Annotated in this window: 226 protein-coding genes, 3 tRNA genes and 1 riboswitch (2 of these 230 only partly in view); of the genes, 92 read left to right on the top strand and 137 right to left on the bottom strand. The window is 65.5% G+C overall.

What is annotated here, in order from left to right:
* On the bottom strand, positions 1–154 hold the 5' portion of the coding sequence (locus O6W96_RS11605) for an esterase-like activity of phytase family protein (RefSeq protein WP_353469692.1). It extends 872 nt beyond the left edge of the window; the window shows 154 of its 1,026 coding nt (coding positions 1–154); it begins with the start codon at positions 152–154; its stop codon lies off the left edge, out of view.
* 155 nt (positions 155–309) lie between these two features.
* On the opposite strand from O6W96_RS11605, the gene O6W96_RS11600 reads away from it, so the two are divergent.
* Positions 310–720, top strand: a complete 411-nt coding sequence (locus tag O6W96_RS11600; protein ID WP_353469691.1) for a glycine zipper 2TM domain-containing protein — start codon at positions 310–312, stop codon at positions 718–720.
* A gap of 290 nt (positions 721–1,010) precedes the next feature.
* Here the strand turns inward: O6W96_RS11600 and O6W96_RS11595 are convergent, their stop codons facing one another.
* The 6 genes from O6W96_RS11595 to lgt all read right to left on the bottom strand — a co-directional run bounded on the left by O6W96_RS11595 (position 1,011) and on the right by lgt (position 6,692).
* On the bottom strand, positions 1,011–1,529 hold the full coding sequence (locus O6W96_RS11595; protein WP_353469690.1) for a phosphoribosyltransferase: 519 nt from the start codon (positions 1,527–1,529) through the stop codon (positions 1,011–1,013).
* A gap of 177 nt (positions 1,530–1,706) precedes the next feature.
* Positions 1,707–3,053 (bottom strand): cystathionine gamma-synthase family protein, encoded by a 1,347-nt coding sequence (locus O6W96_RS11590; protein WP_353469689.1) that lies wholly within the window; start codon positions 3,051–3,053, stop codon positions 1,707–1,709.
* 77 nt (positions 3,054–3,130) lie between these two features.
* Positions 3,131–3,904 (bottom strand): peptidoglycan editing factor PgeF, encoded by a 774-nt coding sequence (pgeF, locus tag O6W96_RS11585; RefSeq protein WP_353469688.1) that lies wholly within the window; start codon positions 3,902–3,904, stop codon positions 3,131–3,133.
* A gap of 151 nt (positions 3,905–4,055) precedes the next feature.
* Positions 4,056–4,568, bottom strand: a complete 513-nt coding sequence (locus O6W96_RS11580; protein ID WP_353469687.1) for a GNAT family N-acetyltransferase — start codon at positions 4,566–4,568, stop codon at positions 4,056–4,058.
* Positions 4,565–5,638 (bottom strand): class I SAM-dependent methyltransferase, encoded by a 1,074-nt coding sequence (locus O6W96_RS11575; RefSeq protein ID WP_353469686.1) that lies wholly within the window; start codon positions 5,636–5,638, stop codon positions 4,565–4,567. Before O6W96_RS11575 ends, O6W96_RS11580 begins: the two co-directional genes overlap by 4 nt.
* 139 nt (positions 5,639–5,777) lie before the next feature.
* Positions 5,778–6,692 (bottom strand): prolipoprotein diacylglyceryl transferase, encoded by a 915-nt coding sequence (lgt, locus tag O6W96_RS11570; RefSeq protein ID WP_353469973.1) that lies wholly within the window; start codon positions 6,690–6,692, stop codon positions 5,778–5,780.
* Positions 6,693–6,729: 37 nt separating this feature from the next.
* On the opposite strand from lgt, the gene O6W96_RS11565 reads away from it, so the two are divergent.
* The 4 genes from O6W96_RS11565 to phbB all read left to right on the top strand — a co-directional run bounded on the left by O6W96_RS11565 (position 6,730) and on the right by phbB (position 12,522).
* The gene (locus tag O6W96_RS11565) at positions 6,730–8,418 is read left to right on the top strand and encodes a class I adenylate-forming enzyme family protein (RefSeq protein WP_353469685.1); all 1,689 of its coding nucleotides are present in this window, start codon (positions 6,730–6,732) and stop codon (positions 8,416–8,418) included.
* 157 nt (positions 8,419–8,575) lie between these two features.
* Positions 8,576–10,765: a xanthine dehydrogenase family protein molybdopterin-binding subunit gene (locus O6W96_RS11560; protein ID WP_353469684.1), complete on the top strand. Its 2,190-nt coding sequence runs from the start codon at positions 8,576–8,578 to the stop codon at positions 10,763–10,765.
* A complete protein-coding gene (hemH, locus tag O6W96_RS11555; protein ID WP_353469683.1) occupies positions 10,762–11,769 on the top strand; it encodes a ferrochelatase in 1,008 nt (335 codons plus the stop codon). Before O6W96_RS11560 ends, hemH begins: the two co-directional genes overlap by 4 nt.
* A 30-nt stretch (positions 11,770–11,799) precedes the next feature.
* The gene (gene phbB, locus O6W96_RS11550) at positions 11,800–12,522 is read left to right on the top strand and encodes an acetoacetyl-CoA reductase (RefSeq protein ID WP_353469682.1); all 723 of its coding nucleotides are present in this window, start codon (positions 11,800–11,802) and stop codon (positions 12,520–12,522) included.
* Positions 12,523–12,924: 402 nt separating this feature from the next.
* On the opposite strand, the gene murA is transcribed toward phbB, so the two are convergent.
* Entirely contained in the window at positions 12,925–14,208 is a 1,284-nt protein-coding gene (gene murA / locus O6W96_RS11545) for a UDP-N-acetylglucosamine 1-carboxyvinyltransferase (RefSeq protein WP_353469681.1), read from the bottom strand.
* Between the two features lie 251 nt (positions 14,209–14,459).
* On the opposite strand from murA, the gene O6W96_RS11540 reads away from it, so the two are divergent.
* Entirely contained in the window at positions 14,460–15,143 is a 684-nt protein-coding gene (locus O6W96_RS11540) for a Crp/Fnr family transcriptional regulator (protein ID WP_243643303.1), read from the top strand.
* A 165-nt stretch (positions 15,144–15,308) separates the two neighbouring features.
* On the opposite strand, the gene clpS is transcribed toward O6W96_RS11540, so the two are convergent.
* From clpS to O6W96_RS11525, 3 genes are all read right to left on the bottom strand, one after another.
* On the bottom strand, positions 15,309–15,647 hold the full coding sequence (gene clpS / locus O6W96_RS11535) for an ATP-dependent Clp protease adapter ClpS (RefSeq protein ID WP_056053421.1): 339 nt from the start codon (positions 15,645–15,647) through the stop codon (positions 15,309–15,311).
* Between the two features lie 192 nt (positions 15,648–15,839).
* Positions 15,840–16,553, bottom strand: coding sequence for a phasin family protein (locus tag O6W96_RS11530; protein WP_353469680.1), 714 nt, complete (start codon positions 16,551–16,553; stop codon positions 15,840–15,842).
* A 105-nt stretch (positions 16,554–16,658) separates the two neighbouring features.
* Positions 16,659–18,377, bottom strand: a complete 1,719-nt coding sequence (locus tag O6W96_RS11525; protein WP_353469679.1) for a PHA/PHB synthase family protein — start codon at positions 18,375–18,377, stop codon at positions 16,659–16,661.
* 334 nt (positions 18,378–18,711) lie between these two features.
* Here O6W96_RS11525 and O6W96_RS11520 point away from each other — a divergent pair, with 334 nt between their 5' ends.
* The 3 genes from O6W96_RS11520 to O6W96_RS11510 are packed head-to-tail and all read left to right on the top strand — an operon-like array spanning position 18,712 to position 21,135.
* Complete coding sequence (locus O6W96_RS11520; protein ID WP_093398371.1) at positions 18,712–19,920, top strand: LL-diaminopimelate aminotransferase; 1,209 nt, start codon at positions 18,712–18,714, stop codon at positions 19,918–19,920.
* Positions 19,921–19,931: 11 nt separating this feature from the next.
* A complete protein-coding gene (locus tag O6W96_RS11515; RefSeq protein WP_353469678.1) occupies positions 19,932–20,708 on the top strand; it encodes a sulfite exporter TauE/SafE family protein in 777 nt (258 codons plus the stop codon).
* A 1-nt stretch (position 20,709) separates the two neighbouring features.
* Positions 20,710–21,135, top strand: coding sequence for an acyl-CoA thioesterase (locus O6W96_RS11510; protein WP_353469677.1), 426 nt, complete (start codon positions 20,710–20,712; stop codon positions 21,133–21,135).
* 87 nt (positions 21,136–21,222) lie between these two features.
* On the opposite strand, the gene O6W96_RS11505 is transcribed toward O6W96_RS11510, so the two are convergent.
* Positions 21,223–21,645, bottom strand: a complete 423-nt coding sequence (locus O6W96_RS11505; protein ID WP_353469972.1) for a winged helix-turn-helix transcriptional regulator — start codon at positions 21,643–21,645, stop codon at positions 21,223–21,225.
* 184 nt (positions 21,646–21,829) lie between these two features.
* On the opposite strand from O6W96_RS11505, the gene O6W96_RS11500 reads away from it, so the two are divergent.
* Genes O6W96_RS11500 through O6W96_RS11490 form a run of 3 tightly spaced genes read left to right on the top strand, consistent with a single transcriptional unit; the run spans position 21,830 to position 25,389 of the window.
* On the top strand, positions 21,830–22,159 hold the full coding sequence (locus tag O6W96_RS11500; RefSeq protein ID WP_353469676.1) for a CC_3452 family protein: 330 nt from the start codon (positions 21,830–21,832) through the stop codon (positions 22,157–22,159).
* Between the two features lie 47 nt (positions 22,160–22,206).
* Positions 22,207–24,312, top strand: a complete 2,106-nt coding sequence (locus O6W96_RS11495) for a RelA/SpoT family protein (protein WP_353469675.1) — start codon at positions 22,207–22,209, stop codon at positions 24,310–24,312.
* A gap of 48 nt (positions 24,313–24,360) precedes the next feature.
* Positions 24,361–25,389: a glycosyltransferase family 2 protein gene (locus O6W96_RS11490; protein WP_353469674.1), complete on the top strand. Its 1,029-nt coding sequence runs from the start codon at positions 24,361–24,363 to the stop codon at positions 25,387–25,389.
* A 315-nt stretch (positions 25,390–25,704) separates the two neighbouring features.
* Here O6W96_RS11490 and O6W96_RS11485 read toward each other — a convergent pair whose 3' ends face one another.
* Positions 25,705–26,433, bottom strand: a complete 729-nt coding sequence (locus O6W96_RS11485) for a class I SAM-dependent methyltransferase (protein WP_353469673.1) — start codon at positions 26,431–26,433, stop codon at positions 25,705–25,707.
* A 30-nt stretch (positions 26,434–26,463) separates the two neighbouring features.
* Complete coding sequence (locus O6W96_RS11480; protein ID WP_353469672.1) at positions 26,464–26,889, bottom strand: GtrA family protein; 426 nt, start codon at positions 26,887–26,889, stop codon at positions 26,464–26,466.
* A gap of 90 nt (positions 26,890–26,979) precedes the next feature.
* Between O6W96_RS11480 and O6W96_RS11475 the strand changes: the two genes are divergently transcribed.
* Positions 26,980–28,779: an AcrB/AcrD/AcrF family protein gene (locus O6W96_RS11475; protein ID WP_353469671.1), complete on the top strand. Its 1,800-nt coding sequence runs from the start codon at positions 26,980–26,982 to the stop codon at positions 28,777–28,779.
* Between the two features lie 121 nt (positions 28,780–28,900).
* On the opposite strand, the gene O6W96_RS11470 is transcribed toward O6W96_RS11475, so the two are convergent.
* The 6 genes from O6W96_RS11470 to O6W96_RS11445 all read right to left on the bottom strand — a co-directional run bounded on the left by O6W96_RS11470 (position 28,901) and on the right by O6W96_RS11445 (position 33,007).
* On the bottom strand, positions 28,901–29,521 hold the full coding sequence (locus O6W96_RS11470) for a MarC family protein (protein WP_353469670.1): 621 nt from the start codon (positions 29,519–29,521) through the stop codon (positions 28,901–28,903).
* Positions 29,518–30,393, bottom strand: a complete 876-nt coding sequence (gene folD / locus O6W96_RS11465; RefSeq protein WP_353469669.1) for a bifunctional methylenetetrahydrofolate dehydrogenase/methenyltetrahydrofolate cyclohydrolase FolD — start codon at positions 30,391–30,393, stop codon at positions 29,518–29,520. Before folD ends, O6W96_RS11470 begins: the two co-directional genes overlap by 4 nt.
* Positions 30,390–30,701, bottom strand: coding sequence for a DUF167 domain-containing protein (locus O6W96_RS11460; RefSeq protein WP_353469668.1), 312 nt, complete (start codon positions 30,699–30,701; stop codon positions 30,390–30,392). Before O6W96_RS11460 ends, folD begins: the two co-directional genes overlap by 4 nt.
* Positions 30,698–31,000 carry a YggT family protein gene (locus O6W96_RS11455; RefSeq protein ID WP_056053469.1) on the bottom strand — a complete coding sequence of 101 codons (303 nt, stop codon included), beginning with the start codon at positions 30,998–31,000 and terminating at the stop codon, positions 30,698–30,700. Before O6W96_RS11455 ends, O6W96_RS11460 begins: the two co-directional genes overlap by 4 nt.
* 223 nt (positions 31,001–31,223) lie before the next feature.
* A complete protein-coding gene (argB, locus tag O6W96_RS11450; protein WP_060526005.1) occupies positions 31,224–32,141 on the bottom strand; it encodes an acetylglutamate kinase in 918 nt (305 codons plus the stop codon).
* A 218-nt stretch (positions 32,142–32,359) separates the two neighbouring features.
* A complete protein-coding gene (locus O6W96_RS11445; RefSeq protein ID WP_353469667.1) occupies positions 32,360–33,007 on the bottom strand; it encodes a queuosine precursor transporter in 648 nt (215 codons plus the stop codon).
* 141 nt (positions 33,008–33,148) lie between these two features.
* Between O6W96_RS11445 and O6W96_RS11440 the strand changes: the two genes are divergently transcribed.
* On the top strand, positions 33,149–34,414 hold the full coding sequence (locus O6W96_RS11440) for a NupC/NupG family nucleoside CNT transporter (protein WP_353469666.1): 1,266 nt from the start codon (positions 33,149–33,151) through the stop codon (positions 34,412–34,414).
* A gap of 220 nt (positions 34,415–34,634) precedes the next feature.
* On the opposite strand, the gene O6W96_RS11435 is transcribed toward O6W96_RS11440, so the two are convergent.
* The 3 genes from O6W96_RS11435 to O6W96_RS11425 form a co-directional block, all read right to left on the bottom strand.
* On the bottom strand, positions 34,635–35,189 hold the full coding sequence (locus tag O6W96_RS11435; protein ID WP_133029880.1) for a fasciclin domain-containing protein: 555 nt from the start codon (positions 35,187–35,189) through the stop codon (positions 34,635–34,637).
* Between the two features lie 83 nt (positions 35,190–35,272).
* Positions 35,273–36,211, bottom strand: coding sequence for a diaminopimelate epimerase (gene dapF / locus O6W96_RS11430; RefSeq protein ID WP_353469665.1), 939 nt, complete (start codon positions 36,209–36,211; stop codon positions 35,273–35,275).
* Positions 36,212–36,273: 62 nt separating this feature from the next.
* On the bottom strand, positions 36,274–36,777 hold the full coding sequence (locus tag O6W96_RS11425) for a DUF6456 domain-containing protein (protein ID WP_353469664.1): 504 nt from the start codon (positions 36,775–36,777) through the stop codon (positions 36,274–36,276).
* A gap of 85 nt (positions 36,778–36,862) precedes the next feature.
* Between O6W96_RS11425 and O6W96_RS11420 the strand changes: the two genes are divergently transcribed.
* Positions 36,863–37,423: a helix-turn-helix domain-containing protein gene (locus O6W96_RS11420; protein ID WP_353469663.1), complete on the top strand. Its 561-nt coding sequence runs from the start codon at positions 36,863–36,865 to the stop codon at positions 37,421–37,423.
* A gap of 182 nt (positions 37,424–37,605) precedes the next feature.
* Here O6W96_RS11420 and O6W96_RS11415 read toward each other — a convergent pair whose 3' ends face one another.
* Both O6W96_RS11415 and O6W96_RS11410 read right to left on the bottom strand, forming a co-directional pair.
* Positions 37,606–37,857 carry a hypothetical protein gene (locus tag O6W96_RS11415; protein WP_353469662.1) on the bottom strand — a complete coding sequence of 84 codons (252 nt, stop codon included), beginning with the start codon at positions 37,855–37,857 and terminating at the stop codon, positions 37,606–37,608.
* Between the two features lie 36 nt (positions 37,858–37,893).
* Entirely contained in the window at positions 37,894–38,055 is a 162-nt protein-coding gene (locus O6W96_RS11410; RefSeq protein ID WP_353469661.1) for a hypothetical protein, read from the bottom strand.
* Positions 38,056–38,212: 157 nt separating this feature from the next.
* Between O6W96_RS11410 and O6W96_RS19690 the strand changes: the two genes are divergently transcribed.
* Together O6W96_RS19690 and O6W96_RS11405 are read left to right on the top strand one after the other, a co-directional pair.
* Positions 38,213–38,509 (top strand): DUF6894 family protein, encoded by a 297-nt coding sequence (locus O6W96_RS19690; protein ID WP_435372218.1) that lies wholly within the window; start codon positions 38,213–38,215, stop codon positions 38,507–38,509.
* An 831-nt stretch (positions 38,510–39,340) separates the two neighbouring features.
* Positions 39,341–39,916, top strand: coding sequence for a hypothetical protein (locus tag O6W96_RS11405; protein WP_353469660.1), 576 nt, complete (start codon positions 39,341–39,343; stop codon positions 39,914–39,916).
* A 368-nt stretch (positions 39,917–40,284) separates the two neighbouring features.
* Here the strand turns inward: O6W96_RS11405 and O6W96_RS11400 are convergent, their stop codons facing one another.
* From O6W96_RS11400 to O6W96_RS11270, 27 genes are all read right to left on the bottom strand, one after another.
* Positions 40,285–40,620 carry a hypothetical protein gene (locus O6W96_RS11400; protein WP_353469659.1) on the bottom strand — a complete coding sequence of 112 codons (336 nt, stop codon included), beginning with the start codon at positions 40,618–40,620 and terminating at the stop codon, positions 40,285–40,287.
* A gap of 22 nt (positions 40,621–40,642) precedes the next feature.
* On the bottom strand, positions 40,643–41,278 hold the full coding sequence (locus O6W96_RS11395) for a hypothetical protein (protein WP_353469658.1): 636 nt from the start codon (positions 41,276–41,278) through the stop codon (positions 40,643–40,645).
* A gap of 414 nt (positions 41,279–41,692) precedes the next feature.
* Positions 41,693–42,016, bottom strand: a complete 324-nt coding sequence (locus O6W96_RS11390; RefSeq protein WP_353469657.1) for a hypothetical protein — start codon at positions 42,014–42,016, stop codon at positions 41,693–41,695.
* An 86-nt stretch (positions 42,017–42,102) separates the two neighbouring features.
* A complete protein-coding gene (locus O6W96_RS11385; protein WP_353469656.1) occupies positions 42,103–42,642 on the bottom strand; it encodes a hypothetical protein in 540 nt (179 codons plus the stop codon).
* 46 nt (positions 42,643–42,688) lie between these two features.
* Entirely contained in the window at positions 42,689–45,010 is a 2,322-nt protein-coding gene (locus tag O6W96_RS11380) for an SGNH/GDSL hydrolase family protein (protein ID WP_353469655.1), read from the bottom strand.
* A gap of 21 nt (positions 45,011–45,031) precedes the next feature.
* Positions 45,032–45,532, bottom strand: a complete 501-nt coding sequence (locus O6W96_RS11375) for a hypothetical protein (RefSeq protein WP_353469654.1) — start codon at positions 45,530–45,532, stop codon at positions 45,032–45,034.
* Positions 45,529–47,289 carry a hypothetical protein gene (locus O6W96_RS11370; protein WP_353469653.1) on the bottom strand — a complete coding sequence of 587 codons (1,761 nt, stop codon included), beginning with the start codon at positions 47,287–47,289 and terminating at the stop codon, positions 45,529–45,531. The genes O6W96_RS11375 and O6W96_RS11370 overlap by 4 nt, the downstream gene beginning before the upstream one ends.
* Positions 47,282–47,617, bottom strand: a complete 336-nt coding sequence (locus tag O6W96_RS11365) for a DUF6950 family protein (RefSeq protein WP_353469652.1) — start codon at positions 47,615–47,617, stop codon at positions 47,282–47,284. The genes O6W96_RS11370 and O6W96_RS11365 overlap by 8 nt, the downstream gene beginning before the upstream one ends.
* Positions 47,614–48,207, bottom strand: coding sequence for a hypothetical protein (locus O6W96_RS11360; protein ID WP_353469651.1), 594 nt, complete (start codon positions 48,205–48,207; stop codon positions 47,614–47,616). The genes O6W96_RS11365 and O6W96_RS11360 overlap by 4 nt, the downstream gene beginning before the upstream one ends.
* Positions 48,207–48,812: a hypothetical protein gene (locus O6W96_RS11355; protein WP_353469650.1), complete on the bottom strand. Its 606-nt coding sequence runs from the start codon at positions 48,810–48,812 to the stop codon at positions 48,207–48,209. The genes O6W96_RS11360 and O6W96_RS11355 overlap by 1 nt, the downstream gene beginning before the upstream one ends.
* Before the next feature lie 114 nt (positions 48,813–48,926).
* Positions 48,927–52,433 carry a phage tail tape measure protein gene (locus tag O6W96_RS11350; protein WP_353469649.1) on the bottom strand — a complete coding sequence of 1,169 codons (3,507 nt, stop codon included), beginning with the start codon at positions 52,431–52,433 and terminating at the stop codon, positions 48,927–48,929.
* Positions 52,430–52,615, bottom strand: a complete 186-nt coding sequence (locus tag O6W96_RS11345; RefSeq protein WP_353469648.1) for a hypothetical protein — start codon at positions 52,613–52,615, stop codon at positions 52,430–52,432. Before O6W96_RS11345 ends, O6W96_RS11350 begins: the two co-directional genes overlap by 4 nt.
* 68 nt (positions 52,616–52,683) lie before the next feature.
* Complete coding sequence (locus tag O6W96_RS11340) at positions 52,684–53,118, bottom strand: hypothetical protein (protein WP_353469647.1); 435 nt, start codon at positions 53,116–53,118, stop codon at positions 52,684–52,686.
* Between the two features lie 2 nt (positions 53,119–53,120).
* Positions 53,121–53,549, bottom strand: coding sequence for a phage tail tube protein (locus tag O6W96_RS11335; RefSeq protein WP_353469646.1), 429 nt, complete (start codon positions 53,547–53,549; stop codon positions 53,121–53,123).
* Positions 53,550–53,583: 34 nt separating this feature from the next.
* The gene (locus O6W96_RS11330) at positions 53,584–53,886 is read right to left on the bottom strand and encodes a hypothetical protein (protein ID WP_353469645.1); all 303 of its coding nucleotides are present in this window, start codon (positions 53,884–53,886) and stop codon (positions 53,584–53,586) included.
* Between the two features lie 5 nt (positions 53,887–53,891).
* Positions 53,892–54,308, bottom strand: a complete 417-nt coding sequence (gp17, locus tag O6W96_RS11325) for a tail completion protein gp17 (protein WP_353469644.1) — start codon at positions 54,306–54,308, stop codon at positions 53,892–53,894.
* A 4-nt stretch (positions 54,309–54,312) separates the two neighbouring features.
* A complete protein-coding gene (locus tag O6W96_RS11320; protein ID WP_353469643.1) occupies positions 54,313–54,720 on the bottom strand; it encodes an HK97 gp10 family phage protein in 408 nt (135 codons plus the stop codon).
* A 2-nt stretch (positions 54,721–54,722) separates the two neighbouring features.
* The gene (locus O6W96_RS11315) at positions 54,723–55,064 is read right to left on the bottom strand and encodes a phage head closure protein (RefSeq protein WP_353469642.1); all 342 of its coding nucleotides are present in this window, start codon (positions 55,062–55,064) and stop codon (positions 54,723–54,725) included.
* On the bottom strand, positions 55,061–55,585 hold the full coding sequence (locus tag O6W96_RS11310) for a head-tail connector protein (RefSeq protein ID WP_353469641.1): 525 nt from the start codon (positions 55,583–55,585) through the stop codon (positions 55,061–55,063). Before O6W96_RS11310 ends, O6W96_RS11315 begins: the two co-directional genes overlap by 4 nt.
* 53 nt (positions 55,586–55,638) lie before the next feature.
* Entirely contained in the window at positions 55,639–55,878 is a 240-nt protein-coding gene (locus O6W96_RS11305; RefSeq protein ID WP_353469640.1) for a hypothetical protein, read from the bottom strand.
* Positions 55,879–55,958: 80 nt separating this feature from the next.
* Positions 55,959–57,236 (bottom strand): phage major capsid protein, encoded by a 1,278-nt coding sequence (locus O6W96_RS11300; protein WP_353469639.1) that lies wholly within the window; start codon positions 57,234–57,236, stop codon positions 55,959–55,961.
* Positions 57,237–57,255: 19 nt separating this feature from the next.
* Entirely contained in the window at positions 57,256–58,119 is an 864-nt protein-coding gene (locus O6W96_RS11295) for a head maturation protease, ClpP-related (RefSeq protein ID WP_353469638.1), read from the bottom strand.
* Positions 58,109–59,410 (bottom strand): phage portal protein, encoded by a 1,302-nt coding sequence (locus O6W96_RS11290; RefSeq protein ID WP_353469637.1) that lies wholly within the window; start codon positions 59,408–59,410, stop codon positions 58,109–58,111. The genes O6W96_RS11295 and O6W96_RS11290 overlap by 11 nt, the downstream gene beginning before the upstream one ends.
* An 11-nt stretch (positions 59,411–59,421) precedes the next feature.
* Complete coding sequence (locus O6W96_RS11285) at positions 59,422–61,236, bottom strand: terminase large subunit (RefSeq protein ID WP_353469636.1); 1,815 nt, start codon at positions 61,234–61,236, stop codon at positions 59,422–59,424.
* Positions 61,229–61,660, bottom strand: a complete 432-nt coding sequence (locus tag O6W96_RS11280; protein ID WP_353469635.1) for a P27 family phage terminase small subunit — start codon at positions 61,658–61,660, stop codon at positions 61,229–61,231. The genes O6W96_RS11285 and O6W96_RS11280 overlap by 8 nt, the downstream gene beginning before the upstream one ends.
* A gap of 118 nt (positions 61,661–61,778) precedes the next feature.
* Complete coding sequence (locus O6W96_RS11275; protein WP_353469634.1) at positions 61,779–62,114, bottom strand: HNH endonuclease signature motif containing protein; 336 nt, start codon at positions 62,112–62,114, stop codon at positions 61,779–61,781.
* Positions 62,115–62,645: 531 nt separating this feature from the next.
* The gene (locus O6W96_RS11270; RefSeq protein ID WP_353469633.1) at positions 62,646–62,831 is read right to left on the bottom strand and encodes a hypothetical protein; all 186 of its coding nucleotides are present in this window, start codon (positions 62,829–62,831) and stop codon (positions 62,646–62,648) included.
* A gap of 199 nt (positions 62,832–63,030) precedes the next feature.
* Here O6W96_RS11270 and O6W96_RS11265 point away from each other — a divergent pair, with 199 nt between their 5' ends.
* Positions 63,031–63,630: a hypothetical protein gene (locus O6W96_RS11265; RefSeq protein ID WP_353469632.1), complete on the top strand. Its 600-nt coding sequence runs from the start codon at positions 63,031–63,033 to the stop codon at positions 63,628–63,630.
* A 52-nt stretch (positions 63,631–63,682) separates the two neighbouring features.
* On the opposite strand, the gene O6W96_RS11260 is transcribed toward O6W96_RS11265, so the two are convergent.
* The gene (locus tag O6W96_RS11260; RefSeq protein ID WP_353469630.1) at positions 63,683–64,189 is read right to left on the bottom strand and encodes a hypothetical protein; all 507 of its coding nucleotides are present in this window, start codon (positions 64,187–64,189) and stop codon (positions 63,683–63,685) included.
* Between the two features lie 498 nt (positions 64,190–64,687).
* On the opposite strand from O6W96_RS11260, the gene O6W96_RS11255 reads away from it, so the two are divergent.
* The gene (locus O6W96_RS11255; RefSeq protein ID WP_353469629.1) at positions 64,688–65,068 is read left to right on the top strand and encodes an STAS/SEC14 domain-containing protein; all 381 of its coding nucleotides are present in this window, start codon (positions 64,688–64,690) and stop codon (positions 65,066–65,068) included.
* Between the two features lie 60 nt (positions 65,069–65,128).
* Positions 65,129–65,470 carry a hypothetical protein gene (locus O6W96_RS11250; protein WP_353469628.1) on the top strand — a complete coding sequence of 114 codons (342 nt, stop codon included), beginning with the start codon at positions 65,129–65,131 and terminating at the stop codon, positions 65,468–65,470.
* 23 nt (positions 65,471–65,493) lie between these two features.
* On the opposite strand, the gene O6W96_RS11245 is transcribed toward O6W96_RS11250, so the two are convergent.
* Genes O6W96_RS11245 through O6W96_RS11230 form a run of 4 tightly spaced genes read right to left on the bottom strand, consistent with a single transcriptional unit; the run spans position 65,494 to position 69,258 of the window.
* Positions 65,494–66,375 (bottom strand): hypothetical protein, encoded by an 882-nt coding sequence (locus O6W96_RS11245; RefSeq protein WP_353469627.1) that lies wholly within the window; start codon positions 66,373–66,375, stop codon positions 65,494–65,496.
* The gene (locus O6W96_RS11240) at positions 66,375–67,799 is read right to left on the bottom strand and encodes a replicative DNA helicase (RefSeq protein ID WP_353469626.1); all 1,425 of its coding nucleotides are present in this window, start codon (positions 67,797–67,799) and stop codon (positions 66,375–66,377) included. The genes O6W96_RS11245 and O6W96_RS11240 overlap by 1 nt, the downstream gene beginning before the upstream one ends.
* Positions 67,796–68,791, bottom strand: coding sequence for a DUF7146 domain-containing protein (locus O6W96_RS11235; RefSeq protein WP_353469625.1), 996 nt, complete (start codon positions 68,789–68,791; stop codon positions 67,796–67,798). Before O6W96_RS11235 ends, O6W96_RS11240 begins: the two co-directional genes overlap by 4 nt.
* Positions 68,788–69,258, bottom strand: a complete 471-nt coding sequence (locus tag O6W96_RS11230; protein WP_353469624.1) for a hypothetical protein — start codon at positions 69,256–69,258, stop codon at positions 68,788–68,790. Before O6W96_RS11230 ends, O6W96_RS11235 begins: the two co-directional genes overlap by 4 nt.
* 17 nt (positions 69,259–69,275) lie before the next feature.
* Here O6W96_RS11230 and O6W96_RS11225 point away from each other — a divergent pair, with 17 nt between their 5' ends.
* Both O6W96_RS11225 and O6W96_RS11220 read left to right on the top strand, forming a co-directional pair.
* Entirely contained in the window at positions 69,276–69,509 is a 234-nt protein-coding gene (locus O6W96_RS11225) for a hypothetical protein (protein WP_353469623.1), read from the top strand.
* Between the two features lie 45 nt (positions 69,510–69,554).
* Positions 69,555–69,851, top strand: a complete 297-nt coding sequence (locus O6W96_RS11220; RefSeq protein ID WP_353469622.1) for a hypothetical protein — start codon at positions 69,555–69,557, stop codon at positions 69,849–69,851.
* A gap of 62 nt (positions 69,852–69,913) precedes the next feature.
* Here the strand turns inward: O6W96_RS11220 and O6W96_RS11215 are convergent, their stop codons facing one another.
* Entirely contained in the window at positions 69,914–70,117 is a 204-nt protein-coding gene (locus tag O6W96_RS11215) for a carph-isopro domain-containing protein (RefSeq protein ID WP_353469621.1), read from the bottom strand.
* A gap of 71 nt (positions 70,118–70,188) precedes the next feature.
* Here O6W96_RS11215 and O6W96_RS11210 point away from each other — a divergent pair, with 71 nt between their 5' ends.
* The 7 genes from O6W96_RS11210 (at position 70,189) to O6W96_RS11180 (ending at position 73,845) form a co-directional block, all read left to right on the top strand.
* Positions 70,189–70,962, top strand: coding sequence for a S24 family peptidase (locus O6W96_RS11210; protein ID WP_353469620.1), 774 nt, complete (start codon positions 70,189–70,191; stop codon positions 70,960–70,962).
* Positions 70,963–71,105: 143 nt separating this feature from the next.
* On the top strand, positions 71,106–72,176 hold the full coding sequence (locus O6W96_RS11205) for a hypothetical protein (protein ID WP_353469619.1): 1,071 nt from the start codon (positions 71,106–71,108) through the stop codon (positions 72,174–72,176).
* Positions 72,173–72,712: a hypothetical protein gene (locus tag O6W96_RS11200; protein ID WP_353469618.1), complete on the top strand. Its 540-nt coding sequence runs from the start codon at positions 72,173–72,175 to the stop codon at positions 72,710–72,712. Before O6W96_RS11205 ends, O6W96_RS11200 begins: the two co-directional genes overlap by 4 nt.
* 38 nt (positions 72,713–72,750) lie before the next feature.
* Entirely contained in the window at positions 72,751–73,077 is a 327-nt protein-coding gene (locus tag O6W96_RS11195) for a hypothetical protein (RefSeq protein WP_353469617.1), read from the top strand.
* Positions 73,074–73,322: a hypothetical protein gene (locus O6W96_RS11190; RefSeq protein ID WP_353469616.1), complete on the top strand. Its 249-nt coding sequence runs from the start codon at positions 73,074–73,076 to the stop codon at positions 73,320–73,322. Before O6W96_RS11195 ends, O6W96_RS11190 begins: the two co-directional genes overlap by 4 nt.
* Positions 73,316–73,627, top strand: a complete 312-nt coding sequence (locus tag O6W96_RS11185; protein WP_353469615.1) for a hypothetical protein — start codon at positions 73,316–73,318, stop codon at positions 73,625–73,627. The genes O6W96_RS11190 and O6W96_RS11185 overlap by 7 nt, the downstream gene beginning before the upstream one ends.
* Complete coding sequence (locus tag O6W96_RS11180) at positions 73,627–73,845, top strand: hypothetical protein (RefSeq protein WP_353469614.1); 219 nt, start codon at positions 73,627–73,629, stop codon at positions 73,843–73,845. The genes O6W96_RS11185 and O6W96_RS11180 overlap by 1 nt, the downstream gene beginning before the upstream one ends.
* A gap of 454 nt (positions 73,846–74,299) precedes the next feature.
* Here O6W96_RS11180 and O6W96_RS11175 read toward each other — a convergent pair whose 3' ends face one another.
* Entirely contained in the window at positions 74,300–74,512 is a 213-nt protein-coding gene (locus O6W96_RS11175; protein ID WP_353469613.1) for a hypothetical protein, read from the bottom strand.
* 177 nt (positions 74,513–74,689) lie between these two features.
* Here O6W96_RS11175 and O6W96_RS11170 point away from each other — a divergent pair, with 177 nt between their 5' ends.
* Both O6W96_RS11170 and O6W96_RS11165 read left to right on the top strand, forming a co-directional pair.
* On the top strand, positions 74,690–74,890 hold the full coding sequence (locus O6W96_RS11170; RefSeq protein ID WP_353469612.1) for a helix-turn-helix transcriptional regulator: 201 nt from the start codon (positions 74,690–74,692) through the stop codon (positions 74,888–74,890).
* 7 nt (positions 74,891–74,897) lie between these two features.
* Positions 74,898–76,190 (top strand): tyrosine-type recombinase/integrase, encoded by a 1,293-nt coding sequence (locus O6W96_RS11165; RefSeq protein WP_353469971.1) that lies wholly within the window; start codon positions 74,898–74,900, stop codon positions 76,188–76,190.
* A 147-nt stretch (positions 76,191–76,337) separates the two neighbouring features.
* On the opposite strand, the gene O6W96_RS11160 is transcribed toward O6W96_RS11165, so the two are convergent.
* From O6W96_RS11160 to O6W96_RS11150, 3 genes are all read right to left on the bottom strand, one after another.
* Positions 76,338–77,405 carry a hypothetical protein gene (locus tag O6W96_RS11160; RefSeq protein ID WP_353469611.1) on the bottom strand — a complete coding sequence of 356 codons (1,068 nt, stop codon included), beginning with the start codon at positions 77,403–77,405 and terminating at the stop codon, positions 76,338–76,340.
* Positions 77,398–77,604 (bottom strand): hypothetical protein, encoded by a 207-nt coding sequence (locus tag O6W96_RS11155; protein WP_353469610.1) that lies wholly within the window; start codon positions 77,602–77,604, stop codon positions 77,398–77,400. Before O6W96_RS11155 ends, O6W96_RS11160 begins: the two co-directional genes overlap by 8 nt.
* A gap of 640 nt (positions 77,605–78,244) precedes the next feature.
* Positions 78,245–78,484 carry a hypothetical protein gene (locus O6W96_RS11150; protein WP_353469609.1) on the bottom strand — a complete coding sequence of 80 codons (240 nt, stop codon included), beginning with the start codon at positions 78,482–78,484 and terminating at the stop codon, positions 78,245–78,247.
* A 402-nt stretch (positions 78,485–78,886) separates the two neighbouring features.
* On the opposite strand from O6W96_RS11150, the gene O6W96_RS11145 reads away from it, so the two are divergent.
* The 3 genes from O6W96_RS11145 (at position 78,887) to O6W96_RS11135 (ending at position 80,208) form a co-directional block, all read left to right on the top strand.
* Positions 78,887–79,204, top strand: coding sequence for a PilZ domain-containing protein (locus O6W96_RS11145; protein ID WP_353469608.1), 318 nt, complete (start codon positions 78,887–78,889; stop codon positions 79,202–79,204).
* 150 nt (positions 79,205–79,354) lie between these two features.
* Entirely contained in the window at positions 79,355–79,546 is a 192-nt protein-coding gene (locus O6W96_RS11140) for a hypothetical protein (RefSeq protein ID WP_353469607.1), read from the top strand.
* A gap of 488 nt (positions 79,547–80,034) precedes the next feature.
* Positions 80,035–80,208 (top strand): hypothetical protein, encoded by a 174-nt coding sequence (locus O6W96_RS11135; RefSeq protein ID WP_353469606.1) that lies wholly within the window; start codon positions 80,035–80,037, stop codon positions 80,206–80,208.
* Between the two features lie 412 nt (positions 80,209–80,620).
* Here the strand turns inward: O6W96_RS11135 and O6W96_RS11130 are convergent.
* The 9 genes from O6W96_RS11130 to O6W96_RS11090 form a co-directional block, all read right to left on the bottom strand.
* Positions 80,621–80,696: transfer RNA gene (locus O6W96_RS11130), tRNA-Val, on the bottom strand.
* A gap of 339 nt (positions 80,697–81,035) precedes the next feature.
* The gene (locus tag O6W96_RS11125) at positions 81,036–81,896 is read right to left on the bottom strand and encodes a hypothetical protein (RefSeq protein ID WP_353469605.1); all 861 of its coding nucleotides are present in this window, start codon (positions 81,894–81,896) and stop codon (positions 81,036–81,038) included.
* 271 nt (positions 81,897–82,167) lie between these two features.
* Positions 82,168–82,470 carry a hypothetical protein gene (locus O6W96_RS11120; protein ID WP_353469604.1) on the bottom strand — a complete coding sequence of 101 codons (303 nt, stop codon included), beginning with the start codon at positions 82,468–82,470 and terminating at the stop codon, positions 82,168–82,170.
* Positions 82,467–83,408: a MarR family winged helix-turn-helix transcriptional regulator gene (locus tag O6W96_RS11115; protein WP_353469603.1), complete on the bottom strand. Its 942-nt coding sequence runs from the start codon at positions 83,406–83,408 to the stop codon at positions 82,467–82,469. The genes O6W96_RS11120 and O6W96_RS11115 overlap by 4 nt, the downstream gene beginning before the upstream one ends.
* Positions 83,409–83,509: 101 nt before the next feature.
* A complete protein-coding gene (locus O6W96_RS11110; protein ID WP_353469602.1) occupies positions 83,510–85,021 on the bottom strand; it encodes an NAD(P)(+) transhydrogenase (Re/Si-specific) subunit beta in 1,512 nt (503 codons plus the stop codon).
* Positions 85,022–85,048: 27 nt separating this feature from the next.
* Positions 85,049–85,366 (bottom strand): NAD(P) transhydrogenase subunit alpha, encoded by a 318-nt coding sequence (locus O6W96_RS11105; RefSeq protein ID WP_056064542.1) that lies wholly within the window; start codon positions 85,364–85,366, stop codon positions 85,049–85,051.
* Positions 85,367–85,711: an endonuclease domain-containing protein gene (locus tag O6W96_RS11100; protein WP_353469970.1), complete on the bottom strand. Its 345-nt coding sequence runs from the start codon at positions 85,709–85,711 to the stop codon at positions 85,367–85,369.
* 104 nt (positions 85,712–85,815) lie between these two features.
* Entirely contained in the window at positions 85,816–86,937 is a 1,122-nt protein-coding gene (locus O6W96_RS11095; RefSeq protein WP_353469601.1) for an NAD(P) transhydrogenase subunit alpha, read from the bottom strand.
* Between the two features lie 4 nt (positions 86,938–86,941).
* Complete coding sequence (locus O6W96_RS11090; protein WP_082466420.1) at positions 86,942–87,064, bottom strand: aa3-type cytochrome c oxidase subunit IV; 123 nt, start codon at positions 87,062–87,064, stop codon at positions 86,942–86,944.
* Between the two features lie 140 nt (positions 87,065–87,204).
* Here O6W96_RS11090 and O6W96_RS11085 point away from each other — a divergent pair, with 140 nt between their 5' ends.
* The 3 genes from O6W96_RS11085 to O6W96_RS11075 all read left to right on the top strand — a co-directional run bounded on the left by O6W96_RS11085 (position 87,205) and on the right by O6W96_RS11075 (position 89,855).
* The gene (locus tag O6W96_RS11085; RefSeq protein ID WP_353469600.1) at positions 87,205–88,620 is read left to right on the top strand and encodes a sigma-54-dependent transcriptional regulator; all 1,416 of its coding nucleotides are present in this window, start codon (positions 87,205–87,207) and stop codon (positions 88,618–88,620) included.
* A 168-nt stretch (positions 88,621–88,788) separates the two neighbouring features.
* On the top strand, positions 88,789–89,253 hold the full coding sequence (locus O6W96_RS11080) for a nuclear transport factor 2 family protein (RefSeq protein ID WP_353469599.1): 465 nt from the start codon (positions 88,789–88,791) through the stop codon (positions 89,251–89,253).
* A complete protein-coding gene (locus O6W96_RS11075; RefSeq protein WP_353469598.1) occupies positions 89,196–89,855 on the top strand; it encodes a TetR/AcrR family transcriptional regulator in 660 nt (219 codons plus the stop codon). The genes O6W96_RS11080 and O6W96_RS11075 overlap by 58 nt, the downstream gene beginning before the upstream one ends.
* A gap of 55 nt (positions 89,856–89,910) precedes the next feature.
* Here the strand turns inward: O6W96_RS11075 and O6W96_RS11070 are convergent, their stop codons facing one another.
* The 7 genes from O6W96_RS11070 to glmM form a co-directional block, all read right to left on the bottom strand.
* The gene (locus O6W96_RS11070) at positions 89,911–90,795 is read right to left on the bottom strand and encodes a bestrophin family protein (protein ID WP_353469597.1); all 885 of its coding nucleotides are present in this window, start codon (positions 90,793–90,795) and stop codon (positions 89,911–89,913) included.
* Between the two features lie 80 nt (positions 90,796–90,875).
* Positions 90,876–91,931, bottom strand: a complete 1,056-nt coding sequence (folP, locus tag O6W96_RS11065; protein ID WP_353469596.1) for a dihydropteroate synthase — start codon at positions 91,929–91,931, stop codon at positions 90,876–90,878.
* Between the two features lie 158 nt (positions 91,932–92,089).
* A complete protein-coding gene (locus O6W96_RS11060; protein ID WP_353469595.1) occupies positions 92,090–93,229 on the bottom strand; it encodes a site-specific DNA-methyltransferase in 1,140 nt (379 codons plus the stop codon).
* Between the two features lie 176 nt (positions 93,230–93,405).
* On the bottom strand, positions 93,406–94,044 hold the full coding sequence (locus O6W96_RS11055) for a ribonuclease HII (RefSeq protein ID WP_353469594.1): 639 nt from the start codon (positions 94,042–94,044) through the stop codon (positions 93,406–93,408).
* Positions 94,044–94,871: a bifunctional hydroxymethylpyrimidine kinase/phosphomethylpyrimidine kinase gene (gene thiD, locus O6W96_RS11050; RefSeq protein ID WP_353469593.1), complete on the bottom strand. Its 828-nt coding sequence runs from the start codon at positions 94,869–94,871 to the stop codon at positions 94,044–94,046. Before thiD ends, O6W96_RS11055 begins: the two co-directional genes overlap by 1 nt.
* 225 nt (positions 94,872–95,096) lie before the next feature.
* Positions 95,097–95,312 (bottom strand): DUF1272 domain-containing protein, encoded by a 216-nt coding sequence (locus O6W96_RS11045; RefSeq protein ID WP_353469592.1) that lies wholly within the window; start codon positions 95,310–95,312, stop codon positions 95,097–95,099.
* Positions 95,312–96,652 carry a phosphoglucosamine mutase gene (glmM, locus tag O6W96_RS11040; RefSeq protein ID WP_353469591.1) on the bottom strand — a complete coding sequence of 447 codons (1,341 nt, stop codon included), beginning with the start codon at positions 96,650–96,652 and terminating at the stop codon, positions 95,312–95,314. The genes O6W96_RS11045 and glmM overlap by 1 nt, the downstream gene beginning before the upstream one ends.
* A 69-nt stretch (positions 96,653–96,721) precedes the next feature.
* On the opposite strand from glmM, the gene O6W96_RS11035 reads away from it, so the two are divergent.
* Together O6W96_RS11035 and O6W96_RS11030 are read left to right on the top strand one after the other, a co-directional pair.
* Positions 96,722–97,984, top strand: coding sequence for a dicarboxylate/amino acid:cation symporter (locus O6W96_RS11035; protein WP_353469590.1), 1,263 nt, complete (start codon positions 96,722–96,724; stop codon positions 97,982–97,984).
* The gene (locus tag O6W96_RS11030) at positions 97,959–98,951 is read left to right on the top strand and encodes an aldo/keto reductase (RefSeq protein WP_353469589.1); all 993 of its coding nucleotides are present in this window, start codon (positions 97,959–97,961) and stop codon (positions 98,949–98,951) included. Before O6W96_RS11035 ends, O6W96_RS11030 begins: the two co-directional genes overlap by 26 nt.
* A gap of 57 nt (positions 98,952–99,008) precedes the next feature.
* Here O6W96_RS11030 and O6W96_RS11025 read toward each other — a convergent pair whose 3' ends face one another.
* Positions 99,009–99,584: a DUF4337 domain-containing protein gene (locus O6W96_RS11025; RefSeq protein WP_353469588.1), complete on the bottom strand. Its 576-nt coding sequence runs from the start codon at positions 99,582–99,584 to the stop codon at positions 99,009–99,011.
* Between the two features lie 68 nt (positions 99,585–99,652).
* On the opposite strand from O6W96_RS11025, the gene O6W96_RS11020 reads away from it, so the two are divergent.
* Complete coding sequence (locus O6W96_RS11020) at positions 99,653–100,690, top strand: MBL fold metallo-hydrolase (protein WP_353469587.1); 1,038 nt, start codon at positions 99,653–99,655, stop codon at positions 100,688–100,690.
* Between the two features lie 251 nt (positions 100,691–100,941).
* Here O6W96_RS11020 and O6W96_RS11015 read toward each other — a convergent pair whose 3' ends face one another.
* Positions 100,942–101,676: a uracil-DNA glycosylase gene (locus O6W96_RS11015; RefSeq protein WP_353469586.1), complete on the bottom strand. Its 735-nt coding sequence runs from the start codon at positions 101,674–101,676 to the stop codon at positions 100,942–100,944.
* Between the two features lie 22 nt (positions 101,677–101,698).
* On the opposite strand from O6W96_RS11015, the gene folK reads away from it, so the two are divergent.
* The 3 genes from folK to O6W96_RS11000 all read left to right on the top strand — a co-directional run bounded on the left by folK (position 101,699) and on the right by O6W96_RS11000 (position 102,979).
* The gene (folK, locus tag O6W96_RS11010) at positions 101,699–102,208 is read left to right on the top strand and encodes a 2-amino-4-hydroxy-6-hydroxymethyldihydropteridine diphosphokinase (protein WP_353469585.1); all 510 of its coding nucleotides are present in this window, start codon (positions 101,699–101,701) and stop codon (positions 102,206–102,208) included.
* Between the two features lie 21 nt (positions 102,209–102,229).
* Positions 102,230–102,305: transfer RNA gene (locus tag O6W96_RS11005), tRNA-Lys, on the top strand.
* A 35-nt stretch (positions 102,306–102,340) separates the two neighbouring features.
* Positions 102,341–102,979 (top strand): phosphatase PAP2 family protein, encoded by a 639-nt coding sequence (locus O6W96_RS11000; RefSeq protein ID WP_353469584.1) that lies wholly within the window; start codon positions 102,341–102,343, stop codon positions 102,977–102,979.
* Here the strand turns inward: O6W96_RS11000 and O6W96_RS10995 are convergent.
* Positions 102,959–103,792, bottom strand: a complete 834-nt coding sequence (locus O6W96_RS10995) for an HpcH/HpaI aldolase/citrate lyase family protein (protein WP_353469583.1) — start codon at positions 103,790–103,792, stop codon at positions 102,959–102,961. The genes O6W96_RS11000 and O6W96_RS10995 overlap by 21 nt on opposite strands.
* Positions 103,789–104,787 carry a UDP-glucose 4-epimerase GalE gene (gene galE, locus O6W96_RS10990; protein WP_353469582.1) on the bottom strand — a complete coding sequence of 333 codons (999 nt, stop codon included), beginning with the start codon at positions 104,785–104,787 and terminating at the stop codon, positions 103,789–103,791. The genes O6W96_RS10995 and galE overlap by 4 nt, the downstream gene beginning before the upstream one ends.
* Before the next feature lie 59 nt (positions 104,788–104,846).
* On the opposite strand from galE, the gene msrA reads away from it, so the two are divergent.
* Positions 104,847–105,386: a peptide-methionine (S)-S-oxide reductase MsrA gene (gene msrA / locus O6W96_RS10985; protein ID WP_353469581.1), complete on the top strand. Its 540-nt coding sequence runs from the start codon at positions 104,847–104,849 to the stop codon at positions 105,384–105,386.
* A 107-nt stretch (positions 105,387–105,493) separates the two neighbouring features.
* On the opposite strand, the gene O6W96_RS10980 is transcribed toward msrA, so the two are convergent.
* Positions 105,494–106,507, bottom strand: a complete 1,014-nt coding sequence (locus O6W96_RS10980; protein ID WP_353469580.1) for an L-threonylcarbamoyladenylate synthase — start codon at positions 106,505–106,507, stop codon at positions 105,494–105,496.
* A 46-nt stretch (positions 106,508–106,553) separates the two neighbouring features.
* Between O6W96_RS10980 and O6W96_RS10975 the strand changes: the two genes are divergently transcribed.
* Positions 106,554–108,266 (top strand): acyl-CoA dehydrogenase, encoded by a 1,713-nt coding sequence (locus tag O6W96_RS10975; protein ID WP_353469579.1) that lies wholly within the window; start codon positions 106,554–106,556, stop codon positions 108,264–108,266.
* A gap of 518 nt (positions 108,267–108,784) precedes the next feature.
* A complete protein-coding gene (locus O6W96_RS10970) occupies positions 108,785–109,600 on the top strand; it encodes an arylamine N-acetyltransferase family protein (protein ID WP_353469578.1) in 816 nt (271 codons plus the stop codon).
* Between the two features lie 288 nt (positions 109,601–109,888).
* Here O6W96_RS10970 and O6W96_RS10965 read toward each other — a convergent pair whose 3' ends face one another.
* Both O6W96_RS10965 and O6W96_RS10960 read right to left on the bottom strand, forming a co-directional pair.
* Entirely contained in the window at positions 109,889–110,245 is a 357-nt protein-coding gene (locus tag O6W96_RS10965; protein WP_056053547.1) for a GntR family transcriptional regulator, read from the bottom strand.
* A 38-nt stretch (positions 110,246–110,283) separates the two neighbouring features.
* Positions 110,284–110,859 carry a nitroreductase family protein gene (locus O6W96_RS10960; RefSeq protein WP_353469577.1) on the bottom strand — a complete coding sequence of 192 codons (576 nt, stop codon included), beginning with the start codon at positions 110,857–110,859 and terminating at the stop codon, positions 110,284–110,286.
* 116 nt (positions 110,860–110,975) lie between these two features.
* Between O6W96_RS10960 and O6W96_RS10955 the strand changes: the two genes are divergently transcribed.
* Positions 110,976–112,769 carry a peptide MFS transporter gene (locus O6W96_RS10955; RefSeq protein WP_353469576.1) on the top strand — a complete coding sequence of 598 codons (1,794 nt, stop codon included), beginning with the start codon at positions 110,976–110,978 and terminating at the stop codon, positions 112,767–112,769.
* Between the two features lie 74 nt (positions 112,770–112,843).
* Here the strand turns inward: O6W96_RS10955 and aguB are convergent, their stop codons facing one another.
* Positions 112,844–113,704, bottom strand: coding sequence for an N-carbamoylputrescine amidase (gene aguB / locus O6W96_RS10950; protein WP_353469575.1), 861 nt, complete (start codon positions 113,702–113,704; stop codon positions 112,844–112,846).
* Between the two features lie 191 nt (positions 113,705–113,895).
* On the opposite strand from aguB, the gene ung reads away from it, so the two are divergent.
* The gene (gene ung / locus O6W96_RS10945; RefSeq protein ID WP_353469574.1) at positions 113,896–114,591 is read left to right on the top strand and encodes a uracil-DNA glycosylase; all 696 of its coding nucleotides are present in this window, start codon (positions 113,896–113,898) and stop codon (positions 114,589–114,591) included.
* Complete coding sequence (locus tag O6W96_RS10940; RefSeq protein WP_353469573.1) at positions 114,588–114,890, top strand: alkylphosphonate utilization protein; 303 nt, start codon at positions 114,588–114,590, stop codon at positions 114,888–114,890. The genes ung and O6W96_RS10940 overlap by 4 nt, the downstream gene beginning before the upstream one ends.
* A gap of 36 nt (positions 114,891–114,926) precedes the next feature.
* Here the strand turns inward: O6W96_RS10940 and O6W96_RS10935 are convergent, their stop codons facing one another.
* Positions 114,927–115,784, bottom strand: a complete 858-nt coding sequence (locus O6W96_RS10935) for a hypothetical protein (RefSeq protein WP_353469572.1) — start codon at positions 115,782–115,784, stop codon at positions 114,927–114,929.
* 144 nt (positions 115,785–115,928) lie between these two features.
* On the opposite strand from O6W96_RS10935, the gene O6W96_RS10930 reads away from it, so the two are divergent.
* The 5 genes from O6W96_RS10930 (at position 115,929) to O6W96_RS10910 (ending at position 117,912) form a co-directional block, all read left to right on the top strand.
* On the top strand, positions 115,929–116,183 hold the full coding sequence (locus O6W96_RS10930) for a type II toxin-antitoxin system prevent-host-death family antitoxin (RefSeq protein ID WP_353469571.1): 255 nt from the start codon (positions 115,929–115,931) through the stop codon (positions 116,181–116,183).
* 83 nt (positions 116,184–116,266) lie between these two features.
* A complete protein-coding gene (locus O6W96_RS10925; RefSeq protein ID WP_353469570.1) occupies positions 116,267–116,446 on the top strand; it encodes a Txe/YoeB family addiction module toxin in 180 nt (59 codons plus the stop codon).
* A 40-nt stretch (positions 116,447–116,486) separates the two neighbouring features.
* Positions 116,487–116,852 (top strand): ribbon-helix-helix domain-containing protein, encoded by a 366-nt coding sequence (locus O6W96_RS10920; RefSeq protein ID WP_353469569.1) that lies wholly within the window; start codon positions 116,487–116,489, stop codon positions 116,850–116,852.
* Positions 116,849–117,124 (top strand): type II toxin-antitoxin system RelE/ParE family toxin, encoded by a 276-nt coding sequence (locus O6W96_RS10915; RefSeq protein ID WP_353469568.1) that lies wholly within the window; start codon positions 116,849–116,851, stop codon positions 117,122–117,124. The genes O6W96_RS10920 and O6W96_RS10915 overlap by 4 nt, the downstream gene beginning before the upstream one ends.
* A 173-nt stretch (positions 117,125–117,297) precedes the next feature.
* The gene (locus tag O6W96_RS10910; protein ID WP_353469567.1) at positions 117,298–117,912 is read left to right on the top strand and encodes a hypothetical protein; all 615 of its coding nucleotides are present in this window, start codon (positions 117,298–117,300) and stop codon (positions 117,910–117,912) included.
* 236 nt (positions 117,913–118,148) lie between these two features.
* Here O6W96_RS10910 and thiC read toward each other — a convergent pair whose 3' ends face one another.
* The 7 genes from thiC to O6W96_RS10875 all read right to left on the bottom strand — a co-directional run bounded on the left by thiC (position 118,149) and on the right by O6W96_RS10875 (position 126,243).
* Positions 118,149–120,059: a phosphomethylpyrimidine synthase ThiC gene (gene thiC / locus O6W96_RS10905; protein ID WP_353469566.1), complete on the bottom strand. Its 1,911-nt coding sequence runs from the start codon at positions 120,057–120,059 to the stop codon at positions 118,149–118,151.
* A 39-nt stretch (positions 120,060–120,098) separates the two neighbouring features.
* Positions 120,099–120,208: riboswitch (TPP riboswitch) on the bottom strand.
* A gap of 406 nt (positions 120,209–120,614) precedes the next feature.
* Complete coding sequence (locus O6W96_RS10900; RefSeq protein WP_353469565.1) at positions 120,615–121,496, bottom strand: outer membrane protein; 882 nt, start codon at positions 121,494–121,496, stop codon at positions 120,615–120,617.
* A 78-nt stretch (positions 121,497–121,574) separates the two neighbouring features.
* Positions 121,575–122,609: a ferritin-like domain-containing protein gene (locus tag O6W96_RS10895; RefSeq protein WP_353469564.1), complete on the bottom strand. Its 1,035-nt coding sequence runs from the start codon at positions 122,607–122,609 to the stop codon at positions 121,575–121,577.
* Positions 122,610–122,658: 49 nt separating this feature from the next.
* Positions 122,659–123,651 (bottom strand): ferritin-like domain-containing protein, encoded by a 993-nt coding sequence (locus O6W96_RS10890; RefSeq protein WP_353469563.1) that lies wholly within the window; start codon positions 123,649–123,651, stop codon positions 122,659–122,661.
* Positions 123,652–124,136: 485 nt separating this feature from the next.
* A complete protein-coding gene (locus O6W96_RS10885) occupies positions 124,137–125,000 on the bottom strand; it encodes a MipA/OmpV family protein (protein WP_353469562.1) in 864 nt (287 codons plus the stop codon).
* A 69-nt stretch (positions 125,001–125,069) separates the two neighbouring features.
* Positions 125,070–125,522, bottom strand: a complete 453-nt coding sequence (locus tag O6W96_RS10880; RefSeq protein ID WP_353469561.1) for a DUF2141 domain-containing protein — start codon at positions 125,520–125,522, stop codon at positions 125,070–125,072.
* Positions 125,425–126,243: a sterol desaturase family protein gene (locus O6W96_RS10875; protein WP_353469560.1), complete on the bottom strand. Its 819-nt coding sequence runs from the start codon at positions 126,241–126,243 to the stop codon at positions 125,425–125,427. Before O6W96_RS10875 ends, O6W96_RS10880 begins: the two co-directional genes overlap by 98 nt.
* Before the next feature lie 74 nt (positions 126,244–126,317).
* Here O6W96_RS10875 and O6W96_RS10870 point away from each other — a divergent pair, with 74 nt between their 5' ends.
* Together O6W96_RS10870 and O6W96_RS10865 are read left to right on the top strand one after the other, a co-directional pair.
* Complete coding sequence (locus O6W96_RS10870; protein WP_353469559.1) at positions 126,318–126,908, top strand: hypothetical protein; 591 nt, start codon at positions 126,318–126,320, stop codon at positions 126,906–126,908.
* 137 nt (positions 126,909–127,045) lie between these two features.
* A complete protein-coding gene (locus O6W96_RS10865; RefSeq protein WP_353469558.1) occupies positions 127,046–127,222 on the top strand; it encodes a hypothetical protein in 177 nt (58 codons plus the stop codon).
* Here the strand turns inward: O6W96_RS10865 and O6W96_RS10860 are convergent.
* Positions 127,206–127,751 carry a GNAT family N-acetyltransferase gene (locus O6W96_RS10860; protein ID WP_353469557.1) on the bottom strand — a complete coding sequence of 182 codons (546 nt, stop codon included), beginning with the start codon at positions 127,749–127,751 and terminating at the stop codon, positions 127,206–127,208. The two genes, O6W96_RS10865 and O6W96_RS10860, sit on opposite strands and share 17 nt — an antisense overlap.
* 352 nt (positions 127,752–128,103) lie before the next feature.
* On the opposite strand from O6W96_RS10860, the gene crtY reads away from it, so the two are divergent.
* The 5 genes from crtY (at position 128,104) to O6W96_RS10835 (ending at position 133,186) form a co-directional block, all read left to right on the top strand.
* Positions 128,104–129,270 (top strand): lycopene beta-cyclase CrtY, encoded by a 1,167-nt coding sequence (gene crtY, locus O6W96_RS10855; RefSeq protein WP_353469556.1) that lies wholly within the window; start codon positions 128,104–128,106, stop codon positions 129,268–129,270.
* Positions 129,267–130,745 (top strand): phytoene desaturase, encoded by a 1,479-nt coding sequence (locus tag O6W96_RS10850; protein WP_353469555.1) that lies wholly within the window; start codon positions 129,267–129,269, stop codon positions 130,743–130,745. Before crtY ends, O6W96_RS10850 begins: the two co-directional genes overlap by 4 nt.
* 348 nt (positions 130,746–131,093) lie before the next feature.
* Positions 131,094–131,369 carry a hypothetical protein gene (locus O6W96_RS10845; RefSeq protein WP_353469554.1) on the top strand — a complete coding sequence of 92 codons (276 nt, stop codon included), beginning with the start codon at positions 131,094–131,096 and terminating at the stop codon, positions 131,367–131,369.
* 103 nt (positions 131,370–131,472) lie between these two features.
* Positions 131,473–132,054: a TIGR00730 family Rossman fold protein gene (locus tag O6W96_RS10840; protein WP_353469553.1), complete on the top strand. Its 582-nt coding sequence runs from the start codon at positions 131,473–131,475 to the stop codon at positions 132,052–132,054.
* A 184-nt stretch (positions 132,055–132,238) separates the two neighbouring features.
* The gene (locus O6W96_RS10835; protein WP_353469552.1) at positions 132,239–133,186 is read left to right on the top strand and encodes a phytoene/squalene synthase family protein; all 948 of its coding nucleotides are present in this window, start codon (positions 132,239–132,241) and stop codon (positions 133,184–133,186) included.
* 72 nt (positions 133,187–133,258) lie between these two features.
* Here the strand turns inward: O6W96_RS10835 and O6W96_RS10830 are convergent, their stop codons facing one another.
* Positions 133,259–133,489, bottom strand: coding sequence for a hypothetical protein (locus O6W96_RS10830; protein ID WP_056053629.1), 231 nt, complete (start codon positions 133,487–133,489; stop codon positions 133,259–133,261).
* A 121-nt stretch (positions 133,490–133,610) separates the two neighbouring features.
* Between O6W96_RS10830 and O6W96_RS10825 the strand changes: the two genes are divergently transcribed.
* The gene (locus O6W96_RS10825; RefSeq protein WP_353469551.1) at positions 133,611–135,440 is read left to right on the top strand and encodes an ABCB family ABC transporter ATP-binding protein/permease; all 1,830 of its coding nucleotides are present in this window, start codon (positions 133,611–133,613) and stop codon (positions 135,438–135,440) included.
* A 525-nt stretch (positions 135,441–135,965) separates the two neighbouring features.
* On the opposite strand, the gene O6W96_RS10820 is transcribed toward O6W96_RS10825, so the two are convergent.
* Entirely contained in the window at positions 135,966–136,874 is a 909-nt protein-coding gene (locus O6W96_RS10820) for a hypothetical protein (RefSeq protein WP_353469550.1), read from the bottom strand.
* An 88-nt stretch (positions 136,875–136,962) separates the two neighbouring features.
* On the opposite strand from O6W96_RS10820, the gene recQ reads away from it, so the two are divergent.
* The 3 genes from recQ to O6W96_RS10805 are packed head-to-tail and all read left to right on the top strand — an operon-like array spanning position 136,963 to position 139,552.
* Complete coding sequence (gene recQ, locus O6W96_RS10815) at positions 136,963–138,732, top strand: DNA helicase RecQ (protein ID WP_353469549.1); 1,770 nt, start codon at positions 136,963–136,965, stop codon at positions 138,730–138,732.
* Positions 138,729–139,157, top strand: coding sequence for a TIGR01244 family sulfur transferase (locus O6W96_RS10810; RefSeq protein WP_353469548.1), 429 nt, complete (start codon positions 138,729–138,731; stop codon positions 139,155–139,157). Before recQ ends, O6W96_RS10810 begins: the two co-directional genes overlap by 4 nt.
* Positions 139,154–139,552: a hypothetical protein gene (locus tag O6W96_RS10805; protein ID WP_353469547.1), complete on the top strand. Its 399-nt coding sequence runs from the start codon at positions 139,154–139,156 to the stop codon at positions 139,550–139,552. Before O6W96_RS10810 ends, O6W96_RS10805 begins: the two co-directional genes overlap by 4 nt.
* Positions 139,553–140,157: 605 nt before the next feature.
* Here O6W96_RS10805 and O6W96_RS10800 read toward each other — a convergent pair.
* The 6 genes from O6W96_RS10800 to O6W96_RS10775 form a co-directional block, all read right to left on the bottom strand.
* Complete coding sequence (locus tag O6W96_RS10800; RefSeq protein WP_353469546.1) at positions 140,158–141,522, bottom strand: ammonium transporter; 1,365 nt, start codon at positions 141,520–141,522, stop codon at positions 140,158–140,160.
* Positions 141,523–141,533: 11 nt separating this feature from the next.
* Positions 141,534–141,872, bottom strand: coding sequence for a P-II family nitrogen regulator (locus O6W96_RS10795; protein ID WP_056053652.1), 339 nt, complete (start codon positions 141,870–141,872; stop codon positions 141,534–141,536).
* A gap of 274 nt (positions 141,873–142,146) precedes the next feature.
* Positions 142,147–143,709, bottom strand: a complete 1,563-nt coding sequence (gene purH / locus O6W96_RS10790; RefSeq protein WP_353469545.1) for a bifunctional phosphoribosylaminoimidazolecarboxamide formyltransferase/IMP cyclohydrolase — start codon at positions 143,707–143,709, stop codon at positions 142,147–142,149.
* A 233-nt stretch (positions 143,710–143,942) separates the two neighbouring features.
* Entirely contained in the window at positions 143,943–145,679 is a 1,737-nt protein-coding gene (locus O6W96_RS10785) for a heparinase II/III family protein (protein WP_353469544.1), read from the bottom strand.
* Positions 145,676–146,332 carry a ribulose-phosphate 3-epimerase gene (rpe, locus tag O6W96_RS10780; protein WP_353469543.1) on the bottom strand — a complete coding sequence of 219 codons (657 nt, stop codon included), beginning with the start codon at positions 146,330–146,332 and terminating at the stop codon, positions 145,676–145,678. The genes O6W96_RS10785 and rpe overlap by 4 nt, the downstream gene beginning before the upstream one ends.
* A gap of 172 nt (positions 146,333–146,504) precedes the next feature.
* Positions 146,505–147,782, bottom strand: a complete 1,278-nt coding sequence (locus tag O6W96_RS10775; protein WP_353469542.1) for an RsmB/NOP family class I SAM-dependent RNA methyltransferase — start codon at positions 147,780–147,782, stop codon at positions 146,505–146,507.
* A gap of 104 nt (positions 147,783–147,886) precedes the next feature.
* Between O6W96_RS10775 and O6W96_RS10770 the strand changes: the two genes are divergently transcribed.
* Positions 147,887–148,045, top strand: coding sequence for a DUF1674 domain-containing protein (locus O6W96_RS10770; protein ID WP_082441494.1), 159 nt, complete (start codon positions 147,887–147,889; stop codon positions 148,043–148,045).
* Between the two features lie 143 nt (positions 148,046–148,188).
* Positions 148,189–150,111 carry an AsmA family protein gene (locus tag O6W96_RS10765; protein WP_353469541.1) on the top strand — a complete coding sequence of 641 codons (1,923 nt, stop codon included), beginning with the start codon at positions 148,189–148,191 and terminating at the stop codon, positions 150,109–150,111.
* Positions 150,112–150,325: 214 nt separating this feature from the next.
* Here O6W96_RS10765 and O6W96_RS10760 read toward each other — a convergent pair whose 3' ends face one another.
* On the bottom strand, positions 150,326–151,303 hold the full coding sequence (locus O6W96_RS10760) for an NAD(P)H-dependent glycerol-3-phosphate dehydrogenase (RefSeq protein ID WP_353469969.1): 978 nt from the start codon (positions 151,301–151,303) through the stop codon (positions 150,326–150,328).
* A gap of 11 nt (positions 151,304–151,314) precedes the next feature.
* Positions 151,315–152,433, bottom strand: a complete 1,119-nt coding sequence (gene tsaD / locus O6W96_RS10755; RefSeq protein WP_353469540.1) for a tRNA (adenosine(37)-N6)-threonylcarbamoyltransferase complex transferase subunit TsaD — start codon at positions 152,431–152,433, stop codon at positions 151,315–151,317.
* 64 nt (positions 152,434–152,497) lie between these two features.
* Between tsaD and hemC the strand changes: the two genes are divergently transcribed.
* Together hemC and O6W96_RS10745 are read left to right on the top strand one after the other, a co-directional pair.
* The gene (gene hemC / locus O6W96_RS10750) at positions 152,498–153,403 is read left to right on the top strand and encodes a hydroxymethylbilane synthase (protein ID WP_353469539.1); all 906 of its coding nucleotides are present in this window, start codon (positions 152,498–152,500) and stop codon (positions 153,401–153,403) included.
* Positions 153,400–155,040, top strand: a complete 1,641-nt coding sequence (locus tag O6W96_RS10745; protein ID WP_353469538.1) for a uroporphyrinogen-III synthase — start codon at positions 153,400–153,402, stop codon at positions 155,038–155,040. The genes hemC and O6W96_RS10745 overlap by 4 nt, the downstream gene beginning before the upstream one ends.
* 12 nt (positions 155,041–155,052) lie before the next feature.
* Here O6W96_RS10745 and O6W96_RS10740 read toward each other — a convergent pair whose 3' ends face one another.
* The 7 genes from O6W96_RS10740 to O6W96_RS10710 form a co-directional block, all read right to left on the bottom strand.
* On the bottom strand, positions 155,053–155,886 hold the full coding sequence (locus O6W96_RS10740) for a hypothetical protein (RefSeq protein ID WP_353469537.1): 834 nt from the start codon (positions 155,884–155,886) through the stop codon (positions 155,053–155,055).
* Positions 155,887–155,889: 3 nt separating this feature from the next.
* A complete protein-coding gene (locus O6W96_RS10735; RefSeq protein ID WP_353469536.1) occupies positions 155,890–156,687 on the bottom strand; it encodes a DUF72 domain-containing protein in 798 nt (265 codons plus the stop codon).
* 62 nt (positions 156,688–156,749) lie between these two features.
* On the bottom strand, positions 156,750–158,207 hold the full coding sequence (locus tag O6W96_RS10730; RefSeq protein ID WP_353469535.1) for a mannitol dehydrogenase family protein: 1,458 nt from the start codon (positions 158,205–158,207) through the stop codon (positions 156,750–156,752).
* On the bottom strand, positions 158,204–159,616 hold the full coding sequence (gene uxaC / locus O6W96_RS10725; RefSeq protein ID WP_353469534.1) for a glucuronate isomerase: 1,413 nt from the start codon (positions 159,614–159,616) through the stop codon (positions 158,204–158,206). Before uxaC ends, O6W96_RS10730 begins: the two co-directional genes overlap by 4 nt.
* On the bottom strand, positions 159,613–160,854 hold the full coding sequence (locus tag O6W96_RS10720) for an MFS transporter (protein WP_353469533.1): 1,242 nt from the start codon (positions 160,852–160,854) through the stop codon (positions 159,613–159,615). The genes uxaC and O6W96_RS10720 overlap by 4 nt, the downstream gene beginning before the upstream one ends.
* A 38-nt stretch (positions 160,855–160,892) precedes the next feature.
* Positions 160,893–162,104 (bottom strand): D-mannonate dehydratase ManD, encoded by a 1,212-nt coding sequence (manD, locus tag O6W96_RS10715; RefSeq protein WP_353469532.1) that lies wholly within the window; start codon positions 162,102–162,104, stop codon positions 160,893–160,895.
* A gap of 10 nt (positions 162,105–162,114) precedes the next feature.
* Positions 162,115–164,484: a glycoside hydrolase family 3 N-terminal domain-containing protein gene (locus tag O6W96_RS10710; protein WP_353469968.1), complete on the bottom strand. Its 2,370-nt coding sequence runs from the start codon at positions 164,482–164,484 to the stop codon at positions 162,115–162,117.
* Between the two features lie 166 nt (positions 164,485–164,650).
* On the opposite strand from O6W96_RS10710, the gene O6W96_RS10705 reads away from it, so the two are divergent.
* Both O6W96_RS10705 and O6W96_RS10700 read left to right on the top strand, forming a co-directional pair.
* Positions 164,651–166,771, top strand: coding sequence for an alpha-glucuronidase family glycosyl hydrolase (locus tag O6W96_RS10705; RefSeq protein ID WP_353469531.1), 2,121 nt, complete (start codon positions 164,651–164,653; stop codon positions 166,769–166,771).
* Between the two features lie 39 nt (positions 166,772–166,810).
* Positions 166,811–168,058, top strand: coding sequence for an SGNH/GDSL hydrolase family protein (locus O6W96_RS10700; protein ID WP_353469530.1), 1,248 nt, complete (start codon positions 166,811–166,813; stop codon positions 168,056–168,058).
* Positions 168,059–168,065: 7 nt separating this feature from the next.
* Here the strand turns inward: O6W96_RS10700 and O6W96_RS10695 are convergent, their stop codons facing one another.
* Both O6W96_RS10695 and O6W96_RS10690 read right to left on the bottom strand, forming a co-directional pair.
* Positions 168,066–171,080, bottom strand: coding sequence for a glycosyl hydrolase family 28-related protein (locus O6W96_RS10695; protein ID WP_353469529.1), 3,015 nt, complete (start codon positions 171,078–171,080; stop codon positions 168,066–168,068).
* Between the two features lie 226 nt (positions 171,081–171,306).
* The gene (locus O6W96_RS10690; protein ID WP_353469528.1) at positions 171,307–171,555 is read right to left on the bottom strand and encodes a helix-turn-helix domain-containing protein; all 249 of its coding nucleotides are present in this window, start codon (positions 171,553–171,555) and stop codon (positions 171,307–171,309) included.
* A gap of 302 nt (positions 171,556–171,857) precedes the next feature.
* On the opposite strand from O6W96_RS10690, the gene O6W96_RS10685 reads away from it, so the two are divergent.
* From O6W96_RS10685 to O6W96_RS10670, 4 genes are all read left to right on the top strand, one after another.
* A complete protein-coding gene (locus O6W96_RS10685) occupies positions 171,858–173,204 on the top strand; it encodes a gluconate:H+ symporter (RefSeq protein WP_353469526.1) in 1,347 nt (448 codons plus the stop codon).
* Entirely contained in the window at positions 173,194–173,916 is a 723-nt protein-coding gene (locus tag O6W96_RS10680) for a FadR/GntR family transcriptional regulator (protein WP_353469525.1), read from the top strand. Before O6W96_RS10685 ends, O6W96_RS10680 begins: the two co-directional genes overlap by 11 nt.
* Positions 173,917–174,106: 190 nt before the next feature.
* Positions 174,107–177,124, top strand: a complete 3,018-nt coding sequence (locus tag O6W96_RS10675; protein WP_353469524.1) for a TonB-dependent receptor plug domain-containing protein — start codon at positions 174,107–174,109, stop codon at positions 177,122–177,124.
* Positions 177,125–177,329: 205 nt separating this feature from the next.
* Complete coding sequence (locus O6W96_RS10670; RefSeq protein WP_353469523.1) at positions 177,330–178,739, top strand: DUF389 domain-containing protein; 1,410 nt, start codon at positions 177,330–177,332, stop codon at positions 178,737–178,739.
* A gap of 171 nt (positions 178,740–178,910) precedes the next feature.
* On the opposite strand, the gene O6W96_RS10665 is transcribed toward O6W96_RS10670, so the two are convergent.
* Positions 178,911–178,985: transfer RNA gene (locus tag O6W96_RS10665), tRNA-Gly, on the bottom strand.
* A gap of 191 nt (positions 178,986–179,176) precedes the next feature.
* Positions 179,177–182,161: a TonB-dependent receptor domain-containing protein gene (locus tag O6W96_RS10660; protein ID WP_353469522.1), complete on the bottom strand. Its 2,985-nt coding sequence runs from the start codon at positions 182,159–182,161 to the stop codon at positions 179,177–179,179.
* Between the two features lie 360 nt (positions 182,162–182,521).
* Here O6W96_RS10660 and O6W96_RS10655 point away from each other — a divergent pair, with 360 nt between their 5' ends.
* The 7 genes from O6W96_RS10655 (at position 182,522) to O6W96_RS10625 (ending at position 191,028) form a co-directional block, all read left to right on the top strand.
* Positions 182,522–183,325 (top strand): ImuA family protein, encoded by an 804-nt coding sequence (locus O6W96_RS10655; RefSeq protein ID WP_353469521.1) that lies wholly within the window; start codon positions 182,522–182,524, stop codon positions 183,323–183,325.
* Positions 183,294–184,763 (top strand): Y-family DNA polymerase, encoded by a 1,470-nt coding sequence (locus O6W96_RS10650; protein WP_353469967.1) that lies wholly within the window; start codon positions 183,294–183,296, stop codon positions 184,761–184,763. The genes O6W96_RS10655 and O6W96_RS10650 overlap by 32 nt, the downstream gene beginning before the upstream one ends.
* A 13-nt stretch (positions 184,764–184,776) precedes the next feature.
* Positions 184,777–188,289 (top strand): error-prone DNA polymerase, encoded by a 3,513-nt coding sequence (locus O6W96_RS10645; protein WP_353469520.1) that lies wholly within the window; start codon positions 184,777–184,779, stop codon positions 188,287–188,289.
* 405 nt (positions 188,290–188,694) lie between these two features.
* Positions 188,695–189,591, top strand: coding sequence for a tetratricopeptide repeat protein (locus tag O6W96_RS10640; protein WP_353469966.1), 897 nt, complete (start codon positions 188,695–188,697; stop codon positions 189,589–189,591).
* Positions 189,588–190,229: an LON peptidase substrate-binding domain-containing protein gene (locus O6W96_RS10635; protein ID WP_353469519.1), complete on the top strand. Its 642-nt coding sequence runs from the start codon at positions 189,588–189,590 to the stop codon at positions 190,227–190,229. Before O6W96_RS10640 ends, O6W96_RS10635 begins: the two co-directional genes overlap by 4 nt.
* Positions 190,226–190,414, top strand: coding sequence for a Trm112 family protein (locus O6W96_RS10630; protein ID WP_353469518.1), 189 nt, complete (start codon positions 190,226–190,228; stop codon positions 190,412–190,414). Before O6W96_RS10635 ends, O6W96_RS10630 begins: the two co-directional genes overlap by 4 nt.
* Positions 190,414–191,028 (top strand): DUF2238 domain-containing protein, encoded by a 615-nt coding sequence (locus O6W96_RS10625; RefSeq protein ID WP_353469517.1) that lies wholly within the window; start codon positions 190,414–190,416, stop codon positions 191,026–191,028. The genes O6W96_RS10630 and O6W96_RS10625 overlap by 1 nt, the downstream gene beginning before the upstream one ends.
* On the opposite strand, the gene O6W96_RS10620 is transcribed toward O6W96_RS10625, so the two are convergent.
* Positions 191,018–192,232 (bottom strand): UbiH/UbiF/VisC/COQ6 family ubiquinone biosynthesis hydroxylase, encoded by a 1,215-nt coding sequence (locus O6W96_RS10620; protein ID WP_353469516.1) that lies wholly within the window; start codon positions 192,230–192,232, stop codon positions 191,018–191,020. The two genes, O6W96_RS10625 and O6W96_RS10620, sit on opposite strands and share 11 nt — an antisense overlap.
* Positions 192,233–192,375: 143 nt before the next feature.
* On the opposite strand from O6W96_RS10620, the gene O6W96_RS10615 reads away from it, so the two are divergent.
* The 3 genes from O6W96_RS10615 (at position 192,376) to O6W96_RS10605 (ending at position 197,153) form a co-directional block, all read left to right on the top strand.
* The gene (locus O6W96_RS10615) at positions 192,376–194,688 is read left to right on the top strand and encodes a DNA translocase FtsK (RefSeq protein WP_353469515.1); all 2,313 of its coding nucleotides are present in this window, start codon (positions 192,376–192,378) and stop codon (positions 194,686–194,688) included.
* A 227-nt stretch (positions 194,689–194,915) separates the two neighbouring features.
* Positions 194,916–196,310, top strand: coding sequence for a carbohydrate porin (locus O6W96_RS10610; protein WP_353469514.1), 1,395 nt, complete (start codon positions 194,916–194,918; stop codon positions 196,308–196,310).
* Between the two features lie 213 nt (positions 196,311–196,523).
* A complete protein-coding gene (locus O6W96_RS10605; protein ID WP_353469513.1) occupies positions 196,524–197,153 on the top strand; it encodes a LolA family protein in 630 nt (209 codons plus the stop codon).
* A 264-nt stretch (positions 197,154–197,417) separates the two neighbouring features.
* On the opposite strand, the gene O6W96_RS10600 is transcribed toward O6W96_RS10605, so the two are convergent.
* From O6W96_RS10600 to O6W96_RS10575, 6 genes are all read right to left on the bottom strand, one after another.
* Positions 197,418–197,672, bottom strand: a complete 255-nt coding sequence (locus O6W96_RS10600; RefSeq protein ID WP_353469512.1) for a hypothetical protein — start codon at positions 197,670–197,672, stop codon at positions 197,418–197,420.
* 17 nt (positions 197,673–197,689) lie between these two features.
* A complete protein-coding gene (locus O6W96_RS10595; RefSeq protein ID WP_353469511.1) occupies positions 197,690–202,720 on the bottom strand; it encodes a hypothetical protein in 5,031 nt (1,676 codons plus the stop codon).
* 84 nt (positions 202,721–202,804) lie between these two features.
* Complete coding sequence (locus O6W96_RS10590) at positions 202,805–203,875, bottom strand: hypothetical protein (protein WP_353469510.1); 1,071 nt, start codon at positions 203,873–203,875, stop codon at positions 202,805–202,807.
* 110 nt (positions 203,876–203,985) lie between these two features.
* Positions 203,986–204,459 carry a hypothetical protein gene (locus tag O6W96_RS10585; RefSeq protein ID WP_353469509.1) on the bottom strand — a complete coding sequence of 158 codons (474 nt, stop codon included), beginning with the start codon at positions 204,457–204,459 and terminating at the stop codon, positions 203,986–203,988.
* 11 nt (positions 204,460–204,470) lie between these two features.
* Positions 204,471–205,463 (bottom strand): hypothetical protein, encoded by a 993-nt coding sequence (locus tag O6W96_RS10580; protein WP_353469508.1) that lies wholly within the window; start codon positions 205,461–205,463, stop codon positions 204,471–204,473.
* A gap of 347 nt (positions 205,464–205,810) precedes the next feature.
* The gene (locus tag O6W96_RS10575; protein WP_353469507.1) at positions 205,811–206,272 is read right to left on the bottom strand and encodes a hypothetical protein; all 462 of its coding nucleotides are present in this window, start codon (positions 206,270–206,272) and stop codon (positions 205,811–205,813) included.
* A 475-nt stretch (positions 206,273–206,747) separates the two neighbouring features.
* On the opposite strand from O6W96_RS10575, the gene O6W96_RS10570 reads away from it, so the two are divergent.
* The 5 genes from O6W96_RS10570 (at position 206,748) to O6W96_RS10550 (ending at position 212,232) form a co-directional block, all read left to right on the top strand.
* Positions 206,748–207,812 carry a type III polyketide synthase gene (locus O6W96_RS10570; protein ID WP_353469506.1) on the top strand — a complete coding sequence of 355 codons (1,065 nt, stop codon included), beginning with the start codon at positions 206,748–206,750 and terminating at the stop codon, positions 207,810–207,812.
* Positions 207,809–208,489 (top strand): methyltransferase domain-containing protein, encoded by a 681-nt coding sequence (locus O6W96_RS10565; protein WP_353469505.1) that lies wholly within the window; start codon positions 207,809–207,811, stop codon positions 208,487–208,489. The genes O6W96_RS10570 and O6W96_RS10565 overlap by 4 nt, the downstream gene beginning before the upstream one ends.
* Entirely contained in the window at positions 208,468–209,556 is a 1,089-nt protein-coding gene (locus O6W96_RS10560) for an NAD(P)/FAD-dependent oxidoreductase (RefSeq protein ID WP_353469504.1), read from the top strand. Before O6W96_RS10565 ends, O6W96_RS10560 begins: the two co-directional genes overlap by 22 nt.
* 31 nt (positions 209,557–209,587) lie before the next feature.
* The gene (gene msrB, locus O6W96_RS10555; RefSeq protein WP_353469503.1) at positions 209,588–209,998 is read left to right on the top strand and encodes a peptide-methionine (R)-S-oxide reductase MsrB; all 411 of its coding nucleotides are present in this window, start codon (positions 209,588–209,590) and stop codon (positions 209,996–209,998) included.
* Positions 209,999–210,135: 137 nt separating this feature from the next.
* On the top strand, positions 210,136–212,232 hold the full coding sequence (locus O6W96_RS10550) for a PBP1A family penicillin-binding protein (protein ID WP_435372214.1): 2,097 nt from the start codon (positions 210,136–210,138) through the stop codon (positions 212,230–212,232).
* Here O6W96_RS10550 and O6W96_RS10545 read toward each other — a convergent pair.
* The 3 genes from O6W96_RS10545 to O6W96_RS10535 are packed head-to-tail and all read right to left on the bottom strand — an operon-like array spanning position 212,208 to position 213,922.
* Positions 212,208–212,882 carry a M48 family metallopeptidase gene (locus O6W96_RS10545; protein ID WP_353469501.1) on the bottom strand — a complete coding sequence of 225 codons (675 nt, stop codon included), beginning with the start codon at positions 212,880–212,882 and terminating at the stop codon, positions 212,208–212,210. The genes O6W96_RS10550 and O6W96_RS10545 overlap by 25 nt on opposite strands.
* A 15-nt stretch (positions 212,883–212,897) precedes the next feature.
* The gene (locus O6W96_RS10540) at positions 212,898–213,332 is read right to left on the bottom strand and encodes a YcgN family cysteine cluster protein (RefSeq protein ID WP_133020171.1); all 435 of its coding nucleotides are present in this window, start codon (positions 213,330–213,332) and stop codon (positions 212,898–212,900) included.
* Positions 213,329–213,922 (bottom strand): SCO family protein, encoded by a 594-nt coding sequence (locus O6W96_RS10535; protein WP_353469500.1) that lies wholly within the window; start codon positions 213,920–213,922, stop codon positions 213,329–213,331. Before O6W96_RS10535 ends, O6W96_RS10540 begins: the two co-directional genes overlap by 4 nt.
* A gap of 79 nt (positions 213,923–214,001) precedes the next feature.
* On the opposite strand from O6W96_RS10535, the gene O6W96_RS10530 reads away from it, so the two are divergent.
* Positions 214,002–214,610 (top strand): ankyrin repeat domain-containing protein, encoded by a 609-nt coding sequence (locus tag O6W96_RS10530; protein ID WP_353469499.1) that lies wholly within the window; start codon positions 214,002–214,004, stop codon positions 214,608–214,610.
* A 137-nt stretch (positions 214,611–214,747) separates the two neighbouring features.
* Here the strand turns inward: O6W96_RS10530 and O6W96_RS10525 are convergent, their stop codons facing one another.
* The 11 genes from O6W96_RS10525 to O6W96_RS10475 all read right to left on the bottom strand — a co-directional run bounded on the left by O6W96_RS10525 (position 214,748) and on the right by O6W96_RS10475 (position 222,203).
* The gene (locus O6W96_RS10525; protein ID WP_353469498.1) at positions 214,748–215,245 is read right to left on the bottom strand and encodes an MmcB family DNA repair protein; all 498 of its coding nucleotides are present in this window, start codon (positions 215,243–215,245) and stop codon (positions 214,748–214,750) included.
* A 222-nt stretch (positions 215,246–215,467) separates the two neighbouring features.
* Positions 215,468–216,127, bottom strand: a complete 660-nt coding sequence (locus tag O6W96_RS10520; protein WP_353469497.1) for a cell wall hydrolase — start codon at positions 216,125–216,127, stop codon at positions 215,468–215,470.
* A 153-nt stretch (positions 216,128–216,280) separates the two neighbouring features.
* On the bottom strand, positions 216,281–216,607 hold the full coding sequence (locus O6W96_RS10515) for a DUF1491 family protein (RefSeq protein WP_353469496.1): 327 nt from the start codon (positions 216,605–216,607) through the stop codon (positions 216,281–216,283).
* Positions 216,604–217,071: a PaaI family thioesterase gene (locus tag O6W96_RS10510; RefSeq protein WP_353469495.1), complete on the bottom strand. Its 468-nt coding sequence runs from the start codon at positions 217,069–217,071 to the stop codon at positions 216,604–216,606. The genes O6W96_RS10515 and O6W96_RS10510 overlap by 4 nt, the downstream gene beginning before the upstream one ends.
* Before the next feature lie 128 nt (positions 217,072–217,199).
* The gene (locus tag O6W96_RS10505; protein ID WP_056064361.1) at positions 217,200–217,667 is read right to left on the bottom strand and encodes a PTS sugar transporter subunit IIA; all 468 of its coding nucleotides are present in this window, start codon (positions 217,665–217,667) and stop codon (positions 217,200–217,202) included.
* A gap of 100 nt (positions 217,668–217,767) precedes the next feature.
* Positions 217,768–218,367: a ribosome hibernation-promoting factor, HPF/YfiA family gene (gene hpf, locus O6W96_RS10500; RefSeq protein WP_353469494.1), complete on the bottom strand. Its 600-nt coding sequence runs from the start codon at positions 218,365–218,367 to the stop codon at positions 217,768–217,770.
* A gap of 61 nt (positions 218,368–218,428) precedes the next feature.
* A complete protein-coding gene (dnaQ, locus tag O6W96_RS10495) occupies positions 218,429–219,121 on the bottom strand; it encodes a DNA polymerase III subunit epsilon (RefSeq protein WP_353469493.1) in 693 nt (230 codons plus the stop codon).
* A 15-nt stretch (positions 219,122–219,136) separates the two neighbouring features.
* Positions 219,137–219,712, bottom strand: a complete 576-nt coding sequence (coaE, locus tag O6W96_RS10490; protein WP_353469492.1) for a dephospho-CoA kinase — start codon at positions 219,710–219,712, stop codon at positions 219,137–219,139.
* The gene (locus O6W96_RS10485) at positions 219,709–220,521 is read right to left on the bottom strand and encodes a shikimate dehydrogenase family protein (RefSeq protein WP_353469491.1); all 813 of its coding nucleotides are present in this window, start codon (positions 220,519–220,521) and stop codon (positions 219,709–219,711) included. The genes coaE and O6W96_RS10485 overlap by 4 nt, the downstream gene beginning before the upstream one ends.
* A 261-nt stretch (positions 220,522–220,782) precedes the next feature.
* Positions 220,783–221,373 (bottom strand): Maf family protein, encoded by a 591-nt coding sequence (locus tag O6W96_RS10480; RefSeq protein ID WP_353469490.1) that lies wholly within the window; start codon positions 221,371–221,373, stop codon positions 220,783–220,785.
* Entirely contained in the window at positions 221,370–222,203 is an 834-nt protein-coding gene (locus O6W96_RS10475; RefSeq protein WP_353469489.1) for a pyruvate, water dikinase regulatory protein, read from the bottom strand. The genes O6W96_RS10480 and O6W96_RS10475 overlap by 4 nt, the downstream gene beginning before the upstream one ends.
* A 328-nt stretch (positions 222,204–222,531) precedes the next feature.
* Here O6W96_RS10475 and hemE point away from each other — a divergent pair, with 328 nt between their 5' ends.
* Positions 222,532–223,050, top strand: partial view of a uroporphyrinogen decarboxylase gene (gene hemE, locus O6W96_RS10470; RefSeq protein WP_353469965.1) — the beginning only. The gene runs 531 nt beyond the window's last position; 519 of the gene's 1,050 nt are visible here — the first part of the coding sequence; its start codon is at positions 222,532–222,534; the stop codon falls past the right edge of the window.

Here is a 223,050-nt window from a genome sequence, read left to right as displayed (position 1 = left end):
GGACGTGCCGCGGGTTGGTGCGATCGAGCATCACGCGCGTCGCGGTCAATTGCGCGCGCTTGCCGAGCAGGTCGAGCCGCGCTTCGCCCGACCAAGTCGGCACGACAGTGCAGACGCTCACGGCGACGAACAGAACAGTGATCAAGCGCCGCATCGCGCCCTCATACGGGCTCGCGCCGCGCACGGAAGCATGAACCGCGGATAACGGAGGCATTCAGGCTCGGCTCAATGCGAATCACCCATAAGCGTCTCATCAAGGATGGAAGCACGGCCCCCGCCGCCGCCGAAATCCCCAACGGGAGACGCACGATGTTCAAGACTTTTACACTCGCCGCCAGTGCCCTCGCATTGGGTGGGACCGCCCTCGTTCCCGCCGCCGCCGATGCGCAGCGCTGGGGCTCGCGCTACGAGCGTGGCTACGATGGCTATCAGGGTGGCGGCTATCGCGACGGTGGCTACGATCGTGGCTATCGCGGCGACGACCGGGGCTATCGCGAGTATCGCGGCAACGACCGCCGCTACAATTACAACGCGCGCAGCCGTCGCGGGTGCGACAACAGCGGCGGCACGATCATCGGCGCGCTCGCCGGCGGCCTGCTCGGTCACACCGTCGCCGGTCGTGGTGATCGGACGCTCGGCGCGGTTCTTGGTGCAGCCGGTGGTGGCCTGGCGGGCAACGCGATCGATAAGTCGGATAACCCGCGGTACTGCCGTCGGTAAGCTCGGCAACGCCCGGGCCGGTGCTCGCGAAAGCGAGCAACCGCCGGCACGGACGGCGGGCAGGCCTAGCCTGACCCGACCGACGATGGCTTTGCCGACGTCGCGCCTTGCCTAGGCCTCCCAACCAGTTTCCCAGTTCCCTCGCGTAGCGTATCGAGGGCGAGGGCCGGCTTCCCGTACGGGAGCCGGCCCTTTGTTCGTCTATCGTTTTCCTGCGAACGCAGGGATCCAGGGTTACTCAGCCGAGTCCCCGAGACCCTGGGCTCCTGCGTTCGCAGGAGAACAAGACATTACGCGATCCGTTCAGGCACTTCGACCGCATCCTCGGCGATCGCCGCATCGGGCGCGACGGCCTCCCAGGGAAACACGAACCAGTCCTTGGTCACCGCCCGGTCGATTGTCCGCGCGCAATACTCGATCCGCTCCGCCGAACTGACGTTGTCGATCAGCATCGCGAACCGCACCGCCCCCTCGACAGCGCCAGCCGCCGCCAGTGCGCGCCGCAGATGCTTGATGGTCCGCCCCGAATCGTTGATGTCGTCGACGAATAGCAACCGCTCACCCTCCCGCGTCCGGGCGGCGAGCTTCACCAGCGGTTCGTCGGCAAAGTCCTTCACCTGGCTCGAATAATCGACCGACAGCGTCGGCAGCCCGATCGCATGGCTGAGGAACACCGCGGGTACGAGCCCGCCACGGCCGATGCCGATGATGTAATCAGGTTTCCAGTCAACGTCCTCGACCAGCTTGGCGGCGAGGATGTGCACGGCAGCGACGAACTCATGCTGCGGGATCGGGGTCAAAATTGGCATCGGCGAATGCTAGCGGGTCAGGGCGAAGACTTCACCCAAAACCGCTGCATCGCTATCTTGTTCCCCGCGAACGCGGGGACCCGGTCTGGGCTCCTGCCGTCAAGGCCCCTTCAAAGTATTACTTTGAAGGGAGACCCTTCGCGGCAGAACAAGAAGGGGCATATGCCCTTCCGGAAATCAGATCGTGTCCAGCGCCTGCTCGAAATCAGCGATCAGATCGTCCGGATCCTCCACCCCGATCGAGATTCGCACGAGATTGTCCGTGATCCCCAGCGCCTGCTTCCGCGCATCGGGCACCGATAGATGCGTCATGCCCGCAGGATGGCTAGCCAACGTCTCGGTCCCCCCCAGCGACACCGCCAGCTTGGCGATCTTCAGCGCATCGAGGAACGCGAAGCTCTCACGCTCGCCGCCCTTGAGGTACAGCGAGAAGGTCGAGCCCCCGCCGGTGCAATGGCGACGATAGATATCCGCCTGCCGCTCCATACCCGGCTCGTCCTCGAGAAAGCCGAGATACGCGACCCGCTCCACCTTCGGATGATGCCGCAGGAAACCGCAGACCTTCGCGGCATTCTCGCCCGCACGGCTCATCCGCAGTTCGAGAGTCTCCAGCGACCGCAACAGCATCCACGCCGTATTCGGATCGGTGATCGTCCCGATCGTGTTCCGCATCGTCCGGATCGTGTTGATGTGCTCCTTCGACCCGAGCACGCCGCCCGCGACCAGATCCGAATGCCCGCCGACATACTTGGTCAGCGAGTACACGACGATGTCGGCACCATGCTTGAGCGGCTGGAACCAGAGCGGTCCCAGGAAGGTATTGTCGATCGCGATCGGCGGCTTCTCGCCCTTGAAGATCGCGTCACGGCTGGCCGCGACCGCTTCGACATCGACCAGCGCATTCGTGGGGTTCGCCGGGCTTTCGAGGTAGATCAGCGCGACGTTGCCGGTCGCCGCCTCGGTCATCACCGCGTCGATTTCCTCGCGCGTCGCACCCGCCGGGAAATCGAGCCACTTGACCCCGAACTTGCCGAGCACGCGCCCGATCAGCGTCTCGGTCGCCGCGTACAACGGTCCCGAATGGACGATCGTGTCGCCCGGCTTGACCATCGCGAGAAACAGCGTCGCGATCGCCGACATGCCCGACGAGAAGGCGAGCGCGTCTTCAGCCTCTTCCCAGACGCCCAGACGATCCTCGAGGATCTCCTGGTTCGGCCCGTTGAAGCGCGAATAGACGAGCCCCTCGGCCCCGCCCGGACGCTTGCCCGTAACGCCTTCGAAGTGACGCTTGCCCGCCGCCGCGTTGGGAAACACGAAGGTCGAGGTGAGGAAGATCGGTGGCTTCAGCGAGCCTTCCGATAGCGACGGGTCGTAACCGTGGCCCATCATCAAGGTCGACGGCTTCAGTTTGCGCCCGCCGATCTTCTCGACTTCAGGCTTGGGTGCGACGCGTGCCGCTACGCCGGTCAGGTCCGCTTCGGTTTCGGCGGGGACTGCGCCGGCGTTTTCGGGGGTATCGGACATCAATATGCTCCTGCGTGGCCCGTCTTATGCGAGCCGATGTGCGGAGCCTAAACGACCGGCAAGGGCTTTGGGAGCCGTTACAGGCCGATGATGCTGATCTGACGCCCATAGGAGGGCTCGCCGCGATGGGTCGCGCGCCGATAGCTGAAAAAGCGATCGTCATCGGTGTAAGTGTCGAGCCCGAGCGCCTCGATCCGACCGATCCCAGCGACCGCGAGACGGCTGACGACATAGGCCTCCAGGTCGAACTGGTAATGATCGCCCCTGTTCTCGACGGCGCGACCGTCCGCGAAGAAGCGTTCGTTCTCCGGATCCGCCTCGCAGAACCGGCGGATGAAGCCGTCGTCGACCTCGTAGCTGGCGCGCGCGATGCACGGCCCGACTGCCGCGACGATCCGGTCACGGTGCGCACCGATCGCCTCCATCGCGAGGATCGTCGCATCGGTGACGCCGCCGAGCGCGCCTTTCCACCCGGCATGCGCCGCCGCGACGACACCGGCCTCGCGGTCGGCGAACAATACCGGTGCGCAGTCCGCGGTGAGGATGCCGAGCGCTAGGCCGGGACGGTTGGTGACCAGCGCATCGGCATGCGGCCGGATCGCGTCGTCGAACGGCGCGATCACAGTGACCGCCTCAGCGGAATGGACTTGGTAGAGACCGACGAGTCTCGCGCCAGGGAGAACGGCTTCGGTCGCACGACGACGGTTTTCCGCGATGGCGGCGGGATCGTCGTCGGAACCGATACCAACGTTGAGGCTCGCATACGCGCCCGTCGAGACGCCGCCACGCCGGCCGAGAAAGCCATGCGGGATGTCGCCAAGTGCCTTCGCGCGGATCGCTTCGATGGTCATAGCGACCGACCTCCCCATACTTCCACCCCGGCGAAGGCCGGGGCCCAATTGGGGGACGTTGCTGACAGGGGACTGCGCATCGTTACCACGACCTTTCCAATTGGGCCCCGGCCTCCGCCGGGGTGGTACCGATCCGATTCACCAACCACCATCACAACACGAGCCGCATGATCCGGTCATCGTCGGGCTGCTCCCCGACCATGAACACATACCGCCCGATCTCGACGAAGCCGTACCGCTGGTAGAACCGGTGTGCCCGGTGGTTGTCCACATAGACGCTAAGGATCATCTCCGTCCACCTCTCGGCGCGCGCGACATCGATTGCCCAGTCCATCAGCGCAGGTCCGACACCCGCGCCATGCTGGTCACCGCGAACATAAAGCTGGTGCAGTTCGATCGCCGTCGCCGGCCAATCGCCGGGGAATGCCACGGGTCCGATCTTGGCAAACCCGACGATCTCACCCGACCCGTCCACCGCGACGCGCACCGTGAAGGCAGGGTCGGAGAGCTGCGCCGGCAACCCGTTTTCGCCGAACGTCTGGTCGAGGAACGCGGCAAGGTCTTCAGGGCGATACAGCGTCCCGAACGTGTCGGTAAACGACCGTTTCGCCATCGCAGCGAGGTCTGCGCCATCGGCCGCCACGGCGTCGCGATAGGCGATCATGCGCCAAAGCCCGTGAACGCCGCCGGTGTCGGCCAATTCGGCGCAGTGATCGCGAGCGCTTTGAAGAGCGTACCCATGTCGTCCATCAACCTCCTCCGATCCGCCGCCAATGATTCGGCCCGCGCAGGCGACGCCTTGGCAAGCGCCGACGTCCGCGAATCGATCCCGAGCGCGCCGAGCAGGTCGCGCTGCGTCACCGGCCCCCACGCCACCGCACCCTCGGCCTGCGCCGCGGCGGCGAGCGTGGTGAAGTCGACATGCGCGGTCAGGTCGTGCTCGCCGGGCGCCTCGAACGGATTGGCGAACGCGTGCCCGCGCACCGCCTGCAACGTGTCGCCGAGCGCCGGCCCTTCATAGCCATAGTCGATCGCGATCAGCGCACCGCCCTGCGCGGCGATTCGCTTGGCGAGACCGCGGATGATCGTCACGGCAGCAGGCGAGGTTTCGAGGATCGAGCCTGCGGGCGCGTCGCGGAACGGCTCGGGGATGACGACATCCGGGAGCGGCTTCCCGGCGATCGGCAGGAACAGCAGGTCCTGCGCCGCGACGAGCCGTTCATGCCACTGCTCGCGCTTCACCAACTGCCGGATCGGCAGCGCGTCGAAGAACTCGTTGGCGACGACGATCAGCGGACGATCGGCCGGCAGCGTGTCGACCGCGTCGTGCCACGTGGCAGCGGGCACTCGCTCGGCCTGCGCGGCCCGCAGCGCCGGACTGGTCTCGACGAAATGCACCGGCGGCTCCAGTCCAGCCTTCGCCATCGCCCGCGCGGCATCGGCGGCCAGAGTCCCGCGGCCCGGCCCGAGCTCGACCCAAGCCACCTCGGGGCGACCAGCCCGGTCCCAAAGGTCGGCGCACCACAGCCCGACAAGCTCGCCGAACATCTGGCTGATCTCGGGCGCGGTGGTGAAGTCGCCCGCCGCCCCCAGCGGATCGCGCGTCGCATAATACTGCGTGTTGGCCGCCGCCATATACTGCGCAACGGGGATCGGACCCGCGAGCGCGATTGCACGCGCGAGACGTTCGGGGAGGGCGGTGTCGGTCACGGGGGTGTCGGGCATGTCGACCATCTCAAAAACCTCTACCACCCCGGCGAAGGCCGGGGCCCAGTTGGAACGTCCTTAGTGACGTGCGTTCCGCGTCGTCACCTCAACCTTCCCAACTGGGCCCCGGCCTTCGCCGGGGTGGTGCTTCTATTCGAAGGAAGGGTCAGGCGACGCTCGCCATCCCCGCGATCGACTCGACCCGCACGCGCCGCTTCGCCGACGTCGCCACCAGATACGCGCCCCCGACGATCATCGGCACGCACAGCCACTGCCCCATGTGCAGCCCGGTATGCTCGGCAAACGCCCGCAGCTGCGAATCCGGCTCGCGGAAGAATTCGACGGTAAACCGCGCGATTCCGTACCCCAGCACGAACAACCCGACGAGCTTGCCCGGGTCATACCGCGCCTTGGTCTTCCAGAACGCGAACCACAGCAGCGCGAACAGGACGATGCCCTCAAGCCCCGCTTCGTACAGCTGGCTCGGATGCCGCGCCGGCTCGACCATGCCGAACGGCACCGTGCGCTCGAAGATGATCCCCCACGCGACATCGGTCGGCTTGCCCCAGAGCTCGCCGTTGACGAAGTTCGCCAGCCGCCCGAAAAACAGCCCGAACGGCACGCAGCACGCGATATAATCATGCACGCGCAACCAGTTGAGCTGGTGCTTCCGCGCGAACAGGATCAGCCCGATCGACGTACCGATGACGCCACCGTGGAACGACATGCCGCCATCCCACAGCCGGAAGATCCGCAGCGGATGCAGGAACATCTCGGGCGCGTAGAAGATCACGTAACCGAGCCGCCCGCCGAGGATGATCCCGAGCGTCGCGTAGAACACCAGGTCGTCGGCATGCCGCCGCGCCATCGGTGCGCCGGGTTGGGCGAGCAGCTTCAGCAGATACCACCAGCCGAGCAGGATCCCGCCGATATAGGCGAGGCTGTACCAGCGCAGCGTGAAGAAGCCGATCGAGAAGACGTCGGGGTGCAGCCCCAGATCCTCGAAGCGGATGTGGCTGCCGACGGCAGCTGAAATGGTCGACAGGATCAAAGGCTTTTCCCCACGCGTTCGCCCCTGCATAAAGGCCGACAACGATAAGACCAAGTAGGAGAGCGATATGCGGACCGAGCTCGATGTGGCTATGGATTCGACGATGGCCGCGCTGACCGCGCCCGACGGCATGCTGGTGCTCGGCTCGGCCGAGCGGTTCGGCGTCACCCTGCCCATGATCGCCGCCGCGCCGCCTGCGCTCAGCTATTATTTCGCGCACTACGCCAACGAGCACCGCGACACCGTCTTCCTCGTATCCGGAGACGAGCGGCTGACGTTCGGCGAAGTCTACGCCGCCGCCGAACGGTGCGCGCGGGCGCTGGTCGGCGGGTACGGCATCGCGAAGGGCGACCGCGTCGGCATCGCGATGCGCAATTCGCCGTCGTGGATCGTGCTCTATATGGGCATCGTCATGGCCGGCGGCGTCGCGACCCTGCTCAACGGCTGGTGGCAGTCCGAGGAACTGGAGACGGCGATCGGTGAGGTCGACTGCACGCTGGTGTTCGCCGACCCACCGCGCGTGAAGCGGCTTGCGCAGATCGCGGGGCTGCGCGCACCTGTTGTCGAGATTGACGATTCGCACGCACTTGATCGTGCGCTCGCGCCGGTGTTCGCTAAGGACGATCACACTGCCGACCTGCCACTGCTCGGGCCGGAGGATCACGCGACGATCCTGTTCACGAGCGGGTCCACCGGCCAGTCGAAGGGGGCGCTGTCCGAACACCGCGCGGTCGTTCAGGGCATCTTCAACTATCTCGGCCAGGCGATGGTGATGGTCGGCATCGCCACTGCGCAGGGCAACCCGCCGGTCGGCCAGCCCTCCACGTTGCTGACGATCCCGCTGTTCCACGTCACCGCCGAAGTCCCGGTGTTCCTCCAGAGCTTCGCGATGGGCCGCAAACTCGTGTTGATGCCCAAATGGGACGCGGGCGAAGCGATGCGCCTGATCGCGGCGGAGGGGGTGACGTACTTCGTCGGCGTGCCTCTGATGAGCTTCGAAATCCTGAACCACCCCGACCGCGCGAACTACGATCTGTCGACGGTAACCGATTTTGCGGCAGGCGGCGCACCGCGGCCGGTGGAGCATGTCCGCCGGATCGACGAGGAGATGGGCGGAAGCGCACCGCTGATCGGCTACGGCCTGACCGAGACGAACGGCGTCGGGACGGGCAATTGGCGCAGCAATTATCTGGCGAAACCCAATTCCGCCGGCCGGCCGTCGGCGCCCCTGGTCGATTTGGCCATCCTCGACGATGCGGGACACGCGCAGCCGCAGGGGTCGCGCGGCGAGGTGTGCATCCGCACGATCTGCAACTTCAAGGAATATTGGAACCGGCCGGATGCGACCGCGTCGGCGTTCACCGCGGACGGCTATTTCCGGACCGGCGACATCGGGTATCTCGACGAAGACGGCTATCTATTCATCGTCGACCGAAAGAAGGACATCATCATCCGCGGCGGCGAGAACATCTCGTGCCAGGAAGTCGAGGCGGCGCTTTACGAGCATCCCGCAGTCGCCGAGGCGGCGGCATTCGGGCTAGCGGACGAGAAGTTCGGCGAGGTGCCGGGTGCGGTCGTCGTGCTGCGCGAGGGTGAGACGATGATGTCGGAAGATCTGTGCGGGTTTCTCTATCAGCATATCGCGGCGTTCAAGGTGCCGCAGCGGATCTGGATTTCCGACACGCCCTTGCCGCGGCTGGGGACAGAGAAGATCGACAAGGTTTCGCTGAAAGCCACATACCGAGCGCTGGCCTAATCTTTCCCTCGCCCCTCCGGAGAGAGGGAGGGAGGAGCCGGAGGCGACGGAAGGGAGAGGGGAGTGAGTCTCCAGGACGGCGCCGGAGACCCACTCCCCTCATCCGGCGGTCCGCGCCACCTTCTCCCCGTGGGGGAGAAGGATTAGAGCGCTCAGCATGACGATCAATCGGCGCGGAATACTGGTGGGTGGTGGCGCGGGGATCGGCCTCGTCGTCGCCTGGGGCCTGTGGCCGCGCAGCTACGTACCCAACCTCGTCGCCAACCCCGGCGAAACGCCGTTCGGGGCATGGTTGAAGATCGGCACCGACGGCCATGTCACGGTCGCCGTCCCGCAGGTCGAACATGGCCAGGGCGTCTACACCGCCCTCCCCCAGATCGTCGCGGACGAGCTTGGCGCAGACTGGCGCACGATCGGCATCGAGCCCGCCCCGCTCAACCCGCTCTATGCCAACCCGATCGCCACGCACGACCTGTTCGAGGGCCTGTTCGACCGTCTCCACCACGGCACCATGCCGCCGCCAATGCTCACCGGCGGTTCGAGCTCGATCCGGATGTTCGAGCAAGCCTGTCGCGAGGCTGGCGCAGGCGCCCGCGCGCTTATCTGCATGGCGGCGGCGAAGCGCTGGGACGCCGACTGGACCCAGGTCAACGTCGACGCCGGCTTCTGCACCTACCGAGCCAAGCGCATTCGGTTCGCCGAGTTGGCCGAGGAAGCCGCGAAGTTCACCCTTCCCGATCCCCTCCCGCTCGGCATTCAGGGCGCAGGGAAACTGGTCGGCAAATCCGTCCCCCGCCTCGACACCCCGTCGAAAGTCGACGGCTCGGCAAACTTCGCAGGCGATGTCCGCCTCGCCGACATGGTCCACGCCGTAATCCGCCAAGGCCCGGTCGGCGGTCGCTTGACTAGGGTCGACCGCGCCGCCGCCGATCGCATCCGCGGCGTGCTGTCGGTGGTCGAGAACGCGCGCTGGGTGGCGGCCGTCGCGACGACAGGGTGGGCCGCGCAAAAGGCGCTCGACGCGCTCGCCCCGCGCTTCGAGAACGACGCCCCTCTCCCCGATACCAGGTCGATCGACGCAACACTCGACGCCGCGCTAGCCCGTCCCGGCACGCAGATGGCTTCCGCAGGCGACGTCGCCACGACCTTCCAGGGCGCCAAGCTCGTCACCGCAAACTACCGCGCGGGCCTCGGCCTGCACGCAGCAATCGAGACCCGCAGCGCGACCGCCTCCTTCTCCAACGGCCGCCTCGAACTCTGGCTCGCAACGCAAGCGCCGGGACTCGCACGATCGGCAGCAGCGCGCGCGGTGGACATCAGCGAGGATGCCGTCGTCGTCCACCCGATGCTGATCGGCGGATCGTTCGGCGCCGCACTCGAACACGATGTCGCCGAACAGGCGGCAGTGCTCGCGGTCAAACTCCGCCGCCCGGTCAGCCTCGTCTGGTCGCGCGGCGAGGATTCGCTCCACGATCACTACCGCCCACCCGCCATCGCGAAGATGGCCGCACGGCTCGCCCCCAACGGCGCGATCATGGGCTGGTCCGCCAACATCGCAGCCCCCTCCACCGGCGCCGAGATGGCCGGCCGGATGATGCCGGGCCTCGCAACCGAAGCCGCTCTGATCGGCGTCAAAGGCGACCGCTACGCCGTCGCGGGCGCCACGCCCGTCTATCGCATTCCAGCCTACGCGATCGAGCACCACCCTGCCGAGATCGGCGTCCCGACCGGCCACCTCCGCGGCGGCGCGCATGGCTACACCGCATTCTTCACCGAATGCTTCCTCGACGAACTCGCGCGCACCGTGCAGTCCGAACCGATGTCGTTCCGCATCGCCATGCTCGGCGGCGAACGGCGACTCGCGCGCTGTCTCTCGACCGCCGCAGCGCTCGGCGGCTGGGACGGCGGCGTCGCCGGCAGCGGCCAGGGCATCGCCGCCCACGCCTTCCGCGGCAGCTACATCGCCGTCATGGCGGAGGCGCACATCGGCGCGGACAAGCGCCCGGTAGTCGACCGCCTCGTCGCCGCGGTCGATTGCGGCGCGCAGATCAACCCCGACATCGTTCGCCAGCAGATCGAGGGCGGGCTGATCTTCGGCATGGCCGCCGCGCTCGGCGCTTCGACCGGCTTCACCCGCGGCCTCGCCGACGCGCGCGGGTTCGACACGATCGGCCTGCCCCGCCTCGCCGACACGCCCGACATCACCGTCGAGGTCATCCGCAGCGACGAAGCGCCCGGCGGCGTCGGCGAACTCGGCGTCCCCGCAGTCGCGCCCGCGATCGCCAACGCACTCTATGCGTCAACGGGCTTCCGCATCCGCAATTTGCCTTTAAGACCAGCGCCATGACCCTGCCCCCCGATCACCCCCCGATTCCGAAGCCCAAGATCGGCGTGCTGCTGATGAACCTCGGCACCCCCGATGGCCCCGATGCGAAATCGGTGAAGCGCTATCTCGGCGAGTTCCTGTCCGATTCGCGCGTCGTCGAGATCCCGCAGATCGCATGGCAGCCGATCCTGCGCGGCATCATCCTCAACACCCGCCCGAAAAAGTCCGCGCACGCCTATTCGCAGGTCTGGCGCGAGGATGGCTCGCCACTGGCTGCAATCACCCGGTTGCAGGCGGCGGCGTTGAAGGATTCGTTCGGGCCGGAAGTGCTCGTCGACTGGGCGATGCGCTACGGCAATCCGTCGATCTCGGACCGGCTGACCGCGATGAAGGCGGCGGGCTGCGAACGCATCCTGCTCGCGCCGCTCTACCCGCAATATTGCGCAGCAACGACCGCGACCGCGAACGACAAGGCGTTCAAGCACCTCGCCGGTCTGCGCTGGCAGCCGGCGATCCGCACGTTGCCGCCTTATTATGACGGCACGCTCTATATCGACGCGCTGAAGGACTCGCTCGAAGAGGGGCTGTCCGCGCTCGATTTCACGCCCGATGCGATCGTCGCCAGTTTCCACGGGATGCCGAAGCGGACGTTGCAGCAGGGCGATCCGTATCACTGCCACTGCCAGAAGACCGCGCGGTTGCTCGGCGAGCGGATGGGGCGCGAGCTGACGATCGCGTTCCAGTCACGATTCGGGCCGCAGAAGTGGCTAGGGCCGGCGACCGACGAGACGCTCGTCGCGCTAGCCAAGGCGGGCAAGACCAAGGTCGCGATCTTCGCGCCGGGGTTTTCCGCGGATTGCCTGGAGACGCTGGAGGAACTGTCGATCCGCGGTCGCGAGAGCTTCGAAGAAGCTGGCGGGACGGACTTCGCCTATCTCCCCTGCCTCAACGACAGCCCGGTCGGCGTGGAAATGTTGCGCAGCATTTTGGCGCGCGAGCTTGAAGGATGGGTGCGGGCTGGCTAGCCTTCGGCAAAACACTGAGGAGAGAGACTGATGGCACGCGTCGCAATTGTAACCGGTGGTACGCGCGGAATCGGCGAAGCGATCAGTCTCGCATTGCAGGACATGGGCCTGACGGTCGCTGCCACCTATGCCGGCAACGATGACCGCGCGCGCGAGTTCACCGAGCGCACCGGGATCAAGGCTTACAAGTGGGACGTCGCCGACTATGATGCGTGCCAGGCCGGCTGCGCGCAGGTCACCGCCGATCTGGGCGACGTGGACATCGTCGTGAACAACGCCGGCATCACCCGCGACGGCACCATTTTGAAGATGACGTACCAGGATTGGAAAGAGGTGATGGACACCAATCTTGGCGGTTGTTTCAACATGGCCAAAGCCGTCTTCCCCGGCATGCGCACGCGCAAATGGGGGCGAATCGTCAACATCGGCTCGATCAACGGGCAGGCCGGGCAGTACGGCCAGGTGAACTATGCTGCGGCCAAGTCGGGCATCCACGGCTTCACGAAGGCGTTGGCGCAGGAGGGTGCGCGTGCGGGCGTAACGGTCAATGCGATCGCGCCGGGGTATATCGATACCGACATGGTGGCGGCTGTTCCGGCCGACGTGCTGGAGAAGATCGTCGCGAAGATTCCGGTCGGGCGGCTGGGCCAGGCGACCGAGATCGCCCGCGGTGTCGCGTTCCTGTGCTCGGAGGAGGGCGGGTTCGTCACTGGGTCGACGTTGAGCATCAATGGCGGGCAGCACATGTACTGACGGGCGCAGGCGCGGCAACGTCCGCGCCATTGACTGCGAGCAAATCGAAGCAGGCGGCGCCCGGCACGGCCGGCGGGTCGGTTCACCGAACCCGTCCGACGGCGGCTTTGCCGGCGGCGCTGAGTAGATGTCCACCGGATTACCGAGGACGGTCTTGCTTGATCCTGGGACCCCGCCTTCGCGGGGGAACTGGGCAGGTAGCGCTGCTCAGACCGAACCCCGCAGCGTCTGCGAGGTAGGAGAATGCCACCGCCAAACGCCCGGCATCTGCTCCCTCTCCCCTCCGGGGAGAGGGTCGGGGTGAGGGGCAGTTCCAGGCGCAGCATTGCTTGGCTGCCCCTCACCCAACCCTCTCCCCAGAGGGGAGAGGGCTACCCCGGCTTAAACTAGGACAGCAAACCCTCACCCGTCGCTAGCACGCTCGATATCCGCACCAACCGCGCTCAGCTTCTCCTCCAACCGCTCATACCCGCGGTCGAGGTGATACACGCGTCCGACCGACGTCTCACCATCCGCCGCCAGCCCCGCCAGAATTAGGCTCATCGAAGCCCGCAGATCGGTCGCCATCACCTGCGCCCCGACCAGCTTGTCGACGCCGCGCACCACTGCGGTACGCCCGCGCACCTGGATATCCGCCCCCATCCGCGCCAATTCCGGCACGTGCATGTAGCGGTTCTCGAAGATCGTCTCGGTCAGCACGCTGGCGCCGTCCGCCTTGCACAGCATCGCCATGAACTGCGCCTGCATGTCCGTCGCGAACCCGGGATACGGCGCGGTCGACAGAGTCAGCGGCTTCAGCACGCCGTCCGACGCGACCCGCACGCCGTCCTTGGTCGGCGTCACCGACACGCCCGCTTCGACCAGCGCATCGATCGTCGCACCCATGTCCGGGATCGACACGCCGACCAGCTCCAGGTCGCCGCCGGTGATCGCCGCCGCGCACGCATAGCTGCCCGCCTCGATCCGGTCGGGCATCACCGCATAGGTCGCGCCGTGCAGCCGATCGCGGCCTTCGATCGTCAGCGTCTCGGTGCCGATCCCGTCGATCGACGCGCCCATCGCGACGAGGCAGTTGCACAGGTCGACGATCTCCGGCTCGCGCGCCGCGTTCTCGATCACCGAGGTACCCTTGGCGAGCACCGCCGCCATCACGACGTTCTCGGTCGCGCCGACCGAGACGATCGGGAAGCGGAAGCGACCGCCCGGCAGGCGTCCACCGGGCGCGATCGCCTTCACATAGCCCGCCGCCATCTCAAGTTCGGCACCGATCGCCTCAAGTGCGCGCAGGTGGAGATCGATCGGGCGGTTGCCGATCGCGCAGCCGCCCGGCAGCGACACCGTCGCCTCGCCGCCGCGCCCGAGCAGCGGCCCGAGCACCAGAATCGAGGCGCGCATCTTTCGCACGATATCGTAAGGCGCCTCGGTCGAGGTCAGGTTACCCGCACGGATCGTCATCACCCGGCCGAAATCCTCGGGCCGCGTGCCCTGGATCGCGGTCGACGCGCCAAGCTGGTTGAGCAGATGGCCGAAGCCGTCGACGTCCGCCAGTCGCGGCAGATTGCGCAGCGTCAGCGGCTCTTCGGTCAGCAGCGCACACGGCATCAGCGTGAGCGCGGCGTTCTTCGCGCCGGAGATGGGCAAGCGCCCGGACAGGCGATTGCCGCCGCGAATGAGAATACGGTCCATCCCGGGTGTCTATCGCGGCTGGCGTTCTGCGCAAGGGCCGCGCATCGATCGGGCGACAGGCGGACGTTGCCTGGGGACAAGTCCCGCGCTGGGATCGGTTCGCGTCCCCCGTAGCGCTAACACCCCCCGCTTGATCGACTTTAATGCGCGGAAATCCTAGCTTTGCTCTGTGGTTCTTGAACATTGGGGACCATTACAGAGTGCCGGACAGCTGCTTCGCCGACCGCGTCGGCGATCTCATCGACCTGTCGATGAACGAAAAGGCTGCGTTAGCGCGGTTGGAGGAGCGCCCGCGGGACTTGCGTCGCGGTGCCGTCCTCGTGCGCGAGAATGATCCGCAGGCCGAACTCTTCATCCTGCAACGTGGCATGGCGATGAGCTATGTGCTGCTCGACGACGGCAGCCGCCAGATTTTGCGCTTTCTATACGCCGGCGACATGCTGGCGGTCTCGGCGCTGGTCTATCGCGATTCGCCCGAGACGGTGGTCGCGCTGACCGACTGCACGGTGTGTTCGTTCGATCGCTCGGCGATGACCGGGCTCGTCACCGATCATCCGCGGCTGTCGGCGCTGATCATGGTGATGAACCAGATGGAGAAGGTCGCGCTGACCGACCGGCTCGCCGCACTCGGCCGTACCTCGGCGAAGGCGCGGATCGCGGCGCTGCTGCTCGAGATGCGCAATCGGATGCGGATGCGCGACCGCGCGATGGGCAACAGCTTCACGCTCGGCCTGACGCAGGAGGAGATCGGCGACGCCACCGGCCTCACCGCGGTCCACGTCAACCGGATGTTGCGGCAGTTGGAAGAGGACGGCCTGATCCGCCGCGAGACGGGCCGGGTTACGCTGCTCAATGAGGTGCAGCTGGCGCAGGCGGCGAATTATATAGACCGTTTCGAAGGGCTGGACCTGCGCTGGTTGCCACCGGCGCGGTAACCCCTTTCTTCAATCCTCCCCCGCCAGGGGGAGGTGGCTGGCTCTTGCCAGACGGAGGGGGAGGATACGGAACAGGGGTTGGCGCTTGCCTCCCCCTCCGTCACCTTCGGTGCCACCTCCCCCTTGCGGGGGAGGATCGAGTTCCCTCACCTCAAACGATAAAGCTCAAGCCTTTTCGAGCGTGCACTGTAGCGGATGCTGGTTCTGCTTGGCGAAATCCATCACCTGGCTCACCTTCGTCTCCGCCACCTCGTAGCTGAACGTCCCACACACGCCGACGCCCTTCTGGTGGACGTGGAGCATCACGCGAGTCGCGGCCTCCATGTCCATGCGGAAGAAGCGCTGGAGACACAGCACGACGAACTCCATCGGCGTATAATCGTCATTGAGCATCAGCACGCGGTACGGCGTCGGCTGTTTGGTCTTCGCGCGCGTCTTTGTCGCGATGCCGGCGCCGGTGCCGCCGTTACCGTCCTCGCCACCATCGTCGCGGCGCTCGGCCATCTGCTCGCCCGTCCGCTGGGGAGTCGTCATTTCAGGGGTCAAAAGCATGCTGCCAAAATATGGCATGCCGGGGGGCAAGAGCAAGGGGGCGCCCGCAAACCTCGCGCGAAAACCGCAAACGCAAAAGGGGCGACCGTCGCACGACGGCCGCCCCTTTCGTAACGCACTGCCCGAAGGCGGCGCGCTGTCGACTTAGGCCGAGATCTTCATCTTGTCGGTCGCGACCGCAACGCGGTTCGAGATCGGCTGTGCGAACTCGCCGAACATCTTCAGCATCCGCTCGGTCGAGCGCGAGCCCTCGGCGATCATCGTGTCGAACGCGGTGCGCGCATAATCGCCCTGGAGCTTCATGAACTCGGTCGGCGACTTGGCAGCGGCGAGCGTCTTGGCGGCTTCGGTCGCGCTCTCGAACGAGGTCTTGGCGTAGTCGGCAGCTTCCTGGCCGAGCGCCTCGACGTTCTTCGCGGCGATCTTCGACGACTCGACTAGCGCCTCGATGTTGCCCTTGCCGAATGCGACGAAATCTTCCGCCATCTTCGCGGACTTCTCCATCGCGCCCTTGGCCTGCTCGTTGAACTCGGCGGTGTTCGAACCGCTGAAGAGGGCCTTGGTCTTCTCGGTGATGCTCTGGATCGTGTCCATCGTGGCGTCCTTTGTTTCGCTAGCAGGGATCCCCAATGGCGCGCTGGCCTGAATCGGGGCGGGAATGTCCGTGTGCGGCGATACAAAAGCAGCCGCGAGAGGTTGAGGTGCCGGCGTCTTGGCGATCGGCTCGGGTGCCGGTTTCGCCGGCTTGGCGACAGTCCGGGCGGAGGCTTTGGCAGTCGCGGCCTTGACGGCAACGACCGGCTTCGCAGCGGCGGCAAGCTTCGAACCGGCCTTGGCCGTCCGTTTCACGATATCCACCATCCACGCACCTCTCTTCGGAGTTATGTCGCGGTCTTCATACACGAATTTTCGCAGCGCACAATTTAATTGTGCAGCGCACCATGACGTTTACGTAAGGTAGCGCTACCTGCTTTTCACATACTCGCCGGGCGCGTCGCCGATCGCTTCGAGCGCCCCCTCGCCCGGCAGCCGCGCACCGTCCGCGGCCACCGTCTTTGCACCAAGCGCGCGCAACCATTCGACCCAATCCGGCCACCAGCTGCCCTTCGTCTCCGTCGCACCGGCGACGAAGTCGGCGAGCGTCGTGTGCGCCCCCGGATTGGTCCAGTATTGATACTTCCCCGCAGCCGGCGGATTGACCACGCCCGCGATATGCCCCGAGCCCGCGAGCACGAACTTCAGCGGCCCGGCGAACAATTGCGTGAGTTTCCAGACGCTTTCAGCCGGCGCGATATGATCCTCGCGCCCCGCCTGGACATAGCTCGGCGTCGAAACCTTGGTCAGGTCGATCGGCGTACCGTCGACGGCCATCGTGCCCGTCACCAGCAGGTTGTCGCGGTACAGGTCGGTCAAATAGCTCAGATGCCATTTCGCCGGCAGGTTGGTGGTATCGCCGTTCCAGTGGAGCAGGTCGAACGGCACGTAATCCTGCCCCAGCAGGTAGTTCTGCGTGACGTAATTCCAGATCAGGTCGCGCCCGCGCAACAGGTTGAACGTCGTCGCCATGTACCGCCCGTCGAGGAACCCCTCGGGCGACAGCGACGTGACCATCTTCAACTGCTCGTCATCGATGAAATGCTGCAGCTCACCCGCCTGCGCAAAATCCACCTGCGCCGTAAAGAACGTAGCGCTGGCCACCTTCGCCGCCTCACCTCGCGCAGCTAGCAGCGCAAGCGTCGCCGCCAGCGTAGTGCCCGCCACGCAATAGCCAATCGTATGCACCGCCGGCACCTCGAGCGCGGCACGAACCGTGTCGATCGCCTCGACCTGCGCACCGACATAGTCGTCCCAGACCACGTCCTTCATGCTCGAATCGGCCGATTTCCACGACACCATGAACACGGTGATGCCCTGCTCGACCGCCCAGCGGATGAAGCTCTTCTCCGGCGTCAGGTCGAGGATGTAGAACCGGTTGATCCACGGCGGGAAAATCACGAGCGGCGTCGCCAGCACCTTGTCGGTGGTCGGACTGTACTGGATCAGTTCGTAGAGCGGCGTGCGTTTCACTACCTTGCCCGGCGTCATCGCCAGGTTGCGGCCGAGCTCGAACGCGCCGTCGGGCGTATGCGTGACCTGCCCGCGGGCAAGATCCGCCATCATGTTCTGCAGGCCCTTCAACAGATTCTCGCCGCGCGTCTCGATCGTCTTCTCGATCACCTGCGGGTTGGTCAGCGCGAAATTGGTCGGGCTCATCGCATCGACGAACCCCTTGGTCGCGAATCGCAACTGCTCTTTCTGCTTGGGGTCGAGCCCGTCCACCGCCTCGACGCCGCGGAGCATGTGGTCGCCGATCAGCTCGTAACTCTGCCGGATCAGGTCGAACACCGGCTCGCGCCATTGCGGCGCCTTGAACCGCTTGTCGGTCACCGGCGCGGGTTCGGGCGCCTTGGCGGGATCGAGAAACCGCTGCCACAAAGTCAGGCTCTCGGCCCAGAAATCGCGCGCGCGCTCCAGTGTCGCGGGGTCGGTGAAGCCGGGGATCGCCGGGATCCCCTCGGGCTTGGCCTGCATCGCCGCGAGCCCCTGCTCCATCATCATCTGCTGCGCGCGCCCCATCACCCACGTCCAATGCTGGAGATCGGGCAGGGTCGGCGTGGAGGCGTCGGGAGGAGTATCGGCCATGGCATCCTCTGCTTTTTCGGGAGCTTAGCCGAGGCAACGGTCCAGCGGAAGCGGGGTGGCGGCTGGCGCAAGATCCCGTCGCCACATCGTCCCTTCAATCACCACCCAACGTCCAACCACCTCCCCGGCGGAGGCCGGGGTCCAGTTGGGAGACGTTGCTGGTGAACGGTGCGCTACGTTACTGCGATCTCTCAACCTGGGCCCCGGCCTCCGCCGGGGAGGTGCATTCCGTCCAAATCAGAATACCCCAGCTTTCGCCCCCTCGACGAATGAGGCGGATGACGCCCCCGCTCACCTGCGGTACAGCACCCGCTCCTCCAGCTAGAGGCTGATCATGTCCGAAGACTTCTACCGCATCAAACGCTTACCCCCCTATGTCATCGCCGAAGTGAACGCGATGCGGGCGGCGGCGCGCGCGGGCGGGGAGGACATCATCGATCTCGGCATGGGCAATCCCGACCTGCCGCCCCCCGAGCACGTCATCGAGAAGCTCGTCGAAGTCGCGCGCAAGCCCAGCGCGCACGGCTATTCGCAGTCGAAGGGCATCCCCGGCCTGCGCAAGGCTCAGGCGAATTACTACGGCCGCCGCTTCGGGGTCGACGTCGATCCCGAGACCGAGGTCGTCGTCACGATGGGCTCGAAGGAGGGCCTCGCCAGTCTCGCCACCGCGATCACCGCGCCCGGCGACGTCGTGCTTGCGCCCAACCCGTCCTATCCGATCCACACCTTCGGCTTCATCATCGCCGGTGCGACGATCCGCGCGGTGCCGACCACGCCGGACGAGGCGTATTTCGAGAGCCTCGAGCGCGCGATGGCGTTCACCGTGCCCGCGCCGTCGGTGCTGGTGATGGGCTATCCGTCGAACCCGACCGCCGAAGTCGTCGACCTCGCCTTCTACGAGCGCGTCGTCGCGTTCGCCAAGAAGCACAAGCTCTGGGTGATCTCCGATCTCGCCTATTCGGAGCTGTATTTCGACGGCAAGCCGACCCCCTCGATCCTCCAGGTGCCAGGCGCGAAGGATGTCGCGATCGAGTTCACCTCGCTCAGCAAGACCTATTCAATGGCGGGTTGGCGGATGGGCTTCGGGGTCGGCAACAAGACGCTGATCGCGGCGATGACTCGCGTGAAGTCGTACCTCGATTACGGCGCCTTCACGCCGATCCAGGCCGCCGCCTGCGCCGCGCTCAACGGCCCGCAGGACATCGTCGAGCGTAACCGCCAGCTCTATCACAAGCGCCGCGACGTCCTGGTCGAGAGCTTCGGCCGCGCCGGCTGGGACATTCCGAGCCCCCGTGCGAGCATGTTCGCCTGGGCCCCGTTGCCACCCGCGCTCGCGCATTTAGGTAGCCTTGAGTTCACCAAACAATTGCTGACTCACGCGCACGTCGCGGTGGCCCCAGGGGTGGGATACGGCGAAAACGGCGAGGGCTATGTGAGGATCGCGATGGTCGAGAACGAACAGCGGCTCCGCCAAGCGGCGCGCAACGTGAAGAAATATCTCCAGTCGATGGGCGTCAACACGCCTGCGCGTGGCGCTGGCTGACCTTCGCCAGCGTGGATATCAACCTGTTGTATTCGGTGGCCGGCGTGCTCGTCGGCCTCATTGTCGGGCTGACGGGTGTCGGTGGCGGGTCGCTGATGACGCCGCTGCTGGTGCTTGTCTTCGGCTTCCATCCCGCCACCGCGGTCGGCACCGACCTGCTCTACGCCTCGGCGACCAAGACGGTCGGGACGACGGTCCACGGCTGGCGCGGCACGGTCGACTGGCGCGTGGTGCGACGGCTCGCGACCGGCAGCGTCCCCGCGGCGATCGCGACGCTGCTCGTGCTCAACCATCTCGGCGAGAAATCGTCCGACACCGGCCACGCGATCACCGTCGTGCTCGGCGTGACGCTCATCCTCTCGGCAGTCGCGACCTTTTTCCGCGGCAAGATCGTCGCGTGGCTGACGCCTCGCGTGGGTACGGTTGGCGGCGAGCGCCAGGCGATGCTGACCATCCTGCTCGGCGCGGTCCTCGGCGTCCTCGTATCCCTCACCTCGGTAGGCGCCGGCGCGCTGGGCATGACCGCACTGCTGATCCTCTACCCCACCCTCCCGATCAACCGGCTGGTCGGCTCGGACATCGCCCACGCGGTGCCGCTGACGCTGCTCGGCGGGATCGGCCACTGGATCCTCGGCTCGGTCGACGTCGACCTGCTCGTGTCGCTGCTGATCGGGTCGATCCCCGGCATCATCGTCGGCAGCCTGATCGCGACGCGCGTCTCCGACCGCGTGCTGGTCCCCGTGCTCGCGACCGTGCTGGCGCTGGTCGGCGTGAAGCTGATCTTCTGACATGCGGCCGGGCTTCGCCTTCTCGACCAGGTTCCGCGTGCGCTATGCCGAGATCGACGGCCAGCGCATCGTCTTCAACTCGCGCTATCTCGAATATGCCGACGTCGCGGTGACCGAGTTCTGGGAATGGACCGGGATCGCGGAGGCTTTGCCCGACGTGTGGCCGACCACCGAATTCAACGTCCGCCGGACCGAGATCGATTACCTCAAACCATTCCGCCTCGGCGACACAGTCGAGGCGTTTGTGCGGATCGAGAAGCTAGGCACCAGCAGCCTGACGAAGCGGTTCGAACTCGCGCATGCGGAAACGGGCGAACTGCACACGGTGATCAGTATGGTCAGCGTCCACGTTGATCTGGAGACCGGCCGCCCGGTAGCGTTGCCAGATGCGATCCGCGCAGTGCTGGAAGCGCTACCCTTCCAGTAACCAGCAGATAGCATGTTCCCCCCGCCAAGGCGGGGGTCCAGACTGGGCTCCCGCCTTCGCGGAAGAACAAGGAAGGGCCTCCGCGGATTACTCCGCCGCCTCAGCCTCAACCCCATCCTCGGCAACCTCTCCAGGCAGCGCCCAGATCAGGTCGGCCTTGGTCAGCACGCGCCCGTCATGCGATCGCACCGACACCGGCTGCAACGGCCGCCGATCGCGCGCGTCGACCAGGATCGGGAACGCCGGCACGCACGTTTCCCACCGCTCGCCCCATTGTCGGAGCGCGATCATCGTCGGTAGCAGCGCGAAACCCTTGTCGGTCAGGCCATAGGCGATCTTGCGCCGATCCTCTGGGATAGCCTGCCGCTCCAAAATCCCGTGCTCGACCAGCCGCGCCAGCCGGTTCGCCAAGATATTACGCGCGATCCCCAGTTCCGACTGGAACTCCTCGAAATGATGCAGGCCGTTGAACGATGCGCGCAGGATCAGGAACGACCAGCGCTCACCCATCGCCTCCAGCGCGGCGGGGAGGCTGCATTCGAGCAGGGGTTCGCGCAATTTGCCCACGGCGTCTTCCTTCTTGGACAGCGATGCTACCGCATAATTTCAATAAACGAAATGCCCGTACGTTTTCAGTTGCAACTCAAAACTTATCTTGATAGGTGGCAATTAGAAACCTTTTAGGAGTCTACCGATGTCCGTCATCACCCGCGCAATTCTGGCCGCCGCCCCCGCCATCGCGACAGGGTTTGCAGCGCTGCTCGCGACACCGGCATCGGCACAGCTCCCGATCAACTATTACATCGCCGTCCCGGCCGCCGCGCCCGCCTCGACACGGCTCATCACCAACGGCACAGCCTGGCGCTGGGAGAACGCGGCGTTCGTCTCCAGCAAGGCGCCGCAGCGCGACGTGATCCTCTGCGCCGCGGTTGCCAAGCGCGTCGGGCCGCTCGCCAGTTTCTCCGTCGCGGGCAAGGCCTATGACGCGGACGCACTCGCCGCGTGCAACAACCACGCGAAATAACGAGGAAATTGTTGCAATGCATCGCAACCCGGCCCCATCTATGGCCGGTGCTGCGCCAATATGAACTGGTCGATCGCGTCCTCGACTACGATCCCGACGCCGACGAGGCGATGCTGAACCGCGCCTATGTCTTCTCCATGCAGGCGCATGGGAGCCAGAAGCGCGCGTCCGGCGATCCGTACTTCAGCCACCCGATCGAGGTGGCCGGGATCCTCACCGACCTCCATCTCGATGCCGAGACGATCGCCACCGCGATCCTCCACGACACGATCGAGGATACCGTCGCCACGCCCGAGGAGATCGAGCGGCTGTTCGGCGCCTCCGTCGCGCGGCTGGTCGACGGCGTCACCAAACTCAGCAAGATCGAAGCGCAGACCGAAAACGAACGCGCCGCCGAAAACCTGCGCAAATTCCTGCTCGCGATGTCCGACGACATCCGCGTGCTGCTGGTCAAGCTCGCCGACCGCCTGCACAACATGCGGACTCTCCACCACATCGCCAAGCCCGAGAAACGCCGTCGCATCGCCAAGGAGACGATGGACATCTATGCGCCGCTCGCCGAGCGGATCGGCATGTACGAGTTCATGCGCGAGATGCAGTCGCTGGCGTTCGAACAGCTCGAACCCGAAGCCTCCGAATCGATCAACCGCCGCCTCGAACAGCTGAAGAAAGGCGATGGCGATCGCATCGCCAAGATCGCGTCCGGGCTCAAGCTGGTGCTGTCGCGCGCCGGGGTCGAGGCGGAGATATCGGGGCGCGAGAAGCATCCCTATTCGATCTTCCGAAAGATGTCGGAGCGCCACATCAGCTTCGAGCAGCTCTCCGACGTGATGGCGTTCCGCGCGATCGTGCCGACCGAGGAGGATTGCTACCGCGTGCTCGGGATCATCCACCAGCGCTGGCCGATGGTGCCGGGTCGGTTCAAGGATTACATCTCGACGCCCAAGCGCAACGGCTATCGCTCGCTGCACACCTCGGTGATCCACGCCGACAGCGCGCGGATCGAGATCCAGATCCGTACCGCCGACATGCACGCACAGGCCGAGTTCGGGCTGGCGGCGCACTGGGCCTACAAGCAGCAAATCAACGGCAGCGACCGGCAAGTGAGCTGGATCCGTGACCTCGTCGAGATCCTCGATACCGCCGAGAGCCCGGAAGAGCTGCTCGAACACACGCGGATGGCGATGTACACCGATCGCATTTTTGCGTTCACGCCGAAGGGCGAGCTGATCCAGCTGCCCAAGGGCGCGACCTCGATCGATTTCGCGTACGCGGTGCACACCGATCTCGGCGACCAGGCGGTCGGCGCGAAGGTCAACGGCCGGGTCGTGCCGCTGTCGACGGTGATCGAGAACGGCGACCAAGTGCAGATCCTGCGCTCGAAGGGCCAGTCCCCGCAGCCGCAATGGCTCAACGTCGCGACCACCGGCAAGGCGCTCGCCGCGATCCGCCGGCACCTGCGTCAGAAGGAGCGCGTCGAGCAGATCGCGCTCGGCCAGACCCTGTACGAGGATATCGTCACCCGCCTGCCCGCGCAGATCGGCACCGATGCGCTGAGCCACGCGCTGAAGCGGCTGAAGCTGCCTGACGACTCGTCGCTGATGGTCGCGATCGCGCGGCGGACGCTGTCCGATGCCGCGGTGATGGAGGCGCTGATGCCCGGCTCGGCGGGCGCGGACGTGACGCATGCGCTCGCGCCACAATCGAGCGCGATATCGATCAAGGGCCTGACCCCCGGCGTTGCCTACGACCTCGCGACGTGCTGCCATCCGGTGCCGGGCGACCGCATTGTCGGGTTGCGCCGGCCCGATGCCGGGATCGAGGTCCACGCGATCGACTGCAAGGTCCTAGCCGAACTTGCCGAACGCTCGGAGAACGAGACCGACTGGGTCGACGTCGCCTGGGGCGACGAGACCGAGGGTGCGGTCGCGCGGATATCGGTGATGGTCAAGAACGAGCCGGGCTCGCTCGGTATCGTCTCGACGATCATCGGTGGGCACAAGGCGAACATCATGAACCTGCGGCTCGACACGCGCGATAAGAGCTTCCACACCAACGAGATCGACGTCGAGGTGCACGATGTGCAGCAGCTGATGCGGCTGATGGCGGGGCTGCGCGCGGCGGATGCTGTGCACACCGTGGAGCGTGTGTAGACAACATCTATCGATGACGCCGGACAAACCCGACGCTAGACGGGAGAAATGAACCGTCCGTCTCTTTCGATCGTCGTCCCCTGCTATAACGAGGCAGCGTGCCTCGACATCCTGCACGCACGTATCTCTGGCGCGGCAAAGGTCGCGGTCGGCGATGATTACGAGATCGTCCTGATCAACGACGGCTCGCGCGACGACAGCTGGCCGGTGATGCAGCGCCTCGCCGCCGCCGATCCGCGACTCGTCGCGATCAACCTCTCGCGCAACCACGGCCACCAGTTGGCGCTCACCGCCGGTCTAGATCTTTGCGCGGGCGAGCAGATCCTGATCATCGACGCCGATCTCCAGGATCCGCCCGAACTCCTGTCCGACATGCGCGCGGCGATGGCGGCAAGTCAGGCCGACGTCGTCTACGCGGTCCGCCGCCAGCGCGCGGGCGAGACGGTGTTCAAGAAGGCGACCGCTGCCGCGTTCTACCGCCTGCTGACCCGGATGACCGAAACGCCGATCCCGCTCGACACAGGCGATTTCCGCCTGATGAGCCGGCGTGCTTTGGACGCGTTCCTGTCGCTGCCTGAGCAGGCGCGCTTCATCCGCGGCATGGTCGCCTGGATCGGCTTCAAGCAGGTCCCCTTCCCCTACGATCGCGCCGAGCGGCTGGCGGGGGAGACGAACTACCCACTGGCGAAGATGATCCGGCTGGCGTTCGACGCCGTCACCGGCTTCTCCACCGCGCCGTTGCGCTTTGCCAGCCACGCGGGGCTCGCGCTGACCGGGGTTTCGCTGCTGCTGTTCGTCTATATCGCGATCGGCTGGCTGTCGGGCAGCGCGGTGCAGGGCTGGACCTCGACGATGCTCGTCACGGTGTTCCTGGGCGCGGTGCAGATGTTCGTGTTGGGGATGATCGGCGAGTATCTCGGGCGGCTGTACGTCGAGTCGAAGCGGCGGCCGTTGTATATCGTCGCGGATGTGGCCGGGCCGATCCAAGGGAAGGCGACCTTGGGGTTCCGTGCGGAGCCGGTCGACGCCCCCCTCCCCGACCGTCTCGAGCCTGCTGTTACCGCGCCCAAAGGTTAGGATAAAGTCACACCAAGAAACACTTCGACAGGCCGCGATGAGGGGCATTCATCATCATACGCAAAGCCGGTCGGCGCCTGAGGTACACAGGCGATAGTGACGGCCTGAACGAACCGGATGACGAGCATGACCCCGGCGGGGCGTGTAGGACAGCTTGAAATACCCCGGCCTTCGCGGGGGTGGTGATTGGCGGTGCGTCCCAGCCTTCACTCTCCGTTCGTGCGAAGCGTCGAAGTCCCTGCGCGCGTGGCTTGTCCTTCGACTTCGCTCAGGACGAACGGGATATAGAGGCGCGGGCGAGAGCCTAAGGCAGGCTTACCGCGGCACCGCCAGCGTCACGATCGAGACCCCCGGGGTCATCGGCAGACGACCGACCATGTGGCGTTCCAGGCGGAAGATCTTCTCGAATAGCGCGTTCACCAGCTTGGGTGGCGGGGAGTCGTCGCTGTCGTCGCGGCCCGAAAGGCGGCCGGCGATCCGGGCGGCCGCCGCCAGCGGGAAGAGCAGCGAGTTGAAATAGCCGAGCTTTTGCGGCTTCAGGCCTGCCGTCTCGATCGCTGTCTTGAGCGTGGCCTTCGAATAGCGGCGGTGGTGGTGGTTCACGGTGTCGTGCGCGCTCCACATCCACTGGTGCGCCGGCACCGCGATCAGGATCTTGCCGCCGGGCGCGAGGCAGTCGGCCATCGCCTTCAGCGCCGCGACGTCGTCCTCGATATGCTCGACCACGTCGAGCACCGCGATCAGGTCGTAGTGCGCGCGGGGCACGCCCGGCAACTCGGGCAAGGGCGCCGCGCCGACCGGCTTGCCGAGCCGTTCGCTGGCGATCTCGCGTGCGGCCGGGTCGATCTCGATCGCATCGATCTCGCCGAATTCCGCCAGCATCGGCAGGTTGTGCCCGGTGCCGCAGCCGATCTCGAGGATCTTCGCATCCTTCGGCAACGCGCCGTAGCGGGTCAGATAATCGGCGAGGATGTCGCGGCGGGCGCGGTACCACCAGTGGGTGGAATCGTGGGCGGCCATCCGGTCGTAGACGATACGGTCCATTAAATGTCGGCCCTGCGGTTGGAATTCATGTCAGTTGAAAACCCAGAAACGGTTGAGCACGAACGTCACGATCGCGGCAAGGAAGACGGCGGGGATCAGCGGGATCCACGGATGCAGGTGAAGCAGCGCGGTGCCGATCCAGGTGATGACCGCGTTGAGGCTCAGCCCCGCGGCCTGGACGATCACGAACTTGAAATGCCGCCCTGCCCCCGGTTCCTTCGCGTGGCCCTTGAAGCTCCAGCGGCTGTGCAGGAAGAAGCCTACCACCACCGCGACGGCAAATGCGAACGGTACCGCGGCCACCGCCTGGCGTGGCGGGAACACGTACGCGGTCAGCGGCAGGTAGACGAGCGAATAGACGACGCTGGAAATCCCGCCGGCGATGCCGAAGCGTATGAGCTGGCCGAGCACGCCGCTCGCCCGCATCTGATCCACCTGTCGCCAAATCGCCTGCATGCCCGCCTTGTTCTTTACCAACACCGCGATAGAGCGACGCGTTAGATATGCCCGCGCATCTAGAGTGCGTACGGGCCGGAGGAAAGCGTTTTGGATCAGGCACCCCCCGAGCAGTCGACGCCGCGGAACACGCTGCTCGACGCACTCGATCGGCATTGGATCGCGCTGACGCTGCTGGCGTGGGTCGCGGTGGCGGCATGGTCGATGTTCGATCGCTGGGGCCAGATCCGCTGGCTGTCGCTCGGCGATACCGACGACAACATGCGGCTGATGCAGGTCCGCGCGCTGCTCGACGGTCAGGGCTGGTACGATCTGCGCAACTACCGGATGAACCCGCCGGTCGGGTTCGACATCCACTGGAGCCGGATCGTCGATTTGCCGATCGCCGGGCTGATCCTGTTCTTCCGGCTGTTCACGAGCAACAGCTGGGCCGAGCGGCTCGCCTGCGGAATCGCGCCGTTGCTGCCGCTGTCGATCGCGATGCTCGGGATCGCCGCAACGGTGCGACGGTTGATCAGCCCGTATGCGTGGCCGCTGGCGGTCGTGATCATGGTCGGCGCGACGGGCACGATGCTGATGTTCATGCCCGAGCGGATCGATCATCACGGCTGGCAGCTGGCGATGCTGAGCCTGACGGTCGCGGGGCTGTGCGATGCGAACGGGCGTCGTGGCGGGGCGATGGTCGGACTTGCAAGCGCGGTGTCGCTGTCGATCGGGCTCGAGCTGTTGCCCTATGCGGCGATGGCGGGCGCGATCATCGCCTTGCGCTGGGTGTGGGACCGCGCCGAGGCGGAGCGGTTGTCGATCTATGCGCTGACGCTCGGTGGCGGCAGCACTTTGGGGTTCGCTCTGTTCGCGTCGAATGCCAACCAGGCGATGCGGTGCGATGCGCTGACGCCGGTGTGGTTGAGCGTGATGATCGCGGCGGGGATGCTGCTGTTCCTGCTGGCGCGGTTTGGGCCGGCTTCGCGGGGGGCTCGGCTGGCGCTGGCGGTTGTTGCGGGTGCGGCGATCGTTGCCGGCTTTGCGTTGGTGTTTCCGCAATGCCTGGGGCGCCCCGAGGGAATCTCGCCCGAGCTCCAGCGCAACTGGCTGGACAATGTCCGCGAGGCCAAGCCGATCTACAAGCATAGTTTCCGGGTGGGGTTCGCGCTGGCGACTCTGCCGATCATCGGGCTGATCGGGGCGATCCTTGCCGCTTGGCGCACACGTCGTAATCCGAGCGCGGTTGGCTGGGCTGCGGTGGCGCTGTTCACCGCGTTCGCGTGTGCGATGCTGTTATGGCAGGTCCGTGCCGGGCCCGCCGCGCAGTTGCTGGCGATTCCGGGGGCGACCGCGCTCGGGTGGCTGATCCTGCCGCGGTTGCTCGGCAACCGATCGATCGCGGTGCGCGTGCTGGGGACGGTCGGCGCTTTCCTGATCGTCTCCGGACTGTTTGCCGGGATGGTAATCCAGTATTTTCCGATCGATCGGCCGAAGCCGTATGAGAAGCGCGTCAACATGGCGACGGGCAATTGCCTGCGGACGACCGTGTTGCTCGCGCTGGACAAATATCCCGCGCAGACGATCTTCACCTTCGTCGACATGGGGCCGCGGTTGATCACGATCACGCATCACGATGCGATCGCGGGGCCGTATCACCGGAACGGCGATGCGATCCTCGACGTCCAGCATGCGTTCGGGGGGACGCCGGACCAGGCGCATGCGATCATCAGGCGGCACGGCGCGACGATGCTGTTGCTGTGCCCGAATGCGGCGGAATCGACCAACTACAAGGCGCGCAGTCCGAAGGGGTTCTATGCGCAGATGGCGAAGAACGAGGTCCCGGCGTGGCTGACGCCGCTGCCGCTGCCGGCGAAGTCGCCGTTGCGGTTGTTCAAGGTGGACTGAACCGCACAGCCGTCATCCCCGCGGAAGCGGGGACCCATATTCTCTGACGTCAGCGATAGGTCGCATGGCCAGCCAGTATGGATCCCCGCCTTCGCGGGATGACGGCTAATATTGTGGGGATTTAGTGGAGCACCACCGACAGGCCGTCGAGCACGAACTGCACCGCCAGCGCCGCGAGCAGCACGCCGAGCAGGCGCGTGATCACCGCCTCGATCTTCGCGCCGAGGATCCGCATGATCGGCCCCGCCGCGAGCAGCGCGACCAGCGTCAGCAGCAGGATCGTCACCATCGCGCCGAGCACGACCAGCGAGCGCTCGATCCCGCTGTTGCGGCTCATCAACAGCATCACCGACGCGATCGAGCCGGGTCCTGCGATCATCGGCATCGCCATCGGGAAGATCGAGACGTCCTCGACCTCGGGATCGCTCGCGACCTTGGCGGCACGATCCTCGCGGCGCTCGGTGCGCTTTTCGAACACCATTTCGAGCGCGATCAGGAACAGCATGATGCCGCCGGCGATGCGGAAGCTGGCGAGGCTGATGCCGAGACCTTTGAGCAACGCCTCGCCGAACAGCGCGAACACGAACAGGATCAGCGCGGATACGCCGACCGCGCGGATCGCCATCGCCCGCTTCTGGAGGGCTGACGCACTCGCCGAGAGGCCGGCGTATATCGGTGCGCAGCCGGGCGGATCAATGACGACGAAGAACGTGATCAGCGATGAAATGTAGAGTTCGATCACAGGCTCGCCTCCTCGATCGCGACGCCTTCGCGACGTCCTGCCGAAACCAATGTGTTCCGCAACAGGCACGCGATGGTCATCGGCCCGACGCCCCCCGGTACTGGCGTGATCGCGCCGGCGATCTCGACCGCGCTGGCGAAATCGACGTCGCCGACGAGGCCCGTGTCGGTGCGGTTGATGCCGACGTCGATGACGGTCGCGCCGGGTTTCAGCCAGTCACCCTTGATCATCTGCGGGATGCCGACCGCCGCGACGACGATGTCTGCGCGGCGGATGTGCGCGGGCACGTCCTTAGTGCGGCTATGCACGACGGTAACGGTGCAGCTCTCGCGGAGCAGCAACTGCGCCATTGGCTTGCCGACGATGTTGGAGCGACCGACGACGACCGCCTCGAGCCCGCTCAGGCTCGGCAGCACGCTCTTCAACAGCATGACGCAGCCGAATGGCGTGCAGGGTACGAAGCCGGGCAGCCCGGTTGCGAGGCGGCCGGCGTTGATCGGGTGGAAGCCGTCGACGTCCTTGTCGGGATCGATCGCAGAGATGACCGCCTGCTCGTCGATATGTTTCGGCAGGGGCAGCTGGACGAGGATACCGTCGATCGTCGGGTCGGCGTTGAGCGTCGCGACCAGCGCGAGCAGGTCTTCGGCGGGGACGTCGGCGGGGAGGCGGTGCTCGATGCTTTCCATCCCGGCTTCGCGCGTCGCCTTGCCTTTCGATCGGACATAGACGTTCGAGGCAGGATCCTCGCCGACCAGGACGACGGCGAGCCCGGGCGCGCGGCCCGCCTGTGCCCGAAAGGCGGTGACGCCGTCTGCGATACGGGCCCGGAGGCCGGCGGCGAAGGCCTTGCCGTCGATGATGGTCGCGCTCATGCCCGCGGCCAATAGAGCGCGGACGCGATTTCCGCCAGCACAGTGGCGTTGCCGAGGATGTGCAGGCGCTTCAGGCGGGCGGTTTCGCCGGAGACGATCGTCACCGCGCGCTTGGGTACGCCGAAGGTCTTGGCGACGAGGATGACGAGTTCGGCGTTCGCGGCGCCGTCGACGGGGGCTGCTGCCAGTCGTGCGGTGAAATGCTCGGGCGTTCCGGCGGCGAGTGCATCGCGACCGCCACGCGGTGTTACCCGGACGGCGATCGTGAGCCCGTCATCGACCGACCGCCAGGCTGCCGGCCCGATCAATAGGCTGCGACGAGGTAGTTCTGCGCGATGTTCGGGATGACGATGTTGGTCAGGATGTAGAGGATCAGAAGCACGACCAGCGGCGAGAGGTCGAGCGCGCCGAAATCGGGCAGGATGCGGCGGATCGGGCGGTACAGCGGCTCGGTGATCTTCTGCAGCGCGTTCCAGACCGTGCGGACGAAATCGCTGTGCGTGTTGATGACGTTGAACGCGATCAGCCACGACAGCACCGCCTGGATGACGATGACCCACCAGACGAGGTTGAGCAGCAACTGGACGATCTGAAGAAGGGCGATCAAGGCAAGGGTCTCCGCTGGTGTGTTGCCGATATAAGGTGGCGGGGGGAGAACGAGAAGGCCTGTGGTGCCGCTGGCCTGCGCCCGGTGATTCGAGCCGCACCCGCTCCCTCAAGTCTCCGTCATCCTGGGCTTGACCCAGGATCCAGAGCCATGAAGGCTACCCTGTGTGGCTCTGGATCCTGACTTTCGTCAGGATGACGGGAGTGGGGGACCTTGGCGCCCCCTACCGCGAGCGCCCGTTGGCGCTGACCAGCGTGCCTGCACCCTGCTTGGTGAAGATCTCCAGCAGCATCGCATGGGGGACGCGGCCGTCGATGATGACTGCGGCGTCGACACCCGATTCGACCGCTGCGACGCAGGTGTCGAGCTTCGGGATCATGCCGCCGGTCACCGTGCCGTCGGCGCGCAGTTCGGCGATCCGCGCTGGGTCGAGATCGGTAAGCAGTTCGCCCTGCTTGTCGAGCACGCCGACGATATCGGTCAGCAGGAAGAACCGCGCGGCGCCCATTGCGGCGGCGATCGCGCCCGCCATCGTGTCGGCATTGATGTTGTAGGTGTGGCCGTCGGCGCCGATGCCGATCGGCGCGATCACCGGGATGATGTCGGCGGCGATCAGCGTGTCGAGGATCGTCCGGTCGACCGCGATTGGCTCGCCGACGAAGCCCAGGTCGACGTGGCGCTCGATCCCCTGAAGCTTGTCCGGCTCGCGGCCGTGGCCGACTTTCTGCGCGAGGACGAGGCCGGCGTCCTTGCCCGAGATGCCGACCGCGCGGCCGCCCGCCTGGCCGATCCAGCCGACGATCTCCTTGTTGATCGAGCCCGCCAGGACCATCTCGGCGATCTGTGCCGTCTCCGCATCGGTGACGCGCAGGCCGTCGACGAAGCGCGATTCGACGCCGAGGCGCTTCAACATCGCGCCGATCTGCGGGCCGCCGCCGTGGACGACGACCGGGTTGATCCCGACCGCCTTGAGCAGGACCATGTCCTCGGCGAAATCACGCTGCAGTTCAGGATCGCCCATCGCGTGGCCGCCGTATTTCACGACGAACGTCTTGCCGGCATAGCGCTGCAGATACGGCAGCGCCTCGGTGAGCGTTTCCGCCTTGGCGAGCAGGGCGGGATCGGGCGTGTGATCGGTCATGCCGATCCCTTAGCCAGTCGAGGGAGGTAGCGAAAGCATCACCAAGTCCGTCATCCTGACGAAAGTCAGGACCCAGGATCACGAACGGCGTCTCTGGCGGCTCTGGGTCCTGACTTTCGTCAGGATGACGGAGGGGGCGTCAGGATGACGGAGGGGGCGTCAGGATGACGGAGGGGGCGTCAGGATGACGGAGGGAGGTGTCAGGGTGACGGAAGGGGTCAGACCCGATCCAGCCGCCGCCCTAGTTTCACGAAGAACGTGATCATGAACGGCACCAGCACGATCGACAGTATGACCTTGGTGAGCATCTGCCCCTCCATCAGCGCGACGATCGGGCGTTCGCCGAGGAACGAGATGGTGATGAACAAAATGGTGTCGATGATCTGCGAGATGATGCTCGCGATCATGCCGCGGAGCCATACCAGCTTGCCGTCGCCGCTGCCGACCTGGCCCGACAGCTTCGAGAAGATCAGCACGTTGAGCGTCTGCGAGATGCCGTAGGAGATCAGCCCGGCGATCATCATCCGCGAGCTTTGCCCGACCACGATCGGGAACGCGTCGACCGCGGGCGGGTACATCCCCGGATCGTGCGGCAGCGCCAGCACCAGGTGGATCAACGCTGCCGACACCAGCAGCGGAATGAACCCGAGGCGCACCAGGAACGTCGCGGTCTTCTGGCCGTGGAGCTCGGAAATCGCGCTGCTCAGCACGACCAGCAACAGGAACCCGAAGATCCCCGCCTCGACCGCGAGCGGGCCGAGCGCGACCTGCTTCACCCCCAACACGCCGGCGATGCACACCATGCCGCCGTACAGGACCGAGAAAACGAAGAGCGAACGCGGGAACGCGGGAACAGGCTTATCCATCGCCAGGGACGCTAGCGGAATCGCGCGCGCCGTCAAATGACTCCCCCATCATAAAGACTGGCGAGCACGCCGCTCGCGTGTCATGTCGGTCGCTTGCGCAGCCGGGGGGCCGCGCGTGTCAGTCAAAAATGCAGGGCGTCCATGGAAAGACTAGTCATCGGCCTTGCAGGCATCGCCGTCATCCTCGGCATCGCCGTGCTGCTGTCGAGCGACCGCCGCGCGATCCGCCTGCGTATCGTCGGCGCCGCGTTCGCGTTGCAGGCCGGGATTGCCGTGCTCGTGCTGTATTCGAGCTTCGGCAAGGTCGTGCTCGGCGAGATGTCGGGCGGGGTCGCCAATTTGCTCAGCTATTCGCAGAAGGGCACCGAGTTCCTGTTCGGCAAGATGGCGACGCCCGAGATCGGCGGGCAGAGCTTCGCGATCGCCGCGTTGCCGGTCATCATCTTCTTCGCGAGCCTCGTCTCGATCCTCTATTATCTCGGCATCATGCAGTTCGTGGTGCGCTGGGTCGGCGGCGGAATCGAGAAGGTCATCGGCGTCTCGAAGGTCGAATCACTGTGCGCGGCGGCGAACATCTTCGTCGGTCAGAGCGAATCGCCGCTCGTCATCCGACCGTATCTGGCGGGGCTGACCCCGGCACAGTTGTTCACGGTGATGACCAGCGGCATGGCGGGCGTCGCGGGCACGATCCTTGCGGCATACGCGTCGATGGGCATCCGCATCGATTACCTGCTGGCAGCGAGCTTCATGGCGGCGCCGGGCGGCATCCTGATGGCGAAGATCATCATGCCCGACCGCGTGATGCCACCCGAGGGCGAACTCGCGCTCGGCGATCTGCCGGGTGAATCGTCGGCGGGCGAACCGATGCCGCAGGCCACGCACGACGAGGAAAAGCCGGCCAACCTGATCATGGCCGCAGCCCAGGGCGCGCAGACCGGCGTGCGCCTGGCGGTCGCGGTCGGCGCGATGGTGCTGGCGTTCGTCGCGCTGGTGGCGCTGGCGAACGGCTTGCTCGGTGGGCTCGGCAACATGATCGGGCTACCGGGGCTGAGCTTCCAGGGACTGCTTGGCTATGTCTTCGCGCCGATCATGTTCCTGCTGAACGTGCCGTGGAGCGAGGCGGGAATCGCCGGCGGACTGTTCGGGCAGAAGATCGTGCTGAACGAGTTCGTCGCGTATATTTCGCTCGGCACGCAGACTGGCCTCAGCCCGCGCACGATCGCGGTCATTACCTTCTCGCTGTGTGGGTTCGCGAACTTCTCGTCGATCGCGATCCAGATGGCGGTGACGGGCAGCCTCGCGCCGAACCAGCGGCCGATGATCGCCAAGCTTGGGCTGCGCGCGCTGGCGGCGGGGAGTTTGGCGAACTTGATGTCCGCAGCACTCGCGGGCCTGCTGATCGGCTAAACCGCCCGTCCGTCATCCTGACGAAAGTCAGGACCCAGAGCCACGAAGGGCAGCGCTTGTTACCCTGGGTCCTGACTTTCGTCAGGATGACGGAGGGGTTGAGATGACGCGACTGGGGTGACGGCGGCCCCTAACGCAATCGGACCCGCCACCTTTCGGCAACGGGCCCGACGCAAACCACCTCGCGGGGAAAAGCGAGGCAGCTATCTCGCGGAGTCGATTACGGCAACATCACCGTGTCGACGACGTGGATCACGCCGTTCGACTGCATGACGTTGGCGATCGTGATGCGGCCCTTGTGGCCCTTGCCGTCCATGATGCCCCAGCCGGTGCCGACCTTCTTGAACATCAGCGGCTCGCCCTGCACGGTCGTGTAGGTCGCGGTGCCGCCGTTCGCCTTCGCCTTGGCGGCGATGTCGGCGGCGGTGATCGTGCCGGGGACGACGTGATAGGTCAGGACGCTGGCGAGCTGCGCCTTGTTCTCGGGCTTGAGCAGCGTGTCGACGGTGCCGGCCGGCAGCTTCTTGAACGCGGCGTTGGTCGGCGCGAACACGGTGAACGGACCCGGGCCCGACAACGTCTCGACCAGGCCGGCGGCCTTCACCGCGGCGACCAGCGTCGTGTGATCCTTCGAATTGACGGCGTTCTCGACGATCGTCTTGGTCGGATACATCGCGGCGCCGCCAACCATCGGGTTGGTCTGCGCTGCGACGATGGCGCTGCCGCTGACGGCAACGGCCGCCGCGACGATCGCGGTACGAATGAAGTGGTTCATGGCTTCTCTCCTGCGTGCGGAGCCGGTGTGCGGCGCCACTGCGGGGAGATACGCGCGCGCCGGGATAAGGACGCAGCCGGCGTTCAGATCGTCGCGAGCAGCCCCGCCCAGGCCGCGATCTCGTCGTCATGCCGCCGCGTGACGATCAGGTCGCTCGCGGTCGCCGTGTCGAGATCGACCTCGATCGTGCCGGTCCACTCGAACGTCGCATTCCCCGACAGCGTGACCATCGCCGCCTCGCTCGCCTCGGCACGAACCAGTCCGCCCTTGTTGAAGACGGTGGTCGGCGTGTCGTACGCGATCCGGCCGGTCAGGCACGCGGCATAGGTCGACGCCGCCATCGCGCTGCCGCAACTGTCGGTGAGGCCGACGCCGCGCTCGAACGTCCGCACGAACAGATCCGCGCCGCGAACCTCGACGAAACTGACGTTCGCGCGATTGGGCAGCCAGTCGGGCGCCGCCTCGCACGCTTCGCCGACACGGACGAGTTCGGCTTCGTCGATGGCATCCACGAACGTCACCAGATGCGGGTTCGGCATCGCCACCGCCGTGAAGGCGCGGTCCGTCGGCAAGGGCGCGATCGGCGTATCGACGATGCGATCGGTCCCGACATGCATAGGCCACGCCGCAACATCCAGAGACGCGGGGCCGGCGATCTCGCGAACGGTGAACACGCCCTCGGCAATATCGGCATCGCGCTTCACGGCCGCGTCGCTCGTCTTCAGCAGCGCCATCGCAGCCTCGGAGCCCGTTGCCGCGAACCCGGCGCGCGCGACGCAGCGCAGGCCGTTGAGGCACGTCTCCGATTCACTCCCGTCCGAATTGAACATCCGCATGCCGAACGCATGGGTTTCGTCGCCCGCGGTCAGCAGCAGGAGCCCATCACCCCCAACCGGTCCATCCCGATCCGCCAGCGCCCGCGCGACGGCCGCCCAAGCTGCGTTGCCGAGCGTCGATGCGCGTGCATCGATCAGCGGGAAATCGTTGCCGGAGCCATGACATTTGACGAGATCGAATTGCATGCCGTCCACTTAGTCATGCCTGCGCGGCAAAGCGAGTGACCGGATCGATCTTGCGGCCATCTCTAGGGGGGAGGATCGAGGAGATCGATGGCCTGCGCTGCCTGACCCATCCCGTAATGTGCGGCGAGGCGATCGAGTGCGAGCGTCAATACCAGTCGCCCCGCCCGCACCGGCCACTGCAGCGCCTTCTCGGCCGCTGGCAGGCCTTCGCAGGCGCACACGACGCGCCACAGGATATCCGCCAGCCCCGGCCCGGCCGCCGCCAATGCCGCGTCAAACCGACGCTTGGCGGCAATTTGGGCCGATGCTGGATCAAGCCCGTCATGACCGCCGCCATCGATCCGCGCCGCCCAGCGCATCGTCACGCTGGGCGCGATCGATGCCCGCTCGTAATCGGCGCGCAACCGCTCCCCCGCCTCGAACTGCCGCGCATCGACCAGCCCACGCGACCGGAGCCATCCCAGCGGCGATTCGGCCAGATTGATCGTCACACTACGCCCACGCCTGGAACCGGACGTCTGCGGAATGCCTTCCGAATCGATCGATCGTTCTACCAGTTCGCGCATCCACCGTCTCCCGTTGCATGTGCCAGTTGCCATAGCGTCACGCTTGTAGAACACAGGAATAACCTATCTGGTTTGGAGTCTTTCGATGATCACCGCTATTCGCGAAGTCCGTCGTGCCAAGGGCCTGACGCTGGAGGACGTCGCGAGGCGCTGCGTTCCGGCGACGACCGCACAGACGATCGGGCGTCTGGAGACCGGTACGCGCACCGTATCGATCGTCTGGCTCAACCGGATCGCCGCCGCGCTGGACGTCGCCGCCAGCGATCTCGTGACGTTGCCGGATCGCGCAGACCTGCCCGTCGCCGCGATCCTGGCCAGTCACGGCGCCCGAGCACCGCGCCGGACCATAACCGTGCCGCCGCCGCAGGTCGCGCCGGGACAGGTCGCGGTATCGGTCGCGACGGGAATCGGCGACTACCGCGCCGGCGACGTGATCTGGTGTGCGATGCTCGCGCCGGCGGACTTCGCCACCGCGCTCAACCGCGACGCGCTCATCCCGCAACCGGCTGGGCGATTCGCGTTCGGTCGCGTGCTCCAATGCGAGGGCAGCGTGACCCTTACGCCGCCGGGTGCAGGCCTGCAGCCGCAAACGATCGAAAACCCCGCCTGGATCGCGGTAGCAATGCGGCTGGTCCGCGAACTGTAGGAATGGTGGGCGATGACCCTACCACACTACCGCTGTGCATCAGGTCAGACCGGTGTAATTATACCCCTTCAAATGCCCCCTCGTGCATTCGTGGCCGGCAATTGCCGTCAGCGCTCGAATATTTATCGGCACCCTGAAGCCGAGATACAGGATGAGGATGATCTGCCGATACCTAGCCGCCCCTAGCTCTGGGAGTCGTACATCACCTGGTTAATCAGCGACGCGGCTCCAGCTTCGCCTAACAGCCTACCTAGCTTGATCGCCACGGCCGGGAGCATCGAGACAGTCGCACCGTCGTAGCCCTCTACGAACACATGACCGTCCTCTACCCAAACCTTCCGGGGCTCGCCGTAGTGGATTGATCGCGACACGTTCTCAGCCACGTGCAGCCGTTCGACATCCGTCAACAGGTTTTTCGGCTTGTCTAGGTTCATGGTCGTTCGTCCTCATCAACATGGATCGCCCGGCAATTAGTCAGTGCCGGTCAGCTCCGCCTCAAGTGCGTTTGCAGAACGGTCGAGCGCCAGGGCGACCTGCTCGATCGCTTCGCTCAGCACGGTTCCTGTGAGATGCCTGTGCAGTTCTCGGTATTCCCGTGCCTGCGCACGCATTTGCTCCGGTGTCTTATTCATGCGCCTAATTAGCGGTCGAACCTATACCGAGCATGACGCATCCTGATTATAGCCTATTGGCAAACGTACTACGCCGCCGTCAACGGACCGCTGCTTTGGATCAAAAGCCACACTGAGCCATTTGGCCTCAACGATATTCGTAACCGACGAACGGAGTGTGCCAGTGCCGCGGTTCTTTTTCCATACCGAGACTGACGTTCGGATCACAGATGCCGAAGGGCAGGAATTCGAGAGCTACGAGGACGCGCGACGTGAGGCAATTCAGACCTGCGGGCAGATGATGAAAGATGCCGCTGTAGCCTTCTGGGGTTCCCGTCCGTGGAACGTATCTGTGACTGACGGGACCGGGCTGATACTGTGGGAAATCTACATTGATGGTCAGACCTCGGCGGCTGGACGAAGCCTCGAGCCGCGAGCCAACGACACAAATACTGACCGCCCTACAATCATATGACCTACACTGTCTGGAGGGGGCGCGCGCGCCGCAAATCCTTGGATCGGGGGCTCGTGACGCCCCAGTAACGAGAGCCGCGGCGTGCCGGCGTATATGGCCACCGCATCTAAACTAGATGCCAATATGCGTGCGCAGACAGGTGCGAAGATCCCGGGAAACGAGACAGCCAATCCCTGCACCAGCGATCAAAACCAACGGAGTACCCCAGACGGCAACGATAACGATTTCTAAGCCCAGCATTAACCAACCGTAATCATTGAGGTAACGGACGTATCAACATATGTGTCGATCCGTCGTTCCTTGCAGCCGGTATGCTACGGAATGGCTGTAAAATACGTCAGGCTGCAACCCATGGTCGAGTCGGTCGGGCCTCTTGAACCTTGCGACAATCAGGTAACGTTCGTTCGAAGGCATTGATGCTTTGCTGGTAATACTCGGCGAGGTTCAGGTGCATTTCGATAAGGGACACTGTCATCGCGAGCGAAGCCAGAACGACGTGCCGACGACGGCACGATTCCAGCTCGATGAGATTAAAATTGTGAGGTAAAAACATATAGCCGCTTTGGAGTCAGAAGGTTAACGGGGCAGCAAGATTGTCCCAAAAATGGTGGTGATCTCCATCAATCAAATATCCTGCGCCAAAGTGGAACAGAGTGACGCGCAACGCGTGATTGCATCGGAGGTTATTTGGTTTACGCATGCGGCACCGGGGCAGGTTGAGCATTCCCAAGACGCCTCCCTGCCGCGGCACTCCCGGCTTCGAAAACGTGCGGCCGCAGCCAGACCGGAATGGTTATTGCTACACGCCCCTTGATAGCTTTAACTCCCTGTGTGAAGACTGTTTTCAAACTTGCTGCTGCTTTCCTGGTATGGAGCTGCACAGCCAATCCAGCGCAAGCTGCGGTAACGATCACGTTTTGGAGCCACGAGCTTGGTAATAGCTTCCCCCACGCCTTCTTTTCGCTGCGCGGAGTACCCGACGCGGGAGGTGTGCCGGTCGACACGAATGTCGGATTTACTGCTAAGTCAGTCTCGCCAGCACTGTTGATGGGCCCGGTTGCGGGCGGGCTGGACATTCCTAAGCCAGGGTACGTTTCCGGCAGCGATGCGCAATTCTCGCTCGTGATGACCGATGCTCAGTATGAAGCGGTGCTGCGGTTGGTCGAAGCGTGGAGTGATGGGAAGCCCGACAGCGTGTATCGCCTTTCGGATCACAACTGCGTGACCTTTGTGAAGGAAGCAGCGCGGATCGTTGGGCTTACCGGGCTCGATCAGCCGAAGCTAATGAAGAAACCGAGATCTTATTTGAAGGCTGTACAGGCCGAGAATGCCGGTCGGGTCACGCCGGTCGGCCTTCATGGTAACGCGTATTTAGCCAGCCTTTCTCCGATCACTCATTCACCTTGAATCCCGAAGACAAACTACCGCCGCAGTTGCTCGTTCGAAAAAACTATGGCGACAATGGATTGCGAGACGGCGAACCGTGTTTTCGTCCGCGCCCGTTTAGAGGACGCAACAGCAACATGCCTTCATGGATACGTTATGATTAGCGCCGAGCCCTCCGCTTCGCGTGTGGAGCAGTATGCCGCCGAAGCAGCAGCAGCCTACTTCGTTGAGCCCTCGGACGTTATGGGCACAGGCCGCACCGTCGCGTTCGTCGAGGCTAGGCGTGCCGTATGGCGCCGCCTAGCGGACGAGGGCTTCAGCACCAGTTCGATCGCGCGAGCCGTCGGGCGCCACCATACTACCGTCAGGCACGCCCTGAAAAGCTAAGGTTACGGCGTAGTAGGGGTCACCGCCTCGATCGTGGCCGTCGCGGCTTCGGCCTGCTTGAGCGCAGCGAGTTGCTCGGTCGCAGTCACCGCATACCGCGCTGCCAGCAGACCGCGCTCCGCCAGCGACATTGCCAGGCGCACGCGCGCCGCGTGCTCCGGCGACAGGTACGGCAGCACGAGTGCTGCCGTCGCGGCGATCCGTTCGTATGCAGATTGAGCCCGGTCGATCGCGCTACCGATCTGCGCAGCCTGCCCGGTTGACGGGGTCCGCATCGTCGCGCAGCAGGCGAGCATCATCGACGCCGCGCATAGCGCAGCGGTCAGTATCTTCTTCATGGTCAGTCCTTCGCTTGAGAAATCAGGCCCAACCGCCGGCGACTAGCGCAGCTTGGAAGGACATCGCGTAGCCCGCGACCTTCTCGGCGCGGTCAATCCCGTTGATGATGCGACGCGCCGAGTTGAACTTCGGAGCATTTGCGGGGCCCTTCGCGGGGAGGTAGCGCGCGAACTTATGCCGCCCGACCTTGTCACCAGCGAACCAGCCCTCAGTCATTCCACGGACCATGATGCGGGCAGAGATATCGGTGTCGAGCGCCCGATCGAAGTCGGCGAGCAGCGCGCCGTTCAGCCCGAGCTGGTCGTCAGCGATCTCGTAGTTATAGTCCCACGTCAGCTGGACGTCGCCGCGGCCGTACGGAACCTGCCCGCCATGCTTGCCCGGCTTGCCGTATGGCTTGCCGCGGCCGGACCCGATCTCTGGAATCGGCTGCATACGCTGAGCGGTTTCGTGGAACGACGTGGCAAGCCCGTACGCGACATACGCAAGGGGCGACGCCTGCGCCGCAAACGCAGCAAGCTTCGCCTCAATGCCCTCGACCTGCGCCTTCGTCATCGTCCCGAACAGCGGGCGGATCGACGCAAAGAATTTGTCCGGAGACGCCAGCCCGTGCGCAGGGCGCGCAGAGGCGGTCGCCGGCTTTGATGCCGTCGGCATGGTCTTTTCCTTCCTAGATGAGTCTTTTACGTCAGGGCCACGTACCTGTTCGTTCGCGGCGCGGTTTGCTCCCTTGCCGACCCGTCGCGAGGCTCGTTACGCGAGCTACAGAGGCGGTCAGCCTATCCGTTTTTCTCAGCAGTTTTTCGGATAGGCTGGCCGCTGCGCGACGACGTTCACAGCGCCACTGATAAATTTCAGGTGGGGCGTTCCGATACTGGGATTGGATGGTTTAAGCTTTCGCCGAGGCCGAACTCCAACGTGCTCCGGCCGGCCCGCCTCGCGTTGTCACCTGCGCTTGAGGCGGGTCGTAATCTTGCCGGAACGAATTTGTCGGAAATGGTTTATATCCGGCGCTGCGGTCGTCCTCCGACCTGGCCGGCCCGCCATCGCCTCTCCCGGTGAAGCGGGCCGTTACGGCAGCCTATTGAGCTCGCGCAGGGTGGCGGTCATGTCGGCCGGCACCGGAGGCTTGCCGGGCAAAGCAGCGTCCAGGGCGTCGATTGCGCTCTGACCGCGCCGCTTGAAGAACGTGATGATGCCCGCGCCGACCGCGCCGGCACCGCCCCCCGTGCCGAGTGCGGCGAACAGATCGACCTGATGCTCGACGATCCAGACCGCGGTGATGAGCATCGCAAGGCCGGTCACGATCCCGTCGAGGATCCAGCGTTTCGGACCAGGTGCGTCGAGAGTGATGAACAGCCGGACCATGAAGCAGGCAAGCAGCCCGACGATCATTGACCCGGCAGGGAACGAGTAGCCAAGGACGGACCAGATTACGGGTACCGTTACGCTCGGTACCGCGGCGATAGCCCCCTCTCGCATTACCGCAGTCCGACGGCAGCGGTCGCCATCAGCAGGCTTACCACGAGGATTGCGATCGGGCGCCGCAGCTGGGGCCATCTTGACCACATGTCGACGGGAAGTGGGGCTTTCCGCAGCTGGAACTCGAGCATCGGCTCGGCGAGGATGTGCAGCGCCATCCACATGAAGCCACAACCGACCGATAGCGGATCGAGCCAGCGCTTCATTTCGGCGACGCGCTCGATCGTCGCGGCGTTCCCGGAACTCCATGACCACAAGCTGACCGCTTCCGCGCCGCCCCGGCTGGCGACCGCGCAACCGGCAAGGAAGATCATGATCCGATAAATCGACACCGGGTCGGTCGGGTGATCAATGCGCCGGGTTGCCCAAAGCCTGCGCGCCTGCTTGCCCGCCATCATCAGGCCGAGGCACATGGCCGCAGTCATGACGAACAGGTTCCAGGCGAGCAGGCCGGGATTGTCAGCGAGTGAGGGCGGGGCCAGCGCGGACGTCGCCCGCATCGCCTGCCCGATATAGTTGCTAGTGGCTGTCGCAGTCATGCGTCATCCCTTCCTAAGTCCGAGAGGGTGGTGTTGCCGTGGGGGATCACTTCGCAGCCCATCCGGCCGCGTCGTAGGCCGGCCCTTCTTTCACGTAGAAGGTCGATCCAGCGCCACCATCCGTCCGGCGATATGTCGAACCGCCCAGAGCCGTCAGCGCAGGCGCGCCGGCGCCCGTCACATCGACTCGTCCACGCATGCGTGCTTGGTAAGTGAGCATGCTGATTACTGGGCTCGCGAAGGCGTCGCACGCCGAGCGCAGCACCGCCTCGTTGCCCGCCGCATTCCAGTGCAACCCATCGATCGTCAGTCCGCGACCGAAAAAATCGATCGCGTAGAGCGGGATGTAAGGCACGCTGTAGCGCTCACAGGCAGCGACCTCTGCCGCGACGTAATCGACATAGACGGTGCCGCTGTGAACGTTGTTGTTCGACGGTGGGATGCCGAGTTTGACGACGTAGAGGCCGGCATCAAGAGCCTCGGCGAATACCTTTTCGAGGTTCGCCTGATAGCTCGCGACCGGGGTCGAACCGCCCGCGCCTGCGTCCGGGTTGGCGTCGTTCGTGCCGGCAGCGATTATCAGCAGGCCCGGAACCGCTGTGCCAGTAACGCCGCGCGAAGCCTGCGCGATGATGCTGGCAAGCGGTGCGTCCGTGGCAAACTGCGCCATCCGCCAGTTGGCCCGACAGATGCGATGGAAGTTCGGAACGCGGACGTTCGCGGCACGAATGCCAATCCGGAACAGCGACGTAACGGTGACGGACCCACCCGACGCGGTGAGCGTGTACGTGTCAGACGCGGTTGTCCCCGTCGCGATCGGCGTACGCGACACGTCGTTCGCCGCGGTGCCTGCCGTTGACTGTGCATCCAGCGCAGAGCCGCTGCCGGCGCGCGTGAGCGTCAGTGTTCCGGCACCCGGCGAGCGGTCGTAGGTGTACGCTACGCCAGAGAACGTGCCCGTGAAGCTCATGCTATCGCCAGCCGCGAGAACGCGCGCCGTTCCTGCGGGGCCGCTGCCGCCTTGCGAACCGCCGCTATAGGTCATGCCGTATCCGCCAACGACGAAGTTAGTCATTCCGATGACGCTGGTCGTGTCGAGGTCGCCGATGCAGGCTTGCGCGAACCGCGTCCACCACTGGTTGGTCAGGATGTCGGGTAGCCCGAAACCTTCCAGAAGGCTGTCGCCGAGGGCCGTTACTGTCCCACCAGCGACGCACACCCGCTCGAGTATGGTTCGGAAATGCCGACGAAAGTCTAGGTCGCGCGGCGCTGCCGGCAGGAAGACGCGACCGCCGCGATCGAACAAGCGACCATTGCCCCAGACGCGGCCAGGCGAAACCGTATCGGCCTGATAGTCACCGGCCGGAAGGCGAGGCATCGGGAAGGCCAGCAGGCCGTCGCGGATCGCTGCGCTGTTGCCCGCGGGAGTTGCGACCGGGGATACGCCGCGATCGTTCAGCGACTGCGACGCTTCCAACATTTCGGCGGTCGTCGTCAGTTGCCCTAGTGCGGCGACCTCGGCATTGATCAGCAGTTCGTAATCAAGCGGGGTGTAAGCGAGCTGCTGACCCGATGCCAGCGCGGCGCCCTGGACACCCGTTAAAGTTTTCGCTCCGACTTTCGGATGATACGCCGGAAGGTCCAGGACGGGGGCGTCATTAGTACGGATTGCTAAGTAGAGGTTATCTGCGGCGACTGTGTAATTCCAGTCGGTGACAACAGATACGCCGTTTGCAAAGGCCCGGTTGTACGTGGAGACAATCGTGTCGATTGACAGGTCTGGCTTCAGGGTGACGATCGCGAGTTTCGCACCCGCGCCACCGACCCGGTAATAATCAAGCGAGAGTCGGGGAAGCGGGCCGCGCGGCAATGGGACCGTGTTGACGTAGGTCGTGGCGCCTAATGCGCCGGCGATGTCGCTGGGGGTAAGGTCTGTTGGCCCCCAGCGTACGTTCTGCATGATCGCAGCAGAAGCTTCCGACGCCCAAGATTTCGCAGATCTGGTGCCATCTCCCCCCGGAGATCCAGTGCCTTCCGCCCAGTCTCGAGCCTTGTCGACAACAGGCTGCACGACAGCCGCAAGCTGACTGTAGAAACCGGTATCCACCACATAGCCCCCAACGGCGCCAGTTCGATTAACGTAGACGCCGTTCTTCGCGGTATCCGGATCAGCGTACACGCGGGCTTGGTTGCCGGCGTCCGAAGCTGGCGCGGCTTGAGCGAGCGCGAGGGTTTCATAAGGCGCAGCGCCATCGATCGAAGAAAGCAACGCGGCCGAGGCCGTAGTGCTGAGCCGCGTTAGATACAAACGCAGCGCAGGCATCGGGACGTCCTGACCATCGATCAGGAAAGTTGGAATTTCGGCCATGTGGGTTTCCCGTCTTAGAGGTTAGTTTTCGATTGTCAGGACGGTCACGGTCGCGCCGATCAGGGCGGAGACGACGCCGGCAAGGGAGGCGGTCGTGACCTTCACGCGGCAGCCGTCCTTCGAGATGCTGCCGGCGACGATCTCGGCTTTGACCGCGCCGACCAGAAGCGCCGGTGTTGCGCCGACGATCGCGACCTGAGGCGGTACTGTGTATCCGGTGAAGACGATGTCGGTGATCCCGCCGACGACCGTGACGCCACTGAAGAACGCGACGCGCTTTGCGGCGTTAAGGTTCGGGGCGTTGGCCTTGGCCGTGATGCCCGCTGTGCCGACGTAACCGACCGCGGGCTTCGCGCCGGTGCCACCCGTCCAGTCAACGACCTTCAGGTAACGGGCGGTGCTGTCCGCCTCGATCGCGAGCATTGGCGTCCAGGCGGACGCGCCGTTCGGGCCCGCGTCGGGCTCGATCGGCTCGATCCCACCCGCGCCCCGTACCGCTACGGAAGACCCTAGCACCTTCACGAGACGTTTACCGTGATCTGAGGGCTATCCACCGTTGTTCCTCCATCGGTGCTGAAAGCGCGGATGCGGTATGTGTGAGCGCCGGTCGCGGGCGGGTTATCGGTCGCTGACAGGGTTGCGCCGAGACCACCGACGATCGAAGCCGGAAGCGCCGCGCCGTCACGCACGATGACGATGTGATCGAAGAGCGACGACTTCGGATTGCGCCAGTCGAGCTTGACCGTAAGCGCCGCCGTCTGCGCGCCCTTGAACTCGGTCGGGGCGTCGAGCGGCAGCGCCTGTGGCGTGTCCCCGATCAACTCCGCCTGGTCGATCGTCTGCACGACCCCGCGATCGATCTCGTCGGCGACCGTCCAGGCGTACATATCCTCGTTCTCTTCGCGAACGCTGACGGGGACGCCAAAGCCGGGCGAGATAGACCAGTTCGAAACGGTGAACGCTGTATTCGCCAGACGGGGGTAGCGGTTGCCCCCGAGCATCACGGTATCCATCGGCGCAAGCCCGAGCCCGTTGATGTTCAGCGGTAGCGACAGGGTGATCGCCGCACCACCTTGAAGCAGGCGGATCTTCTGGATCCGCTGCCCGCGCGTGCGGCTCTTCACGAACGGCAGGTCGAGCGAGCCTTGCGCGATGTCCGGCGAGGGGATCGAGCGGGGCGGAAGTTCGTCGGCGACATAGAGCTTGTCGGGATCGTTCCAACTCGCGCTGATCTCGGTCACACGCTGGTCGCCTGGGGTTAGGAGGTCATACGCGACCGCGTCGGCGAGATCGTCTTCGCTTATTGTCGTCGATACGGGCACCCAGTAGCCGGGGCGGGCGAGCATGAGGCCGCCGGAATAGGTGAAGCGACCCGCCATGTTGTCGACGAGAATGCCGCGGACAGAGCTCGGATCGGCGCCCGTCTGCATATAGCCGTCGAGGGTATAGCGAGGCTCCGATCCGCCAGCCTTGAGCGGGACTTGCTCGTCGCAGACGTTGGCCTCTGTGGCGACCCAATCCCAGTCGATCTCTTCCGGATAGCAGCCGAAACCGCCGTCCTCGCGCGGCAGCGCCATCCACCAGTAGAACGCGAGAATGGCGTTGTTCGAATAGCCTGTTGAATCGGTGCGCGGATCGTAGATCTCGTCCGAGCCCTCGACCTCACAAGTGATGATCGGGCGCCCAGCCTGGACGACGTCGTCGGTCATCTCGAACTTCGCATAGACCTTAGCGACGTTCCGGCCGCGGTGGTTCGTCGTCCACTTCCCGCCGCACTCGGCGACGAAGGTCGAATTAGCGACTGCGTCATAATCGCCGCGCTCGAACCAGAGCCATGCATGCCCGGCATACTTGCCCGACGTCACCATGCCAGCGCCGTTGACCGTCACGACCTCGTCATTGAGATACCACCGCGTCAGGCCCTTCACGCGGTGACCGGCGACGACCCAGACGAAATAGCGGTGCGTTTTGCCGACCGGGTGAAAGAACGCCATCTTGAGCGACATCGCTCGGCACTTGCCGATGATGATCTGACTATCCGCCAAGGTCTGCGCGTAATTCTCCGGCTCGCGCTTTGTGCCAGGCGGCGGAATGAGTGCGTTCAAAGCGAGCGTGGCAACCGTGGCGAACACGGCCGCGCCGATCGCGCCGACAACGCTCGCCGCGATACCGGTGAGGCTCAACGCCCCCGCGATCGACAGGCCGCCCGTGGGGGCCGCCAGCGCGATTGCGGCCGCCGCGATGGCAATGCCTGCGACGATCTTGACGACCTTACCCATGACGGACGCCCCAAGCTTGATCGACGTGACGCATCGGCGAGGTTTCGCCGCCGAAGAACTCGGCAACGGGGCCGCGGCAAATGCCGAGCGCCCAGCCCTGCCGAACGATGTCCCCGCGCGTTGCCTGCCGGCGCGGGATGGCAGGGCCCATTGCGGCCGTGACGACGCCGCCCAGGTCACGAACGCCGAGGCGATGCATCATGGCGGCGAACTCCCGTGGTCGGCGCGGCATGGCGCCGACGATGTCGCTGACGTCGCGCCCGGTCTGGTCGAGAACGTGATCGCGCCAGAGGTCCCCGCAATGGCGGCCCCAGTCGGGGTCGCTCAAAGCACCGCGTCCTGTTTGGCTTTCGCCCAGAGGATCGGGATGCTCGGCAGCTGGGGCATGTATTCGAAGAACCGATCGCCCGGATATTTCTTCTGCTGCGCCGCGTCGGTGTAACGCTTGATCGAGGGGCGGCGCTGGTCGAGCATCCGGCTTTCACCGGTGACGATCACGCTCAGGTCGACCCCGTCGACGATCTGGTAGCTGTCGAGCTTTGCCCTGGTGAGCAGCTTGTAGGCCTGGACGATCTGCCGGGTCTCGTTCAACGCCCCGATGTAGACGCGGAAGTCGGCACCGCGCACCGCCTGCTCTTCGATGTGGTCGCGATGTTCGGACGGGATGCCGACGATCGTCACCTTGACGCCGGGTGCTGAGCCGTCGGTGCTCTCCCCGATCGATTCAAGCGAGCCGATGCACTTGCCCTCTTCCGAGCCGATCCCGACCCAGTCGGCGTCGGCGAAACTGATCTCGCCGCTGCCCGTCCAGATGAACACCGGGTCGGGCAGGTCAATCCCGACAGCGAAAAATGGACGAACGACGTCCTTCTCGATCTCAGCCTGAAGCGCGGGCGGTATCTTGCGAACGCGGGGCATCAGATCGGCACCTCGACAAAGTCGAGCGTGTATTCGGTCGACTCGCCGACGGCCGTCTCGTTCGCACCGGCGTCGTCGGAGACGAGCTGGTAGCGTCCGGGCGGCTGAACCGTGATCGCGCTGCCTGCCGGAACGTCGAAGTCGAGCGGCGGGATGAAGCGGACCACCGCGCGACCGTTACCGTCGGCGACTGAAGGCCGAAGGATGATATGTGGCCGCCCGTCGCCGCCGATCATGTCGCCCGGCAGGAACACGGGCTCGTTCGGAAGGAAGCCCACGAAGGCCATTTCGGTTGCACCGCGTACCGCCGCCTCGTTCAGCGGCTCGGACTCCGCCGGAACGACGAAGCGCTCGCCCATGTTGAACTCTTCGCCGTTCACGAACGAATAGCGAGCCCCGGCGAATTGCGAGTAATACCGCCGCAAGCCGGGCGGATAGGGGCGGCGGAAGTCCCAAAGCTCGGTCGTCCTCGCGCCGCCTTCCTGCTCCGCGATCCAAGCGTCCATTTCGCCGCCCCAGGCGTCCGCGCCTTCGTACCCGTCGTATCCCGTGCGGAACGTCACGCGGGCAACCCATAGCGGTTTCGACAGACTCAACGTCTTCACCGCACGGGTCCAAGGGCTTTGCGACCGACTGTTGTACGGCTGAAGATAGAACATCGCCCGATAGGGGCGGGCGTTCGCTGGGAAAGGCACGTCGGGAAGCAAATACTCCGGCATTTACTTCCCCCCCGCACGGCGACGATTGGCTTCGGTGACAGCCGACATGACCTGCGACTTCGTCTGCTGCGCGTTGGCCTGGACATATGCCTTGTCGGCAATGTCGACGGCGCCGGTGTAGGTGATCGGCATATGCACGACGGTCGTGCCGACGGGGCCGTTGTCGTTCGCCTTGCTGATATTGACGTGCTCGCCGACCGAACCGCGGAACATCACGAGGTTCTTGTCGATGCCTGCCTGCCCGCCGATCTTGAACGAGCCGCCGGTCTTGAAGCCCGGAAGCTTCAGCCCCGGATCGATCGCGCTCATAGGTCCGCCAGCATCCCAGCCCGTCATATCGACCGGCCCGATCGTGCCCGCACCGGTGCCCTTGCCGAAGACACTGCCGAAGATCGAGCCGAGCGCGCCCATGATGCCGCCGCCACTGCCGCCCGCCGCGCCATCGCCGGCGTTTGAGAACAGCTTTGCGATGGCGTCCGACAGCGAGTTGAGCGCCTCTTCGAGCCCCTTGGCGACGCGATCCTTCCACCAGTTCTTGACCCAGCCCTTCAGGTCGCCGTCTAGCGCCGCCTGGAACCCGCCCTTGATCGTGTCGCGGAAGATGCCCTGCTGACGAGCCTGCTCGTCCTGCATTGCTTCCGTCATCGCCTGCGCGTGCGCTTCTTCGGGCGAGAGCCCTAGTTCGCGCTGCAACTCCCGCTCGCGCTGGCGGACGGCGATCTCGCGCTCAAGCTGGCGGATTCGCTCGTCGCTATCGCCGCGCGCCTGGGCGAGCTTCAGTTCGCGATCCTGCGCGTCGTCCGCCAGCAACCGGGCGCGGACGCCTGCCCGCTCGCGATCGATGTCGGCTTGCTGCTTCTGCGCGAGGATCGTCGCTTCGGCCAGCGACAGCCCGTCGCGCTGGAACCCGAGGATACGATTCTGGATTTCCTGCTGACGCTCCAAGCTCTCTTCGAGCGTGCGGTTGCCGGCGATGCTCGCAAGCTGGATCCGGTGCGACAAGTCGTCGCGCGCCAAGTCCTTTGCGAGACCATCCCGACGGGCAGCCTCGAGCGTTGCCATGTCCCGCGTTGCTGCGGCCGTCGCGGCGACGAGTGACAGACCGGTCCGCTGATAGGCCTCGATCTGCTTCGACAGGTCCATCTTGCGACGAAGGGCTTCCTCTGCGGCGAGATCGCCACGAAGCCGGGCGGCATCGATCTGAACCTGAAACTCAAGCTGGTCGCGGTTCTCCTGGTCGTGCGACGTGTCGCGACCCTTCCCGCCAGACTTGCCCTTCTTCTTCGGCTTGTCGTCGTCGCCAAAGTCGACCGAGCGCTTCGGCTTGGGAGGCGGTGCGGTTTCCTTCGGCTTTTCGGGAAGAGGCGGAGCCGCATCGGCCGCGGTACCGCCGAACCCGAGGCGCTCTTTCATGGCGGCGTATTTGTCGCCGATCCACTTCGCCGCGTTGCCGATCCACGTCATCAGCCCGCCGAACTTGTCGACGAGCCATGCCTTCACGCCCTCATAGACTCCCTTCGCCGAGGCGACGACGTTCGGAAACGCGTTGGCGACATAGTTGACGCCGCTCTGCACGGCCTCACCGAACCACGCCATGACGGAAGTGAACCCGTCCGAAAGCCAAGCCTTCGCGGCCTCGTAGCAGAGGCGCAGCGGTGCCTCCATGTCGGGCACGAGCGCGACGATCATGTCGACCATCGCGCCAAACACGGCGTCGAGCACGCGACCGGCCGCCTCCCATGCCCCGGCGAAGTCGCCGCTGAGCAGAGCCGACACGCCGTCGACAAACGCGGCGAGGACATCGACGAAGCCCTCGATCGCCTGAACGCCGACGTTCATGACACGGACGAGCACTTCGCCGAACATAGCGAGCACGCCGCCCAGGACGGTCCCGATCACGTCTGCGAGGCCGCGGATCACGTCGACAAGGAAGCCGAACGCCGAACCGATCGGCCCGCCCGATAGCGCGCTGAAGATGCCCGACAGCTTCGCCATGATCGCTTCGAGCGGCGGGCCCAGCGTCGCGACCATCTTGTCCCATACCTGCCCGAGCACGATCAGGATCGTGTCCTTGAACAGCAGGAAGGCGCCAATCGCCCAGCCGACTGGCCCGAGGAAGGCCGCGAACCGTCCGGCGATCATCGTCAGCACGCGCGATAGCCCGAACTCGCCGAGCAAGCCGATGATCGTCGACACGGGCGAGATGAGAAGCCCCAGCGCCCGACCGATCAAGCCGAACTTGGAGGCGGCGAAGTTCGCGAGGAAGATCGCGCCCAGGTGCCCGACGACGAGCAGCAACGGACCGATCGCCGCGGACATCGCGGAGAATGCCGCGCCGATCTTGAGCATCCACGGGGGAGCGTTCGAGATCGTTTCGAGCAGCGAGGCATAGCCGTTCTTGAGCGCGGTCAACGGCGCGAGCAGTCCGCCCTCGATGCCGAACGCGATCTTCAGGCTTTCCCATGCGGTGCTGATCCGCTTGCTGGCGGCTTCCGATCCTTCGAGCCGCTTGGCGATCTTGCCCTCGACGTCGCCGCCGGCGATCTCCGATTGCAGCTTTTCAAAACCTTCGCGGCCTTGCTCCATGAGCCCGATCGCGGTTCGCGCGGCGTCGGCGCCGAAGACTTTCTCAAGCCCCTTGCTCTTCGCCTCGTCCGTCAGGTTGCCATATGCCTTGCGCAGAACATCGGCCTGCTCCGACAGCGGCTTCAGTTGGCCGTTGGCGTCGAAGAACGACAGCCCCAGCTTTTTCATCGCGCCTTCGGCTTCCTTGCTCTTGCCGGTCAGCGTCTGAATATACGTCTTGAACGACGTGCCCGCGTCCGCGCCACTCGTGAACTGCGTGCTGGTCGCCGAGATCGCGGTCGCAAAATCCATGAAGCTGACGCCCGAGGCCGCGGCGATCGCGCCGCCCTGTCCGACCGCCAGGCGAAAGTCATCGAAGCCGAACTTCGACGTGTCGAGCGCGCCGACGACCGTCTTCACCACACCGGGCAACTCGCCAGCGGTTTTCTTGAACTGCCCCATGACGTCGGTGACCAGCGCCGACGATGCGCTCGCATCGACCATGCCCGCGGCCGATAGGTCGAGCGACGCCTTCAGCGCGCCGCCGAGAATGTCGGACGTCGAAACGCCAGCGAGACCGAGTGCTTCGATCGCGCCGGCCGCTTCCGTTGCGCCCTTGCCGACCTGCGGCCCAAGGGTGCGCGCTTGGTCGGAAAGCGCCTTCAGCTGGTCGCCCGAGATATTGCCGAGCGCCGCCTCGACTTTCTTCATCTGCCCTTCGAACGAGCCCGCGCCCTTGTCGACGGCTCGCACCATCGCAGCGAACGGGACCGTGATGCCGACAGTGATGCCGAGGCCGATATTCTTGATACGCTGCTCGACCGCCTGGAACTTCTCCACCAGACGACCGAGGACGCCTTCGACGCCCTTCGCGCCGGCGTCAAAATCCGAGGTATCCGCACCGAACACAACGCGTGCTGCGCCGACCACTGCCATATTCATGAGGCGGTTCCTTCGGTGCGGATCTCGCCGACTGAGGCGGACCATGTGGCCGCCGCGGCGTACATCGATTGCCAGCTCGTCTTCTTGGCCTTCGGCTTGACCTCGGGGGTCGAGAGAAGGTCTTTCAACGGTGTCATTTTCTTGGCGCGTCCAAGCGCCGCCGCCGTCCATGCCGCCTGCATGTGCAGGTCATGCCGGCTGCGAGCCGCCCGCGCTTCGCCTTCGAAGACGCGGGCGATCTCTCGTGGTGTCAGGCGCCAGTATTGTTCGGCGCAGCGCCCGGTTTCGCACCAGCTGGCGTGGAGCGCCGACCAGTCCCACGGACGGGTTTCACCGTCCGCTGCCGAGGGTCCGCCGTGCCCTTTGCGGCCGCCTCCGGAAACGCCTGCTCGACCGCTCGCATGATAAGCTCGAGCGACGGTTCGAGACCGCCGACGGCGTCCATGATCTGCCCGGCCTCCACGTCGGTCATGTCGGGGTGAAGGTCGGTGAGGCCAATGCGGAAGAGCTTGCGGATCGTGCGGAGCGACGGCGAATCGTTCAGCACCTTTTCCAGGCCCGTGATGTCGTCGAGGTCGAACTCGTCCTCGATCGCGCAGAGGGCGTTGGTGCTGAAGGCGAACGTCAAGGTCCGTCCGCCGACCTCGACGCCCATCTGCCCGCGCTGCGGGTTTGCCGCGACCATGATTATGCAGCCACCGTCAGGACGGGCTTGCCGGAGACCTTGAAGGTCGACGAGCCGGTCATCTTGTCATCGAGCGGCGTCGCGCGAGCGTGTCGGGTCGAGAAACCCTTGAAGTCGAGCTTCGCACCGTTCGGGAAGACAACGCGCCAGGTATCGACAGCGCGCGATGCCAGGTGCGCCGCGATCACGGCGTCGTCCATCAGACCCGGAACGAGGTTGTAGGTGATGGCGGCTTCACCGGCATCGCTCCAACCGGGCTTGAACTCGCGGTGAAGGTCAGGGCTGCCGAAGTGCGTGTAATCGATGCTGTCGCGCGACGTCTCCGGCAACGTCAGCTCGGTCATCTCGGCGAACGGGGTATAGACGGCGCCGACAAGTTTGCCGAACGTCGTCAGGGCGCCAATGTCGGTCGCCGCTACAGTCTCTGCCATGCTTTCCTCCTAGTTGGCGCAGCGCGCCAAGTGGTCACTGTTGAACTTCGGCCTGCGTCGAGGCCGTTTCGGGGGGCGGGGTCGTCTGCGCCTGGTCGACCGGGGCGGCAGGCGTCTTCACCGGCGCTGCCCGCGCCGATCTCGTTCGCGCCTTGGGCGCCTTGCGCGCAGGGCGCGCAGGCTTCGCAGGCGTATCGATTTCGACAGCGAGGCGGAGGTCGACGAGTTCGGCGCCGCGTTCGGCGGTCACCGTCATCTTCGTACCTGCCGCGACGTCGGCGTTGTCCGGGTCGGTCGCCTGCTTGTCGATAAAGGGCGACGTGATCTCAATTCGCATGTCGGTCACTCCGTTGGGATTGGTGTGTGCCAGACCGAAATATCGAGGCTGGTACGGTGAACTGGGCCCTCGGCGTCCTCGTCGTCGTCGCTGCGACGATCGAGGGGGAGGGTGCGAAGGCGGACGCCGGGAAGGTCGCCGCGGAACCCGACGAGCAGGCCGCCCGATCGACCGCGGGGAACGATGATGTCGGCGAGATCCCGGGCCGCTTTGAAGGTGCGGCCCCAGCAATCGATCTGAACCCGGTCGCGGCTCCATCCGCTCGAACCGCCAAGGTTCATGCGAATGCCGCCGCCGGCCGAGTGCAAGGTGATCGCCGGCAGCGTTGAGCCCTGCGACCGAACGCCCCAGTCGATCCGGGTGCCGACGCGATCGGAAAGCGCCGCCGTCCCCAGCAGCAAAGCACGAAGGCCCTCTTCCATTGGATTAGCCCTTCCTGCCGGCCTCAAGCACGGCGTCGATGCCATCTTCGGCGATGCCCCGCATGGCCGTGTCGACGTTGCTGTCGAAGGCCGGGCGGATGAACGGGTTCGGAGACTGGCGAAAATTGCCGAACTCTTCGGCGATGACCTGGGGCAGCGGCCCCGGACCGACGTTGACCTCGATCTCGGCAATCGGGACGTGCGAAGCTTCCTGCGCGGGGGACAATTCTTGGCTAACCGTCACGCTGTCCGCCATCTGCCCCGATCGCCGCGCCGCATGCGCCCGCATATCTTCGGCCATCGGTTCGAGGTGCTCGACCATGATCGGAACGAGCGTGGAACTGCGCAGCGCGGCGCCCATCTTTTTAAGGTTCCGCGCGATCTCGTCGGTCCCCTCGATCCGGACCTTCATCTTCATGAGCGTATGTCGGGCTGCGACGTCGTCGTGATCTCGATCGCGTCGTTCCGCCGATCGCCGACTTCCTTGGTGCCGACAACGTCGTAGGTCGCGCCGCCCCAGGTGATCTTGTCCTTGCCGCTGATCGTGCGCGTCAGGGCATCGCTCAGCACGACGAAGCGGGTGTCGAGGCTTTGCCCTTGCTGGTTCGCCCGCATGCGCTCGCCGTCGCTGACGTCGACCTTCTTCGCCCAGCGCTTGCCGATCGATACGGGGTTGCCGGGCACCGTTGCCAAGCCGTCATTGACCGAGCCGGAACGCCAAAACTCGATGCGGCGATTGAGCTCGCCCTTTTTCACAGCTGTCGCAATCGAAAATAACGACACAGCTTGCGCGCGGTCGCTTCCGCCGCTTGAAGCACTTCGCCGCCCTCGCGATCGGCATCGTAGGCGCCGATAAGCACAAGCATGGCGCGGCGGAAATTGCCCGGAACCGCGTCGTCGTCTTCATAGCCAGCGCGTACAAGGACGGTCACCCCGGTCGCCGCTGACGGCCACCGACTACCAGCGGCCGGAGAAACAAGCGCCGGGCGGTGGCTCGTCGACACTATGCGGGCGCCATAAAGATTCGTCGCCGCACCGGTGTTCGGCGTATAGCCGATACCAACGGTTGCATTTGGCTTTATCGGCCACGCACGAAGACGAAGCCGCCCAAAATTGTCGAACTGTTCAACAACGTCGCGAGCGACGAGGATATGCCCGGTATATTCTTCAATCCAAGCCGCGGCATCTTTGATGAAACCTTGTATCTCGTCGTCTTGCTCGTTGTCGTCGACGCGAAGCTGCCGCTTGGCATCTTGCAGGGATACCGGGATCGGCATGAGCAAACCTCGCGGGCGGGAGTAAGGCGCCGGCCGAAGCCGACGCCGAATGTTCAGTTCTGCGCCTTCAGCGCCTTCTCGACGGCCTCGCGACCATCGAGCGAGGGATCGTTGAAATCGATCCGGTTCTGATCGTCCGTCGTGCCCGATCGCGGGTTGTTGTCGACGGCCGGGTGATCGAGATCGATGTCGGTTGTCTGCCGCGGTGCGCCCGACGGCGAAAACTCCGACGCTGCCGCGAGATCGGCGGCTTCGGTGGCCTTTGCGGCCTTGGTAACGGTCTTACTATCCATCATGCTTCTCCTGGTTCTCCGAAACCCCGGCGCGCCGCAGCTTCGAAGAACCGGGCCGGTTTGAACCGGCCCGGCGGAGATCAGGCGACGTCCTTAGCCGCCTGGATCTTCACGGCCCGCATGGGCTCGGGATTGTGGACACCGCCACCGACGCGCTTGGTCGTGTAGAAGTGCACGAACGGCTTGTTGGTGTAGGGATCGCGCAAGATGCGGATGCCGACCCGGTCGATGACGAGATAGGTTGCCTCCATATCGCCGAAGAGCGCGGCGATGTTGCCAGCAGCGACCAGCGGCATGTCTGGATATTCGACGACCGGCGCGCCGGCGAGCGTCTGCGGCTGACCCGACGCATAGGACGGCTGCCAGAGGTAGTTGCCCTGACCATCCTTGAGCTTGCGAGCGGTACCGACCGACAGCCGGTTCATATGCCACTTGGCGTTTGCGGCATATTCGCTCGGCAGGTCGTACATGACGTCAAGCAGGCCGTCCCCGCTCAAAGCCGTCGCAGCCTGCGAACCGAGTGCCTTGATGGCACCGTACGGATGGCGGGCGGCGTTGGCGGCACCGGTGACGTAGGTCAGCACGCCATAGGGCTTGTTGACGCCGTCGCCGCTGAGGAACGCGATACCCTCCTGCCGATTGAACTCGGTGTCGACTTCGCTGCCGAGCCACTGCTCAAGGTCAACCGCGGCATCGTCCAGCAGCTGCTGAGTGATAGCGGGATTGGCGTAGAGCTCGCCCGGCGTGAACTCGAGCACGCCGATCTGCGGCGTGGTGGTGGCAGGACGGCTGGCCGTCTCGCCGACCCAGCCCGAACCGACGTTACGATCGCCGAAATACTTCTTGAAGCCGGCAACGCTGATCGTGATGACGCGCGATTCCTGACGCATCGGGCTGATACGCTTGAGCTTCTCGCCGATCGTACGATCCCATTCGATCGGCGCGAGGTACCCGCCGTCCGCGTCGGTACCGCGCGACATCGCCGCCTGAACATCAGCCGGCGCCTTGTCGCCCTTGCGCATATGCGCCTTGAACGCCGCCGAATATTCCGGGTCGCCCTGGATGTCGCCGATGACACCGCCGTTGCCGAGCTTGGCGGCGGCCTGGATCTTCGCCTGGTCGTCGACGGCGGTCTGCAACTCGGTCAACGCGGCGTTGATCGTGTCCAGCTTGTCGGTCGTCAGGACGTCGGTCTTTCCGGCCTTGATCTCGTCGAGCTGCGCGATGTGCGTAGCCTTGAAGGCTTCCCAGGCGACGGCAAGCTCACCGAAGTTGGCGGGAGTTTTGGCTTGAGCCTCGGCGCGCACGGCGATGAGGCCTCGGCCCAGCGCGGTACCACCGCGCAGGTTCGTCTGCATATTCATGGTATGGTTCTCGCTAGATAGAGAGGGCAGCAAGGGCGCTGGCGAAACCAGCGTCCGGTTCATCGCCAGCGTTGTGCGTGGCAGGTTCGGGATTGGCGCGGCGAGCGCCAACCCCCATCGCGCGGTAAAGTTCTCGCCGCTCGGCGCGCGGCATTCCCTTCGTCGCGAGAAACTTGTCGAGTGACGCCTTGTCGTTCGGAAGGTCGTCCGCCTTCGCATACACGGGCATCTGAGCTTCACGCTCCATGACGGTGTCCGCGAAGCCGATGTCGACCGCTTCCTGTCCGCCGATAAAGGTTTCGGCCTTCATCATGGCGAGCAACTCGTCGGCGGACTTGGTCGAGCGGGCATCGTAGACGTCGACCATCGCGCTATCGAGCTTGCGCAGGGTGACGATCGCCGCTTCCATGTCGTCGGCGTTGCCAAAGAACACGCCCTGCGCCTGGTGAATCATGATCTCGGCATTGTGAGCGATCTCGATCGTGTCACCCGCCATAGCGATGATGGATGCGGCCGACGCGGCGATGCCGAGGATCTGCACGTTCACAGCCGCCGAGTGGCGACGGAACAGATTGTAAATCGCGACGCCCTCGAAATAATTGCCGCCCGGCGAATTGATTTCGACCGTGACGGCCTTGTTGCCGATCGAGCGCAGGGCACCCGCAATGCGCGACGCCGTCACACCGTTGCCGTCATAGTCCGCGCCGATCCGATCGAATATCGAGATCGTCGGGTTGTCCGATGCCAGTGCGCGGACTTCGAAGTGAGCGAACTCCGCGTCCAGCGCCTGTGTTTCGAACTGCCAGTCGTTACCGCCGCCAAGATCGGGCATCGCTGGCGGACGCGCTGCAAGGACCGCGAGCAAGCTATTTCGCATCATCATCCTCATTTTCCTTCTGGACGGCCGCCGCCGTGGTTCCCTGCCGGGGCAAGTCATCGCCGCCGGCGATAGGGTTCTTGTCCATGTATTCGCGCGCTTCGTTCGGCGTGAAGAAGCCGGTGTTGGGACCGAGCGCTGCCTTGAGGAACTCCGCCTGCTCTTTCAGTGAGCCGCGCAGCAGCGCCCCATCGTTGAACTTCGCGTACATGGTTTCCTGCTCGACTGGCGTGAGCAGGCAGAACCAGATCGCCTCTTCCCAGATGACGAACCATTGCAGCAGGCAATAAGTGACGAAGAACAAGCCAAGCTGCTGAATGCCGGAACCCCAGCTCGTTTCATCGAACATGAGGAGCGGACGGGGTGCGCCCGTGAAGCGGCTAATCTCTTCCGCTTCCAGCTTCCGCATCTCGACCAAGGAGTTATCCTTGGCCGTGCCGGATAGAACTTTCGCTTTCAGGCCCTCTTCCAAGATGAGGAAGTCTTCTTCGGCATCAATGCCGGTGAAATTCTCGCGAAGGCTGTCTCGCAGACGGCCGTACGCTTCTTCGCCAAGCTCCTGATCGGTTTCGAGAGCGCCTCGAACCATGGTGCCCTTGTCGTAGATCCGGCCCGCCGCCTGTAAGGCGCGATGCGAAAGCCCAAGAGTGTCAGCGGCTATATCGAGCAGCGAAACGCCGGTGAGGCCGTCTAACGAAATCGGAGCGCGAAAATGGAACACGTCGTCTTTCGATAGTATCCGCGCCCTGCCCTTCGCCGGTTGATATTGGAACGATAGATCGAAAGTATCCGACAGCACCGGCTTCACAGACCGGCGAGGAAGCGGAATCAACTGCCGAACCGCGCCGCGTGACTTAACCTTGAGTGCGTACGCATTGCCATCGAGCAGTGCGCAGGTCTGCATATGGCTCTTAAACTGGCTCGCCGTCTGGTAGTCGTTCGCTTTCCTGTGCAGCACATTGAATAGCGGATGATCGCGGGCCTTCTCACGCGTTCCATCGGCTTTGAGGCGCATAAGGTGCGTTGGAAGCATCCCCATCGATCCCGAAATTAGCGAGAGCGCGCGGAAGAACGTGCTGTTGCGCATCGCCAAGCGATCGCTCACGCCAATGCCAGCGACACCAACGCGACCACCGTCGCCGCGCATCGCCTCAAGCAACCTCGGGTCACTCAGATCGTACCCATCATACGCTACTATCGGACCGGACAGCTTGGGCCCGGCCTGCACGCGTGGTGCATACGAACGCCGGCCGCCAGCCGCGCGGATGTAATCAGTGGGCGACAGCGCCATACTCGCCCTCCTTAAACGCGCCGGACGCCACGGGAGGCGTAGACCGACTTCTTTTTCGGCTTTTCGTGAGCCGTCGCGCCGCCGATCGCCATCGCGGTCGTGACCATTCCATCGATACGGCCGCGTGATCGGGTTTTGTCGAAAGCCCGGTTTCCCTGCCCGTCGGAGTCGATCGCAGCGTTCGCCGCGCAACTGTAGGTGACGGGCGATGCGTCGATGATGACGCGCTCTTCGAGGATCCGATCTTCGGTGCGGGTGATCGAGTGCGGCATGCAAAGCTGCCGATCCTCGAACATGACCTTCTTGCCCTGGGCGTGCGCGACGATCTTTAGACCGCGCCCCTCGGGCTTCCCGGGCCCCTCGTATCGCCACACCGAAAGGCCGACAGACTCGCAGGCGGCAATGAAGTCGGCGATGAACGCCACGTCGACGAGAAGCTCTTCGACCATCTGCTCGGCGACGAGGTTAGCGACCTGCATCGCGACGAACGTGTAATCGATCGTCGCGCCGGGCGTGGCGACCAGATAGCCGTCTTCGACCCATTCGACGTAAGGCGCTTTGTCCGCCTCGGCACGATCGCGAAGACCGTCTTGGGTCGTCCAGTACCACGACTTCACGGCGAGCAGTTCGTCGACAGTCGCTTCCCATGCGGCGCTAAGCGCGGTGAGATCGTTCTTCTTCGAAAGGTCCAGCGCGAGCCAACAGCGCCGCTTGCGCATCTTGGTCGCGTCGACCGCACCCTGAACCGCCGACCACTTCTCTTCGCTGATCCAAAAATCCGCCGACGCGGTATCGATGCCGAAGTAGAGGCGCTTCACGCTCGACTTGGTCGAAGGTCGCAGCAACGCGGAAGCGACCGTCTCTCGAATGTTCTCGATCGGGAAGGTCTCGCCCAGCGCCGGCAACGATTTCTGCCAGCACTTCTCGTTCTCAAGGACGTTCTCGCGATCGGCCTTGTCGACGCGGGCGATGAACGAGAACGCGCTATCGTCGCGCGCCTCGCCCTTCGCGATGAGCTGATACATGCTCGAGTAGGACGTGCCGACGTGCTGGTTCGTCGCTGGCGTGTTCGTCCCCAGCAACATGAGGGCGTTGCCTGCGACCTTGTCGATCGCGCGCTTCCACGTCTCGATAGAATAGTCGTTGCTGAACTCGTGGATCTCGTCACCCGCCACATAGGACGGGCGCGGGCCCGACTGGGCGTCGCCGCTGGCGATCGGTTGGAAGAAACCGCCGCTGTCCGGGTGCTCGATCTTCCAGGCGTTTTGCAGTTCGCCACGAATGACAACCTCGCCGCGCGTTTCGAGACTGTCGCCCTCGTCGTGATCCGGAATCGTCGCGCGGCACATGGCGACGGCATCGCGAAACAGGACGTTCGCCGTCGCCTTGTCCTCGCCGATCGCGTAGCACTGCGGCCGGGCGATGTCGCACCATCCCATGATGTAGACGCCGATCGCGCCCATCAGCGGCGACTTGGCCTGCCCCTTGCCGGTCTCCAACCAGCCCGAGCGAAACCGCCAGCGGTTCTGCGCATTGCGCCAGCCGAACAGGCTGCCGCCGACGAACGTATGCCACTCGAGCGGGTAGAACGGTTGACCGGCCGCAGGGCCGTCCGTCACCTGAAAGACCGAGGGCAAGAAGTTCAGAAAGTGTGCAGCCTCTTCCGGCCGCCAGTAGATGCCGCGTCGTTCACCGTCGCGAATGTCGCGAAGGTGACGTTCGGCAGCATGGCGGACGAGCTCGCCGGAGGTGAAGAGCTTCCCCTCGACCGCGGCTTTCGCCCAGGCTGTCGTAGGATCGGGATCGCTTAGGAACCGATTAGCCACGCGGTTTCAGGTACGCATCGGCGCCCGTCCTGCGACGAACTTTCTTCTCGATCTTGCCGCCGGCTGCGCGCTCGCGCGGCGAGATGCAAAGCTCTTTCTCAAGAGCCTGCGCTTGGCTCGCAGCGTTGGACATCGTCGTCCACCACGGGTTGAACGTCGGGACGCCGGTGCGCTTCGCCTTGATGACCGGCCCCAGCTTCAGCACCTCTTTCGCGGAGAGGTCGAAGGTGACGTAGGCGACGACGAGCCGGACGATCGAATGCGAGTTCGCGACCGCCAATTTCTCGGCGCTGCGAACCTCGCTGACGATGCTCTTCCAGTAGCCCGACGCGGCCTCGCGATCGGCTGCGCGACCGAAGAGCGTGCGCCAGTTCGGTTCGGGCGGAACGCCCGCGCCGCCCGGTAATTCGATGACATCGGCCACTTGGCCTCCTCGGGAAGGCGAGCCGAAACTCCCCCCCCTCAAAATTTGCTCTCGCTGCGCACGGACGGTCGCCTCCGGTCAGGGACGCAAGCCCTTCAGAACTTATGACAGGGGGGTGTCAGCTGCCCCTGTTCCAAGGATGCGAAGGGTCGGTCGGGCGTCCGCTTGCATCGACACCACGAACGACACCCGATCGTTCTTCGCGTTGGATCTCACCATCATGGTGCGGCTTGCATACCGCCTCCCAATTCCTGCGATCCCAGAACAGCACCTCGTTCCCGCGATGTGGTGTGCGGTGATTGACGACGGTCGCGGTGACGACCCGGCCTTCATTCTCGCAGCGTTCACAAACAGGGTTCAACGCCAGGAAGGCAACGCGTTCGCGCTGCCACTTACCACCGTAACCGCGCTCGGCAGTCTTGCGTCTATCGTTGCGCCAACTGTGTTCGCGCATGGTTACCCTCGCAGATGACAGCGATAGCCAGCAGGTGGGCTCGGCTCTTGCTGCGCGATCCCGCAACCTGGCTGGTGACGACTTACCCAATAAATCCCAAGGTCATTCTTACAATGGTTGCGAACCATTCGCCATGCTCTAAGCTCTTTACACCGTAGCTGATTCGAAACGGTCCGTACTGAACCTAATTAGCTACCGGTTGAACGGGAGATAACAGATGTTCAATTCGATATCGAAACGGTTAGCGCTGCTTGTTGCCCTCGGTTCTGCGATGACGCCAATCGCTCCTGCTATCGCTCAAGGTGGTGGCGACGTGATGTACGAACGCTATTACTATGACGATGCAGCGATGACTGTTCAGGTTGGGTACGAGCGCGACACATGCACGCGGTACGGTGTTGGCGGCGGCCGAACTGAAGGCCGATACGGGCCATACGTCCAGTCTAACCCCATTGCGATCTGCGAGAACGGGCAGCTCCAACCCTATTAACATCAGGCCGGTGTGCCGTGCCCATCTGGCGCGGCGCACCGTCAGCGTATGTTACCTCGCACGGCCGCACGAAGATCGATTGCAGCTTGTTCAGCCTGTTCGATCAAGCGCTCGCTGCGGCCCTGGTGGCGTGACCCTACGGCCATATCCTCGGCGATGCGCAACACGCGCATGCCGATTGCCTCGACATGATCCGCGGTCGTGAGCCGAATAAGCGGAGCAGCCATCTAGACCTCCACATACAACAAAAGCCGCAACCTTCGCAGGCGCGGCTCTAACAACTGGTCATTTGCGTAGCTTGCGGGGGTGATCGCGTCAACCTCTTACAAGCATCCATAATGGATGTTCTATCCGATTGACCACACGCCTCTGCCCGAACAACTTCCCCGCACTTGGCCTGGGGAGGCCGACTCAGAGGGGATACCAATGAAGATCGCTATCGGCGCGCTGGCTTGTGCGCTCACTTTTGCTGCACCTGCCGTTCAGGCTCAGACCGCTCCGGCCGCAGTTGCTGCAACGACGACCGGTACGCTCCGTGCGGGCACATCGGTGCCGCTGAAGATGTCAGAGGTACTGTCGACGAAGGGCAAGAAGCTGAAAGTTGGCCAGCGGTTCCAGCTCGAGACTGCCGAAAACGTCACCGTTGATGGCAACGTGGTCATTCCCGCAGGCAGCCCGGCCGTCGGAGAGATCACCGAGGTCCGGAACAAGGGGATGTGGGGCAAGTCTGGCCGGATCAATGCCCGTGTGCTCTACGTCCGTGCCAACGGCCGGCAGATCCGCATGACTGGTTCGCTGGATGATAAAGGTACCACCGGGACTGCTGGCGTTGTCGGCGCCGTTGCCCTGCTCCCGATCGCTGGGTTCTTTATGACCGGCACCAGTGCCGAGATCCCGCTCGGCGCTCCAGTGCATGCATTCGTTGACGAAGATATCTCGGTTGCTGTCGTCCCCGCTTCCGCACCAATGATCGTTGCGCCTGCCGCGCCCGTCGCAGTGAACGCTGGCGTCGCTGTAAAGAAGTAACCGGTTCACCCTATCGCTGGTCCTTCGGCGATAGGGTGAGTCTTATCGATCATCACAACCGCTCCTTCATCGCGATGATGTCAGCCACGAACTGAACAGTCGTCCGCGCCGCGCTTACCTGATCGTTCCGGCACGATGTGAGATCGGACCCAGCGAAACCGGCAGCCATATCGAAGCGACACACGTTCTCGAACAGGCTCCAGTACTTGGGCGGCACATAGCCCTTGATCCGCTTCAGATCGTCGAGTGCTTCCTGCTCCGCCCATCCGTTGCCCTGGCCCGCGCCGGGGATGCGCGCCAGATCCATGACCAGCGCCTTCCCACCCAGCCGGGACCATAGCGTCTCGCAATGATCAATCGCCGCGACCTGACTATCCGACAGCAGCTTAGCAGCCTTCCAGCGCGCGACCGGCGTGCCACCCCGATTGATCAGCGTGTGCTCGGTCACCACGCGCCCAGCGTCGCGGAGCGGCACGTCGATGATAGCATGCATACCGCGGGCAACCTGTATCGCTGGCGCGCCTATCGCCTCGGCCTTCGATGCTACAGCCTCTGCCATGCGCTGCGCCGGCGACTTCGGCACACGCTTGATCTTTGTACTAGCGTTCGATCCCCGTGGCATTGATCAGCCCTCCCACCCAGTTGTGAATGTCGCAGTGTCCAATCGACTTTCCAGCCAGTCGTCTGCCGATGTGCGGCCGCTCGGAACCAAATCCCCGTAAAGAAGATATAAATAGATCGAAGTTAGGTTCTGCGACTGATGCCTCACCCAGCTCAGCAGGAGCGCTGCACGCCGACCGACCGCCGCTCTCAACGAGTTAGTGACCACCCGATCGACGGCACCCGCGCGGAACGTGCTCGTTACCTCACAATGCTCGGCCAGTGGGCACGAGGGGAGGTGACCCTCAGAAATTCGGACATCGACGACGGTGGAACTAAGGACGGCAGCAGAAAACAGACGACGTTTCGAGGCGGCCGTTTGCAACACTGCGGCAGTGATTACGGCGAGCAAGGTTCTGAGACCGCCTGCAACTCTTTGGTAAGCCGGGGCCTTTAGGTGAACGGCATGACTCCTCGTTTCACGATCACCGCCGACCCGACGCTCAACCTGGTGACAATCGTCATAGGTGGGTTCTTCGCTCAGCCTGCAATCGACGCATTCGAACGAGAAAGAGACGTTGCCCACCGAAAGCTTCGATGCGGTCCGAACCAGCATCTCACGCTGGTCGACATGCGTGAGATGCTGATCCAGTCCCAAGAGGCGATAGCGGGCTTCCAGCGGGTACTGAACAACCACGCCACCAAGTCGAAGCGCATTGCGATCGTCACGAGCCAGACGCTCGCGCGGATGCAAGTCGAGCGGGCCGCAGAACGCCGAGACGTTCAGTACTTCAGTGGCGAGCCCGCAGAGGCGCGGGAGTGGCTCTTGGCAGGCTGACGGATCCGCGCCCGGTACGGCAACTTGAGCGTTGGACGTGCCGGACCAAAGGAGATCTCGATGACCGAGCGCAATACACCCGATCCCGTCGACAACGTCAGCATCAAGTCCGGCAACGCCGATCGAACCGCAGACGGTTTTGGGAAAGGCGAGGGCTACTCGGGCGACGAGTACGATGGCGCCGACCATGCAGCGGAGCGCCATCTGCAGAACCGTGACGGTGCCCACGATGCGGGTGCGGACGAACCTGCCGACGGTCGTGATATCCCGCCAGAAGCTGGCAAGCGTGCCTACATCGACAACAAGACCGGTGAGGTTCACGGCAGCGGTTCGGGTGCTGGCGGCGGCAACCCTGGCGAAGACATCGACCTCGACACGTCGCGGAGCGGCCCCGAGGAATGACCAGGGCGGGGAGCACGCAGTGATCATGCGTGCTCCTCCAGCTTTCGCGGTTCGACGGGCGGGCCGGGTATCGCCATCCGCCGGTAGCGTTCCGCGGTCGACCGGCTAGCCTCTCGAGCTTCGTCCTGAGCCGCAACCTTCGTTCGCAACCTGGCTTCGATCCACGACACCGGCTCAGCTCGGCCGGCAGCGCTGAGCAACGCCGCGTTCGTCGCCTCCTCGCCGTGAGTGTTGAACCACTTGGCGATCAGCGCCCGAGCCGACTTGGCCGACAGCCCCGCTACCCCCAGCAGCGCAACGCCAGCGTCGAACAAAGCCTTTTTCGGATCGATCGACGACGCGGCAGCGTCAGTAGATTTATCTACTGAACTATCTCCTCCCTCCTTCCTCTGGCGGGACTTTTCCCCACCGGTGGGTAACTGGTTCCCCACCGCTTCCCCACTAGCCCCCCTCTTACGAGGCTTCAGTTCCCCACTGACCTTGGTTGAAGGTGGGGTGAGTTCCCCACTGGGCGTAGCTGAAGGGGTGTCGAGTTCCCCACCGTCGCGTGTTGAACGGGCCTCGATGTTCACCCAGTTCCAAACCGCTTCCGTCTGCGGATACGTCGAGTTGGGCTTCTTCGGGCGCTGGTACTGGCAGAAGTTGCGCACGGCGCCGTAGCGCTTCCCACCAGTCTCGTACGACATGATGCAGCGCGCTTCGGCCAGCTCGTCCAGCAGCGCGACGGCATCGACACTGTCCGCTGGCAACAGCCGCATCTTGAGCTTGATCGGCGACCACTCGAACGAGCCCATGTCGTCGCACTCATTCCAGATACCGAGGAACATGAGCCGTGCGAATGGCGACAGCGAGACGTAGGTCTCGTCGGTCCACAGGCCGGGATGGATCGATCGAATACGCGCCATTATGCACCTTCCCTGGAACTGTAGAAATCGCTGCCGCGGACGGCTGAGTTTGCGCCGAAGAACCAACCGAGTGCCTTCCCAGAGGGACCGCTACGTCGCTTGGGGACGAGGAACTCGACCTTGTTGCGCACGGCCTCCATGTCGGTCCGCCACGCCTCGTATTTGGCGCCGAACTGGTCGTCCGGTTCCTGCTTCTTCAGGTATTCTTCCTCGCGGTAGACGAAGAGGATCACGTCGGCGTCCTGCTCGATCTGACCGCTGTCGCGCAGGTCGGACGGCATGGGTCGCTTGTCCGGACGCTTCTCGACGTCGCGGCTGAGCTGCGCCACCGCCATCACGACGAGACCTTCGGACTTGGCGAACTGCTTGAGCCCGACGCTGACTTCGCTGGCATGCTCGTACGGCGACATGCCCTTGCGGCTGTGAGCCATGAGTTGGAGGTAATCGACGACAACCAGCTCGAGCTTCTCACCCTTCGCAGCGAGCCGGCGCTTGTGACTGCGCGCCTGGCGGATCAGCTTCGCCAGCGTCAGGCCAGATGTCTCATTGATCTCGATCGGCAGTTCATCGAACCGCGCCTTCGCTGCGATCATCGCGCTCATCTCATGTGGGCGGACCGTGCCGTCGCGAACGTGCTCGTATGGCACGCCGCCGCGCGTCGAGAAGGTCATGTCGGCGAGCATGCGGCGGGTGAGCTCGTCGGCACTCATCTCGAGCGAGAAGATCAGGACGCCGTGCCCCATGCTGGCCGCGCCGATCGAGTATGACGTGACGAGCGACGTCTTGCCCATGCCGGGGCGACCCCCGACGACGACTAGGTTGGACGGACGCAGAACACCGATCGCGCCGTCCAGCGAGTTGATCGTGCCGCACCGGACGCCGATGATCGGTTTGCCGAAGCTGTCGATGACTGCCTGCGCGTACTCGCCGACCGATCCCTGAGCAGTAACGACCTGTTCCGCCAGTTCGGCGACCGCCTCGTCTGCGTCGGCAACAAGCTCCTCGCGTGTGACCGAGAGGTTGCGGGCCGATGCGACGACGTCCTTCAAGCCTGCGACCATCCGCCGCCGGCTCGACAGCATCGTGATCTGGTCGAAGTACGCCTTGGTTCGCGCCTTTGGGCCTGCGTTGAGATTGGCGGCAGCGAGCACTGAATACGCGCGGGGCCATTCGCCATCTTCGGCAAAGTGCGGCGCCAGCGTCACCACGTCGACCGCGCCGGACGCCGACTGCTCGATCATCTTGCCATAGATGCGGCCGTACAGCGGAACCGAGAAGTCTGCCGGACGGCAGCGATCAGCCACCTCGTCGATCAGTCGGTTGTTCGCGAGCAGATCCCCGAGAAAGCCGATCTCCGCCTCGACGTTGTGCAGCGGGCTGGCGGTCTCGGCCGTCGCGAACTGCTCCTCGAAAGCGCCGCTCATGCCCGGATACCCCGAAGCTGGTCGTTCCAGTCCTTGAAGCCCTCCGCCGGCCACATGATCCGGGTCGAGTAGCCTTGCTCGATCAGTTCTTCCTCGACCTTCTCGACCGCCGCGCGACCGGCTGCATCATTCTGGCCTGCGATCACGATCGAAACGATGCGACGCGGGTATTCGATGTACGGCATCATAGCGGTGCCGAGCGTGACCCAGACCTCGGCGCCGAGTTCCTGGGCGAGGCTCAGGCCGTCCTCTGGGCCCTCGGTCACGATCAGCTCATCGCCCACGCTATCGGCGTCTGAATTAATGCGCAGCGCACCACCCTTGATCCGCCCCAGGCTGCGCTTAGGCTTCTCCATGCGCGCCTTTTGCTTCCCACCATCAGCAAGGAAGATGCGCTGCAGACCGATGAGCCGGTCGTCGCCGTCGACCACCGCGCCGACCAGCGCAGGTAAGTCAGGGCCGCATTGACCTGTCTCATCGTCGTACCAAGCGGGAGTCTTCGCAAACCGGATTGTGTGCGGCGCGGGCATGCTGATCCCGCGGCTGCGCAAATAGACCTCAGCAGGCGTGCCCGGGGCGGGGATTGCTCTATCCCAGACTGACTGCGCGCGATCGATGGCACGTTGCCGGTCGCCTTCGTCCTCCGCCGCCGCTTTTGCACGCTGCGCTGGATCCACGCCGGGCAGGCTAGCAGCACCGAGCCACTTCATAGCGTCGAGGAAGCCGATGTTCTCGGTCTTCATTACGTACTTCACGATGTCGCCGGACTCGTTGCAGCCGAAGCAGTGATACGTGCCCTTGCCGTCGTTCAGCTGCATCGATGGGGTGCGCTCGTCGTGGAAGGCGCAGAGGGCGCGCTTCTCGTTCTTGCCGGCACGCACGACCTTCCGGGTGCGGGCGACCACGTCGCTGATGTTGTACCGCTGCTTGGCCTCGTCGACCGCCTGGCGGAAAGCGGCGTCACGCTCGGCGCGTCCTGTGGAACGGCTCATTGCCCCCTGCCCTTCTCGGCTGCGATCATTTCCAGCCAGATCGCGGTCAGCGCGTGGACCCGACGGATCAGCGTCTCGTGCGGTAATAGTTCGTGCGGCTCCGTCAGGCTGTCCGCCTCGATCGCGATGATTGCCGGCAGCAGGTTGGCGATCGTCAGCGCCGCCGCCTCGTCACCAGTGCAGACCGCACCCGCGTCCGCCCAGCGTCCGCCGACCAGCGCGAGCAACGGATCCGCGAACCGCCCTCCCCACTCATGGCAACCGGCAAGGAACGTCGGCAGGTCGATCGGCGACGCGGTGTTGGCATATGCCGCCGCCCGGTCCTCCGACTTGCCCAGCACGCGCCCCATGTCACCCCAGGTTGCGCCATCGTCGGTCTTGATCGACGTAATGACGGCGTTCTGCGTATCGACCGCGGCTGACGCGGAGAACGTACGACGGCGTCCGTGGATGTACGGTGCGTTCATGCGGCAATTGCCTCTGCATGGTGAAAGACAGGAAAGCACGGCAACGGATCGACCTGACGGTCATCGCGATTGCCAATCTGATCGCAGCGGTGACGGACGCCATGCGCAACGCCGACCTCGGCAACGACGTCGTGCACGGGTTCCTCGACGAGCTGGATCATCTGAACTGGATGACGATCCACGGCACGCCGCATCGGGTGCTTACCGACATCATCGAGGTCGTGCGCGGGACGGTGCCGGTAAATGACTGAGATTGGAAAGATCAGTACGTCAAGACGGTTGATGTTAACCTCGAAATGGGTAGCATCGTCGGTTGCTGTGCTAAAGAGCAGGGGCGAGTCGTGCCTGATAACGCAACCAAATACTTCGCCACATTGGAAGCGGTCGCTGGGACCACTGCATGTGCCGCTGCTGGAGTCGTGGCGCTCACGACCGAACTGGTTAAGGCCGGAATCATTCCTGCCGATGCTGGGCAACGCGTCGCTGATGCTATGGTACGATCCATGGACCGCAACGCTGCGCGCTCTTCTCAGCAAGAAGTTGCCGCCGCAATCGAGACCGGTTTCGCGCCCGTGGCTGTGGCTGCCGAGTAACGCAGCGCGCTCGCATTCAATAGCTGACAGAGCGCTGCCCTCCGAAGGCAGAGGCCGGTGCGTCATGATCTTACGCCAGCGATGAGATCGATAGGCTCAATCACGATACCTTGTTTCCGAGCTAACTCGAGAATCTGTCGTTGCTGACGAGTGGGAATGACTTCGCGCACGCACCACCCTTGAACTGTCGTGTGGCTGCGATGACCCAAGCAGCGAGCAGTTGCCCGGATGCCCCCCATACTGTTGATGAGTTCCTTCGTCGTCATACCCTTGCTGTACGTTCTCGACGTACACCATGTCAACTGGACGTACGCGTCTTGATCGTAGATGGAGCGTTATGGATTTCTGGGAACTACCCACTGACGCTACAGTCGGCAGTCACCTGCTCGCCATCAAGGCGCATACTGGGCGCAGCTTGGCCGAGATTGCCAAGGACGCCGGGTATGCAGGGCGGTCATCTGCCCAGGCGTTCTTTCGTGAAGACTACAATCCTCCGAGTTTGCCGCTAGAGGTTGCAAACCGGCTCATTCCTGCGCTCAGCGGGCACGGCGACCCTACAGTGCAGCCAGAAGATATAATGCGCTTGGTTAACATCCCCTTTGAAGAAGCCGGTTCCCAGAACAGGCAGGGAGTGACAACTACCGACACGGCCCCGGGGAAGGATACTTCACCCACTATTCCGGTGTATTCTCAATCGATATTCAACGGCGAGACGGAATTCAAACGCTGGCCTATGGGCAGCGTGATCTCAGGTCTTGATCTCGACTCACCTATCGACTGGTTTTTCAAGCCACGACCTCTTAGCTTCACTTCGGGATTATATGGGCTCTACGTCGGTCACGACAGCATGGCCCCGAGATACGAGTCCGGCGATGTCATATTGCTTGACCCTCGACGCCCCGCAAAAGCTGGCGAGGACGTTCTTATTTTCCTGAAACATCAGACTACGCGAGGAGGGCTTCGGCCGGTGATCTTAGCGCGCTTGATCGCCAGAGATGTCCAAAAGCTCGACCTCGAGCAGTTCAACCCGAGCGTGAAGTTCGACCTTCGGTTGATGGACGTTGCGAGGATCCACCGGGTATTCAATACCGTGGAATTGCTCTTTCCATAATTTCCCTTGCGCAGTGTACGTTTCAAACGTACACGAACTGTACAGCAGCTTGGCTTAGCGCCGAACATGTTGTCGCAGGCCCGTACAGCACGCTTCGATAGGAAGCCTCTGCCGCACTCCTGCGTCCTCGCAGGAGAACGCACGTGGCAACCCAGCTCAAACATACCGATTTTGCCTACTCGCCGGCGCCGACCCCGCGCCCGAACTTCCACGTCGCCTTCATCGCAGGCGAGGCGACCACTGCGGTTCACGACGCAATGGCAAAGTTGCCGGCGGACACCCGCGACAGCACGCTGGACGGCCTGGTTTGGGACCAGGGAGTCGTACCGACCCTTACTTGGGACGAGGCCGTCAAGGCGTTAACGGTTGCAGTCACGGCGCGCGACGAGTTTCACCGCGACGTTATCATCCCGCATAACGACATGATGGAAGCGATGCGGGCGCGCGGCGAGGACATCGATGCGACCTATTCCGACCACGAGAAGATCGAAGAGCAGTACGACGATCTGGTGTTGGCCGTCGTGGACGCCACATGCAAGCTCGGCATGCTGCCGGCGCACGGCGCTAGCGAGCTCGCCTACAAGATCCGCGCGCTCGTTAGCGATGAGTTCCATCTGAATGAAGGCAAGGTCAACGAGCTAGTTGCGGCACTTGACCGTGATGCGCAGGCGATCCTCGCGAACAAAGCGCCGGACGACATTGAGCCGATCCAGAACATGACCTGCAGCTTGATCGACACGGCACGCGGTGTGCTGTCACCGGCTATGTACGCTGCGTTCCTGTACTGGGGTGAGACCGCTTCGCACGCCTGCTCATTCTATTCGAGCGATGATGATGGAGATGCGCGCTGCGCTGCGGCGGCGAAGGCGCGATCGCTCGTCAGCGACGTTGATGCCGAGAACGTGCACGACCTGCTGTTCATGACGCTTCTCACCTGCATTGAAACCGCCGACGCCCCCTCGTTCGGGCCATTCGATCGAAAGTATGGCGAGTTCGACGTCAACGGCGGCGAACTGTTGAGCGGGCTGAGCAGGGACCTGCGGAAGTTCTCACCCATCCCAGACATGGTGAACGAGCTGAGCGCTCAAGCTTGGAATTTGTCCAAGTCCCGGATGGCGATCTCTACTGAGATCGGCCGGGCTATCACTAGTGCGTTCAGCTTCGCTCGGGGCGAAAACATCGCAGGTGTCAGCCTGGCGGAGCAGGGCGTATGATCGGCCTCGTAGAATCGTGCGGCGACGTCTGCACGCTGTCGGACATCAAGGCCGTCCAGCATCACTACCAGACGCCCAGGCATGCCGAGCACTACCTCTTGCAGCTTCACTCGGGTGGAGAGCCGTTGAAGCTGTTCGCGTTCGACTACGCTGCGTTGGAAGCCAGGCCTGTCCAACTTATGCCGGTGGAGGCTGGGACCCGCCTCATCACGGTGTTCGGTGGACTGACAGAAGACGAGCGGCCCATCGTGGACAAGGCGCCGATCATCGCGTGGGCGCTTTGCATCGACGGCCAAATCCGCCCGGTCACGCCTGCGGGTGTTAGTCGCGGATTCAACCCCGCCAGCTCTGGCAATTGGTACCCGGAATATCTGGAGATGCCCAACGGTGCGATCTATCAGTTTGGGTACGACGCCGAACCCGAGGACTTCGTGAGCGTCGCTGTGGTCATCGAGCGTGAGACTCGCCGCCAGCGCACCTACGAAGCGGAGCGTAAGGCTCGTGCCGCTGCTCGATCCGAGGGGGCAAACTCGTGACGCCGGACCAAGCAACGGCCCTGACCGGCGGACACGGCATGGCCAGCACGCCAACGTTCTTCAAAATCTGGATGCCGTACCTGTACCAGCGCATCGGTGTTGCCGGTCGCAAGCACGCGTATCTGCCGCTCAACCGCGACTACGTGCCGCTCGGGTTCCGCCGACAGGACGGCTTCGTCAATTACGACGAAACAGCGCTGAGGCATGCCGTGTACTTCAGCCGCGATCCTTCGGCCTTGAAGGACGTCTGGTGGAACCAGCGAGACGGAAGCCTCTGGCTGTACGACGACAGCACGCGGAGCCGGCTCGACTATTTCGAACGCCTCGAGCGGCTGATGACTCGCAAGATGGAGATGGTAGCATGACCTGCGCATCATGCCGGTTCTGGGACCGCTACGCTGAGAGCGACATCTCGAAGAAGTTCGGCGACTGCCGGTACAACCCGCCCCGCATCAGCGAGACGCTGCTCGCGCGGATGCTGCCCGGCCTAAGCGTGCCGCTTTCCGAGTACGACGACATCGAGCGGGACATCTACGTCGCCAGCGCCTTCCCAGTCACGCATCAGGAAAGCGAGTGCGGCCGGTGGGACGGGAGGGTTCCGACATGCTGACGAACCGATCGGCCAACTCGTGCGCGACCTGCCGCCACTGGCAGCGCATGGGGCCGAAGCTCGCGAATGCGCAGCGCGATCCTTCGTGTGCCGCCGACGAGGGCACGTGTGAACGCCGCGCGCCCAGCGTCGTCCAGGGCAACTCCCCGTTTCCGGTGTCGATGTTCCCGGTGACCCACGAGAGCCGCGGTTGCGGCGAGTGGGTCGTGCGAGCTGGTGCAGGTGGCGGCCCCGATGACGGCGAGCGGGTCGGCCCAGGCGGCGGGATCGACAACACGGTCGTTCCCTTGCGCCGGGTCGCGTGATGGCGGGCAACGCCTTCGCCGCGCGAGCTGCGCTCTACGTCGCCGATTGGGCGGCTGGGAAGGTCGCAGACGTGATCATTGATCGAACGACGAAGCGCGTCGTCCAGGCCGCCAAGGCGCGAACGATCGATCGCTTTTCTCGCAGGACTTCTTCGCCCGCGCTGCCCGCCGCGAGCAACCGCCGGATTGAGGCTGTCAGAACGAGGTATCAACGATGACGCAGGGAGATACCGGTCACGCCGTTCCGGGAGATCGTTGCGTGAAGGCTCAGCTAGCAGTTCCGTCGGACAAAGTGGCTCCGTGCCTTCCTTACTGGCGAGGCTCGGCTTCGCCTGGTGGACGGGTTGGATCCGTGATCAACGCCAGAAGCGCGTACCCGTCAAATGTATGCGGGCGGATCCGCCGATCGGGTAGCGACACCGAGAAGCCCCGCCTGGCCTCTTTCGGCGTTCCCGCGACCTTCGCGACAACGCGGAACAGAGGGCCTTCGAACAGTATTTCTCTCGCGGCCTCAGCACCGTTTGCTCGATCCGTGATGCGAATTAGCGTCGCCAGTTCATTCCATGGAATGTCCATGACGTTCCCCCCATCAAAGTCAGAGACCTACTCTGTAAGGTTGGAACGTTCACAGAACAATGCTCTTAAGCAAATCCGTTCTATCGCGGTTCTATCTCAGGCTGGGATCCTTCGGAGATCGCGAATTTCGAGCGATGTGATCGGTCGGTCCCGGCCGGCGCATTTGATGATCAGGCGCTCGGCTTCCTCGCCATCATATTTTCCGAATGCTTCAACCATCTGCTCGAGCGACCCGCTTGCGACGTTCTCAGTGTCCTCGATGGCGACACCATCGTTGTCGGAGGCCTCGCGCAGCAGTTCGGCGGGCATGTTCCACATAGTTTTCAACACGATTACTGGCTCCTGCCCCCAGGTCGCCAGTGCAGTTGGCCATCGAACGTCACCGCGTCCAGATCGACACGGGCCCGGATGCGCTCGCCATACCGTCAGGCACGATGAGCTGACTGACGCCGTCCACCAGTGCTTCTCTACGAAGGGCAATGCAGAATGACCGACCGAAGCAAGGATCGCCTGATCCGGATCGCCGAAGTGCGTCACCGCACCGGCCTATCGACCGCCACGATCTATCGGAAGATGGAAGACGGCTCTTTCCCGCAGCGGCGCAAGCTGAGCGTGCACGTGGTCGCGTGGTACGAAGGCGACGTCGACGCTTGGGTTGCTGGCTTCGATCAGACCGCGGCGGCGTAGAAGGCTGATGCCCCTCACGGATCTGCAGGTACGCAAGGCACAGCCGAGCGAGAAAGGGTACAAACTGGCCGATAGCGGCGGGCTCTACCTATACGTCACGCCGGCAGGCGCACGGTCGTGGCGCATGAAGTATCGGTACGCTGAAAAGGAAAAGGTGATCACCTTTGGCACCTACCCGCAGGTGTCGCTCACAGCGGCTCGCGACCAGCGGGATGCAGCCAAACTGATGCTGCGAGACCATCGCGATCCGGCTCTCGAGAAGCGCAAGCGGAAGATGGAAGCATACGCCGCCGCTGGCGCGACTTTCGAGATCACTGCCAAACGATGGCACGCTGACCAGACCACTCGATGGTCGCCGCTTCAAGCGACGAAAGTCCGCCAGGCGTTCGAGCGTGACGTCTATCCGGTTATAGGCCCCCTGCCCCTGATCGAGATCGACGCACCGATGGTGCTCAGGATGCTGCGCAAGGTCGAAGGCCGCGGCGCGATCGATACGGCCAAGCGCATCCGACAGCACGTCTCGGCCGTCTTCGGCTATGCGATTGCGGAGGGCATCTGCGCCGTCGATCCTGCTGCCTCGATCGGACGTGCGCTGAAACCGGTCACGAAGAAGGGCAAGCAGCCGGCGGTAAAAACGATCGAAGCGGCTCGAGGAGTCCTGCTCGTAATGGAGGACACCACCTCCGGACCGCTGACGAAGCTCGCGTCGCGACTCCTCGCGCTCACCGTCGTCCGCCCTGGCGTGGTGCGGGCCGCCAAATGGGTAGAGTTTGAAGGTATCGACTGGACCGATCCCGCGGCGATCGCGCCGGAGGCCATCTGGCGCGTCCCCGCCGAGCGCATGAAGCTCGACATGGAGAGTAAGGACGACGAGGCGTTCGAGCACGTCATACCGTTGCCCCCCCAGGCGGTTGAGGTCCTGCACGCCGTGCGGCGCCTAACAGGCCGATCAGCCTACCTGTTCACGAGCATCCGGTCGTCTCGCCATCCGATGAGTGAGAACACGATCGGCTACATGTACGCCCGCAACGGCTATTCCGGCCGTCACGTCCCGCATGGCTGGCGAGCAACATTCTCGACGATCATGAACGAGCGGGCGATCCGTGAGCGGCGTCCCGACGACCGCGCGATCATCGACGCCATGCTGGCACACAAGCCAAAGGGGATGTCCGGTTCCGAGATGGCCTACAACCGCGCGCTGCACATGGATCGTCGACGTGAGCTCGCTGGGCACTGGGCCGACATGTTGATCGTAAATTTGCGTCCGGCCAATGAGCTGCTCGAGGGACAGGCGCGCTGAGTTCTCAGCCGAGGGCCCGGGTGACAGTCGGTACGGTGACTAACCGTCAGGCCGGTCGGATAGAGCTCTGTTGACGACGTGACGATGTTTGGTGCCGAACGAAGGTTCGCCGCATGATCATCGACACCCTCGATCCACAGTGGCCAGCTACGGAGCGATGTCGGAGCTTGGTGCCTTGGCCTCTACCCGACCCTCCGCATGGAATGCGTACAGATCACGCGCCCTTCGATAGAACGAAAGCGATACCTTTGCGTAAACCAGAACATTGCGGTCGCAGAGTTCGAACATGGGCATGGGGTCATCGACGCCTAGCAACACATTCAGGTGCAAAGCGTCCGCAAGGACGGCGTCTCCGATCTCGGAAGTTGGAAAATTCGCGTCTGGTCCAGCGCGCTTGAGGCTCAAACGGCGAAGAGCGCCGTCCATTCGCCGATAAATCTCGCCAATTTCTCCGGTATCGCCGCCGAATGATTCAACCACGCGGGAGACGTCGTGAAGGGCTTCTGGTGATCCTACGAGATCGATGGTGCCCGGTGAGGCATATGCGATGCGCCGTACCCTCAGCGGGCTCAGTTGATCGACTCGGTTGAAGATCTTGTCGTAGAAACCAACGTAACTTCCGCCGCCCCTGAAGCTTTGGCCGCGGATGGCTGCCTGAACGGCGTCGATTGATCCGCTCGAAAGTTTATTGAGCGCGTCTTTGGTGGACACGATCATGTATGCGTAGAGGTCCGCTGCGCGACCATAAAAGCGCGAGAAGTCGCTAGCATCCCACGCGCCATCAATCGCGAAACTCGCGATTTCGTCGTTAATCGCCGAGCGCTGGTCGGCTGATGCCGTCTGATGCCGAACCCAGAAGCCAGAAGCCGGAATCAGCTCGTTTTCTTCCTCGGGGCTGACGTCATCAGCCCGAGACAAGGCAAGCCGCCCGTTTTCCTCTAGCCTGCCCCAGTCGGCGAAGTACCGCCGTTTGGATCCTGCCGTGAACAAAAACCGTAGGTCGACCTTTTCCGCGAGATAGCGCTTCCAGTTCGCCTCCGGCACTTCTGTGACGAACAGAGGATAGAATTCGGCGTCTGGCTCCCCGACCGAAACGCCTACCGCTGGCAACCCCCGATCCGAGCGGAAGAGCACGACTTGCGGACCGTCAAAGAACACCAGAATTCGATCAAGGGCGGCGGTTTGCGCGAAAGGGCGCATACGAGGCTTAGCCATGCATCACCTCCACCGACTGAACGGCCGCAACCGGGTCGAAGCTCTTGAACATCCAGAGATCAAGGTGCTTTCCGGCACCTGCGATGCTGAGGCCGCTACCCTGGTCGACCTTAACCAGGTATGCGTACTTGAATGACCGGAAACGCGGCAGACGACGCATTGCGTTGAGTTGCTCGCCGCCCGCGTCGTGCAAGAACAACGAACAACTGGCGTAAGAGCAGGTCATCGGTCCGCGGAGCGGTAGACCTCGAGCAGCATGCGAAGCGAAGTGATTTGCGCTTGGGGTCGGCTCCTTAGCTAAGCGAATGACCACTGCCGGCTCTGGCGGTAGCGCGTCGCCCGGCGGGCACCCCTCCGGCAGAGGCTCTAAAAACTCTTGAATGTCCGAATCGCCCAACATGATCGCGGCCAATGACAGAGCAGGATTAATAAGCAATCCTTCTGCCCAAACGATACGGAACCCGCCCTCGCGTCGTATTTGAAAATAGTAAGATATTTACGCCCCGAACTCCGGCCCTTCCTCATCAGTAGGCGATGCGTTCCGCTATTTAGGCGGCGGGGTTGCAGGAGTAGGCGACATCGGCTTCATCCAAGGGCTGACCCACTCGGGGCAGGCCGGGTTTTCTTCGGGGTGATCATACCCGTCGCAATTAGGCGCGGGTATGCCGGGCGTCACGTAGCCTGGGCCGCGAGACGCGCAGGCCGCAAGCGAGAGGACCAGTATAACTGTCGCGCCGAACGCCATTCGCATCCGTGGCTTCACGTCAGTTCCCTACGATGCCGCCCATTCCGGACCCTCTATATCAGGATATAATCAGGGAACGTAAACTTGCGGGTGATCAAAGGTAGAGACGCCAAACCTTCCCTGTCTTGAAATGCGCCCAGTGCGATCGAGGGTCTTGAGACATCTCCTCGAGTTGCGCTACTGGATCGCGATGCCAGTCGACAAGGATTCTATCCCACGCCTCTCGGCTAACTTCAACAGTGACACGATCGTTCGCTATCGTTCGACCTTCAAAACAGACAACATCGCCGACCTCGCGCCGATCGCCTTCGCTCCGGCTGATGGTAATCTTCATGTGGGCCTACCCTAGGAAGCTCGGAATCGAGTCGAGCAGGTGGCCTTTCGATCTTTACTGCCTTGGGCGATAACACAATCGTATTGAGCCAAAGCAGTAGGGCGGCCGATCGTTGGTGGCGAGCGTTGCCGCAGCATTGGAGAAAACCCGTGCGGGGCGGCTCAGCAGCAAATCGAGACCGCCATCGATCAGGCTCCGAACTCTGGTCCTTCCTCATCAGGATAGAACGTCGGTCGGCGCCAGCGGTGATGGCGAAGCCGCGTGACGCCGACATGAGCGAAGTTAAGGTGTTTTCGAATGGTCCCTCAGATCGGTTCATTTTCGATCGTTTTCTAACCAGGCGGAAAGCCGATGCTCTGAATCTGACGTTGAAGAGCCAATCTGATTTACGTAACAAGTGTTATGTTCAGCGCAGATTACGAAACGGCGAGAGTAAGTAAGCGGGGCGCGCCGAGATCTCTTCTTGGCTTAGATGCCGAACTCGACGGCGCTCGTCGCACTCTTTGTCGTGTCTCTGATATTTCCCTCACCGGCGCACGGCTTAGTACCTACTCCGCGCTGACAGCGGGCTCGGTCATCTGGCTAACCCTCCCGCTGGTAGGGAGAATCTCCGCTACCGTGATGTGGGCGGGCGAGTACAGTTCGGGTTGCAAATTCGCCGAGCCGCTCAGCGTCGAGATTTTTGAAGCGTTGCTGCTCAAGGCCGGGCGTCAGCGGTAGTCATCGTGGGGCGGGATGCCCGCTGTTCAGGGCACGGCCGCCTCGAGAAGTTCTGACTGATGCGCCGAACTTCGAGCCTTCCTCATCAGGATAGAATGCGGGTATGGCGGGATTTGCCGGGATAACTGTTGCCCGGCAGCGGGAACCACAATGGCCGAGACACTGCGACCTGACGCGCTCGAGATAACGGCCTTTGAGGGGCGGGTCCTTGTTGAGGCACGCGGCTTGGCTGCAACCCTCGATGTCGAGGCTGCGTCGGCGCTATCCGACAAGCTGCTCGCGGCATGCTCGTTGGCCCGCCTACAACAGCATGTCGCGATTGAAGATCCTTCCGCGCTGTGACGGTCGGATAGCAGCGACACCGAGGGTGTTGCAGTGAGTATAATAGCACATTATTACAATTCGTATGGAAATACGGGATGCCATGCGAGGCATTCGTGCGTGCGACGCAACGCGGCGAGTACGTCATCAGTTGGCAGCTTCGCGTAGGGACCATTGATCAGCTAGCGGAAGATACGCAACGCGTTTTGGGGTATCGGCCAACGAACCCGATCTCGTTTTTAGGCCTGCCGATAGAAGTTTGTCCGTTCGGTGCGCCGAACCTATTGGTGACATCGGAGGGGATGGTAAGGCTTTTCGCCACTCCTGAGCGCGAATTGGTATCGGCTTAAGGCTCCGAAAGACCAAGTTGTTACGCTCCGAACTCAGAAATTCATGATGATCGTGAACCGGTCGTTGTGCCGTCAGTCGATTAGTTTTCGCAGTGACAAACCGATGAGGCGGTCGGAACGGAAGCGATACGTTAACGACGAAGCTTGATAGCCTGCTGGATGACCAGTACCGATTGTGAAGAACTGATAGATACGCTGCATGCGGATGCCCGTGACCATGTCACGCTGGCGCTATTAGCGAACGTCGATGAAATCGTTGGCATGCATCTGGACCTTGCCGCCTTTAACGAGGAGCAGGCACGAACGGCCGAGGAGATATGCTTCGACGCCTAGCGCCGAACTCCGGTCCGTCTTCGTCGGGATAGAACGCGTGAGGATCGTACACCGATCGCTGCGCCGGACGCATCTGGCGGAGAGGCTAGGGTTTCGGAACACCAGGGACAGGGTGGGGCATGGTAGGTAACCCGCCTCTGAACCTGATCCGGATATAGGTGTCGGAAGACCTTCTCTAACTAGACTAGCGCCGTTCTGGTCGCGTCCGCGCACCGATCAACGGCCCGAATCGACGCCGAAAGCCGGGTTGAAACCGGATACCCCCATTTGCGAAAACGGTACCCCCAAATACCCCCCTTTTTACGTCGTGCTGGGACGGAATGGAATGATTGCGCATGAGAAGCCGGAATGGCGCATTTGTGGGCTTTTTGGGGTCCCGTGCCCCTCATTGTCATAGCATGACATGAAGGAATGGTGGGCGATGACGGGCTCGAACCGCCGACATTCTCGGTGTAAACGAGACGCTCTACCAACTGAGCTAATCGCCCCCTCTCGGGAAACCCACGCAATAGCGTCGTTTCTGGTGAGCGCAAGCGACCGTTTCGCGGACCTGAGCGGAACAGAAGGGACACAGTGGAAGGGCAATGCGGCAGGAGTGCGCCTGGTGGCCGATGTGTCGCCGGCCGCGGTACCGACTGCCGCCATCGCTTCACGAACCACGTCGACCGCAAGCCGGACCAGCATTCGTTCGCAGCCATCCAGGGTCGTTCGATACTCGAAAACTCAAGATTCAGGAAGGCGTAACGCTGGGCCGCCCTTCGCTATGTGCAGCTATGGCGCACCCTTCGCTATGGGCAGCTATGGCGCACGATGTAACGCGGATCCGATCACGCAAATCGAAGGGCTTGAGCCTTAAAAGCGCGTCGATACAACAGCAACATGGCGATCAGCAGTGGACCAAACCACCCGTGCAGCGAGAGGGTCTTTGTGAGTCTCTGAAATGCGATCCCGCGGACCGGACCGCGCCCATCGATACCGATAATCGCAATCTTCCCGCGGCGGGCAAGATCATCGAACTGTTTGTCGATACCTAACATCTTAAACTTTGGTGCCGAGTACAGTTCCAGGATCTTGCCTGGCTCCTTGAGACGAGCGAACGGAACACCCTGCTGCGCGGGTTCGTAGGACGCATCATAGAATCGCCAAACCCCGTCCGGCTTACCGGCAACGGCGGAATGCGGCGGCGGCCCGCCAACGTTAAATCGCACAGTGGCCTGAGGTATGCCGTTACGACGGAATAGCTCCTGTAGAAGCAATGACGCCTGTGAACAGAATGCGACGTTTTCTTTTGCAAGGTCTTCTGGAACCATTAATCCAGCATATGAAGTATAAGGTGATTCCATCATATCCAAAGCATTGGCGATCCAGTTTTGCTTCCACGTTTGGCGAGCCACGCCGTGAATTGAATGCAGCGCGACAATTTTCGTCAAAGCTAATGCCAAGTCACGCTGCGTATTTCCGGTGCTCCGCATCTGGCGCCGTGCTTCAGCCTCTAACCCTTCAAGAGTATGTATTTCACCGATCCGAGGATCGTAAGCATCATCAACGCCATCCGCAGTTGAACCTCCACCGAGGTCAACGAATTGCATAGTGTAAAGCGCCGCTGCCAATACCAGCATGATGATAGTGAGCAGGCCTTGCCAATCTGGCTGTGCACGTTGTTGATAATTCTCGGTATCGATCGTCAAACATTGTTCCATGCGAGCGCATTACAACTATGTGACGAAATAACAACCTAACTTATGTCAAATCTACAAGTGATTGAATTAAGGGAATTTATCGGCTCGTGGTCATCAAGCAGTCAGTTCGCTGGCTTTTTGAGCGGGCCCGGCACTGATCGTGTATGCCGTCTCGGCCGTGCCGACGTTGCACCGTGCGAAGGTCGCCCGGGCCCGGGGGTATCGTTGATCGACAGGATCAAGCAGCTCTTGATCCCTGCGCGTTGGTCGGCGAGCTGGTTTAAGTCGCATAGCCGAGCTGCTCGATTGCGGCGCGGGCCAGATGGTGCTGCACGGCACAGGACTGTGCTGCTAAGACCTCGGCTCGCGAACGGCGACGACCAAGATCAAGGGCGGCGACGTCTGAAGCGCCGCTGACGCAGGGGATGAACGCCACCAGAAGAAGGCCGGTCCATTCGTCTTCACCTATGTCGCCGCACGAACGAAGGCCGAGTTGACCGACAAGCTCGGCCGTAAACAGCCGGCGCGAAAGGAGGGGGATCAGCCGGGCGGCCGGGGCAAGCGAAAGGGCGCGGGCCGTCACGGAATTCGCAGGTCGGCGCCTCTGGTAGCCACGATATACCCGCGCATCGCCTCGCTCGCGCGGTCGGAAAGCACCATGAACGCGCGCCGCCGGTCGTGCAGATCGGGGCGGCGTTCGAACAGTCCCGTGTCGGTCATTCGCGCGATCCAGCGCAGCGCGGTGGTCGGCGCGACCGCGGCGGCGATGCACAGGCTCGACACCGATACCCGGCCCCGCTCGAGTTCGGCGGCGTAGAGATCGAGCAGCATGTCCCAGCCCGGATCCTCGAACAATGCCGTACCGAAAAACTGGTCGCGCAACCGCCGCGCGCGGATCGCCCGGCGAACATCGGCGGCACTCGGCTCGGCCAGCGACGGCGGCGCGCCGTAACGGTTCGTCCGGTCGCCGACGATCGGCGCGCTCGGGGCGTCGCCTTCGATCTCCGCACGCGTCAGCCGTGCCAGCGCCTCAGCAATTCGGGCCACCTCGGTGTTCAGGCGTTCCAGCCGCGTCCCATCGGTCTCGCGGCCGACATCGAATACGCCCGCAGGACTGCGCGATTGCTCGGCAGCGACGACGATCGCCGCCACGCAGTCCGCGAAGCTTGGGTCGACCAGCAGGATCGTCCCGCCGCCGAGCGTTGCCGCCGCGACCGCATCGATCTGGTCGCTGCCCATCGCGACCACCAGCCCCGCCTCCAGCACCGCGGCGCGTTCGACGATGCGCGGCAGGTGTTCGGCAAGGATCGCGACGTCCACTCCCGCGGTTTCGACCACGACGACCTGCGGCGCGGCGTGCAGGCCGAAAGGGGCCGGCCAGTCGATCCTGGCAACCACCCGCCCCTGCATGGCGGCGAGCGCGGCGCTGAACCGATCGGGCGCGGCGTCGGCGGCGATCAGGACCGCGGCGATCCCGGTATCGTAACGCGTGTCGGCAGGATCGCCGCCCGGTGGGATCATGGTCATCTCCGCTGTGGCGCAAAGACTAACCTCGATCATGCCCAAAGTTACACCCGAATTGGGTCGAGTTTCGTTGGAGTTCGCAGCCCCCCGCGAAACATCTAGTCGAGCGCCTTGACGATATCCTCGACCATTTTCTTGGCGTCCGCCAGCAGCATCATCGTATTGTCACGGTAGAACAACTCGTTATCGACGCCGGCATAGCCGACGCCACCCATCGATCGCTTGATGAACAGCACGGTCTTCGCCTTTTCGACGTCGAGCACGGGCATGCCGTAGATCGGCGAGGTCTTGTCGGTCTTGGCGGCAGGGTTGGTCACGTCGTTCGCGCCGATCACGAACGCGACGTCGGTCTGCGCGAACTCGCTGTTGATGTCCTCCAGCTCGAACACGTCGTCATACGGCACGTTCGCTTCGGCCAGCAGCACGTTCATGTGCCCCGGCATCCGCCCCGCGACGGGGTGGATCGCGTATTTCACGCGGACGCCTTCGGCCTTCAGCTTGTCGCCCATCTCGCGCAGGACGTGCTGCGCCTGCGCGACCGCCATGCCGTAGCCGGGGACGATGATGACCTGTTCGGCCTGGCTCATCAGGAACGCGGCGTCTTCGGCAGAGCCGCGCTTCCACGGACGATCGCTGGCGGCTGCGGGGCCGCCGGCGTCCGAGGACTGGCCGAAGCCGCCTGCGATCACGCTGATGAAGCTGCGGTTCATCGCGCGGCACATGATGTAGCTGAGGATCGCGCCCGAGCTGCCGACCAGCGCGCCGGTGATGATCATCGCGCTGTTGTGGAGCGTGAAGCCCATCGCGGCCGCCGCCCAGCCCGAATAGGAATTGAGCATGCTGACGACGACCGGCATGTCCGCGCCGCCGATCGGGACGATTAGCAGGAAGCCGATGACGAAGCTCAGCAGCGTGATCGTCCAGAAGATCCAGGCGCTTTGATCGGTGACAAAATACGCGATCAGGCCGAGGATGCCGGCGAGCAGCGCGATGTTGATGACGTGGCGGCCGGGCAGCATGATCGGCTTGCCGCCCATGTTGCCGTTGAGCTTCAGGAACGCGATGACCGAACCCGAGAAGGTGATCGCACCGATCGCCACACCGAGGCCGAGTTCGATGCGGCTGACCGGGTGGATGACCGCGAACGGCTGGCCGATCAGCGGGATGACGAGGTCGGAGATCCCGAACGCCTGCGGGTTGAGGTAGGCGGCGACGCCGACCAGCACCGCGGCGAGACCGACGAGGCTGTGGAAGGCGGCGACGAGCTGCGGCATCGCGGTCATCGCGATCCGTCGTGCGGTGACGAGGCCGATCGCGGCGCCGACGCCGATCGCTGCGAGGATTTCGACGATCGTTAGGTAGTTCGGCACGAACGCGAACGACTCTTGCGGAAAAAGCGTCGCAGGGTCGACGGCTAGCTGCGACACTTGGTTGACGGGCACATGCGTCACCAGCGTCGTGACGACCGCGATGGTCATGCCGATGATGCCGAAGCGATTGCCGCGCTGGCTCGACGCCGGGCTCGACAGGCCGCGCAGCGCGAGGATGAAGCACACCCCCGCGACCAGATAGGCGAGCGATGCCCAAGGGCTGACCGTCAGTTCATGCATCGCGCGTCCCCTTCACGTCCGTATCGCTCACTTGCTCGCAGCAGGCGCGACCGGCCGTTCCTTCTTCTTGTACATCGCCAGCATCCGCGCGGTGACCGCGAAGCCGCCGAAGATGTTGATGCTCGCAAGGACCACCGCGAGCAGCCCGAGCGCCTTGGCGACGCCCGATCCGGCGCCGATGCCGGCCGCAGCGGCGGCGATCAGTGCACCGACGATGATCACGCTCGAGATCGCATTGGTCACCGCCATCAACGGCGTGTGCAGCGCAGGTGTGACAGCCCAGACGACGAAATACCCGACGAAACACGCCAGCACGAAGATCGACAGGATCGCGATAAAGTCCATTTAGTCCTCCCCGGCACGGGGAGGGGGACCGGCCGCAGGCTGGTGGAGGGGGCTGGCCGCGGACGATACGATCATCGTCGCCACGGCCTCGATGTCCCTCAGCACGTCGCCTGCTGCCACTCGCAGCACCCGGTGGCCATTCTGTTCGAAAAACTGGTCGCGATCGGCGTCGCGTTGGGGACGGTCGCCGCGTCCGTGGAACTCGCCATCTACTTCGACCGCGAGCTTGGCGGCGGCGCAGTAGAAGTCGCAGACGTATGGACCGATGGGATGCTGGTGGCGGAACTTGACGCCGGTTTTCTTTCCCCGGAGCTGCTCCCATAGTAGCACTTCCGGGAGGCTCATTTCGCGCCGCAATTTGCGCGCTAGCGACACTTCTGGGCGTAGCGCGTGCGGGACGCCCCCTCCACCGGCTGCGCCGGTCCCCCTCCCCGTGCCGGGGAGGATTATCATGCCAGCAGCCTTGGGTTCACGAGCTTGCCGCCCTGCGTCAGGCGGATCGCGTCGCCGATTTCTGCGTCGAGTACGGGACGTCCTGCCTCCTTGTCCCAGAAGGCGTTGAGGAAGTTGAACAGGTTGCGCGAGAACAAGGCGCTGGCGTCGGTAGCGAGGCGCGACGGCACGTTGCGGTGGCCGACGATCTTGACGCCGTTCACGACAACGACTTCGCCTGCGACCGAGCCTTCGACGTTACCCCCCTGCTCGACCGCGAGATCGACGATCACCGAGCCCGGCTTCATGCTCGCGACCTGCGCGGCCGAGATCAGCCGCGGCGCGGGCCGTCCCGGGATCAGCGCGGTCGTGATGACGATATCCTGCTTGGCGATATGTCCCGAGACGAGCTCGGCCTGCGCCGCCTGGTATTCTGGCGACATCTCGCCGGCATAGCCGCCCGTCCCCTCGCCTTCGATCCCGGCAACATTCTCGACGAAGATCGGCTTGGCACCCAGCGACTGGATCTGCTCGCGGGTCGCGGCACGCACGTCGGTCGCGGAGACCTGCGCCCCGAGACGTCGTGCCGTCGCGATCGCCTGGAGACCGGCCACGCCGACGCCCATCACGAACGCCTTGGCCGCGGAGATCGTGCCCGCCGCGGTCATCATCATCGGGAAGGCTCGGCCATATTCGGCGGCCGCATCCAGCACCGCCTTGTACCCCGACAGGTTCGACTGCGACGACAGGATGTCCATCGACTGCGCACGCGTGATCCGCGGCATGAATTCCATCGCCAGCGCTTCGTAGCCGGCCGCGGCATAGGCCTCGATCCGCGCACGCTCTGCAAAAGGATTGAGGCTGGCGACGATCCATGCCCCCGGCGCGACACCGTCGAGCATCGCAGGATCGGGACCCTGCACCCCGAGCACGATATCAGCCCCCGCCAGCGTCGCCGCGCGATCGCCAACCGACGCACCGGCATCCGCATAGGCGGCATCCGCGATCGAGGCGGTGTCGCCCGCGCCGGTCTCGACGGCAAGCGTCGCGCCGAGCGCGATGAACTTCTTCACCGTTTCCGGCGTCGCGGATACCCGCCGCTCGCCGTCCACCTGCTCTTTGAGGACGGCGATCTTCATGGCGTTACGCAATCAGCCAGATGACGAGCGCGACGACCAGAGCGCATCCGACCGCGCCCCATTTCATCATGCCCGTCACGCTCGAATACGTCGCGACGTGCGCCTTCATGTCCCCGTTGCCGGCCATGGTTGGTATCCCCATCCTGTCAGTGCCATCCTCTATGACGAAGACCTTATCGCGCGTATCCAGGATCGCCAAGCAGGACATTTAAGTCGCCCTTTACCTGGGCTAGCTATTGCACGTGCCGGAACGGGACAGGATTCGCCATGACGCGCAATGGCCAGCGCCTAGTATTGCTGATCGACCACGAGCCCGCACAGCGCCGGCTGGTGGCGGCGCTTGCCGCGCGCGGCGGCTGGCGCGCGGTGTTGGCGACCGACGCGGAGATGGCGATCGCAACGCTCGGCACGCAGGACGGGATGCAGCTCGACGCGATCCTGCTCGATCATTCCGCGCCCGATGACGATGCGACCGCGCTGATCGCCGAACTGCGTGACCGTCGCCCCGCGTTGCCGATCCTGATGCTCGCCGCCAACGGCTCGGTCGCGCACGCGGTTGCCGCGATGCGTGCCGGCGCGACGGATTTCCTGGTCAAGCCGGTCGCGTCCGACCGCGTGCTCGCCGCGCTCGAAGCCGCCGTGGCCGGTACCGCCGCCGGCGAGCTACGTCCGCTGACCGAAAAGATACCCGCGTTGCTCGCGTTCGACGAAATCGTCGGCTCCTCCCCCGATTTCCGGGCCGCGTTGGCGATCGCGGCAAAGGCGGCGCGCGCGCGCGTCGCGGTGCTGGTCGAGGGCGAGAGCGGGGTCGGCAAGGCGGTCGTCGCCGAGGCCATCCACGCGGCCTCGCCCCGCGCAAAGAAGCCGATGATCACCGTCAACTGCGCGGCGATGCCTGCCAATTTGATCGAATCGGAACTGTTCGGGCATGAAGAGGGCGCGTTTACCGGCGCCTTCGAGCGCAAGATCGGCCGGTTCTACGATGCCGATGGCGGCACGCTGTTCCTCGACGAGATCAGCGAGATGCCGCTCGACGCACAAACCAAGCTGCTCCATCTCCTGCAGACGGGCGAGGTCCAGCCGATCGGCGCGCGGCATTCGCGCGACGTCGACGTCCGGGTGATCGCCGCGACCAACCAGCGCCTGCTTGACGAGGTCGAGGCGGGGCGGTTTCGCGAGGACCTGTATTACCGGCTGAACGCGGTCCAGGTGACGATCCCGCCGTTGCGCGAACGCACCGGCGATATTCCTGCGCTCGCCCGTCACCTGCTCGCACGGATCGCCGAGCAACCGGGGCTACGACCGCTTGGCATCACCGACGCCGCGCTGATGCTGCTGGTCCAGTATGATTGGCCCGGCAACGTCCGCCAGCTGCAGAACGCGCTCTTCCGCGCCGCCGTGCTGTGCGAAGGCGCGGCGCTGACGGAGGAAGACTTTCCGCAGATCGCCGCACTGGGCAACCGCCAGCGCGGCCCCGCCACGGTGGCGGCAGGCGGCGGCGGCGTCACGCTGTTCCGTCCCGACGGCAACCTTCGCGCGCTCGAAGAGATCGAGGCCGATGTGATCCGCCTCGCGATCGGCCACTACCGCGGTCGCATGACCGAAGTCGCGCGTCGCCTCGGCATCGGGCGTTCGACCCTGTATCGCAAGCTCGGCGAACTGGGCATCGACAACGCGGCCTGAACAGGGACCGGCTCCGCAGCTTCGCGGACTATGGTTTGCAAAAGCCTTGCCATTTTCGGCGCCACGTCCGGCGCGGCAGTCCTGGCTTCCCCGCGTCCTCCGCGATCGGCATTGACCGGATGAACACCGACTTGTACCGATCGGTACAACCAAATTGCAGGTACAGCCATGGCCCGACTACCGATGCCCCCCTTCACGCTCGAAACCGCGATGCAAAAAGCCCGTATGGCCGAGGATGCGTGGAACAGCCGCGATCCGGAAAAGGTGTCGCTGGCCTACACGCCCGATAGCGTCTGGCGGAACCGCGGCGAATTCCTGACCGGGCGAGAGGCGATCGTCGCTTTCCTGACGCGCAAATGGGCGAGGGAACTGGACTATCGCCTCATCAAGGAGGTCTGGGCGCACGACGGCGCGCGGATCGCGGTGCGGTTTGCCTATGAGTGGCGCGACGACAGCAGCAACTGGTTTCGATCGTACGGCAACGAAAATTGGGCATTCGACGAGACGGGCCTGATGGCGCGCCGTATCGCCTCGATCAACGATTCTCCCATCGCGGAGGCGGACCGCAAGTTTCATTGGCCGCTCGGTCGCCGCCCCGACGATCACGCCTCGCTCAGCGAACTCGACCTCTGAAGGCGAAGCGCACGCTGACCGAACGCGACGACGCTCTGCCGGCGCTTGCGGAGGCCTTCCGCGAATACGGCTTCGAGGGCGCGAGCATGTCGATACTCTCGAAGGCGACCGGGCTCGGCAAAGGCAGCCTCTACAACTTCTTCCCGCGCGGCAAGGAGGAGATGATGGAGGTCGTCCTCGCCGACATAGATACTTGGTTCGCCACGAACCTGTTCGCCCCGTTGGAGCAAGCCGATGATCCGGCAGAATCGATCGCGGCGATGATCGAGGTGGTGACGGTCTATTTCCGATCCGGCGGAAGGATCTGCCTTGTCGGCTTGGTCGGTCTGGGCTCGCCAGGCGATACGGCCTCCGTCACGATCGACCGCTATTTCGTGCGTTGGATTTCAGCGCTGACCCATTGCCTCGAAGCCGGTCATGTTCCGTCTTCACAGGCCAAACCGCTCGCGGAAGAGACGGTTGGTGGCATCCAGGGCGCAATCGTCCTGGCGAGGGCCTTGGGCGACGCAGCGATCTTCACGAGGATCGTGCATCGCCACCAGGCCGAACTGCTTGACGCCCTCGCCCACCATGGCCGCGACGCCGCCGACGGTCCGCACTGATATCCGCGTCTATCCTCCACACGGCGGGGGATAGGCATCTGCCGAACCGCAAGGCCTACCAGAGCACACCCTTGACCGGTGTCAGCGGCTCGGGGGCTGGATCGCCGATCGCCTGGAGCAGGTCGATCTCGATGGTGCGGCACATCGCGTTCAGCGGCACGTCGTGGATCGTGTCCGCGAACGGATCGACCAGATCGTCGCCGATCTGCAGGACGGCCAGGAACATAAGGCCGGCGATCGTCGAACCGACCGGGGTCGCATAGCCCAGCGTCTCGACCAGACCGATTGGCAGCAGCACGCAGAACAGCCGCGTGAACAGGCTCGGGAAGAACCGGTACTGGTTGGGCAACGGCGTGTTCTTGATCCGCTCCATGCCGCCCTGCGCGTTGGCGATATCGACCAGGATTGCCTCGAACTGCGTCTGCTGGATGGTGTCGATCCAGCCGTTGCGGCGCGCGATGTCGATCCGACGACCGGTGCCGTCGAGCAGGCCGTTGGCGATGTTGGTACGCTCGAGCGCGAACGATGCCTCTTCCTTCGACAGAAACCGCAGCACCTCGGGTGGCGCAGGCTGCTTGCGCAACTGGCAGCGCAGCGCGTTCACGTACGCGATCTGGCGGAGCACGATCGTCCGCTTCATGTCGTGGCCTTCGGGCTCGGGCAGCATGTTGCGCGCCATACGCGCGAGGTTGCGCGAGGCGTTGATCATCAGGCCCCACAGGCCGCGGCTTTCCCACCAGCGCTGATATGCCGAGTTATCGCGGAAGCCGAGGAACAGCGCGAGCGCGGTGCCGAAGAGGGTCAGCGGCAGCGCCGGCGCATGGAACGGGAGGACGTAATAGGTGATCGTGACTATCACGTCCCAAACGAAGAGGCCGAGCAGCGGGCGCCAAACCTCGCTGAGGATCTGGCTCATGCGTGGTGTAGCAGTGACGATCAAACGAAAGCTCCCTTGTTTAATGCGCTTTTAATGCGCGAAGAGGCGTTTCGCTGCAATGCAGCGCGAGTTGCCGTCGACGATCAGCCCCCGACGAGCGACTGATCGCGCAGGCCACGCCAGATCTTCACCGCCTGGACCGTTTCGGCGACGTCGTGGACGCGGAGGATCTGGACGCCCGCTTCCACACCTTTCAGCGCCAGCGCGAGCGAGCCGGCGAGGCGCTGGTCGACCGGTGCTTCATTCGAGAGCGCACCGATCAGGCGTTTGCGGCTTGCGCCGAGCATGATCGGGCAGCCGAGCCCGTGGAAGATCGCGAGACCATTGAGCAGGGCGAGATTCTCGGCGAGCGTCTTGCCGAAGCCGATGCCGGGATCGACGAGGATCCGCGACCGGTCGACACCACCCGCGACGACCGCGGCGATGCGCGCTTCGAGCCAATCGAAGACGTCGGTGAGGACGTTGGTGTAGCCGCCGTTGCCGTGACCGCCTTTCCTGGGGTCGGGCGAGTGCATCAGGACGACCGGGCAGCCGCTTTTGGCGGCCACATCGAGCGCGCGGTCGTCCCAGAGGAGCGCAGCGACGTCGTTGACGATGTGCGCGCCGGCGGCGAGCGTCGCCTCCATGACGGCGGCCTTGCGCGTGTCGACCGAGACGATCGCACCGGCCCGGGCGAGGCGCTCGACGACGGGGACGAGGCGCGCGATCTCGTCGCCTTCCCACACCGCGGGCGCGCCGGGGCGGGTCGACTCGCCGCCGACGTCGATCAGCGTCGCACCGGCGGCGGCCATGTCGATCCCGGCGGCGGCCGCTGCGGCGGGGTCGTCGACATGCTTGCCGCCGTCGGAGAAGCTGTCGGGGGTTATGTTGAGGATGCCGGCAACGATCGGTTGGTCGAAGCGGAGCGTGCGTTCGCCGAGCTGGAGGGGCGCGCGGGGGGCGGTGATCGCGGCGTGAAGGTGCGCGGCGCGTTCGCCCAGCGTTGCGACATCGGCGACGGGGACGGTGCGGCGGGTGCGGCCTTCGATCACTTCGTAGGCGGCGAACCACTGCAGGCCGCCCGCCAGGCGCGCGACGGTGCCGTCTTCGTGGCCGATCGGGGTATCAACGAACTGGACGGGGCGGAGGTGAAACGTCATCGATCTACTCCGTCAGCGGGGCGTGTCGGATATGATCGTTCCCACCGTCAACCAAGCAAGAATTGTTTCCCCGCGAAGGCCGGGACCCAGACTGGGCTCCCGCCTTCGCGGGAGAGCAAGGAGGGAGGGACTGCGTGATATCCGGGGCTAGACCTTCCTTAGACCGTGGTCGCCAGCAGATACGTCTGGCGGAGGTCGTCGATCGGTTTCAGGCCCTTGTCGCTTTCGTAGTGCCAGAAGCTCCAGCCGTTGCAGGCCGGGGCGTTCTGCAAGGTCGAGCCGAGCTTGTGGATCGAGCCGATCGTGCCGCAGTCGCTGAGCAGCGAGCCATCCGCGCGGATGGTGGCGCGCCAGCGGCGCTTCGAGTCGGTCAGCACTGCGCCGGGTGTCAGATACGCGTTCTCGACGAGCACGCCGAACGCGACCTTGGGCTGCGTGCGAGGGCTCATCATCGTGCGGATCGCCGATTCGTCGAGCGGCAGCGCGGCCTCGATCCGCTCCTGCGCGGCCTCGATATAGTCGCCCTCGCGGTCGATCCCGATCCAGCTGCGGCCGAGACGCTTGGCGACCGCGCCGGTGGTGCCGGTGCCGAAGAACGGGTCGAGCACGACGTCGCCGGGCTCGGTGCAGGCCAGCAGGATGCGGTAGAGCAGCGCCTCGGGCTTCTGCGTCGGATGCACCTTGGTGCCGTTCTTCTTCAGCCGCTCGGCGCCGCCGCAGGTCGGGAATTCCCAGTCGCTGCGCATCTGGAGTTCGTCGTTGAGCGTCTTCATCGCGCGGTAGTTGAAGTGGTACTTTGCCTTCTCGCCCTTCGACGCCCAGATCAGCGTCTCGTGCGCATTGGTGAAGCGCGTGCCTCGAAAATTCGGCATCGGGTTGGTCTTGCGCCAGACGATGTCGTTGAGGATCCAGTACCCCAGATCCTGAACGGCGGCACCGACGCGAAAAATGTTGTGGTAGCTGCCGATGACCCAGAGCGACCCGTCGTCCTTGAGGATGCGGCGTGCTTCCCTGAGCCAGGCGCGGGTGAAGCGGTCGTAGGCGGCGAAGGTGTCGAACTTGTCCCAGTCGTCGGTGACGGCGTCGACGTGCGATCCGTCAGGGCGGTAGAGTTCGCCGCCGAGCTGGAGGTTGTAGGGCGGGTCGGCGAAGATCATGTCGATCGAGTTCGACGGGAGCGCCTTCATCCGTTCGATGCAGTCGCCGCGCAGGATCTGGTCGAGCGGGAGGACCGGCTGAACTGCCGGTTCCGCTGCCTTTTTCGCACGCGGCCGTGCGATCGTGTCGATCAAACCCATGTTTTCCGCCCCTTATCGGTGCCCATAGCGGCGGAATTGTCCGACTCCGTCAAGCAAACATTCGTTAACGGCGTTTCGGTGCGATTCCGTCGCTGCGACCAATCGAGTCGCCGTTGCCCAGATGTTGAGTCGTGGGAGACTCGCGGCTCAAGCCCTTGGGGTGTGGCGCGAAAGACTCAGCTCGTCGTTTCCTGTGTGAAAAGTCCCTCGCGCGCCAGATAGGCGGCGGCGACGGGGGCGAAACTGCGGCGGTGAATCGGCGTGGGGCCGTGATCGCGGAGCGCCTTCATGTGGTGCGCGCAGCCATAGCCCTTGTTCGAATGCCAGTTATATTCGGGATGCACGTCCGCCGCGGCGATCATGATGAGGTCGCGCGTGTGCTTGGCGACGATCGAGGCGGCGGCGATCGACAGCGACTTTGCGTCACCACCAACCAGCGGCGTGGCGGGGTAGGTCCAGCGGGGCAAGCGGTTGCCATCGACGAGGACGTGGCCGGGAGCCTGGCCGAGCTCGACCGCCAGCGCGTCGACCGCGAGCGTCATCGCCTTCATCGTCGCCCAGTAGATGTTGAGCGTGTCGATCTCGTCCGGCTGGACGATGCCGATGCCGACGATCGCACAACCTTTCAGGCGCGCGCAGAGCCGTTCGCGCTCGGAGGCGGAGAGTTTCTTCGAATCGTCGATACCGCGGGGAACGCCTTTTGGCGGAAGGATCACGGCGGCGGCTACGACTGGCCCCGCGAGCGGACCGCGGCCGGCTTCGTCGACACCGGCGACCGGGCCGATGCAGAGCTTTTCGTGTTTCATGCCGGGCATCAACGGTCTTTCAACTGGTCGAACGGGCTGACGCCGAGTGCGTGGCCCATTGGGCCGTGGCCTGCGCCCAGCCCCGGTGCGTTGGCAAGTGCGGCGCGGACGAACGCGATGGCGCGCGCGATTGCGGCGTCGAGCGGCAGGCCTTGGGCGAGGCCGGTGGCGATGCCGCTGGCGAGCGTGCAGCCGGTGCCGTGCGCGTGGCGGGTTTCGATGCGGGGGTTGGTCCACAGGGTTTCGCCTGCGTCGGTGACGAGGCGGTCGGTGACGGAGGGGCCTTCGGCGTGACCGCCTTTGACGAGGACGGCGGGGCCTAGTGCGCGAATTGCGGCTTCCCCGCCTAAGGCTGCCAGTTCAGGGAGATTGGGGGTTACGAGCGTAGCGATCCGCATGAGGCGTTCGAAGGCCGCGATCGTGTCAGGGTCGGCTAGGACGGAGCCGCTAGTGGCGATCATCACAGGGTCGAAAATGATGGGGACACGCCTAGCTTGTTCTCCAGCGAAGGCGGGAGTCCAGTCTGGGCCCCCGCCTTTGCAGGGGAACAAGGAGGTCAGGTGGTCGGCTACGGCATTGGCGGTTTCTGCCGAGCCGATCATGCCGATCTTTACGGCATCCAGGCCGATGTCCGAGACGACGGAGTCGATCTGCGCGAGGACCATGTCGGTCGGGATCTGGTGGACTGCCTGCACGCCGAGCGTGTTCTGTGCCGTGATCGCCGTTACCGCGGTCATCGCGTGGCCGCCGAGCATCGTGACGGTCTTGATATCCGCCTGGATGCCGGCGCCGCCGCCTGAGTCCGAGCCGGCGATGATGAGAATTCTGGCGGTCATTACAATCGCTATGGCATAATCGCTTTGCTGTGGAACAGTGAAGCTCGATATACGTCTGCTTCCACCCCGGCGGAGGCCGGAGCCCAGTTGGGGGCCCAGTTGGGGGACGTTGCTAACCGCGGACTGCGTTCCGTTACCTGGACCTTTCCAACTGGGCCCCGGCCTTCGCCGGGGTGGTAGATGTGATGGGTGATCGACGTAGCCAATAGCGTTTCGAAATGGCGCCTAGTGCCGCCTACCCGCTGCCGGTTTTTGTGGCGGCGCCTCGCCCAGCCGCGTCGGGCGATCCAGCATTTCGCCGCCGCAGTTGGGACAGCGTTCGTCGAGTGCGTCCGCGCATTCCGCACAGAAGGTGCATTCGAACGAGCAGATGAACGCGCCGGGTGCATCGGCGGGCAAGTCGGCGGTGCAGCGTTCGCAGGTGGGGCGCATTTCGAGCATCAGGCGGCGGCCTTCCGGACGGCGTCGCAGATCCGGTCGACGACCTGTTCGACCTGCGCGAGATCGTCGCCCTCGGCCATCACGCGGATTACCGGTTCGGTGCCCGACGGGCGGATCACGAGCCGTCCCTTGCCGGCGAGTTCGGCCTCGGCTTCGGCGATGACCGCCTTGACCGCGTCGTGATCGAGCGGCTTGCCGCCGGCGAACCGGACGTTCTTGAGCAACTGCGGCAGGGGCTCGAAGCGGTGGAGGACTTCGCTTGCCGGTGCGCCTGAGCGCTTCACCTCGGCGAGGATCTGGAGCGCCGCGACGAGGCCGTCGCCGGTCGTCGCATAGTCCGACAGGATGATGTGGCCCGACTGTTCGCCGCCGACATTATAGCCGCTCGAGCGCATCTTTTCGAGCACGTGGCGGTCGCCGACCTTGGTGCGGACGAGGCCCAGTCCTTGCGCGGCAAGGTGGCGTTCGAGGCCCAGGTTCGACATGACCGTCGCGACCAGACCGCCGCCGGCGAGCCGACCCTGGCGCGCCCAACTGGCTGCGATCGTCGCCATCAACTGGTCGCCGTCGACGATCGTGCCCGTCTCGTCGACGACGATCAGCCGGTCCGCGTCGCCGTCGAGCGCGATGCCGATGTCGGCACCATGGGCGACCACGGCCTTCGCAAGCGCCTGCGGGGCAGTCGAGCCGACGCCGTCGTTGATGTTGGTGCCGTTGGGCGTGACGCCGATCGCGACGACGTCGGCGCCGAGCTCCCATAGTGCCGAGGGTGCGACCTTGTAGGCGGCGCCGTTCGCGCAATCGAGCACCACGCGCATGCCATCGAGACGGAGCTTCTCGGGGAAGGTCGACTTGGCGAAATGGATGTAGCGGCCCTGCGCATCCTCTATCCGGCGTGCGCGGCCAATCTGGTCGGAGGGGACAAGCGGGATGTCACCGTCGATCAGCGCCTCGATCGCTGCCTCGGCCTCGTCGGACAGCTTGTAGCCGTCGGGGCCGAACAGCTTGATGCCGTTGTCCGCGTAGGGATTATGGCTGGCGGAGATCATCACGCCGATATCCGCGCGCATCGACTGGGTAAGCATCGCCACCGCGGGGGTCGGCATCGGCCCGACCATGACGACGTCCATGCCGACGCTGGTGAAGCCCGCGACCAGCGCCGATTCGAGCATGTAGCCCGACAGCCGCGTGTCCTTGCCGATCACGACACGGTGGCGATGATCGCCGCGCAGGAAGTAGGCACCCGCCGCCATGCCGACCTTCATCGCCATCTGCGCCGTCATCGGCGCGACGTTGGTGGCGCCACGAATGCCATCGGTGCCGAAATATTTCCTTGCCATCGCGCGTGCTTTCCGTCCGGTATCAGGGTTCGGCACTGTTGATAGCGCGGTGAGACACGAAGGGCGAGCATGTCGCAGGCAACACGGATTCTGATCGCCCTGGTTGGTGGTATCGCGATCGGCATCATCGCCGCCGCGCTGGCGCCGACGCAGGCGATCGCGGTGACCGCGGTGACGCAGCCGATCGGCTCGGCATGGCTGCACGGGTTGCAGATGGTGATCGTGCCGCTGATCGTCTCGCTGCTGGTGACCGGAATCGGTGCGACTGCGGAGGCGGCCCGCGCCGGGCGGATCACGATCCGCGCGCTGGCGATGATGGTCGCGATCCTGTGGGCGGTGACGATCATGTCGGCGCTGGTGACGCCGCTGCTGCTGGAGGCGTGGCCGCTCCCTGCCGGGCTGGCGACCGCGCTTCGCACCGCGCTGACGACCAGCGCGCCGGTCGGGACGGTGCCGGGGATCGGGGCGTTCTTCGACACGATCGTGCCGACCAACGTCGTCGCGGCGGCGGCGGGCGATGCGTTCCTGCCACTGACCGTGTTCGCGCTGGCGTTCGCGTTCGCGGTCACGCAGCTGCCCGAGGCACAGCGCGGCATCCTGACCGGGTTCTTCCAGGCGGTGGTCGACGCGCTGCTGATCGTGATCGGTTGGGTGCTGAAGCTCGCGCCGATAGGCATCTTTGCGCTCGCATACGGCGTTGGCGCGCGGACCGGGACCGCGGCGTTCGGGGCGTTGGTCCATTACATCGTCTGTGTCTCGGCGATCGGCGTGGTGGTGTTGATCGCAGCCTATCCGGTCGGGATGATCGGTGGCCGCGTCCGGTTCGGCGCGTTCGCGCGCGCGGTGGCGCCGGCTCAGGCGGTGGCGATCAGTACGCAGTCGTCTCTCGCCTCGCTGCCGGCAATGTTGAAGGGGTCGGTCGAGCTGGGCGCCTCGCCGGCCACTGCCGGGATCGTGCTGCCGCTGGCGGTTGCAGTGTTCCGTGCGACGAGCCCGGCGATGAACCTCGCGGTCGCGCTGTACGTGGCGCATCTGGTCGGCGTGCCGATCGGGCCGGGGCAGCTGGCGGCGGGAATCGCGACCGCGGCGATCACGACGATGGGGTCGGTGTCTTTGCCGGGGACGGTGAGCTTCATCGCCTCGGTCGCGCCTGTGGCGATCGCGATGGGGGTGCCGATCGAGGCGCTGGGGCTGTTCATCGCAGTCGAGACCGTGCCCGACCTGTTTCGTACCGTCGGCAACGTGACGATGGATACGGCCGTCACCATCTCCGTTTCAGCCCGCAATGGTTCGAAGGAGATTCCGCATGAAGTATCGCACGCTCGGCCCTGATTTCGAGGTTTCCGCACTGGGTCTCGGCTGCATGCCGATGGCCGGCATCGGCAAGGGCATGTACGGCGAGGCCAACGCCGACGAGAGCATCGCCACGATCCACCGCGCGATCGAGCTTGGCGTGACGCTGTTCGATACCGCCGAGATCTATGGCCCGCTGGTCAACGAGGAACTCATCGGCAAGGCGATCCGCGGCAAGCGCGACGGCGTCGTGATCGCGACCAAGTTCGGGTTTCGCTATGACGAGAACGGGATGACCGGGGTGGATTCGACACCGGCCAATGTGCGGCGGGCGTGCGAGGGATCGCTGAAGCGGCTGGGGGTCGAGACGATCGACTTGCTGTACCAGCACCGCGTCGATCCGGGCGTGCCGATCGAGGATACCGTCGGCGCGATGGCGGACCTCGTTCGCGAGGGCAAGGTCCGGCACCTCGGGTTGTCGGAGGCGGGTCTCGACACGATCCGGCGGGCTGCGGCGACGCATCCGATCGCGGCGTTGCAGAGCGAATATTCGCTGTGGGAGCGTGATGTCGAGGACGCGATCCTGCCGCTGTGTCGCGAGCTGGGGATCGGGTTCGTGCCGTATTCGCCGCTCGGGCGGGGCTTCCTGACGGGGCAGATTACCGCGCGTTCGGATCTGCCGGAGGGGGACTATCGGCGGAATGACCCGCGCTATTCGGAGGAGAACTTTGCCAAGAACATGAAGATGGTCGCGGTGGTGAAGTCGATTGCCGATGCGCATGAGGCTTCGCCGGCGCAGATCGCGCTCGCGTGGCTGCTCGCGCAGGGTGACGACATCGTGCCGATTCCGGGGTCGAAGCGCCGGGTTACGCTGGAGGACAGCATGAAGGCGGCGGATATCACGCTGACGGCGGACGATCTGACGAAGCTCGATGCGGCAGCACCGCGGGGTGGAACGGCCGGGCCGCGGTATGGCGAGAAGGCGCTGTCGATGACGCGGATCTAGTCTTATCGCGCTGACGCGGGGGATCGGCATTCGCGGTAATCGAAAGCGATCCCCCCGCTACAACCAGGCTAGACCGGCTAGCAACGCGCCTACCAAAGCGGCGGCGCCCGCAACCCACAGCAGCCACCGCCGCCCGGTCAGCGCGGTGACCGACGCCAGCGCGATCGCCACCTGGATCGCGGTCACTGCCAGCGCCAGCTTCGTATGTGGCCGCAGCGACTCGTCGGACTCTCCGTTCGCCGCCGCCGATTGCCGGTCGAGCGTCTCCGCCTCCCGCTTCAACGCTGTCCCGCGCGCCTTGTAGCGCGCTATATCGGCCCGGTGCGTCGCCATCCGCGTCGCATCGAATCCAGGCGGGGCCAGATCGACCTCCATCTGCGCGATGTGCCGCTTCAGATCCTCCGCCTGGTAATAGCCCCACGCATCCGACGCCTGCGCCTTGATCAGCACCGCCTCGTTCTTGTGGAGCAGCGCCTCGTTCTGCGTATGCCCGCCGAGGAAGCTGGTCACCGCTGCCAGCGTCGCCAGGATCGCGGTGAACAACGCAATCCGCTGGTCGAACGCCTCCCCGCCGGCCGCGCGCTCTTCCGACAGTTGCTCATGCAAGCCGCGCACTTCGTAATCGTCGTCCATGTCAGCCGCTTTGGCCCATCGTGCGTGACTGGACCCTGATGATCGAGTGACATATTCGTCAGCGCGCCATGGTCCGCACTCGCTCGATATTGTTCGTTCTCGCGCTGCTTGCCGGCTGCGCGACGCCGTCGGTGAAGACCATTCCGCCGAGCGATCACTTCAACGGCACGCGCTTTTTCAACCCCGACGGCGTGCAAGGCAGCACCGGCGAGCAGAAGCAGGGTCCGGTCGCGCTGTTCCGCAATCTGGTGACGCCACCCTATCGGAGCTGGCCCGAAGTTCCCATCACCCCGACGCGGCCCCCGGCGCGCGTCGAGGGCCAGACGATGCGCGTCACCTGGATCGGCCATTCGACCGTGCTGGTGCAGACGCAAGGGCTCAACATTCTCACCGATCCGATGTGGCTCGAGCGCTCTTCCCCGGTCCAATTCGTCGGCGTGAAGCGAGTCCGTCAGCCCGGCGTGCGTCTAGCGGACCTGCCCAAGATCGACCTGATCCTGCTCAGCCACGATCACCGCGACCATCTCGATATGACCGCGATGAAGCGGCTTTGGCACCGCGACAAACCGCTGATCGTGACCGGCCTCGGCAACGATCAGATTCTCGCGCGCAGCGGTATCCATGCGGTCGCGCGCGACTGGGGCGGGCGGGTGACGTTGCGTCCTGGCATCGACGTGATTGTCGACCGCGCGCACCACTGGAGCGAATACGATCCCGGCGACCGCAACAAGACGTTATGGGCTGGGTTCACCGTGACGCTGCCCGGCGGGAACCTGTATTTCGCGGGCGACACCGGCCCCGGCGATATGCGCTGGGCGATCGAGGCTAGGGCGGCAGGGCCAGTGCGCCTCGCGATCCTGCCGATCGGCGCGTATCATTTCGCGGGGCACGAAACCGACAATCATATCGGTCCGGATCAGGCGGTTACGGCGTTCGAACAGCTCGGCGCGGCGTATGCGATCGGGGTCCACTGGGGCACGTTCGAACTGACCTCAGAAAGTATCAACGAACCACCCGACCACCTCCGCGCCGCGTTGGTACGCGAACACATCGCCGCGGACCGGTTTCGCACACCCGAAGCCGGCGAAGCCTGGGTGATCGAGTAGCAGAAACCGCACGATCCTCCTCCGCAAGGGGGAGGCGTCGCCGAAGGTGACGGAGGGGGCGGACACGGAGCAAACGTGATCGCGTACCGCCCCCTCCGTCTGGCAAGCGCCAGCCCCCCCCTTGCGGGGGAGGATCGAGCGGTCGAATGCCGCCCTCCCGTCATCCTGACGAAAGTCAGGACCCAGAGCCAAACAGGACCGCGTCTCGTTACCCTAGGTCCTGACTTTCGTCAGGATGACGGAGAGAGAGATTAGTCCGTCCCGCGTAACTCCAGCGCGCGCTTGAACACCGCGTCGAACATCTCCGCGGTCAGCACGCCCGTATTCACGTTGTAGCGCGAGCAGTGGAAGCTATCGATCAGGATGCGACCATCGGGCATCACATGCTCGGCACCATGTGCGAACCGCGCCTTGGGCAACCGCCCGCCGAGCATCTTCACCGCAGACTGATGCGCGATATGCCCCAGCGCGACGAACACGCGTGCGGTCGGCACCGCGTCCGCCTGCGTCTCGAGGAACGGCCGGCACGTGCGAATCTCCTCCGGCGTCGGCTTGTTCTCGGGCGGCAGGCACTTCACCGCGTTGAGGATGATCGCGCCGTCGAGCGCCAGCCCGTCCTCGGCCTTCGCGCCATAGGTGCCGGTCGCGAGCCCGATCCGTCCGAGCGTCTCGTACAGGAACTGCCCCGCATAATCGCCGGTGAACGCACGCCCGGTGCGGTTCGCGCCATGCTTGCCGGGCGCAAGGCCGATGATGCCGAGCCACGCGGCCGGATCGCCGAACGCCGGGACGGGCGCGTTCCACCAAGTCGGGAACTCGGTCCGCAACTGCTCGCGCACGCCGACGAGGCGCGGGCATAGCGGGCAGTCATGCGGCGGCTCGGTCTCGGGCAGCGCGGAGACAGGCGCGAAGACCGTCGTGACGTCGATCTCGCCGGTCTCGTCGACGGTTTCGGGAAGCTCGGAAGCGTAAGGTGTGGAATCCATGGGATTGCGCTAGGCGGACCAAATGTCGCCTGCAACCCCGCACCCGATGATCGCGCGCGCCGCAACGACCTATGTGATCGCGCTCGGCTCCAACCGACGCGGCCGCCACGGTGCTCCCGAGCGCGAAATCGCTGCCGCGCTGGAAGCACTCGGCGACGTCGTGACCCGATCGCCGACCGTAGCGAGCGCGCCGATCGGCCCCTCGAACCGGCGTTATGCAAACGCCGTCGCGCTGATCGAGACGCCCGAGGACCCCACCGCACTGCTGGTCCGCCTCAAACGGATCGAACGCGCATTCGGCCGCCGCCCCGGCCGGCGCTGGGGGAGCCGCGTGCTCGACCTCGACATCGTCCTCTGGTCGGCCGGCGCCTGGTCGTCGCCCGGACTCACCGTGCCGCACGCCGCGTTCCGCACCCGCGGCTTCGTGCTGGGGCCCCTCGCCACGCTGGTCCCGCAATGGCGCGATCCGTTGACCCATCGGACGATCCGCCAATTGGCACAGATGGTTGACCGACGGCAGCCGCGAGACTAGGTGCGCGGTCCACGATGGCGGGGGTCCGTAGCTCAGTTGGTAGAGCAAGCGACTTTTAATCGAGAGGTCCCGGGTTCGAGCCCCGGCGGACCCACCATCGATGCTTCGCCCGATAAGGGCGAGCGACGGCATTTGCCCGCGGTTCTCGCCGGCGCGTCGGTCGCTGCGGTCGGCATCGTCCTCATCCTGCTCGTCGGTCTCGCGGTCGATCATTGGCCGTTCGCGTTCGATCGGTCGATCATCCTCGGGCTGCGCACTTGGGGTGGCCCGGCATGGTTGCCGAAGGTCGCCGCCGACGTCACCGCGCTGGGCGGCGGCATCGTCCTGACGATCGTCGTAGTGATCGTCGCGGGCCTGTTGATCGTCCAGCGGCTCTGGCTGACCGCATTCGCGATCGTCGCGTCGAGCATTAGCGGCAATATCGTCGTCGAGATGGTCAAGCTGCACGTCGCGCGTCCGCGTCCCGACATCGTCACGCACCTCGTCACCGTCACGCATATGAGCTTCCCCAGCGGGCATTCGGCGAACAGCGCGATCGTGTATTTGACCCTTGCCGGTCTCGCCTCGCAGGTGACGCAGGATCGCGCGGCGCGGCGCTACATGCTGGTCGTCGCGATCCTGCTGGTAGGCGCGATCGGTTGCAGCCGGGTGTATCTCGGCGTGCACTGGCCGAGCGACGTGCTGGCCGGGTGGAGCTTCGGCACGCTGTGGGCGCTCGCCTGGTGGCTGGCGACCGCCCGCGTGCGCAGCTCAATCGGCGGCGAGCGCTAGCAGCGCCTTCGCCGCCTTCAGGTGCGGCGCGTCGACCATCCGGCCGTCCAGCTGGAGCGCACCGGCGCCCGGATTGGCGGTGAACAGGTCGATGATCGCCTGCGCCTTGGCGCGCTCCTCGGCCGACGGCGTGAAGGCGGCGTTGATCACTGCGACCTGGCTCGGGTGGATCGCCATCATGCCCGTAAACCCGTCGCGACGCCCGCGCGCGGCATAGGCGGCAAGCCCGTCCAGATCGCGGAAATCGGGATAGACCGTCTCGATCGCGGCCACCCCCGCGGCATGCGCGCCGAACAGGGTCAGCGACCGGGCGAGCTGGTACGGCGCAGTGTATGATCCATCCGCCTCGCGCGACGTCGCCGCGCCGATCGCGGCGGGCAGGTCCTCCGCCCCCCAGGTCAGCCCGACCAGCCGATCGGTGACGCCGCCGTAGGTCCCTAGCGCGAACATCGCGGCGGGGGTCTCGGTCGCAATCGGCAGGATGGCGATGTTGCCATCGAGCCTGGCATCCAGTGCGGCGAGAGTTGCGGCGCCTTCGGCCTTGGGCAGCACGATGCCATCCGGCTTGGCCGACAGCACTGCCGCAAGGTCGTCGTCGGCCAGCCCGGAATCAAGCGGATTGATCCGCACGAACAGCGGCATCGTCCGAGGCTCGGCGAGGAACGCCGCGACGTGCCCGCGCGCCGCAGCCTTGGCGGCGGGCGCGACCGAATCCTCGAGATCGAGAATCAACGCGTCCGCTCCCAGCGCGAGCGCCTTGACCATCCGCTCGGGCCGATCGCCGGGTACGAACAGGAGCGAGCGGAGTCTCACCGGCCCTTCTCGGCGAGCGCACGCTCCCACGCCAGCGCATCGCGGACGATGCCGTCGAGATCGGCGTGGCGCGGGGTCCAGTCGAGCCGTTCCAGGATCGCGCTGTTGTCCGAAATCAGCATCGCCGGATCGCCTGCGCGACGCCCTTCGAGCCGACGCTCGATCGTCCGGTTGGTGACCTTGTCGACTGCGTCGAGCACTTCCATGACCGAGAAACCCTTGCCGTAGCCGGCGTTGAGCGTGTGACTCTTGGCCGGTTCGGCAATCAACACTTCAAGCGCGGCGACATGCGCGGCGGCGAGGTCGGTCACGTGGATATAGTCGCGTACGCCGGTGCCGTCGGGCGTGGCGAAGTCGGTGCCGTAGACGCCGACATGGCCGCGCTTGCCGGTGGCCGCCTCGACCGCGATCTTGATCAGATGCGTCGCGCCGACCGTCGATTGGCCGCTGCGCCCCTGCGGATCCGCGCCGGCGACGTTGAAGTACCGGAGTGCGGCATAGTTCATCGGGTGCGCCGCGGCGACATCGCGCAGCATCGCCTCGGTCATCAGCTTGGACATGCCGTACGGGTTGATCGGCACGGTCGGATCGCCTTCCGCGACGGGCACCTTCTCGGGCGTGCCATAGGTCGCGGCGGTCGACGAGAAGATGAAATGCGGCACGCCTTCGACCACCGCGCTCTCGATCAGCGCACGGCTGGCGGCGGTGTTGTTGCGGTAATATTTGAGCGGATCGCTGACCGATTCCGGTACCACCACCGAGCCGGCGAAATGCATGATCGCGCGGACGTCATGCTCGCGGATCGCCGCACGGACCTTCGCATCGTCGGCGACGTTCGCCTCGACCAGCGCCGCGCGGCGGTCGACCGCCCAGTCGAATCCGGTCACGAGGTTGTCGACCACCACGACCCGATACCCCGCGTCGAGGAGCGCCAGGACCGCGTGGCTGCCGATATAGCCGGCCCCGCCGGTCACCATAACCTTACCGTCGATCATACGCGTCTCCTCTTTGTGTCGCGGTAGCGGCTTCCTATCTTGGGAGAAAGGAGATCGTGATGACGGATTATGTGACGCTCGCCGGCGGCTGCTTCTGGTGCACCGAGGCGGTATTCAAGGACGTGATCGGCGTGGAGTCGGCCGAAAGCGGGTATATCGGCGGGCATGTGCCTGATCCGACGTACAAACAGGTGTGCGGCGGCGACACCGGGCATGCCGAGGCGATCCGGATCGGCTTCGATCCCGAACAGCTGAAGCTCGGCGACCTGCTCGACATCTTCTTCGCGACGCACGACGCGACCACGCTGAACCGGCAGGGCAACGACGTCGGCACGCAGTATCGCTCGGCGATGTTCCCGGCGGACGACGCGCAGAAGGCCGAGATGGAGGCCGCGCTGGTACGCGCGCAGGCCGACTCGCCCAAGCCGATCGTGACGACGATCGAGCCGATGGACACGTGGTACGAGGCCGAGGGCTATCACCAGGATTACTGGGAAACGTCGGGTCGTTCGAACCCGTATTGCATGGCGGTGATCCCCCCCAAGCTGCAGAAACTGCGCAAGAGCTTCGCGGCGCGCTCGAAGGCGGTGAGCGCGTAACGGTAGTTCAGTAACGCTAGATCAGTTGTTCCCCCGCGGACGCGGGGGCCCAGCTGAATACCGTATTCCAACCTGACTCCTGGCCCCCCGCCTCCGCGGGGACCGGATTATCGGTGAGCAGCGCGCCGCAAGCGGTCGTTGATAGCCTCGCCGATACCCTCGAGCGGAATCGGCGCGATGGCAATCTTCAGCTTGGCGTTGGCATCGGCAGTATGAAGCAGGTCGAACAGCTTGGCGGCGGCTTCGACGAGGTCACCCGAGCCCGACAACGTCACATCGCCAGCCACGTCGCCAAACCCGATCAACCACTCGTCGGACGCCGCCTCGGTCGCATTCAACCGAAGCAACTTCTTGGGAGCATAATGACTCGCAAGCTGCCCCGGCGCCGTCACCCCATTCCCCCCCGGCGAAGGCCGGGGCCCAGTTGGGGGACGATCATGATCAGCGTTGCGCCCCGTCACATCCGACGTTTCAACTGGACCCCGGCCTCCGCCGGAGGAGCGCTCAAGATGCTGCCGAATAGCCTCTGCCGTAACCGGCCCCGGTCGCAGCACCGTCCGCCCAGCCACGATCGTCGACTCCAGCCCCGCCTCGGTCGCCCCGTCATCGAGGATCAACGCCACGTTCCTCCCCAGACTCCCCGCAACATGCGCCGCGCAAGTCGGACTGATCCCCCCGCTCGCATTGGCCGACGGCGCCGCCAACGGCCGCCCCGAAGCCGCGATCAACCCCTGCATAGCCCGATGCCGCGGCACCCGGACCGCGATCGTGTCGAGCCCCGCCGTCACCAGCGCAGCGATCCCCGACTCCGCCCGCACCGGCAGCACCAGCGTCAACGGCCCCGGCCAGAAAGCCTCCGCCAATGCCAGCGCATCCGCATCGAACACCGCGATTCGCTCCGCCGCCGCCAGATCCGCGACATGCACGATCAGCGGATTGAAACTCGGCCGACCCTTGGCCGCATAGATCCGCGCCACCGCCTCCGCATGCGTGGCGTCCGCGGCCAGCCCGTACACCGTCTCGGTCGGCACCGCGACGATGCACCCTGCGCGGATCAGCGCGGCACCTTGCGCCAGCGCGGCCGTTCCGTAGCGGCGGATTTGTGGGTGTGGACGGACCATTTCGGAGGCCTATAGCGGGTCCAAACCGTAGCGATAAGAGGATGCGATGGCCTTCACTCCAGCAACCACCGAACAGCGTTTCGTGCTCGATCATGTCGTGCGGATCGGCGAGATCGCCCAGACCGAACGCTATGCCGCCGCCAGCGACGACGTCGTCGACGCGGTCCTCGAAGGCGTGGGGCAGCTCGCCGCCGGCGAATGGGCGCCGCTCAACCGCACCGGCGACACCGTCGGCGCGAAGTGGACCCCCGACGGCGTGGTCATGCCCGAAGGCTTCGCGCAGGCGTACAAGGATTATGTCGAGGGCGGCTGGGGCACTATCGGCGTCGAGGAAGAATGGGGCGGGCAGGGCCTGCCGTTCGCGATCCAGACCGCGGTGCTCGACACGCTCGGCTCGGCAAACATGGGCTTCGCGCTCTGCCCGACGCTGACCGTCGGCGCGATCGAGGCGCTCCAGCATCACGGCTCCCCTGAGCAGCAGGCGCTCTACCTCCCGCATCTCGCGACCGGCGAATGGACCGGGACGATGAACCTCACCGAGCCGCAGGCGGGCTCCGACGTCGGTGCTCTCCGCGCGACCGCCACACCGCTCGGCGACGGCAAGTGGAGCATCAAGGGCACCAAGATCTACATCTCGTTCGGCGATCACGACATGGCGCCGAACATAGTCCACCTCGTTCTCGCCCGGACGCCGGGCGCACCCGCGGGCACGAAGGGCATCTCGCTGTTCCTCGTCCCCAAGTTCCGCCTCCAGGAAGACGGCACGCCGGGCGATTTCAACGACGTCCGCGTCGTCTCGATCGAGCACAAGATGGGCCTCCACGCGTCGCCCACCTGCGTCTTGAGCTTCGGCGACAACGACGACTGCATCGGCGAGCTGATCGGCGCGGAGCTCGGCGGCATCCGCGCGATGTTCACGATGATGAACAACGCGCGCCTCAACGTCGGCCTCCAGGGCGTCCAGGTCGCCGAGGGCGCCACCCAGGGCGCAGTCGCCTACGCGCTCGACCGCGTCCAGTCCGCCCGCGCCGGCTCGCCGAACAAGGACTCGGTCAAGATCGTCGAGCATCCCGACGTCCGCCGCATGCTGATGCGGATGAAGGCGCAGACGCAGGCGGCACGCGCACTCGTCTACTACGCGGCCGGGCAGGTCGATCGCGCCAATCTCGGCGACCGGGCCGCGCGCAACCGCCTCGAACTCGTCACGCCGCTGGCGAAGGCGCACGGCACCGATCTCGGCAACGAAGTCGCCTCGCTCGGCATCCAGGTCCACGGCGGCATGGGCTATGTCGAGGAAACCGGCGCCGCGCAGTATTTCCGCGATGCCCGCATCACGCCGATCTACGAGGGCACCAACGGCATCCAGGCGGCGGATCTGGTCGGGCGGAAACTCGGTCTCGACAATGGCGGCGCGTTCGCCACGCTGATCGCCGACATCCGCGCGGAAGCGAAGGACGAACGCCTGCTCGCCTTGGTCGACGCGTGCGAAGCGATCGGGCGTAAACTCGCGACGAGCGACGCCGACGACAAGCTGGCGGCTAGCTACCCCTTCCTCACCATGCTCTCGGTCGCGACCTGCGGCTGGCTGATGGAGCGGCAAGGCGGGGTGGCCGGCAGCGACGATTTCGGCCGGATGAAAGCGGCTGCGGTGCGCTTCTACCTCGACCAGATCGTCCCCGAGGCTATGGGTCTGAACGCGGCGGCTAATGCGAGTGCGGCGGTGCTCTACTCGATCGAAGCGGACCTGTTCGCAGCCTAAGGCGCTCCGCTAGTCATTCCCCAGCCCATCAGCCGTCACCTCCCGCCCCGTCCGTCATCCTGACGAAAGTCAGGACCCAGAGCCAGGCACGGCAACGCCTCTGGCTCTGGGTCCTGGGTCGAGCCCAGGATGACGGAGTTCTCCTGCCCGTTCGTGCCAAAGCGAAGGTCGTCGCGATCCTCCCCCGCAAGGGGGAGGTGGCACCGAAGGTGACGGCGGGGGAGGACGCGCAACGACGGTAAACCCTTACCGCCCCCTCCGTCTGGCAAGGGCCAGCCACCTCCCCCTTCCGGGGGAGGATCGCGACTGACCAGTAACGGGCAGGCAACGCCCCCCCTTTTCCCGTTCGCCCTAAGCGTAGTCGAAGGGCATGCTCCCACGCACAGGTGCTTCGACTACGCTCAGCACGAACGGGGGACGGGGGCGCTTCTTCACGGGCAACATCTGGTCCCCAACCACTCGACGGCCCCGCAGCACGAACGGTAAGAGGGGGTAGAAAATCTCTGAAAGCCCGACCGATGTTCGACCTCGACGCCTATCTCCTCCGTGTCGGGATGCCCGCGCGGCCCACGCTCGACTCGATCGGCCTCGGTCGCCTGCAACACGCGCACCGTCTCTCGATCCCGTTCGAGGATCTCGACGTCGTCCTCGGCCGCGGCATCGCGATCGATAGCGCGGCGGTGTTCGCCAAGCTCGTGACCGCACGCCGCGGCGGCTATTGCTTCGAGCATAACCGGCTCTTTCTAGATGCGCTCAAGGAACTCGGCTTCACTGCCCGCCCGCTGCTCGCGCGCGTCTGGATCGCGGCAGCCGACGTGCCGCCGCTCACGCACACCTTCGCGCTGGTGACGATCGACGGCCAGGACTGGATCGCCGACACCGGCTTCGGCGGCAGCTACACGCCCGTCCTCCCGCTCGCCGACGGTGCCGAGGCAACCGCCCCCGACGGCGCGCGGTTCCGGCTGGAAGCAACCGAGCAAGGCTGGATGCTGCTCCGCGACGGCGATCCGATGACCACCGACGGTCGCGGCGAGACGGGAGGGTTCCAGCCGCAATACAGCTTCACGCTCGCGCAGGTGTTCGACGCGGATCTCGCGCTGTCGAACCACTGGACCTCGACCGCGCCGTCCAGCCGCTTCACCCATACCCCGATCGCGAGCATCGTCCTGCCGAACGGCTTCGCGTCGCTGATCGGGCGCAACTACCGCCGACGCTCGGGGACCGACACCGGCGTGGGCGAGATTACCGATCCGCGCGTGTACCGGATCCGCATGAGCCTGTTGTTCGGAATCGACCTGAGTGTCGAGGATGTCACCGCGCTGGAGATTTTCTGAAACAGACGCGGGGGCTATGACCGCGGGCTCGGTGTTCGAGCCCCATAGTCCGAAGCCAGTTTTTCCGGCCCCCCCACCCCCGTTCGTGCTGAGTAGCGACCGAGTAGCTCCGTCAGGAGCGTATCGAGGGCGCGTATCGAAGCATGGGTTCCGCGTGCCAACCTGTCCTTCGATACGTCCTCTCGATACGCGGCTTCGCCGCTACTCGATGACTACTCAGGACGAACGGAAGGGGGGCAGGACGTACGACGAATCGGGAAAGGCAGGACGAACGGCAAGCGAGGGCTGTTACGCCCGCTCACGCTCCAGCAGATCATGCGCATCGAGTCCCAGCAGGTCGATATGCCCCAGGATACGCGGCCACTGCGTCGTTACGAAATTCTCGCGCTCGGCCACCCGCAGCGCCTCCGCAGCGCCGGGCATTACGAACATCCCGACCCCGCGCCGTACCTCGACATAGCCGTCGTCCTGGAAGCTCTGATACGCCTTGGCGACCGTCAGCGGATTGGCCCCCTGCTCGGCCGCGAACGCGCGAACGGACGGCAACTGATCCCCCGCGCGATAGTCGCCGCGTAAAATCCCCGCGGCGATCGTGCTGCGGAGGCGGATATATACGGGGCTGTCGTCGCTGCTGAGCGCTGTCATGGTGACTTAATACAGTAATTGCGTAGGAAGTCGAGTCCTCAAGAACCCCAATGGCTTACCAGCCGTGCCATATCCGGGCGGGGCCGTTCGTCGAGTGCTCGCGACGGCGTACCGATGAACATGAAGCCCGCGACCCGCTCCGACGCAGACCCGAACGCATCGCGCACGGTATCGGAAAACGCCGCCCAGCCCGTCAGCCAGCCGCCCGCGAACCCCTCGGCATGGACTGCGTGAAGCAGGTTCATGCACGCCGCGCCCGCCGACAATTCCTGTTCCCACACCGGAATCTTGCTCTCCTTGGGCGACGACAGCACGACGACCAACGTCGGCGCCTGATGCGCGAACTGGTCGAGCGACTCGAGTTCGAGCCGCGACGCCGTGGGCCGCTCCGCCAGATAGGCGTCGGTGATCAGCGTCGACAGCGCCACGCGGTGCTCCTCGCCAACCACCACGAACCGCCACGGCGCGAGCTTGCCGTGATCGGGCGTGCGCGCCGCGATCTCGAGGATCGTTGCGAGCTGGTAGGAATCGGGGCCGGGCGCGATCAGATCGCGCGGCTTGCCCGAACGGCGGGTCGCAAGCAGCGAGAGCGGCGTGGAGCGATCGTTGAGCATGGCCGGGAGATAGGCTTTAGCGTCTGATATTTACAGTCCGGGCTTTGTCGTTAAGTTGCGCGCGCATAACGGCCTCGCGTTCGACGGCGGCCAAGACGAGTTCAGGGAGCGTAAGAATGGTGGACACCCCGACCGCGGACACCCCGCGAGAGCCGGATATCACCCATATCAACCCCGCGTCCGGCGAAACCTGGTTCGGGCATCCCCGCCAGCTGGCACGGCTGTTCACCACCGAGATGTGGGAGCGGTTCGGCTATTACGGCATGCGCGCGCTGCTCACGCTGTATCTCACCAAGCATTTCGTGTTCGGCGATCGCGAGGCGACCGGGCTGTACGGCGGTTATACCGCGCTGGTGTATCTGACGCCGCTGGTCGGCGGTTACCTCGCGGATCAATATCTCGGCTCGAAGCGCGCCGTAAAGTTCGGCGCGATCATCATGGCGCTTGGCTATCTGCTGCTCTGCTTCGGCGGCGAGACCGCCAAGCCGTACGCGACGATCGCCAACCAGCGTTATGCGATCGAAGTCGTCGACCAGGCCGACAGCGAAGTCCGCTATCTCGTCGACGGCGCGAACAAGCTGAAGATCAAGGGCAACGACGACGGTACCGTCTCGCTGCTCGCCCCCGACGGCTCGACCGCGCGGACGGTCGAGAAGGGTGGCTTCGAATCGGGCGCCGAACGCAGTAGCTTCTACGTCACGATCATGCTGCTCGCGCTCTGCATGATCTCGGTCGGCAACGGCTTCTTCAAGCCCAACATCTCGACGATGGTCGGCGAGCTCTATGCGCAAGGCGACAAGCGCCGCGATGCCGGGTTCACGATCTTCTACATGGGGATCAATCTCGGCTCGCTGTTCTCGCAGCTGCTGTGCCCGTTCCTTGCGGTCGCGTTCGGCTGGTGGGCGGGCTTCGGCCTGGCCGCGATCGGCATGTTGTTCTCGTGGACGCTGATCCAGTTCGATGGCGGCAAGCTCAACGGGTACGGTGAACCGCCGGTGCGCACCGGTCCCGATCGCGCGCTCGGCATCTACGCCGCGGCCCTGCTCGGCATCCCGATCTTCTACCTGCTGTTCGTCAACCTGATGAACGCCGTGCCGCCGGTGCCGGGCTCCGGGATCGTCGGCTACATCGTCTCGCTGTCGCTGATGGGCAAACTGCTGTTCGGCACGTTCCTGATCGCGGTGCCCGGCATCCTGATCTGGTCGTTCGTCAACGGCGAGCGTCGCGAGTTCCAGATGATGCTCGCGGCGATGGTGCTGATCGTGTTCAACGTCGTGTTCTGGACGCTGTTCGAGCAGGCCGGGTCGAGCCTCACGCTGTTCGCTGATCGCAACACCGATCTCAGCGTGTTCGGGCTGTTCAGCATCTCCGCCGGCCAGACGCAGTTCTTCAACGCGTTCTTCATCGTCGCGCTCGCGCCGGTGATGTCGATCCTGTGGACCAAGCTCGCCGCCAAGGGTCTGGAGCCGTCGATCCCCGTGAAGTTCGGCATTGCGCTGATCGGAGTCGGTGTCGGCTTCCTGTTCCTCGTCTGGGGCGCGAGCATGGTCGGGCCGACGTTCAAGGTCGGCATCTGGTGGCTCGCCGGACTGTATTTCATCCACTCGTTCGCCGAGCTCTGCATCTCGCCGGTCGGGCTGAGCATGATCACCAAGCTGTCGATCGCGCGCGTCGTCGGGCTGATGATGGGCGTGTGGTTCCTGTCGATCTCGGTCGCGCAGTATGTCGCCGGCGTCGTCGCACAGGTGGCCAGCGTCGAGACGGTCGGTGGGCAGGTGACCAACCTGAAGGTCAGCCTCGATACCTATTCGGGCGTGTTCTGGACCATCGGCCTGGTCTCGGCCGGGATCGGCGTCGTGCTGTTGCTGATCTCGCCACTGATCAAGAAGTGGATGCACGGGGTCCAGTAATCGAGATGATCCCTCCCCCTGTGCCGGGGGGGGATCATTCGACGCCGCCGATCTCACACCGCCCGTGGCGCGTTTCAGATGTCCTGGACGAGGCGCCCGTACAGGTCGGGACGGCGATCGCGGAAGAAGCCGAAGGCGGCGCGGTGGCGCTTGACGATGTCGAGGTCGATCGTTGCGGTGATTACGCCTTCGTCGTCGCGGCCTAGTTCGGCGAGAATGTCGCCGCGCTCGTCGGCGATGAAGCTGGTGCCGTAGAAGGTCTGGCCGTGCTCGACGCCGACGCGGTTGGCGGCGACGATCGGGACGACGTTAGAGACGGCATGACCGACCATGGCGCGCCGCCACAGCCGGGCGGTGTCCAGCGACGTATCATGCGGCTCGCTGCCGATCGCGGTCGGGTAGAACAGGATTTCCGCCCCCATCAGCATCATCGCGCGCGCGGTCTCGGGATACCATTGGTCCCAGCAGACGCCGACGCCGAGCGTCGTCCGCCCCGCCTCCGACGCGTGCGGCCAGACCTTGAAGCCGGTGTTGCCGGGGCGGAAGTAGAACTTCTCCTCATAGCCGGGGCCGTCGGGGATGTGGCTCTTGCGGTAGACGCCCTGGATGTTGCCGTCGGGGCCGATCATCGCGAGGCTGTTGTAATGATGCGGGCCGTCCGCCTCGAAGAAGCTGGTCGGGATGGTGACCTTGAGCGCCTCGGCGAGCGCCTGCATCGCGAGCACCGCCTTGTGCTCGCCGACGGGTGCGGCGTTGGCGAAGAGGCCCTCGTCCTCGACGCGGCAGAAGTATTCGCCCTCGAACAGCTCGGGCGGCAGGATGACCTGCGCGCCCTTCGCGGCGGCCTCGTGGACGAGGCGCGACACATGCGCGATGTTGCGGTCGATGTTGGGCGTGAAGCCCAGCTGCAGCGCGGCGACGGTGATCTCTGTCATGGGCGCTCACATAATAGCGGATGCGGGGAAGTGCGAGGGTTTCGCGTCACCCTCCCGTCATCCCGGCGAACGCTGGGGTCCAGAGCCAGATCGGACAGTCTTTGCGGCTCTGGATCCTGGGTCGAGCTTAGGATGACGGCTTTGGGCAACGGCGATTGACACTCCCCTGCCCTGTCCGACATGCGGCGGGAATGATCGATCACAAGCTCCCCGCAAGCTGGCAGGCGCTCACCGCCGAGTTCGACGCGCCGTACATGCGCGCGCTCGATGCGTTTCTGGAAGCCGAACGCGCGGCGGGGGCTCGGGTGTTTCCGGAGGATGCGGATCGGTTTCGGGCGTTGGAGCTGACGCCGCTCGATCAGGTGCGGGTCGTCATCCTCGGCCAGGATCCGTACCACGGCGAGGGGCAGGCGCATGGGTTGAGCTTCTCGGTGCGGGAGGGGGTGCGGACGCCGCCTAGCCTGGTGAATATCTACAAGGAGCTGGAGGCGGATCTCGGGATCCCGCGGGCACGCCACGGCATGCTTGATCATTGGGCGGCACAGGGCGTGCTGTTGCTCAACGCGGTGTTGAGCGTGCGGATGGGCGAGGCTGCGTCGCACCAGAAGCGGGGGTGGGAGCGGTTTACCGATGCGGTGATCGCGGCGGTGAACGCGCAGGACAAACCGGTCGTGTTCCTGCTGTGGGGGGCGTATGCGCAGAAGAAGGCGGCGTTCGTCGACGACGTTGCTAAGGGTGGGCGGCATCTGGTGATCCAGTCCGCGCACCCGTCGCCGCTGGCGGCACGGACCGGGTTCTTCGGATCGCGGCCGTTCAGCCGGACCAACGCCTTTCTCGAAACCCACGCACGCCCTCCTATCGACTGGGCGCTGCCGGAGACTGAATGATGAGCGACGAATATGTGTACGACGAAGCGACCGGCGAGTGGGTTGCGGGCGGTGCGGCGACCGCGGTGGCGGCGGACGACGGCGCGGTCGTGGTGCGCGATTCGGTCGGCAACGTGCTGGCGGACGGCGACCAGGTGACGCTGATCAAGGACCTGACCGTGAAGGGCGCGGGGCAGACGCTCAAGCGCGGCACGCTGATCAAGTCGATCCGGCTGACCGGCGACGCGCAGGAGATCGACTGCCGGTACGAGGGGATCAAGGGGCTGGTGCTGCGCGCGGAGTTCGTTCGGAAGCGGTAGGTCGGGAGGTGGCCGGCGCCAAAGGTCACGATAAAGTTACGCTCGGAAACGGCGGCGCCGGGGCCTTTCATCTTCATCCTCACCCTCGGCCTCGGCGCGGACCCGTTCGGGGTATTTGGGCGGGATCATCGCCTTGGCGGCGGTGAGCTGCGCCTCGAACGCCGGCCCGAGTGGCGACGGCTGTACGGCCACAGGACCGCGCTTGGCCACGGGTTCGGCGCGGATATCGGCGACTTCGAGCGCGGTCGCCAGCGCCTCGGGGGCCATCAGGCGGTGCGGTTCGGCGGGCATCGGCGGCGCGAGCGCGGCGAGCGTGGCCTCGACCGGCGGTAGCGGGATGGGCGCCGGCGCAGGCGACTGGCCGGGGGTGCGATAACGATCGGGTTGGTGTGCGCGCAGCAGGAACATCAGCAGGCGATCGTTGTAGCGGACGCGCTGGCCGACGCGGTTGCCGTCGCGGTCGAACACCGGCTCGGGCGATCCGTTGATCGCGCGGTCGAAGGCAAGATCGACCAGCCGCAGCGACGCTGTCTGCACCGCCGCATCCCACGCCGCCGCGAACGCCGCGCCATCGGCCGCGCGGCGCAGGCGGTAGCAGGAGGTCGCCGACATGTTCACCTCGCGCGCGGCCTGCGTGACCGAGCCGGTATCCGCCAGCACGCCGATGAACGCCTGCTGCGTCGCGACCGTCCAGCCATCGTGCCGCACCTTCCGGCGGACCGGCACCCAGTCATACTCGGCGAGGTCGAAGTCCTCAACCGTCGGGAGATGCTCGGCCTCGATGATGGTCATCGCGGTGGTCCGTGCGGTGGGCTCGGGAGTGGCCGGCTCGAGACCGGGGGCGATGTCGGGCATGACATCGCGGCGAGCGCGCGTGCGCGTGGGTTTGGTCATGGCCGGAGCGGATCAGGCGGGCGGCGTGTAGGACAGCGTTTGCGTGGGCTGTTGGACTTTTTGTGGAGGAGGTGTGGCTCGAGGGCATCCGTCACGACAGCCGACATTCTCGACATCGAGCAGAATGTCGCGCATCCTTGCCCTATGCAGACCGTGACCTATTCCGAAGCGCGCGAGAACCTGAACGCGGTGCTCGACAAGGTCGTCGCCGACCGCGCGCCCGTGATGATCACGCGCGAGCGTGGCGAGAATGTCGTGCTGATCTCGGCGAGCGGATGGGCCGGGATGGAGGAGACGCTGCATTTGATGGCGTCGCCGGCGAATGCGAAGCGGCTGTTGGACGGGATCGCCGAACTGGATGCTGGCGGCGGCGAAGAGCACGCGCTGGTCCATTCTTGAACGTCCAATTCTCATCGCACTCTTGGGCTGAATATGTCGACCTTTGAACGAGCGATGCCAAGCTGTTCGGCAAGCTGAACGCGTTGATCGAGGAATGCCGCCGCCATCCGTTCAAAGGCACCGGCAAACCCGAACCGCTCGGCGGCAATACGTCGGGCTGGTGGTCGCGCCGGATAAATCATGAGCACCGACTAGCATACCGCGTGACGGGAAGTGGTGACGCGAAGACGGTGCAGGTTCCGCAGTCCCGTTATTATCATTGATGTGCTTGTCGCGTACCCGGCAACGGCATAGGATCGGGACATGGCACAGATCAGCGTATCTCTTCCTGATGACCTGATGGCTTGGGCCGAGCGGCAAGTCGCCGAAGGTCGCTATGATAGTCTTGAAGCCTATGTCGCTGATCTTGTTGCGCGCGACATCGATGATGCTACAAAACTAGCGGCGTCGAATGCTGTGATCGAGGAAGGTCTTTCTTCGGAACCGACCGACGACTCGATGGCGGATATGACTGCGCGCCGAGATCGCGACGACGATACCCTTGGTGCCCTGCGCCGGTCCTGGGCTCAGGGTATCGGCAGTGGCCCTCCCGTCGACGGCAATTTTAACGCCGCAGATATAGCGCGCCGCGATGGCCGGCCTGGTGAGGCGGTTCGCAAGCACGGATGAAGATCCGTCGCCTCCCGCAGGCGATACGCGATGTCGACGACATATGGCTGTATATCGCACGGCACGATCCCGATGCGGCAACACGACTGGTCGCGCGACTTGTGTCGAGTGTGGCTCGGTTAGCCGACTTTCCTGAAAGTGGTCCGGCGCGGCCTGAGGTCGGGATTGGCGCAAGAAGCATCACGGTTGGCAACTATCTCGTGCTGTATCGAGTGGAGCGCGACAGCGTGGATATCGTACGGGTCGTGCATAGTGCACGAGAATCGCCCTGACTGTTCCCAAATTAGTTCGCGCATATTCGCCCAATCTAAAATGGAAAAGTGGCTTTGTTCAAAGGCGAAACGCCCAAAATATTACCCCCTTCGGACGTTGACTCGGATCATCGAATTTAGCCGTTTAGAGCCACAACGTACCGTGCTAAATTTTGGGTGAAATCATGATAAGTATGGAAAAGATTTTACTGGCGGTTTTGAGTGCGCTGTTGGGTTTTATGCTCTCTCAAACATTCAATTTAGTCAGCTATCTTAGGCGACCGAAATTTCGTGTTCGGCATTGGACCGATGGAGTTCTGGGCGCTTACACCGGCGACCCTCCCGAAACACCGTGGGAAATAGAACTAGGTTTCCATCTTGAAAATTTTGGGAAGAATCCAGCAAAGAATGTAAGAATATTTGTTTCAGATATTCATACTGCGGATCGCTCCGATTTTTCACTTCAGCCGACTTCCATCGAATTTAAGGAGTTGAAACGCCCAATCGATCTCATTCCATCGGGAGAGATTATTTCCGTTACTTTAGGCATTATAAGATCAGATACGTGCGACCTCGCCCTTAAACTTCAATCACCTTCTAACGACGATCATCGTGAAATCATCAGCGCAGACACGCGCGGCAAGACACAATTCTCGGCTAAGTTTTATGTCAGTTGCGATGAGAAAAACTCATTCCAGACGCTATCTGTTGAATTTTATCCCGACAAAAGCAAATGGGCGTCCTACCTTTTGAATGACTGCGTCAATGATTGCTTGGCCGACATTGGCGTTCCGGCGGGGGAGAGGTGATCGGTCGCCACCTCCGCACTCGTCATGCCGGGCTCGTTCCGGCATCCACCGTTCCGCGAACTCGCAGGCAGTGAGTTTGCTGGACGGTGGACCCCGGAACCAGTCTGGGGTGACGGGGTGGGTTGGGTACGGTGTTCTGGAATTCTAGGCCTACCATGGAGTGCCCATATCCGGCCCGTCGCGACTACGGAGATGGGTCAGACTTTGGTATATGCGATCGGGTCGAGCCTGAACGATCACTCCGCTGGCAGGTAGATTTCGCTGCCCTTTTCACGGAATTTTTCGCTCATGTCGGCCATGCCTTTTTCGGCTTCGGCGTGGGCCCCCTTGGCGAAGATCGCTCGGTTGGTGTCGGTCTGGTCAACGTCTGCCGCTAGGAACGTATCCGCCGGGCTGTTCTGCTTCGCTGCGAAGTCCCTCACCTCTTGCGTGATCTTCATCGAGCAGAATTTCGGGCCGCACATCGAGCAGAAGTGGGCGGTCTTGGCGCCTTCGGCCGGGAGGGTCTGGTCGTGGTATTGTTCGGCGGTGTCGGGGTCGAGGGAGAGGTTGAACTGGTCTCTCCAGCGGAACTCGAAGCGCGCGCGGCTAAGCGCGTCGTCGCGCATCTGGGCGGCGGGGTGGCCCTTTGCGAGGTCGGCGGCGTGGGCGGCTAGTTTGTAGGTTACTACGCCGACCTTGACGTCGTCGCGGTCGGGGAGGCCTAGATGCTCTTTCGGCGTGACGTAGCAGAGCATCGCGGTGCCGTACCAGCCGATCATCGCGGCGCCGATACCACTCGTGATGTGGTCGTAGCCGGGGGCTATGTCCGTCGTCAGCGGCCCCAGCGTGTAGAAGGGCGCTTCGCCGCAGACTTCGAGTTGCTTGTCCATGTTCTCCTTGATCTTGTGCATCGGCACGTGGCCGGGGCCTTCGATCATGACCTGGACGTCGCTCTTCCACGCGCGGTGGGTGAGTTCGCCTAGCGTGTAGAGTTCGCTGAACTGGGCTTCGTCGTTGGCGTCGGCGATGCTGCCGGGGCGCAGGCCGTCGCCGAGGCTGTAGGCGATGTCGTACGCCTTCATGATCTCGGTGATCTCGTCGAAGCGTTCGTAGAGGAAGCTCTCCTTGTGGTGGCTGAGGCACCATTTCGCCATGATCGAGCCGCCGCGCGAGACGATGCCGGTGACGCGTTTCGCGGTCATCGGTATGTACGCCAGCCGCACGCCGGCGTGGATCGTGAAGTAATCGACGCCTTGCTCGGCCTGTTCGATGAGGGTGTCGCGGAAGATCTCCCAGGTGAGATCCTCGGCGACGCCGCCGACCTTTTCGAGCGCCTGGTAGATGGGGACGGTGCCGATCGGGACGGGCGAGTTGCGGAGGATCCATTCGCGGGTGTCGTGGATGTTGCGGCCGGTGCTGAGGTCCATCACCGTGTCCGCGCCCCAGCGGATCGACCAGACGAGCTTGTCGACTTCGGCGGCGACGTTGCTGGCGACCGCGGAGTTGCCGATGTTGGCGTTGATCTTGACGAGGAAGTTGCGGCCGATCGCCATCGGTTCGGATTCGGGGTGGTTGATGTTGTTGGGGATGATCGCGCGGCCGCGGGCGATCTCGTCGCGGACGAATTCGGGGGTTACGAAGTCGGGAATCTGTGCGCCGAAGGATTCTCCGTCTCGCTTGTAGTCCTTGAGCATGGCGCGACCGAGGTTTTCGCGGGTGGCGACGTATTCCATTTCGGGGGTGATTATCCCACGTCGCGCGTAGTGCATCTGGCTGACGTTGGCGCCGGCGCGCGCGCGGAGGGGGCGCTTGATGGTGGCGGGGAACTGGGGGACGCCGCCGGAGCGGTCGGGGCCGAGCTGGCCGTTGTCCTCGGGGCGGAGTTCTCGGGCTTCGTAGGATTCCACGTCGCCTCTGGCTTCGATCCACTGGCGGCGGAGTTGGGGAAGGCCGGCGTTGATGTCGATTTTCGCGCGGGGGTCGGTGTAGGGGCCGCTGGTGTCGTAGACGCGTAAGGGGGGCTCGGAGCAGCTTGGGTCTAGGACGATCTCGCGCATGGCGACGCGGACGTCTGGGCTGGTTGGGACCGCTACGTGGATTTTCCGGGAGCCTCGGATCGGGCCGGTGGTGACGCCGATGTCGGTGGTCTTTTGCGTGACGGCCATGCGCTTGCTCCTACGGGTGTCGGAGCAAGGCTTGCGGTTCTGTGGCGACCGCTCCCTCCCTCCGCCGGTATCAACCGGATCAGGTTCAGCGGGTCGAAGGCTCCTGCCTTCCTCTCAAGCGCGGATAAGCGCTCCCCCGGGGTGGGGTGAGCATAGGGGGGTTGGGGTGGCGTGCAATGGGGAAATTGGCGGCGCCTCGGACAGTCGAGGCGTTTGTTCTTGGGGTTTGCCCTTCGACTTCGCTCGGGGCGAACGGGGGGGGCCTCTTCGATCCTCCCTCGCCAGGGGGGTGGCTGGCTCTTACCAGACGGAGGGGGAGGTGAGGGAAACCTCTGTTGCGAGGCCCTCCCCCTCCGTCACCTTTGGTGCCACCTCCCCCTGGCGGGGGAGGATCGAGCACCTAAAGGAAAGGCCGCTGCCCGGGTTGGGGCAGCGGCCTTTTCTTTTATTCCGCGCGCCGTCAGTCGTAGCAAAGCTACGCCTTGTGGCGTGCTGTGCTGCGCTGGCCGGGCTTGGGCGAGTCCTGCACCAGATTGGTGCAGGCCGCCCTGCGCCTCAGAACCTGAAGTTCACCGTGCCGCGCAGCGAGTGCCAGCGGAGATACTCGTCGCTGCGGCGGAAGGTGGTGCCGCTGGTGTTGGGTGCGATCAGGAACGGGTTGTTGGCGAGCAGGACCGGGCTGCCGGCGAGTGCCGTACCAGCGGTGACGCGGACGCGGGCGTCGTTGTCCTGATACTGATGGTACATGTATTCCATGCCGATCGAGATGTTCTTGGTCAGCTTCTGCTCGATGCCGCCGCCGCCGAGAATGCCCCACTGGTTCTTCGAGCCGCTGGCCGCGAATGCGTTCGCGGTGTTGGTGGTGAAGAACAGATTGTCGATCTTGGCATAGCCTGCACCGAACGTGCCGTAGAACAGCGTGGTGTTGATCGCATAGCCGGCGCGACCGCGGATCGAGGCCTCCCAGTCAACCTTGCGTGCCATCGTGTAGCTGGCAGGCGTGGTCGAGAAGCCGGACGTGCTGTCGGTGATCTCGGTCTTGCCGAATTCGCCGACGACGCCGACGACGATGTTGCCGCGCTGTGCATCGGCGCCGACGCGACCATAATAGGCCCAGCCGTCATCGTCGTTGCGGCAACCATAGGCCGCCGCGCCGGTGCGAGCCGAGCCGTTGCAGAAGCCGGGCGAGAAGGCATTGGCGCCGGTGATGGTGTTGACGTTCTCGTTGAAGTTGCCGTCGCCGTTGCGGTCGAACCGGATCGACGAACCGACGTCGTTTGGCTGGACGTCGTAGCCGCCGGCCGCACCGACATAGATGCCGGAGAACGGACGGTCTGCCGTCGTTTCCTGCGACAGCGTCTGCGACTGGGCCGGAACGGCGAAAATGCCCGCGGTCGCGAGACCGGCGAGCATGGTGAGTTTCGTAAGGTGCTTCATGTCATTCCCCAAACTTGGGCCGCGGCGCTCCCGATGTTCGCCGCGACCCGAGATTTCTGTTTCAATCGGTGATGGCGATCACGGATTGGCGGCGCTGGTCTTGATGTTGCCGTTGACGCCGGCCGGGAAGAACCCGCCCATCGCGACGGCGGCCTTGTTGAGATAGACGATGTTGAGCACCTGGCCGGTCGAGCGGCTGTAGGCGAGCCCGTTGGCATCGGTGGGCACGATGTTCGACATGGTGGCGTCGGTGCCGGTGATGCCCTGATCGTCGTCGCCGATGACGCCGGTCGCGGCGTTGGTAACCGTGCCGTCCAAGCTGTCGCGCGCGTCGCTGATCTGGCCGGCGGCAGTACGCAGCGTCGGCACGGTCAGGCCCTTACGGTAGAGGATCGTGCGGATCAGGCCCGCATGATAGGCTTCGGCCGCGAGGATGCCGGCGGCGGCCTCGAGATACGTCTTGTTGGCGATCAGCGGTGCGGCGCCCTTATAGGCCGAAACGCCGACGTCCTCGAAGATGTACGCGCCGAGCAGGAAGCTGTTGTCGTCCGCGTACGGGTTGAAGATCCCGGTTGCGCCGACGACGCCGGCAGCGCGTGCCGCGGCGGTGAACGCACCCGGTGCGGCTGCCGTGCCGGCCGAGATGTCGATCGCGGGCTGTGCGACGGCAGCAGTGCCGAGCGCAGTACGAAGGAACGCGACGTGCGCGACTTCGTCGATCGCGATTTCGCGGGCGTATTCACGGACGACGGTGTCGGTGAAGGGAACCTGTGCGCCACCGGTGACGGACCCTTGCGTACCGGTACCGGTCAGCAGGCTGGCGTTCAGGCCGACGCCGAACGCTGCGAACGCGTAGAACTGCGCTTCGAGATATTCGAGGTTGAGGGCGAAGTTCAGGACGTCGGCATCGTTGAGCGCCGCGGCCGGAGTCGGCGTAGGCGTAGGCGTCGGTGCAGGCGCGAGGTCCTGATCGTCGCTGCCGCAGGCGGCGAGCAGCGATGCACCACCGACGGCGAGGGCGCTGCCACCGGCGAAGCGGAGGAAGTTGCGGCGTTCGTTGCGACGGCTGGCGATCGCGTCGAATATTTCAAGCTTGGTATTGAGATCGGTCATTGGGTTAATCCCCTGAATATCGAAGAAGGCGCGCGGTAGGCTGATGCGATCAGACTGCTGCGGTGCTCGTCTTGACGTTGCCGTTCATGCCGGCCGGGAAGAACCCGCCTGCCGATGCTGCGCCCTTGTTGAGGTACACGATGTTGAGCACCTGGCTCGTCGAACGGCTGAAGGCGACACCGTTGGCGTCCAGCGGGACGATGTTCGATGCGGTGACCGCAGCCTGCGTTGTCGACAGATTGATCGGCGTCTGCGTAACCGGCGAGATACCCTGATCGAGATCGGTCGATCCATCGAGGCTGTCGCGTGCGTTCGAGATTGCGTCGGCCGACGTGCGTAGCGACGGCGTCGCGATGCCCTTGCCGTACAGCGTCGTGCGGACGATCGCGGCGTGATACGCCTCGACCGCGAGCAGGCCGGCGGCGGCCTCCAGATACGCCTTGCTCGTCAGCAGCGGGGCAGCACCCTTGTAGGCGGTGACACCGACGTCTTCGAAGATGAAGGCGCCGAGCAGGAAGTTCTCGTCGTTCGCATAAACGTCGAACGAGGCACCGGCGCCGATCAGGCCGGCAGCGCGTGCTGCGTTCGAGAAGGCGCTGGTGGCGGTGACGCTAACGTCGATCGCGGGCTGCGATACGGCCGACGTGCCGAGGGCGGTGCGCAGGAAGTTGACGTGGGCAATCTCGTCGGCCGCGATTTCCTTGGCGTATTGCGCAACGATCGGGTCGGTGAACGCGACTTGGCGACCGCCAAGGACGGCGCCCTGTGTGCCGGTGCCGGTGAGCATCGAGTTGGGGAGACCGTTGCCGGTTGCGGCGTAGGAATAGAACTGCGCCTCGAGATATTCGAGGTTGAGCGCGAAGTTCAGAACGTCCGCATCGGTGATGGTCTGTGCCGACGCCGACGTGGAGAAGGACAGCGCGGTCGCACCGGCTGCGGTCATCGCAGCGGCGCCCAGCGCGGTCTTGAAGAATTCACGTCGCTCGCTGCGGCGTTCCACTCGCGCATCGAGGGCTTCGATCAGGTGCACGCTCTCGGTCATATCAGGGTCCTCCCCTTGGCAGTTGCAGACGTCGTAGTTTTTCAAACAATCGAACAGTCCGGACCGAAATAAACCAGACCTTCGTGAAAAGGTCTAGCCTGTAACGCGCTCTATTGCGGGCAGAAAAATGCCGTCCACTGCGAGGAACGTGCGCCGCAGGATTTTGGACGCACGGTTCAAGGGGGTCTGATGAAATAAATTTTAGGTGCGCTGCAGCATGTGGCTGCGGCGGTTCGCCGGGGGCGTTTTGCCGAAGGACTGCGCGTGAGCGGGCGTCGCCGTGCGCGGGTACGCGGCGGCCGCGGGAGACTGTACGGGGTTGGTCGTTGACGGGCTCGATACCCACCTATCCTCCCCCGCCAGAGGGAGGTGGCTGGCGCTTGCCAGCCGGAAGGGGAGGAAGGGAGAACGCCTGTTCCGTGTCCTCCCCCTCCGTCGCTTCGCGCCACCTCCCCCTGGCGGGGGAGGATCATTGGGGTCAGTGCTTAGAAGGTGTAGGTCAGGCCGAGGGCATAGAGCCACTGGTCCGCATCGCCGACATCGGAGACGATCGGCGTGTTCTTGTACTTGCCGAGCATCCGACCGTAGAGCACGCCCGCGCCGACGCCGAACCCGTGACGAAGATCGCCCGAGAGGCTCTGGACGACGAACAGCGAAGCGTTCGCACGACGGAAGCCGCTGTCGTTGACGTCATAGGTGCGCAGGCCGCTGGCGAGCGAGCCGATCGGCGTCACGGCAGCATAGGTGCGGCCGAAACCCTTGCCGGCATAGTCGGCCGAAACACCGAGCGAGACGAGCGTGCGGACCGACAGCGGCGTAGTGTAGTTCACCTGCGGCGTGATGACGTAGCTGTCGTAGGTGCCCGACACGTCGTGAACATAGGCGACGCGCGCGGTGAGCGTGTCGTAGTCGCTGGTGATGACGCCGGTGCGGGCGACGCCGACGTAACCGCCCAGCTCATAGGCGGTATCGATCTTGCCGAGCGCGCGGACCTGGCGGTTGTCGATATCGCCGGTACGATCGCGACGGACACCGCCGATCACGCCCAGTTCGAAATTGGTGCCGACCTCGCCCGTGTTGGGAATCAGGTTGAAATACAGCTGCGTGCCGCGGAGGAAGAAGTCGTGCCCGCGCACGGTGCCGACAAAGGCGCCGGCGGGGGTGAAGGAGTTGCTGTCCGCACCCTCGTAATCAGGCATCGACACGACACCGAGCGCAACCGTGACGCGGTTGTTGTCGCGAGGATCGGTGATCGGTGGCGATGGGTTCGGGTCCGTCTGGGCGAGCGCTGGCGTGGCGATCGTGAGCACCGCGATTGCGGCAGACGTGAAGAGAGTGAGTGCGCGCAAGGAAATGCTCCGGACAGAAAGGTTCCCCGTCGCAACGCGGTCAAACCGTTTTCGGTCCGCTGCGAACGGTCAGAAGATGTAACGCATTTTTACCTGTTGTATTTCGGCATCACCGGCGACCATGAAACGGGCTGCCGAAAAGCGCGGCGGACCGAAGCGGACCGCGGCATCGCGCGAGAACCCATAGCCTTCGCGCGGGATGCCGGCGAACGTGTCGAGCTTCGCGTTGTTGTTCTCGTCGTGGATGATCGCGAGCGCATAGCCGCGCTGTGGCAGACCGGGGAAGCTCGTCGTGTGGATGCTCGCCGGGATCGAGCGGGTCAGCGCGTTGGCATCGTTGACGCAGGCGGGGAAATTGTCGGGATCGGCGGTGAGGCAGATCCGGATCATCCCCTTTGCCGAGCGCATGTTGTCGACCTCGACGTCAAGCCGCGTGACGGGAGCCGCCGCCGCCAGGGTCAGCCATGCCAGCGTTCCCGCCGCGACCAGCGGCAGCCGCGCCCCGAGCGGCCGCCTTGGCATGCGCCTTGGTGAAATCGCCGAGTCCCTTGTCGGTGCCGCAGAGCCGATCCCAAAAGCGGAAATATAGGCCATAGTTGCACCCGTATTGTTCGTGATGGCGCTGATGATGGCTCGCCGTGATCAGCCAGCCGCCCAATGCGCCCCGCCACATGAACCGCGGGAAAACCTCCCACCCCATGTGATTGGTGACTCCCATAACGGTCATGATCGTCAGCACCAGACCCAGCGCGCCGACATGGATCGGAATCAGGAACACCAGTAGCGGAATTACCACAGCGCCGCTGATCGCTTCGATCGGGTGAAAGGCCATCGCCGCCCACGCGGTCGGCGGGCGGCTGGCATGGTGCAGCGCATGCGCCAGCTTGAACGGCTTCGGCCGGTGCATCCAGCGGTGCGTCCAGTAGAACCACGTGTCGTGCGCGACCAGGAAGGCGAAGACCGACACCGGCAGATACCAGAGCGGGTAAGCGTGGACGTCGGTGTAGACCTTCGTCCAGCCACGATTCTGCCAGCCCCAGGCGACGACCCCGGCGGGGACACCGTAGATCGCGGCGGAAGCAATGCTCCACCAGATCTCGCGCCGCATCTGTGCATCGAGCCCGAGATAGAGCCCGGGATGGCGCGCGCGCGTGGCGGCGGCGAAGGCACCGGAGACGATGAGATAGCGGACCCCGACGATCACCGTCATCGCGATCGCGGAGAGAAGGATGGCGAGCCACATGAGCGGCTTATAGGCGGTTTTGCGCCGGGACGTAATGGGTGGCGCAGCCGAAATGCGCACGCTAGCCATGCTGCATGGCGCGGGCGAGCAAGCTGAAGGTGTATCGGACGGCGGCAGGGTTCCACGACGCCTATGTCGCGGCGCCGAGCCAGAAGGCCGCGCTGGCGGCGTGGGGCAGCGATCACGACCTGTTCGCGCGCGGGATCGCCGAACTGGTGACCGATCCGGATCTCGCCGCCGAGCCGCTGGCGTCGCCGGGTACGGTGATCAAGCGATCGCGCGGGACGACCGCCGAACAGATCGCGGCGCTGCCCGCGCGTGCGGTGCCGGCTGCGACGAAACGCGCGTCCGATGCGCGCGAAGAGGACGATCCCGAACCGCGTCGTACGCGGGCGAAAGTTGCGGCGCCCGCTCCCCCGAAGCCGAAGCCGAAGCCGAAGCCGAAGCCCAGCCGGCGTGCGCTGAATGCGGCCGAGGAGGCACGCGACACGTGCGAGTCCGGGTTCCGTCGCACGCTGAAGGACCTTGCCGATCGCGAGGCCGCCCTGGTCCGAGAGAGACGCGCGCTCGAACGATCGCGGGACACGGCGATGGCGAAGGCGCAGGACGCGGTCGACGCCGAAAAGCAGCGCTACGACGATGCGATTGCGGACTGGAAAGGCTGATGTGACGCGTGCCGAGGACTCGTGCCTGCGTCATCCCGCAGAATCTTTCGGGGCGGCGATAGGCTCTATGCAGTGCGCGGAAACATGATAGCCTCCCCGTCCAGAGCAGGTCGACCTGCCTATTGGGAGAGTGATGCATGCCAAACCATGGCGCCGCGCGCGCGGATACCGGCAAGGACCACAAGGGGCTGATCTACGTGATCGCCGGGAGCATCCTGGCCCTGGGACTGGTGTTGATGGCGTTCTACGATCGGGCCGGCGATCCGATGCCGATCGCGTCGGTGCAGAAGCCGGTGGTCACCGCGCAGAGATAACAGGCGCGGCCCGGTCGAAGATCAGGATCGGCGCGTCTCGATAGACGCCTTGCGTGCGAAGTCGGTAGCCTAGCCGTTCCGCGAGACGGATCGAGGGCGCGTTGGCCGGGTCTATGATGCAGGTCGTCGCGTAGATGCGCGGGTCGGTCCAGGCGAGGATCGCGCCGAGTGCCTCGGTGGCGTAGCCCTGGCCTTGCGCGTCGCCGGTCAGGGTCCAGCCGACTTCGGGCGCCGCGTCGATCAGGGGTTCGATCGCTCTGCGCGCCTCGATCAGGCCGAATTCGCCGATCAGGTGGCCGGTCACGGTGTCGCGCGCGATCCAGCTGCCGTAGCCGAACAGCGTCCATTGGCCGATCGAGCGGAGCAGGCGGATCCAGACGTCCTCGCGCGAGCGCGGCTGGCCGCCGATCATCGTGTAGACACGCGGGTCCGACCACATCCCGGCGCAGTCTTCGAGGTCGGTGGCGGCGTGGCCGGTCAGGGTCAGGCGGGCGGTGGTGAGCGTGGGGGCAGATGCGGGCTGGGGCATCCGCATTGTCTAAGGCCGATCTGGATCGAGCGGTATCCGTTGCCACGCACGCTCCTCCACCTGGAAGGGAGGGGGTAAGGTTGGGCTTTCCTCCTTCGCTCAGCGCTGAAGCCGTTTGCTCAGCCGTTCGATCCTCCCCCGCAAGGGGGAGGTGTCGCCGAAGGTGACGGAGGGGGAGGACACGGCACATCGGCTTTCCTTTCCTCCCCCTCCGTCAGGCAAGTGCCTGCCACCTCCCCCTGGCGGGGGAGGATTGGAAGCGCCCCCCCCCTTCAACAACGCAGGTTGTCTTCGCAGGCGATTGCTTCGCAAAGGTTGTTTTCGAGGCTCTCGCTTTGCGCTAGTCGGAGGCATGGCATCGACGATCTCCTGCGACGTCGCGATCGTTGGCGCGGGTTTGGCCGGCGGGATGATCGCGCTGGCGTTGAAAGCAAAGCACCCCGCGCTCGACGTGCGGCTGATCGACGCGGCGCCGGTGGTCGGCGGCAATCATCTCTGGTCGTTCTTCGGCAGCGACGTGGCGCAAGGCGATCGCTGGATCGTCGCACCGCTCGTGGTGCATGCGTGGCGTGGGTACGACGTGCGCTTTCCGGCGCATGAGCGGACGATCGATGCGACCTATTATTCGATCGAGAGCACGCGGCTCGACCGCGAGGTTCGCCGCGTACTGCCGCCGCATGCGCTGATGCTGGGGCGGAAGGTGTCGGGCGCGAGTGCGACCGCGGTGGTGCTGGCGGATGGCGACCGGATCGAGGCGACCGGCGTGATCGACGCGCGGGGGGCGGGCGATCTGTCGCTGCTCGATCTGGCGTGGCAGAAGTTTCTCGGGCGCGAACTGGCATTGAATGTGCCGCACGAAAGTCCGCGGCCGATGGTGATGGACGCCACCATTCCGCAGATCGACGGGTATCGCTTCGTCTATTGCCTGCCGTTCGCCGCGGATCGGATGTTCGTCGAGGATACCTATTACAGCGACACGCCCGATCTCGATATTCCGGTGCTGGGCGCTCGGATCGACGACTATGTTGCCGGGCGCGGCTGGTCGGTCGAGAGTGTGGTGCGCGAAGAGTCCGGCGTGCTGCCGGTGGCGATGGGTGGTGATTTCGAGGCGTATTGGCGGTCGGGCGGTGCTCGGGTGGCGAAGGCCGGCATGCGCGCGGGGATGTTTCATCCGACCACGGGGTATTCGCTGCCGGATGCTGTGCGGATCGCTTCTATGCTCGCAGGGCTTAGCGACTTCTCGGGCGCGAAACTGCACGATGCGACGCATGCGATGGCGCGGGCGACGTGGAAGTCGCGCGGCTTCTACCGGATGCTCGACACGATGTTGTTCCGCGCCGCCGAGCCGGAGGAACGCTACCGCATCCTCGAACGCTTCTACCGCCTCTCCCCCTCGCTCATCGGCCGTTTCTACGCCGGACGCTCGACGCTTTCCGACAAGGCCCGCGTTCTGACCGGCAAGCCCCCCGTCCCCATCGTGCGCGCCGTCCGCGCCATCGCAGGCAGTATGTCATCATGAAGACCGCAATAGTCATCGGCGCAGGTTTCGGCGGGCTGGCGCTCGCGATCCGGCTGCAATCCGCGGGCGTGCAGACGACGATCGTCGAAAGTCGCGACAAGCCGGGTGGGCGTGGGTATTTCTGGGAGCGTGACGGGTTCACGTTCGACGCAGGGCCGACGGTCATCACCGATCCGGATTGCCTGCGCGAGCTGTGGGCGCTGACCGGGCGCGACATGAGCGAGGACGTGACGCTCGATCCGGTGCTGCCGTTCTACCGGCTGAACTGGCCCGACGGGACGAACTTCGATTACACCAACGACGACGTGCAGATGCGCGCCGAGATCGAGAAGCTGCATCCCGGCGACTGGGCGGGGTACGAGAAGTTCCTGCAATATTCGGCGGGTGTGTTCCACGAGGGATACGAGAAGCTCGGCCATGTCGCGTTCCTCGACTTCGGGTCGATGATCAAGGCGGCGCCGGCGCTGGCGAAATACCAGGCGTGGCGGTCGGTCTATTCGATCGTGTCGAGCTTCGTGAAGTCGGAGAAACTGCGCGAGGCGTTGAGCTTCCATACGCTGCTGGTCGGCGGCAACCCGATGACGACGAGCGCGATCTATGCGCTGATCCACAAGCTGGAGCGTGACGGCGGGGTGTGGTTCGCGCGCGGCGGGACCAACCGGCTGGTGGCGGCGCTGGTGACGCAGTTCGAGCGGCTGGGCGGTGTGTTGCGGCTCGACGATCCGGTGACGTCGATCGAGACTCTGGGCGATCGCGCGACTGGCGTGACCTGCGCTAGCGGCTGGTCGGGTCAGGCGGATGCGATCGCGGCGAACAGCGACATCATGCACACCTATCGCGACCTGCTGGCGACGTCGCGGAGTGCCAAGCGCAAGACGGGGTCGCTCGAGCGGAAGAAATATTCGCCGTCGTTGTTCGTCGTGCATTTCGGGATCAAAGGCACGTGGCCGGGCATCCCGCACCACATGATCCTGTTCGGACCGCGCTATAAGGGGCTGCTCGAGGACATTTACGACCACGGCGTGCTGAGCGAGGACTTTTCGCTGTACCTGCATCATCCGACCGTGACCGATCCTTCGCTGGCGCCGGAGGGGCATTCGACGTTCTATGCGCTGGCGCCTGTGCCGCATCTGGGGAAATTCCCGGTCGACTGGGACGAGATCGCGCCGATCCTGGAGAAGCGCATCCTCGACGAGATCGGGCGGCGGTTGATCCCGGATATCCATGAGCGGATCGTGACGAAGTTCTCGTACGCGCCGAAGGATTTCGCGCAGGATCTGAATGCGCATCTGGGGAGCGCGTTCTCGCTGGAGCCGGTGCTGACGCAGAGCGCGTATTTCCGGGTGCATAATCGCGACGAGCATATTCCGAATTTGTACTTCGTGGGGGCTGGGACGCATCCGGGTGCGGGCATTCCGGGGGTTGTCGGGAGTGCCAAGGCTACGGCTCGGTTGATGCTTGAGGGTGAGAAGTAAGGGATTTTCGCGCAGAGGCGCAGAGGACGCGGAGGTGTTGCGCTTGTCGCGTAGCTACCGTGTCTCCAACGGGCTGCGGCACGCGTATGAAGACAGCGCGAGCGCTGTCAGGACCGCAACACCTCCGCGTCTCCGCGTGAACCCAATCTCCCTACCGTGTCCGAAACGGTGCGGTTGTGTGGCGCTTTGCCCGTGTGTGCTGCGCGCGCTGGAGACGGGCCACCGAAATGGGTGGATCGTCGATAGCCGCGCGCGGACCTTCCGCTAGCCTTCCTCGCGTGCGGCGGTGCCGGCGAACATTCGTATCGCTTCCTCCGACCGCTCGTTCGAACGTGGAAGGATGCCGATATGACCATCACCGTGAACCAGAAGGAATGGGGCGCACTGACTGCCGATCAGCAGAGCCTGATCGCCAGCATCATCAGCGAGAATTTCGCTGGCCAGACGATCGAACCCGCAAGCGGCGGCGTATCGGCGACGGCACAGGTCGGCGGCATTTGCCAGACGGGGTGCGACGTCGCCCAGGCCGCGGCGATCTCGCTGTGCGGCAGGCTCCCGTTCGGTCAGGGCATCTGCATTTCGATCGCAAAAGTGGCCGGCGATGCGTGTCGGAGCGCTTGCTGATCGGATGATTGTCCGGATCGGTTGCGCCTGGTGCCGATCCGGATTCCGGTTCGACGATGTTCGCATGCTTGTGGCCCGTGCTCGCATCTCGTAGCGGTGCGGGATGAAGAGACTTGCTGTGTATTGCGGGTCGGCGACGCCGGCTGATCCCACCTATATCGAGGGCGCTCGGGCGCTGGGGCTGGCTTTTGCCGAGCGGGGGATTGGCCTTGTTTATGGCGGCGGGCGGACCGGGCTCATGGGCGCGATTGCGGATGGCGCGCTTGAGGGTGGTGGCGAGGTTATCGGCGTCATTCCGCAGGCGCTGGTCGATGCGGAGGTTGCGCATCGGGGGCTTACCGAACTGCACGTCGTTAGCGGCATGCATCAGCGCAAGCAGATGTTCACCGATCTCTCCGATGGGTTCGTGACGATTCCGGGTGGCACGGGGACTATGGACGAGCTGTGGGAGGCGCTGAGCTGGGCGCAGCTTGGCTATCATGCGGATCCGGTCGGGTTGCTGAATACCGCTGGGTATTACGACCATCTGATCGCGTTCTGGGAGAAGATGGGCGAGGTCGGGTTCCTGCGGCCGCAGCACCGGGATCTGTTGATCGTGGCGGATACGCTGGATGTGCTGCTCGACCGAATGGCGAGCCATGTGCCGACACAGCCGATCGTGCGGATGAACGCGTCGGATTTGTGAGGTTGCGGGCTCACCTCAATACTAGCCGTCACCCCAACGCTCGTCGCCACCCCGGCGGAGGCCGGGGCCCAGTTGGGAAAGTTGCAGTAACAACGCGCAGCGCCAGCCAAGTTTTGTCCCCCAACTGGGCCCCGGCCTTCGCCGGGGTGGCGGCTCTAACAGTGGTGGCGTACGGGGAACAAAAGTGAACCACCCCCTCCCCTCGCGCGACGCGATCGTGGCTACCGCGCATGAGTCGATCTCGCGTGGGTCGAAGAGTTTTGCGGCCGCCAGCCTGTTGTTCGACAAGCCGACGCGGGAGCGGGCTTGGCTTCTTTATGCCTGGTGCCGGCGGTGCGACGATATCGCCGATGGGCAGGATCATGGGCACGGGATGACCGTAGTGGAGGACGCGCCTGCCCGACTCGTGGCGTTGTCGGCGATGACCGAGCAGGCGCTGACTGGCGAAGTCGTCGGGGAGCCGGCCTTCGATGCGTTGCGGATATTCGCGGCCGAAACGCGGTTGCCCAAGCGGTTCGCGCGCGATCTGGTCGAGGGGTTTGCGCTCGATGCGCGCGAGTGGCGGCCGCGGTCGGAGAACGACCTGTACAAATATTGCTACCATGTCGCGGGCGTCGTCGGGTGTATGATGGCGATCGCGATGGGGGTCGATCCCGACGACGAGGACACGCTCGACCGCGCGTGCGACCTGGGGATGGCGTTCCAGCTCGCCAATATCGCGCGCGATGTCGAGGAGGATGACCGGGTCGGGCGGTGCTATCTGCCCGAGGAGTGGCTGGTCGAGATGGACTTTCCGCCGGGTCAGCACATGAAGCCGCCGTTTCGCTCGCGCCTCGCGGTGTTGACGAAGCGGATGGCGGATCGGGCTGCGGCGTTCGAGGCGAGTGCGCGGGAGGGGACGCCCGCGCTGTCGTTCCGCTCGGCCTGGGCAGTGTTGTCGGCGGCGGGGATTTACGGCGCGATCGGGCGGACTGTGGCGGCTCGGGGGGAGCATGCCTGGGATCACCGGGTGACGACGTCGGGGATGCAGAAGCTGGGGTTTATCGTGACGGCGGCGCGGGAGGCGGCTCGACGGGATACGCTGTATCCGCGGACGGTGCGCGATGCTCGGCTGTGGACGCGGCCTAGGTAATCATCGACGGTAGTTTGTTCTCCCGCGAAGGCGGGAGCCCAGTCTGGGTCCCCGCCTTCGCGGGGAAACAAACTAGCCCTGCGACTTGGCCTTGCCGGTCTTTGCCATGAGCTGACCTTGCGCGCGGCAGTTCGCGCCGATCATCGGATAGGGAACGTCGGTGTTCTGCGCCAACTGGTCGGGGAGCGCAGCACGGCACTGGGCCATCGTCTCGTAGCGCGCCGGGATCACGCGTGCCTCGGTGCAGTTCACATTGCCGTCACCGCAGCCCATGATGGCCATGACGTAGAACAGCGGTTCCATTTCATTCTCCAGTGGCTCGCGGTGTCCGACGTTGGACACGATAACAAAAGCGACGAAGTGGCAGGATTGTTCCCCCAACTGCTTTCGCCGGGGCTTGACTGCGCCTACATCGCATCGATCCATGCCCCCTGATACGTACACCTCCACCCGCGCGGACCAGCCCTTGCTGCCGACGCTCCGCCGCTTCCTGCCGTTCCTGTGGCCGGCCGGGCAGCCCAAGCTGAAGGCGCGGATCGTCGTCGCGATGCTGCTCGTGATCGCGTCGAAGCTGATCCAGGTCTTTGGCGCGGCGTTTACGCTCAAATACGCGGTCGACCGGATGGCGGGGAACGATCGCGGCGCGCTGACGCTCGTCGTGCTGCTGGTGGTCGGGTATGCCGCGTCGCGGTTCGGGACGACGTTGTTCGACAATCTGCGCAACGCGGTGTTCGAGCGCGTCGGGCAGGACGCGTCGCGGCGGCTGGCGGCGCAGGTGTTTCGCCATCTGCATGCGCTGAGCCTCGATTTCCACCTGTCGCGGCGGACAGGCGCGGTCACCAAGGTGGTCGAGCGGGGCACCAAGAGCATCGACACGATGCTGTACTTCCTCCTGTTCAACATCGCGCCGACGGTGTTCGAACTGGTGCTGGTGCTCGGGCTGTTCTGGACCAAGTTCGGCTGGCCGCTGGTCGTCGCGACTGTGGTGATGGTGGTCGGCTATATCCTCTTCACGCGGATGGTGACCGACTGGCGCAATGCCTTGCGCGCGCGGATGAACGACCTCGATACCGGCGCGGTGGCGCATGCGGTGGATTCGCTGCTGAACTTCGAGACGGTGAAGTATTTCGGCGCGGAGGAGCGCGAGGCGAAGCGCTACGACAGCGCGATCACCGCCTATTCCGAGGCTGCGGTGAAGAGCGAGAATTCGCTCGCGTGGCTGAACCTCGGCCAGGCGCTGATCACCAACGTGATGCTGGCGGGCGGCATGGGCTTCGTCGTGTGGCGGTGGAGCCGCGGCGAGGCGTCGGCGGGCGACGTGGTGTTCGTGTCGACGCTGCTGGCGCAGCTGTTCCGGCCGCTGGATCTGCTGGGGATGGTGTATCGCACGATCCGGCAGGGCGCGCTCGACATGGCGGCGATGTTCGACCTGATCGATACGCCTGCGACCGTGGTGGATGCGCCGGGTGCGCCTGCGCTGGCGGTGAGCGCGGGGCATGTGCGGTTCGAGGGGGTGTCGTTCGGGTATGATGCGGAGCGGCCGATCCTGCGCGATCTCGAGCTGGATGTGCCGGCGGGGTCGACGCTGGCCGTCGTTGGGCCGTCGGGGGCGGGGAAGTCGACGCTCGCGCGGTTGCTGTACCGGTTTTATGACCTGACGGGTGGGCGGATTACCGTCGATGGGCAGGATATCGCGCAGGTTCGGCAGGCGTCGTTGCGCGCCGCGATCGGGATCGTGCCGCAAGATACGGTGCTGTTCAATGATACGATCGGCTACAATATCGCGTACGGCCGTGAGGGGGCCGAGATGCCCGAGGTCGAGATGGCTGCCAAGGGTGCGGCGATCGCCGGGTTCATCGAGCGCCAGCCTCTCGGGTATGAGACGCGCGTGGGCGAGCGCGGGTTGAAGCTGTCGGGGGGCGAGAAACAGCGCGTGGCGATCGCGCGGACTCTGCTGAAGAACCCGCCGATCCTGATCCTGGACGAGGCGACGTCGGCGCTGGATAGCCGGACCGAGGCGGAGATCCTCGATACGCTGGAGGCGATCGAGCGCGGGCGGACCACGATCGTGATCGCGCACCGGCTTTCCACGGTTGTGCATGCGGACCAGATCGTCGTGCTGGAAGCGGGGCGAATCGTCGAGAAGGGTACGCATGCGGACCTGTTGCGACAGGGCGGCGTGTATGCGGAGATGTGGAACCGGCAGGCGCAGGAGCGGGCTGGTGATGATGATGGGGCGTTGGCGGCGGAGTAGGGCGTTGGGTAGTCGGTGAGGAATGCTCGCCACGCCCTTCGTCGCGTCAGATGCTTGCGGTCTTTGGCCCGTAAATATCGGGGCGGCCGCGTTTCACCGGTACCTTACCCCTGCCTGTTCTCCCGCGAAGGCGGGAGTCCAGTCTGGGTCCCCGCCTTCGCGGGGAAACAAGATTGGCGACGGCCTTTTGAGACACTTGTGTGCCACCCCGGCAAAGGCCGGGGCCCAATTGGAGGACGTTGCTAACGGATGGCAGTGCGTCGTCATTGCCACCTTTCCAATTGGGCCCCGGCCTTCGCCGGGGTGGAGCCCTAAAGGCTAACGCCTCTGTTCCCTCGCCAATGAGGGGGAGCAGAAGGATAGTGGGGACCAGGCGGCTCCCGCTAGGCCGGGATCAAGCGGTCCAGTTTGCGCAACCGCGCGACGGTCTTGCGGTTGCTGTTGTCGCGGAAAATCGCGCAATACGACTTGGCATCGCGGAAGATCACGCGTTTCGGATCGCAGCTGGCCCGATACCGACCGAGTTTAGCCGCAGGTGAGGCGGATCTGCTTCGCGGGCTTGTCGAAGACGATAGAAGAGCAGCGTGCGAGCAGGTCGGCGCCGATCGTCAGGCGGTCGCGGCCGGGCTTCTTGCTTTTGGCGGTGACGACGATCTCGTCCGGGTCGATCGGATCGGATGCGTCGGCGATGCCCGCCGTTGAGCCCTGATCGGCGGTGCGGACGCCGAGCGTGGCGAACTGGAGTGGGCCGACCGTAAGAGGTTTGGCGAGCGTCATGGTGCGGACCGGGCGTTCGATGCCGAAGGCGATCTCGACCTTTTGGGCTGTGCCCTGGAGCGTGCCGCCCCGTGCGGCAGCGATGCGGACGGCGGCGCTGGCCGTGGCGAGCGTGCGCGCGTGGTGCGGGTCGAAACGGATGCGCAAAGGCTGGCCGCCGAGATCGATCTGCGCGTACAGTTCGCCCCAGCCGCTTGCGAGACCGCCCTGGTCGGTCATCGACATCGTCACGGTGCGCTCGCCGAGGATCGGTGTGTGCAGGACGAAGCGAACGACGTCCTCAGGCACGCCGCCTGGCCCAACGACACCGTCGGTGGTGGGCGTGTACGCGCGTTCCGTCCAGCCGATACGATGCTTGAAAGGGCCGGTGCCGAGGTCGATCGGTGCGACACCGGTCCTGCCGTGGACGCGCTCGGCGCCGACCGCGTAGCTGAACGATAGCATGCCGGACTTGAGTTTGGCGCGCTCGGCGTATGCGGTGGTAATCAGCGGCATCGCGGTGCCCGAGGGTTCGATGCGGATGCGACCGGGGACGCCAGCAATGGTTGCGTCGACGATGCCATTGCCGTCGACGATGCGTTCTCGGGCGGGCGTTGCTGCACCGGTTAAGGCAGAGAGTGCTAGGATGCCTGCTAGTGCCGTACGTGCCGTCGTCATGCGCTTTCCCCCGGGTGGTCTCGCTGCGAACGGTCGTGTGCGCGATCATGCATTGCGGCGACGGTGAACGAACCCTAGGTCCGGGGCAATGGCACTCGACCCCCTTCCCGATCTCCAGCGCATCTTCGGCTTTCCTGATTTCCGCGGCGTGCAGCGCGATGTCGTCGATCGGGTGCTCGCGGGGCAGCGGACGCTAGCGGTCATGCCGACGGGTGCGGGCAAGTCGTTGTGTTACCAGTTGCCGGCGACGATGCTGGAGGGGACGTGCGTGGTCGTCTCGCCGCTGATCGCGTTGATGCATGACCAGTTGCGCGCCGCCACTGCCGTTGGGATCAAGGCGGCGACGTTGACGTCGGTCGATACCAATCGTGAAGAGACGATTGCGCGATTTCGAGCGGGCGATCTGGACCTGCTTTACGTGGCGCCGGAACGGGCTTCGAACGAGAGCTTTCGCAATCTCCTGTCGCAAGCCAAGCTGTCGCTCTTCGCGATCGACGAGGCGCATTGCGTCAGTGAGTGGGGGCATGATTTCCGGCCGGACTACCGTTTGCTGCGGCCTCTGCTCGACAGTTTTCCGGATGTGCCGCGGCTGGCGCTGACCGCGACCGCGGACGCGCATACGCGGGCGGATATTCTCGAGCAGCTGGGAATCTCGCAAGAGGGCCTGATCGTGTCGGGGTTCGACCGGCCGAACATCCGCTATGCGATTTCGGGGCGCGACAACGTCAACCGGCAGATCGCGGATATCCTGGAGAAGATCCCGGGGCCGGGCATTGTGTACGCGCAGACGCGGGCGGCTACCGAGAAGCTGGCGGAGGCGCTCGGGCGGAGCGGGCGGCCGACGCGGGCGTATCATGCCGGGCTCGATCCGCAGGTGCGCGCGAAGAACCAGGCGGATTTCGTCGCGAGCGAGGACATGGTGATCTGCGCCACGGTCGCGTTCGGGATGGGGATCGACAAGCCCGACGTGCGGTTCGTGGCGCATGCCGGGCTGCCGAAGTCGATCGAGGCCTATTATCAGGAAACCGGGCGCGCGGGGCGTGATGGCGATCCGGCGATCGCGCACCTGTTCTGGGGGGCGGAGGATTTCGCGCGCGCTCGGCAGCGGATCGGCGAGGTCGAGCCCGAGCGGCAGGCGGGCGAGCGGCAGCGGCTGACCGCGATGGGCGGACTGGTCGAGACGGCCGGGTGTCGGCGGCGGATTCTGCTCAAGCATTTCGGCGAGGAGCGGCTCGAGGATTGCGGGAATTGCGACAATTGTCTCGGCAACGTCGATGCTGTCGACGCGACCGAGACCGCGCGGAAATTCCTGTCGGCGGTGTTCCGGACCGGGCAGATGTTTGGCGTGGGGTATATCGAGGGTATTCTGACCGGCGTTTCGTCGGAGCGCAGTTTGATGAACGGACACGAGGCGCTGTCGGTGTACGGGATCGTCGATGGCGACGAGGTGGCGTTGCTGAAGCCCGTGTCGCGGGCGCTGATGCTGAAGGATGCGCTCAGGACCAATCCGCATGGGGGGCTGGAGTTCGGGCCAGCCGCCAAGGCTATCCTGAAGGGCGAGGCGGCGGTGTCTATCGTCGTGCCGCCGAAGCGCGAGCGGCGGCGGAAGGGTGCGGTTGGGCCGACCCCGAACCCGGTCGACGATCCGCTGTTCGAGGCATTGCGCGTGCGGCGGCGCGATCTGGCGAAGGAAGCGGGCGTTCCGCCGTATGTGATCTTCCACGACTCGGTGTTGCGTGACATTGCGCGGCAGCGGCCGGCGTCGCGTGCCGAGCTTAGCCTGTTATCAGGCATTGGCGCGCGGAAACTCGACGCCTATGGGGATGCCTTCCTCCAGGTGATCCGCGAGTCCGCATGATACGGCAAATCAACGAAAGTATTTCGGTCGCGCCGCAGATTGCGGTCGAGCAGGTCGCGGAGATCGCCGCGGCGGGGTTCAAGACGATCGTCAACAACCGGCCCGACGACGAGGATGCGGGACAGCCTTCGGGCGACGTGATCCGTGCGGCGGCTGAGGCGGCCGGGCTGAAATACGTCTCGATTCCGGTGACGCATGCGGGCTTCTCGCATCCGCAGATCGACGCGATGACGCAGGCGCTGACGGACTCGGACGGGCCTGTGCTGGCGTATTGCCGGTCGGGGACGCGGAGCTGTAATTTGTGGGCGCTGGCGGCGGCGAAGGCGGGTCGGAATCCGAACCTGCTGCTCGCGCAGGCCGAGGACGCCGGGTACGACCTGCGCGGAATCCGACCGATGCTGGACGCGCTCGCAGGGCCGCGATGACGCCTGCGATCGTCGGCGGCATCGTGGCCGTCGTTGTGCTGCTGCTCGCCGGCCTGGGCTGGTTGGTCGTGCGGATGCGGCGGGTCGTGAAGATCGAGACTCCGGAAGAGGCGGCGGACGCGGCGCATGCGCAGCTGGCCGGGTTTGCGGTGGCGGGTGCTGTCGTGGGGGCGGACGGCCAAGGTGCGCTGGCGATTGCGGATGATGGGCGCGTTGCTGCGGTGAAGCGGATCGGCAAGCGGCTGGCTGTGCGCGAGGTGTCCTGGCGGACTGTGCGGGCTACGCAGGAGGGGATCCTGGTGGAGACCGGGGACAAGGCGCTGGGCGCGGTGATGCTGGCGCAGGTCGATGTGCTGGATATCCGGCGATTGGCGCCGAAAAGCGTGCGGGTTTAGGCGCGGGTGTTTCGGTCGCCGTCGCGGCTTTAGCGTCCCACTACCCGGCCTCTCCATCACCCCGCGCGCCCCCGTTCGTCCCGAGTAGCTGCTGAGCTTGTCGAAGCGGCGTATCGAAGGATGGGTTGGTGCACGGGACCTGTGCTTCGATACGCGCCCTCGATACGCTCCTGGCGGAGCTACTCGGGCGCTACTCAGCACGAACGAGTGGGGGGTTAGGGTAACGGTTTGGGGTTGAAATTCGGCTGAGTCCGACCCGCTTCAAACTTCGTCATGCCGGGCTCGTTCCGGCATCCATCCTTCCGCATACCCAATGAAGCTTGATGGTGCGGCACCGTGGACCCCGGAACCAGTCCGGGGTGACGGAACGGGTGGGGTAAGGACGGTTCTTTGGGACACGCGTTCCCTGTTTCTCCGCGAAGGCGGGGATCCAGACTGGGCTCCCGCCTTCGCGGGAGAACAACGGGGCGGAAATACCCCCCGCCCCTATCTCGACCTGCGCTCGCTTCGGTAGACATAAAAAAGGCCCGGTGTATTTCCACACCGGGCTAAGGTTGTCCGCAGGAGGAACGTCGTGGGTGCGGGCTCGACTGGCCCGCTACCGATCAGTTGTAGGCGCGCTCGCCGTGTTCGCCGATGTCGAGACCCTCGTGCTCGACTTCCGGCGAGACCCGCAGGCCGGTGACGGCCTTGGCGACGTAGATCGCGATCGTGGTGCCGATCGTGGCCCAGATGATCGTCACGATCACCGCCTGGAGCTGCACGAAGAGCTTGGCGCCCATCGCATAGTCCGCAGCACCCGGCCCGCCGAGCGATGGCGCGTAGACCACCGCGGTGCCGATCGCGCCGATCATGCCGCCGATGCCGTGGATCCCGAACGCGTCGAGCGAGTCGTCATAGCCGAGCATCGGCTTGAGCTTCGACACCGCCATGAAGCAGACGAGCGAGGCGATCGCACCGAGGACGATGGCGCCGAACGGGCCAGAGTTGCCCGCAGCCGGCGTGACGGCGACGAGGCCGGCGACGATGCCTGAGCAGAAGCCGAGTGCGGAACCTTTGTGACCCGAGAGCTTCTCGGCAAGCATCCAGAACAGGCCAGCCGACGCGGTGGCAACGAAGGTGTTGAGCATCGCGAGGGCTGCAGACCCGTTCGCCTCGAGCGCGGAGCCGGCGTTGAAGCCGAACCAGCCGACCCAGAGCAGCCCGGTACCGATGCCGGTCATGACCAGCGAGTGCGGTGCCATCGGCTCTTTCGGATAGCCGATGCGCTTGCCGAGGATCAGGGCTGCGACCAGCGCCGAGACGCCGGCGTTGATGTGGACCACGGTGCCGCCGGCGAAATCGAGCGCGCCAGCCTTGAAGAAATAGCCGGTCGATGCCCACACCATGTGCGCGACGGGCAGGTAGACGATCGTCAGCCAGACGAGGCCGAACACCATCACCGCCGAGAACTTCATGCGCTCGACGACCGAGCCCAGGACCAGCGCGATGGTGATCGCGGCAAAGGTCATCTGGAAACAGATGAAGACATATTCGGGGATCTCGACGCCGGCCGTGAAGGTCGCTGCCTGCGATGCGGGCGTAACGCCGGCCAGGAACAGCTTGCCGAAGCCGCCGATGAAATTGCTGAGCAGCGCGCTGCCGTTGTCGCTGCCGAGTGCCAGCGAATAGCCCCACATCACCCAGACGAGCATCGCGAGCGCCGCGACCGCACCGATCTGAGTCATGGTCGACAGCATGTTCTTCGACCGCGTGAGGCCGCCGTAGAACAGCGCGAGGCCCGGCAGGATCATCATCAGGACGAGGATCGTCGAGGTCATCATCCAGGCGGTGTCGCCCTTGTTCACGGTCGCGACCACGGGGGCCACGACCGGTGCTGCGACCTCTTGAGCCCAGGCGGGTGCGGCGGCGATCATCGCCGCTCCGAACCCCAGAACCGCCGAGGCGGCTGTCTTCATATCATGCTTCATGTCGTCCCCCCTCAGAGCGCTGAATCGTCGGTCTCGCCGGTACGGATGCGTACCGCCTGGCCGACGTCGAGCACGAAGATCTTGCCGTCGCCGATCGCGCCGGTGTTCGCCGACGCCTGGATCGCCTCGACCACGCGGTCGGACAGGCTGGCGGCGCAGACCACCTCGATCTTGATCTTCGGCACCATGTTGGTGCTGTACTCGGCCCCGCGATAGATCTCGGTCTGGCCCTTCTGACGGCCGAACCCCTTGACCTCGGTGACCGTCATGCCCGCCACGCCGATCGTGGTGAGCGCTTCGCGCACCTCGTCGAGCTTGAACGGCTTGATGATGGCAATGACGAGTTTCATCGCGCCCCTTCCCCTTGTTACGGGAGGTGCCTCGCAATGTGCGTGCCAGTTGGGTCATGGAGGGGTGAGGTGTGCACGGTGAGCGGGCAGCGGGGGTTTTGGGGTTAAAACTTGTGCAGTGCGGTGCGGGTGCCTGTTAAATAGGCAACCGCTACACCATCGTCATTCCCGCGGAGGCGGGAACCCATACTGGCTGGGTTTGGAGATAATCGCGGAGGTTCGCCAATATGGGTCCCCGCCTTCGCGGGGATGACGGTAGTGGTGACTGTCGAACTCAGTGGCGGAAGTGGCGCATGCCGGTGAAAACCATTGCGAGGCCGGCTTCGTCCGCCGCCGCGATGACGTCGGCGTCGCGGATCGAGCCGCCGGGCTGGATCACCGCGGTCGCACCGGCCTCGACTGCCGCGAGCAGGCCGTCGGCGAACGGGAAGAACGCGTCGGAGGCGACCGCCGAGCCGATCGTGCGCGGCGTGGACCAGCCGGCCTTGTCCGCCGCGTCCTTCGCCTTCCACGCGGCGATGCGCGCGGATTCGAGGCGGTTCATCTGCCCCGCGCCGATGCCCGCGGTGCTGCCGTCCTTGGCGTAGACGATCGCGTTGGACTTGGTGTGCTTGGCGACGGTCCAGGCGAAGCGGCAGTCTATCAGCTCCTGCTCGGTCGGGTGGCGCTTGGTGACGACCTTCAACTCGCCGGGCGTGCCGTTGTCGCGACCCTGGACGAGCCAGCCGCCGGCGATCGACTTCGCGGTGAGGCCAACGCGCGCCGGATCGGGAAGCTCGCCGGTCAGCAGAAGGCGAAGGTTCTTCTTGGCGGCGAACAGCGCGATCGCCTCCTCGTCGGCATCGGGGGCGACGACGACTTCGGTGAAGATGCCGGTTATCTGGCGTGCGGTCTCGGCGTCGAGCGTCCGGTTGACGGCGATGATGCCGCCGAATGCCGACACCGTGTCGCAGGCGAACGCCGCGGCATAGGCGTCGGCGAGCGTGGCGCCGGTCGCGACGCCGCAGGGGTTGGCGTGCTTGACGATCACGACGGAGGGCTCGGCATCGCGGAACTCGGCGATCAGTTCGAGCGCGGCGTCGGCGTCGTTGAGGTTGTTGTAGCTGAGCGCCTTGCCTTGAAGCTGGCGGGCCTGGCCGATGCCTTGGACTGAACCGGTCGCGGTGTAGAAAGCGGCGGACTGGTGCGGGTTCTCGCCGTAGCGCAAGCTATCGCCGCGCTTGAGCGTGATCGGCAGGGTGGCGGGAAACTGCTCCGCCTGGTCGACGGTGCCGAACCAGGTTGCGATCGCCGAGTCGTAGGCGGCGGTGGTGGCGAAGGCCTTTGCGGCGAGTTTCTTGCGGTCGTCGAGCGTGGTGGTGCCGCCCGAGACCAACGCATAGTCGGCAGGGTCAGTGACGATCGCGACATAGGCGTGGTTCTTGGCCGCCGAGCGCACCATGCTGGGGCCGCCGATGTCGATGTTCTCGATGATGAGGTCGCGGTCGGCGCCCTTCGCGACGGTGGCCTCGAACGGGTAGAGGTTGACGATCACGAGGTCGATCGCGCCGATCTTGTGCTCGGCCATCGAGGCGGCGTGGCCAGCGTCGTCGCGGACCGCGAGCAGGCCGCCATGGACCATCGGGTGGAGCGTCTTGACGCGGCCGTCCATCATTTCGGGGAAGCCGGTGAGTTCGCTGACGTCGCGGACTTCGAGGCCTGCTGCGCGGAGAGCGGTGGCGGTGCCGCCGGTCGAGACGAGTTCCACGCCGTTTGCGGCCAGCGCCTTGCCAAGATCGACGATCCCGGTCTTGTCGGAGACGGACAGGAGCGCGCGCTTGATCGGGATGCTGGTCATGAGGGTCTTTCGTCGGGGGTCGCCGTGCGGCGGTGCCTTAGCGTTGGTTGCCGCCCGGGAACAGGGGGGCGTGCGGGTGACTCCCCGTCCACCATTTCCCGTCATCCTGACAAAAGTCAGGATCCAGAGCCACGAAGGTGGTCGTTTGGTATCCTGGGTCCTGACTTTCGTCAGGATGACGGAAGTGGGTTGGCTGGCGTGGGTCTTCGAATTGCACGCCTGCAGACGTTAGGTCAGGCCTTCTTCATCGCCCAGCTTACGCTCGCGCCACCGGCTGCCGCTTCGCCCGTAATCATCAGTTGCTGCGTCGCGACCGGGCGGCCGTCGGCGTCGATCCAGACGCTGTCTTCGACCACCAGTGCGCCGCCGCGGCAGCGGAATTGCCACAGCGCGCCGCCGGGGAGGCGGAGGATCGCACCTAGGCCGTCCGCGGTCGGGGAGACCTGCACGCCCTCCCCCAGATGGAAGCGGATCGCGAACAACGACAACCCGGCGCGGCGCTTGCGGCCCTGCGGCAACAGCGCGTCCTCGCCGCGGAGTTCGCGGCCGTCGCCGGTGAGCATCAGCTGGCGGCGGTGGAGGAAGCCCCAGCGGCGGACATAGCCGTCATGGCTCGCCTCGATCCGGCTGGCGGCATCCGATTCCTGGCGGCTGAGCTCGACTTCGCCGACGCCGCGACCGAGCGTGCCGTCGGCAAGGATCGCGGTCGAGTTGCTGTCGGCGATCGTCAGCGTGGAATGGGCTGCGGTCGAGCGCAGGCCCTCGACCATCGCGGGCGGGAGTTGCGCAATGCCTGCGCGGGCGCCGCCGCAATTGACGACGATCCGCGCGGGGCCATCGGAGAATTCGAACGCCAGCGTCGAGGCGCAGCCGCCTTCGACGAGGCGCGCGATCGGGGGTGGCGCGGCGTCGACGATCAGCACCGCGGTACCGGCGGCGAGGCGTTGATAACCCCAGTCGCGCGCCTGGCGGAGCGGACGCGTCCGGACGCCGCTGGCTTCGACGACCGCTGCGACCTGCGTTTCGCTGGCCGGACCGCCACCCTGCCAGCTCGACAGGCCACGATCGGCGTGCGCGACGCCGAGCAGCGCGGCGACCATCCGGGTGAGCGTGACCGCGACCGTCTCGGGGAGTTCGGCGCTGCGGGCGGCGTAGCTTTCCTGAAGCAGGGTGAGCAGCTGGATCGAATCGAGCAGCATCGCCGGGCTGCGCGACACCGAGCCGCCATCGTCGAACAGGCCGGTGCCGAGCGCGCGGAGCAGGCCGGCCTCGCCGAACGCCTGGCGCGGTTCGCCGCCGGGGATGAGGAGGCCAGCGGCGACGACTCCGCACCACGCGGCGATGCGCGGCGCACCGGCCGGGACCTTGTCGGCGGTGCGGTCGAGGTGGAGTGCGCCCTTTGCGAGCGCGTTGAGCACCTTCGAGCGGTAGATCTGGTCGGAGGACGACAGGATCAGTGGCGCGTGTGCGGTCCAGGCGAGGATGCGGCGGCCCCACATGTCCGGGCGCCACGCGATCCCGCCTTGCGTGTCGGCGTGCGCGGTCAGCCAGAGGCCCATGAGGTATTCGGCGATCGGGGCGCCCCGCGCGCGGGTCGCTACGGTCGAGAGATCGCGCAGCCACGCGAAACTGTGCAGGTATTCTGCGAACGGTTTGGGCAGCGGCTTCGCAAGATCGAGCGTTTCGATGTCGCGCGCTTCGCCGCGGAACGAGAGGACGCCCTCCAGCAGCATCGTGCCTCGGGGGATGTCGCCGAGGATCGGATCGTCGGGGACCGCGATCAGCTTCAGCGGGTAGCGGCCCTTTAGGCGGAGCGTGTGGAGCGGGGTGCGCCACGTCAAGCGGTGGAAGCGCTCGGCCAGGCGATCGGCGAGCGACAGCCCCTTGTCGCCGCCGAGACGGATCAGGCGTCGGCCTTCGTCGATCCCGTCGGGGGCGGGATCGGTTACAAGATCGGGGGCTTCGTTCACCCCCGCAACGCGGCAATGTTGGCGGCGTAGTGGTCGGGGCCGCCGCGGAAGACCGAGGTGCCCGCCACCAGCGCGTCGGCACCGGCCTCGATGCAGCGCTTGGCCCATTCCGCGTCGACGCCGCCATCGACTTCGAGATCGATTGCGCGGCCGCTCTTTTCGATCATCGTGCGGATCGCGCTGATCTTCTTGAGCTGGCTGGGAATGAAGCTCTGGCCGCCGAAGCCGGGATTGACGCTCATCACCAGCACGAGGTCGACCATGTCCATGAGGTAGTCGAGCACCTTCGCCGGCGTGCCGGGGCAGATCACGACGCCGGCGCGCTTGCCGAGGCCCTTGATGTGCTGGAGCGAGCGATGGATGTGCGGCCCGGCCTCGTAATGCACGGTAATGCAGTCGGCGCCGGCCTCCGCGAACGCGTCGAGATAGGCGTCGACGGGGGAGATCATCAGGTGAACGTCGAACGGCTTGCTGGTGACGCCGCGCACCGACTTCATGACCGCGGGGCCGAACGAGATGTTGGGGACGAAATGGCCGTCCATCACGTCGATGTGGATCCAGTCGGCGCCGGCCGCGTCGATGGCGCGGACTTCCTCGCCGAGCTTGGAGAAGTCGGCGGAGAGGATCGAGGGGGCGATGCGGACGGGTTGCATGGGATTGTCCTAGCGCGGGATTGGGTTGGTGCGAAGTCCCTCATGATCCTCCCCTGCCAGGGGGAGGTGGCACCGCAGGTGACGGAGGGGGAGGACACGGAAGCTGCGGTGTCGCCCCCTCCCCCTCCGTCTGGCGAGTGCCAGCCACCTCCCCCTGGCGGGGGAGGATCGATTAGGTGCGCTTCAATCGGGCGATGAAGAAGCCATCGCAGCCGCCCTGGTCGGCCAGCATGCCGGGGAGCGTACGGACTGTGCCCGCCTCTGTCGGGGTGATGCCGGCGGGGAGTTCGGACTGGTCTACCGGGGCGATCGCGTAATCGCTGCGGGCGGCGAGGAACGCGTCGAGTTGCACCTCGCCTTCCGACGGTTCGAGCGAGCAGGTGGCGTACACCAATGTGCCGCCGGGCTTCACCCAGTCCGCTGCCCTTGCGAAGATGCGGGCCTGCAACGCCGCGGTCTCGGCGATGATCGAGGGGCGGACGCGGTGGAGGACGTCGGGGTGACGGCGGAAGATGCCCGTCGCGCTGCACGGCGCATCGATCAGGATCGCGTCGGCGGGCTCGGTCGGCGCCCATTCGAGGATGTCGGCGTTGACGACCTCGGCCTTCAGGTGCGTGCGGTAGAGGTTCTCGCGGAGGCGCTTGATGCGGCTTTGCGAATTGTCGACCGAGGTGACGGTCCAGCCTGCGCTCGCGAGTTGCAGCGTCTTGCCGCCGGGGGCTGCACAGAGATCTAGGACATTCCCCTCCCCTTTCCCCAGCAGGTGCGCGGGGAGCGAGGCGGCGATGTCCTGCACCCACCAGGCGCCGTCGCCGAAGCCGGCCATGTCGGGGACCGAGTCATGGTCGCCCAGGCGGAGATGCCCGGGCATGAAGCTTTCGCCGCCGAGTTTCTCGCGCCAGCCTTCGGTCTCGGACGGGTCGGCGATCGTCAGGTCGAGCGGCGGCACCTGCGCGATCGCGCGGCCGGCGGCGTCGACCATCTCCTCGCCCCATGCGGCTTCCCAGCGCAGTTCGACAGGGGCCGGCAGCGTCGGCACTTCGGGGAGCAGCATGTTGGCGCGAAACAGCGTGCCGAACACGCCGTGGACCAGCTTGCGCGGGCCGCCGTCGACCAGCGGCAACACGGTCGAGATCGCGGCGTGCGACGGCGTACCGAGGATCAGCACCTGGACGAGCGCGATCCGCAGCGCCATCCGCGCCTTCGCATCGTCGGGGAGATTGGTCTTGGTGACCGAATCGATCATCGCGTCGAGATCGGGGAGGCGGCGCAGTGTCTCGGCGGCGATCGCGTGCGCGAGGCCGCGGTCTGGGCCGTGGATCGCGCGGGTTGCGGCCGGCAATGCGGATTCGAGCGACTCGCCGCGACGCAGGACGGCGTCGAGCAGGCGGAGTGCGGCACGGCGAGTGGGGACGCCGAGCGGCTCGGGGGCGTGGGTATAGTCGGGCATATGAAGGTCCTTCGCGTTCGGTTTGACGCGCGGCGTGTGGCAAAGCGGCGCGGCAGGGCCCATGTGGCGGTTACGACGCCAACACGCAAATCCGGAGAGCCGCGATGGGCCAGCGCCCCGATCATCTGAAGCCACCCGAATATCTGGCGAAGAATACGCCGGTGCCGAAGCCCGAGGCGATCGTGCCCGACAAGGACCCCGAGCCGCGCGATCCGACGCGCTATGGCGATTGGGAGCTGAAGGGCATGGCGATCGATTTCTGAGGCGCTCGACCCACCTCACCACCCCGGCGGAGGCCGGGGCCCAAGTGGCAAGGTGGTCGTAACGTAGCGCTGCCCTTCGTTAGCGACGTTGCCCAGTTGGGCCCCGGCCTCCGCCGGGGTGGTGCAATGGCTAGGGCGAGCGGATGGAATCTGCGGCAGCGGTCCTGACGCAGGCGGAACGATTTCCCCGGCGGCGCGTCGCCGCTATGATGAGGAGATTCTTCGAGAAACGCTGGGTTAAAGTCACCGGCGTTGTTGTTGCGAGCGTGCTCGTGCTGGGGCTGGTGGGGCTTGCCGCGTTTCCGTGGGGATCGCTGAAAGGCGTGATCGAGCGGCAGCTGACCGCGCGGTTCGGGCGGCCGGTGACGATCGGCGGGATCGAGCGGGTCGATGCGTTCGGGTTCAATCCGACGATCCGGATCACGAACGTGCGAATCCCGCAGGCCGACTGGGCGGGCAAAGGCGAATTCGTCGACCTGCGCGAGGCGGAGGCGACGTTCTCCGGGCTCGGCTTGCTGAAGGGCGCGTTCGGGCCGCGCGACGTGAAGGCGCGCGGACTGCATCTGGTGCTGGTGCGCGACAAGCATGGCCGGACCAACTGGGAGCGGCCGGGCAAGCCCAAGGGCGGCGGCAGTTCGACCGATCTCGACGGGCTGACGATCAGCGACAGCGTGATCGAGTATCGCGACGACAAGCAGGACCGCTTCGTCACCGCGCGGTTCGTGTCGGATCCGGTCCACGGTATCCGCGCGAACGGGTCGGGCACGATCCGCGGGGCGGCGGTGCGGATCGCGGTCGCGGGGCCTTCGGTGGACAAGTTTCAGGGCAAGCCCTGGCCGTTCACCGCGTCGATCGATGGTGAAAAGCTGTCGATTGCCGCCAAGGGGCTGATGGATCGGCCGCTCGATACCGACGCGATGAGCCTCGACGTGACGGCGCGCGCGACCGATCTGAAGCTGATCGACGCGGTGATCGAGGCGGGGCTGTTCCGCACGCAGCCGGTGTCGTTCAGCGCACACGTCCGGCACGACCAGCCGAAATGGACCGTGACGCAGTTGAAGGGCGTGGTCGGGCGCTCCGATTTTGCGGGGCACGTCACGGTCGACAAGCAGGCGGGGCGCAGCAAGGTCAATGGCGACATCGTCTCGCGGCAGTTCGATTTCGGCGACCTCGCGTCGGATGAGGGCAAGGCGGAAGGCGCCGCGCTGGAGCGCGCGATCGGGCCGCGGCTGGTGCCGAACACGCGGATCGATATCGGCAAGATCGATACGACCGACGCGCGGATGGGGTTTCGGATCGGGCGGATCGTCAGCGCGAAGGGTGCGTCACCGATCCTGGCCGCGAAGGGCGTGCTGGCGATCGATCATCAGCTTCTGACGCTGAGCGAGCTGGTCGCGCGACTGTCGCATGGCAACGTCACCGGCAAGGTGACGGTCGACCAGCGCGGCGACCGAAAGGTGCCGACGGTCGATATCAACCTCAGGTTGCGGGGCAGCAGCGTGCAGGCGCTGGCGGGCGGTGGTGGCGATTTCAGCGGTAACGTCAGCGCGCGGGTGCGGCTGAAGGGACCGGGCGAGACAATCCGTGCGGCGGTCGGGCGGTCGAACGGGACGATCGGGTTCGTCGCGCGCGACGGGCAGTTGCCGCAGGGGATCGCCGCCGCGCTCGGGTTCGATGCGGCGCGCGCGTTGCTGGCGAAGGATGGTGAGCGGGCGGGGTTGCGGTGCGTGGTGCTGAAGCTCGATGTGACGCGCGGGCATGGGCGGGTCGATCCGATGATCGTCGATACTACCGCTAGCCAGTTGCGTGGCGTGGGTAGCGTGGTGTTTCCGGGGGAGACGTTGGACATCCGGCTGACGGGCACGCCGAAACAGCATGCGCTGCTGCGGTTGCCGGGGTCGGCGTACATGACGGGGACGATCGAGCGGCCGCATGTGACGATCCCGCCCGAGGTGAAGTCGGTGGGGAATATCTTCAAGGCGATCGGGCGGGCGATTACTGGCAAGCAGGGGCCGACGGCGGGGGATGCGGATTGTTCGGGGTTGGCGGCGCGAGTGTTGCGGTGATTGCTGATCCTCCCCCGCAAGGGGGAGGTGGCTGGCTCTTGCCAGACGGAGGGGGAGGTAAGGGCAACGTAGGTTCCGTGTCCTCCCCCTCCGTCACCTTCGGTGCCACCTCCCCCTGGCGGGGGAGGATTGCGAGGTCCGCTTCTCCTTGTTCTCCCGCGAAGGCGGGAGCCCAGTCTGGGTCCCCGCCTTCGCGGGGAAACAGTCTTGGGGATTAGCCGGCCTCGCCCTTCAATGGCCGCGCGAGGAGGTCGCCGATGACGTCGCTGACCGGCGCGCCTTCCAAGAGGCGGCAGACGGCTTCGGTGATCGGCATGTCGACGCCGGCGTCTCGCGCGGCTTCGCGGAGGACGGGGGCGGTGAAGGCGCCTTCCGCGACAGTGCGGCGGTCGGCGAGCAGCGTTGCGGCGGAGTCGCCTCTCCCCAAACCGACGCCGAGCGAGAAATTGCGGGAGCTGGTCGAAGAGCAGGTCAGGACGAGGTCGCCCAGCCCCGATAACCCGGCGAGCGTTTCCGCGCGGGCGCCTCGGGCGAGGCCGAAGCGGGTCATCTCGGCAAATCCCCGCGCGATCAATGCGGCACGCGCGTTCTGGCCTAGCCCTGCCCCCTCGACGACGCCGCAACCGATCGCGAGGACGTTCTTCACCGCGCCGCCGATCTCCGCGCCGGCGACGTCGGTCGAGGCGTAGGTGCGGAAATGGCGCGCGGCGAGACGCGACGCGAGACGTTCGCCGAGGTCGGAATCCTCGCATGCTAGCGTGACTGCGGTGGGCAAGCCGGCGGCGACTTCGTGCGCGAAGGTGGGCCCGGAGAGGACGGCGATCGGTGCGTCGGGGTGTACGGCGCGGGCGACTTCGCCGACGAGACGCTTGCTGCCGGCCTCGATGCCCTTGGCGCACAGGACGAGCGGGATGCGGCCGACCGGGGCGGCGGCCAGGACGCTGCCGACGTGTTGCGCGGGGGCGACGACGAGAATCGCGTCCATGTCGGCGAGTGCCGCTAAGTCTTCGGTCGCGCGGATCGTCGGGGAGAGCGCGACGCCCGCGAGGAACAGGCTGTTCTCGTGGTGGGCGTTGATCGACTCGACCACCGCGGTTTCGCGGGCCCAGAGGATGACGTCCCGACCTTCGTGCGCTGCGACCTGTGCGAGTGCAGTGCCCCAGGCTCCGCCGCCGATGACGCCAATCTTCATATCATGGGCCTTCATGCCTTCACTCCTGCGCCACGCACCGCTTCGGCGTTCGGATCGAGCGGCCAGCGCGGGCGCGCGGCGACGTCGAGCGGGTCGGTGAGGCCGGCGGCGAAGCGCTCTGCGCCGGCCCAGCCGATCATCGCGGCGTTGTCGGTGCAGAGCCACAAGGGCGGCGCGACGAAGCGGAGGCCGTGGGCGCTGGCGAGCGTCTGCAACGCGCCGCGGACCGCGGTGTTTGCGGCGACTCCGCCCGCGACGACCAGCGCGGTGGGGCGGCGAGTGCGCGCGCCATCCCTACCCCCGTTCGCTTCGAGCGCAGTCGAGAAGTCGCCGCGTGGGATCGGTGTCTCGACTTCGCTCGACACGAACGGTAATTTTTGCAGTGCCTTGGTCGTGCGGTCGATCAGGCAATCGACGACCGCGGCCTGGAACGAGGCGGCGAGGTCCTCGGGCGAATATTGGCCGACGACGCGCGCGACCGCGCTCTTCAGGCCGGCGAACGAGAAATGCGGTTCGGCGGAGCCCTTGAGCGGACGCGGCAGCGGGACTGCCTTCGGGTTGCCGAGTGCGGCGGCGCGTTCGACCGCAGGGCCGCCGGGGAAACCGAGGCCGAGCAGCTTGGCGGTCTTGTCGAAGGCTTCACCTGCCGCGTCGTCGATCGTGGTCGCGAGCCGGCGATATGCGCCAACGCCCTCGACCAACAGCAACTGGCAATGGCCGCCGGAGACGAGCAGCAGCAGGTACGGAAATTCGAGATCGGGGTCGGACAGCCGCGGCGACAGCGCGTGGCCTTCGAGATGGTTGACCGCGATCAGGGGTTTGCCGGCCGCATGGGCGAGCGCCTTGCCGGTGACAAGCCCGACCATGACGCCGCCGATCAGCCCCGGTCCGGCGGTGGCGGCGATCGCGTCGACGTCGGCCAGCGTCAGCTTCGCGTCGGCGAGGGCCGCGACGATCAAGGGCTCCAGCGCCTCGACATGCGCGCGCGCGGCAATTTCGGGGACGACGCCGCCGAACGGGGCGTGTGCTGCCTCCTGTCCGAGCAGCCGGTGCGCGAGGACTTGGCGGTCACCGGTGACGAGCGCGGCGGCGGTTTCGTCGCAGGAGGATTCGATGCCGAGGATGATCATCGTGGCTCTGTATATGGGTGCGCGAAGCTTGTCGAAGCCCCGCCCTTTCTGCATGGCGCACGGGATGACTCGTTTTCGGCTCGGTACGCGCGGTTCGCCGCTGGCGCTCACCCAGGCGGGCATGGTGCGCGATGCACTGTGCGCGGCGCATGGCTGGTCGCCCGACGCGGTCGAGATCGTCGTGATCCGCACCACCGGCGACCGCGTCCAGGACCGCGCGCTGGCCGAGATCGGCGGCAAGGCGCTGTGGACCAAGGAACTCGATCGCGCGCTCCATGACGGCGACATCGATTGCGCGGTGCATTCGATGAAGGACGTCGAGACGATCCGGCCCGCGACGTTGAGAATCGCGGCGATGCTGCCGCGTGCCGATGTCCGTGATCGGCTGATCGGGGCGGAGACGCTCGCCGACCTGCGACCGCATGCGGTGGTCGGGACGAGTTCGCCGCGGCGGCGCGCACAGATGCTGCGGCTGCGCCCGGACCTGGAGATCGTGCTGATCCGCGGCAATGTCGATACGCGGCTCGGCCGGGTCGCGAGTGGCGAGATGGATGCGACGTTGCTGGCGGCCGCGGGGCTCGACCGGCTCGGGCGCGACGACGGTCATGCGATCCCGACCGATGTGATGCTGCCGGCACCGGCGCAGGGTGCGGTCGGCGTCGAGGTGCTCGCCGGGAGCGCGGCGGGCGAGATCGTCGCGGCGATCGACAACCGTGATACGAGTTTGTGTGTGCTGACCGAGCGTGCGCTGCTCGCGCGGCTGGGGGCGGATTGCCATTCGCCGGTCGCGGCGCTGGCGTCGCTCGCGGGCGAGACGCTGACGTTGCGCGCCGAGCTGATCGCCGAGGACGGCGCGTGCGATGTCGACGGATCGATCGAGGGGACGATCGACGACGATCTCGGGACGGCGCTCGCGGAAGATCTGCTCGCGCGCGCTCCCGCCAGCGTCAGACAGCTGTTCGCGGCATGAAGCCCGTCGTGGTGCTACGGCCGGAGCCCGGCAACACGCGCACCGCGACGGCCTTGCGTGCGCTTGGGCTGGAGGTGCGGCAGGTCCCGCTGTTCGCGGTCGTGCCGGTCGACTGGACGCCGCCCGATCCTGCCGGGTTCGACGGCCTGTTGCTGACCAGCGCGAACGCGGTCCGGCATGGCGGCGCCGGGCTGGACGCGTTCAAACGGTTGCCGGTCGTCGCGGTCGGTGCAGCGACGGCGGCAGCAGCGAGCGAGGCGGGGTTTGCGGTCGCGGTGACGGGCGGCGAGGATGCGCGCGCGGTGGTGGCCGAGGCGCGCGATCGGGGGTTCGCGCGGTTGCTCCATCTTGCCGGGCGCGAGCGGGCGCCGACCGAGGACGGCGTCGAGGCGATCACCGTCTATGCCAGCGACGCGGCATCCGTGCCTGCGGACGTGGCGCGGTCGTTCGAGGATGCGGTGGTCCTGGTGCATTCCGCCCGTGCCGCCGCGCGGTTGGCCGAACTGGTCGACGGGGCGGGCGCGGATCGATCCCGCACCGCGCTGGTCGCGATCAGCCGAGCGGTCGGCGATGCGGCCGGTACGGGCTGGGCCGACCTGGCGATCGCGCCCGAACCGAGCGATTCCGCGGTCGTCGCAACCGCCGCTGCATCTGCGAACACGCGCACGATTGACCAGCGCGCGCGCGGCGGGGATAAGCACGCCATGAGCGACTACGTGCCGACCGATCGCCCACGGGCACGCGGACCCAAAATGGGTGTGATCCTTACCCTTGTCGGCCTCGCGTTCGTCGCCGGGCTCGCGCTGATGGCGTATGCGGCCAAGACCGTCCCGTGGTTCGGCTTCACGCATTCCACCGCTGGCGCCACGACCGCGCAGCAAAAGCTGTCGTCGTCCGCCACCGGGTATATCCCGTCGCAGCCGCTTGGCCCCGATGGTCAGCCGCAGGCCGCCGCGCCGGTCGATACCGCGGTACTGGCAACCCGCGAAGCGACGCTGGCGGCGCAATTGACCGCGCTCGAGGCGCGTACCGCGGCGATCACGACCGATGCCAGTGCCGCGGGCGGACAGGCGACGCGCGCGGAAGGGCTGATGGTCGCGTTCGCCGCACGCCGCGCGCTCGATCGCGGCGTAGGGCTCGGTTATCTGGAGGAGCAGCTTCGCCTGCGCTTCGGCCAGGCGCAGCCGCGCGCGACGATGCTGCTGATCCAGGCCGCGCGCCAGCCGGTGACGCTGGAGGATCTGCGCCAGGGCCTCGACACGATCGCGCCCGATATCACGACCTCGACCGGGGAGGGCTGGCTCGACACGATCCAGCATCAGATCGACTCGCTGGTGGTGCTGCGCAAGGCCGGGACGCCTTCGCCGATGCCCGCCGACCGCCTTGCGCGCGTGCGCCGGCTGCTCGAAGCGGGTCAGGTCGAGGCGGCGCGGGCGGAGGTGGCGCGGTTGCCGGGTGCGGCGCAGGCCGGCAACTGGATGGACGCCGCCCGCCGCTACGTCACCGCGCGGCAGGCGCTCGACGTGATCGAGAATACCGCGCTCATCGGCCAGGCCGGCCAGCCTCAGCCGGCCCCGGTGGTGATCCCGGCGCCGGTCATCGTGACGCCCGCGCCGGACGCCGCGGACGGCGTCTGAGCCGCTCGGTCGTCAAAAGGGTGGAGGAACCGCCTTTACGAAGCGCACCGTGACGATCCGATCGCCGTCGACGATCACCCCGGTATCCCATTCGCCACCCGCGAATATCTGGTATGCTTCCCATCCGTGATCCTTGACGGCCTTCAGGTCGGTCCTGGTCAAGGGGTTGCGATCCCAGGCATCGACATAGCGCCGTATCGCCGTGATGCTCGAAATCGGGAATTTGCTGATCGCCGAGCGGCCGCTGACGATCGGCGTGATCGCGTCTTTCGGCATGTCCTTCATTTCGTCGCGATGCCCCTTGGCGTAATCCCGCATTTCGCGCGCACCGCGGTCGTCGATGCTGATCTGGACCTTACGATCATAGGCGTTTTTTAATGTGCCGAGGAGGCGGATCACAGTGAACGCGCGATCGCCCAGTCCCGGATCCAGCGCGAAGAACGCATAGCGCTTGGCCTCGCACCTTGCCGGACCGGCGCTCGGCTCCGCCCACCGGTATAGCGGGGTCGACGACACCGCTTGCGCGCGCGCCGGCGGCAGGGTGCCCTCCCGACGCATCACCGGTGCCAGGGTGATCGTCGCGCGCACCTTCTCGCAAAAGCCGGGCTGGCTGGCAGGCACGGCTGCCGCAAAAAGCTTGATCTCGGTTGCTTCGGGCGTGTCGGGGGGGGGTGGAGGCACCATACCCTCCGGACCGACGACCGCTTCGACGATCGGCGGATGGGGCGAGGTCAACAGCGCATCCCCCAACGCCGCGGGCGTCATCGCGCGCGCCTGTTCCAGCGTTAACGGCGGACCGTCCCGGCGAACCTCGATCGTTGCCGCAAGCATGGCGAGCACCAGCATGGCCTAATCTCCGTTCGCAACGCGCTCGATCAACGCCATCGCAGCGTGAGGCGCGCGGACCTTGGCGCCGTTGATGAAGAAGACGAACGTCTCGCGAGGCGTCTTTGCCGGCATGGTGTCCTCGACATAGGGTAGGTCTTCGGGTCGGCCACCCGCTGCCCAGGTCTTCGCCCGGGCGGCCCAGTCGTCGAGCGCGGTCGGCGCGTAGCCGGCGATGAAGCGCTCCTCGGCGTCCTCCAGCCGCGCATAGACGAAATCGCCGGTGACGTCGGCGATCGCGGGGTATTCGGCGGACTGCGCGAACACGATCGCGACGCCGGCGTCGCGGCACATCGCGACGAATTCGGGCACCGCGAAACTCTCGTGCCGGACCTGGATCGCATGGCGTAGCGCAAGGCCGTCCTGCTTGGCGGGCAGCAGCTTCAGGAACGCGGCGAAATCGTCCGCATCGAACTTTTTGGTCGCCATGAACTGCCACAGGATCGGCCCGAGCCGGTCGCCGAGCTCGGCGATCCCCTGTCCGGTGAACTTGGCGATCGACTCGCCCGCCTCCGCCAGCACCTTGCGGTTGGTGCAGTAGCGCGAGGCCTTGAGCGCGAAGACGAAGCCGTCGGGTACAGCCTTGGCCCAGGACGCGAAGGTCGCGGGCTTCTGGCTGCCGTAATAGGTGCCGTTGATCTCGATCGCGGTGACGCGTTCGGCGGCATAGTCGAGTTCGCGCTTCTGCGGCCATTTCTCGGGATAGAAGGTCCCGCGCCACGGCTCGTAGGTCCAGCCGCCAATACCGATTCTGATGCTCATGCCGACGAGTGTAGCGCCGTCGGGACCGGGTTGGCGATGGCGGAAGCGGGCTCAGCCGAGCATCATGCCGTTTCACCGAACGATGCGAGCACGGCGCGGGCGCCGATGCGTTCGAGCCGATCGAGATGCGCGATCAGCATGCTACGCAGGTCCGGGTCGGGGCGGAAGGCGAGCAGCCCGAGCAACGCGTCGACGCGCTCGGTCGATGTCGTCGCGCCGGACACCGCTGCGCCGAGCCGATCGGCGATCGGATCATCGATCGCGAACGTCTCGCCCGTATCGGTCACTCCGGATTGCCAGCGCATCCAGGCCGCGACCGCCAAGGATAGCGCATCGGCCGACTGCCGCTTCGCGCGACGGTCGCCGATCGGTGCGAGCAGGCGCTGAGGGAGTTTCTGCGAGCCGTCCATCGCGATCTGGCGGGTACGATGCTGGAGCGCGGGGTTGGCGAAGCGCGCCATCAACGCGGCCCGGTATTGCGCGATATCGAGCGCGGCGGGGGGATCGAGAGTCGTGGCGCTCTCGTCCCACAGCGCCTCGACGAAGGCGCGCGCCTCGGGCTGCGCGACGACCTCGTGGACGAAGTCCAGCCCGGCCAGCCCGCCGAGATAGGCGATCGCCGAATGCGCGCCGTTGAGCAGGCGCAGCTTGGCGTCCTCCCACGGTGCCACCGCCTCGGTCAGTTGCACGCCGAACGCCGCCAAATCGGGGCGTTCGCCGGCGAAGCGATCCTCGATCACCCACTGGGCGAACGGCTCCGCCTTCACCATCGCGTGATCCTCGACCCCCAGCGTATCCGCCAGCGCGGCGATATCGGCGGGCGTGGTCGCGGGCACGATCCGGTCGACCATCGTCTGCGGGAACGTCACGGTGGCAGCGATCCAGTCGTGGAGATCCGCATCGTGCGCGGCGGCCATCGCCAGCACCGCATCGCGCAATAGCGTACCGTTGTGCGGCAGATTGTCGCACGAGAGGATCGTCAGCGGGCCGGTGCCCGCGGCATGGCGCGCCGCGAGTGCGGCGACGAGGAACCCGGGCGCGGTCCGCGGTGCGGCGAGCGAGGCGAGATCGTGTGCGACGTCGGTATCGCCAGCCTGTAGCGTGCCCGTGGCGCGATCGAGTTTGTAGCCCTTCTCGGTGATCGTCAGCGTGACGATGTGCGTGTCCGCCGACGCGAGCGCGGCAACCACCGCCGCTGGATCCTCGGGCGCTACCAGGATGTCCATGATCGCGCCGATGACCTGCAACCGCTCGGCCTCACCGTCACGGACGACGAGCGTGTAGAGACCGTCCTGCGGCGCCAACTGATCGCGGACGCCCGCGGATCGCAGCGAGACGCCGGTGATGCCCCAGCGCGGATCGCCGGCCGCCAGCGCCTGTTCGAACACCGCCGCCTGATGCGCGCGGTGGAATGCGCCGATGCCGAGATGCACCACGCCGCGCTTGACGCGCGACCGGTCGTAGGTCGGGCGCGCGACGGCGGCGGGCAAGCGGTCGAGCGTGGCGGTCGACAGCCTCACAGCCGGTACGCCTGTTTGACGAGATCATAGGCGAGCGCGCGGGCGACCTCATGCGCTTCGTCCTCTTCGAGCCGGTGTTCGGCGACCAGCTTGGCGAGGAACGCGCAGTCCATTCGGCGTGCGACATCGTGGCGCGCGGGGATCGACAGGAAGGCGCGGGTGTCGTCGTTGAAGCCGACCGTGTTGTAGAAGCCGGCGGTCTCGGTCGCGCGTTCGCGGAACCGGCGCATGCCTTCTGGACTATCGTGGAACCACCAGGGCGGGCCGAGCTTCAGCGCCGGATAATGGCCGGCGAGCGGGGCGAGTTCGCGCGAATAGGTGTCCTCGTCGAGCGTGAAGAGGATCAGCGTCAGCGCCGGGTTGTTGCCGAACCGGTCGAGCAGGGGTTTCAGCGCGCGAACGAACTCGCCGGGGAGCGGGATGTCGCCACCCTTGTCGCGGCCGAAGCGTGCCAGCACCGAGGCGTTGTGGCTGCGCGAGACGGCGGGATGGAGTTGCATCACCATGCCGTCCTCGACCGACATCGCCGCCATCTCGGTCAGCATCTGCGCGCGGAAGAGTTCCGCGTCGGCGGCGGTCGGTTGGGCCATGACCCGGGCGTAAAGCGCTTCCGCTTCGGCGGGTGTCAGGTCTGCGGTCGCGGCAGAGGGATGGCCGTGATCGGTCGAGGTGGCGCCTGCCGCGCGGAAGCGTGCGCGGTGGAAACGATGTGCGGCGAGATAGCCCGCATAGTTGCCGATATCGGCGTTCGCGGTCTCGCCGAAGCGGCGGACGTTGGCGGCGAAGCCCGGCGTCTCGGGATCGACGACCGGGTCGGGGCGATAGGCGGTCACGACGCGGCCGTTCCAGTCGCTCGCGCGGATCGCGGCGTGGTGGTCGAGCGGGTCGAGCGGGCTTTCGGTGGTCGCGATCAGTTCGATGCCGAACCGGTCGAACAGCGCGCGGGGGCGGAATTCGGGCGTCTTCAGCGCGGCGCCGATCGTGTCGTAATACAGGTCGGCGGTCGCGGGTTCGAGGCGGACGTCGATCCCGAACGCCTCGGCGAACACCCAGTCGAGCCACATCCGCGAGGGGGTGCCGCGGAACAGGTGGTAGTTCTCCGCGAAGATGCGCCAGATTTTCCGCGGATCGGTTTCGGTCGGGCTGCCATCGACCGTCGGCACGCCGAGCACGCCGAGCGACACGCCCTGGCTGTAGAGCATCCGGAACACGTAGTGATCGGGGACGATCAGCAGCGAGGCGGGATCGCTGAACGCCTCGTTCCGCGCGAACCATGCGGGATCGGTATGGCCGTGCGGGCTGACGATCGGCAGGTCCTTTACCCCCGCGTGCAGCGCGCGCGCGATGTCGCAGGTGCGGCCTTCGCTGGGAAACAGGCGGTCGGGGTGGAGACGTAGCGGATGGGTCATGCGAGGCGTTCCGGATCGACGGGGGTATAATGCGGTACGAGCAGGTGGATAACCAGCAACGCGACGAGATAGGCGCAGCCGGCGACGGCGAAGATCGGACCATAGCTGCCGACGCCGGCAAGGATAGTGCCGGCGAACTTGGCCATCAGCATGCCGCCGCATGCGCCCGCCAGCCCGCCGAGACCGATCACCGATCCGCCCATGCCGCGCGGAAACAGATCGCCGGGGATCGCGTACACGTTGGCGGAGAAGCCCTGGTGGCATGCGCAGGCGAGGCCGATCGCCGCGACCGCCCACCAAAGGCCGGGGGCCTGCGCGGCGAAGATGATCGGCAATGCGAACAGTGCGCAGGCGAACAATGCGGTCTTTCGCGCGCGGTTGGGCGTCTGGCCGCGTGCGAGCAGTCGCGACGAGAACCAGCCGCCCGCGACCGATCCGACATCCGCCAGCACGTACACCGCGACCAGCGGCGGGCCGAAATCGAGCATCTTCACGCCGTATTGCCGGTTGAAGAAGTCGGGCAGCCAGAACAGGAAGGTCCACCACACCGGATCGATCAGGAAGCGACCGAGCATATACGCCCAGGTCTGGCGCAACCGGAGCAGCGTGCGCCAGCGGACCGGCTTGGCGGCGGGCACGGGATCAGCTTCGATCCAGGCCAGTTCCTCGGGCGTGACGCGCGGATGCTTGCGCGGCGATCGGTAGAAGGCGAGCCAAGCGACCAGCCAGAGCACGGTCAGCGCGCCGGTCGCGACGAATGCCATCCGCCAGCCGAACGTCACCGCGATGACCGGCACGATCAACGGCGTGAGGATCGCCCCGACGTTCGAGCCCGCGTTGAAGATGCCGATCGCCAGCGCACGCTCGCGTTGCGGAAACCATTCGTTGGCGGCGGCGAGTGCGGCGGGGAACGCCCCGGCTTCGCCGATCGCGAGCGGGATACGCGCGAAGATCATCATGCCGGCGCTGGTGAACAGCGCATGCGCGACATGGCCGATCGTCCACAGCGTCACCGCAACCGCATAACCGATCTTGGCGCCGACCCGGTCGACGAACCGCCCGAACAGTACGTAGGCGATGCCGTACGCCGCCTGGAACGCGATCGCGAGATCGGCATAGCCCTGCTCGCTCCAGTTATAGCGCGCCTGGAGTTCGGGTTTGAGCACCGGCAGCACGAGCCGGTCGATATAGCTCAGCGCGACGGCGGCGAAGAGCAGCGCGCAGACGATCCACCGCACTTTCCCGCGCGGTTTATCGGCTGCTGGGGTGGCCGCGTCTACCAGTTGCACAGCGTGCCATCCTCGAGCCGTGCGACCGGGAGATACGCGCGCTTATAGTCGTAGGTCGCGGCGAGATCCTCGTCGATGTCGACGCCGAGCCCCGGCGCGTCGCCCGGATGCATCACGCCGTCGTCGAAGCTGTACGCATGCGGGAAGACCGCATCGGTCTCTTCGGTGTGCGGCATATGCTCCTGCACGCCGAAATTGGGCACGGACAGCCCGAAATGCAGCGCCGCCGCCATCGCCACCGGCGACAGGTCGGTCGCGCCGTGGCAGCCGGTCCGCACCTGATACAGGTCGGCGAGCGAGGCGATCCGGCGCAGATGCGTGATGCCGCCCGCGTGCACGACGGTCGCGCGGATATAGTCGATCAGCTGGTTCTGGATCAGGTCCTTCGCGTCCCAGATCGAATTGAACACCTCGCCCACCGCGATCGGCGTCGTCGTGTGGTGGCGGATCAGCTTGAACGCTTCCTGGTTCTCGGCCGGCGTCGGATCCTCGATCCAGAAGAGATTATACGGCTCCAGCGCCTTGCCGAGCCGCCCCGCCTCGATCGGCGTCAGCCGGTGGTGGATGTCATGGAGCAGGTGAACGTCCCAGCCCATCGCCTCGCGCGCCGCCTTGAACAGTTCGGGGACGACGCGGAGGTATTTCTCGGTGGACCACACGCTCTCGCTCGGCAGGTCGGCATCGGCGGGTTCGTAGCGCGCGCCGTGCTTGGCGACGCCGTAGGTCGAGGCGAGCCCCGGTACGCCGCATTGCAGCCGGATCGCCTTGTAGCCCTTCGCCTGCTCCGCCTTCGCGACCGCGATCGTGTCCTCGATCGTGGTGCCGTTGGCGTGCGCATAGACCATGCACGCATCGCGCGCCGCCCCGCCGAGCAACTGGTACACGGGCATGCCCGCGAGCTTGCCCTTGATGTCCCACAATGCCGTATCGACCGCAGCGATCGCCGCCATCGTCACCGGCCCGCGGCGCCAGTAGGCGCCCTTGTAGAGATACTGCCAGATGTCCTCGATCCGGTGCGCGTCGCGGCCGATCAGGCACGGTACGACGTGATCGGTCAGGTAGCTGGCGACGCTCAACTCACGGCCGTTGAGCGTGGCGTCGCCGAGCCCGGCGGTGCCGTCGTCGCATTCGATCTTCAGGGTGACGAAGTTGCGGCCCGGACAGGTGACGATGACGCGGGCGGAAACGATCTTGGGCATCGCGGATCCTTCAGGCGATTTCGAGGATGGCGGATTTGAGCTGTGCCGAACTCGGCCCGGCCATGATCGTGAACAGGCCCGGCTCGACGACCTCACGCATGTCGACGTCCCACAGCGCGAACGCGTCGGGGCCGAGCGTGAAGCGCAACGTCCGCCGCTCGCCGGGCGCGAGCGTCACGCGTTCGAACCCCTTCAGCTCCATCACCGGTCGCGCGACCGACGACACCTGGTCGCGGACATAGACCTGCACGACCTCGTCGCCGGCGCGCTGGCCGATATTGGCGACGTCGACCTCGACCCCGACGCTGCCCGCAATGCCGATCTTGGCCGCCGATAGTCGCGGTGCGCTGACGTCGAAGCGCGTGTAGCTGAGGCCGTGGCCGAACGGGAACAGCGGCGCCGTATCCGCGAACAGATAGCCGCGCTGCGTCGATGGCTTGCGGTTGTAATAGAACGGCACCTGCCCGACTTCTCGGACCACCGTCACGGGCAGCTTGGCACCCGGATTGATCCGCCCGAACAGCGCCTCGGCCATTGCGGTGCCGCCCTCCTGCCCCGGATACCAGCATTCGAGCACCGCGTTCGCCTTCGCGATCACGTTCGGCCAGCTCGGCGGACGGCCATTGATCGCGGCGATCACGATCGGCTTGCCCAGCGCGTGCAGCGCGTCGAACAGCGCATTCTGCTCACCTAGCAGGTCGAGCGTGGTGCGATCGCCCAAGTGGTTCGCCGAGAACCCCTCGCGGCTGGTCTGCTCGGTATCGCCGATCGCGAGGATGATCGTGTCCGCACCGCGCGCGACCTCGACCGCTTCGGCGATCAGCGCGCGGTTCTTGGTCGGATCGGCTAGCAGCACTGCGTCCTGCGAGCGGTCCTCGCTCTGCGTGATAAACACGCCCTGCGCGTGGACGATGGTCGCGCCGCCGCCGACCAGCGTGCGCACGCCGTCGAGCAGCGACACCGTCTGGCGCGGCGGCGCGGAATAGCCGCCGAGCCGCGCGATCGCCGCATTGGGCCCGATCACCGCGATCCTGCCCGTGGGCGCGAGTGGCAGCGTGCCGTCGTTGGTCAGCAGGCACATCGATTTGCGGGCCGCGTCCAGTGCGACGCCCCGCGCTTCGGCATTGCCGGTGAGGCGAGCGGCGGCGCGGGCATCGACGGCCGACTCCTCGAACAGCCCGGCACGAAACTTCAGCGCCAACATCCGCGCGCAGGCGGCGTCGACCTGCGCGATCGGCACCGTCCCCGCGCGCACCTGGGCGGGGAGCGTGCGATAGGCCATCCCGTCGGGCAGTGCGCTATCGACGCCTGCCGCCAGCGCCAGCCGCGCCGCCCCGTTCAGGTCACGCGCGACGTGGTGGATCGTGTCGAGCTCCTCGATCGCGCCGTAATCGCTGACGATCGCGCCCGAAAATCCCCATTCGCCGCGCAGCACGTCGCCGAGCAGCCAGTGGTTCGCATGGCTCGGCACGCCGTCGATCTCGTTATACGACGGCATCACCGCGCCGATCCCGGTCCGCGTCACGACCGCGCGGAACGGCGGGAAGAAGCTCTCGCGCAGTTCGCGCTCGCCGATCGGTGCGGGGCCGATATTGTTGCCGGCCTGGGGCTGGCCGTGACCGGTCATGTGCTTCAGCGTCGCGAAGACCTTGCCGGGCGCCAGCGTCGTGCTGTCGCCCTGAAGGCCCTCGACCGCGGCTACCCCCATCTCGCCGCACAGGTACGGGTCCTCGCCGAACGTCTCCTCGATCCGGCCCCAGCGCGGATCGCGGGCGATGTCGACGACCGGCGACAGTGAAAGGTGGCTGCCATGCGCGCGCACCTCGCGGCCGATGATCGCCTGTCCGCGGCGCATCAGGTCGCGGTCGAAGCTGCCTGCCATGCCGATCGCCTGCGGGAACATCGTCGCGTCGGGCGCCATGTAGCCGTGCAGCGATTCCTCGTGGAAGATCACCGGGATGCCAAGCCGCGTCCCCCGCGCCCAGCGCTGGACCGCGTTGACGAACGCGATCGTCGAGGCCGAGCCGCGGAACCGAGCACCGGTGCCGCCTGCCACCGCCGCCACCGATGGCCCGCCGCGCAGATCCGACGGGCGCGTCACCTGCCCGAACCCGGCCGGATACGCCGCGGTGGCCCGCGCAGGATCGAACGTCAGACCGCCGACGGTCATCACGTCCGCCTTGGTCGCCCATAGCGAAATGGTCTGGCCAACTTTCTCCTCGAGCGTCATCCGCGCCATCAGATCGCGGACCCGAAGGTCGACCGGCGCGCGGGCATCACGGTAGATCGGGGTGGCCGCCGCAGCCTGCGCGACCCCGGGAATGAGCCCCGCGATGGAGACCGATCCGAGCAACCCGAAAAGGTCGCGGCGGGTCGGCATCATGGCTGGCATCGTGGGCGGTACGATCCCTGTTGTCTCCGTATCGGCCACGATCATCTCCTAATATTAAACGCGGCATTGCTGTCGAAGCCGTCGTCGTGATAGCGATAACATGGCTGATCATCCGCGATCCTGTCAATGTGGCGCGGAACGGCGGGAGAGGATTATGACGCAATTCGGCCGATGGATCGGTAAGCTCGTGCTGCTGTTCGGCGCGGTAATTGGTTTGACCGGACCGGCGCAGGCCGAAGACGGCTACGACCTCTGGCTACGCTATCATGCCACGGTCACAGGCGCGCGCGTTGCCCCGACGATCGAAGCGCGCGGCGATACGCCGACGCTGCGTGTGGCGGCGGACGAATTGCGGCGCGGCGCGGGCTTGTTCGGGACGAGCACGCCGCCGATCCTGCTGGCCACCGCCAGCGATCGCGCCGTCGCGGCGCTTCGCTTGCCGTTGGCCGCGCTCGGCGACGAAGGATACCGGATCGGCCTCGTCACGCTCGATAGCCGCCGAGTTCTCCTCGTCACCGCCAACACCGATCGCGGCGTGCTCTACGGCAGCTTCGCGCTGCTGCGGCACCTGCAGACCGGTGGCAGCCTCGACCGTATCGCCCTGACCTCGAGCCCCCGCGTGAAGCTGCGGGTGCTCAACCATTGGGACAATCTGGATGGCGTGGTCGAGCGTGGTTATGCCGGCGCATCGCTGTGGGACTGGTGGACGCTCCCCGATTTCCACGACCCGCGCTACACCGACTACGCGCGTGCCAACGCATCGATCGGGATCAACGGCACCGTCCTGAACAACGTCAACGCGAAGGCGGATAGCCTGACCGCGCCGTATATTGCCAAGGCCGCGGCGCTCGCCGATGTGTTCCGGCCGTACGGGATCAAGGTGTATCTGTCGGCGCGGTTCTCGGCGCCGATCGAACTCGGTGGCCTGAAGACGGCCGATCCGCTCGACCCGCAAGTCGCGGCATGGTGGAAGGCGAAGACCGACGAAATCTATCGCAGCATCCCCGATTTCGGCGGCTTCCTGGTCAAGGCGAACAGCGAGGGTCAGCCGGGCCCGCGCGATTACCACCGCAGCCACGCGGACGGCGCCAACATGCTCGCCGCCGCGGTCGCGCCGCATGGCGGGATCGTGATGTGGCGCGCGTTCGTCTATGCCGAGACCGACCCGGAGGACCGCGCGAAACAGGCCTATACCGAGTTCAAACCGCTCGACGGCACGTTCGCGAAGAACGTCATCGTCCAGGTCAAGAACGGCGCGATCGACTTCCAGCCGCGCGAGCCGTTCCACCCGCTGTTCGGGGCGATGCCGAAGACCCCGCTGATGATCGAATTCCAGATCACCAAGGAGTATCTCGGCTTCGCGACGCACCTCGCCTATCTCGGGCCGATGTTCGCCGAGACGCTTGGTAGCAAGACGATGCGGACGCCGGACGAAACCGTCGCCGATGTCGTCGATGGGTCGGTCGAAGGTCACACGCTGACCGGCATGGCGGGGGTCGCGAACATCGGCCGTGATCGCGACTGGGGAGGCTCCACCTTCAACCAGGCGAACTGGTACGCGTTCGGGCGGATGGCGTGGGATCCGACGCTCGGCGCCGCGCCGGTCGCGCGCGAGTGGGCGGCGATGACGTTCGCGCCCTCCTCCGGCATCGTCGATCCGGTCGTGGCGATGATGATGGGATCGCGCGAGGCGGTGGTCGACTACATGACGCCGCTCGGCTTGGCGCACGTGATGGCGACGGGGCATCATTACGGTCCGGGTCCGTGGGTCGCCGATCTCAAGCGGCCCGAATGGAACCCGGTCTATTATCACCGCGCCGACAAGGCCGGGATCGGCTTCGACCGCACCAAGACGGGGAGCAACGCGGTCGCGCAATATGCCCCTGCCCTCGCCCGCACACTTGCCGATCCGGCGACGACGCCGGAGCGCGAACTACTGTGGTTCCACCATGTGCCGTGGACGTACCGGACGAACTCGGGACGTTCTGTATGGGCGGAAATGGTCCATGATTACGATGCGGGCGTGGGTTACGTGACCGGCATGCGTCGGCAATGGGACGGCGTGAAGACCGAGGTCGATGCAGAGCGCTGGGCGAAGACCGCGACGTATCTTGCGATCCAGGAGCGCGAGGCACGCTGGTGGCGCGATGCGAGCCTTGCCTATTGGATGTCGATCAATGGCCTCCCGCTGCCGGCAGGCGCCGCGGCACCCGCGCACGACCTGGCGTGGTACAAGGCGCAGCGCTTTCCGTACGCGCCCGGCAACCCGCAATAGCAGCGCGCCGACACTAGATACGAGGACGAGGATGCGATGATGAGACGGTGGCCGTTGGCGCTGGTGTTGGGCGCCCTGTTCGTGACGGGCGCAAGCGCGCGGGATGCTGCGCCCACACGAAACGCGCATTGGATCGCGACCTGGGGATCGTCGCAGATGATCGCCGAAGGGGACAATGCGCTTCCCACCGATCGGGCCGGCGCGATCACGCTGCGGCAGGTCGTGCGCGTGTCGGCCGGCGGCGAGCGCGTGCGCATCCGGCTCTCCAACGCGTTCGGTACGCGCCCGCTTGTCATTGGCGGCGCGCACCTTGGACGGTCGGTCTCTCTCGGTACGCCGCGGATCGAAGGCGGCGCCCGGCTGACCTTCTCGGGGCAGAGCGAGGCGGTGATCCCGGCCGGCGCGGAGATCTATAGCGACCCGGTCGCGCTCCGGGTCGCAGCCGGGGCCGATCTTGCCGTCAGCCTGTATCTGCCGGACGCCGCGAGTCCGCAGACCGGGCATCCGGGCTCGCGGGCGACGAGTTTCACGCTGGCCGGCAACGCAGTCGCGGACGGGACGCTCGCGAGTGCGACGCCGACGACGCATTGGTATGCGCTCGCGGATGTCGAGGTCGCGGGGGCGCCGGCCGCGGGTGCGATCGCGGCCATCGGCGACTCGATTACCGACGGTTATGGCGTAAAGCCCGAGCGCAATACCCGCTGGCCCGACGTACTGGCGCAAAGACTGCGCGCGCGCGCTGCAACGCAGGCGATCGGTGTCGTCAATGCGGGGATCGGCGGCAATCGCGTGCTGCTCGACGGGCTCGGTCCCAATCTGGTCGCGCGGTTCGATCGCGACGTGATCGCGCGCAGCGGGGTGCGCTGGGCGATCGTGCTGGAGGGCGTGAACGATCTCGGCGTGCTGACCCGCGATGCGCCCGCCACGCCAGCGCAGCACGCCGCGCTCGTCGCACAGCTCAAGGCCGGCTTCACGCAACTCGTGGCGCGGGCGCATGCCCACGGGATCACGGTGATCGGCGGGACGGTCATGCCGTTCGGGGCCAACACCTATTACCACCCCGATGCCGCCAACGAGGCCGATCGGCAGGCGGTCAACGCGTTCATCCGCACCTCCGGCGTGTTCGACGCGGTGATCGATTTCGACCGGTCGATGCGCGATCCGGCGCATCCCGACCGACTATCCCCCCGGTATGATTCGGGCGATCATCTCCACCCGTCGGAGGCCGGGTATCGCACGATGGGCGAGGCCGTGCCCCTCGCTCTCTTCCGCCAGCCGACTGGCTAGATCGCGGCTAGATCCCGGTCGCGTACAGCGCGTGGTGCGTGAGGATGAACAACGTGCGGCGGTCGGCCCCGCCGATCACGAGCTGCAGCGGGCGTTCGGGGACGTCGATGCGGCGCGCGAGCGTGCCGTCGGGGGCGTAGACGAACACCTGGCCATTGGCGACGTAGAGGTTGCCAGCGGCATCGCGCGCGACGCTCTCGCCACCGCGGTCGGCGACGATCTTGAGGTCGGTCAGGCGGCCCTGATCGCCGACGATGCCGCTATAGGTCCGGTTCTCCGACGCGCTGGTCAGGACGACGCGTTCGCCGGGGACGGCGGCGACGAAGCCATAGCTGTCGAGCGTGTCGGACCAGCGCCAGCCGCGGTGATCGTCCGGCCCCTGGTTCCAGACGCGGAACGCGGGCAGGACGAGCGATCCGTCGGGGGAGACGTATTGCTGCGGCTTGGCCTCGCCCATCTTGGTAGTGAAGAAGTCGGCCATCGTCGGGTAGGTGTAGGTCGCCGGGTCGATCCGGTCGGCGAACTCGCCATTCGCCCAGACGTTGACGGGGAGCAGGGTGGCCGCTCCGCGGTGCGGGCTGGCGGGTGTCGGGGCGATCACCGTGACCTCGGCCGGCTTGGCGGGATCGATGCTGTAGACGGTGCCGTCGCGTCCCGCGGAGGACTGGACGAGCAGCTTGCCCGAGCGATCGACCGCGAGGTTCACCGCGTCGAGCGGCGCATCCGCGACGATCGACAGCCCCTCGGCCTTGGTCCAGCCATGGATCCGCTGGAACTGCCGATCGATGAAGTAGAGTTTCCCCTTCGCATCGACCGATCCGCCGGCGATCGAATAAAAGCCGTCGGTGAGCTTCTCAACGCCCGGCGTCACCGGGATCGCCGGCTGGGTCGCTGCGGTCTCTGGGGCGGCCGGCACGTCCAGTTTGGCGAACTCGCGCTCGCGCACCTCCTGCCGGCGGGTCATGTCCTTGATCGCGTTCTCGAACGGGAATTTGCTCGCGCGCAAATACGTGCTGCAGCCTTTCGCGTCGCAGCTCGCAAAGCCGCTTTCGGCGTTTACGTGGACGTTGCGGAAACGGATATCGCCGGAATTGTAGAGCTTTACCGCGGCGTCCATCGGCTTGATCGTCCGCGTCACGCGGTAGCCATGGTAGTTGGCGAACAGGATGTTGCGCGAGTTGCGGATCTCGGTGGAGATCGCATCGACGCCGTCGCGCACCTCCTGCTCGGTCTGCGGCGCGAGGAATTCCCAGTTCTCGACGGTATCGAGGACGATTTCGGCGCGGTAATGATGCTCGGCGGAGAGTTCGTAGACGTGGCCGGGGGTCCTGGTGTTCGAGACCTGGAAGCCGGCCGAGGCCAGCGTGTTGGGCGACCAGATCGCCGCGAACGTGCCGCCGCCGCCATCGGTCACCCAGATGCTGGGGTGCTGCCCATCGAAGCGCGCGCGCGGATCGCCGAAGCCGATCGGGCTGCCCTTGGTCAGCAATGTGCCGCCGCCGCCCTGAATCTTGACGTCGTTGACCACCGACGCCTCGCCCGCCTTCCAGAGCAGCGCGGTCGCGCGCGGGTTGACGCCGCCGGTCCACAGGCCGAGCCCGGAGACGATCGCGTTGCCGCCCTTCGCGCTCTGCAACAGCGCCTTCGGACCGCCGACGCCCATGTAGGCGGGCGTCTCGTCGGGCAGATAGAGATGCGTGAGGCTCGGGTGCAGCGCGATCAGGACGCTGTCGGGGCGGAGCTTGATCGTGTCGGTGACGCGGTAGCGGCCGACCGGGAGATACAGCACGCGGTGCGTGTCGATCGCGCGCTGCAACGCCGCGGTGTCGTCGGTGGTGTCGTCGCCCTTCACGCCGAGATCGTGCGCGTTCGCCCAATCGCGGACCGGCGGCATCGCGCGGATCGCCGGCGTCCGCCTGGCGGGCATGCGCGCGAGCGGCGCCATCTGGATATCGGTCGCATAGTCGCCGATCGTACCCAGCCCGGCGAGCTTCAGGCCGTAGGAGAAATCGCTGACGCGGTAGCGCGGCGCAGCCCCCGCCACGGTCTTCCCGCTGTCGCGGAAGCGGACGAAGGTCGGGGTGTTCGACGCGACCGCATTGTCGAAGCCGATCTGCGTGAAGACGCTGTTCTCGGCGGAGACGATCACGCCCGCCTGCGACACGTTCTCGAACCGGACGTCCTTGCCCCAGAGCGAGTCGGAATAGCCGCGGTCGATCTCGATCCCGACCGGGGTGTCGCGGATCGCGACGTTGACGAGCGTCAGGTCGACTTCGTGCTCGCGGATCGCCGCGTCGCGCTGGCCCTGGAATTCGGAGTCGATCAGCGTGAACTGCCACGCGGGCGAGGTCTTTTCCGACATGATGCCGTAGCGACCGCCGAAGAAGCGCAGGTCCTCGAACTCGTTGCCCGCCTGATAGACGCCGGCGAGACCCGAGCCGATGTGGAAATCGACGTGACGCAGATAGCCGTGCTGCGCGACGCGGAAGCGGACCGCGACTGCACCGGCATTGCCCGCGCCGATCCGGAAATCGACGTTGGAGAGCGCGGAATAGAAGGTGCTGGAGGTCGCGTCGAAGATCGCCGGGTCGAACGGCACGCTGGTGCGCGGCGGGACGGGCGCCTTGCCGACGCGGTACTGGTCCTCGCCGGTGAAGCTGACCATTGCCGCGACGCCCGAGGCGTAGCCCGCGCTGTTGTCGCCGAGCACGATCTCGGGGCGGGTCGGGCCGATGCCGAAGATGCGGACGGCGGAGCGGACGAAGATGGTGCGGGTGATCCGGTAGCGGCCTGAGGGGAGGAACACGATTCCGCCCTGCCCGCCTGCGGCCGCCGCGTCGATCGCCTGCTGGAGTGCGGCACTGTCGTCGGCGCGACCGTCGCCGACGCCCTTGACGGTGATCGCACGGGGATCGTCGGGTTGGGTGCGATAGACCGAGACGGACTTGGTAGGGGCGGGTTTCGCGAACGCCGGCGCGGCGATCAGGAGCGCCGTTCCGCAGAGCAGCCATTTCGCAACCATCGTCGGTCTCCCGTTATCAGGACAGCAGCCCTACCGTTCGTGGCGATGCGCTTCATCTGCGACGATGGTCGTATCTTTGGGGGTGACTTCCGATCCTCCCCCGCAAGGGGGGGGTGGCGCGAAGCGTCGGAGGGGGAGGACACGGAACAGCGGTTTCCCTTGCCTCCCCCTCCGTCTGGCAAACGCCAGCCACCTCCCCCTGGCGGGGGAGGATCGAAGGGGGGTGTCAGATCGCTAGCGTCTGCGCGACGATCGCGGCCTGCGTCCGGTTGCGGACGTTGAGCTTGCGCATCAGCGCGGTCATGTGGACCTTCACGGTGGCTTCGGCGATGCCGAGGTCGAACGCGATCTGTTTGTTGAGCAGCCCGGAATGGACGCCGCGGAGCACCCTGATCTGGGTCGGCGTTAACGCAGCGTGCTGCACTGGCGCCTTTGCCGCCGGGGGATGCCCGATATCGTGGCCGGTCCGTTCCATGGTCATCCTCCCTGAGCGTCAGCCTATGCCGGGACGGTTCGGTGTCGCGACCGGGTCTGCGCCGTTGATCCAGCGATCCGGCTATACGGATTCGGTTGGACAGGTTTCGAGTATGGGCCACGCATTTGCACGCAATCAAGCCTTTTCTGTTGTCAGACCGAAAAGACCTGTCGTACAGATATTCATAATTACCAGCAGGCGAAGGCGCCGCTGAGCGACGGGAGGGGCCTGATGCCACACGCACCGGATACGCGTGCACGGACTGCACGGGACGCGCGCGATCCAACGCTGGCGGCGGGCCGATGATGAGCGCCGACATGCGGTTGGTGATCGCCGCGCTGGCCGGCATCGGGCTCGCGGTGGTGATGATCGTCCGCGGCCGGCTCCACCCCTTTATCGGCCTGTTGTGCGGCGCGTTCACCGTCGGGCTGCTTGCCGGCCTCCCCCTCCCCGACGTCGCGAAGGCGGTGCAGAAGGGCGTCGGCGACATCATCGGCGGCACCGGGCTGGTCGTCGCGCTGGGCCTGTCGCTGGGCGCGATGCTGCATCTGTCGGGTGCCGCTGCGTCGCTGGCCAAGGCGGCGCTGCGGATGACCGGCGTCCAGGCCGCGCCCTGGGCCACGCTGGGCATCGCGATCGTCGTCGGGCTGCCGCTGTTCTTCGAGACAGGCCTCGTCCTGCTGCTGCCGATCGTCGTCGCGGCGGCCGAGGAGATGACGGGCAAGGACGGCGCGGAACGCGACACCGCCAAGCTCAGGCTGATCATGCCCGCGCTGGCGGGGCTGGGCGTGGTCCATGCGCTGGTGCCGCCGCATCCGGGACCGTTGCTCGCGGTCGAGGCGCTCGGTGCCAGCCTCGGCAAGACGATGCTCTACGGGATCGCGATCGCCATCCCGACGGCGATTATCTCCGGACCATTGCTGGCGAAGTTCACGACCCCCGGCGTGCGGCTGGAGGCGCCGGTGCTGCACGATCATGCGCTCTCCATCGCACCGCCGGCGCGGCTGTTGTCGCTGTTGATCGTGCTGCTGCCCGTGCTGATGATCGCGACCGGCGAGTTGGGGCAGATGATTCCGGGGATGAAGGGCACCGCCTGGCTGGTCGCGGCGAGCAACCCGGTGGTCGCGCTGCTGCTGACCAACCTGATCGCCCTGCCGCTGCTGTTCGGCCGGCGGCTGCGCGATGCCGCGATCCAGAATGCGGTGTGGCACGAAACGATGGGTGCGGCCGGCGCGATCCTGCTGGCGATCGGTGCAGGTGGCGCGTTGAAGCAGGTGCTGGTGACCGCCGGCCTCTCCGACCTGCTGGCGCGCACCGTGCTGATGTATTCGATCTCGCCGCTGTTGCTCGGCTGGCTGGTCGCGGTGGGCATCCGCCTTGCTGCAGGGTCCGCGACCGTGGCGACAATTACCGCGGTCGGGATCATGCCGGGCGTGGTCGCAAGCTCGGGCGTGTCGCCGGAGCTGGTCGTGCTGGCGATCGGCGCGGGATCGGTATTCTTCAGCCACGTCAACGATCCCGGCTTCTGGCTGGTCAAAAGCTATGTCGGCACCAGCACTGCGGACACGTTCCGGACATGGTCGATGCTGGAGACGGCGATCTCGGTGGTCGGCCTCGCGCTGGTGATGGCACTGAGCTATGTCGTCTGACGATGCCGCAGCCCCCTATTCGAGGCCGGTCGTGAACGGCGGCGCGCGGCTGGCGGACCGGGCCTATACCGGGATCGTCCAGATCATCCTGGACGAACAGCTCGCGGTCGGCGACCGGCTGCCCGCAGAGGACAAGCTGGCGACGATGTTCGGCATGTCGCGGACGATCGTCCGCGAGGCGCTGGCACGGCTTGCGTCGGACGGCATCACGCAGGCGCGGCGCGGGGCGGGATCCTATGTCAAACGGCGACCGTCGGAGCGGCTCGGGTCGCACATGCCGATGGCGGACATCGCCGCGACGCTGGGCACCTACGAAGTGCGCTTCGTGCTGGAGGCGGAGGCGGCGCGGCTGGCGGCGCAGCGCCGGTCGCATCCCCAGATGGACGCGATCGAGCGCGCACTGGAGGCGCTGCGGACGGCGCTGCTGTCCAATGCGCCGGCGCATGACGAGGATTGGGTGCTGCACCGCGCGATCGCCGAGGCGACCGCCAATGCCGCGTTCCTCCCGGTCTTCGATCATCTCCAGGACGCGGTGATGCTGATCCTGCGCGCGGGAGTCGACATATCGCGATCGCGCCCGCCCGAGGTCATCAAGGCGATGATGGACGAGCACGACGCGATCGTCGAGGCGATCCGCGCGCAGGACGCGGACGGCGCCGCGCTGGCGATGCGCTGGCATCTGTCGCAGGGTCGCAAGCGGCTGATGCCATGAGGATGTAGGTGGCCGCTTGCGACCATGGTCGTAGATGTTACCGCACCCACTCTATTGTAGACTGCGTCCACAACGACACGTCGCCAAGCCGGATCACGGTACGTGCAGCGTGCAACAGGGGGATGGTTGGATGCACAAGGTCACGCGCGGTCGGCGATTAGGCGGAGCTTCGAATGGTACCGTAACCAGCATGCTCGTGCTGGCGACCGCGTTGCTGTGCGCGCCTGCTGCAGCCCAGACAGCCGCTACGACGTCCGACCTGCCCGCGTCGACGCAATCGGCCGATCCGGCAGCGCCGCTCCAGACGCTGACCCCGCAGACCGCCGCAGACGATCGGGCCGAGGTGGACAAGGACATCGTCGTCACCGGCTCGCGCATCACGTCGAGCGGCTTCAACGCGCCGACGCCGACAACCGTGATCGGCGAGGACCAGATCCTCAAGAACGCGCAACCCAACATCTTCAACGCGGTGGCGCAATTGCCGTCGCTGCAGGGCTCGACCGGCGCCTCCACCGGCACGTTCAGCACGTCGAGCGGCACGCAGGGGCTGAGCTCCTTCTCGCTGCGCGGGCTCGGCCCGATCCGCACGCTGACCCTTCTCGACGGCCAGCGGGTGGTCGGCGCCAACGTCTCCGGCGTGCCCGACATCAGCATGTTCCCGCAGCTGCTGGTCAAGCGCGTCGACGTCGTCACCGGTGGCGCATCGGCCTCCTACGGCTCGGACGCGGTCGGTGGCGTGGTCAACTTCATCACCGACACGCGCTTCAAGGGCTTCAAGGCGAACGTCCAGGGCGGCATCACCAACTATGGCGACGACAAGCAGGGCCTGGTCCAGGCCGCGTTCGGCACGTCGCTGTTCGGCGACAAGCTGCACCTGATCGTCAGCGGCGAATATGACGACGAAGACGGCGTCGGCCCGGGCGATTTCGGCACCGACCTCGCCAAGCGGCGCGACTGGTACCGCGCCACCACGCTCGTCAGCACCAATCAGAAGAACAACGGCCTGCCGGAGTTCAATTATCGCGACTATGCCCAGCCCTATCAATATGCGCGCTACGGCCTGATCAACAACGGTCCGCTGCAGGGCATCGCGTTCGACCAGAACGGCGCGCCGTACAATTTCAACTATGGGTCGAACGGCGTCCCGGTCCGCAACGTTCCGAACAACAATGCCCCGGCCGGCGTTACCGGCTGCTTCCCCGGCAATAGCTTCTGCGTCGGCGGCGACCTGAGCGGTGCGCCGGGCTCGGGCGCGTCGCTGAAATCGTCGCTTGAGCGACTGAACGGCTTCGGGCGGATCGGCTTCGATTTCGCGGAGAACAACGAAGCCTATGTGACCGTCAACATCGCGCAAGTGAAGACCAGCAACCAGCCAAGCCCGGGCTACAACCGCGCCAGCCTGACCGTGCAGTGCGCCAACCCCTTCCTGCCGCAGCTGGTGCGTGATCGCTGTGCGACGGCGATCAATCCCGCCACCAATACCGTGGGAATCACGCAGTTCGGCTTCGGCACCAGCAACGGCAACTTCCCCGATCCACTGGTCCAGACGGATCGTCGCCAATACCGCTTCGTCGGCGGGCTGAAGGGCAAGTTCGACATCGGCGGGACGCCGTGGACCTATGACGCGTATTACGAACACGGCATCACCCTCGTGGCGATCGACGTCGACAATACCGTGTTGCAGTCGCGCTACGTCGCCGCGACCAACGCGATCACGCTGAACGGCGCGATCGTCTGTGCCGATCCGGTCGCACGCGCCGCCGGTTGCCAGCCGATCAACATTTTCGGTGGCGCGGTGCCGTCGGCATCCGCGCTCGCCTATGTGCAACCTGGCAACGGGCCGCTCCAACGCACCAAGCTGACGCAGGACGTGGCGAGCCTCAACTTCTCGGGTGAGCCGCTCAACCTATGGGCCGGGCCCCTGTCCGTCGCGTTCGGTGGCGAGTATCGCCGCGAATTCTACCGCGTCCACGGCGATCCTTATGGCGCCGGTGTCACCGCCGTCAGCCCGAACAGCACCGCCTATCCCGCCGATCCACTCCTGAATTCGTCGCTTGGCAGCAACTGGGCTGCGGGCAACTACAAGAACGGCCGCGGCAAGTACGAGGTGTACGAAGGATTCCTCGAGCTCAACCTGCCCTTGTTCGACAGCAAGGCGATCGGTCGCGCCAATCTCAACGGCGCAGGCCGCGTGACGCATTACAGCACCTCGGGCACGGTCTGGGCCTGGAAGGCCGGCGGCACCTGGGATACGCCGCTGGACGGCATCCGGTTGCGCGCCGTCACGTCGCGCGACGTCCGCGCACCGAACCTGTCCGAACTGTTCGCCGCGCCGACCGTCACCACGCTGCCGAACTTCACCAACCCGTTCCCACCAGGCGGCGGCGTCCAGGCGTTCCAGAACACCGTCGGCAACCCCGACCTGAAGCCGGAGATCGCGCGCAACACAGAAGTCGGTATCGTCCTGTCACACCCCTCATGGGCACCGGGTCTCGGCCTGTCGTTCGATTACTACAAGATCAAGCTGGACGGCGTGATCTCGACGCTGTCGGCGGACCAGATCGTCCGCTTCTGCTTCGAGGGCAACCAGGCGTTCTGCGGCGGCTTCGTGCTCAACAGTCCGGTTCAGGGCGGCAATTTCATCAACGTCCAGCCGTTCAATCTGGCATCGTGGAAGACCAGCGGGTTCGACATCGAGGCGAGCTATCAGTGGAAGAAGCCGCTCGGTATTCCCGGTAATTTCACGATGCGCATCCTCGGTACGCATGTGAAGGAGTTCCTCGTCGATGCCGGGATCGCCAATGTGGCTGTCGTGGATCAGGCCGGGGCCAACAATGGCGCGACGCCGGACTGGAAGTGGCTGGCGACGCAAAGCTACGACAACGACGTCTTCAGTCTCAACCTCCAGGAGCGCTGGTTCTCGGACGGGGTGTTCGGCAACCAATATGTCGTCTGCACCAGCGCTTGCCCGGTCTCGACCGCCAATCACCCGACCATCGACTACAATAAGATGAAGGGCGCGTTCTACCTCGACCTCGGCGGATCGGTGAACGTGACCAAGCAGGTCAGCATGTTCTTCAAGGTCGACAACCTGTTGGATCACGATCCGGCGCCCGCACCGCAGACCAATACCGGGCTCGACGTGAACCCCGCACTGTACGACACGCTGGGTCGCATCTACCGGCTCGGCGTACGCGCGCGCTTCTGAACGGAGCGCTCCACCGGCGATCTCACCGGCCGGGCGGCCTTCGAGGTCGCCGGGCATGGCGTATTTGCACTCGGGCAAGCGTGATCGAACCACCGTCTGGTCCGATGCGACCGGCACGCATGTTGTAAACGTCGTCGCGGATCGGCACGGTTCCGTATCGCGGTCTTTTCAAGACGTTCGCCATGACGGAGCCCTTCCCATCGATGTGAAACACACCGGAGTCCTTGCTTTGCCGCGAACCTGGCTAGCGCAGGCCAGACACGGCGCGACGCAGGGCGTCGATCACGATGGCGTGCTGCGGCAGATCGCCGAAGAGGCCGGATGGTCGGGCCGCTACGCGTTCCTGATCGTCATCTCCGCGGCGATCTCGCTGCTCGGCCTGCTCATGCCCTCGGTCGCGGTGCTGATCGGCGCGATGCTGCTGTCGCCGCTGATGATGCCGATTATCGGCCTCGGTTTCGGCATCGCCACGCTCGATTTCCACGAGATACGCCGCGCCGCGACGGCGCTCGTGCTCGGAGCGGTCATTGCGGTCAGCCTGTCGGTGGTGCTGATCCTGATGTCGCCGGTCCAGACGATCACCAGCGAGATCGCCGGACGGACGCAGCCCACGCTGTTCGACCTGCTCGTCGCGTTGCTGTCGGCGATCGCGGGCGGCTATGCGCTGATCCGCGGACGTGGCGGCACGGTGGTCGGCGTGGCGATCGCGATCGCGCTGATGCCGCCGCTGGTCGCGCGCTGCTATGGCTTTGGCAGCCATCTGTCGCCGCACCACACCGGCGTGCAGCTCGTCCTGTTCGCGGTCGCGATCGGGGTGCTGTCGATCCCGCTGGGCGCCGGGCTGCGCCGGATCGCCTTCGAGGCAGTTGCGCAGCGGCAGGTCCGCGATGCGCTGGGGGAGGACTTTCCGGCAGGCGCGCGGCTGAGCCAGGTCGAGATCGACCACGGCGCCACGCCGGTCCGGGTACGCGCGGTGATGCTGACGCCGCGGATCGAGCCCAATGCGGACCGCAAGCTTGCCGCGGACCTGCGCCGGCGGCTCGCCCGACCGGTCGACGTCCATATCGACCAGGTCCGGATCTCGCCCGAAACCGGCGCGGTCGAGGCGGCACAGATCGCGCGCGCGGGTAATGGCGACGCCTTGCTCGCCGCCCGCACCCGCGACCGGGCGATCGCCGACGTCGCGCTGATCGCGGGTGTTCCGGCGGGATCGGCCACCGTCGATGGCGCGTCGCGCACGATCAGCGCCACCGCGGCGCCGCTGCCCGGCCTGGGCATAGCGGGGTATCGCGACCTGGAGCGACGCGCGGATGCCGCGGTGCCCGACTGGCACGTGACTCTGGCCCCGCCCGGCGATGTCGCCTTGCCGGATATCGCGATCAAGGCAGGCGTGATCGACGATGCCGCGCTCGATCAGGCGCAATGGGTGTCCGCCCGACTGGCCCGGACGCTCGACGTAAGCGGTGGGACGCTGCGCCAGCGCACTGCGGTCGCCGAGGGCATTGGCGCGCGCGGCGGCAAGCCGGCGGTCGGCAGGGCGGGCGGGCGCCTCCGTCTTGAATGGGCGCGTGATTCGGAGGTGCCGGACGTCGGCTCGTCGCCGGGGACGCGCTGAGCGGCGTACCATGGCTGGCGTACCATGACCGGTCGACCTCGAATGATGGCTATGTGCACGACGACCGGTACCGCCGATGTCGACGTGTTCGACGGCGATATCACATGCTGAATATGAGAAGTTTGTCGGGAGGGCCGCATCGGCCTCGACAGCTGTTTTCCGTAGGAAAACTGGAGCGGGCGAAGGGATTCGAACCCTCGACCCCAACCTTGGCAAGGTTGTGCTCTACCCCTGAGCTACGCCCGCTCTGGCGCCTATGTCACCGGTCTGAAGCGACACGGCGACTGGGTGAGGCGCGCTGTTAGCCCGGTGTTTCCGGGACGGCAAGCGCCTTCTGCATTCTTACGATAAAAATGTGGTCCGGCGGGTACGACCGGCACGCAAAAGGGGCGGACGTTGCCGTCCGCCCCCTCGTGGTCGTACGTCGTGCGAAGCGATCAGAACTGGAAGTTCGCGCCGATCCTGATCGTCCGGCCGACCGCACCGATCTGCGTGTAGGTCGGGTTGTAGTTGACCGCGGCATAGTTGCCCGCGTTCAGCGGCGCCTTCTGGTCGAGCAGGTTGACCACGTTGAAATACAGGTCGAACTTGTCGTTGACCTTCACGTTGCCGGTCAGGTCGACGTCGACGAAGTGCTTCACGTGGCAGTTGAAGTCGGGATCGGTGCCCTGATAGGTGCTGCTGGTGGCGCAGTCGACAGCACCGGTAACCGGATTTGCCCCGTACTGGTCATAGGCCACCGCCTTGTAGCCCGACGTGTAATACGCCGTCGCAGTCAGCGTGTACGCCTTGTAGTCGATGCTGTTCTGCCAGTTGCCGCGCCATGCCGGCGTGCCCGCGCCCGACGAGGTGATGTACGGCGCCTGCGTGCCGACGAAATCGACGAACGGATCCGCATCGCTCTGCTTGAAGTCGTAATGCAGGATGTAGGTCGCCTCGGCGCGGCTGGTGAAGTGGAAATCGTCGCTCGGCTTCAGCTGCACCAGCGCCGAGAAATCGAGCCCCGAGGTCTTGAGCGCGGCGGCATTGGCATAAGGCGAGTTGACGAACAGCGCGCGGGCCGGGGCATTCGGGTAGGACGGATCGATCGCGTCCGGCGTCACGCTGTAGCCGGTCGGCAGCGCGGTGCCCGCGTAATAGGCGGCGAGCGCCTGGTTCGCGAGCGGGCCGCCGGTGATGACGCGCGTCTTCTTGATGTTGTAGTAATCCGCGGTGAAGCTCAGCCAGCGTAGTGGCTGGACGACCACGCCGCCGGTGAAGCTGCGCGACAGCTCGGGCTTGATGTCCGGGTTGCCTGCGGTGTTGAAGCCGATCGAATAGGACTGGTTGTACGCGCTGCCGCCCGAACAGGTCGTGCCGGTGACCGTGGCGCCGTGCTGCGCCTGGACCGAGCAAGGCGGCACGGCGGTGGTGAAGCCGACCACCGAGCCCGACGTCTCGGCGAAGCTCGGGGCGCGGAAGCCCTTCGAGAAGGTGCCGCGCAGCGCGACCTGGCGGATCGGCGTGAACTTGACCCCGATCTTCGGCGAGAAGTGGCTATAGCCTTCCGAATAGTGATCGAAGCGGCCCGAGCCGTCGATCTCCAGGCTGGACAGGATCGGCGCGTTGACTTCGAAATACGCCGATTCGACGGTGCGATTGCCGACGGCCGAGAACTGGTTGAGGTTGATCGTCGTGAAGTTCGGGTTCTGGCTCGGATCGTTCTGCGCCTCGTAGCGGACCGAGCCGCCGACGCCGAGCTGCAGCGGACCGCCCGGAAGCTGGAACAGGTCCTTGGTGATGACGCCCTGGATCATGTCGAGATCGCTGGTCGCCTGCGTGCGGACGGTCGGCGAGATCGAGGCACGCACCGTGGCGGTGTTCAGCTCGGGATTGACGAAATTATAGCTGCCGGTGGTGATCGCGGTCTGCAGCCCGGCGAGGTTGAGATAGCCGTCCTGCGTGATGTCGAGCCACGAATGCGCCGCGGTGATCGACGCCGAATAACCCCAGCCCTCGCCGAACTGGCCATCGATGCCGGCGGCCGCGCGGATCACGTGGTTCTTGTACTCGGAGGTGCTGGCGATGTCGCCGAACCGGTAGCGGATCGCGGCCGGGTCGTTGGGGTACGGGTTGTTCGGGTTGTCGGCACCGTTCGCCAAGGTCGCGGGCAGGACGATGTTCTGCGTGTTGACCGGGTTGGCCGAGCGGATCAGCGACGGATTGCCCTGCGACTTCACGTCGTTCTGGAAATACGACGCGATCAGATAGGCCTGCGTCTTGTCGTTGATCTGCGCGGTGCCGTGGACGGTGACGCCGAACCGGGTCTGTTCGGGCTGGATCTGGCCGTATTGGGAGACCAGGTTCTGCTCGCAGCCCTGATCGATGAACGTCGTGCCATCGCGCGGCGTGGTAACGAGCGTCTGCCCGGCCGCACAACCATTCTGATTGAGCACCTGGAACGGACCGGTCGCGAGGCCGGTGCCCGACAGGATATTGCCCGGCGTCGTCACCGTGGTCGGCGCGACGACCGCGCTGGTGGTCTGACCCGGCGCGACCGAGCCCGCATTGTTGTTGTCGCCGCCGATCGAGGTCAGATCCTGCGTGTTGTACGGGAAGCCGCGGTTGCGATTGTAGATCGCGTCGTTGTGCTGATATTCGCCGCTGACGTAGAAGTTGAAGCCCTGCTCCTTTAGCCGTCCGGTGCCGAGCGTCAGCGTTGCGCGCTGGCTGCCGCCGTCGCCGCGTTGCGTCACGCCGCCCTCGACCGTGCCGTACGCGCCGACGATCTCCTTCTTCATGATGATGTTGACGACGCCGCCGATCGCATCCGCGCCGTAGCTCGACGAGGCGCCGTCTTTCAGCACTTCGACGCGGTCGACGATCGCGTTCGGGATGGTGTTCAGGTCGACGAACGAACGCTGGCCGTCGTCCGCGAGCGGGTAGTTCGCGGTGCGCAGGCCGTCGATCAGGGTGAGCGTCGAGTTCACCGACAGACCGCGCAACGAGACCCCCGACGAGCCGGCGCCGAAGCCGCCGGTGAACGAGGTCGGGACCGACCCGCTGCTGTCGGCGGAGATCGACCGCACCGCGTCGGACACGTTGTTGATGCCGGCCTTGGCGAGCGAGTCCGCGGTCAGCACGGTGACCGGCGACGGCGTCTCGGTGTCGGTGCGGCGGAACAGCGTGCCGGTGACGACGATGTCCTGCGGCTGATCGGCGTCGGCGGCGGCGGTAGCGGCGGCGGGAGCAGGGGCCGCGGTTGGCGCGGCGGTCGGTGCAGGCGAGACGTCGCCCTGGGGAGGCGTCGAAACCGACGTGCTGGGCTGGACCTGGGCATCCTGCGCGAAGGCAGGCACGGTGCCGATCAGCCCGGCGAAAACGAGTGCCGAAAGCGCCGAGCTACGAAGCAGCGTCGGCCGGAAAGCGATGGTGGTGGTCATGGCAAGCAATCTCTCACTGGGCCCGTCTCCACCCTTCGCGAGGATGGCATCGAGCGCGTTCCGGAACGGCCGCACCCGGGGAGGAATGTGGCGTGGCGGAAGACGTGAGGCCGTGTCGCAAAACTGTAAATAAGTGAGATCAGGTGCTCGCAAGATCGCGGATTTAGTGTCTCAGAAAAGACACTGTTCCTGTCGTATTTTTCATGTTTGCGTCATGCTCGCGGATGAACCGTGCATCATCTGCGAGCGACCGAAGTGCAGTGTCCCGGTGGTTTTATCCACGTCGATTACGGTCCGGGATCGACCGCCGGAAAAGATTCCGCTTGGCGACTCCGGTACTAGAACATTACAAGAACAGTTGTGAACGAGTCGTCCGCCCTGATCGCCCGCCTGAAGCGGATCGCCACGACGGGGATGCCGACTCAGGGCGATGGCCGTGCCGACGATGCGTGGCTGACGCAGGGAATGGCGAAGGCGCAGTTGCACGAGATTTTCGCCACCGTCGACGATTCGGCGAGTGGCGCGGGGTTCGCGGTTGCGTCGGTTCTGGCGGCGCGTGCGGCGCCCGTGATGTGGTTGCGGACCGAGGCGAGCGAGCGTCAGGGCGGGCGGCTGCATGCGACCGGGCTGGCCGAGATGGGGCTCGACGTGACGTCGCTGGTGCTGGGCCTGGTCGAGGACGAGGCGAGCTTGCTGCGTGCCGCCGCCGATGCCGCGCGGTGTCATGGGCTCGGCACGCTGTTGATCGAATCCTGGGGACGCGCGCCGGGGATCGACCTGACCGCGACGCGACGGCTGATGCTGGCGGCCGAAGCCTCGGGCGTGACCATCCTCAGCCTGCGCATCGGGGCCGAACCGGTGCCGAGTGCGGCCGCGTCGCGCTGGCGCGTGGCAGCATCTTGCTCCCGGCTGTTGGAAGCCGACGCACCTGGCAAACCTGCCTTCGACATCGAATTGCTACGCCGACGCGGAGGCCAGGCCGGTCTTCGCTGGCGTGTGGAGTGGGACCGTGACGCGCACATCTTCGACCAAACCGCCTTCGAAACCGTCAGTGCCGAAGGCACAGGCGGTAATTCCGCGGCGCTACTTGGCGCTGGTATTCCCGTGGCTGCCGATCGAGCGGCTGCGGACGATGCGGCCGCATCTGTTCGTCGGACGGGCTGAGACGCCGATCGCGTTCGTCGAGACGGTGTCGGGCGGGATTCGGCTCAAGGCGCTGGACCGTGAAGCCATGCGAGCAGGGCTCCGGCCCGGTCTGACGCTGGCGGATGCGCGGGCGCAAATACCCGAACTCGAGGTCTACGAGCATGACGCGCATGCCGATCACGAATGGCTCGAGCGGCTGGCGGACGGGTGTCAGCGCTACACGCCTTCGGTCGCGCTCGACGAACCCGATGGGCTGATCCTCGACATCGCCGGGTGCGTCCACGAGTTCGAGGGCGAACGGCGTTTGGCGGCCGATCTGGAGGAGCGCCTCGCGCGACGCGGTCTGCTGGTGCGTCACGCGTTCGGCGATACGCCCGATACCGCGCGGGCGTTGGCGCGGTATGCGGGGGCGCCGGCGCCGGATGAAAAGCGCGCGGTCAAGCGGTTGCCGGTGGCGGCGCTCGGCCTCGACGAGGATGCCACGACCGCCCTCTCACGCGCGGGACTGAAGACCGTCGGCGACGTGATGGCGCGTCCGCTCGCGACGATTGCTGCAAGATTCGGCGAGGAAGCGGCGATGATGATCCGCCGACTCGACGGGTCGGTGAAAGGGCCGATCGTCGCACGGCGCACGGTGGCCAAGATCGGTGTCGAACGGCGTTTTGCGGAACCCATCGCGCGCACCGAATACGCGCTGGAGATGCTCGCCGAACTCGCCACCGAAGCCGCGGGACAGCTAGCCGATCGTCACGAAGGTGGCCGGCGGTGGGAGGCGCGTCTCTTCCGCGCCGACGGCCTCGTCCAGCGGCTGCGGATCGAGACCGGGCAACCGACACGCGACGTGGCGCTGTTGATGCGATTGTTCCGCGAACGGATCGACAGCCTAGCCGATCCGCTCGATCCGGGGTTCGGCTATGACCTCGTTCGGCTCGACGTTGCGCTCGCGGAGAAGCTCGATGCCTCGCAGTTGAAGCTGGAGGGCGGTGAAGCGCAGAAAGGCGAGGTCGCGCAACTCGTCGATCAGCTCGGCACACGGCTGGGCCGAGGGCGCGTGCGTCGGTTCTCGGTACGCGACAGCCACATACCCGAGCAGGCCGAACTCATGCTGCCCGCCGCCGAGGCCCCTGCCCCGACACCGTGGGTCGCGCCCGAAACCGGCGAGCCGCCGCTGCGGCCGATCTACCTGTTCGACCCGCCGCAACCGATCGAATCGATGATGGCCGAGGTCCCCGACGGCCCGCCGCACCGGTTCCGCTGGCGCCGCACCGTCCACGACGTCGCGCATAGCGAAGGCCCCGAACGGATCGCCGGCGAATGGTGGCGGCGCCAGGACATACCGACGCGCGATTACTACCGCATCGAAGACCGCCGCGGCCGCCGCTTCTGGATCTTCCGCCACGGCCTGTATTCCGAGATGGAGGCGCCGCGCTGGTACCTCCACGGTGTCTTCGCGTGAGCGCGCCAGCGTCATGACCGGGTTCGCCGAACTCGTCGCCGCGACCAATTTCTCGTTCCTCGATGCGGCGAGCGATGCCGGTGCGATGGTCGGGCGTGCGGTGGAACTGGAGCTCGGCGGGATCGGGATCGCCGATCGCAACACCGTCGCCGGCGTGGTCCGCGCGCACCAGGCGTTGAAGAAGGCACGCGCCGGTCTGCTCGGCATGGCGATGCCGCCGATCGATTTCCGACTGGTGGTCGGCACGCGTCTGATCTTCGAGGACGGTACGCCGGACATCGTCGCCTACCCCGCGACACGACACGGCTGGGGCCGGCTGACGCGGTTGCTGACCGTGGGCAACAGGCGTGCCGAAAAGGGCGGCTGCATCCTCGGGTTAGGCGACCTGATCGCGCACCATGCCGACATGATGCTGGTCGTCATGCCCGAAAGCAGTGCGAGAGGGGCCGTTCCGGTATCGCCTTTACCCGACGGCGACGCCCTGCCCGAACGGCGCAAACGCGATCTGTCGACAATCCTCAAGGCGGTGAAGCGACTGGGGTCCGATTCGGTCTGGCTGGGGGTGACGATGCCGCGGGGCGGTCGCGATCGGCGGCGGCTGGCGCGGTTGGGGCGGATCGCCGATGCGGCGGGCGTTCCCGTGCTTGCGACCACCGACGCTCTCTACGCCTATACCGACGACCGCGACCTGCACGATGTCGTCACCTGCATTCGCGAGCGGACCACGATCCACAAGGCGGGGCGCCTGCTGGCCGCGAACGGCGAGCGGCATCTGAAGCCCGAGGAGGAGATCGCTCGGCTGTTCCGCGACCGCCCTGACGCCGTGGCGCAGAGCGCGCGGTTGCTGTCGCGGATCGCGTTCTCACTCGACGATCTCAAATACGAATATCCGCACGAACCCATCCCGGCCGGCTGGGCGGCGCAGGATTGGCTCGAGCATCATGTCTGGCAACTCGCCCTGGAACGCTATGACTACCGCGTGCCGGAGAAGATGCGGGCGCTGCTCCACGAGGAATTCGCGCTGATCCGTGAGCGCAAATACGCCTATTATTTCCTGACCGTGCACGACATCGTCCGGTTTGCCCGCGCGCAGGATCCACCGATCCTGTGCCAGGGGCGCGGCTCGGCCGCCAACTCGGTCGTATGCTTCCTGCTTGGGGTCACCTCGGTCGATCCGATGAAATACGACCTTCTCTTCTCGCGGTTCGTGTCGAGCGAGCGTGACGAGCCGCCGGATATCGACGTCGATTTCGAGCATGAGCGGCGCGAGGAGGTGATGCAGTATATCTATCGCCGCTATGGTCGCGAGCGCGCCGCGATCGCCGCGACCGTCATCCATTACCGGCCGAAGAGCACGGTGCGCGAGGTCGGCAAGGCGCTTGGGCTGACCGAGGACGTGACGCAGCGGCTGACGAGCACGGTGTGGGGCAGTTTCTCAAGCCGGTTCCAGGAACAGCGCTTTGCCGAAACCGGCTTCGACGTCGACAATCCGGAGATCGCGCGGTTGCGCGAGATGGTCGACCGGCTGCTCGAATTCCCGCGCCATCTGTCGCAGCATGTCGGCGGGTTCGTGCTCACCCAGGGGCGGCTCGACGAAATGGTGCCGATCCATAACGGCGCGATGGAGGAGCGCACCTTCATCGAATGGGACAAGGACGATATCGACGCGCTCGGGCTGATGAAGGTCGATATCCTCGCGCTCGGGATGCTGACGTGCATCCGAAAGGCGTTCGACCTAATGCGCGAGCATGGTCACGGCGATCACCTGCTCGACACGATTGCGGTGGCCGAGGACGACCGAGTCTATGACATGCTCTGCAAGGGCGACAGCATCGGCGTGTTCCAGGTCGAGAGCCGCGCGCAGATCAACATGCTGCCGCGGTTGCGTCCGCGCGAGCTGTACGATCTGGTCGTGCAGGTGGCGATCGTCCGGCCGGGGCCGATCGAGGGCGACATGGTGCATCCGTATCTGCGGCGGCGCAGCGGCAAGGAGGTGGCCGAATACCCCTCGCCCGATCCGAAGTTCGGGCCGGCCGACGAACTCAAGCAACTGCTCCGCTTCACCTACGGCGTGCCGTTGTTCCAGGAACAGGCGATGAAGCTGGCGATCGTCGCCGCAGGGTTTACCCCGAACGAGGCGAACCAGTTGCGCAAGGCGATGGCGACGTTCCGAAAAGTTGGGGGCATGGACAATTTCCACGCCAAGCTGATCGGCGGGATGGTCGGCCGGGGCTACGAGCGCGAGTTCGCCGAGCGCTGTTTCAAGCAGATCGAGGGGTTTGGGTCGTACGGGTTTCCCGAGAGTCATGCCCTGTCGTTCGCGCGGCTCGTGTACGTCTCGTCGTGGATCAAATGCTTTCACCCGGCGGTGTTCTGCTGCGCGTTGCTCAATTCGCAGCCGATGGGATTTTATGCGCCGGCGCAGCTGGTGCGCGATGCGGTCGAGCACGGGGTGTGCGTGCTGCCGGTCGATGTGAATGCGAGCGGGTGGGATAACAGCTTATCCTCCCCGGCACGGGGAGGGGGACCGCGCGCAGCGGGGTGGAGGGGGGCTTCCGCGGACGTATCGCTTGCGGCTGGGCCTGTTACGAGCGCGGCGTTTGGGGATGCCATCCTTCCAGGCGGAGCGTCCGCGGCGCCCCCCCTCCACCATCCTGCGGATGGTCCCCCTCCCCGTACCGGGGAGGATGTGCGGCTCGGATTCCGGCAGGTCGATGGGTTTCGGAAGGATTGGGCGGACGAGATCGTTCGCGTTCGGACCTCGCCGTTCGCTGGGATCGAGGACCTTGCGCGGCGCGCGAACCTGCCGCAGCGGGCGATGAACCTGCTCGCCGATGCGGATGCGTTTCGGTCGGTCGCGAAGGAGCGGCGCGAGGCTTTGTGGGATGTGCGCCGGACGCCGCCCAAGCAGCTTGCGCTGTTCGCGGCGGCAGAGGTGCCCGAGCTTGGCGCGGAGCCCGACGCGCACCTGCCGGCGATGCCGCTGTCGGAACAGGTTGCAGCGGATTACCAGACGACGCGACTCTCGCTGAAGGCGCATCCGATGGCGTTCCTGCGCGAACGTTTCGCCGCCGAGGGTATCCTGTCGAGCGCGCAGGCCAACGCCACCAAGGACGGGCGGCGCGCGAAAGTGGCGGGCGTCGTTCTGGTCAGGCAGCGGCCGGGCAAGGGCAATGCGATCTTCGTGACGATCGAGGACGAGACGGGGATCACCAACGGACTGATGTGGGCGCGTGATTTCGAGGCGAATCGTCGCGCGGTGATGGCGTCGCGGCTGATGGTGCTGGAGGGCGTGATCCAGCGTAGCGAGGAAGGCGTGACGCACCTGATGACGTCGCGCGTGCAGGATCGCACCGAGATGCTGCGTCTGTTGTCGGAGGATCACGCGCTGGAGCCGCCGCTGGCACGGGTCGACGAGGTGATCCGGCCGGTCCTCACGCGAAGTCCCGATGCCCGCGCGCATCATCCGCGCGCGACGCACCCCCGCGATGTGCGCGTTCTGCCCAAGTCGCGGGACTTTCATTGACGGCGGATCGCCGTTCGCCCCTACGATCCTCCCTCGCCAGGGGGAAGTGGCTGGCTCTTGCCAGATAGAGGGGGGGGAAAGCGATGGCTGGCGTTCCGTGTCCGCCCCCTCCGACGCCTTCGGCGCCACCTCCCCCTGGCAGGGGAGGATCGGTCTGAGTAGCCGGCCGTGAGTTGTTCGGCGCAGGTATCACCGTCGTCGCCCGGCAAGCGCAGAATCGCAGGACCAGCAGGGGGCAACGTTCGCGGCCTTCGATCCTTGCTCAAGCCCGGGATGGCTCGCACCGTACGACGACACCGCACGTTTGTCGTGAATATCGATCCATCCTAGAGGTGGCATTCGCCGCGGGCGCGCCCCAAATAGCGCGTCTGGATTACACGGGAGTTGAACTTGGCCACGCTTGGAATGTCCCCCGCGGAGAAGGACGCCGTCGAGGCGTTCCGTCGCGATGTCGTCGAACCGTCGATGACGAGCCTCGTGATCATCGATTTCTGGGCGGAATGGTGCGGGCCGTGCAAGGCGCTGACGCCGACGCTGGAGAAGGTCGCCGCGGATTACGCCGACAAGGGCGTCGTGCTGGCGAAGGTCGATACCGACAAGAACCAGTTCATCGCCGCGCAATTCCAGATCAAGTCGATCCCGACCGTCTATGCGATGTTCCAGGGCCAGCTGGTCGCCGACATGACCAGCGCGCGGACCGAATCGCAGTTGCGCGTGATCCTCGACCAGTTGCTCAAGCAGCTGCCGATCGAAGCCGGCGCAACCGACGCGTTGCCCGACGTCGAGCCGTTGATCGCGATCGGCGAAGAGGCGCTCGCAGCCAATGATGGCGAGCGCGCGCTCGGGATTTTCCGTGAGATCGCCGAAATTGCGCCCGAGCATCCGCAGGTCCATGCCGGCTTCGTCCGCGCACTGGTCGCGACCGGGCAGCTCGACGAGGCGAGCGACTGGCTGGCAAATCTCGATCCTGCGATCGCCAAGGACCCGGCCATTACCCGTGCGCAGGCCGCACTCGCACTCGCACAGTCGGCCCCGCCGGTTGAGGATTTGTCGCCGCTGTTGGCCGCGGTCGAAGAGAACCCCGACGACCTTCAGGCCCGGTTCGCGCTCGCCAACGGCCAGATGGCGGCGAACGACCGTGATGTGGCCGCCGACACGTTCCTCGGCATCATCGCCACCGAGCGCGACTGGAACGAGGGCGCGGCGCGGACGCAGTTGCTGAAATTGTTCGAGGTCGTCGGGCTCGAGGATCCGTGGGTGTCTGGACAGCGACGCCGCCTGTCTGCGATCCTGTTCGGATGACCACCGAGTCCGCCCCCCCGCGCGCCACCACGCGGCTGTCGATCTTCCCGCTGCCGGGGGCGCTGCTGTTCCCCGGCATGCACCTGCCGCTGCACATGTTCGAGCCGCGCTATCGGGCGATGATCAGCGATGCGATGGCGCGCGACCGGCGGATCGGGATGATCCAGCCGCGGGGCGGACCGCATGACGACGCGAACGCGCTGTACGACATCGGTTGCGTCGGCAAGATCGCCGAAGTCGAGGCGCTCGACGACGGGCGCTATAACGTCGTGCTGGTGGGTATCGCGCTGTTCCGGATCGTCCGCGAGTTGGATGTGACGACCGCGTTCCGCCAGGTCGAGGCGGAGTTGTTGCCATTGATCGAGGACGACACGCTGTCGCTTGGGCGCCGGTCTTCGCTGGAGTTGGAGTCGCGTCGCTTCGCGGACATGCAGGGCTATGCGGTCGATTGGGATGCGGTCGGCCGGCTCGACGACGAGAGCCTGGTCAACGGCATCGCCCAGATCGCACCGTTCGATGCCGCGGCAAAGCAGGCCCTGCTCGAAGCGCCGGACATTGAACAGCGCGCCGAACTGATCATCCAGTTGATGCAGTTCTTCGGGCGGCATGACGGCGACGAATCGGTGACGTTGCAGTGAGCGCGCTCGATCCGTGGCTGCTCGAACGCCTCGTCTGCCCGATGACGCGAACGCCGCTCCGCTATGACCAGGCCGCGCAGGAACTGATCTCGGACGCGGCCGGCCTTGCGTATCCGATCAAAGACGGCGTTCCTGTGATGCTTGTCGAGGAAGCGCGGCAGCTTGGCGGACGCGTACCCGATTGATGCCATCGACCGACCGCCGCCTCCGGAGTCTTGGCGCAGTTTGGGGACTTGGGCTTGTCGCATCGGGCTGGGCGCCATTCGATCGCGCGACGTGGTGGATGGAGATTGCGCCCGTTCTGGTCGCCTTTCCGATACTGATCGCACTGCGCCGCCGTTTCATCTTCACCGACCTGGCACTGCTGCTGATCGCGCTACACGGCCTCGTTCTGATGCTGGGCGGTGCCTACACCTATGCACGCGTACCGATGGGTTTCGCGGTGCAGGACTGGCTGCATCTCGCCCGCAATCCCTATGATCGGTTCGGCCATCTGATGCAGGGCTTCGTGCCCGCGATCGTCCTGCGCGAGATCCTCATCCGGACCGGCAGCATCGCGTCCCGTCGGCTCCTGACGATCACCGTCCTTGCCTACTGCCTGTCCGTCAGCGCCTTGTACGAACTGATAGAGTTCGGCGCCGCCGTCGCGCTCGGCCAGGGCGCGGACGCGTTTCTCGGCACGCAGGGCGACCCGTGGGATACGCAGTGGGACATGCTGATGTGCCTGGTCGGCGCCATACTCGCGTTGGCCCTGCTATCCCGCGTTCACGACAGGCAGATTGCCCGCCTCAGATTTTGAGGCCCTGCAACAGCTTCGGCAAGTCGCCACTCTCGCCGCGTGCTTCTGCCATGAAGCGATCCTTGAGCGGCGGGATCGCGTTGACCGCGCTGATGCCGAAACGACGCACGGCACTGGCGGTCTTGCCGGGGAGGCCGAACAGGCGGGTGAGCGTGTCGGTGGCGGCGGCGGTCATGAACGTGTCGAGCCCGCGCCAACGCTGGTAGCGCGCGAGCAGTGCTGCGTCGCCGAGGTCGAGGCCGAGACGCTTGCCCTCGACCAGCACTTCGGCGAGCGTCGCGACATCCCGGAAGCCAAGGTTGAGGCCCTGCCCGGCGATCGGATGGATGCCGTGGCCGGCGTCGCCGACCAATGCGAGACGCTGGTCGGTGATCCGCGCGGCGTGGTGGAAACCGAGCGGATAGCTCGACCGCGGCGTCGCCATCGACAGCGCGCCGAGGAAGCCGCCCATGCGCTTTTCGGCTTCGGCGAGGAAGGCGCGGTCGCCCAGTTTCAGCATGCCGGGCGCGTTCTTCGAGTCGACCGTCCAGACGATCGCCGAGCGGTGGCCATCGGCGTCATCCGGCAGCGGGAGCAGCGCGAACGGGCCGCTCGCGTAGAAGATCTCGTACGCGACATCCTCGTGCGAACGTTCGTGGTGGAACGCGGCGATGATCGCGGTGTGCTCGTACGACCAGCGCGCGATCGTGATTCCGGCGGCCTCGCGCGTCGGCGAATTGCGGCCCTCCGCGGCGATCAACAGCGGCGCGCGAATGACGTCGCCCGAGTCCAGCGTGGCGGTGACGCCCGATTCGGCACGGTCGACCGACGTAGCGCGAGTCTGCATGCGGAGGTCGACATGCGGCGCGGCGGTCGCGGCGTCGAACAGCGTTCGGCGGAGCAGCTTGTTCTCGTACATCGTGCCAAGCGCGCCATCGTCCGCGGCGGGGACGAAATCGAGCGCGCCGGGCTCGAGGCCATCGCTGACCCGGATCTGGCGGATCGCACAGCCCTGCCCCGCCAGCGTCCCGCCAATGCCGATCGCGTCGAGCATGCGGTGGCTCGCGCTCGCCACCGCGGAGGCACGGCCGTCGAAGCCCGGTGCCAGCGTCACCGCGGGGTCGGCGGGGTCGATCACGATCGTCGAGATGCCGTGCACGTCGAGCGCCACGGCGAGCGTCGCGCCGACCAGCCCGCCACCGAGGATGATTACATCTGTGTCCATGAGGCCGCTTTATCCCGCCAGCCGGTCGCTGCCAACGACGTTCCCGACGCGGTTTAACCCGTGTTGTCGCGTGGTTACCTTGACGTTGAGGCCGCCTAGCGCGATGCATTTCCGCATTATACTGCAACTGGAGAATACGGGTCATGGCCAGCCGCGCGCAGCCAGCCTTGTGGCGTGAGACGGTGAAGGCGGGTGCCGTCCGCAGCGGCGCGCTGATCGCGGCGATCGCGTTGTTCGTCGGCACGCTGCTGATGGCGCTGGCGCTGGCGAGCTATCACCCGAGCGATCCGGCGCTGAACACCGCGTCGGGCGGCGACCCCGCCAATCTGGTCGGGCCGCCAGGTGCATGGTTCGCCGATATCGCGCTCACGCTGTTCGGACCGGCGGTCGCGCTGTTGCTGCCGATCGGACCGATTCTCGGGATGCGACTGTGGCGTGACGCGCCGCTCGGGCATTGGGTGCGGATGGTGCGCGGCGCGGCGATCGGCGTCGCGCTGATGGCGAGCGCGCTGGCGTTCGTGTCCGGCACGTCGGTGCTGGCGCTACCCGCCGGATGGGGCGGCGTGATCGGCCTGTCGGTGTCCAGCGCGGTGCATTGGGCGTTGAGCTTCATCGGCCAGCCGGTCGCCGAACTCTGGTCCGCGCGCGCAATCGGGCTGGTCGCGGCGATCGCCGGCGCGATCGTCTGGGGCAAGAGCATCGAGATCGATCTCGGCGAGCGCAAATGGCGCCTTCCCCGCCGCAATCGCACCGAAGCACTCGGCTATGATGGCTTTGCGGAGATCGACGAGGACGACGAAGAGCCGCTGACGTTGACCCGGAAACCGGTCGAGCCGCGCGCGGTCGCCGAGCCCGACCCCCGCCCTGCCCCGGTAATCGCGGATCGCCAGAACGCGCCGTCGCAGGCGAAACCCAAGGAGCGCCAGTCGTCGCTCGATCTGCGCGATAATTTCACGCTGCCGAGCCTCGACCTGCTGACGCCCTCGCCGCCGAGCCAGGGCAATGTGATCGACAAGGCCGGCCTCGAGCGCAACGCGCGACTGCTGGAGAACGTGCTCGACGACTTCCATGTGAAGGGCTCGATCATCGAGGTCCGGCCGGGCCCGGTCGTGACGATGTACGAACTCGAGCCCGCGCCTGGCATCAAGGCGAGCCGCGTGATCGCGCTGGCCGACGATATCGCGCGCAACATGTCCGCGATTTCGGCGCGCGTCGCGGTGATTCCGGGGCGCAACGTGATCGGCATCGAGCTGCCGAATGCGCGGCGCGAGGCGGTCAGCTTGCACGAACTCGTCGGCAGCCAGACGTTCGAGGACCAGTCGGCGCAGTTGCCGATCATCCTCGGTAAGAACATCGCGGGCGATTCGGTGATCGCCGATCTCGCACCGATGCCGCATCTGCTGGTCGCGGGCACGACCGGCTCGGGTAAGTCGGTCGGCCTGAACAGCATGATCCTGTCGCTGCTCTACAAGCTGACGCCTAACCAGTGCCGGATGATCATGATCGATCCGAAGATGCTCGAACTGAGCATGTACGACGACATTCCGCATCTGCTGTCGCCGGTCGTGACCGATCCCGCCAAGGCGGTGCGCGCGCTGAAATGGGCGGTCGAGACGATGGAGGATCGCTATCGCCAGATGTCCTCCGTCGGCGTGCGCAGCCTCGCCGGCTTCAACGACAAGGTGCGCGGCGCGAAGGCCAAGGGGCAGCCGCTCGGGCGGAAGGTGCAGACCGGCTATCATCCCGACACCGGCGCGCCGATGTACGAGGAAGAGAAGCTCGAATACGACGTTTTGCCGCAGATCGTCGTGATCGTCGACGAGCTCGCCGACCTGATGATGACCGCGGGCAAGGAGGTCGAGTTCCTTATCCAGCGGCTCGCGCAGAAGGCCCGCGCGGCGGGTATCCACCTGATCATGGCGACGCAGCGGCCGTCGGTCGACGTCATCACCGGCGTCATCAAGGCCAATCTGCCGACGCGGATCAGCTTCCACGTCACGTCGAAGATCGATTCGCGCACCATCCTCGGCGAACAGGGCGCAGAGCAGCTGCTCGGCAAGGGCGACATGCTCTACATGCCGGGCGGCAAGGGCATCGTCCGCGTCCACGGGCCGTTCGTGACCGATGACGAAGTGCGGCTGGTGGCGGATCACTGGCGGTCGCAGGGGCTGCCGGATTACATCTCGTCCGTCACGGAGGAGCCCGAGGAGAGCTTCGCGTTGGAGGGTTCGCCGACCGGTGAGGATTCCGCGGAGGACCAGCAATATCGCCAGGCGATCCAGCTGGTCTGCGAGTCGCAGAAAGCGTCGACCTCGTGGCTCCAGCGGCAGTTGCGGATCGGGTATAATTCCGCCGCGCGGTTGATCGAGCGGATGGAGAAGGACGGGATCGTCGGCCGCCCCGATCATGTCGGCCGCCGCGAAGTGCTGCGCGATACCGAGGGGCATGCGATCTAGCGCTGCGTCACGATCCTCCCCCGCCAGGGGGAGGTGGCACCGCGGGTGACGGAGGGGGAGGACACGGAACGATGGCGATTCCTGTCCGCCCCCTCCGTCTGGCAAGTGCCAGCCACCTCCCCCTGGCGGGGGAGGATTCTGGGAGTCCCTTTGACTTGTCGAGGGTTTCGGACTGCGAAAGCCCGGTATACGGGGTTGCTACAAGTTACGAAAAACAGGTGGGCGTGATGGGGTATCGGCGGTTCTATACGGCGGCAACGGCAGCGTTGGCGCTGGCCATACCCGGTCAGGTCTCCGCACAAGATACCGCCAAGCAAACCCCCGGCAGCAGCACGACCGACACGCAGCACCGCCCCCGTGCAGGCGTCCGCCGCGACAGCGATCTCTCCCCGTCCGCGCTGACCGCCGATACGCAGCGTACACCGCCGCCCGGGCTGTTCGCCGACTGGTTCGATATCCGCAAACGTCTGGCCGATCGCGGGATCGGACTCAGCGCGCGCTATGCGTCGGAAAGCGGGTATAATTTCTCGGGCGGCGACCGGAAGCTGTTGCGCGAGACAGGCCAGTTCGACGTCGGCGTATTGCTCGATCTCGACAAGGTCATCGGTCTCCAGGGCGGCGCGTTCCAGGCGACCGTCACCTACCGCCGCGGCCGCGATCTTGGCGCCGACGCCAATCTCGGCGTGCTCCAACAGGTCCAGGAAGTCTATGGCCGCGGCCAGACCGTCCGGCTCACGCAATTCTGGTACGAGCAGAAACTCGGGCAAAAGCTCGAACTGAAGATCGGCCGCACCAATCCCGGCGAGGATTTCGCGGTCTTCTCCTGCTATTTCCAGAACCTCAGCTTCTGCGGCGCGCAGCCTGGCAATCTGGTCGGCGATTACTGGTATAACTGGCCGGTCGGGCAATGGGGCGCGCGACTGCGCTACGACGTCAACGACCATCTGACGCTCAAGACCGCCGCGTACGAAGTGAACCCGCGCAACCTCGAAAAGGACTTCGTGATCGGCCGGTTCCACGGCGCGACGGGCGCGCTGATTCCGGTCGAAGCCGAATGGCGGCGCGGCGATGATGACGGTCGAGTCGGTGCGTACAAGGTCGGCGGCTGGGTCAACACCTCGAACGGCGACGACGTGTTCTACGATCTGAACCGCCGGCCGATTGCGATCACCGGGCTCGAACCGCTCCGCCGCAACGCGCGCTACGGGGTGTATTTCAACATCCAGCAACAGGTCACCGGCACCTCGAAGGACGGCAAGTCGGTCACCGGGCTCAGCGTGTTCCTCAACGCGACGCAGGCCGATCGTGCCACCTCGACCACCGACAATCAGATCGCGGCGGGGCTATTCTACAAGGGGCTGGTGCCGTGGCGACCGGGCGACATCCTCGGCTTCGGCGTGGCGCGGACCAACGTGAACGGGCGCGTGGCGAAGGGGCAGGAACTCGATCCGACGCGGCCCGCGGTGCAGGATGCGGAATACGCGTCGGAGATCTATTACAGCGTGCATCCGACCAAGTGGCTCGAGTTGCGCCCGAACGTTCAGTTCATCCACAACCCCGGCGGCGTGCACGACGCGAACGACGTCGCGGTGCTTGGCCTGAAGGGTGCGATTACCCTGTAGCGGGGAACCGATTTTAGACGTTGTCCGCCCCCCGCCCCCCGCCCCCCGTCATCCTGACGAAAGTCAGGACCCAGAGTAACACTCGTTGACCTGCTTGATCCTGGGTCCTGACTTTCGTCAGGATGACGGATGCGGGTTGTGCGGTAGCCGCGCATCGAATTCAGTGGCGGTTCAAGCGCGGGCGGGCAACGGTCGGCATTCAAGGAGATTTCGATGTTCAATACCCGCCCCGCGGTGATCGCGACGATCGCCGCTTTGTCCGTCGCCGCCGTGCCCGCGCCGATCGCCGCGCAGGCGACCGGTGACCTGGCCGCCGTGCAAAAGCACCTGCAATCGGTCGAGACGATGACCGCGAATTTCTCGCAGGCGGATCGTAACGGCAAGGTGCTGACTGGCGTGCTGACGCTGAAGAAGCCCGGCAAGCTGCGTTTCCAGTATGAGAAGGGCGTGCCGATCCTGATCGTCGCGGAGGGCGGCGCGCTGACCTTCATCGATTATTCAGTGAAGCAGGTGCAGCGCTGGCCGATCAAGAACTCGCCGCTGGGCGTACTGCTCGACCCGACCCGCGACATCACGCGGTATGCGAAGCTCGTCCCCGGCTACGACCAGCGGATCGTGTCGGTCGAGGCAAACGATCCCAAGCATCCCGAATATGGCCGGATCACGCTGGTGTTCGTGCGCAACGCGAGCGCACCGGGCGGGCTGATGCTGCAGGGCTGGGTCGCGCTCGACAGCCAGAACAACCGGACGACGATCCGCCTGACTAACCAGAAGTTCGGCGAACCGGTCAGCGATAACAGCTTCCGCTGGAACGATCCGCGCCGCACGGGTGTAAGAAAGTAACATAAAATCGGTGTCATTCATGCAAGCGACAGGTTCGGCCCCCTAGAGAGTGGCTTGCGGATGTGGGGCATTCGGGATTTTTCCCCCTGTTGCCCGGATGGTTTCCCCATTTCTTGCCTGCGTGACGAACGCTGAGTTGGCCCTCGCTCCATGCCCCCGGAGCGGGGGTCTTTCGCGTAAAGCGGCTAGCGGATCGCGCGCAAGACTCATTTAACCGCGGCTGGCGAGTTACGTTGTCCGGGAAGTCGCCTGCCTTGGGTCGCTCTACACCCCTCGGTGCCTTCCCGCCGATCCCATCTGTGCCCGGATCATCCGCGCCTGGAACTTCACCCTTTGCCAGAACGTCGCGTCGTCCAGCCGCCACTGCCGAATCGCCTGCGTCGCCAGCGTTTCGATCAACGCCTCGCTGGTCGCCGCGTCCTGCGCCGCGAATGCCCGCGCGAGATCCTCGACGCACGGGCCATGATCGGTAAAGTCGCGGGGCAGCGGCATTGACATAGGCTGGTTCGGCATCGGCATTTTTCTCTCCCTGTGATTCATCGCCGTCCACCGAACAGCGCGCGCGTGGCGCCACCGATCGTCGTTTGGTCGAATTTCAGTCGCATCGTCACGTACGGGCCCTGCCGCGTGTAGCGGTCGTCCTCGAAATCGCGGTCGCGGTAGCCGGACACGTTATAGCCGGCGCTGATCCACGTGTTCTTGGCTGGCGACACGCCGACCGACGGTCCGCCACTCCACGACCATGCGCCACGCTCCCACGCGTGCTGGACCGAGCCGCCGACGCCGATATCGAACCGCGTGCCGATATCCTGGCGCAGCTCGAACCCGGTGACGTCGATATACCCGTCATAGGTATCGTCGGCGAAGCGCCCGGCGACGTATTTCGCACCGTAATACAGCGTCGCCTCGGTGCCGTGGCCAAGCCCTTCCGGACCGGTGCGATAGTTGACCGCGAGGTTGTTGATGATCCGCGACGTCACCTGGTCGCCGCCGCCGTACGCCGGCACACCGAGAGCATTGGAGTCGGTGAACCCCGCATCGGCACCCTCGTGCCGCAGTTCGAGCCGTTCGAGCAGCGACCAGCGGCTGTCGAGCGGACGGAAGGCGAGCGCGAGGTCGGCGGTGGCATAGGTTGCGACCGCGCCGGTCTTGTCCTTGATCGTGTACGCCTTGATGCTCGACGCGAGCGTCTTGCCCTGCCCCAGCGTGCGCAGGAAGTTCGTCGTGATCCCCCAGCGATCGCCGCTGTCGGCGGTGCGGTATTCGAGCCGGCCGTTCCATGACCAGCGCGCCTGGCGATAGGTCGCGCCCAAGGTGGCGGCGGCATAATCGCCGTTGGTCTGGTCCTGCCCGACATAGCCGCCCGATGTGACCGGCTGGAACGCATTGACCACCGCGCCCGTCGGGATCTCGCCCTTGAGCGTGTTGCTCGCGTCGAGCGTGCCGTCGACGGTCCAGTTCTTGCCGAGCGGCACCGACTGGCTGAGCCCGTATTGCGCGTAGGTCCGCGCGCCGTTCTCGCCGATCGCCTGCTGGTTCAGCGTGCTCATCAGCTTGGCGCCGGTCCACGGTGCGACGTCGACGCCGAACTGCTTGGTATGCGCGACATAGCCGTCGCCGTTCGCGATCTCGTACCCGCCGATCAGGCGGATGCCGGGCTTGATCCGGTAGGCGAGCTGGATCTGGTGACGGATCGGGAAATCGACGCTGTCGCTGTCGCCGCCGGGCGCGAACTGGGTCTGGCCGGTGAGCGTCAGCTTGTCGCCGAACAGCGCCTGCGTACCGCCGACCGTCAGCAGGCGGCTGTCGCGGTTCTTGCCGTCCATGCCGCGATCCGATGCGAACTGGCCGCCGACGAAGATCGTGCCGGTATCGCGGCGATATTCGAGGCGGGCCTCGCCGGCGGCGCGCGTGCCGGGGTTGGTCAACTGCTGCTGGTACCAGCCCAGCCCGGTTACACTCAGCCGATCGGTCAGCCGCAGCCGGCCGTCCACCCCGAATTTGCGCGTCCCCGCCTCGACCAAATTCTGCTGGCCGACGCCGAACGCGGTATCCTGCTGGCGCGCATAGGCGAGCAGATCGAGCTTGGTGCCGTGGTGATCGACCTCGGCCAGATAGGCGAGGCCCTGCCCCAGCCCGCCGCGACCGCCCTTGGCGATCTCGCCGCGCAGCTCGGTGTTGGCGGTGACATGCGCCTTGATATCGGCGCCGAGCACCGTCGCCTTGCCGACGGTCTCGTCGCGGATGACCGCAGCGCCGACTTCAACGCGACCGTTCGCAAGCTTGGTCGCGACGCGGGCGGCGGCGGCCAGCTTCGCCGACCTGCCGCCCTCGACCTCGTAATCGGCGACGATGAAGATCGGATTCAGGTTGTTGTCGCGGCTCAGGATCGGCTGGCGGAAGCGGACCGTGCCCATCGACGTGTCGATGTCGTAGTCGATGTGGCGCGTGAGTTCGGTGCTGGCGACGATCAGCTCCGACCGGAAGCGATCGCGCGTTTCGAGGCGTAGTTTATCGCTGTTGGGCACGATGTTACGCCCGGACAGGCGGTAGGGACCGCTCAGCCCGTTGCCCTGGATTTCGTCGCGCGAATACAGCGTATCGGTATGCGCCGCGAACCCGGTCGCGCGGATCCGCTTGCCCTCATACGCGGTCTTGATGCCGTTGAGCGTGCGGTTGTAGCGGGTCAGCTGCGTATCGGTGAACCCGGTCTCGAAATCGCCGAACAGCGCGTAGAATTCGCGACGCTCAAGCCGCAGGTACAATTTCCGACGCGTGGCCGCATCGTATCCCTGGCGCGAACCGTCGCCGTAGACGGTGTAATAGCGATCGGGGTCGATCGTGCCGAGCAGGCCGCGGTCGGGATCGTATTTGCGGTCGCTGTCATACGCGATCGTCGCCAGCCACGAGCCCTTGACGCGACCCTTGGCGTAGAAGGCGAGCTGTCCGTCGGTGACGACGCTGTTCCGCTGCGACCGCGGCAGGCCCGACTGACGCTTGCTGAGCATGTCGTAGCCGAGCGAGCCTGCGCCGAAGCCGACCACGACCCAGTCCTTCTGCGATGCGGCCAGCCAGGCGCGGATTTCGTTGCTGTGGACGATCTTGTCCTCGGTCAGCGAGACGATCGCGTGGACGGCGCCTGCCTGCGTGGTCGGCTGGAGCGCGATGAAGGCGAGGCCGTCGTCGCCGACTACCTGTGCAGTGGTGGCGGACCGTTCGCGACCGGCGAGCTGACGCCCCTGTTCGAGTTCGGCCTCGACCGCCGCGGTATAGGGCTGGTCGACGGTGAACGGGACGAGCGTGCCCGCGCGGACCGGCCGCCCGGTCTTGTCGGTCACGCGCACCGCGATCAACGGGCGGGTCAGGCCATCGGCGACGAGCCGGCTGCTGGCGGCGTCGAACACGGCGCGGACGCCGGGTCCGGAATAATGCACCACCCGGTCGAGTGTCTTCACCACGCTGCCATCGGCGGCGAGCACGCGCGCCTGGAGGCGATTGTCGCCGTCGATCAACGGGATACCCGTCCAGCGCGACACCGCGATGTCGGAGCCGTCGCGATGATCGGTGCCGTCGAACGCGAGCGGCTCGACCTGCTTGCCGTTGATCGTCAGCGCGACCCGCTGGCCGGGCGCGTGCTTAACGACCGCGCGGACGATCGGTGCGCGCGGGTTGTGGTCGGCGTTCGGGAACAGCCAGTCGATGCCGGCGGTCTGGCCGTCCGCGAGCCAGTCGCGGCTGCCTGCGGCGATGGCGGCATCGGCGACCGTGACGGGGAGCCCGGCGTCGGCTGCCGCGGCCTTGCCGGTCGGCTTCAACTGGAAGTCGACGCGCTTGAGCAGGCCGCCGTCTCCCTCGACGAAGCGCGAGATCGGGCTGTTAGCCTGCCGCGTGTCGATGTCGCAGGCGACCGGTGCGTGCGTCGCGGGGATGCTCGACGTGTCGATCTGGACGACGTGGCGCCCGGCGCGGACGCCCTCGAAATGGTACAGTCCGTCGCGATCGGTGGAGACGAACGTGCCGTCCTCCATCAGCAGGCGGATTCCGGGCACGCCCTTGCGCTTGTCGACCGGATCGCCGCAATTCCCCTCGGTCACGCGGCCGATGATCGTCATCGCGTCGGTGAACAGCAGCGGGCGCAGGCGGACCGATGCCGCGGCCTCGTTGCTGGTGATGGTGCCCTGCCCGACGACACGCGCGCGGTTTAGCGCTTCGCCGGTGGGCGCGCCGGGGGCGATGCTGACGACGTATTTCAGCTCGGCCGAGGCACCTGCGGCGAGCACGGGTATGACGAAGTCGAGGCTGCGGCCGTCGGTCGACACGGTCGGCTCGTCACCGCCGCGCGCGGAATTGCGTTCGTAACGCAGTCCCTTGGGCAGCGTGTCGGCGACGTGGAGCCCGCGCGCCGGGACCGAATCACGGTTGGTGATGCGCAACAGATACTGGACGAAATCGCCGGGCGACGCCTCCCGCACCGACGCGACCTTGGTCAGCAGCAATGTTCCTGCACCAGGACTGTCGAGCGGAATGTCGGCCGAGAAGGGCTCGGGCGTCGACAGCGTCAGCGAACCGCCGAAGCTGGTATCGTTGAGAATGAACGGCCTGCCCTGTGGATCCTTCAACGCCGCGAGCGTCGCGCGATCGACGGTCGAGGGCGCGGTGTAGGTGCCCGGTGGCGCGACCTTCAGGTAATAGCGCCCGGGTGCGGTCAGCGGGAATCGGTACCGGCCTGTTTCGCCGGGATATACGCGGCCGCTGGCATCGGTGACGCTCTCACCGGTGACGACGGTCGAGGGATAGCGGCTGACGCCGTCGTCGCCGAACACGGTGGCGGGCTGACCGGCGTCGTCGACCAGCGACACGGTGGTGCCGTCGATCAGCGCACCGGTCCGCGAATCGAACGTGAAGCCGGCTGGATCGATCAGCAGCGACGCCATCGAGGCCAAGCTGTAGCCATCCTCGGCAAAGCTGAGCTTGATCGCCACGCCGCGCATGTTGCGGACGTCGCAGGCGGCGAGCTCGGGATGCTTGCCGGTCGCCGTCGCGGGGATGCCGCCGGCAAAGATGCCGCTGTCGGCCGCCGTCTCGGTCAGTGCCAGCGTGGTATGCAGCGTGCCGGCATCGACATCGATGATCGCCGTCTCGCGGACGTCGGGGTCGTGGTTGCCGGCCTGGTTGTCGAGCACCAGGATCATGTCGGCATAGATGTCGATCGCCGCGACCCAGGGCGATTTGGCGAAGGTTGCGGCGTCGATCGGCGCGGGTGTGAACTGAAAGGTCGGTGTGGTCTGGCACGTTGCGCCAGTCAGGTCGTAATTGGGCGGCGGCAGGTGGAAGGTGAGCGTGGTCGGGCGCTTGGCCCGGTTCGCGTCGAGCGAAACCGTATTGGACGCCACCGTGCGTACGCCGGAATGGCTGGCCGCGTCGTCGAACGACAGCGTCGCGGTATTCTGGATACGGCTCGTCTGGACACCCGTCTGCGCGACCGCCGGCAGGGTGCCGACGATGAGCCCGAGCAGGAGCGTCAGGAACAGGGCGCAAAGGCGCGAAAGGCAACGGAAGCTGGACATGAAGGGTCCTCTCCCGGCACGTGTCGCCACGCGCCGGGATCGGTCGTTCCTTGTTCGTGAGGAGCGGAGTCTGGGTAGCGGGGCTTAGTTGATCGTCACCCGGAAGCTTGCCGCCACCGACGTCCCGCCGAGCAGGGTCGGAATCGTCGCCGTGACCTTCTTCGTGCCGACGTCGTACGAGCCGGTGAAGTTGGTCAGCGGGATCGCCGAGCCATTGTCGTTCGCGGTAAAGCCGTTCAGCACGCAGGCCGAGCCGACCGCGAGCCCGCCGATCGTGATGGACCCCGGCACATAGGTGGTGTTGGCCGGAATGGTGTCGGTGAGATTGACGTTGCTCGCAGGCACCAGCAGCGTCGAATTGTTGACGACCAGGCAATATTGCACGACCGCGCCCGGAATCGCCTTGGGCGGCAACAGACCGGAGGCCGGATCGGAAATCACCACCGACGACTTCGTCACCGTCAGGTTGACGTTGCGCGTCGTGATTTCATAGCCGAGTGCCGCACGGCCATAGCCGTTGGCGGCGATATCGGGGCCGAGACCATCCGAATCATTGTCCGCGAAGACCACGTCGATCGCGTTGTCGTCGTTGGCGAGAAGGCTGGGTACCAGTGCCGCGCCCTGCGCCGCAGGATCGCCGCCCGCCGCGACTTGCGCGATCAGCGTGACGCCCGCGAGCGAGACCGCCTGGACGTTGGGCACGTCCGCGACGATGAACACGGTCGCCGACTGATCGGCACCGAGTTCGTTGATGTACGTGGCGGTATCGACGCCCAAGTCATAGGTGCCGTTGCCGTTCGAATCGACGAATACCTTGATGTTGGTCACGTCGAAATTGTCGCCTGCGAACAACCCCTGAATCGGCGTCTGACTGGTCGACAGGAGGAAATCCTGCGTGCCGTTGGTGTTGTTCGTCACCTTGAACGTCAGCACCGCACCCGCCTGGCCGACCGCGACCTGCGTGTTGCCGGGCTGGTTGGTGGCGACGGTCAGGTTGACCTTGCGATCGACCACGAACGTCGCGGCGTTCGACGTCGCCGACTGCTGGACGCCGTTGACCGAATAGCTCGCCTGCGCGGTGTTGGTGACGGTCGTACCGGCGGCGGTACCTGCCGGTCCCGGTGCGGTCTGTGCCATGGCGGTACCGGCTGACACGATGGCGGCCGTACCGGCCAGCAGCGTGCGTATTACCCCTTTTGCGTACATCGTTCAGGTCTTCCTTCGGTGGTGGTTCTGGTCAGGTGCGGAGAGAGAGAATGGCCGGATCATTTGAGGATGGCCTGGAACGCGAACTGGCCCTGCGCACCCGCCGCTATCGGGTTTGCGAGGCGCCACCGGACGCTGGTGACATCGCTGGGGCCCGCCGCGCGCGTGCTGCCGTCGGCGCTGCGGACGCGTAGCGAATCGAGCGAACCGAACGTCTTGCCGTCCACCGACACGTCGGGCGCAGGGGATCCGGGATTGGCGGAGCGATACGCGATCTGGCGCGGCAACGGGTTGTCGAGCACGACGTTGGCAAGCGGCTGGGCCCCGGTGTTGCGATAGCTGAGGACGAAGATGACCTTGTCGCCCGGCGTCACTTTCGACGGCTTGACCAGCGCTATCCGGGTGGTGCCGTCCGCCGCGGCGGCCCGGCTTTCGACCAGGATGCTGCTGGTTACCTGCAAGGGGCCCGCTGCCGCGGAAGCGACGGCGGCGGTGGCCACCAGAACGGCGGCAATCATCGGACGCGTGATCATGGACGTACTCCTCATTGGATCTTGGCTTTGAACTGGACGGTGTGGACGGACGCGGCGGCGACCCGGCCGAGAACGACGGCAATGCCGGGGCCTTGTGGGGAACCGCCTTGCGCGCCGGTTCCGTCGAAGCGTCCCGCATCGTCGTCCGCGCCGTCGCTGAGCGGCGCACCATCGAGCGTCAGGCTGCCGGGGACGAAGACGGTACCCGCGGGGATCGGGTCGGCGATCCGCGCACCGCTGACAGCGTCGGTGAAGCGCGCTTCCAGCGTGTAGGTGATGACCGAATCGCGGACCGCGTTCTGCGACCCGTCGGCCGCGCGCACCGACTGGCTCTTGAAAAGCGACGGGCCAGCTGGACCGGTACCTACCGGGATCGCGACGCTGGCACTGGCACCGGTCGGCCCGACCACGGCGTCACCGCCGCCGTCGCCGGCATGCGCGTAGGTTTCACCCGCGGTGCCCGATCCGGTCGTGGACCGCGCGGTCACGGTCAATGTCGTCGTTGCAGGGACCGTCGACGGGGCGGTCGACGTCGTCGCCAGGATCGCCAGCAGCTTGATCAACTGACCAGGCGCCAGCACAGGGGTCCTGCCCTCGACCGGCGGCAGGTCCCGCGCCGGATCGTAGAGTCCGTCGTCGTCGGTATCGATTACCAGAGACTGCAGCGCGATCTGGCCTGGCGCGACGGTCGCCGCCACGGTGAAGGATTCATTGCCATTGTCGAGGTTCGTCAACGTCAGTGGAACGACGGTTGGCGCGGTCGTCACCACGACGGCGTTATGATCGTCGCGAACCAGCGCCACATCGAGGCGTTCGGCGACGATGATCGTCACGGTATTCGAGACGGTCGACTGCGACGAACCGTCGAGATCGTAGCGCAGTCCGGCTGTATTGATGATCGGTGTACCCGCCGCCGTCCCGAACGCCGGACGGTCCGCCACGGCGGGCGCGGTCTGGGCGAACGCGGGATGTGCCAGCGTGGCGGCGACCAGGCCGGTTCGCACGCTACGCGACGCGACGAGAAGCAGCCGGCGGCGGCTCTCCCTTCCCCAATGCGTAGATGTACGACGACCCAATTCTTTTGCCCCGATCCTTTTGTCGGGAACAAAATGGATCGGGGCGATTAATCAAATACTACAAAGTCATATTGGCATTAATTACTACCCCACATCACCCTGATTAAACTAAATCAAATCTAATAGTTACGCCGCATTATGGTTAATAGACTTCACCGAATACTGGTCATATTCGTTTCTATTCCGCCTCGATTACTGGCCATTTCCGTTAGAGTTTTCACGGCTTGCGGTCGATCGCCACTTCACCTGACGCACTAATCGATCGACCGCGCGCGTCAGTGTCGCTTGAGCGCGCGCAGATAGGAACGCATCGCCTGTTCGCCGCTATGGCTGAGGGATATCTCGACCCTGCGGCGATCCGTCGGGTCGATAACACGGTCGATGAGCTTCAGCTTGTGCAGATGCTCGATCCACCGTTGCGATGTCGTCACAGGTGCGTCGGACATACTGACCAAGGCCTTGATGTTCATCGGCGCCCGGTCGTCGCGCGACACGAACAGCGCAAGCAACATGTCCCAGGCAGGTTCGTGAAACAATTCTTCAGGGAGGAACTGGCGCCGCATCCGCCGGTCGGCGAGCACCGCGTTGGCACGCTCGACCAGCATAGCTTCGCTGGGCACCTCGCCCTCAGCCACCGGTTCCGATGCCTGAGCAACACGACCGTTGAATTCTTCGGCCACAGCGGACAGCTTTGCCGTCAGATCCTTGATCAGATCGACTACGGACTCGTTCTTCACCAAAAGCCCCTTTTCCTCCCGTGGTTCCAGCTTCGCCGGTCCGACATCCTATCCGCGGTGGACACGGCCGTGTGCCGTATTCGTATAGAATGTCGAGCCGAACTAAAGCCGTACACAATCGAAACCTAGATCAACCCCGATGTTACTCTCGTCTACTGCGGTCAAAATTCAACCTAATCCTTTGAAATATGGCATTCCTGTATAAAACGAATGCAAAATGGTAAGAAATTCGGCCCGCTGACCTTTCCAAAACCGATGTAATTAGGTTCATTATGGTTCAGTCTTGTATCCGGGTGCTTGAGCGACGTAATCTGCGGCAATCGGTACTGACGAAATTGCCGAGTTCGACGCGGTGCCGGATCAAGCGCGGTATGTTGACGGCCGCCGCCGAATCGCCTGGAACCGCAGCCCTGATAGGTGCAGGCCGATTAGCGGCGTCACGCGTTGACGGGTTCGGTCGCATGGGAAGAATGTCGTGTCCGCTTATCTAAATGCAGTTGGTTCAGCCGCGCCCGGCCACGATATCCACGATGCGTTCATAGCCTGGGCTCGGTTGCGGATCGAACCGCGGTCGCAACGCGTGTTCGACCGGATGGCGTCGCGCTCGGGCATCGCGCATCGCTGGTCGGTGCTGCCGCCGACCGCAGATGGCGGCTCGCCGGTCGACGATGCCGGCTTCTATGCCGCCGAACCGCACCCGGGGACCGCGGCGCGAATGACGCTTTATGCCCAGCACGCACCCGTGCTTGCAATCCAGGCGATCGAAGCGCTGCGAGCGAAGGTCGCGATCGAAGGCATCACGCATCTCGTGGTGGCGAGTTGCACCGGCTTCGTCGCGCCTGGGATCGACCAGATCATCGCGCGGAAGCTTGGCCTTTCGTCGAGCGTCGAGCGGTTGCTGATCGGTTTCATGGGGTGTTACGCGGCGATCGTCGCGTTGCGGAGTGCGCGGCATATCGTTCGCTCCGAGCCCCGCGCGCGCGTGCTGGTGGTGACGGTCGAGCTGTCCACGCTGCACCTGCAACCGGCCAACGATATCGAGGCGCTGCTGGCGATGCTGCAGTTCGGCGATGGCGCCGCCGCCGCGCTGGTGACGGCGGATGCGACCGGGTACGCGCTCGAGGCGCCGTTCGCCGCATCTTTGCCCGACAGCGAGCAGTTGATCCGCTGGGACGTCACCGATGCGGGCTTTGCGATGCATCTGTCGGGCGAGGTGCCAGGGCGGATCGCCGCCGCGCTGACCGACGAGGAGTTTCGCGCGATCGTGAGTGCCGGTCTGCCACCCGAATCGATCGACGGATGGGCGGTCCATGCCGGCGGGCGATCGATCCTCGATGCGGTCGAGCATGCGATGCATCTGAACCCCGAGGCATTGGCGGCATCGCGGCAGGTGCTGGCGGAGAACGGCAACATGTCGTCGGCGACGTTGATGTTCGTGCTCGAGCGATTGCTCGCCGGGCCGCCGATCGCGCACGGCGTGGCGCTGGCGTTCGGGCCTGGCCTCGCGGCGGAGGGCTTCGGATTCCGGAGCGCGACATGAGCCTCACGGTCCGCAGCCAGGCCGAAGAGCTGATGGACGCCGACGATCTCGATGCTGCGACCTATGCGGACGTGGTAGGCGATCTCGCGACGGTGAACACGGTGACGATGGCGCGCCGGCCGACGCTGGACTTCCTCGCGCGTGCGACGGCGGGGCGGAAGAGTTTTCGGTTGCTCGACGTCGGGTTCGGCGATGGCGACATGCTGCGGCGGATCGCACGTTGGGCGAGGGCGAAGGGTATCGAGGCGGAACTGGTCGGGGTCGATCTCAACCCACGCAGCGAAACGGCGGCGCGGGCGCATGGCGGCGACATCCGCTACGTCACGGGCGACTATGCCGACCTTGCCCATGAGCCGTGGGACGTGATCGTCAGCAGCCTGGTCGCGCATCACATGAGCCACGACCAGCTGATCGCGTTCCTGCGGTTCATGGAGGGACAGGCGAGCGCGGGGTGGTTCGTCAACGACCTCCACCGGCACGGGTTTGCGCACTGGGGCTTCCCCGTCCTCGCGACGATCGCGCGCTGGCACCCGATCGTGCGCCACGACGGGACGCTGTCGATCGCCCGCAGCTATCGCCCCGACGAATGGCCGCCGCTGCTCGCGGAGGCGGGTATCACCGAGGCGAAGGTCCGCCGCGTCTTTCCGTTCCGGTTATGCGTCGAACGCCTGCGCTGATCGTCGGCGGCGGGCTCGCCGGCGCCGCGACCGCTATCGGGTTGGCACGTGCAGGCCTCCCGCACCTACTGGTCGAGCGATCGCGCGAGACCGGTGATGCGATCTGTGGCGGGTTCCTGAGCTGGCGGACGCTGGAGACGCTCGCGGGGCTGGGGATCGATCCGGACACGTTGAACCCCGAACGCGTGACGCGCGCGCGCATTTTCGCGGGCAATCGTCGCGCAGAGGCCGCCCTGCCCCATCCGGCGGTCTCGGTCACGCGTCGCCGGCTCGATACGGTCCTGCTGGCCGAAGCCGAACGGCTGGGCACGCCGGTCGAACGCGGCGTCACCGTGCGCGAGATCGAGGGGACGAGCGCTCGGCTCGCAGACGGCGCGACGATAGCGGCCGACGCGCTCTTCCTCGCGAGCGGCAAGCACGACGTTCGCGGGATGGCGCGCCCCGAGGATGCGCGCGGTGCCGACCCGACTTTGGGTATCCGGGTGAGGATCGCGCCCTCGCCGAGGCTGAGCAAAGCGCTCGCCGGCGGCATCGAGCTTCATTTGTTCGACCGAGGCTATGCCGGCCTGGCGATGCAGGAGGACGGCACCGCGAACCTCTGCATGGCGGTCCATCGTTCGCGGCTTCAGGCGGCAGGTTCCCCCGCGCAACTGCTCGAAGCCCTCGGCCGAGAGATGCCCGCGCTCGGCGAATGGGTCGCGCTGATCGCGCCGAACGCGTCGATCGATGCGATTGCCAACGTGCCTTACGGCTGGCGCCAACGCACCGGCGTCGACGCGACATTCCGTCTCGGCGATCAGGCCGGCGTGATCCCCTCGCTTGCCGGCGAGGGCATGGGCATCGCGCTCGCCAGCGGCGTTGCGGCGTCGACAGCTTATGCAAAAGGCGGCCCCGAAGCCGCAGCCGCTTGGCAGATCGATTTCGCCCGCCGTCTGGCTCGCCCGATCGGGATCGCCGGCATCGTCCGTCACATCGCCGAAAGCGAACGCGCCGCGTGGCTGCTCCCGTTCATGCGCCCCACACTGATCCAGGTCATCGCCAACGCAACCAGAATGGGGCAACCTTGAAAACCGCCCCGCCAGCACGAGATGTACGTCCATGGATCAGCTCAATCTTTCCGAGGCCGAATGGCGCAAGCGGCTAACCCCCGAACAATATCACGTGCTTCGCGAAGCCGGCACCGAACGCGCCTTCGCGGGCGTCCTGACCGATAACAAGGCCGATGGCATCTATCGGTGCGCGGCGTGCAGCAACGAACTGTTCGACAGCGCGGACAAATATGATTCCGGATCGGGCTGGCCGAGCTTCACCCAGCCGATCCGCCCCGATGCGGTCACCGATCACGCCGATCGCAGCCACGGCATGACCCGCATCGAGACGCGGTGCGCACGCTGCGACAGCCATATGGGGCACGTCTTCCCGGACGGTCCGCCGCCGACCGGGCAGCGTTATTGCATGAACTCGCTCTCGCTCGAATTCCGGCCGCGCAAAGCGAACGTCGCGGCCTGATGTCGCTTGTAGGGCGGGGACATCGCGCGTAATTCTGCGGCCACATGGCTCGTACGCGTTCTGCTCCCCCGTCCCGTCGGTCCCCAACTCCCCCGGCGTCACGCTGGCGGCGGCGGCTGGTCGTCTTTCTCCAGGTCATGGTCGGGATCGGCGTCCTCGCGCTCGGTGCGCTGGTGATCGCAGTGTATGTCGCGATGTCGCAGCTGCCCAGTTTCGACAGCCTGAAGTCGTCGCCCAACGGCCAGATGATTCGCGTTCATGCCGCCGATGGCACGGTGATCGTGTCGATGGGGCCGAGCTTCGGCGAGTGGCTGCCTTACGGCCAGATCCCCAAGGTGATGCGCGACGCGACCGTCTCGGTCGAGGATCGCCGCTTCCGCTCGCATATCGGCGTCGATCCGGTTGGCATCGCGCGCTCCGTGAAGGTGCGGTTCGATCGCGGTCACTGGACGCAAGGGGGGTCGACGATCACGCAGCAGCTCGCGCGCACCGTCTTCCTCAACAACCAGAAGAAGTTCGGGCGCAAATTCCGCGAAGGCATCCTGGCGTTCGCGCTCGAATGGAAGTTCAGCAAGGATCAGATCCTCGAACTGTATCTGAACAAGGTTTACTACGGCGGCGGCGCCTACGGGATCGACGCGGCGAGCCGGAAGTTCTTCGGCCACGGCGCGGATCATCTGAGCCTCGCCGAGGCTGCGGTCATCGCCGGCCTGGTCAAGGCGCCATCGAACTATTCGCCGACCGCCGATGCCGAAGCTGCGATGGGCCGCGCGGGTGTCGTGCTGGAGACGATGCAGGAAACCGGCGCGATCACCGCGTCCGAGGCGGCCGATGCCGATGTCTCCGGGCTCAAACTCGCGCCCGAGCCGAAGCAGAACAGCGTGCGGTATTTCACCGACTGGGCGTTGCCGCAGCTCGATACGCTGATCGACGAGACGACCGAGCCGCTCGAAGTGTGGACGACGCTCGACCTGACGATGCAGCGCCAGGCGGACGACGCGATCCGCGCCAATGCTCCCCCAGGCGCACAGGGTGCACTGGTCGCGCTCGATCGTGGCGGCGAGGTCCGCGCGATGGTCGGTGGCAAGGACTACGTCTCGTCGATCTACAACCGCGCGACGCAGGCGGTCCGCCAGCCGGGCTCGTCGTTCAAGCTGTTCGTGTACCTTGCCGCACTGGAGGCCGGCCACAAGCCCGAGGATTCGGTGGTCGACGAACCCGTGACGATCCAGGGCTGGAGCCCACGCAACGATTCGCGTCGTAATTCCGGTGCTGTCAGTTTGCGGACCGCGTTCGCCTATTCGCTCAACACGATCGCCGCGAAACTGGGGCAGGAGGTCGGCTTCAACACGGTTGCAGACATGGCGCGGCGGTTCGGCATCACGACGCCGGTCAACACGCATCCATCGATGGTGCTCGGCACGTCGGAGGTCCGCGTGATCGACATGACGCGCGCGTTTGCGTCGGTCGCGAGCAAGGGCGTCGCGGTGACGCCGTACGGGATCACGCGAGTCACCGCGAACGGCCAGACGATCTACACGCATGAGGTCGATCGCAGCCATGTGCTCGTCGCGCCCTATGTCGCCGCCGAGATGACCGACCTGCTGCAGACCGCGGTCAACACCGGCACCGGTCGTGCAGCACAGATCGGCCGTCCCGTCGCGGGCAAGACGGGCACGACCAGCTCGTCGAAGGATGGCTGGTTCCTGGGCTTCTCGAGCGGGATCACCACCGGCGTGTGGATGGGTCGCGACGATGCCAAGCCGATCGCCGGCCTGCACGGCGGCACCGCACCCGCGAAGGCGTGGGCTGCGTTCATGAAGCCGGCGACCGCCAACCGCCCGATCGAGCAGTTCGATACAAAGGTGACGTTGCCCGAGTGGCAGCTCGAACCCGACGAGGAGAGCTATTTCGGCCAGCCCGACAATGGCCAGATGGCGGTTGACGCGGATGGCAATCCGATCGAGCAGGGCCAGCCGCCGGTACCGACCGATGCGCAGACCGGCGACACGATCCCGCGGCCCGATGCGGACCAGTCCGAGACGCAGGCAGCACCGCCACAGCAGTTGAATCAGGACTGGATCGACCGCGTCACCGGGCGTGAACGGCGCGAGCCATCACCGGCGGGGCGCCAGCCGCTCCAGCGTGACGTGCCTCGAGATGGGCCACGCGATCAGGTTCAAACCCAGCGTTTTCAAAGCGATCGCCCTCAGGAAGACCGTCCGAACCAGTGAAGTTCCGCGCCGTGCGTGCGTAGCCAGACGCGCGCGGGCGTCGGGTCTTCGCCGTAGAGCTGCTCGACCAGCGCGTGGAAGACCGGCGCGTGGTTCATGTGGACGCGGTGTGCGACTTCGTGCGCGACGGTGGCGCGGCGGACCCAGCTTGGCGCGAGGATCAGCCGCCAGCTGTAGCGGATGACGCCGCTGGAGGCGCAGCTGCCCCAGCGGCCTTTCGCATCGCCGACCGCGACCTGGGCGACGCTGACCTTGGCCTTGGCCGCGTATTCCGCGGTCTCGGTTTCCAGCACGGCGAGTGCGGTGCGCTTGAGCCACGCTTCGACGCGACGCGCGATCGTTTCGGAAGGGCCTGAGAGCGACAAGATCGAGCCGTCGCGGATCACGGTTCGGCGGCTGCCGGGTGTCCACTCGATCGTCAGCGGCTCGTCGGCGACGGTGAGGACCGCGCCGGGCACGAACGGACGGGGCGAGGGGAGCAGGGCGCGTTGTTCGGCGATCCAGCCCGCCTTGTCCTCCGCCCAAGCCAGTGCCTGTTTCAACGCCGCGCGCTTGGGGAGAACCAGCCTGGCCCGGCCGCTCGCGGGATCGATCGACAGACGCGCGCGGCGTGCGCGCGGGTGACGGACGATCTCCAGGCCCTCGATCATCGGGCGATCACTGCGTCACAGTTCCCGGTCGATGACGTGATATTCGAGCTCACCCGCCTCGTCCTCGCTGATCGTCCAGCCGCGCACCGATTGCTTGGCGCGGTGGACGGCTTCGCGGTCGCCGCAGACGAGATAATGCCATTCGGGCAATTGCTCGCCGGCCGCGCGCAAGCGGTAGGCGCAGGTCGAGGGCAGCCAGTCGATCCCGCGGACGTTGCCGGTCGTCAGCCGCACGCATTCGGGGACATAGGCGTGGCGATGGCGGTAATCCGAGCACTGCCCGCTGCGCCGGTCGAGCAGGCGGCACGAGACGTTGGTCGCAACGAGCTCGCCGGTATCCTCGTCCTCGAGCTTGTGGATGCAGCATTTGCCGCAGCCGTCGCACAACGCTTCCCACTGGCCGCGGTCGAGCTGGTCGATCGGCGTATCTTCCCAGAAGCGCGCGCTCACCGGACCCAGCGCTTGATTTCCGTCACCACTGCGTCGGGCCCTTGTTCCTGCGGCAGCAAAGCGAGGGGCTTGCCGTCCGGGTCCATCAGATAGGCCTGGCGCGAGTGGTTTACGAGGTAGCCGCCACCGGGGGAGGCGTCGCCCTTGCTCGAATACACCGCATATTCGGTCTTGATCTTGGCGATCTGCGCATCGGTGCCGGTGAGGCCGACCATGCGGGGGTGGAAGGCGGAGACGAACTGCTTGAGCACCGCCGGCGTATCGCGCGCCGGGTCGACGGTCACGAACACCGGCACGATCTTCGCGGCCAGCACGGGGTCGCTCGTCTCGAGCTTTTTCACCGCCGCGCCGATCGCCTGGACATCCGTCGGACACACGTCGGGACAGAAGGTGTAGCCGAAATACATGATGCGATATTTGCCCGCGAAGGCGCGCTCGGTGACGGTCTTCCCGTTCTGGTCCGTCAGCATGAAGGCGCCACCGATCCGGGCGCCTTCGAGCGGCGGCTTGGCGGGGGGCTGCGACGAGTTGCACGCAGATAGCGCCAAGATCGGCAGGGCGAACACAGAGAGAATGAAACGGATGTTCATAATGCCTCCAGCCTTGATCTGTTCGCTACTGCGGCGCAAGCGTTGCTCCATATCCAGGACGAACCAAGGAAGTCTCTCGATGCGTATCCGTCTGATGCTCGCCGCTACCCTCCTGACGCCTGCGCTCGCCTGCGCCGCGGCGCCCGCGTTTGCGCAAGGCCAGTCGGAGGGGTACAAGTTCCTGTCCGCGGTGCGCGATGCGAAGAACAACGAGGTGTTGGAGATGCTCGGCAAGCCGGGCAGCAGCATCATCAACACGCGCGACGTAACCAGCGGCGAAGGTGCGCTGCACATCGTCATCAAGCGCGGCGACGAGGTGTATCTGCGCTTCCTGCTGCAGAAGGGTGGGGATGCGAACCTGCGCGACGGCAAAGGCAATACGCCGCTGCTGCTCGCGGTGACGCTGGGGCAGACGGGCATGATCCCGATCCTGACCGCGGCGGGCGCGAACCCGAACCTGGCCAATTCGGCGGGCGAGACTCCGCTGATCCGCGCCGTGCAGCGTCGCGACGTGGGGATGATCCGCGTGTTGCTCAACGAGAATGCCGATCCCGACCAGGCCGATATCATCGCCGGCATGTCCGCGCGCGCCTATGCCAAGCAGGATGGACGCAACCCGATTGTGAGCAAGCTGCTGGAGGATGCGCCGAAGAAGGTGAAGAAGGCCGTGTCGGGTCCGAAGTTCTGATGTCCTGATCCTCCCCCGCCAGGGGGAGGTGGCGCGGAGCGACGGAGGGGGAGGACACGGAACCGAGGTTTCCCTTTCCTCCCCCTCCGTCTGGCCTGCGCCAGCCACCTCCCCCTGGCGGGGGAGGATTCTCAGGGTCAGAACGCCAACCCGTCGGCGTCCGGGTCCATCTGCGCGATCAGGCGCCGCGCCGCGCGCCGCGCGAACGCCAGCGTGCCCCGCTTACGGACATGCGCGGGCAGGGGAGTGGTATGCGCCTCGCGCACGATCGCCGCGTCGTAGCGGTCCGCGACGATGATCCCCGTGCGTTCGGGCAGGAACGCAGGACCATCCAGTGGTCCCACGTCGAACCCCGCCGGAACCGCCCAGAAATAGCGGTCGCAATGGCCGAGATAATCCGGCCATTTGCCATCGCCGAGCAGGTCCGCGCGCGACACCTTGATCTCGACGATGACGAGTTGCCCGCGCGCGTCGACAGCCATGAGATCGGCGCGGCGACCGCCGTCGAGCGGGACTTCGGTCATCGCGGTAAGATCATGACGCAGCAACATCCGGATGACGCCGCGCGCCACATCGGCGGCACACAGCGGCGATCCCGGTTCGTCGATGCAGGAGTCCGGCGGCATATCGAGCATGCCCCGGAAATAGAACAATCCGCGAACGAGGCAAGCTCATTCACGGATTGTGGTCATGGTCGTAGGAAAAACGTCTAGCTAAATCGCCGTCCCTGTCCCCGTTCGTGCTGAGCGAAGTCGAAGCACTGCGTTCGGGGCACACCCTTCGACTTCGCTCAGGGCGAACGGGTGTGAAGAGGCGAGGCGAGGGGCGGCGTTCAGCGCGGGAACGGCCGCTAAATCTCAGCGATAGAAGACGTGATTGCCGATCGAGGCGACCTTGATCGCGCGGACCGAGGGGCGGCGATCGGGGGTGTTGAAGTACAGCGCCTTCTGGGCGGGGCTGTTCCACGCATCGGCGAGGGCGACTTTGGCGACCGCGACTGCGGTGCGGTAGGCGGTGCCGGCGTTGATGGTGGGGATCTGGCCACCGCGGACGAAGCTGAACTGGCCGCGCTGCTTGACGACGGCGCAGACGTCGGCGGGGAAACGACCCGACTTGGCGCGGTTGATGATGACTTCGGCGACCGCGAGCTGGCCGGTCAGCGGCTCACCCTTCGACTCGAAATAGATAGCGCCAGCGAGGCACTGGAGCGCGTCGTCGGCGGCGGCGCTATCCTGCGCGGCAACGGCCTGAGCGAGCGTATCGAATTCTTCGGCTTCTGCGACGGCAGGGCTAACTGCGGTGTTCTGGGCGTTCGTCTCGACAGGTGCGACGGTGGTGGCAACTGGAGCGATCTGCGGAACATTCTGCGGCGAGAGCGCGTTTAGATTGGCGAGAGCAGTGAGATTGATGGTCGAGCGATCGATACCGGTTGCCTGACCGGGAGCGCTGTTGCCGAGCAGGCCGGCGAGAGAAAACGTCATGACCGCGATCGTCGCAGCCCGCTGAAGAATCGTCATTCAAACTTATTCAGATGCGGTTGGACCACGGAACCAATCGTACGAGACGATCGTCCGGGCATCCCCCCGACTGCGTAACTGATCCGGATCGCACCCGTCCCAGCACAACGCCAATCAATGTTGCAATTCCCCTCTATTGGGGGGGCTTTCGAGTCAATCGTCGAGGATCGTTTGAGCGGCGAAGCGTTCCGCCGCTGCGATGTCCACCTCGATGACCCACAGATCCGGGTCGCTGGCGCGGCGGCGACGCCAATATCCGTCGAGGTCTTCGGGCGGGGTGGAGTCGATCAGCGCGGTCCGTCCATCGGGTCCGATGCCGCGTTCGAGCAGGCGGGGGGGGGCGCCCTTGTCGATCGCGATGACCAGGATCGCGCCGCCTTGCGGGTCGCCTTTTGCCATTACCGCGCCGAAGCCACCGGCGTCGTTGACGCGCCGCAGCAGCGCGCTGACGAGGACTCCGCTGGGGAGACGACCGCTCATGCTGCGCTGCGGTATCCGGGGAGGCCGGCGAGCGCGATCCGGGAGCGCATGAACGTGCCGGTGCCTCTTGCCGCTTCTTCACCGTCCGCGTCGATCAGCCGGGCATCCGCGACGAACACGCGTCGCTTGCCGCTGATCCAGCGTCCCTCGGCGATCACCGGACCGACTTTCAACGGTCGCGTGAGGAGAAGGTTGAAGGCGGTGGTGAGCAGGAAACGGTCGGTGACCAGGCTGTTGCAGGCGTAGAAGGCGGCGTCGTCGAGCATCTTGAAATAGCTCGTGCCGTGCGCCGCGCCGCCGGCGTGGTAGTGGCGCTCGTCGATCGTGAAATGGATGCGCGCGACGCCGGCTTCGGGAATTTCCAGCGAGGAGTCGAAGAAGCGGTTGATCGGTGCCTGGGCGTAGAGAGACTCCAGTGCGCGGAAATGCGCGTCTGCGCCGGCTGTGTTCGGGATGTCAGACATCTGTTTCGCTCGGGGCCAGCCCACTACCGTCATCCTGACGAAAGTCAGGACCCAGAGCCATGAAGGGCTGTCCTTTGGTACCCTGGGTCCTGACTTTCGTCAGGATGACGGGGTGGTGTGTGAAGGCCTTACGCGGCATCGCGGACCTCGTCGGCGGTGAACAGCGCGTAGACCGCGTCGGGCGAACCGCCGCCGCGCAGTTTCTCGAGGAACGCCTTGTCGCGCAGCCGTCGCGAGACGCGGGCGAGGGCCTTCAGGTGGACCGCGCCGGCGTCGGTGGGGGAGAGCAGCATGAAGACGAGATCGACGGGGAGATCGTCGACCGCCTGGAAGTCGACCGGCTCTGCCAGCCGCGCGAACACGCCCGTTACTTGCGCGAGCCCTTCGAGCTTGGCGTGCGGGATCGCGACGCCGCCGCCGAACCCGGTCGAGCCGAGTTTCTCGCGCGCAGCCAGCCGATCGGCGATCATCTTGGGGTCTGCATCGAGTATCTCAGACGCAACCGTGGCGAGATGCTGGAACACTGCCTTCTTGTTTTTGGCGATCACGCCCGTCTGCACTGCGTCGGGACGCAGCATGTCACTGAAATCGGTCATTGTGTTCAATGTCTCAAGCGCCCCCGCGCGCGTCCGCCTTAACGGGTTGCGCGGGGGCGTAAAGGCGCGGCTTGAGACCCGCGCCTTTATGGACCCTTCTTTATTGGGCCGGGGTAGCCGCTGCTCGCTGTGGCTCGACCCAACCGATCGTGCCATCGCCGCGACGATAGACCATGTTGTGCGCGCCGGTGCCCGCATTCATGAACAGCAACGCGGCGGTGTTGCGCAGATCGAGCATCATCACCGCGTCGGACACGCTGGCCTCGGGGATATCGACGCGCGTTTCCGCGATGATCAGCGGTGCGTCCGCGACATCGTCTTCCTCGATGCTTTCCTGGAACAGCGTGTAGCCGGCATTGTCGTAGCCATTGCTCTCGGCGATCGCGACCGCTTCGCCGGCGTGGCGATCCTTCAGGCGGCGCATGTAGCGGCGGAGTTGGGTCTCGATCTTCGCGGCGGCGCCATCGAAGGCAGCGCGCGCGTCATAGGCTTCGGCATGGCCCTTGAGCACGAGGCCCTTCATCACGTGCGAGACGATGTCGCATTTGAAGCCGGCGTCGTGCGGCCCCTTGCCGAACGTGACCTCGGCCGAGATGGCGCGCGAGAAATACTTGTCGGCGATACCCTGGAGTCGGTCTTCCACGTGGCTGTTGAGTGCTTCGCCAGTGTCAACCTGATGACCAGAAATCCGGATATCCATTGTCGTCTCCTTGTCGGCGTTACAGTCTTCGAGCGGTCCTATTGGCTCCACCCTGCCAGCGTCATCCGGACGCCACGGCCCCCCAGATCGGATCCTTGATCCCCTTCATAAACGCAGCATGGGCCGCAAGGTCTCCCTCGCTCACCGCGAAAACGCGGGCAGGGCGAACGACCCGAGGCGCCTGTGCGACGATCGGAGTCGCGGCGGTGCTGCCGGTATCGCCGAGCAGGCCGAGCCCGATCTGACGACCGCCCATCAGCTCGACATAGACCTGCGCGAGCAACTGCGCGTCGAGCAGCGCGCCGTGCAGGACGCGGTGGCTGCGATCGATTCCGAAGCGCGAGCAGAGCGCGTCGAGCGAATGCTTGGCGCCGGGGTGACGGCTGCGCGCGATCTGCAACGTATCGACCATCCGCTTCATGTGGATGATCTGGCGACCGCACTTGGTGAGCTCGCCATTGAGGAACGAGAAGTCGAAGCCGGCATTGTGCGCGATCATCGGCGCGTCGCCGACGAATTCGAGCAGGTCCTCGACCGCGTCGGCGAACTTGGGCTTGTCGGAGAGGAACTGCGCGCTCAACCCGTGGACGTTGAATGCCTCGACCGGCATGTCGCGTTCGGGGTGGTAATAGGCGTGGAAGGTGCGGCCGGTCTCGACCCGGTTGAGCATCTCGACGCAGCCGATTTCGACCATGCGGTCGCCGCCGGAAAAACTGAGGCCGGTGGTTTCGGTATCGAAGACGATCTCACGCATCTCGATGGTATCGGCTCAGATTTCCAAGGATGCAAGCACCGCCCGGACTTGCGCGCGCGTTGCGTCGAAGCTCGTGTCGGTGTGGATCACGTGATCAGCGCGGGCGCGTTTTTCGGTGTCGGGGGTCTGTCGCGCGAGGATGGCGGCGAACTTTTCGGCGGTCATGCCGGGACGGGCGAGGACGCGGGCGCGCTGGACGTCGGGGGCGGCGGAGACGACGACGATGACGTCGACGTTGCGATCGCCGCCGGTCTCGAACAGCAGGGGGACGTCGAAGACGACTCGCTTGCCGCCGTGCTTGGCGAGGAAGGCGGCGCGTTCTTTGCCGACGGCGGGGTGGACGATCGCTTCGATTCGCTTGATCGCGGCGTCGTCGCCGAACACCGCTGCCCCGAGTTTCGCGCGATCGACTGCGCCGTTGGCGGTGGTGCCCGGGAAGGCGGCTTCGATCGTAGCGACGAGTCGACCGCCTATACCTTGTAAGCGGTGGACGGTCGCGTCGGCGTCGAACACCGGGACGCCCTCGTCGGCGAACATCGCGGCGACGGCTGATTTGCCCATGCCGATCGATCCGGTGAGGCCGATGATCATTTTGTCAGCAGCGCGCGGAGTTCGTCGTCGCTGTCGCGCGGTGGTTCCACGTGGAACAATATTTCGAACGCAACGGCAGCTTGGCCGATCAGCATTTCCAGGCCATCGACGGTTTCAAGATCGCGTGCGCGTGCCGCCTTCAGGAGACCGGTTTCGAGCGGGGAATAGACGATGTCGTAGACCAGCGAGTCCGGTTCGAGCGCGCCGAGATCGATGTCGAGCGGTGGCTGGCCGGCCATGCCGAGTACGCTGGCGTTGACGAGCAGGCGCGATGGCGGGGCGGCGGGGCCGATCGGTAGCGCCTGGCCCTTGAGGCCGAAGGTCGACAGCAACGCCGCCCCCTTGAGCGGATTGCGGTTTAGGATGGTGACGGGGCCGACGCCCATGCGCGACAGCGCGAACAGGATCGCGCGGGCGGCACCACCTGCGCCGATCACAGTGACGGGCTGGCCGGCGATGTCGAGGTCGTCGATTGGCGCCCAGAATCCGGCGGCGTCGGTGTTGGTGCCGATGCAGTCGCCGGCCTGGTTGCGGAACACGGTGTTGATCGCGCCGATCGTCCCGCGGACGTTGCCGGGATCGGAGACGTGGTCGAGCGCGGCGAGCTTGTGCGGCATCGTGATGTTGCACCCGCGCCAGGCGGGGTCGGCTTTGCGTTCGGCGAAATAGGCGGGGAGGTCTGCTGTCGTGACGAGCTTGTGGCGGTACTCTGCATCGATCCCGAGCGCGTCGAGCCAGAAGCCGTGGATTATCGGCGATTTCGACTGCGCGATCGGATCGCCGATCACTTCTGCATAGGGACGGGTCATTCGAAGCTCCGTGTTTCCCCGCGGAGGCGGGGATCCAGTCTGGGCACCCGCCTTCGCGGGTGAATAAGGTTTAGTCTAGCGCGGGCGGATTGCCAGGCGCGACCTTCCTTTCAATCCTCCCCCGCAAGGGGGAGGTGTCGCCGAAGGTGACGGAGGGGGAGGACACGGAACGCGCGTTTCGCATGCCTCCCCCTCCGTCTGGCAAGGGCCAGCCACCTCCCCTTGGCGGGGGAGGATTACAGTGCGTCGTCCCGTTTGAGATTACGTCGGCAACTCGCCGCGCGCGCGGAGGAAGTCGAGGACGTTGAGCAGCGGCATGCCGAGTACCGTGAACTGGCTTCCTTCGATCCTGGCGAACAGCTGCGCGCCGGGGCCTTCGATGCGGTAACAGCCGACGCAGCCCGAGATGGCGGGCCATTCCGCGTCGAGATACGTCTCGATGAATGCGTCGGACATCGGGCGGACGTGCATCTTCGCGCGCTCGACATGGCGCCAGATTGCCTGGCCGTTCTCGGCGATGACCGCGGCGCTCCACAAGTCGTGACGCTTGCCGGACATCAGTCGGAGATGCGCCGCCGCGTCGGCGCGGTCCACGGGCTTGTCGAGGATAGTGCCGTCTTCCAGTGCTACCAGCGAGTCACTGCCGAGGACGAGATAGCCCGGCATCCGCGCGGACACCTTCAGCGCCTTCAGTTCGGCCAGCGCGTCCGCAAGATCGCGCGGCGACAGGTCGCGCAGCGCCGCCTTTGCCGCATCCTCATCGACGCCGGCGAAGGTCGCCTCGAACGGTACGCCGGCGGCGGTCAGCATCGCGCGGCGCGAGGCGCTTTGCGAGGCGAGGATCAGGCTCATGACTCGACCTTCGGAGCGGCGTCGGCGCGGCGCTGGTTGCACAAGGCGATGATCGCCGCCGCGGTTTCCTCGATCGAGCGGCGCGTAACGTCGATCACCGGCCAGCCATTGTCGGCGAACATGCGGCGCGCAAAGGCGAGTTCACGCATCACCGCTTCCTCCTCGACATAGGACGTGTCGGGCTGCTGGTTGAGCGACAGCAGGCGGTTGCGGCGGACCTGGATCAGTCGATCCGCACTGGTCGTGAGGCCGACGATCAGCGGGTTTTTGAGCTTGTAGAGGTTCAGCGGTGGTGGGCTTTCCACGACGATCGGGATGTTCGCGGTCTTGTAGCCACGATTGGCGAGGTAGATCGAGGTCGGCGTCTTCGACGAACGCGACACGCCCGCGAGGACGATATCGGCCTCCTCCCATTCTTCCGATGCGATCCCGTCGTCGTGCGCGATCGTCCACTGGATGGCGTCGACACGCGCGAAATACGCCGCATCTAGGACGTGCTGGCGGCCAGGTCGCGCCTTCGCCTGCTGCCCGAGCAACCCCGATAGCGCGTCGTTCACGGGGTCGAGCGGCGCTACTGCCGGAAGACCTAGCGCCAGGCACCTCTGCTCGAGAATTCGCCGCGTCGCGGGGTTCACCAGCGTGAAAACTACCAGCCCCGGGTTCTGCGCGATCTCCTGGAGGATGCGCTCGAGATGCGCCTCGGTCCGTACCATCGGCCAGAAATGGCGGACCGTCTCGACGTCGTCATATTGCGCCAGCGCCGCCTTCGCGATGTTCTCCAGCGTCTCGCCGGTCGAATCCGACAACAGATGAAGGTGGAGCCGGATCATCGGCATTCTGTCCCCAGCGACGGGGTCCCTGGGCGTGGATCTGTGGATAACATGGGGAGAAGGGCTAGCGTAACTCATCCCCCTCGCCAAGCGACGGGTGTGCCGTGGATAACACCCATTCTATCCACACCGCCGCGCACAGGGGCTGATTTTATCCACAGGCTGTGGGTAATGGGGAGCCTTGAATCGAATCAGCGCGTTTGTGGGCGTGCTAAGGGGTCAAGCTGTTGGCATTTCCGGGATCACCGCATAAGTCCCGGGTTCAACCGCCCAACCACTGCAACAACCTATTTCTAAAATCTTCTTATAGTAGAAGAAGGGTGCTCCGCTGACCGATCCGACCCCTAATACGCCTGCCTTCAAGCCCCTCCTGGCGACCCTTCGCGGAGAGCGTCAGGCCGTGCCGCCGCTGTGGCTCATGCGGCAGGCGGGGCGGTATCTCCCCGAATACCGCGAACTCCGCGCGGAGAAGGGCGGCTTCCTCGCGCTTGCGACCGATCCCGAAGCGGCGGCCGAGGTGACGCTGCAGCCGATCCGTCGGTTCGGGTTCGACGGATCGATCCTGTTCTCGGACATCCTGATGATCCCGTGGGCGCTCGGGCAGGATCTGAGCTTCGGGGTCGGCGAGGGGCCTCGGCTCGAGCCGGCGTTGGTCGACCATGCGCTCGATCGGTTGCAGCCGGTGATGGGGCGGCTGGAGCCGGTCTACGGCACCGTCGCAAAGGTCGCCGCAGCCTTGCCACCCGAGACGACGTTCCTGGGCTTTGCGGGGTCTCCCTGGACGGTCGCAACGTACATGGTGGCGGGGAAGGGCTCGAAGGATCAGTCCGAGACGCGGCGTTTCGCG

The sequence above is a fragment of the Sphingomonas faeni genome (assembly GCF_040407495.1).
GTDB classification, from domain to species: domain Bacteria; phylum Pseudomonadota; class Alphaproteobacteria; order Sphingomonadales; family Sphingomonadaceae; genus Sphingomonas; species Sphingomonas faeni_D.
Note: the sequence above shows the minus strand (reverse complement) of the source record. Positions and strands in the feature narration are given on the sequence as shown.

Bases quoted from the DNA above. Each gene is read 5' to 3' on its own strand.
- O6W96_RS10535 (WP_353469500.1), bottom strand. From the start codon at position 213,922: ATGAACATCCGTTTCATTCTCTCTGTGTTCGCCCTGCCGATCTTGGCG.
- O6W96_RS10680 (WP_353469525.1), top strand. From the start codon at position 173,194: ATGTCGTCTGACGATGCCGCAGCCCCCTATTCGAGGCCGGTCGTGAAC.
- O6W96_RS10935 (WP_353469572.1), bottom strand. From the start codon at position 115,784: ATGACCAAACCCACGCGCACGCGCGCTCGCCGCGATGTCATGCCCGAC.
- folD (WP_353469669.1), bottom strand. From the start codon at position 30,393: ATGAGCGCGACCATCATCGACGGCAAGGCCTTCGCCGCCGGCCTCCGG.
- O6W96_RS11410 (WP_353469661.1), bottom strand. From the start codon at position 38,055: ATGAATAAGACACCGGAGCAAATGCGTGCGCAGGCACGGGAATACCGA.
- O6W96_RS11510 (WP_353469677.1), top strand. From the start codon at position 20,710: ATGCGGCCGGGCTTCGCCTTCTCGACCAGGTTCCGCGTGCGCTATGCC.
- O6W96_RS11045 (WP_353469592.1), bottom strand. From the start codon at position 95,312: ATGCTCGAAATGCGCCCCACCTGCGAACGCTGCACCGCCGACTTGCCC.
- O6W96_RS10600 (WP_353469512.1), bottom strand. From the start codon at position 197,672: ATGCCGATGCCGAACCAGCCTATGTCAATGCCGCTGCCCCGCGACTTT.
- O6W96_RS10900 (WP_353469565.1), bottom strand. From the start codon at position 121,496: ATGAAGCACCTTACGAAACTCACCATGCTCGCCGGTCTCGCGACCGCG.
- O6W96_RS11505 (WP_353469972.1), bottom strand. From the start codon at position 21,645: ATGGGTGAGCGCTGGTCGTTCCTGATCCTGCGCGCATCGTTCAACGGC.
- O6W96_RS11595 (WP_353469690.1), bottom strand. From the start codon at position 1,529: ATGCCAATTTTGACCCCGATCCCGCAGCATGAGTTCGTCGCTGCCGTG.
- O6W96_RS10515 (WP_353469496.1), bottom strand. From the start codon at position 216,607: ATGAGCGGTCGTCTCCCCAGCGGAGTCCTCGTCAGCGCGCTGCTGCGG.
- O6W96_RS10740 (WP_353469537.1), bottom strand. From the start codon at position 155,886: ATGCTGGTGCTCGCCATGCTTGCGGCAACGATCGAGGTTCGCCGGGAC.
- O6W96_RS11210 (WP_353469620.1), top strand. From the start codon at position 70,189: ATGGATTTCTGGGAACTACCCACTGACGCTACAGTCGGCAGTCACCTG.
- O6W96_RS10840 (WP_353469553.1), top strand. From the start codon at position 131,473: ATGAAGAGACTTGCTGTGTATTGCGGGTCGGCGACGCCGGCTGATCCC.
- O6W96_RS11100 (WP_353469970.1), bottom strand. From the start codon at position 85,711: ATGAGCCTCCCGGAAGTGCTACTATGGGAGCAGCTCCGGGGAAAGAAA.
- O6W96_RS10645 (WP_353469520.1), top strand. From the start codon at position 184,777: ATGACCGGGTTCGCCGAACTCGTCGCCGCGACCAATTTCTCGTTCCTC.
- O6W96_RS10795 (WP_056053652.1), bottom strand. From the start codon at position 141,872: ATGAAACTCGTCATTGCCATCATCAAGCCGTTCAAGCTCGACGAGGTG.
- O6W96_RS11235 (WP_353469625.1), bottom strand. From the start codon at position 68,791: ATGAGCCGTTCCACAGGACGCGCCGAGCGTGACGCCGCTTTCCGCCAG.
- folP (WP_353469596.1), bottom strand. From the start codon at position 91,931: ATGACGTTTCACCTCCGCCCCGTCCAGTTCGTTGATACCCCGATCGGC.
- O6W96_RS11145 (WP_353469608.1), top strand. From the start codon at position 78,887: ATGTTCAGCGCAGATTACGAAACGGCGAGAGTAAGTAAGCGGGGCGCG.
- O6W96_RS11185 (WP_353469615.1), top strand. From the start codon at position 73,316: ATGCTGACGAACCGATCGGCCAACTCGTGCGCGACCTGCCGCCACTGG.
- O6W96_RS11435 (WP_133029880.1), bottom strand. From the start codon at position 35,189: ATGAACCACTTCATTCGTACCGCGATCGTCGCGGCGGCCGTTGCCGTC.
- O6W96_RS11575 (WP_353469686.1), bottom strand. From the start codon at position 5,638: ATGGTCGACATGCCCGACACCCCCGTGACCGACACCGCCCTCCCCGAA.
- folK (WP_353469585.1), top strand. From the start codon at position 101,699: ATGTCGCCTGCAACCCCGCACCCGATGATCGCGCGCGCCGCAACGACC.
- O6W96_RS11110 (WP_353469602.1), bottom strand. From the start codon at position 85,021: ATGCATGAACTGACGGTCAGCCCTTGGGCATCGCTCGCCTATCTGGTC.
- O6W96_RS10520 (WP_353469497.1), bottom strand. From the start codon at position 216,127: ATGACGATTCTTCAGCGGGCTGCGACGATCGCGGTCATGACGTTTTCT.
- msrA (WP_353469581.1), top strand. From the start codon at position 104,847: ATGACGGATTATGTGACGCTCGCCGGCGGCTGCTTCTGGTGCACCGAG.
- O6W96_RS11090 (WP_082466420.1), bottom strand. From the start codon at position 87,064: ATGGCCGGCAACGGGGACATGAAGGCGCACGTCGCGACGTATTCGAGC.
- O6W96_RS11160 (WP_353469611.1), bottom strand. From the start codon at position 77,405: ATGGCTAAGCCTCGTATGCGCCCTTTCGCGCAAACCGCCGCCCTTGAT.
- O6W96_RS10800 (WP_353469546.1), bottom strand. From the start codon at position 141,522: ATGAAGCATGATATGAAGACAGCCGCCTCGGCGGTTCTGGGGTTCGGA.
- O6W96_RS11300 (WP_353469639.1), bottom strand. From the start codon at position 57,236: ATGCAGACGAACCTGCGCGGTGGTACCGCGCTGGGCCGAGGCCTCATC.
- O6W96_RS11320 (WP_353469643.1), bottom strand. From the start codon at position 54,720: ATGAAGGTCCGGATCGAGGGGACCGACGAGATCGCGCGGAACCTTAAA.
- hemH (WP_353469683.1), top strand. From the start codon at position 10,762: ATGACCCTGCCCCCCGATCACCCCCCGATTCCGAAGCCCAAGATCGGC.
- hemC (WP_353469539.1), top strand. From the start codon at position 152,498: ATGACTCGTTTTCGGCTCGGTACGCGCGGTTCGCCGCTGGCGCTCACC.
- O6W96_RS11200 (WP_353469618.1), top strand. From the start codon at position 72,173: ATGATCGGCCTCGTAGAATCGTGCGGCGACGTCTGCACGCTGTCGGAC.
- O6W96_RS11250 (WP_353469628.1), top strand. From the start codon at position 65,129: ATGACCGAGCGCAATACACCCGATCCCGTCGACAACGTCAGCATCAAG.
- O6W96_RS11445 (WP_353469667.1), bottom strand. From the start codon at position 33,007: ATGGATAAGCCTGTTCCCGCGTTCCCGCGTTCGCTCTTCGTTTTCTCG.
- O6W96_RS11440 (WP_353469666.1), top strand. From the start codon at position 33,149: ATGGAAAGACTAGTCATCGGCCTTGCAGGCATCGCCGTCATCCTCGGC.
- O6W96_RS11345 (WP_353469648.1), bottom strand. From the start codon at position 52,615: ATGCAGGCGGCATGGACGGCGGCGGCGCTTGGACGCGCCAAGAAAATG.
- O6W96_RS10710 (WP_353469968.1), bottom strand. From the start codon at position 164,484: ATGCCGACCCGCCGCGACCTTTTCGGGTTGCTCGGATCGGTCTCCATC.
- O6W96_RS11275 (WP_353469634.1), bottom strand. From the start codon at position 62,114: ATGCGCGAACACAGTTGGCGCAACGATAGACGCAAGACTGCCGAGCGC.
- O6W96_RS10530 (WP_353469499.1), top strand. From the start codon at position 214,002: ATGCGTATCCGTCTGATGCTCGCCGCTACCCTCCTGACGCCTGCGCTC.
- argB (WP_060526005.1), bottom strand. From the start codon at position 32,141: ATGACCGATCACACGCCCGATCCCGCCCTGCTCGCCAAGGCGGAAACG.
- O6W96_RS11020 (WP_353469587.1), top strand. From the start codon at position 99,653: ATGGTCCGCACTCGCTCGATATTGTTCGTTCTCGCGCTGCTTGCCGGC.
- O6W96_RS10915 (WP_353469568.1), top strand. From the start codon at position 116,849: ATGAAGATCCGTCGCCTCCCGCAGGCGATACGCGATGTCGACGACATA.
- gp17 (WP_353469644.1), bottom strand. From the start codon at position 54,308: ATGGAAGAGGGCCTTCGTGCTTTGCTGCTGGGGACGGCGGCGCTTTCC.
- aguB (WP_353469575.1), bottom strand. From the start codon at position 113,704: ATGACAGAGATCACCGTCGCCGCGCTGCAGCTGGGCTTCACGCCCAAC.
- O6W96_RS10810 (WP_353469548.1), top strand. From the start codon at position 138,729: ATGATACGGCAAATCAACGAAAGTATTTCGGTCGCGCCGCAGATTGCG.
- O6W96_RS11400 (WP_353469659.1), bottom strand. From the start codon at position 40,620: ATGAAGAAGATACTGACCGCTGCGCTATGCGCGGCGTCGATGATGCTC.
- galE (WP_353469582.1), bottom strand. From the start codon at position 104,787: ATGATCGACGGTAAGGTTATGGTGACCGGCGGGGCCGGCTATATCGGC.
- O6W96_RS11590 (WP_353469689.1), bottom strand. From the start codon at position 3,053: ATGTCCGATACCCCCGAAAACGCCGGCGCAGTCCCCGCCGAAACCGAA.
- O6W96_RS10685 (WP_353469526.1), top strand. From the start codon at position 171,858: ATGATGAGCGCCGACATGCGGTTGGTGATCGCCGCGCTGGCCGGCATC.
- O6W96_RS10890 (WP_353469563.1), bottom strand. From the start codon at position 123,651: ATGACCGAGAGCGTGCACCTGATCGAAGCCCTCGATGCGCGAGTGGAA.
- O6W96_RS10960 (WP_353469577.1), bottom strand. From the start codon at position 110,859: ATGCTCAACGATCGCTCCACGCCGCTCTCGCTGCTTGCGACCCGCCGT.
- O6W96_RS11370 (WP_353469653.1), bottom strand. From the start codon at position 47,289: ATGGGTAAGGTCGTCAAGATCGTCGCAGGCATTGCCATCGCGGCGGCC.
- O6W96_RS11245 (WP_353469627.1), bottom strand. From the start codon at position 66,375: ATGGCGCGTATTCGATCGATCCATCCCGGCCTGTGGACCGACGAGACC.
- thiC (WP_353469566.1), bottom strand. From the start codon at position 120,059: ATGGCCGTCACGCAAAAGACCACCGACATCGGCGTCACCACCGGCCCG.
- O6W96_RS10965 (WP_056053547.1), bottom strand. From the start codon at position 110,245: ATGACAGCGCTCAGCAGCGACGACAGCCCCGTATATATCCGCCTCCGC.
- O6W96_RS10615 (WP_353469515.1), top strand. From the start codon at position 192,376: ATGGCCAGCCGCGCGCAGCCAGCCTTGTGGCGTGAGACGGTGAAGGCG.
- O6W96_RS11025 (WP_353469588.1), bottom strand. From the start codon at position 99,584: ATGGACGACGATTACGAAGTGCGCGGCTTGCATGAGCAACTGTCGGAA.
- O6W96_RS11220 (WP_353469622.1), top strand. From the start codon at position 69,555: ATGGGTAGCATCGTCGGTTGCTGTGCTAAAGAGCAGGGGCGAGTCGTG.
- O6W96_RS11580 (WP_353469687.1), bottom strand. From the start codon at position 4,568: ATGATCGCCTATCGCGACGCCGTGGCGGCCGATGGCGCAGACCTCGCT.
- O6W96_RS11035 (WP_353469590.1), top strand. From the start codon at position 96,722: ATGTCGCAGGCAACACGGATTCTGATCGCCCTGGTTGGTGGTATCGCG.
- rpe (WP_353469543.1), bottom strand. From the start codon at position 146,332: ATGCAACCCGTCCGCATCGCCCCCTCGATCCTCTCCGCCGACTTCTCC.
- O6W96_RS11260 (WP_353469630.1), bottom strand. From the start codon at position 64,189: ATGGCAGAGGCTGTAGCATCGAAGGCCGAGGCGATAGGCGCGCCAGCG.
- O6W96_RS11085 (WP_353469600.1), top strand. From the start codon at position 87,205: ATGACGCGCAATGGCCAGCGCCTAGTATTGCTGATCGACCACGAGCCC.
- O6W96_RS10910 (WP_353469567.1), top strand. From the start codon at position 117,298: ATGGAAAAGATTTTACTGGCGGTTTTGAGTGCGCTGTTGGGTTTTATG.
- O6W96_RS11485 (WP_353469673.1), bottom strand. From the start codon at position 26,433: ATGGACCGTATCGTCTACGACCGGATGGCCGCCCACGATTCCACCCAC.
- O6W96_RS11540 (WP_243643303.1), top strand. From the start codon at position 14,460: ATGAACGAAAAGGCTGCGTTAGCGCGGTTGGAGGAGCGCCCGCGGGAC.
- O6W96_RS11015 (WP_353469586.1), bottom strand. From the start codon at position 101,676: ATGGATTCCACACCTTACGCTTCCGAGCTTCCCGAAACCGTCGACGAG.
- O6W96_RS10850 (WP_353469555.1), top strand. From the start codon at position 129,267: ATGAAGACCGCAATAGTCATCGGCGCAGGTTTCGGCGGGCTGGCGCTC.
- dapF (WP_353469665.1), bottom strand. From the start codon at position 36,211: ATGCAATTCGATCTCGTCAAATGTCATGGCTCCGGCAACGATTTCCCG.
- O6W96_RS10940 (WP_353469573.1), top strand. From the start codon at position 114,588: ATGATGAGCGACGAATATGTGTACGACGAAGCGACCGGCGAGTGGGTT.
- O6W96_RS11350 (WP_353469649.1), bottom strand. From the start codon at position 52,433: ATGAATATGGCAGTGGTCGGCGCAGCACGCGTTGTGTTCGGTGCGGAT.
- manD (WP_353469532.1), bottom strand. From the start codon at position 162,104: ATGCCCAAGATCGTTTCCGCCCGCGTCATCGTCACCTGTCCGGGCCGC.
- O6W96_RS11395 (WP_353469658.1), bottom strand. From the start codon at position 41,278: ATGCCGACGGCATCAAAGCCGGCGACCGCCTCTGCGCGCCCTGCGCAC.
- O6W96_RS11180 (WP_353469614.1), top strand. From the start codon at position 73,627: ATGGCGGGCAACGCCTTCGCCGCGCGAGCTGCGCTCTACGTCGCCGAT.
- O6W96_RS11140 (WP_353469607.1), top strand. From the start codon at position 79,355: ATGGCCGAGACACTGCGACCTGACGCGCTCGAGATAACGGCCTTTGAG.
- O6W96_RS10895 (WP_353469564.1), bottom strand. From the start codon at position 122,609: ATGACCGATCTCAATACCAAGCTTGAAATATTCGACGCGATCGCCAGC.
- O6W96_RS10845 (WP_353469554.1), top strand. From the start codon at position 131,094: ATGACCATCACCGTGAACCAGAAGGAATGGGGCGCACTGACTGCCGAT.
- O6W96_RS11150 (WP_353469609.1), bottom strand. From the start codon at position 78,484: ATGAAGATTACCATCAGCCGGAGCGAAGGCGATCGGCGCGAGGTCGGC.
- O6W96_RS10980 (WP_353469580.1), bottom strand. From the start codon at position 106,507: ATGGTCCGTCCACACCCACAAATCCGCCGCTACGGAACGGCCGCGCTG.
- O6W96_RS10745 (WP_353469538.1), top strand. From the start codon at position 153,400: ATGAAGCCCGTCGTGGTGCTACGGCCGGAGCCCGGCAACACGCGCACC.
- O6W96_RS11380 (WP_353469655.1), bottom strand. From the start codon at position 45,010: ATGGCCGAAATTCCAACTTTCCTGATCGATGGTCAGGACGTCCCGATG.
- O6W96_RS11420 (WP_353469663.1), top strand. From the start codon at position 36,863: ATGATCACCGCTATTCGCGAAGTCCGTCGTGCCAAGGGCCTGACGCTG.
- O6W96_RS10690 (WP_353469528.1), bottom strand. From the start codon at position 171,555: ATGGAACGGACCGGCCACGATATCGGGCATCCCCCGGCGGCAAAGGCG.
- O6W96_RS11520 (WP_093398371.1), top strand. From the start codon at position 18,712: ATGTCCGAAGACTTCTACCGCATCAAACGCTTACCCCCCTATGTCATC.
- O6W96_RS10695 (WP_353469529.1), bottom strand. From the start codon at position 171,080: ATGGTTGCGAAATGGCTGCTCTGCGGAACGGCGCTCCTGATCGCCGCG.
- O6W96_RS10735 (WP_353469536.1), bottom strand. From the start codon at position 156,687: ATGAGCATCAGAATCGGTATTGGCGGCTGGACCTACGAGCCGTGGCGC.
- O6W96_RS10825 (WP_353469551.1), top strand. From the start codon at position 133,611: ATGCCCCCTGATACGTACACCTCCACCCGCGCGGACCAGCCCTTGCTG.
- O6W96_RS10760 (WP_353469969.1), bottom strand. From the start codon at position 151,303: ATGAAGATTGGCGTCATCGGCGGCGGAGCCTGGGGCACTGCACTCGCA.
- hpf (WP_353469494.1), bottom strand. From the start codon at position 218,367: ATGGATATCCGGATTTCTGGTCATCAGGTTGACACTGGCGAAGCACTC.
- O6W96_RS10860 (WP_353469557.1), bottom strand. From the start codon at position 127,751: ATGCCCCAGCCCGCATCTGCCCCCACGCTCACCACCGCCCGCCTGACC.
- O6W96_RS11115 (WP_353469603.1), bottom strand. From the start codon at position 83,408: ATGATCCCACCGGGCGGCGATCCTGCCGACACGCGTTACGATACCGGG.
- O6W96_RS11215 (WP_353469621.1), bottom strand. From the start codon at position 70,117: ATGACGACGAAGGAACTCATCAACAGTATGGGGGGCATCCGGGCAACT.
- O6W96_RS11030 (WP_353469589.1), top strand. From the start codon at position 97,959: ATGAAGTATCGCACGCTCGGCCCTGATTTCGAGGTTTCCGCACTGGGT.
- O6W96_RS10865 (WP_353469558.1), top strand. From the start codon at position 127,046: ATGCCAAACCATGGCGCCGCGCGCGCGGATACCGGCAAGGACCACAAG.
- O6W96_RS10805 (WP_353469547.1), top strand. From the start codon at position 139,154: ATGACGCCTGCGATCGTCGGCGGCATCGTGGCCGTCGTTGTGCTGCTG.
- O6W96_RS11335 (WP_353469646.1), bottom strand. From the start codon at position 53,549: ATGGCAGAGACTGTAGCGGCGACCGACATTGGCGCCCTGACGACGTTC.
- O6W96_RS11330 (WP_353469645.1), bottom strand. From the start codon at position 53,886: ATGCGAATTGAGATCACGTCGCCCTTTATCGACAAGCAGGCGACCGAC.
- O6W96_RS11360 (WP_353469651.1), bottom strand. From the start codon at position 48,207: ATGCCCCGCGTTCGCAAGATACCGCCCGCGCTTCAGGCTGAGATCGAG.
- O6W96_RS10565 (WP_353469505.1), top strand. From the start codon at position 207,809: ATGAGCCTCACGGTCCGCAGCCAGGCCGAAGAGCTGATGGACGCCGAC.
- clpS (WP_056053421.1), bottom strand. From the start codon at position 15,647: ATGGCCGAGCGCCGCGACGATGGTGGCGAGGACGGTAACGGCGGCACC.
- O6W96_RS11175 (WP_353469613.1), bottom strand. From the start codon at position 74,512: ATGCCCGCCGAACTGCTGCGCGAGGCCTCCGACAACGATGGTGTCGCC.
- O6W96_RS10635 (WP_353469519.1), top strand. From the start codon at position 189,588: ATGACCACCGAGTCCGCCCCCCCGCGCGCCACCACGCGGCTGTCGATC.
- O6W96_RS10640 (WP_353469966.1), top strand. From the start codon at position 188,695: ATGTCCCCCGCGGAGAAGGACGCCGTCGAGGCGTTCCGTCGCGATGTC.
- O6W96_RS10560 (WP_353469504.1), top strand. From the start codon at position 208,468: ATGCGTCGAACGCCTGCGCTGATCGTCGGCGGCGGGCTCGCCGGCGCC.
- O6W96_RS10870 (WP_353469559.1), top strand. From the start codon at position 126,318: ATGGCGCGGGCGAGCAAGCTGAAGGTGTATCGGACGGCGGCAGGGTTC.
- O6W96_RS10525 (WP_353469498.1), bottom strand. From the start codon at position 215,245: ATGCTCGATATGCCGCCGGACTCCTGCATCGACGAACCGGGATCGCCG.
- O6W96_RS11135 (WP_353469606.1), top strand. From the start codon at position 80,035: ATGACCAGTACCGATTGTGAAGAACTGATAGATACGCTGCATGCGGAT.
- O6W96_RS11195 (WP_353469617.1), top strand. From the start codon at position 72,751: ATGGCCAGCACGCCAACGTTCTTCAAAATCTGGATGCCGTACCTGTAC.
- O6W96_RS11290 (WP_353469637.1), bottom strand. From the start codon at position 59,410: ATGGCGCTGTCGCCCACTGATTACATCCGCGCGGCTGGCGGCCGGCGT.
- uxaC (WP_353469534.1), bottom strand. From the start codon at position 159,616: ATGACCCATCCGCTACGTCTCCACCCCGACCGCCTGTTTCCCAGCGAA.
- O6W96_RS11560 (WP_353469684.1), top strand. From the start codon at position 8,576: ATGACGATCAATCGGCGCGGAATACTGGTGGGTGGTGGCGCGGGGATC.
- O6W96_RS11165 (WP_353469971.1), top strand. From the start codon at position 74,898: ATGCCCCTCACGGATCTGCAGGTACGCAAGGCACAGCCGAGCGAGAAA.
- O6W96_RS10675 (WP_353469524.1), top strand. From the start codon at position 174,107: ATGCTCGTGCTGGCGACCGCGTTGCTGTGCGCGCCTGCTGCAGCCCAG.
- O6W96_RS11425 (WP_353469664.1), bottom strand. From the start codon at position 36,777: ATGCGCGAACTGGTAGAACGATCGATCGATTCGGAAGGCATTCCGCAG.
- O6W96_RS11105 (WP_056064542.1), bottom strand. From the start codon at position 85,366: ATGGACTTTATCGCGATCCTGTCGATCTTCGTGCTGGCGTGTTTCGTC.
- O6W96_RS10955 (WP_353469576.1), top strand. From the start codon at position 110,976: ATGGTGGACACCCCGACCGCGGACACCCCGCGAGAGCCGGATATCACC.
- O6W96_RS10660 (WP_353469522.1), bottom strand. From the start codon at position 182,161: ATGACCACCACCATCGCTTTCCGGCCGACGCTGCTTCGTAGCTCGGCG.
- O6W96_RS11170 (WP_353469612.1), top strand. From the start codon at position 74,690: ATGACCGACCGAAGCAAGGATCGCCTGATCCGGATCGCCGAAGTGCGT.
- O6W96_RS11340 (WP_353469647.1), bottom strand. From the start codon at position 53,118: ATGGTCGCGGCAAACCCGCAGCGCGGGCAGATGGGCGTCGAGGTCGGC.
- O6W96_RS11490 (WP_353469674.1), top strand. From the start codon at position 24,361: ATGAACCGTCCGTCTCTTTCGATCGTCGTCCCCTGCTATAACGAGGCA.
- coaE (WP_353469492.1), bottom strand. From the start codon at position 219,712: ATGATCATCGGCCTCACCGGATCGATCGGCATGGGCAAATCAGCCGTC.
- O6W96_RS11265 (WP_353469632.1), top strand. From the start codon at position 63,031: ATGAAGATCGCTATCGGCGCGCTGGCTTGTGCGCTCACTTTTGCTGCA.
- O6W96_RS11390 (WP_353469657.1), bottom strand. From the start codon at position 42,016: ATGATCGTCGGGCTGCTTGCCTGCTTCATGGTCCGGCTGTTCATCACT.
- purH (WP_353469545.1), bottom strand. From the start codon at position 143,709: ATGACCAGCATCCCGATCAAGCGCGCGCTCCTGTCCGTCTCCGACAAG.
- O6W96_RS10545 (WP_353469501.1), bottom strand. From the start codon at position 212,882: ATGATCGAGGGCCTGGAGATCGTCCGTCACCCGCGCGCACGCCGCGCG.
- O6W96_RS11480 (WP_353469672.1), bottom strand. From the start codon at position 26,889: ATGCAGGCGATTTGGCGACAGGTGGATCAGATGCGGGCGAGCGGCGTG.
- dnaQ (WP_353469493.1), bottom strand. From the start codon at position 219,121: ATGCGTGAGATCGTCTTCGATACCGAAACCACCGGCCTCAGTTTTTCC.
- O6W96_RS10705 (WP_353469531.1), top strand. From the start codon at position 164,651: ATGACGCAATTCGGCCGATGGATCGGTAAGCTCGTGCTGCTGTTCGGC.
- thiD (WP_353469593.1), bottom strand. From the start codon at position 94,871: ATGACCGCCAGAATTCTCATCATCGCCGGCTCGGACTCAGGCGGCGGC.
- O6W96_RS10820 (WP_353469550.1), bottom strand. From the start codon at position 136,874: ATGACGACGGCACGTACGGCACTAGCAGGCATCCTAGCACTCTCTGCC.
- O6W96_RS10975 (WP_353469579.1), top strand. From the start codon at position 106,554: ATGGCCTTCACTCCAGCAACCACCGAACAGCGTTTCGTGCTCGATCAT.
- tsaD (WP_353469540.1), bottom strand. From the start codon at position 152,433: ATGATCATCCTCGGCATCGAATCCTCCTGCGACGAAACCGCCGCCGCG.
- O6W96_RS11310 (WP_353469641.1), bottom strand. From the start codon at position 55,585: ATGCCGATCCCGGTATCCCTGCAAGATGCCAAGCGGCAGCTTCGCGTC.
- O6W96_RS10920 (WP_353469569.1), top strand. From the start codon at position 116,487: ATGGCACAGATCAGCGTATCTCTTCCTGATGACCTGATGGCTTGGGCC.
- O6W96_RS10770 (WP_082441494.1), top strand. From the start codon at position 147,887: ATGGGCCAGCGCCCCGATCATCTGAAGCCACCCGAATATCTGGCGAAG.
- msrB (WP_353469503.1), top strand. From the start codon at position 209,588: ATGGATCAGCTCAATCTTTCCGAGGCCGAATGGCGCAAGCGGCTAACC.
- O6W96_RS10610 (WP_353469514.1), top strand. From the start codon at position 194,916: ATGGGGTATCGGCGGTTCTATACGGCGGCAACGGCAGCGTTGGCGCTG.
- glmM (WP_353469591.1), bottom strand. From the start codon at position 96,652: ATGGCAAGGAAATATTTCGGCACCGATGGCATTCGTGGCGCCACCAAC.
- phbB (WP_353469682.1), top strand. From the start codon at position 11,800: ATGGCACGCGTCGCAATTGTAACCGGTGGTACGCGCGGAATCGGCGAA.
- O6W96_RS10620 (WP_353469516.1), bottom strand. From the start codon at position 192,232: ATGGACACAGATGTAATCATCCTCGGTGGCGGGCTGGTCGGCGCGACG.
- O6W96_RS10970 (WP_353469578.1), top strand. From the start codon at position 108,785: ATGTTCGACCTCGACGCCTATCTCCTCCGTGTCGGGATGCCCGCGCGG.
- O6W96_RS10475 (WP_353469489.1), bottom strand. From the start codon at position 222,203: ATGATCCGGCTCCACCTTCATCTGTTGTCGGATTCGACCGGCGAGACG.
- O6W96_RS11565 (WP_353469685.1), top strand. From the start codon at position 6,730: ATGCGGACCGAGCTCGATGTGGCTATGGATTCGACGATGGCCGCGCTG.
- O6W96_RS11095 (WP_353469601.1), bottom strand. From the start codon at position 86,937: ATGAAGATCGCCGTCCTCAAAGAGCAGGTGGACGGCGAGCGGCGGGTA.
- O6W96_RS11270 (WP_353469633.1), bottom strand. From the start codon at position 62,831: ATGGCTGCTCCGCTTATTCGGCTCACGACCGCGGATCATGTCGAGGCA.
- O6W96_RS10595 (WP_353469511.1), bottom strand. From the start codon at position 202,720: ATGTCCAGCTTCCGTTGCCTTTCGCGCCTTTGCGCCCTGTTCCTGACG.
- ung (WP_353469574.1), top strand. From the start codon at position 113,896: ATGATCGATCACAAGCTCCCCGCAAGCTGGCAGGCGCTCACCGCCGAG.
- O6W96_RS10480 (WP_353469490.1), bottom strand. From the start codon at position 221,373: ATGAGCCTGATCCTCGCCTCGCAAAGCGCCTCGCGCCGCGCGATGCTG.
- O6W96_RS11225 (WP_353469623.1), top strand. From the start codon at position 69,276: ATGGTGAAAGACAGGAAAGCACGGCAACGGATCGACCTGACGGTCATC.
- crtY (WP_353469556.1), top strand. From the start codon at position 128,104: ATGGCATCGACGATCTCCTGCGACGTCGCGATCGTTGGCGCGGGTTTG.
- O6W96_RS10625 (WP_353469517.1), top strand. From the start codon at position 190,414: ATGCCATCGACCGACCGCCGCCTCCGGAGTCTTGGCGCAGTTTGGGGA.
- O6W96_RS10765 (WP_353469541.1), top strand. From the start codon at position 148,189: ATGGAATCTGCGGCAGCGGTCCTGACGCAGGCGGAACGATTTCCCCGG.
- O6W96_RS10505 (WP_056064361.1), bottom strand. From the start codon at position 217,667: ATGACCGATTTCAGTGACATGCTGCGTCCCGACGCAGTGCAGACGGGC.
- O6W96_RS10930 (WP_353469571.1), top strand. From the start codon at position 115,929: ATGCAGACCGTGACCTATTCCGAAGCGCGCGAGAACCTGAACGCGGTG.
- O6W96_RS11415 (WP_353469662.1), bottom strand. From the start codon at position 37,857: ATGAACCTAGACAAGCCGAAAAACCTGTTGACGGATGTCGAACGGCTG.
- O6W96_RS10775 (WP_353469542.1), bottom strand. From the start codon at position 147,782: ATGCCCGACTATACCCACGCCCCCGAGCCGCTCGGCGTCCCCACTCGC.
- O6W96_RS11600 (WP_353469691.1), top strand. From the start codon at position 310: ATGTTCAAGACTTTTACACTCGCCGCCAGTGCCCTCGCATTGGGTGGG.
- O6W96_RS10485 (WP_353469491.1), bottom strand. From the start codon at position 220,521: ATGACCCGTCCCTATGCAGAAGTGATCGGCGATCCGATCGCGCAGTCG.
- O6W96_RS10875 (WP_353469560.1), bottom strand. From the start codon at position 126,243: ATGTGGCTCGCCATCCTTCTCTCCGCGATCGCGATGACGGTGATCGTC.
- O6W96_RS11240 (WP_353469626.1), bottom strand. From the start codon at position 67,799: ATGAGCGGCGCTTTCGAGGAGCAGTTCGCGACGGCCGAGACCGCCAGC.
- O6W96_RS11305 (WP_353469640.1), bottom strand. From the start codon at position 55,878: ATGGATAGTAAGACCGTTACCAAGGCCGCAAAGGCCACCGAAGCCGCC.
- O6W96_RS11060 (WP_353469595.1), bottom strand. From the start codon at position 93,229: ATGGGTTTGATCGACACGATCGCACGGCCGCGTGCGAAAAAGGCAGCG.
- O6W96_RS10880 (WP_353469561.1), bottom strand. From the start codon at position 125,522: ATGCCAAGGCGGCCGCTCGGGGCGCGGCTGCCGCTGGTCGCGGCGGGA.
- O6W96_RS10830 (WP_056053629.1), bottom strand. From the start codon at position 133,489: ATGGAACCGCTGTTCTACGTCATGGCCATCATGGGCTGCGGTGACGGC.
- O6W96_RS10700 (WP_353469530.1), top strand. From the start codon at position 166,811: ATGAGACGGTGGCCGTTGGCGCTGGTGTTGGGCGCCCTGTTCGTGACG.
- recQ (WP_353469549.1), top strand. From the start codon at position 136,963: ATGGCACTCGACCCCCTTCCCGATCTCCAGCGCATCTTCGGCTTTCCT.
- O6W96_RS10605 (WP_353469513.1), top strand. From the start codon at position 196,524: ATGTTCAATACCCGCCCCGCGGTGATCGCGACGATCGCCGCTTTGTCC.
- O6W96_RS10650 (WP_353469967.1), top strand. From the start codon at position 183,294: ATGCGGCCGCATCTGTTCGTCGGACGGGCTGAGACGCCGATCGCGTTC.
- O6W96_RS11190 (WP_353469616.1), top strand. From the start codon at position 73,074: ATGACCTGCGCATCATGCCGGTTCTGGGACCGCTACGCTGAGAGCGAC.
- O6W96_RS10550 (WP_435372214.1), top strand. From the start codon at position 210,136: ATGGTCGGGATCGGCGTCCTCGCGCTCGGTGCGCTGGTGATCGCAGTG.
- O6W96_RS10585 (WP_353469509.1), bottom strand. From the start codon at position 204,459: ATGATCACGCGTCCGATGATTGCCGCCGTTCTGGTGGCCACCGCCGCC.
- O6W96_RS11385 (WP_353469656.1), bottom strand. From the start codon at position 42,642: ATGACTGCGACAGCCACTAGCAACTATATCGGGCAGGCGATGCGGGCG.
- lgt (WP_353469973.1), bottom strand. From the start codon at position 6,692: ATGCAGGGGCGAACGCGTGGGGAAAAGCCTTTGATCCTGTCGACCATT.
- O6W96_RS10510 (WP_353469495.1), bottom strand. From the start codon at position 217,071: ATGTCTGACATCCCGAACACAGCCGGCGCAGACGCGCATTTCCGCGCA.
- pgeF (WP_353469688.1), bottom strand. From the start codon at position 3,904: ATGACCATCGAAGCGATCCGCGCGAAGGCACTTGGCGACATCCCGCAT.
- O6W96_RS11525 (WP_353469679.1), bottom strand. From the start codon at position 18,377: ATGGCCGATACTCCTCCCGACGCCTCCACGCCGACCCTGCCCGATCTC.
- O6W96_RS11230 (WP_353469624.1), bottom strand. From the start codon at position 69,258: ATGAACGCACCGTACATCCACGGACGCCGTCGTACGTTCTCCGCGTCA.
- murA (WP_353469681.1), bottom strand. From the start codon at position 14,208: ATGGACCGTATTCTCATTCGCGGCGGCAATCGCCTGTCCGGGCGCTTG.
- O6W96_RS11295 (WP_353469638.1), bottom strand. From the start codon at position 58,119: ATGCGAAATAGCTTGCTCGCGGTCCTTGCAGCGCGTCCGCCAGCGATG.
- O6W96_RS11080 (WP_353469599.1), top strand. From the start codon at position 88,789: ATGGCCCGACTACCGATGCCCCCCTTCACGCTCGAAACCGCGATGCAA.
- O6W96_RS11055 (WP_353469594.1), bottom strand. From the start codon at position 94,044: ATGCCCGGCATGAAACACGAAAAGCTCTGCATCGGCCCGGTCGCCGGT.
- O6W96_RS11500 (WP_353469676.1), top strand. From the start codon at position 21,830: ATGTCCGTCATCACCCGCGCAATTCTGGCCGCCGCCCCCGCCATCGCG.